The sequence below is a fragment of the Candidatus Pelagibacter sp. HIMB1493 genome (assembly GCF_052047995.1).
Classification (GTDB): Bacteria; Pseudomonadota; Alphaproteobacteria; order Pelagibacterales; family Pelagibacteraceae; genus Pelagibacter.
The window spans coordinates 919,532-1,150,217 of sequence record NZ_JBNAIP010000001.1 but is presented as its reverse complement, the minus strand read 5'-3'; the positions used below and the strand labels follow the sequence as shown (position 1 = coordinate 1,150,217).

Genomic DNA, 230,686 nt, shown 5'->3' with positions numbered 1-230,686 from the left:
ATTTAGATGCTGCTAAAAAAAGAGGTATTGCCGTAACTAATACCCCAGAAGTTTTGTCAGATGCTACAGCTGAGATAGGAATATTGCTTATATTAGGAGCTTGTCGAAGAGCGTCAGAAGGAATTGAATCTGCGCGTGAGGGTGGATGGAAATGGTCCGCAGATTATTTAATTGGAAAACAGTTAACAGGAACAAGACTAGGAATTTTAGGTATGGGTCGTATCGGTCAAAAAATTGCAAATATTGCTAAATCTTTAGGCATGGTTATTCATTATCATAATCGTTCAAAATTAAGTGAAGATAAAGAGCAGGGCGCAATTTATCATGACAGTATAAAAAGTCTTTTTTCAGTTTCAGATGTTTTATCTATCTGTTGCCCAGCTACAAAGGAAACAGAAAACCTAATAAATAAAGAGACAGTTGAGTATTTCCCCAAAGGTGCTGTGATAACAAATGTTGCTCGAGGTGATATAGTTGATGATGAAGCTTTGATTGATGCATTGAATAGAAGAAAAATTTATGCTGCAGGATTAGATGTTTATAAAAATGAACCAAACTTAAATCCTGGTTATTTAAAAATCCCGAGTGTTTTTGTTTTGCCTCATTTAGGAAGCGCTACAAAAGATACTAGAATTGCAATGGGAAATTTAGCAATCGATAATATAGATGAATTTTTTAGAACTGGTAATTGTGTAAATAAAGTAAATTAAATTTATTATATTAATTAAATGGAACCCATTTGCTATTATTTTTACTAGACTCTAAAATAGTTTCTATAAATTTCATACCTTCAACACCATCATAAACTGTCGGATAACAATCATTTGATTTATCATATTTTTTTTTATTTATTTCAGCAAATAATGTTTTAGAAACATCGCTATATATATTAGCAAACCCTTCTAAATAGCCCTCAGGATGTCCAGGCGGAATTCTTGTAACGTCCTCTGCCTCTTTGCTAGTATTGCTACTCCCTCGAGTAATCTTTTGAGTTGGATGACCAAATTTTGTGAAATATAAATAATTAGGATCTTCTTGTCTCCACTCCAATCCGCCATTTTCACCATAAACTCTTATTTTAAGATTATTTTCATTCCCAACTGCAACTTGACTGGACCATATTGCACCTTTTGCACCACCTTTAAATCTAAGCATGATTTGAGCGTTGTCGTCTAGTTTTCTGCCCTTAATGAAAGTATGAATGTCGGCTGATAACTCATCCAATTCTAATCCAGTAATAAATCTGACAAGATTGAATGCGTGGGTTCCAATGTCTCCTATACACCCTCCTCCTCCTGATCTTTTGGGATCAGTTCTCCACTCAGCTTGTTTTAAACCAGTGTCTTCGGCTTTTGTGGTCAACCAATCTTGAGGATATTCTGCTTGAACAACTCTTATGTTTCCCAGATCACCTCTTTTAATAAGAGATCTAGCATGTCTTACCATAGGATATCCAGTGTAATTATGTGTTAAAGCAAAAATTAATTTTTTTTTTTCAACAATATCTCTAAGAGAATTTGCTTCTTCAGTCGTTAGAGCTAGAGGCTTATCACAAATTATATGAATACCTTTTTCTGCAAAAATTTTTGCTATTGGTACATGAAGATGATTAGGAGTTACTATAGAAACAACATCAATTCCATCAGAAAGAGCAAACTCTTTTTCTGCCATTTCCTGGTAAGTTTCATAAATACGTTCATCTGATAATCCAAGTTTATTTCCAGTTTCTTTTGAATTTTTAAAATCAGACGAAAAACAACCTGCTACTAATTCATAATGACCATCAAGTCTTAAAGCTATTCTATGAACACCCCCAATAAATGCACCTTCTCCACCACCTACCATTCCAATACGTATTTTTCTTTGCATTAATTTATACCAAGCATTTTTTTATTAGCCTCAATGTCAGCACCACTTCCTGCAAAATCATCAAATGCTTTTTCTGTAGTGTTAATGATATGATTTTTGATAAATTCAGCTCCTTCTCTAGCCCCATCTTCTGGATGTTTTAGACAACATTCCCACTCAAGAACAGCCCAGCCATCATAACCATAAGTAGTAAACTTTGAAAAAATTGATTTAAAATCTACCTGTCCATCACCAAGAGATCTAAATCTACCAGCTCTATTAACCCAAGATTGAAAACCACCATAGACACCTTGTTTTCCAGTAGGGTTAAGTTCTGCATCCTTAACATGAAACATTTTAATTTTTTCATGATAAATATCTATATGAGCCAAGTAATCTAAATTTTGCAAAACATAATGGCTAGGATCATAGAGCATGTTGCATCTTTTATGATTACCAACTTTTTCCAAGAACATTTCAAAAGTAATACCATCATGAAGATCTTCACCAGGATGTATCTCATAACAAAGATCAACTCCATTTTGGTCAAATTGATCAAGAATTGGCTTCCATCTATTTGAAAGTTCATTAAATGCATTTTCAATTAATCCTTCTGGTCTTTGTGGCCAAGGATAAACGTAAGGCCAAGCTAATGCTCCAGAAAAAGTAACATGCCTATCAAGTCCAAGATTTTTCGAGGCTTTAGCTGCCATCATTAATTGATTGACTGCCCATTCTTGCCTTGCTTTTGGATTTCCTCTAACTTCAGGTGCGGCAAATCCATCAAATGCTGTGTCGTATGCAGGATGCACTGCAACCAATTGTCCTTGAAGATGCGTTGATAGTTCAGTGATCTCAAGATCATATTTTTTTGTTATTCCTTTAATTTCATCGCAATAATCTTTACTTTCAGATGCTTTCTTTAAATCGATCAGTCTATTATCCCAACTTGGAATTTGTACACCTTTGTAACCTAAAGATGATGCCCACTTACAAATATTGTCTAAAGAATTAAACGGTACATTTTCACCCACAAATTGTGCTAGAAAAATTGCAGGACCTTTTATATTATTCATAATTTCCCTTTCTTTAAATTTATCAACAATTTATTTTTTTATAAAAAAATACTAGCAGGCACAAAACATTTTGGATAGATTATAATTAGATTAATTAAACTAAGAGGAGATAAAATGAAAAAAATAATGATTTTATTGTTTGTTTCTTTATTTTCATTCTCTGTAAATTCAAATGCTAAATCTATCACTTTAGGATGGGCCGCTTGGGACCCTGCTAATGCTTTGCAAGAATTAACTAAAGAATTCACAGCAGAAACTGGAATAGAAGTAAACTTTGAGTTTGTACCTTGGCCAAATTTTGCCGACCGTATGTTAAATGAACTTAACAACAAAGGTAAAACATTTGACCTATTAATTGGTGACTCACAATGGATTGGTGCTGGTGCAGTTTACGGACACTACGTAAAATTGAATGACTTCTTCGATAAAGAGGGAATTTCAATGAATGATTTTTCACCAGCAACTGTTTATGCATACTCAACTTGGCCAAAAGGAAGTGAGAATTACTATGCATTACCTGCTATGGGAGATGCATTAGCTTGGGCTTACAGAAAAGATTGGTTTGATAGACCAGAGCTTAATGCTGCATTTAAAAAGAAACATGGATATGACCTAGGAGTTCCTGCAAATTGGAATCAATTACATGACATGTGTTCTTTTTTCCAAGGCAGAGAGATTGATGGTCAGAAAAGATATGGAGCTGCAATTAATACAGAACGTGGATCTGAAGGTATAACAATGGGTGTTACAGCTGCAATGTATGCTTGGGGTATGGAATATGAAAATCCAAATAAACCATATGATATGGAAGGATTTTTCAATTCACCACAAGCTGTAGAAGCAGTTGAATTTTACAGAAAGTTATATGAAGACTGTGCACCTCCAGGACACTCAGATGCATACATGGTTGCAAATCTAGACGCTTACAAATCTGGACAAGTTGCATTCCAAATGAATTGGTATGCTTTCTGGCCAGGTGTATCTAAAGAAGATAGCGATGGAAGAGTTAGTGGCTTCTTTGCAAACCCTAAACAAAATGTTGCGGCCGCAACATTGGGTGGACAAGGTATATCTGTTGTTAAATATTCAGACAAACAAGATCTTGCTCTTGAGTATATCAAGTGGTTTGCAAGACCAGATGTACAACAAAAATGGTGGGATCTTGGTGGATATTCATGTCATAATGATGTTTTAAATTCACCATCATTTCCAACGTCAACTGTCTATGCACAAGGTTTCTTAGACTCTATGGGTATTGTTAAAGATTTTTGGCAAGAACCAACATTTGTAGAATTGATGCTTCCGATGCAAGAAGCAATTCATGACTATGTAGTTAATGGAAAAGGAACTGCTAAAGAAGCTCTTGATAAAATTATCGTAGAGTGGGTTGATGTGTTTGAAGCAGACGGAAAACTGTAAACATAATACGTTAAAATAATTTAAAAAAAGGGGGGATGCATCTCCCCTTTTTTTATAACAAAATTTTTATGAGCGTAAAAAAGAAATTTAAAGGACTATCTGATAAAGCTGTAGGATGGCTCTTTATTGGACCAACTGTAATTCTTTTATTGGCGATAAACATTTATCCACTGATCTATGCAATCAGAATGTCATTTACAAATTTTTATGCAAATAAAATTGGACGAGAACCAGAATTTATTGGTTTAAAAAATTATATTAAAATTCTTAACAGGGAAGCTATATGGGAAAAAATGCAAGTTACAGCAAGCTTCATGTTTTGGACATTACTGCTTCAAGCAATAATTGGTTTAGGTTTAGCCTTACTACTTAATAGAAAATTTAAAGGAAACGAATTATTAACAACTTTAATTGTTCTTCCCATGATGTTGTCTCCAGCTGTAGTAGGCGTATTCTGGACTTACTTATATAATCCTCAAGTAGGTCTCTTTAATTACGCAGTAAATTTTTTTTACGATCTGGGTAGTTTTGACATGATAGGTTCTAGTGCTTTAGCACCTTGGGCTATAGTAATAGTAGACACTTGGATGTGGACACCTTTTACAATGTTAATTTGTTTGGCAGGTCTAAGATCAGTTCCAAATTATTTATATGAAGCAGCTGAAGTTGATAGAGCAAGCAAATGGCAGCAATTCTTATACATAACATTACCATCTGTTTTACCATTTTTATTATTGGCCTTGCTTTTTAGGGGAATAGAAAATTTTAAAATGTTCGACATGGTTGTTGAACTCACCTCAGGTGGACCAGGCTCTGCAACTGAGCTTGCATCAATAAATTTAAAACGAGAAGCTTTTGAAAAATGGAAAACTGGTTATAGCTCGGCTTTTGCAGTCATACTCTTTGTTACTATATTTGGTTTTGGAAATGTCTATGTCAAAGTAATGAATAAAATTAAGGAACGCTAATGGACACATCTAGATCATATTTGGAACCATCCTCATTCTCTAAAAAAATTGCTGCTGCGATTATAATTATTTACACAGTTATCACTTTGATACCAATATCATGGATGGTAATGACCAGTTTTAAAAATGTAGATAGCGCAATATCTTATCCTCCAGAGGTTTTTTTCGAACCTTCGCTTGAAGGGTATGTAAACTTATTTACTAACAGATCAAGACAATCTGAGGAATATTTAAACTCATTGCCTCCACCAGAAAATTGGTATGAAGAATTAGTTAGAAGTAGAGAGATGGTTATAACTGGACCATCAAAGTTTTTAGGTAGGTATTCAAATTCTATGATAATTGGTTTTGGCTCAACTTTTGCTTCAGTTTTTTTAGGAGCACTAGCTGCTTATGCATTTTCAAGATTTAGAGTTCCATTAAAAGATGATTTATTATTTTTTATTCTCTCAACAAGAATGTTTCCTCCAATAGCAGTAGCTGTTCCTATATTTATTATGTATAGAAAATTAGGTCTCGGTGATACGCACTTAGGTATGATTATTTTATACACCGTTGTAAATTTAAGTTTAGCAGTTTGGTTATTAAAAGGATTTATGGATGAAATACCAAAAGAATACGAGGAAGCAGCTATGATAGATGGATATTCCAGACTTCAAGCTTTCTTTAAAGTTGTTCTTCCACAGGCAATGACAGGTATAGCTGCCACAGCAATTTTTTGTATGATATTTTCTTGGAATGAATATGCTTTTGCAGTATTGCTAACTCAATTTAATGCTCAAACAGCACCTCCTTTTATTCCTACAATTATTGGTGAAGGAGGATTAGATTGGCCTGCTATTGGTGCTGGAACAACTTTGTTTTTATTACCGGTAATGATTTTTACAATAATATTAAGAAAACATCTTTTAAGAGGAATTACTTTTGGAGCAGTTAGAAAATAATGGAAGAAGAAAAATCATTAATCAGAAAAATATTTAGAAGAGTGTATTGGGAAAATCTATCAACTGTAATAATTCTTCTTGGTGTGTTTATGTTGCTGCAGCCTTTTGCAATGTGGATGTTTACTTATTCTTTCATAGTAATATTAGTAGGAACTATAGGTTTCGTAATAACAAGTCATTTCCCAGATTGATATGTCTCAAATTAAAATAGCAAATCTACAAAAGTCTTTTGGTGATTTTACAGCAGTAAAAAATTCTAATTTAACTATTAAAGACAAAGAATTTTTTGTTTTGCTTGGTCCTTCTGGATGTGGAAAAACCACAACTCTTAGAATGATTGCTGGATTAGAATTGCCAACATCAGGTGAGATTTATCTTGGAGAAGAAGAAGTTGGAATGTTGAGAGCATCTGAAAGAGATATTGCTTTTGTGTTTCAATTATTTGCTTTGTATCCACATATGAATGTCAGAAACAACCTCTCATTTCCATTGAAAATGCAGGGATACAGTAAACAAGACATAAAAAATAGAGTTGAAGAGGCAGCTAAACTTTTGAGAATCGATCATATTTTAAATTCCAATATATCTTCTCTTTCAGGTGGAGATAGACAAAGAGTTGCTCTAGGTAGGGCATTAGTGAGAAGACCAAAAGCCTTCCTTATGGATGAACCGTTAGGAACTTTAGATGCAGAATTTAGAGAACTAATGTGTTTAGAATTAAAGAAACTTCACATAGAAATTGGAGCTACTACAGTTTATGTTACTCATGACCAACTAGAAGCCATGTCTTTAGCAGATCGTATTGCTGTTATGGATGGTGGTGAAATATTGCAGGCAGATGAGCCAAGTATAATTTATAATAAACCCAAAACAAAATTTGTTGCGTCTTTTATTGGTTCTCCAGGGATGAATTTTATAAGTTTAGAAAAAGGTATATCCAAAGATCAATCTTCAATTGAGATTGATGAAACAAAATTTGAAATTCCTAAGCAATTTGAAGAATCAAAAGAAAACAACAATTATTTTGGAATACGTCCAGAAAATCTAACTTTAACTGATGAAAGTGGATTAAAAGGTTCTATTTATGGAATAGAATATCTAGGCTCTAGAAAAATTATTACAGTCAAAACAAGAGTTGGTGAGATTAAAGTTAGAACTGATGTTTCTAAAAAAGTAAAGATAAATGAAAATGTTCAAATAAAACCATCAAACAACAATATTATTATTTTTGATGGTTCAACTGATAAATCTTTAAAAAGTGAGTTTATGAATAATGGCTAAAGTAGAATTAAAAAATTTATTTAAAACTTACAATAAAAAAATAAAAGCATTAAAAGATATTAATCTTACAATTGAAGATGGACAATTTTTTGTGTTGCTTGGACCATCAGGTGCTGGAAAAACAACAACACTAAGATGTATAGCTGGTTTAGAAAAAATTGACTCAGGAAGTGTACTTTTTGACAATGAGAATGTTACAGAGGATCAGCCTGCATCTAGAGACGTTTCTTTTGTTTTTCAACAATACTCTTTATATCCTCACTACAGTGTTTATGAAAATCTTGCATTCCCACTGCGTTCTCCGATGAGGAAATTGCCTGAGGAAGAGATTAAAAACAAAATTGAAAACATCGCAAAGATGTTAAAAATTTCAAATAAATTAAATAATAAAGCAACTCAATTATCAGGTGGTGAAATGCAAAGAGTTGCGATTGGCAGAGCTCTTATACGTAAACCAAACATTTATTTAATGGATGAGCCATTATCCTCACTTGATGCAAAATTAAGAGAAAGTTTAAGAGTAGAATTAAAAAATATTCAAACAAATTTAAATGCAACCATCTTATACGTTACTCATGATCAAGCTGAAGCAACAACCTTGGCAGATAAAATAGGTGTTCTTAAAGAAGGAGTAGTAGTTCAGATAGGATCACCAGAAGAAATTTATGAAAATCCTAATTCTATTTATGTTTCGCAAAGACTTGGTTCTCCAAAAATTAATATATTACCAGGCTCATTATTTAAAAGTAAGGATGAGCCACCAAAAATAGGATTTAGGCCTGAGAGTGTTTCTTTAGGAAATGGTCAATATGAGGGTAAAATAATTTCAGTTGAGAATTTAGGTTCTGAAACTGTTGTCGCAATTGATTATCAAGGCAATGAGATACTTGCATCAGTACAAGGAAATTACAAATCTACAATTAATGAAATTATTAATTTTGACATTGATGCAAATAAAGTTTTAAAATTTGATAAAGAAGGAAACAGAATTTATGAGCGTTAATTTTTTAATATCACAAGCAAAAATCATTCAAAAAGTAATAGACGCCAATGCATCTGAAATTGAAAAGTTGGATCAAAATATAGGGGATGGTGATCATATTTTTAATGTACAAAGAGGACTAAAATTGGTCGTAGAGTTAGAAAGCACAATCAAAGATTTACCTCTTTCAAAAGCTTTGAATATGATTGCTATGAAGGTACTATCAGGTATTGGAGGTTCTTCCGGTGCTTTGTTTGGAACATTTTTTATGTCAATGGCTAAAACATCAAATTTAGAAGAAGTAAATTTTAGTAAAGCTTGTGAAATGATAATATCAGGTATTAATGCGATGAAGGATCGTGGTAAAGCTGATGTGGGAGAAAAGACAATGATGGATGTTTTAATTCCTGTTTCTCAAAAATTGAATGAAATTAAAAATGAAAATATTGATAAAAACCAAGGTTTAAAAGAGGTGATTAAAATTGCTGAAGAAAGAATGTTGTTAACTAAAGATATGCTAGCTACTAAAGGAAGAGCATCTTTTTTGGGCGAGAGAGCAAAGGGACACATAGATCCTGGTGCTCGTTCTTCACAGCTAATAATTGAAACAATATGTAAATCTGTAATTAATGAATAGGAGGAATAATGAAGAAATTTATTAACAACGTAGATAATTTTTTAAATGAAAGTTTAGAGGGCTTTGGTAAAGCTCACAAAGATATTATCGATGTAAAATTTGATCCAAATTTCATTTCAAGAAAGAATAAGACTAAAGAAGGAAAAGTATCTCTTATATCAGGTGGTGGAAGTGGGCATGAACCTATGCACGGTGGTTTTGTAGGTCATGGAATGTTGGATGCAGCGTGTCCAGGTTTCGTATTTTCAGCACCTACACCTGATCAAATGCAAGCTGCTGCAGAACATGTAGATAGTGGTGCAGGAGTTTTGTTTATAGTTAAAAATTACTCTGGAGATATTATGAATTTTCAAATGGGTGCCGAAATGTACTCTGGTAAAAATGATAGTATAATAACAAATGATGATGTTGCAGTAGAAGACTCCACATTCACAACTGGAAGACGGGGTGTTGCCGCAACTGTTTTAGTTGAAAAAATTGTTGGTTCTTCTGCAGAAAATGGTTTTTCTTTGGAAGAATGTAAGAACCTAGGAGAAAAAGTAAATAAAAATTCTGGCACAATGGGAGTTGCTTTTACAAGTTGTACAGTCCCAGCTGCTGGTAAACCGACATTTGATATTGGGAATGATGAAATGGAATTTGGTGTAGGTATTCATGGAGAACCAGGAAGAAAAAGAGAAAAAATTCAACCATCAAAAACAATAGTTTCAAATATGCTAGAAGCTATTCTTGAGGATCTAAAACCCCAAAAAAATGAGAAGGCCCTTCTTTTTGTAAATGGAATGGGCGGAACCCCTCTTACTGAATTATATCTAGCATATCACGATGCATGTGAAATTTTAAAATCTAAAAATATTGAAATCACAAGAAGTTTGGTTGGCAATTATTGTACATCACTAGAAATGCAAGGAGCATCTATAACTCTTTTAAAATGTGATGAAGAGATTTTAAAAAATTGGGACTCACCAGTTCATACTGCTGCAATGCGTTGGGGAATGTAGAAGTAGATAATTATTGTAGAAGTATATAATTTAATTAAAGATTTTTTAAGAACTGTTAATTGAGTAAACAAGGCTAACAAAATGCTTAATGAATAAACCTGTCTTAGCTAAATCAAAAGTTATTATAATTTTTTTAGTTTTTGCTTTAGGATATTTTATTTCTACTCTCTTAAGAGCAATAACAGCAACAATTTCACCTGAATTAGTAAACGAATTTAATCTTTCTGCAGGAGAGCTTGGATTATTGGGGGGTGGATATTTTCTTGGATTTGCAAGTGTTCAAATCCCTTTAGGTTATATGCTAGACTTGAGAGGTCCAAGAAAAATTGTTTCATACTTTTTGTCATTAACCATTGTTGGTTTATTAATATTTGCTCTCGCTCAGAATTTTTTAACTCTTTTAGTATCTAGAATAATTATAGGAGTTGGTGTTGGAGCTTGTTTAATGGGGCCTTTGACAGCTTATCGGATTTGGTATCAAGATGAAACCCAACAACGTGCAAACTCATGGATGTTAATGGTTGGTGCAATTGGTATGTTGTCATCAAGTTTACCAGTTCAATTTTTCTTACCTATAATTGGTTGGAGAAATATATTTTTGCTTTTAGCTTTCATAACTTTGGTTTGTATAATTTTGATAATTATTTTTATTCCTCAGTGGACTTCAAAAGGTAATCAGAAAAACGATGATGCAAAATTGAGTATTGTTTGGCAAAATCAATTCTTCAGAAGTGTAATTCCAATGGGTTTTTTTAGCACTGGAGGATTATTTGCTATCCAAACACTATGGGCCGGTCCTTGGATGATAAAAGTATCTGGATATACACCAGAGGAAAGTGCAAAAGGGTTATTTTTAATTTATTTTTTTATGCTGCTATCATTTTTAATATGGGGATATTTTGTTCCAAAATTTTCAAAGAACGTCAATGATGCAATCAGATTATTGAAATATGGTTCACCATTAAGTTTATTGGTATTGGGTGTAATTATTTATCTAGGTCCAAATACAGATTCAATTCATTGGGCATTATTTATAGTTTCAGCTGTATTTTTGTCCTTAATTCAGCCAGCAGTTGGGATGGCTTTCTCTGTATCTAATGCAGGTAAAGCTCTAACGTCTTATAATCTATTGATATTTATAGGTGCCTTCTTTCTGCAATGGATAATTGGGCTTATTATAGATTTAGGATTAAGTTTAAACTACTCTGAAATTGTTTCATTTCAATTAGCAATGTCTTTTGTACTAGTTACGTCTTTAACTTCTTATTTATATTTTTTATTAAAAAATAATTAATTTAGATGTTTATAAATTGTAGTTCTAGATACACCCAATTTTCTTGATGCTGCAGAAATATTATTAGTCTCACTAAAAGTTGATCTAATTAAGATACATTTCTCTCTTTTAATTTTTGTATTCTCACAATTTTTACAAGCGTAAGTTTTGTTTTGTTTGCCAGTTTCTATAAATTTACTTTCTTTAAAATTTTGACTTTTGACTACAAAAACAGATGAACCTAGATGATCTGTTATCTTTAGAGTTTTATTATTTAAGATATCTGATGCAATTGATGAAAATGAAGTTGTAAAAATTTTATTAAAATTTTCATTTTTCAAGTCAACTAGTCCGTTAAGCATAATTTTTGCATTGTTGTTTGCACCAACAATTAATCCATCACCATTTATTGCAAGCATCCCAACACTAGTTGTAGTTAGATATTCTTGTCTTGGGTGAAAAGAAATAATTAATTCGTTTTCAAACTTTTTAATAAACAATTTGGTTTCGATACTTCTAGTTGCAAGCCTAACTAAAGCTAGCGTATGTTGTTCTCTGGACATCGAATCTGTTGAAGCATCAATAATACCAATAATTTTACCGTCATAATTTATGATTGGACTTGCAAAGCATGAAATATTTTCATGAGCAGTAAAAAAGTGTTCTTTACCTGAAACGATAGTTGGTTTTTTTAGTTCAACAGATAATCCAAGACCGTTTGTTCCACAAATTTTTTCTGCCCAGATTGAACCTGGTATTACTGTTTTACCAACGTCAGTTTGTAAACAAGATTTGTCATAAATTGTATCCAAGACTAATCCTTTCTCATCTGAGTAAGCCACCATAAAATTTGTTCCTGCTATTTGGGAATATAAAAGTTCTAGCTCAGGAATAATTATTCTTCTGATAGTTTCATTTCGCTCTTTTATTTCTTTTAATTCAATTGATGAAATTACACTTTGTTTAGGATCATTAAACGGATCAAGGCCTTCATTGATACATCTCAACCAACTTTCATTAATATCTTTTCCCATTTCATAAGAGCCCATATTCCTTTTATGAAGGATATTTTTAAGTTCGCCGTTTGAGTGACTTAAGTTTGACATTTTAAAAGTTTATTTGTTTTTTTAGATACAACAACCAACCACAGGTTGTAATTGTTAACTTTTTGTACATATAAAGATGCCGTTGACTCCATTCTATATCAGAACTTTAATAGTGTTACTGAAATATTAAAGGAGAGATAATAATGAAAGCACAGGTTTTGCATAAATATGACCCTGAAATGAAAGAAAAGGTCTGGGTCACAGGTGAGGAGATGCCAGATCCTAAAATTGAAAAGGCGTCAGACGTTATAGTTAAAATTGGTGCTGCAGGAGTTTGCAGAACTGATTTACATATTATTGAAGGAGTATGGAAACACATCCAAGATCCAGATGGAAAATTATTACCATGCGTAATGGGACATGAAAATGCTGGTTGGGTAGAAGATGTAGGTTCAGACGTTACTGAATTTAAAAAGGGTGATCCTGTAATATTACACCCACTTATTTCTGGAACAGGAGGAACTTGTTTAGATTGTAGAAGAGGTAATGATATGCACGCTGAAGCAGGTGCATTTCCTGGATTAAGTATTAAAGAAGGAGGCTACGCTGAACTATTAAAAACTAGCGTTAGAAATCTAATTAAACTTCCAAAAGTATTAGCGCCTAAAGATGTTGCACCTTTTTCAGATGCAGGTCTTACAGCTTATAGAGTGGTAAAAAAAGCAACAAGACATTTGCTACCTGGTCAGAGCTGTACAATTATTGGTGCAGGAGGTTTAGGTCACATCGCTATTCAATGTTTAAAAGCTATGTGTGCAGCAGATATTATTATTGTTGAAAAATCTGAAGCAGCATTGAAACATGCAATGGAACTTGGTGGTGACCACGGAGTTTTAATTGATGGAAACGAAATTGAAAAAGTTCAAGAACTAACAAAAGGAAAAGGTTCTGAAGCTGTAATTGATTTCGTAGGTGAAAAAGGATCTACTGCCATGGGAATTCAAATGACTTCTAATGGTGGTTTTTACTACATAGTTGGATATGGAGAAGAAATTAAATCACTTGCAGTTGATTTAATTATTTCTGAGAAAACAATTGTAGGTAATTTAGTGGGAACGTGGTCTGAATTATATGAATTAATGGAGTTAGCTGACAGAGGTAAAGTCAAGCTCTCTATGCAGGAGTATAGTTTAGACGATGCTAATAAAGCACTTCATGATCTTAACGATGGTAAGGTTAAGGGACGAGCTGTTTTAGTTCCATAAAAAAAAAAAAAGAGAGGTAATAATGAAAATAATAAAAACCTGCTTAACGGCTGTAATATCAAGCATGATGATATTTAGCCCTATGGCATATGCTGATAAGTGGAGTGATCAATTCCCACATATCAAAGCAACAGGAGATATTCCAGGTGATTGTTCTTATGAGGAAATGTCTAAGAAAAATTATAAAGGAAAAACTCTTAAAATAAATACTCACGCAATTCCAGTAATGGGAGAGCCAACAGCTCTTCATGCTGAACAGTTTGAAAAATTAACTGGAGCTAAAGTTGATGTTACACATACACCAGCAGGTGATTTGTATTCAAAAGCAATGGTTCCTTTTCAAGCTGGACAAGCACCTTACGATATTGTGTTTGGATTTTCTAACTTTATCAATGACTGGAAAAGATATTTAGCGCCAGTTCCTAAGAAGTATATGAACTCAACAGAGATGAAAGACGTAACTAAATCTCATATGGGTGTATCATCTTGGGATGGAACTATGTACCAGTACCCAGTTGATGGTGACAGACACTATTTAAAATATAGAAAAGACGTCATTGATAATCCTGAAATGCAAAAAAAATATAAAGCAGAAACAGGGAACGATCTAAAAGTTCCAACAACTTGGAAAGAATATGCTGAGATGGCAAAATTCTTTAATGGTTGGGACTGGGATGGAGATGGTGAGTTAGAATATGGTTCAGCTGAAGTTATGAAAAAAGACGATTTAATGTTTGCAGCTTTTTTCAGCAGATCAGTTGCATATGCTAAAAATCCAAGAACTCCAGGTGGTTTCTTTTTTGATTTAGAGACTATGAAACCAAACATTAATAATCCAGGTTTCGTTGAAGCTTTAACTGATTGGGTTGAGGCTACTAAATATGTTCCTCCAGGAGGAATTAACTTTGGTTTAGGTGACGAAATTGGATCATTTGGTGGTGGACAAACTTTATTTAGTTTTTCATGGGACGATGCATTTATTGCAGCAATGCAAGATGACAGCCCTATTAAAAACAAAGTAGGTACAGCTCCTCTTCCAGGTGCTAACAAAGTTTGGAACAGAGTTTCAAATAGCTGGGAAAACCAATACAACCAAGCTCCTTACATTGTTTGGGGTTGGGCAGTTGGTGTTGCTAAGAAAAGTAAAGTAAAAGATATGGCGTTTGATTATCTTTGCTTCTTCTCAAACGGAGCAAATCACCAAGCTGATTTAGCAATTGGAAGATTTGGTGTTAACCCATTCAAAAACTCTGACTTCGACCCTAATATTTATATCAATAGTATGGGTTGGGATCCAGAGATTGCTAACAGTTACACTCAAACACTTTTAGATATGGAGAAAAGTCAAAACAGAGTTTTCCCTTTAAGAGTTCCAGGTGTATTTGAGTTTACAAGTGCTGTCGCTACAGGAACTTCTAAAGCTTTAGCAGGACAATTGTCTCCTCAAGAAGCATTAGACGAAGTTGCTAAAGAGTGGGAAGCAATTGTAAGCAGAGTAGGTAAAAAAGCAGTAAGAGATGCCTACGCTGTTGGTGTTAAAATGGAAGACAACCAATTATAAAAATACTTAATTTATGTGGCCATTAATTAAAATGGCCACATATAAAAAACATAATATAATCCAAGTTTATAAATGAACTTTAAGCATAAATATTTTTTTCTGTTTCCAGGTTTATTTGTGCTTATTGGAATTTTAATCTTTCCAATTATTTTTGTAGTTCGATTAAGTTTATCTGGGTGGAATAGTTACAATCCAGGTTTAGATTTTATAGGTATAGAAAATTATATTCGTCTTTTTACAGACGACCCAAGATTTTGGGAATCTTTTTTTAGATTAAGTTTTCTGTCTGTTACAACAGTAATTCTCCAGTATGTGATTGGATTTGCTCTTGCACATATGGTTTGGAAAGACATTAAATTTAAAAGATTTTTTAGAGTTTTATTTTTAGTACCAATGATGACAACTCCAGTTATCATGACTGTTATTTGGAGAACTTTTTTTCATGAATCTTTAGGACCTGTTAATGATATTTTATCTAATTTTGGTTTATCTCCTAAATGGTTAACAGACCCAGCTTTAGCTAAATTTACAGTAATTATAGTTGAGGTTTGGCAGTGGACACCATTTATGTTTCTGCTTTTATTAGCAGGTTTATTGTCATTACCCAAAGAACCATTTTTAGCTGCTGCAATTGATGGTGCCAGTCCTGTTAGAAAATTTATTTACGTAACTTTTCCATTAATGGCTCCAATATCAATTGGTGCAATAATTATAAGATTAATTGAGGCATCTAAAATTATGGATACCGTATATGTTTTAACTTCAGGTGGTCCTGGAACTGCAACCGAAACATCAAGTTTTTATATTTTTATTAAAGGATTAAGAGAGTTTCAAATGGGATATGCAGCCTCGATGTCTTTTACTTACTTAATTATTATGATCATAAGTTTAACAATTATTGCAAAGGTTTTAACTAAATTACTTTTAAAAGAATAAATTATGAGCAAATTTTATACATTTTTAAAATATTTTTTTATTGTCTTCTGGGCAGTGTTTGTTGTTGCTCCTTTTCTATGGGCTCTAACTACATCGTTCAAAGATTTTCAATCTGTAAATGGGGGAGTTACCTACATACCGTGGGTAGATTTTGAGCCTAATTTAGAGGGTTGGAAAGTTTTGATAAAATCTCCAGCCAAAGGTGGAGTTGATATAGTAGAACCTTATTTCAATAGTTTATTTGTAACGTGTACTGCAAGTTTAATTAGTATAATTCTTGGCACACTGTCAGCTTATGCTTTATCCAGATACACCTTTAAAGCGGGTTTTGTAAAAAATAATGACATTACATTTTTCTTTATCTCTCAAAGAATTATGCCGCCAATTGTTTTATCAATTCCATTTTTCTTATTTTTAAGTTCAATCAATCTACTGGATAGTCTTTTAGGATTAATTGTAGTTTATATTGTTTTACTGATGCCTATAGCAGTTTGGATTATGGTTGATTTCTTTAATAAAGTTCCAAGAGAAATTGATGAAACAGCTTTGATTGATGGATGTAATCCTTATCAAGCTTTCTTAAAAGTAGTGTTACCAAATTCTATACCGGGATTAATTGTTGCTGGTATGTTTTGTATTATTTTTGGATGGATTGACTTCTTCTTTGCATTCATTTTAACTTTTACAGAAGTACAGTTATTACCAGTTAAAATTGTTGCTCTGAACTCATCTGTTACACCATGGTGGAGTTTGTCAGCATCTGCTCTCGTTTCTGTTGCACCATTAATTATAGTAGCCTTCATTGTTGAGAGATATCTATCTAAAGGAAATCTATCAGGAGCAATTAAATAATGAATTTGATAGCTAACAATTTAACTTATAAACCAAGTGAGGAATATCACTTAAATGAAGTATCATTTAATTTTAAAGAGGGGAATTTATACACAATTCTTGGAAGAACATTATCAGGTAAAACAACTTTATTAAAAACTATAGCTGGGCTTTTAACCCCAGACAGTGGTGCCATCGAATTTGATGGTAAAGATTTTTTAAAGATTCCAGTTTGGCAAAGAAATGTAGCGATGGTGTATCAACAATTTATTAATTATCCTCATTTAAATGTATTTGAAAATATTGCTTTTCCTTTAAGACAAAGAAAAATCGATAATGAAGAAATCAAAAATAAAGTAATGGAATCTTTAAAATCGGTTGGGTTAGTTGGTTACGAAAATAGAAAAATCCAAGAGTTATCTGGTGGTCAGCAACAACGTGTCTCTCTAGCAAGATCATTAGTTAAAAATGCTAAAATATTATTGTTAGATGAGCCTTTGGTAAATTTAGATTACAAACTGAGAGAACAACTTAGAGAAGAATTTAAGAGCTTGTTTTCAAAGGGTTTAGCGGATGAAACTATCTTAATTTATTCTACTACAGATCCAAGAGAAACCATGGAATTAAATGGAGAGGTTATTGTTTTAGATGAAGGTAAGGTACTACAAGTAGGTCCAGCAAAAGAAATATTTGAGAACCCAAGCTCATTAAAAGTTGCTGAAATTTCTAACGATCCACCAATGAATATTATTGAAGCAGAAATATCTAACGATCAAATTAGATTTGAAGGTATTGAAATCAAAGCGCCAAATCATTTATCAAAGTTAACAGATAGCGGATTAAAGATTGGTTTGAGATCATCAGATATTGAACTTGATGAAAATGGTCATGAATTTGAAGTTGAGCTTGCTGAAATTAGTGGTTCCGAAACTTTACTCCATCTAAAAAGAGGAAGTATAAAAATTATTATTTCTATAGAAGAGGTTTTAAATTTTAAAATTCATGACAAGATTAAAATAGATTTTAAAATAGACAGAGCTTATGCCTTTGGTGCTAATGGTAAATTAGCATCCTCACCATTTGGAGGAAATAATGGCTAAAATTGATTTAAGTAATATCTCGCATTCTTATAATCCAAATGATCCAAATCCAATTTATGCATTAAATCCATTTTCGATGACTTGGGAGAATGGAAATAGATATGCAATCCTAGGTCCTTCTGGATGTGGAAAAACAACAATGTTAAATATTGTTTCTGGATTAGTTAGACCATCAGCTGGAAAAATATTGTTTGATGATAATGATGTTACAGATTTAAAAACAGAAGAAAGAAATATTGCTCAAGTTTTTCAGTTTCCAGTAATTTATAACACTATGACAGTTTTTGAAAATCTTGCTTTTCCACTAAAGTGTAGAGATTTCTCAAAAGCTAAAATAGATGAAAGAGTTAATTCTGTTGCAGAAACTTTAAATTTAAAATCTTTTTTAAATTTCCCTGCACGAAAATTAACAGCAGATCAAAAACAATTGATATCTTTAGGAAGAGGTTTGGTTAGAGAAGATGTTGCAGCGGTTTTAATGGATGAGCCTTTGACCGTTATTGATCCTGATTTAAAATTTAGATTGAGAAGAAATCTAAAAGAAATAAACGAGCAATACAAAACAACTTTAGTTTATGTAACACATGATCAAAACGAAGCTATGACATTTGCAGACAATATAATTGTGATGAGTGAAGGAGAAGTTGTGCAAACAGGTTCACCTAAAGAATTATTTGAAAGACCAAATACAACTTTTGTTGGTTACTTTATTGGTTCACCTGCTATGAATTTATTTGATAGTGAAGCAACTTCAGAAAATACTGTTAAAATAAATAATACAATAATTAAGACGAATACAAATTTGTCTAATCTAAAAAGTAAAAATATAAAATTAGGAATTAGATCTGAGTTTATTAAAATTGCAAAAAATCAAAGTGAAAATCTTGTTGATGTAAATGTTCAAAAAGTTGAAGATTTTGGAAATTACAAATTGATTACTGCAAGAATGGATAATTTTGAAATTAAGTCTAAGGTTAATAGAGAAACTGAAATTTCAGGCGAAAAAATTAAACTTCATATACCAGCTGAAAAGTGCTGTATTTACGAAAATAACAAATTGATTTAAGTTTTAAATACTACCTATAATTGTAAAAAAATTCTATCTAACCCATTCTAGGTCACTTTTTAGAAAGACTCTAATCTAAAAATATGTTTTAGTCCTCGCCAAGTTAATTAACTAGAGGAGAATAAATGATTAAGAATAAGAAATCTTTGAAGGGTTCTAAAACTCCTTCAAGAAGAAAGTTCTTCAAAGCAGCGGCAGCAACTGGTGCAGCAACAGCAGCAGCAGTAGCTATGCCAAACATTGCTTTAGGTGACGGTCACGTTACTCTAAAAATGCAAGCTGCTTGGCCATCAGGTGCTAACATATTTTTCGAAATGGCTTCAGACTATGCGAAAATGGTTAGTGACATGTCAGGTGGTAAATTAAAAATTGATGTGCAACCAGTTGGAGCAGTTGTAAAAACTTCTGAAATTGGTCAAGCAGTTAGTTCTGGAGTAGTAGATATGGGTCACTGGGTGACAGCATACTGGTACGGAAAAAACCCTGCTGCATCTCTTTTTGGAACAGGTCCTTCATACGGAATGTCGTCTCAAGAAGTTATGGGATGGATGGAGTATGGTGGAGGAAGAGCATTATATGAAGAAGCTGTAAAAAGTGTAGGATTTAATTACACAGGTTTCTTCCATATGCCAATGCCTGCACAGCCTTTTGGTTGGTTCAAAAAGAACGTAACTAAAGTATCTGATGTTAAAGGTATGAAGTATAGAACTGTTGGTCTAGCGACTAACGTTTTAACTGCTATGGGAATGGTTGTAAGACAGTTACCAGGTGGTGAAATCCAACCAGCAATGAAAACTGGTTTGATTGATGCTGCTGAGTTTAACAACCCAACATCAGACTCACAGTTTGGAATGCAAGACGTCTCTAAACACTATCACTTAGGAAGTTTCCACCAATCTCAGGAAATGTTTGAAATTCCTATGAACACTAAGAGACTAAACAGCCTTTCACCTGAACATCAAGCTATCTTGAGAAATGCTGCTTATGCTGCAAACTCAGATAACTACTTTAAAGCATTGGTTAGATATTCAACTGACCTTGCTAAGTTGATGAATGAGCATAAGGTTAATGTTTACCAAACGTCTGATGCTATCCTAGCAGAACAATTAAAAGGTTGGGATAAAGTTGTAGGAGAGTTTTCTGCTAAAGATGCTTTCTTCAAAAAAGTAGTAGACTCACAAAAAGCATACGCTAAGAGAACTATGAAGTATCTGTTGATGAATCAACCGAACTACAAATTAGCTTATGAAAATGAGTTTGGTCCAATCGAAAAAGTTAAAATCTAATTAACTTTAAAATAAATTTAAAAGGGGGTTGAAAAACCCCCTTTTTTTTACACATATTTTAATATATTTCTTTGATATGAAGTCATTTATACAATTTGCAGATACTCTTAGCACATCAATGGGTAAAGCTTTTTCGTGGTGCATAGTAGTTTTAATGGGAGGAACTGTTTATGAAGTAGTTATGGCTTATGTTTTTAATTCACCTACACTTTGGAACTTTGATTTTAGTATGCAGATGTATGGTGCAATTTTAATGATGTCAGGCGCATATTGTTTAGCTACAGAATCACATGTTAGAGGTGACGTTATTTACAGATTATTTAGTCAAAAAACTCAGGCTTGGATTGATTTGGTTTTATACTTTATTTTCTTTTTTCCAGGTGTGATCGCGTTAGCTTTTTATGGATATGAATATGCTGCGCTTGCTTGGAAAATAAAAGAGACTAGTTGGAGTAGTCCAGCTCAAATCCAAATTTATATGGTTAAATCGATGATACCAGCTGCAGGTGTTTTATTAATTATTCAAGGCATCAGTGAAGTATTTAGATCTATTATATGTATTCAAACAGGACAATGGCCAGCACGAATGGTCGTTGCTGAAGAAACAGAACAAGTTTTAATGAGAACAGCTCAAGAAGAGGACAAAAAAAATGTTATTTAGTTTAACAAATCCAGAAATTGCAATTTTAATGATGGGTATGTTTTTGTTTGCAGTTCTATTAGGTTTCCCGATTGCTTTCACTTTAATGGCTATGGGAATAGGCTTTGGATATTTTGCTTATTACGATGCAACAATGATGGAGCACATTTTTGATAATCGTATATTCCAATTGTTTGTTCAAAATACTTATACTGTTATGGACAACAACGTTCTTACGGCTGTGCCTTTATTTTTATTCATGGGATATCTAGTTGAAAGAGCAGGGATTGTAGCTAAACTATTTTTTGCAATTAGATTGGCAGCACATAGACTTCCAGCTTCAATGGCGGTAGCTGCACTAATTACTTGTACATTATTTTCGACAGCTACAGGAATTATTGGTGCTGTTGTAACTTTGATGGGATTGTTAGCATGGCCTGCAATGGTTAAAGCAGGTTATGATAAAAAATTTGCGTCAGGAATTATTTGCGCTGGTGGATGTTTAGGAATTTTAATTCCACCAAGCATTATGCTAATTGTTTATTCGGTAATAGCCCAACTATCGCCCTTAAGACTTTTTGCAGCAGCGATATTTCCAGGTTTACTTTTAGCAGGTCTTTATATTGCATATGCAGTATTTAGAGCATGGTTAAATCCATCAATTGCTCCTAGACCTCCTAAAGAAGATATTCCTCCAACTGGTGAAATTTTAAAAGAAGTTTTAGTTTCTTTCGTTCCGTTGTTTGGTTTAATTATGCTTGTTTTAGGAACTATTTTAGCAGGTATTGCAACTCCAGCAGAAGCTGCAGCAGCAGGAGCTTTTGGGGCAATACTTTTATCTTGGTTTTATAAAACACTTAAATGGCAAAACTTTAAAGAGTCTGTTTTTTTAACAGCTAAAACAACTGCAATGATCATGTGGCTGTTTATTGGTTCCTGGACTTTTTCATCGGTGTTTTCTTATTTAGGGGGACACGAGGTTTTTGAACACTTCTTTACTTCTATAAATATTACGACTTGGCAGTTTTTAATTATCACTCAAATAATTATTTTTCTTCTAGGATGGCCTTTAGAATGGACTGAAATTTTAATTATTTTTGTTCCAATATTTTTACCTTTGTTAGAAGTATTTGGTGTTAATCCATATTTCTTTGCAATGTTAATTGCTTTAAATTTACAAACATCGTTTTTAACCCCACCCATGGCTATGTCGGCTTATTATTTAAAAGGAGTTCAAAAATCTAATGTTGAACTTATGGATATATTCAGAGGAATAATGCCATTTTTAGCAATTGTAATATTTGCGATGTTTTTAATGTATATGTTCCCAGGAATAGCGCTTTGGTTACCGGAAACTTTATTTGCACAATAAAAGAAAATGACAGATGTTTTTTCATTAAAAGTTGAAGAACTTGCTGTAAAAATTAAAGAAGCACAAATTACATCAGTAGAGTTATGTAAAATTTATATAGACAGAGTAAATAAATTTGAAAAAGACGTAAAAGCATGGGCGCATTTAGATAAAAAACTTTTATTAGAAAAGGCATCAGAGGCTGATGAACATAGGAAATCAGGCAAACCACTCGGTCCACTTCATGGAATACCTGTTGCGGTAAAAGATATTGTTGGAACTGTTGATATGCCTACAGAATGTGGAACATCAATAAGAAAAGGGAAATCATATTCTCAAAATGCTGAAATAGTTGATCTATTAATATCTGCTGGAGCAATTATAATGGGCAAAACATCAACATCAGAATTGGCATTTTTAGGTCCTTCAAAAACTACAAATCCTCATGATTATTCTAGAACCCCAGGTGGATCATCTAGTGGATCTGCAGCAGCAGTAGCTTCTTTTATGGCTCCGCTTGCAATTGGTTCTCAAACAGGAGGTTCGGTTATAAGACCTGCATCTTATTGTGGAGTTGTTGGTTATAAGCCCAGTTATGGATTAATAAGTAGAAATGGAGTTCTTAAAACATCTGAAAAATTAGATCACATCGGTGTTTTTGGAAGATCGGTAGAAGATGTTGCTCTTCTTGCTAAAATTTTAATCAAAAAAGATAATTATGACACAGCAACAGTTCATTACTCTAGTGATGAAATGTTAGTAGAAACAAAAAAAGGACCTTTGTTTGATCCTAAATTTATTTTTTACAAAACTGATCATTGGAAGCTTCTTGGAAAAAAATCAAGAGAAGCATTTGAATACTTTATAAAATCATTCAAAAATAATATCGAAGTTTTTGATACACCTTCGTACTTTAAAGATATTCATAAATACCATCAAATAATTCATGAGACGGATTTAGCTAATAATTTTTCACTCTATTATAAAAAGTATAAGAAAAAATTATCTAAGTATATGCAAGATGCAATTTCCAAAGGTAACAAACATTCTGCAAAAGAATATGCAGAAGCTATAGATTTTATGAAAAGAAGTTATGAATCTTATAAGGAAGTTTTTGAGGATTATCATGGAGTTTTATCCCCATCTAGTCCTGGAGTAGCACTGAAAGGTTTAAAAAGTACAGGAACGGCAGAATTTAACAAAGTATGGTCTTATTTAGGTACACCTTGTATATCATTACCTATACTTCAAGGTGAAAACAATTTACCTTTAGGTGTACAATTAATTGGTGCAAAATATGATGATCAAAGATTTTTAGGTGTTGCTAATTGGTTAGAAAAGGAATGTAATAATTAAATGCAAAAATTTACAACATTTTTAGGTTCTCTTCTTGCAATTGCTTTTTTAGTAGGACTTGCAACAACGTTGACTAGATCATCGATGATTGGATTTTTTGATGTTCTTCCTGTTTATATTTTGATGGGTGGAGCAATCTTTATGATGGTTTACGAAGCGTTTTTCGATAAAAAATAATTTTTCTTAATATACAATTGTCTAGTCAAAATAAAAATTTATTAGCTTTATCTCTTTTATTTATTCAACCGATATTCATGGCATCTAATTTAATTGTTGCTAGAGGTGGTGTTGAGTTTGTACCCCCAATTTCATTAGCTTTTTGGAGGTGGACGTTTGTATTTTTACTTCTTTTACCTTTCACATATTCATCATTAAAAAAAAATTTCAAAGTTATTAAAAATGAATACTCAAAATTATTTTTTCTAGGCGCAATGGGATGTGGAGTTTGTGGGGCTTTTCCTTTTTTAGCAGGTAAAACGACAACTGTTACAAATATGGGAATTATTTATACCTCATCTCCTATTTTTATAATTATGATTTCTGCAATATTTTTTAAAGAAAAAATTAATTTATTAAAAATTATTGGTTTGATTTCGTGTTTAGTCGGAGTTTTAGCAATTATTATTAAAGGAGATTTAAATTTACTTTTAAATTTAAATTTCACCATTGGAGATTTATGGATGTTGGCAGCTGCGATTGGCTGGGCCTTATATTCGATTTATTTATTTTACTGGAAATCTCAATTATCGATTTTTACTAGATTTTCTATGATATCTTTTTTTGGTGCAGTTAGTTTATTTCCATTTTATTTGGCAGAAGAAATTTATTTTGAACAAACTATATTTAATTCTGATTTTTTATTGTGGACTATATTTGCAGCCGTTTCACCAGGAATTATAGCATTTACTTTATATACTAAAGCTCAAGAAAGCTTAGGAGCTTCACTTACTGGTTTTACTTTGTATGTATTTACTATCTATGCAGCAATTTATGGATTTATATTGTTTGATGAAAATTTAGAAACATTTCATTATATTGGTACCGCACTTGTTTTTGTTGGAGTTTACTTAGCAAAGAAAAATTATGATACCAAAAACTAGGAAGTTAATTTTGCAAATTATAATTTGGATCTTCGTTATATATCTTATTTTACTAGCTTATCTTTTTATATTTCAAAGAAATCTAATGTATCATCCCCAGGAAAATAATTATTCAGGAGATAAAATAGAAGTAGAAATAGAAAAAGTTCAAATTCAAACAGCAGATAACATTAGCCTTTTAGGATGGTTTCATAAAAAAGATTTGAAAAAATTTAAGACCGTTGTTTATTTTCATGGAAATGCAGGAAGCCTAGAAAATAGAATTCATAAATTAAATCATTTTAAAAATATGGATGTAAATTTTTTAATTATCGCTTGGCGTGGATTTAGTGGAAATTTAGGAAAACCATCTGAAAATGCTTTATATGAGGATGGAAAAAGTGCAATTAACTGGCTTAAAAATAAAGGTTTGAGTGACAGTGATTTAATCATTTATGGAGAGTCACTTGGCACAGGAATTGCAACTGAGGTTTCTCAAAATAAAAAATATGCTGGTTTAATTTTAGAAACACCTTTCACTTCAATGATTGCCGCAGCTAAGAATTTTTATCCATACATTCCTGTCTCTCTAATATTGAAAGATAAATATAAAAATGATGAAAAAATAAAAAATATTAATATTCCAGTTTTAGTTATGCATGGCGAAAAAGATCAAATTGTTCCTTTTTCAATGGGAAAGAAGATGTTTGATTTAGCAAATGATCCAAAGTCCTCTTATTTTACCAAACATGACGATCATATGATGGAATTTGATAATAATATGGTTTTCCAACTAAGTTCATTTATAAAAAGTTTAAATTAAGCCACAATCAAAACAATTTTATTCCAAAAATTCTAACTAATTTCTAATCATGAAGAAATTATTCATTTATATTTTTTTGACTTTTCTTGTTTCAGGAACTTCTTTTTCTAAAGAAAATTTGTCTTCAATTGAAAATTTATTTTTTATTGATCAAATGAACTCGCATGATGAAAATTTTGCTTTGTATTTTAAACCAAGAGAAAAGGCTATATTAGCAAAGGGGGAAGTAAGTAATTACATAAATGATTACCCTAAAGATCTCTATATATATGATTATAAAACAGAAGTATCATCACCATTGATTTCTTATGAATGGTTTCCAAGAAAAGCAAAAAATTTTTTAAAGGAATATAATTTTCCAGTTTTTCCAGATGATTTTGCTTATTATCTATTAAAGGATAACAAAACATTGGTAATGATTAGTGCTGTTAAAAGTTTAAAAGTAAATTTCAAATACGATATTCTTGAAAAGAAATTAGATTTATATCCAACTAATGGAAAGTTTGATTTCATTATTTCCTCTATTGCAAAGGACTGCGGACACTACAAATTTAAGGACAATTATAGATGTAGTTTCTATAAACCTTTAATATCTAGTAATTTAATTAAGTAATTTGTGTAAAGGCATCAGCAAATTTTTCAGCTTCAAAAATTTGCAGATCATCTTCCTTTTCCCCTAAACCAAGTGCAATAATTGGTATTTTATACTTTTTGGCTACAGCTAGAAGTATTCCTCCCTTAGCTGTTCCATCTAATTTTGTCATCACTAAGCCTGTAATTGGGATAATTTTATTAAATTCTTCAACTTGATTTAAAACGTTTTGGCCTGAAGTTGCATCTAAAACTAAAATCACATCATGAGGTGCACTTTCATCTATTTTTTTTGTAACGTTTGCTATTTTTTTATATTCTTCCATTAGGTTTTTTTTATTTTGCAGTCTTCCAGCAGTATCAATTAAAACTTGATTAAAATTGTTTGATATAGAAGTTTCTATTGCCTTATAGGCTACAGATGCAGGATCAGATCCTTGTGAAGATTTTGTAATTTCAACATTAATTTTTTTTGCCCAATTTTCTAATTGCTCTATAGCAGCAGCTCTAAATGTATCTGATGCTGCCAACATAACTTTATTACCATTTTCTTTTAATATTTTACTAATTTTCCCAATAGTTGTTGTTTTACCAACGCCGTTAACTCCAGAAACTAAAATGGCATTAAGTTTTTCTTTATTTTTAAAAAATTCATTATTTTCTAGAGGTTTCATAACTGAGATTATGTAGTCTTTAAGAATATTATTTATCTCAGCAGTTAAATCTTTGTTTGGATCTATTTTTGTTTTTGAGATTATTTCTCTAATTTCTGAGGCAGAAGCTACCCCAACATCTGATTGAATTAAATAATCCTCAATTCTGTCTAAAGTTTTGTCATCAATTTCTTTTTTGACAACTATATCTCTTAGGCCCGATGTAAAAGCTGAAGCACTTTTTTTAAACCCTGATTTAAATTTTTCGAAAATTCCCATTAAATTTCTATATCGATTTCTTTTATATCAGAAACAGGACCTTTCATGTGGATACTATCGTTTTCATCTATAGATATCGTCAATTTTCCAGTAGAAAATTCGATGTTAACTTTATCGCTAGCAAGTCCTGCCTGCTTAGCAGCAAAGGCAGTAGCACAAGCTGCAGTTCCACATGCTTTTGTCAAACCAGCTCCTCTTTCCCAAACTTTTACTTTTATTAACTCTTTGTTTACTATTGTGGCTATTGTGACATTACATTTTTCTGGAAACAGTTTGTGGTTTTCTATTTCTGGGCCAACTTTTTCTATTTTGAATTGTTCGTTGTCTTCCACAAAAAAAATTATATGAGGATTTCCCACATTGACGGCCGTTCCTCCAAAAAATTCATTATTATTTGAATCAACAATTTTAATATTTAAGTTTTTAGTTTCTAATTCTTCAGATAATGGAATTTCATTCCATTTAGTTCTGCCCAAACCAATTTCAGTAGATACTAATTTTTCTCCTAAAATATGAGATTTTAAATGGCCAGATAAAGTTGTTAATATAATCGTGTCTTTATTTTTTTCTTTTCCTAATAGCTCAGCCACACACCTTGTACCATTTCCACATGCACCAGAAATCCCACCGTCAGAGTTAAAAAATTCTATTGAAGCATCGTAATTTTGGTCTTTATTAATTAATATAAGTTGGTCGCATCCTATAAAGTTTCTGTCACAAATTTTAATTATTTGGTCTTTCGTAAGATTTGTAACTTTTTCTCTATTATCAATAATTACAAAATCATTGCCTAAACCGTCCATTTTAAATGCTTTAATATTCATAATTAGATATTTAACTTATTTATTGACTTTTTGAACCTCTATTATAGGTTGTTGCCGTTTCCGCAAAAACATTAACTTTGCGGTGTCTTTGGAAACAAAGAGATCGACACTAGTCAGCGAGAGTTCGCCCACTAGTGCGTTACTGCTATGCGTAACAAAAAAATATATGTTTGAAAATTTAACAAATAAATTTGAAGAAATTTTTTCTTCTTTAAAAAAAGCACCCTCTCTGAATGAAGCTCAGGTAGATGAGGGCTTGAGAAGTATTAGGCAAGCATTGCTTGAGGCAGATGTTTCTTTAGATGTTGCAAAAGAATTTGTTGAAAACGTAAAACCTAAAGCTTTAGGACAAGAAATCATAAGATCAACTTCTCCTGGAGATATGGTTGTAAAAATTGTCTACGATGAGTTAGTAAACTTACTAGGTTCTAGCAATGCAGATATAAATTTAAATGCTGTACCACCAGTTCCTATGATGATGGTTGGTTTGCAGGGTTCGGGTAAGACAACTTCTACTGCAAAATTAGCTAAATATTTAGAAGATAACAAAAAGAAAAAAGTGATGATGGTCAGTTTGGATATTTATAGGCCAGCAGCACAAGAACAGCTTAGATCTTTAGGTGAACAGAATAATATTTTGACACTTCCAATTATTGAAGGTCAACAACCAACTGATATTTGCCAAAGAGCCATGAGTGCAGCAAATCTAAATGGAGCAGATATAATTTTGTTTGATACAGCTGGGAGAACTCAAATTGATTTACAAATGATGAGCGAGATCAAACAAATTGAGAGCATTATTAATCCAGCAGAAACTTTTCTTGTAGCGGACTCTCTTACAGGTCAAGTTGCTGCTTCAGTTGCAAAAGAGTTCAAAAACACAGTTAACTTATCTGGAATAATCTTAACTAGAGCTGACGGTGATGCCAGAGGCGGAGCTGCCGTGAGTATGAAATATGTATCAAATGTTCCGATAAAATTTTTGGGTATAGGTGAAAAAATAGAAAATTTTGAGGTATTTCATCCAGATAGAATAGCAAATAGAATTTTAGGAATGGGAGACATTGTTTCTCTTGTAGAAAAAGCTGCACAAGATCTAGGTGAAGAGAACATTAAAAAAGCTGAAGAAAATTTAAAAAAGGGTCAATTCTCTATGGAAGATTACCTTTCTCAATTAAGACAAATGAAAAAAATGGGAGGCATTGAGGGGATCATGTCTTTTATGCCAGGAGTATCTAAAATTAAATCTCAAATGGATTCAGCAGGGATTGACGAAAGTATTATAACAAAAAACGAAGCTATCATTTTATCAATGACAAAAAAAGAGAGAGAGAATCCAAAAGTAATTGATGGTTCAAGAAAAAAAAGAATTGCTAATGGCTCTGGCACAGATCCAGCCACTATCAATAAATTGCTTAAGCAATTTAAAATGATGTCTGAAATGATGAAAAAGATGTCAAAAGGAAATCTGAAAGGTATGTCTGATCAAGGGATACCACCAGAGCTATTTAATAAACTAAAATAATAAAATAAGGAGAACAAATGTTAAAACTTAGATTATCAAGGGGAGGCTCTAAAAAGAGACCAGTTTACAAAGTTGTTGTAGCTGACAGTCGTTTCCCAAGAGATGGAAGATTTATAGAAAAAGTTGGTTTTTTTAACCCACTACTTCCTAAAGATAAAAAAGAAAGAGTAGGTCTTGAAGCTGAAAGAATTGAATATTGGCTAGGTCAAGGCGCTAAACCAACAACAAGAGTTGCAAGAATTTTAGGTGAAAATGATTTAATCCCTATGCCAGCAGCTGGAAATAATCCAAATAAAGCTGTTCCTAAAAAAGAAAGAAATAAAAAAGAGGAAGATGGTGCAGAAGCCCCTAAAGCTCCAGCAGCAGAAGCAGCTCCAGCAGCAGAAGCTCCAAAGGAAGAAGCTCCTAAAGCAGAAGCAGCTCCAGCAGCAGAAGCTCCAAAGGAAGAAGCTCCTAAAGCAGAAGCAGCTCCAGCAGCAGAAGTTCCAGCTGAGGAAAAAAAATAAACTGAGGACAGTATATGTGGCAAGCTCAAGTGTTTACACTTTATCCAGATATTTTTCCTGGTCCTTTGTCTAAAGGTCTATATGGAAAAGCAATGTCTAAAAATATTTGGAATTTAAAAGTAGTAAACATTAGAGATGCTGCTGATGATAAACACAAAACTGTAGATGATACTCCTTATGGAGGTGGTTCAGGTATGTTGATGAAAGCTGATGTATTAGCAAAATCATTAGATCAAAATAAAAATGAGGGAGAAAAAATATTATATTTATCTCCAAGAGGAAAAAAATTTGATCAAAATTATGCCAAAGAACTATCAAAGGAAAAATCGGTTTCGATAATTTGTGGACACTTCGAAGGAGTTGATGAAAGAGTGTTAAGCACGAGAAATATAGAAGAAGTTAGTATTGGAGACTTTATTTTATCAGGAGGAGAGTCAGCAGCATTTGTGGTGATTGATAGTATTTTGAGACTTTTACCCGGTGTTCTTGGAAATGAGAATTCTACGGTAAACGAAAGTTTTGAAAATGGATTATTAGAGTATCCTCAGTTCACAAAACCTCAAATTTGGGAGGAAAAAGCGGTTCCAGAAGTACTTTTGTCAGGAGATCACAGTAAAATTAAACACTGGCGTTTATCTCAATCTGAGGCTATAACACGCGTCCGAAGACCAGATTTATGGGAAAAATATAAGAAGAATTAATTTGATAAATATAACTATGAAAACAATTGAAGAGATAAATCAACATAACATTAAAAAAATACTTTCAGAAAAAAAGATACCTGAATTCTATCCTGGAGATGTAGTTAAAGTAGGTGTTAGAATTACAGAGGGAAAAAAAGAGAGAATTCAATATTTTGAAGGCGTTTGTATTGCAAAAAAAAGCAGAGATTTAAACTCGTCTTTCACAGTTAGAAAAATTTCTTTTGGTGAAGGTGTTGAAAGAACATTTCCACTTTATGGAACTCTAATTGACTCAATTAAAGTTATTAGATCAGGAAAAGTAAGAAGAGCAAAATTATACTATCTAAGAGATAGAACAGGTAAATCAGCAAGGATTGCAGAAAAAATCAGAAAAAAAATTGGTATTGATGTTGATGCAAAACCTGAAACAGTTACTGAAGAAAATGTAGCACCACCAACAGAAGCTCCAAAGGAAGAGGCTCCTAAAGTAGAAGCAGCACCAGCTGCAGAAGCTCCAAAAGAAGAAGCCCCTAAGACAGAAGAAGCTACTGCCGAACAATCAACAGAAAGTACTTCAGAAAAAAAATAATTTTTTTTTCAATGTCCACTACTCTTTACGATAAAATTTGGAATGATCATTTAGTAGATCAGCAAGAAGATGGAACAGCTTTATTGTTTGTCGATAGACACTTAATTCATGAAGTTACTAGTCCACAAGCTTTTGAAGGTTTAAGAAATTCAAATAGAAAAGTTCGTCATCCTAATTTAACTTTAGCTGTTGCTGATCATAATGTTCCAACGACAGATAGAACTAAAGGGATATCAGATAAGGAATCAAAAATACAAGTTGATACATTAGAATCAAATTGTAAGGAATTTGGTGTACAGCTTTTTGGTATGGATGATAAACGACAAGGAATTGTTCATATTATTGGACCAGAACAAGGTTTTACTCAACCAGGAACAGTTATTGTGTGTGGAGATAGTCATACTGCAACTCATGGTGCTTTTGGCTCGCTAGCTTTTGGTATTGGAACATCTGAAGTTGAACATGTTTTAGCGACGCAAACACTCGTTCAAAAGAAAGCAAAAAATTTTAGAATTAATGTTAATGGAACACTTCCATTAGGAGTAACATCCAAAGATGTAATTCTTCAAATCATTGGCAAGATTGGTACAGCAGGCGGAACAGGTTGTGTAGTTGAATATGCTGGAGATTTAATAACATCGTTAAGTGTTGAACAGAGAATGACCATTTGCAATATGACTATTGAGGGTGGTGCAAGAGCTGGATTAATTGCTCCAGATGAAAAAATATTTGAATATTTAAAAGGTAAACCCATGTCTCCAAAAGGAGAAAATTGGGAAAAGGCATTGGAATATTGGAACAGTTTGAAAACAGATGCTGATGCAAGTTTTGACAAAGAAATAAATCTTAATGCAAATGAGATTTTACCAATGATTACTTGGGGGACATCACCTCAAGACGTAATTACAATTGATGGAAAAGTACCTAATCCTCAAAATGAAAAAGATGAGGATAAAAAGAACTCAATTGAAAGAGCACTAAAATATATGGGATTAACACCTGATATGGCAGCAACTGATATCAAGATAGATAAAGTATTTATTGGAAGCTGTACAAATGGAAGAATTGAAGATTTAAGGGAAGCTGCCAAAATCTTAAAGGACAAAAAAATATCATCTCATGTAAATGCTATTGTAGTTCCCGGGTCAGGATTAGTTAAAGAACAAGCTGAGCAAGAAGGTTTAGATAAAATATTTGTAAATTCAGGATTTGAATGGAGAGAGCCAGGCTGTTCTATGTGTTTAGCAATGAATGCAGATAAATTAAAACCAGAGGAAAGATGTGCATCTACTTCAAACAGAAACTTTGAAGGAAGACAGGGAAGAGGCGGCAGAACGCATCTAGTAAGCCCTGGGATGGCAGCTGCAGCTGCAATCTCTGGTAATTTAGATGATGTAAGAAAGTATCAAAATTAAATGCAAAAATTTAATACATTAAAAAGTATTCCAGCTTATTTACCAATCGTAAATATCGATACAGATATGATTATTCCTAAGCAATTTTTAAAAACAATAAAAAGAACTGGACTTGGAAAAAATTTGTTTTTTGAAATGAGATATGACGATAATGGAAAAGAAATTAATGATTTTGTATTAAATCAGGAACCATTTAATAACTCAAAAATTTTAATTGCAGGAAACAATTTTGGATGTGGTTCATCAAGAGAGCATGCTCCATGGGCATTGTTAGATTTTGGAATTACTTGTGTGATTAGTTCAAGTTATGCTGATATTTTTTATAGTAATTGTTTTAAAAATGGAATTTTACCAATAATTCTCGAAGAAGAAAAAATAAAAGAACTTTCTGAATACGCAAATAGAAAAGAGGAAATTTCTGTAGACTTAAATGATCAAAAAATTATTTATGGAAACAATGAAATTAAATTTGAAATAGATCCATTTAAGAAAAAATGTTTGCTAGAAGGATTAGATGACATTGCTCTTTCTTTAAAAAAATCTGACAAAATTGAAAATTTTGAGAATCAATTAAAAGATAAAAAACCTTGGATTTTTAATGATTAAAGTTAAAAAAAGAAAAATTCTATTATTACCAGGAGATGGTATTGGACCTGAAGTAATTGGAGAGGTTAAAAAAATAATTAACTGGTTCAATGATAAAAAATCCTTAGACTTTGAAATAGATGAAGATCTTGCTGGTGGATGTTCTTACGATAAACACGGTACACCAATAACAGATGAAGTTTTTTATAAAGCTTTAGAGAGTGAAGTTGTTATGCTTGGTGCAGTGGGAGGACCCAAGTGGGATAATATTGAGTTTTCAAAAAAACCTGAGAGAGCTTTATTAAAATTAAGAAAAGAATTAAAATTATTTGCAAATTTGAGACCTGCAATATGTTTTGAACAATTAGTTGGCGCATCAACACTTAAACCAGAGGTGGTTTCTGGTTTAGATATAATGATTGTAAGAGAATTAACAGGTGGAATTTATTTTGGTGAACCAAGAGGTATTAAACCAATAGAAAATGGTGAAAGAAAAGGAATAAACACTCATACTTATACTACTAGTGAAATTACTAGAGTTGCAAGAGTTGCTTTTGATCTTGCTAGAAAAAGATCAAACAAAGTTACCTCTTGTGAGAAATCTAATGTAATGGAAGCCGGACAACTATGGAAAGAAGAAGTTCAGGAACTTCATGAAAAAGAATACAAAGATGTTGAGTTAAGCCATATGCTTGCAGATAACTGTGCAATGCAATTACTTAGAAATCCAAAACAATTTGACGTAATTGTTACTGATAATTTATTTGGTGATATGCTTTCAGATCAAGCTTCAATGTTAACAGGATCTTTAGGATTATTACCTTCTGCATCTTTAGGTGCAAAAAATAAAGATGGTGAAATGAGAGCAATGTATGAACCCATACATGGTTCAGCTCCTGATATTGCAGGAAAAGGGCTAGCAAATCCAATTGCAACAGTATTAAGTTTTGCAATGGCTTTAAGATATTCTTTAGATCTTGATAATGAAGCTGATGCTTTAGAAAATGCAGTACAAGCTGTGTTAAATGATGGTCTAAGAACGAAAGATATCCTTTCTGAGGGTATGAAAGAAGTATCTACTTCGCAAATGGGCGACGCGATAATTTCAAAATTGCAATAAACCTCTAAGTATTCTAAGCTTTTCAAATGCCAAGTTATTTTGCACCTGTTAAAGATATGATGTTTCTCTATGAAAAATTAAGAGATAATAAAAATTATAATGATCTTGAAAGATATAATGAAGTTAGCTCAGATTTGGTTAAAGATATTTTAGAAGAAGCAGCTAAAATCAATCAAAATTTAATTTTACCACTTGCTAAAGCAGGCGATGAAAATCCGGCAGTTTTAGAAAATGGTGTAGTTAGAACACCACCAGGATACAAAGAAGCTTATCAAAAATATATTGAGGATGGATGGACTTCATTGTCATGCGATCCAAAATATGGTGGTCAAGGAATGCCAAAAACAGTGAGTGCTTTTTTTGACGAAATGCTTTCTTCAGCGAGTTTATCTTTTAAACTTTATAGTGAATTAAGTATTGGAGCATACAATTGTATTAATCATCACGCCACTGATGAAATAAAAGATAAATATTTACCTAAAATTGTAGAAGGTAAATGGAGTGGCACGATGTGCTTAACAGAACCTGTCTGTGGTACCGATTTAGGTTTACTTAAAACAAAAGCAGTTAGTCAATCCGATGGAACTTATAAAATAACTGGTCAAAAAATTTTTATCACATCAGGTGATCATGACTTAACAGAAAACATTGTTCATTTAGTCTTAGCAAGATCTACCGACTCTCCTCCTGGAACAAAAGGAATAAGTTTATTTTTAGTACCCAAGTTTTTAGTAAATCAAGATGGATCGGTTGGACAAAGAAATGGTATTTCAACAGGATCTATTGAAACAAAAATGGGAATTAAAGGTTCTGCAACTTGTGTTTTAAACTTTGATGATGCAACAGGATACATGATTGGTCCTAAGGACAAAGGTTTAAATGCAATGTTTACCATGATGAATCTTGAGAGAATTGTAGTCGGTATTCAGGGATTGGGTATTTCAGAAATTGCTTACCAAAATTCACTTGCTTATGCAAAAGAGAGAAAACAAGGAAAAACTAATAATTCTAAATCTACAAATGGTGCAGATTTTATTATTGACCATGCAGATATAAGAAGAACTTTATTAAACATGAAATCAATAATTGAGGGAGAAAGAGCTTTATGCTTTTGGCTGTCTCAACAAACTGAAGTTAGTCTTCATCATCCAGATGAAAAAATTAAACAGGAAGCTTCTGATTATGTTTCTTTGATGACACCTGTAGTTAAATCTTTATTTACTGATTTAGCCATGGAGATTACGAGCGATGCTATGCAGATTCATGGAGGGTACGGTTACACTAAAGACCAAGGTATTGAACAGTTATATAGAGATAATAGAATAACACCGATATATGAAGGAACCAATTCAGTTCAAGCCGCTGATTTAGTATTTAGAAAATTAATAAACAGAAATGGTGATGTAATTTCTAAATATTTAGAAATGATAAAATCTGAATGTGAAAACAAACATGAAAAGGTAAAATCTTTTACAAAAGATCTTACACATTATCTTGATATTTTATCAAAATTCACTGGTTGGATTGTAGACAAAAGTAAAATAGAAAAAGATGATGTTTCTGCAGCTGCAAATGACTATTTAAAAACACTTGGTTATATTTCGATTGCTTTTTCATGGATAAAAATCTTAGAAATCAGCTTTAAAGATTATGAGGAAAATAAAGAGTTTTATTCAGATAAAATTAATACAGCTACATTCTACTTTGAAAAAGTGTTACCAAGAGCAGAATATCATTATAAATCTGCAGTTTCAGGTAGCTCAAATATAATGAAATTTAAATTTAATTAACAATGAATCATTACGATATTAATCTGGATAGAAATAATGCAAATTATGTTCCATTAACACCACTAACATTTTTACAAAGAGCCAAAGATGTTTATCCTGATTATGAGGCTATAGTTTATGAGGATAGAAGCTATACTTGGAATGAAGTTTATAAAAGAGCAGTAAAATTTGCCAGTGCACTTTCTAAAATTGGTATTCAAAAAGGAGATACAGTATCTTTTTTAGCTTTTAATACTCCTGAAATTTTTGAGGCACACTACTCAGTTCCAATGACAGGAGCTGTTTTAAACACAATTAATATAAGATTAGATGCTAATACAATTAATTATATTTTAAATCACAGTGATGCAAAGGTATTGGTTGTAGATAGACAATTACATGTAGAAGTAAAAAAAGCTTTAAAAAATTTAAATAAAAAAATCACTGTTATAGATATTAACGACAAACATGCTGATCAATCGAAATTAGAAAAAATTGGAGATTTAGAATACGAAAGTTTTTTAAATACTGGAGATGAAAATTTTGATTGGAAAATGCCTGATGATGAGTGGCAAGCAATATCTTTAAGTTATACTTCAGGTACAACTGGCAATCCTAAAGGTGTTGTTTACCATCATAGAGGCGCGTACTTAATGTCTACTGGAAGTACTGTTGCCTGGAACATGCCTAATCGTTTAAACTTTTTAACAATTGTTCCTATGTTTCATTGTAATGGCTGGTGCTATCCATGGACAGTTCCAATGTTAAATGGAAGAACAATTTGCTTAAGAAATATTGATGTTAAGAAAATTTTTGAACTTATTGATAAATATGACATTACTCATTTTGGAGGAGCGCCAATAGTTTTAAATATGATAACCGGAGCTCCTGAGAGTGATAGAAAAAAATTAAAGCATAAAGTTTATGTCTTAACTGCTGGAGCACCTCCCCCAAGTATTATTTTTAAAAAAATGAAATCTCTTGGATTTGAAGTTATGCATGTTTACGGTCTTACAGAAACATATGGCCATGTTACACAATGTGCGTGGAATGATGGATGGAATGATTTAGATGAAGATAAACAAAATGAGATTAAAGCAAGACAAGGAGTAAGATATCCTAACACAGAAGGAGTAACCGTTTTAGATCCAGAGACGATGAAAGAAGTTCCTAAAGACGGAAAAACTATCGGAGAGATCATGATTAGAGGAAATGTAGTAATGAAAGGTTACTTTAAAGATAAAGAAGCTACTGACAAAGCAATGAAAGATGGATGGTTTCATAGTGGTGACTTGGCAGTTATGTTTCCTGATGGATATGTAAAAATCCAAGATAGATCTAAGGATATTATTATCTCAGGAGGAGAAAATATTTCATCAATAGAAATTGAAAATACGTTATCCAAACATCCTTCAGTTTCAATAGCAGCGGTAGTTGCTAAACCAGATGAAAAATGGGGAGAAGTACCTTGTGCTTTCATCGAGATGGTTCAAGATAAGCCTGTTACTGAAAAAGAATTAATTGATTTTTGTAAAGAAACTTTGGCTGGATTTAAAGTTCCTAAGAAGGTTGTTTTTTGCGAACTACCTAAGACATCAACTGGAAAAATACAGAAGTTCGAACTGAGAAAAAAAGTTTAGGTATCTAATTGAATTTTGAAATCGAAAATAAAAGTATTTTTGCTTCAGATAATGGCAAAGGTATAGATAAAAACAAGGATACCATTGTTTTTCTTCATGGAAGTGGCTTATCTCATATTGTTTGGTCATTAAGTGAGCAATTTTTTTCAAATAATAATTTCAATGTATTATCTATTGATCTACCAGGACATGGAAATTCTGAGGGGCCATGTTTAAAAACTATTGAGGAAATTGCAGAATGGTTGGAACTTGTATTTGATGCCTTAGAACTTCAAAATTTAATTTTAGTTGGTCATTCACAAGGATGTTTAGAAATACTTGAATATTCCCATAGATACAAAGATAGACTAAAAAAAATAGTCTTTATAGGTGGATCTAATAAAATGCCTGTTCATCCTGATTTGATTGAGCTTGCAGAAAATGGAGATTCTGATGCAGTAAAGTTAATGATGAAGTGGGGATACGAAGGTTCAAAAAAATTTATAGGTGGAAATCCAGTTGAAAGAATTATTCAATCTCCAAAAGATATTAGTGAAATACTTGCTGTAGATCTCATAGCTTGTAACAATTACAAAAATGGTTCAAACGCAGCTGGATCCATTGAGGTTCCATCAATGTTTGTTTTTGGTTCTTTAGATAAAATGGTTAATTTAGAATCTGGAAAAAAATTCTCTCAATTAATCAAAAATTCAACTATTTATGTAATAGACGGATGTGGGCATATGATTATGATTGAAAAAGCATTTGAAATGCGGGACAAGGTTTTAGAATTTTTAAATAAATGAAAAATTATTCAATAGCAAAATCTAGAAGACTTAGAAGTACACCATATACTTCAAGGATAGAAAAACAAGGTGTAACAGCTTATACAATTTATAATCATATGTTGCTACCAGCAGCGTTTGGATCTGTAGAAGATTCTTATCATCACTTAAAAGAACATGTTCAAATTTGGGATGTTGCAGCAGAAAGGCAAGTTGAAATTTCAGGAAAAGACTCAGCTAAATTAGTTCAATTAATGACTTGTAGAGATTTATCTAAATCTAAAGATGGTAGATGTTATTATTGTCCTATTATAGATGACCAAGGTGGATTAATTAATGATCCTGTAGTGCTGAAATTAAGTCAGGAGAAATGGTGGATATCCATTGCAGACTCTGATGTAATTTTATTTGCAAAAGGATTAGCAATTGGAAATAAATTTGATGTGAAAATCTTTGAACCAAATGTAGACATCATGGCTGTTCAAGGTCCAAAATCATTTAAGTTAATGGAAAAAGTATTTGGCGAAAAAATAACTAAATTGAAATTTTTTGGATTTGATTATTTTAATTTTGAAGGAGTTGACCACTTAATTGCACAATCAGGTTGGTCTAAGCAAGGTGGCTATGAAATTTATGTTCAAAATACTGAGTCTGGTCAAAAGTTATATGATCATTTATTTGAAGCTGGTAAAGAATTTAATGTTAAGCCTGGATGCCCTAATTTAATAGAGAGAATTGAAAGTGCTCTATTGTCATTTGGAAACGATATGGATAACAATGATAACCCGTTTGAGTGTGGTTTTGATAAGTATGTTAACTTAGATAGTGATGTAAAGTTTTTGGGTAAGGAAAAATTAATCAAAATAAAAGAAGAAGGAATTACTAAAAAATTGATGGGTATAAAAATTGATATTAATGAAATCAGTGTAACAGGTTCTCTAGATTTGACAGATGAAAACAACAACCTAATTGGAGAATTAAGATCTGCTTGCTATTCACCTCACTTCAAAAAAGTAATTGGTATAGCTATGATGCAAAAAGGATACTGGAATCCTGAGCAAAATGTAAAAGTTGTTGTAAATGAACATAATTGCGCTGGAAAAGTTTGCGATTTACCTTTCATTTAGTATAACAACCCCATCATGAATATAGCTATAGTCGGAGCCACAGGCAATGTTGGAAGAAAAGTACTAGAAGTGCTTGAAAGGAAAAATTTACATATTTCAGAAATTTTTTTAGTCGCATCTGCAAGAAGTGCTGGTTCAAAAATTAATTTTAAAGGTAAAGACATAGAAGTTGAAAGTTTAGAGACTTTTGATTTTTCAAAAGCAAAAATTACTTTTTTTGCAGCGGGTGGAAAAATTTCAGAAGCTTATGCCTTAAAAGCAGCAAGTCACAGTATTGTAATAGATAATTCTAGTTTTTATAGAATGGACCCTGATGTTCCTTTAATTGTACCTCAAGTAAATGCGGATGACTTAAAAAATATAAAAAAAAATATTATTGCTAATCCTAATTGCTCAACTGCACAATTAGTCTTACCATTAAAACCAATCCATGATTTATTTAAAATAAAAAGAGTAGTTGTAGCTACATATCAATCAGTATCTGGTGGTGGTAAAGCACCAATGGATGAATTAGTAGAACAGACTAAGTTAGCACTAGAAAACAAAGCAATTGAATCAAAAAATTTTACAAAACAAATTTCATTTAATTTAATTCCACATATTGATGTATTTGCTGATGACGGATACACAAAAGAGGAATTAAAAATGACCAATGAGACTAAAAAAATTCTAGATCAAAATATTGAATTATCAGCAACTTGTGTAAGAGTACCAGTTTTAGTTTCTCATTCTGAAGCAGTAAATTTAGAATTAGAAAAAGAATTTACAATTGATCAAATTAAAGAATGTCTTGAGAAAATGGAAGGCTGTAAAGTTATTGATGAGAGACAAGATGGTGGATATTCAACACCACTTGAAGCGGCTGGAAAAGATGAGACATTCATTTCAAGAATTAGAGAAGATAAGACTAAAAAGAATTGTTTAAATATGTGGATTGTCTCAGACAATTTGCTTAGAGGTGCAGCTTTAAATGCAGTTGAAATTGCTGAAACATTAATAAAAAATAATTTTTATGGAAAGTAAAAGACCCCTTTCTCCCCATATACAAATTTATAGATGGCACATATCTTCACTAGTATCTATTTCTCATAGAATAACTGGAATAATAAATATCTTGGCAATAACTTTAGTTTGCGTCTGGGTTTCTTGGCTAATTTTAGGAGAACCAAAATATGATTTGATAAACTTTTTTTTTAATTCATTTCTTGGAAAATTTGTTGCAATAGGGTTAGCGTGGTCTTTTAGTTTTCAGATACTTAGTGAAATCCGACATATAATAATGGATATGGGTTATGGCTATGAACTGAGGACTACTCGTATAACAGGTTTGATGGTGATCTTTGGTTCATTGATTTTAACTATTTTATTTTACTTAATTGGAAAAAACTTTCTTTAATATGAATTTAGCTACAAAAAAATGGGTGTTTTTAAAATTATCATCAATAATTTTAGTCCCTTTAATGTTTTGGTTTATAATTAATTTCATATCAGTTTATGATGAAGATTATTCTGAAGTAGTTAGTTTTTTTTCAAACAAAACAAATAAGTTTTTATTTAGTATATTTTTAATTTTTGCTTATTTTTTTTCTGCCCTAAGTATTAGTGAGGTTTTTGAGGACTATATTTCTAATGAAAAAACCAAATATGTCGCAAACAGACTTCTCTATATTTCTGCTATAATCATCCCATTATTAACAATAATAATTTTACTTAATCTAAAATAATGAGCGCTTATAATATTATAGATCATGAATATGATGTAGTTGTCTTAGGAGCTGGTGGATCTGGCTTGAGAGCCGCTGTTGGATTAAGCGAAGCTGGATTGAAAACAGCTTGTATTTCAAAAGTATTTCCAACTAGAAGCCACACATCTGCTGCACAAGGAGGTATCTCAGCTGCACTTGGCAATATGGGAGAAGATGACTGGAGATGGCATATGTATGATACGGTTAAAGGTGCAGACTGGTTAGGAGATCAAGATAGTATTGAGTATTTATGTAAAGAAGCTCCAAAGGCAGTCTTAGAGCTAGAAAAATATGGAGTTCCATTTAGCAGAACTGAAGAGGGAAAAATATATCAAAGACCTTTTGGTGGAATGACAAAAAATTATGGAAATGGAATTGTACAAAGAACATGTGCTGCTGCGGATAGAACTGGTCATGCAATTCTTCATACGCTTTATGGACAAGCCTTAAAACATAACACTGAGTTTTTTATAGAATATTTTGCATTAGATCTTTTAATGAAAGATGGAGCGTGCAAGGGATTGATTGCATGGAATTTAAATGATGGAACAATCCATAGATTTAGAGCGCATACTGTAATTATAGCTACAGGTGGATATGGGAAAGTCTATTATTCAGCTACATCTGCGCATACTTGTACTGGAGATGGAAATGCAATGGTATTAAGAGCTGGATTGCCTCTTCAAGATATGGAGTTTGTTCAATTTCATCCAACAGGAATTTATGGTCATGGCACTTTAATAACAGAAGGTGCTAGAGGTGAGGGTGGTTATCTAACTAACTCCAAGGGCGAAAGATTTATGGAAAGATACGCTCCAAATGCAAAAGATTTAGCATCAAGAGATGTTGTTAGTAGATCAATGTCTATTGAAATAAATGAAGGAAGAGGAGTTGGAAAAGATCAAGATCATGTTCATTTAAACTTAAGTCATTTAGATAAAGATATTATTGAAAGTAGACTTCCAGGAATTACTGATGCTGCAAGGTTATTTGCAAATGTAGATGTAACTAAAGAGCCTATACCTGTTGTCCCAACAGTTCATTATAATATGGGGGGTATTCCAACAAATTACAAAGCAGAAGTTTTAACCGTTAATGGTTCAGAAAAAACTGTTCCAGGTCTGATGGCTATAGGAGAAGCAGCATGTGTATCTGTTCATGGTGCGAATAGACTTGGCTCTAATTCATTAATTGATTTAGTAGTGTTCGGAAGAGCAGCAGCAAAAAGGGCAGCAGAATTAGTTAAACCCGGAACTCCTCATGAAGAGTTACCCGAGTCTGAGACACAAAGATGTTTAGATAGATTTGATAAGTTAAGAAATGCAGATGGTAATAATAGTACTGCAGAACTTAGACTTTCAATGCAAAAAACAATGCAATCTAAATGTGCAGTATTTAGAACAGAAAAAAATTTAAAAGAAGGCGTTGATGATATTAGAAAAGCTTATGATGGAATGGACTCTATTTCTGTTAAAGATAGATCTTTAGTATTTAATACTGATTTAGTTGAAACTTTAGAATTTGATAATTTAATAAGACAAGCAGTAACAACAGTAGAATCTGCATATCACAGAAAAGAAAGCAGAGGAGCTCATGCAAGAGATGATTATCCAAAAAGAGATGATGATAAATTTATGCAACATACTCTTGCTTGGTGTGATGGAAAAAATACAAAAATTAGTTATAGGCCAGTCCACAAGTCAACTTTGACTAATGAAGTTCAATATTTCCCACCACAAGAGCGGGTATACTAATGGTACAATTGAATTTACCAAAAAATTCTGAAGTCAAAAAAGGTAAATATTTTAAAGATAAAACAGGCTCTAAAAATCTTAGAAGAGTAAATGTTTATAGATGGGACCCTTCTACTGAAGAAAATCCAAGAATTGATACTTATGAAGTTGATATGGATAATTGTCCTTCAAAAGTTTTAGATATTTTAAATAAAATTAAAAACGAAATTGACCCAACATTAGCTTATAGAAGATCTTGTGCTCATGGAGTTTGTGGTTCTTGTGCTATGAACATGGGTGGCAAAAATGGTTTAGCGTGCACAACTCCACATTCGGAAATTGATGGAGATATAGACATATATCCACTGCCGCACTTGAAAGTTAAAAGAGATTTAATTGGTGATTTAGATGGTTTGTATAAACAGTATCAATCTATTGAACCTTGGTTAAAAAATAATTCAAAAGTAGAAACAAAAGAAATTTATCAATCTCAAGAAGATAGAGCAAAACTTGATGGCGCTTATGAATGTATTATGTGTGCATGTTGTTCAACATCTTGCCCAAGTTATTGGTGGAATGGAGATAAATACTTAGGTCCAGCAGTCCTTCTACAAGCTTACAGATGGATCGTTGATAGTAGAGATGAAGAAAGAAAAGCAAGGTTAAAAAAAGTTGCTGATGAATTAAAACTTTACAGGTGTCATACTATTTTAAATTGTACAAATGCTTGTCCCAAAGGCCTAAATCCAGCAAAAGCAATTGCAGAAATTAAAAAAATGTTAGCTACGGCTAATGTTTAAATAGACTATTAAGTTTTTTTGATTTAAAAGACCGTATTCATGAAATTAATAGAGCACTTCGTTAATGGAAAAATAATTCCAGGTTCATCTGATAGAAAAGGAAAAGTATTTAATCCTGCAACAGGAGAACAAGAATCTGAGGTTAGACTTGCAAGTAAATCTGATTTAGATCAAGCTGTAGAAGCAGCCAAAAAAGCATTTGAAACTTGGTCTGCAAAACCTCCTTTACAAAGAGCAAGGATAATATTTAAATTTAAAGAATTAATAGAAAAAAACTCTGATGAGTTAACAAAGCTAATAGTATCAGAACATGGAAAAGTTTTTGAGGATGCTAGAGGATCTTTAACAAGAGGGCTTGAGGTAGTTGAGTTTGCTTGTGGAATTCCTCATTTGTTGAAAGGTGAATATTCAGAAAATGTTGGAACAAATGTTGACAGTTGGTCAATGAGACAACCTCTGGGGGTGGTAGCTGGAATTACTCCATTTAATTTTCCAGCAATGGTACCAATGTGGATGTTTCCAATAGCAATTGCTTGTGGAAATACATTTATATTAAAACCTTCAGAAAAAGATCCTTCATGTCCACTTAGATTAGCAGAGTTACTTAGTGAAGCTGGATTGCCCGAGGGAGTATTTAACGTAGTTAATGGTGATAAAGAAGCTGTTGATGCAATTTTAGAAAATAAAGATATTAAAGCTGTAAGCTTTGTCGGATCCACTCCAATTGCAAAATATATCTACGAAAATTCAGCTAAAAATGAAAAAAGAGTACAAGCACTTGGAGGTGCAAAAAATCACTTAGTAGTCATGCCAGATTGTGATTTGGATGGTGCAGTAAATGGATTGATGGGTGCAGCTTACGGATCTGCAGGTGAGAGATGTATGGCCCAATCTGTTGCTGTTGCTGTTGGAGATATTGGTGATGAACTAGTTTCAAGACTTTCAAAAAAAGCAGAGGCCTTAAAAGTAGGACCTGGTATGGATAAAACTTCAGAGATGGGACCTCTGGTTACAAAAGAACATTTAGAAAAAGTAAAAAGTTATGTTGATTTAGGAGTTGAAGAAGGTGCTAAATTAGTTGTAGATGGAAGAAACTTAAAACTCCAAGGTTATGAAAACGGATTTTATATAGGTGGTTGTTTATTTGATCACGTTAATAAAGACATGAGAATTTATAAAGAAGAAATTTTTGGTCCAGTTCTATCTGTAGTTAGAGTTAAAACTTTTGAAGAGGCTGCAAAACTAATCAATGATCATGAATACGGAAACGGAGTAAGTATTTATACTAGAGATGGTGATGCAGGCAGAACATTTGCTAGTAAAATTCAAGTAGGAATGGTTGGTATCAATGTTCCAATTCCAGTTCCTATGGCCTTTCATAGTTTTGGTGGTTGGAAAAGATCATTATTTGGAGATAGTGGCATGCATGGCATGGAAGGAATAAAATTTTATACTAAACTTAAAACTGTAACATCACGATGGCCTTCAGGTGTGCGTACAAACGCAGAATTTGTAATGCCAACAATGAAATAAGAGGAAATAAATGAAAAAAATATCTTTAATTGGCGCAGGCCAAATAGGTGGAACATTAGCACATTTAATCGGAATAAAGGAGCTTGTTGATGAAGTTGTTTTATTTGATGTTGCAAGTGGAATAGCTAAAGGAAAGGCTTTAGATATAGCTCAATCATCATCAGTTGATGGATTTAATGTAAAATTATCAGGTACAGACGATTATAAAGATATTAAAGATTCTGATGTTGTTATAATTACCGCAGGAGTTCCTAGAAAGCCAGGAATGAGTAGAGATGACCTTCTTGGTATAAATTTAAAAATTATTAAACAGGTAGCTCAAGGAGTAAAAGAAAACGCTCCGAACGCCTTCGTAATTTGTATCACCAACCCTTTAGACGTAATGGTTATGGCGTTTCAAAAGTTTTCAGGTTTGCCTGCAAATAAAGTTGTCGGCATGGCAGGAATTTTAGATAGCTCAAGATTTAAACTATTTTTATCATTAGAGTTTGGTGTGCCTGTGAGAGAGATTGAAGCAATGGTTATGGGTGGTCATGGAGATACTATGGTTCCAATGCCAAGATTTACAAAAGTATCTGGAAAACCTTTATTGGATCTTGTGAAAGAGGGAAAGATTTCTCAAGAGAGAGTTGAAGAAATTAATCAAAGAACTAGAGACGGTGGAGCAGAAATTGTTAAGTATTTAGAAAAAGGTTCTGCTTTTTATGCACCTGCAGCATCGGGAGTTCAAATGGCTGAATCATATTTAAAAGATGAAAAAAAATTATTACCTTGCGCAGTACAGTTAAATGGTGAGTACGGAGTAGAAAATGTTTATGCTGGAGTACCAGTTGTAATTGGTAAAGATGGAGTTGAGAAAATTGAAGTAGTGGATTTAGATGAAAAAGAAAATAAAAAGTTTATGCACTCTATTGATGCTGTAAAAGCTCTTTGGGAAGCTGCCTCTAAAATAGATCCAGATCTTTCAAAATAATAATGAATATTCACGAACACCAAGCGAAAGAAATTTTAAAGAAATATGGAGCAATAGTTCCAGCAGGATTTTTTTCAACAAATGTTGATGACTTGATTGAAAAAGCAAAAAATTTAAAAACTGAAAAGTATGTTTTAAAGGCTCAAATTCATGCTGGTGGTAGAGGTAAAGCTGGAGGAGTTAAAATTCTTAATACACTTGAGGAATTAAAAAATTCAGCAAATGAGTTGCTTGGAAAAACACTTGTAACTCATCAAACTGGACCAGAAGGAAGAGAAGTTAAGCGATTATATGTTGAAGAATCCTCTAATATAGAAAAAGAATTCTATTTATCATGTTTAGTTGATAGAGCGAGCTCAAAGATCGCATTTATTTCAAGTGACCAAGGTGGAATGGATATTGAAGAAGTAGCAAGCTCAAATCCAGAAAAAATTATTACAACTAAAGTTGATATAGCTGAAGAAATATCAGATGCAGATTGTGAGTCAGTAATTAAAATTTTTGATTTAAACAGTGATGCAAAAGATCAAGCAATTTTACTAATCAAATCGATTTATAAAATGTTTATTAGTACAGATGCTAATATGGTTGAGGTAAATCCTTTAATTTTAACAAAAGAGGGAAAGATTGTTTGTTTAGATGCGAAAGTTAATTTCGACTCTAATGCATTATTTAGACACCCTGAAATTTTAGAATTAAGAGATCTAAATGAAGAAGATCCTACTGAGATTGAAGCTAGCAAACATGATTTAGCTTATATCAAGTTAGATGGAAGTATTGGATGTATGGTTAATGGTGCAGGTCTAGCAATGGCAACTATGGATATAATCAAATTATATGGTAAAGAGCCAGCTAATTTCTTAGATGTAGGAGGTGGAGCCTCAAAAGAAAAAGTTTCTGCAGCATTTAAAATTATTCTTTCAGATAAAAATGTGAAGGGAATTTTGATAAATATTTTTGGGGGAATAATGAGATGTGATGTGCTTGCACAAGGAGTAGTGGACGCTGCAAAAGAAATTAATATTAGTGTACCTTTAGTAGTTCGACTTGCAGGGACAAATTTTAAAGAAGGAAAAGAAATTTTAGATAATTCAGGTTTAAAATTAATTTCAGCAGAGAACTTAGATGATGCTGCTAAGAAAATTGTTGAGGCTATTAAATAAATGTCAGTTTTAGTTAATAAAGAAACTAAAGTAATTTGTCAGGGTTTTACAGGTGCACATGGAACTTTCCATTCAGAGCAAGCAATAAAATATGGAACAAATTTAGTAGGAGGTGTTACTCCTAAAAAAGGAGGTCAAAAGCATTTAGACAGACCTGTATTTAATTCTGTAGCTGAAGCTAAAGATGCAGTTGGGGCAGATGCCACTATGATTTATGTGCCTGCAAAATTTGCTGCCGCAGCAATTATAGAAGCTATCGATGCATCTGTTGAATTAATTGTTTGCATTACTGAAGGTATCCCAATTCAAGATATGCTTAAGGTTAGAAAAAAATTAGATGGGTCTAAGAGCAGACTTATAGGTCCAAATTGTCCAGGAATTATAACTCCAGATGAATGTAAAATTGGAATTATGCCTGGTAATATTCATAAAAGAGGTTCAGTTGGAATTGTATCTAGATCTGGAACTTTAACCTACGAAGCGGTTGCTCAAACAACTGAAAATGGATTAGGGCAATCAACATGTATCGGAATTGGAGGAGATCCTATAAATGGTACAAATTTTATAGATTGTTTAGATCTGTTTTTAAATGATGAAGAGACACAATCAATTTTAATGATTGGAGAGATAGGAGGTTCTGCTGAAGAGGAAGCTGCAGAATTTTTGAAAAACCATAAGATTAAAAAACCAACAGTTGGATTTATAGCTGGAATTACCGCGCCACCAGGGAGAAGAATGGGGCATGCAGGTGCAATTATTTCTGGAGGTAAAGGTGGTGCAGAGGATAAAATAAAAAAAATGGAAGAATGTGGAATTACAGTCGCAAAATCACCATCAATAATTGGTAAAACTTTATTTGATAAACTGTCTAATTGAAAAATATTTTTTAGAGGGATATATTAAATAAATAAGATGTCATCATCAAAAAATCTCGATTTCGAAAAAAATTCATTTTTACATAAATCAAATAGTGCATTCATTGAGCAAATGTACTTAAAATTTATTAACAAAGATAAAGATCTCCCTGAAAGTTGGTTAAATTATTTTGAAGGAATCGGTGATGAAATAAAAGTAATTGCTAATGAAATAAATGGACCGTCATGGGGACCAGAAAAGACCAAAATAAATATTGATGAGCTTCAAAAGAAAATAGATGAAAATGAAATTACTAATTTAAATAATGAAAAAATAGATACTTCAGAAAAATTTAATTTTCAATTACTTGCAGATTCTAACAAAGATTCAATAAGTGCAGTTGCGTTAATCAGAGCTTACAGATTAAGGGGGCATTTGTTAGCTGATCTTGATCCTTTGGGAATGAGAGAGTCTGAATATTTAGATGAACTTCATCCAGAGTTTTATGGTTTTAAGAAAGAAAACTATGAAAGAAAAATTTTCTTAAACGGCGTGATAAATAAAAAGTATGCCAATATTAAAGAAATTTTAAAATTTATGAAAAAAACCTATTGTGGAAAAATAGGTTATGAGTTTATGCACATTTCTAATCCTGATGAAAGAAAATGGTTTAGAGATAGAATTGAGCAAGATGATAAAGCTCTTCAGTTTACTAAAAATGGTAAGGAAGCAATTCTAAATAAATTAGTTCAAGCAGAAGGTTTTGAAAAATTTTTAGCAACTAAGTATGTTGGTACAAAAAGATTTGGATTAGATGGAGGAGAAAGTTTAATTCCTGCACTTGAGCAAATAATTAAAATTGGTGGTCAACAACAAATTAAAGAGGTTAAAATTGGAATGTCTCATAGAGGCAGACTAAATGTTTTGGCTAACGTTTTACAAAAATCTTATAAAAGAATATTTAATGAATTTGCTGGTGAATATAGTGATGACTCTGAGGATAGTGCTGGAGATGTAAAATATCATCTTGGTGCATCTTCTGACAGACAATTTGATGGAAATTCTGTTCATGTTAGTTTGACAGATAATCCATCTCACCTTGAAGCAGTAAATCCTGTCGTTTTAGGACAAACTAGAGCAAAACAATTTTTTCATAAAGACAAAGAGAGAAACAAAGTTATCCCAATACTAATTCATGGTGATGCAGCATTTGCCGGTCAGGGTGTGGTAGCAGAATGTTTTGCTATGTCAGGTCTACCAGGACATAACACTGGTGGAACTATTCATATAATTGTAAATAATCAAATTGGTTTTACAACGAGCCCTCGATTTGCAAGATCGTCACCTTATCCTTCTGATGTTGCAAAAATGGTTGAGGCTCCAATTTTACATGTTAATGGAGACGATCCAGAGGCAGTTGTTTATGCTACCAGAATAGCTACAGAATTCAGATTAAAATTTAATAGAGACGTTGTAGTAGATTTAATTTGTTACAGAAGGTTTGGTCATAATGAGGGAGATGAGCCATCGTTTACTCAGCCATTGATGTATCAAAAAATTAAATCTCACTCAAGTGTATATAAAATTTATGGGAATAAACTGGTTAATGAAAAATCAATTACTCAAGAATTATTAAATCAAAATGTTAAATCATTTAAAGATTTATTAGATGATCAATATAAAAGTGCAAAAGACTACAAGCCTAAAATAGAATGGTTTGAGGGTACATGGTCAAGATATAAACCTGAGAAAGGAAAAGATAAAAGAGGAATATCAGGTTTTGATGAGGAGAAATTAAAAATAATTTCAAAAAAAATAAATACAGTACCATCAGAAAAAAATATTCATAAAACTATTAGTAAAATATTAAATGCGAGAAGAGACTCGATCGAAAAAGGAGTGGGAATTGATTGGTCTTCAGCAGAAGCTCTTGCGTTTGGATCTTTGTTAGTTGAAGGATATCCAGTTCGTTTAGTTGGACAAGACTCTGGTAGAGGAACTTTTAGTCAAAGACATTCTGTACTAAGAAATCAAATTGATAATTCAAGATATATTCCATTAAATAATATTGTCAAAGGTCAAAAACAATTTGAAGTAGTAGATAGTTTTTTATCTGAACTTGCAGTTTTAGGTTTCGAATATGGTTACAGTTTGGTTGAACCAAACACTCTAACAATTTGGGAAGCTCAATTTGGAGATTTTGCAAATGGAGCTCAAGTTGTGATTGATCAGTTTATAGCATCAGGTGAGAGAAAATGGAATAGAGCATCAGGCCTTGTAATGTTGTTACCTCATGGATACGAAGGTCAAGGTCCTGAACATTCATCTGCTAGATTAGAAAGATTTTTACAGTTATGTTCAAACGACAATATGCAAGTTATGAATTGTACAACTCCAGCCAATTATTATCATGCATTAAGACGTCAAATGCATAGAGATTTTAGAAAACCACTAATTATAATGACTCCAAAGTCATTACTCAGAAATAAATACTGTGTTTCTAACTTAGAGGATTTTAACAAACAAAATACTTTCCATAGAGTTTTGTGGGATCATGCGATTGATCCAAAATCAAATGGTTTTATTAAACTTAAAGAAAGCTCTGAGATTAAAAAAGTTATTTTGTGCTCAGGCAAAGTTTACTTTGACTTACTTGACGCTAGAGAAAAATTAAAAAGAGATGATGTAATTATGTTTAGAATAGAACAACTTTATCCTTTCCCAGCAAAAGCTTTAGTAAACGAACTTAAACCTTATGCCAAAAATGCTAAATTCTTTTGGTGTCAAGAAGAGCCAAAGAATATGGGAGCATGGTTTTCAGTGAGAGATTATATTCAATGGACATTAGATACTTTAAAGGCTAAATATAATGAAATTTCTTATATAGGAAGAAGCCCTGATGCAACTCCAGCAACTGGATATGCAAAGAGGCATAATTCTCAGCAACAAGAAATAATTAATAAGGTGTTTGATTAAATTATAATGAGTGAAAAAATAGTAGTTCCAGTACTTGGTGAGAGTATTACAGAAGCAACGGTTGCAAAATGGTTAAAAAAAACTGGAGATGCAGTTGAGGCCGATGAACCAATTGTAGAACTTGAAACTGACAAAGTTAATTTAGAAGTTCCATCACCAATAACTGGTGTTTTAACAGAAATTAATTCACAAGATGGCTCCACAGTGGAAGTTGGAGCTTTATTAGGTTCTGTTTCAGAAAATGGTTCAGCAAAAGTGATACCAACTGAAAAAAAAGAGGAACCCAAACAAGTTGAAGAAGCTCCTCCTGAAAACAATGTAATAAAATTAGATACAAATAAAAAAGAACCAGAAATTTTTGAAGATAAAAAAACAGAAATTCAAAAACCTAAGCCCTTAGTTTTGACTGAGGAAGTAGCACCAAAACCAGCGCCAGTAATAGATAATAAAAATGATACTTTGTCTCCTGCTGTCAGAAAAATTGTTACTGAAAATAATATTGATGTTAATTCAGTTCAAGGTTCAGGAAAAAATGGTCAGGTTTTAAAAGGAGATTTAATTGGTCTAATGGGAGCAAATCCAAAACCATCAGAGAGAAAAATTCAATATGGTCAAGAAGAACGAATTAAAATGACCAGACTAAGACAGACAATTGCTAAGAGATTAAAACAAGCTCAAGAAAATGCTGCATTACTTACAACTTTTAATGAAGTTGACATGACAAATATAATGGAAATGAGAAAAGAAAATCAACAAGACTTTCAAAGTAGATATGGAATTAAATTAGGCTTCATGTCATTCTTTGTTAAAGCATGTGTAGTGGCCTTGAAACATTTCCCTGCTGTTAATGCTGAAATTGATGGCGATGAAATTATATATAAAAACTATTATAATATTAGTTTTGCTGTAGGTACGGATAAAGGTTTAGTTGTTCCAGTTTTAAGAAATGCAGATGAGCTTTCATTTGCAGATATTGAAAAAAATATCAAAGATATTTCTGAAAAAGCTAGAGATGGAAAATTAACAATTGAAGATTTACAAGGAGGAACATTTACTATCAGTAATGGTGGTGTGTATGGATCAATGTTATCAACTCCAATTCTAAACTTACCTCAATCAGGTGTTCTAGGTATGCACAACATTGTAGAGCGCCCTGTGGTAGTAGAAGGTGAAATAAAAATAAGACCTATCATGTATTTAGCTCTTTCTTATGATCACAGAATTATTGATGGCAAAGAATCTGTTTCTTTCTTAAAAATGATTAAAGAAAATCTAGAAGATCCTAGAAGATTATTTTTGGATATTTAAATGTCAGAAAAATTTCAAGCTGTAGTTATTGGAGGAGGGCCTGGTGGTTATGTTTGTGCAATTAGGCTTGCACAATTAGGTTTGAAAACAGCATGCATAGAGTCTAGAGGTTCACTAGGTGGAACTTGCTTAAATGTTGGCTGTATACCATCAAAAAGTTTATTAAATCTCTCTGAAGAATTTCATAAAGTTAAAAATTTATCCAATAAGGGTATCGAGATAGGTGAGGTGAAACTTAATCTTGAAAAGATGATGAAAAGTAAAGATAAAGCTGTAACAATATTGACTAAAGGTGTTGAATTTCTTTTAAAAAAAAACAAAGTTACTTATTTTAAAGGTCACGGAAGCTTTAAATCAAAAAATCAAATTTTAATTAAAGATGATAAGAATAATGAGACAATTATTGAGTCAGAAAAAACAGTAATAGCAACCGGATCTGTACCAGTTTCATTACCTGGAATTGATATTGATGAAAAAGTAATTGTTTCCTCTACAGGGGCCTTAAAATTAGAAAAAGTACCAAATAAAATGGTTGTGGTTGGAGGTGGCTACATTGGTTTAGAGATGGGTTCAGTTTGGTCGAGATTAGGTTCAGAAGTTCAGGTTGTAGAATTCTTAGATCATATTACACCTGGAATGGATAAAGAAATTTCATCTGAGTTTATGAAAATCTTAAAAAAACAAGGCATTAAATTTAATATGCAAAACAAAGTTGAAACAATTCAGAAAAATAACAACGGAGCAGTTGTTTCAACAGTAGATAAAGATGGCAATAAAAACAATTTTGAATGTGATGTGGTATTAATTTCTGTTGGAAGAAAGCCAAATACTGATGGATTAAATTTAGATGCAGTAGGAATTGATTTAGATGAAAGAAAAAGAATAAAAACTGACAAAACTTTTAAAACAAATGTCGAAAATATTTTTGCTATTGGCGATGTAATAGTAGGACCAATGCTTGCTCATAAAGCCGAAGATGAAGGAATTGCAGTTGCTGAAAATATTGCAGGGCAATCTGGACATGTTAACTATGATACAATTCCTGGTGTCGTGTATACAACTCCAGAAGTTGCATCTATAGGAAAAACAGAAGAACAATTAAAAGAACTCAATCAAAAATATAAAGTTGGTAAGTTTTCATTTATGGCAAATTCTAGAGCTAAAGCAATTGATGATGCTGAAGGATTTGTAAAAATTTTAGCAGATGAGCAAACAGATAAAGTATTAGGAGCTCATATTATAGGCCCTCACGCAGGAGAATTAATTGCAGAAATTGGTGTAGCTATGGAATTTGGTGCAAGTTCAGAAGATATAGCAAGAACATGTCATGCGCACCCAACTTTTTCAGAAGCAGTTAAAGAAGCTGCATTATCAGTAGATAAAAGAGCAATACACTCTTAATTTTTTTTCATATTATAAAAATATGAAATTTCCGATTCTTTTACCTAATATTTTTGATCATCCATTTACTTATGAAAGTAGTATTGATCTCGAATTGGGAGACTATGTGGAAGTTCCTTTTGGTAAATCAAAAATTACAGGTGTAGTTTGGGATGAATTTGAAAAAAACAGCAACAAAACGTTTAAAATAAAAAAAGTTTTGAGGAAGTTAGATGTGACTCCTCTAAAAAAAAATACTATTAAATTTTTAAACTGGTTTTCAGATTACAATATTATTCCAAAAGGAATGGCTCTAAAGCTTATTTTATTAAGTAGTCATGCAATAGAAAATAAGGAGCTAAGTTCTTATAATAATTTTAAAAGTGAGATTAAAAATACATCTATAAAATTAACCAAAGATCAAATCAAAGCATATGAGGAAATGGTAAGCACTAACCAAAATTTTAGAGTACATGTGTTACAAGGAACAACAGGATCAGGTAAAACTCTTGTGTATTTTGAAGCTTTAAAAAACCTTATAAAACAAGGATATCAGGGGTTAATTTTGTTACCTGAAATAGGTTTAACAGGTCAATTTGAAAAAAAATTTAATGAATATTTTGGTTTTAATGCGGCTGTGTGGCACTCAGGAGTTTCAAAAAAAAAGAAAGAATTAATTTGGAGTGGAATATCAAATGGAGAAGTTAAAGTAATTATAGGAGCAAGATCATCATTATTTTTACCTTTTAAAAATCTAGGTATGATAATTGTAGATGAAGAGCATGATCAATCATTTAAACAAGATGAAGGTGTAACCTATAATGCACGAGATATGGCAATTTCTAGAGCTTCATTTGAAAATATACCAGTTAATTTAGTAACAGCTGTTCCATCAATTGAAACTTTTGAAAATATTCAAAAAGGAAAATATTCTTTATCAAGACTTACAGAGAGGTATAAAAATGCTTCATTACCAAATTATGAAATTGTAGATCTTAATAAAACTAAACTTGAAAAACAATCTTGGTTATCAGATAAAATAATTGAAAAAGTAAATTTTCACCTTGAGAGAAAAGATCAGGTTTTATTTTTTTTAAATAGAAGAGGTTTTTCACCTCATGCGTTGTGCAAAAATTGTTTAACTAGCTATTCTTGTCCAAATTGTACTATCAACCTTGTTTATCATAAAAATAAAAATAATTTATTATGTCACTATTGTGGCTTTAAAACTGATTTAAAAAGAGATTGTCCAAAAGAGGGTGAATGTAATTTTGTCTTTAGTGGACCTGGTGTAGAGAGGATATCTGAGGAAGTTAAAAAAAAATTTCCTAATAAAGAAGTTGAAATTTTTTCAAGTGATACAATGAATAAAAAAGACTCATCAAGCAAATTAGAAAGAATTATAAATAATCAAACCGAGATATTAGTTGGTACACAATTAATTTCTAAAGGATTTCACTTTCCAAGTTTAAATTGTATTGTTGTTGTTGATATTGATTTATCAGCTAACGGAAATGATTTAAGAGGAGCTGAAAAAAATTTGCAGTTATATCATCAGTTATCAGGAAGAGCTGGAAGAACAGGAAAACCTGCAACAGTATATTTTCAAACCTATAACAATAATAAAAATATGATTTTAGAAATTACAAATAAAAATCCTGATATATTTTTAAAAAGAGAACTAGAAATTAGAAAAAAAAATAAACTTCCACCTTATCAAAGATTTATTTCTCTGATTATGACTGGTGAAAATCAAAAAAAATTAGAAAAAGAGGCTTATGACTTTAAAAATTATTTAGAAAATAATATCGAGGGGAATATATTAGGTCCAGTTGAAGCTCCTATATTTAGACTAAAAAGAAATTTTAGAGTCAGATTTTTAATTAGAGGCTCAAAGTCTATGAAACTGCAAAATGCTATTGCAAAATCAGTTCCAAAATACAAATTTTCTAAAGGAATAAAACTTTCAGTTGATGTTGATCCAATTAACTTCAATTAGGCCCAAAAAAGAGGACTTTTTCGTCAATCAGTCACTTGAAGACATAAAGGTCATATGCTAATTAGAGCGTGATTTTTAAATAATCTTCAACATTTTAGAGGTATCAAGTTGAGCAAAGACACAGGATTTTCAATTACTTCAGCAGAAAGGTATTCACTTGCGCTTTATGAATTATCTACTGAAAGCAATGTTACATCCCAAATAGAAGAGCAGTCACTCTCAGTTCTAAAATTGCTAGAACAAAGCCAAGATTTTTCAAATTTAATAAAAGATCCAACTACAAGCCAAGATGATTTATTAAAAGTAGTTAATACAATCTCAGAAAATTATAAATTTGATCAATTGTTAAAAAATTTTTTAAGTTTTTTAATTCAAAAGAGAAGGTTCTTTTTTGTAGAAAGAATTCTTAAAAGTTTCATCGAGATCTGTTCAGAAAAAAGGGGAGAACTAAAAGCCGAATTAAGATCTGCTAAACAATTATCTAATGAAGAAATTAAACAAATTACGGAAGAATTAACTAAAAACTTTAGTTCAAAAATAAAATTAAACTACAAACATGATGAAAGTTTAATAGGAGGTTTAGTAGTACAGGTAGGGAGTACTATGGTTGACACCTCAATTAAAAGTAAATTACAACAAATCGAAAATAGAATGATAGAGGCATAAATGGAAATAAATCCTTCAGAAGTTACAAAAATATTAAAAGAACAAATAAAAAATTTTGGAGATAAAGCAGAGGTTACTGAGGTAGGTCAAGTTTTATCAGTTGGTGATGGTATCGCTAGAATTTACGGTCTTGACAATGTTCAGGCTGGAGAGATGGTTGAATTTTCTGATGGCTCTAAAGGTATGGCCCTAAACTTAGAGAGCGAAAACGTTGGTGTTGTAATTTTTGGTGATGACAGAAATGTTAAAGAAGGTGATGTTGTAAAAAGAACTGGAAAAATTGTTGATACGCCAGTTGGAAAAGAGTTACTAGGTAGAGTAGTCGATGGTTTGGGAAATCCAATTGATGGCAAGGGTGCATTAGATAAAAGTGTACAAAAGAGCAGAGTAGAGGTTAAGGCTCCTGGAATTATCCCTAGACAATCAGTTAATGAACCAATGCAAACAGGTTTAAAATCAATTGATAGTTTGGTTCCAATTGGAAGAGGACAAAGGGAATTAATTATTGGTGATAGACAAACAGGAAAAACTGCTGTTGCAGTTGATGCAATCATAAACCAAAAAAAGATCAATGAATCAGGCGACGAAAAACAAAAATTATATTGTATTTATGTTGCCGTAGGTCAGAAAAGATCAACTGTTAGACAAATTCAAAAAACTTTAGAGGAAGCTGGTGCAATGGAATACACAACAATTGTTGCTGCAACAGCATCAGACTCAGCACCGCTTCAGTTTTTAGCTCCATATACTGGTTGTGCTATGGGTGAATATTTCAGAGATAATGGAATGCACGCGTTGATTATTTACGATGATTTATCAAAACAAGCAGTTGCTTACAGACAAATGTCACTTTTACTTAGAAGACCTCCAGGACGTGAGGCTTATCCAGGTGATGTATTCTATTTACATAGTAGATTATTAGAAAGAGCTGCAAAATTGAGTGATGAACATGGAGGAGGATCTTTAACAGCTCTTCCAATTATTGAAACTCAAGGTGGAGACGTATCTGCATTTATTCCAACAAATGTAATTTCAATTACGGATGGTCAGATTTTCTTAGAAACTGAATTATTCAACCAAGGAATTAGACCTGCAATTAATGTTGGTTTATCAGTTTCAAGGGTAGGTTCATCTGCACAAACTAAAGCAATGAAAAAAGTTTCAGGATCTATGAAACTTGAGCTTGCTCAATATAGAGAAATGGCAGCATTTGCTCAATTTGGTTCAGATTTAGATGCTTCTACCCAACAGTTATTGAATAGAGGATCAAAATTAACTGAGCTTTTAAAACAAAAGCAATATTCTCCAATGACAGTTGCTGAACAAGTAATCTCGGTTTTCTGTGGTGTTAAAGGATATCTTGATGATATCGATTTAAAAGATGTTGCAGGTTTTGAAAGCAAAATCATTGAGAAATGTAAATCAGAAAAACCTGAGATTATTGAGTCGATACAAAGTTCAGGAAAACTTGAAGAGGATAAAGAAAAGTTATTAGTTGAACTGATTACTCAATTAAAGGAAACCCTTAAATCTTAATTTGATATGGCAAGTTTAGACGACCTAAAAAAAAGAATAGCTAGTGTAAAATCTACACAAAAGATTACTAAGGCTATGAAAATGGTTGCAGCTGCAAAATTAAGAAAAGCACAAGAGAGTGCTGAAAAAGGACGACCTTATTCAGAAAAAATGAACAATGTAATTTTAAACCTTTCTAGTGGAATTTCAGATAAAGAAAATGCACCAAAGTTATTAGCTGGCACAGGACAAGACAAAGTTCATCTTTGTGTTGTTATGACATCAGATAGAGGTCTATGTGGTGGGTTTAATTCCAACATAATTAAGAAAGCAAAAAGTTACTTTTCTAAAATTTTAGATGAGAATAAAGAGCTTAAAATTATTACTGTAGGTTCAAAAGGTAATGACCAGCTTAAGAGAATTTATGGTGATAAAATAATTGAAAATATTTCATTTAAAGAATCAAAAAATGCAAATTATTTTGATGCAGATAAAGTAGGAAAAATTATTATTGAAAAATTTGAAGCAGGTGAATTTGATGTTTGTACAATTTTTTTTAATAAATTTAAAAATGTAATTACACAAATCCCACAGGCTCAACAAATAATTCCTTTAAATGATGAGGGAAGTGAAAATAGTTCAGATGAAAGTTACGAATTTGAACCAGATGAAGATGAAATTTTAAGCAATTTGTTGCCAAAAAATATTTCAACACAAATATTTAAGGCAATGTTAGAGAATTCAGCTAGCGAACAAGGATCCAGAATGAGCGCAATGGATAATGCAACCCGAAACGCAGGTGAAATGGTTGACAAACTTACTATCGAATATAATAGAAGTCGTCAGGCAGCAATTACTAAAGAACTAATAGAAATCATATCAGGAGCAGAAAGTTTATAATTATGAGCAAAGGAATAATCACACAAGTTATTGGAGCGGTAGTAGACGTAAAATTTGAAGGAGAATTGCCGGAAATTTTAACAGCATTAGAATGTAAAAATGGTGACAATAGATTGGTTTTAGAGGTTGCTCAGCACTTAGGAGAAACTACTGTAAGAACTATTGCAATGGATGCTACTGAAGGATTAAAAAGAGGAGATGAAGTTGTAAATACGAATGCTCCTATACAGGTACCTGTTGGACCAGAAACACTAGGTAGAATTATTAATGTAATTGGTGAGCCAATTGACGAAAGAGGTGAGGTTAAAACTAAAGAAAGCTGGCCTATCCACAGAGCTGCGCCTGAATTTAATGATCAATCAACTGAAACTGAAATATTAGTTACTGGTATTAAAGTTATCGACTTATTAGCACCATATGCCAAAGGAGGAAAAATTGGACTATTTGGAGGTGCTGGTGTTGGTAAGACAGTTTTAATTATGGAATTGATTAACAACGTTGCGAAAGCACATGGTGGATTTTCAGTTTTTGCTGGAGTTGGAGAAAGAACTAGAGAAGGAAATGATCTTTACCATGAGATGATGGAATCTGGAGTAATCAAGCAAGATGGCCCTGGTTCTAAAGCTGCATTGGTTTATGGACAAATGAATGAACCCCCAGGAGCAAGAGCAAGAGTTGCTTTAACTGGATTAACAGTTGCAGAATATTTTAGAGATCAAGAAGGACAAGACGTTTTATTCTTCGTTGATAATATTTTTAGATTTACTCAAGCTGGTTCAGAGGTATCTGCTTTATTAGGTAGAATTCCTTCAGCTGTAGGATATCAGCCTACATTAGCTACTGATATGGGTAACCTTCAAGAAAGAATTACAACAACAAACAAAGGATCAATTACTTCTGTGCAAGCGATTTATGTTCCAGCTGATGACTTGACTGATCCAGCACCTGCAACATCATTTGCTCACTTGGATGCTACTACTGTACTTTCAAGACAAATAGCTGAAATTGGTATTTATCCTGCAGTAGACCCATTAGATTCTACTTCAAGAATTTTAGATCCAAGAATAGTTGGTGATGAGCACTATAGAGTTGCTAGAGATGTACAAAGAATTTTACAATCTTATAAATCACTTCAGGATATTATTGCTATCCTTGGTATGGATGAATTATCTGAGGAAGATAAATTAGTTGTAGCAAGAGCAAGAAAGATTCAAAGATTTTTATCTCAACCATTCTTTGTTGCGGAAGTATTTACAGGTTCACCAGGAAAATTAGTTGATCTTGAATCTACAATAAAAGGATTTGATGCAATCTGTAAGGGTGAATATGATCACTTGCCAGAAGCAGCTTTTTACATGGTTGGTACAATTGAAGAGGCTATTGAAAAAGCTCAAAAAATGGAAAAAGAAGCTGCAGCTTAATGAGCGAAGAATTTAAAATTGAGATAGTAAATCCTGAAAAATCTTTTTTGGTCAAAGAAGATGTGTCGGAAGTAGTAGTACCTGCTTTTGAGGGAGAAATGGGGATATTAAAAGATCACATTTCAATTATCTCATTTTTAAAACCAGGTATTATCAAAGTAAGTTCAAAATCTGGTGATGAAAATTTCTATGTTGAGGATGGTATAGTAGAGTTTAAAAATAATAATTTATCTATTCTAACAAGCTCAATTTATAATTTGTCTGATATGGATAAATCTGTTCAACAGGGTTTACTGAAAAAAGCTGAAGAAGAGGCAGGAAAGTCAGATATTAATGATCAAGCTAAATATTTAGTAGATCAAAAAATTGAAGTTTTAAAAACTCTTAATTAAGAATTTTTTTTACTTTATCTTTAACTTCCTTATACACGTGTAGTTTAAAATCAACCACTAAGTCTGTGATTTTGTCTAGCTCTACCCATTTCCACTCTAAAAACTCAGGGTGTTTAGTTTTGATATTTATTTCACTATCTGACCCAACAAATCTCATTAAAAACCATTTTTGTTTTTGACCTCTGTATTTTCCTTTCCAAATCAAACCAAGAAATCTATCTGGAAGTTCATAAGTTATGGTTCCATCTAATTCCTTAACTAATTCAACATTTTTAATACTGGTCTCTTCCTCAAGTTCTCTGTAAGCAGCCTTTAAAAAATCCTCACCTTCATCTACACCGCCTTGCGGCATTTGCCAAAAATTTTTGGGGTTATCTATTCTTTTGGCAACAAACACTTTGTTCTCTTTATTTAACACAACAATGCCTACACCACTTCTTAGTGGAAGATTATGTAAATCTTTTTTCATTTTATCCGTTGAGTAATTTAATTGCGTAATTTAGTTGATTATCAGTTTCAGTTCTTATTTTAAAATTATCACCTTCTTCATTCACTTCAATGTCTGGACGTACACCAACCTCAGATATAGATTTTCCAGATGGAAGATAATATTTTGCAACAGTTAAACGTATTGCACCTCTATTTTTAAGAGGAATAATAGATTGAACTGAACCTTTGCCATAACTGTTCTCACCTACAACAATTGCTCTTTTGTGGTCTTTTAAAGCTCCTGCAACAATTTCTGATGCTGAAGCTGATCCATAATTTATCAGTACTAATAATGTTTTACCGTCAGTTATGTCTCCTTTTTTTGCAAACCATTTTCTATTATCAGATTTTTTTCTACTTTTAGTGGAGACAATTTCACCATTTTCTAAAAAGAAATCAGATATTCTTATTGCTTGGTTTAGTAATCCACCTGGATTATTTCTTAAATCCAAAATAAATGAATTAAGATTTTTATTTTTTTTTAATTTCTTTATTTGTTTTTCTATTTGATCACTACTGTTTTCATTAAATGAAGTTAATCTAATATAGCCAATATTTTCTTCTAATAACTCTGACTTAACTGATTGAATTTCAATTATTTCTCTAGTGATATTAAATGTTAATGCTTTTTTTTCTCCCCTTCGTCTTACTGTTAATTCTATACTTGAACCTACTGGGCCTCGCATTAAATCAACAGCTTCACTTAGAGATTTCCCTTGAACTTGGGTATCATTAATTTTCACAATATAATCACCAGCTTTTAATCCAGCTTTTGACGCTGGCGTGTCGTCAATAGGTGAAATAACTTTAACAACTCCTGCTTCCATACTTACCTCAATTCCAAGGCCACCAAATTCACCACTAGTTTCAGTTTGCATCTCCTCCAGAATTTCAGGAGACATATAAGAGGAATAAGGGTCTAAAGATTGAAGTAAGCCATTGATAGCAGAGTCCATGCTCTCAGATTGATTGATCTCATCAATATATTCTCTATTTATTTTTTCTAAAACCTCACCAAATAAATCTATCTTTTTGTAAATATCTACTTCAGAAGAGTTTGCTGAAATTAAATAAAAAAATGATAAAAAAATAATTGAGTAATATTTAATTATTTTCATATCATTACTTTTTCTTTAGGAATAAATTCTGACCAGATTTTTTCTAATTCATAAAATTTTCTTTTCTCTGGATGAAAAATATGAACGATTAGATCTATACCGTCTACCAATTTCCATTCACCACTTTCTTTACCTTCAATTTTAGAGTCTTTAATTCCATTATCTTTAAGCTTTTCTAACACTTGCTCAGATAAAGACTGTATATGTCTAGATGATGTACCGCTTGCTATTATCATATAATCTGCCATCGAACTTTTATCTTTTAGATCAATAGTTACTATGTCTTCAGCTTTGTTAAGATCTAATGTGGTGATTACAATTTCTTTGAGATCTGAAATTTTATCCATTAATTAAATTTAGACTATCAAATTTTTCTTAATTGAGAAGATGAAATGTTGACTTTATTAAACTCTATAAATTTGAGGGTGGTATTACCGAGAGCCCTAAATGTCTTTGATTTTAATGAGTTTTTTTTGTAGCCATGTCTATCGAAAACTAAAATATTACACTTTTGTGAAATAGATTTTGATTTATACCATCTGTGAAAATTTATTAAGTTATCAGCTCCCATTAAAAAATAGATTTCAATATTTTTATTTTTTTTTAAATGATTAATTAAATCGATTGTTTTATTTGAATTAATTTTATTTTCGTAAAATCTCACTTTTATAAATGAATTGTTACCAATAATTTTTTTACAGAATTTTATTCTTTCAGTAACTGAGGTTTTGCTCTGGTTTTTAAAAGGATTTTTTTTTGTGATTGCCCAAATAATGTTTTTAAGCTCAAATCTTTTTTTTGCTTCTTTTGAAATAGCTAGATGACCTTTATGAGCAGGATCAAATGATCCTCCTAAAATTCCTATTTTTGTCTTATTTGATTTCAAATTAATTTCTTATTTTACCGTTACTTGTAATTTGATACTTGTATGAAACAAGTTGATTAAGTCCTACAGGCCCTCTCGGTGGTAGTACATTGGTAGAAATTCCAACTTCTCCTCCAAACCCAAATTCACCTCCATCTGCAAATTGAGTTGAAGTGTTATGCATAGCAATAGAGCTTTTGACTTCTTTTAGAAATTGATTAGCTGTTTTTTTGTTTTTTGTAATTATTGATTCTGTATGCATTGTTCCATACTTATTAATATGACTTATAGCTTCATTGAGGTTGTTTACTATTTTAACAGAAACTGCTGAGCTTAAATATTCTGTAGACCAATCTTTTTCAGTAGCTTTAAAAATTTTACCTTTATAAAATTTAGCCAAAGTCTTTTCTCCATAAATTTTACAACCATTTTTTTCTAAATTACCCAGGATTGTATTGCTAAATTTTTTAACAATATTTTTATGTAGAATAATGGTTTCGGTCGCCCCACATATGCTGGTGTTTCTTAATTTTGCGTTTGTAACAACTCTATTTGCCATCTTTAATTCAGCATCTTTATCGACATATGTATGACAAATACCCTCAAGATGACCAATTATAGGAACCTTAGAAAGTTCTTGAACTTTTCTTACAAGATTTTTTCCACCACGTGGGATTATAACATCAATATATTCTTTCATTTTGGAAAGCATTACATCAACCATCTTTCTGTTTTTAGAGTCTATAAATTGTATAAAGTTTTCATCTACTTTATTTTTTTTGAGCGCTTTTCTAAAAAGTTTTGATAAAATTCTATTTGAATTGATTGCCTCAGAACCTCCTCTTAAGATTACTGCATTACCTGATTTGAAACATAAACTAGCAACATCGGATGTAACATTTGGTCTACTTTCATAAATTACACCAATCACTCCTATTGGAATTGATACTCTACTAATATTTAATCCATTAGGTCTTTTCCACTTTTCTAGAACATGATTAATGGGATCTTTAAATTTAATAATACTAATAATAGAATTTCTGATGTCGTTTATTTTTTTTTCATTTAAATGAAGTCTATTAATTAAATTTTCTTTTAATCCTATTTTTTTTGCGTAATTAATATCTTTAGTATTTTCTTTAATTATTAAACCTTTGTTTTCGTTAAGCATTTTAGCATAGGAGGCTAAAACACTATTTTTAACTTTTGTGTCTATTTTATATTGACTTGCTTTTCTTGCTCTTTTACCAATTAAATTCATATAATTATTCATTTATACTTCTACCATATCATCTTTATGAATAACTTCAGATTTTGCAACATACCCAAGTAATTTTTGAATTTCATTCGAATGGTGTCCCATAATTTTTTTTACTTCATCAGAAGAAAAAGAACTTAAACCCCTAGCACATTCATTATTTTTTTTATCTAAAACTTTTATATGATCACCTTTGTTAAATCTTCCTGATACATTTTTAATACCTGCAGCTAGTAAACTTTTTCCAAGCTTTAACGCTTTTTTGGCTCCATCATCAATTACAATATTTCCTTTAGGTGCAATTGAGCTAATTATCCATTTTTTTCTAGCATGAAGTTTAGAGACCTTTGGGCTGAACCATGTACAATTATTTTTTTCAATAATTTTTGAAATAGGATTTGAATACAGTCCGTTTGCAATAATCATACTGCTGCCAGCTAATTGACAAATTTTAGCAGCTTCAATTTTTGTTTGCATTCCTCCACTTCCATATTCATTAATTCCTTTGATATTAATTTCTTTTAAGTCTTTGTTTATATCATTTACTATTTTTATTAGTTTAGCTTCTTTATTTACTTTTGGGTTTTTTGTAAAAAGGCCATCTACATCTGAAAGTAAAATTAACGTATCAGCGTTTGTAATTTGAGCTACTCTAGATGCCAATCTATCATTATCTCCATATTTTATTTCAGTTGTTGCAATTGTATCATTCTCATTAACAACTGGGATAAATCCAAGTTCGAATAAATTTTCGAATGTTCTTTTGGCATTTAAAGATCTTCTTCGTTCCTCCGTATCTTCTAGAGTTAACAAAATTTGTGAAATATTTAATTTGAATTTTGAGAAGGTCTGAGAGAATAAATTCATTAGTTCAATTTGGCCAATAGAAGCAATTGCTTGACTTTTATCTAACTTAATATTTTTTTTGTTAAAATTCATTTTTTTACATCCAAGAGCGATAGCACCTGAACTAACAATGACTATTTTTTGATTTTTATCTTTTAGTTTTTTGATGTCCCTCGCAAAGCTTGAAAGCCATTTTTTTCTAATTTTTTTATTTTCATCGACTAATAAAGATGAACCAATTTTAATAACAATAATTTTCGAGTTTTTAAGATACATAGGATAATAATTTTGCCTTAATTTTTGAAACCGACTCTTTATTTAAAGTTGTCATAGTCATTATCTCACAATTTTTATCTTTAGAGAAATCATCAATTACATCTTTAGCTGTGTCTTCATCAATTAAATCTATTTTGTTAAACACAATTAACTCTTTCTTTTCAAGCATTTTAGAACTGTAATTTTTAAGTTCATTTTTAACCTGATCATAAGATTCCTTAAGATCAAGATTAGTAATATCAATTAAATGTAATAAAGATTTGCATCTTTCTATATGTTTTAAAAACTGTATCCCAAGTCCAACACCTTCATGGGCACCTTCTACTAATCCTGGTATATCAGCTATTGTGATTTCTTTATCATCATAGCTAGCAACACCTAAGTTAGGATTGAGTGTTGTAAATTTATAATTAGCAATTTTAGGATTTGCGTTTGTAAGTGCTGCTAACAAACTTGATTTTCCTGCGTTAGGTAATCCTATAATTCCGATATCAGCTATTGTTTTAAGTTGTAACCAAATTGTAAACTCTTCTCCCAAAGTTCCTTTCGTAAATTTTCTTGGAGCTCTGTTTGTAGAGCTTTTAAATCTAGTATTTCCCAAACCACCTTTGCCACCATTAGCTGCAATGTACTCTTCTCCTTTTTTGTTAAAATCAAATAATAGAGTTTTGTTATCTTCTTCAAATACTTGGGTTCCAAGAGGAACTTTTAAAACCAAATCCTCACCACTTTTACCTGTTCGATTTTGACCAGAACCATTCTCTCCACGTTGAGCTTTGTGATGTTGTTGATATCTGTAATCAATTAAAGTGTTTAAGTTTTCTTCTGATTTTAAAATGATAGAGCCACCTCTGCCTCCATCGCCTCCATCAGGTCCTCCAAACTCAACATACTTTTCTCTTCTAAAACTTGGTGAACCGTCACCGCCGTTTCCAGCCTTAATATAAATTTTAACTTGATCGAGAAATTTCATAATACAACATTTTCTTGGTTGTACTATTAATTGGGTTTTACTGAAACGTAAGTTCTATCTAATTTAGATTTTTTGAATACAACTTTACCTTTGATAACAGAAAAAATTGAATGATCTTTTCCCATTCCAACATTTTCGCCAGGAAAAATTTTTGTTCCTCTTTGTCTAACAATTATATTTCCAGGTATTACAGTTTCTCCACCGTATTTTTTAACACCAAGTCTTCGACCAGCACTATCTCGTCCATTTCTCGATGATCCACCTGCTTTTTTTGTTGCCATAATTTACCTAATAACTATTTACTTGAAGCTTCCTTAACCTCTTCTTTTTTGGAAGCTGGTTTAATTTTTTCAGCTTCAGATAATACTTTACCATCTTTTGAAAAAATTTTGTTAATTCTTATCAAAGAAAATTGTTGTCTGTGTCCATTTTTTCTTCTTGAATTTTGTCTTCTTCTTTTTTTGAAAATTAGAATTGTTCTATTTTTACTATTTTTAATTAAATCTGCCTCTACCTTAGCACCTTCAATATTAGGAGTTCCAACCTCAATATTTTTATCATCTCCATATGCTAGGATTTCATTAAATTCTATTTTAGTTTCAGGCTTTGAATCTGGGAGTTTTTCGATTTTTAATATTTCACCAGATTTAACTTTGTACTGTTTACCACCTGTTTTTATTACTGCGTATGACATAGTATGAATATTAAATTTAAGTAACCGCAATATAGTTACCGGAAGCTTATAGTCAAGCTGAATTAGTTAAAAATTATCCTTTAAATCCCTTAATTTTGAAAAGGTTTTTAGGTCATTTGCTCTTAAAAAAATATTACAATCAATTTCATCCTGTAAGGTTGATGGAATAGTAGGCAAATTATTATTTCTTTGTTTTTTTATAAATTCTATTTTCTTTAACAAAGAAGAGTTTTCAGAATCATGTTCCAAGCAAAATTTTGAATTGTTTAAAGTATATTCATGGCCACAATAGATTTTTGTTTCTTTAGGTAAAGATTTTAATTTATTTAAAGAGTTATACATTTGTTCGTATGTACCCTCAAAAATTCTACCACATCCAAGTGAGAAGAGAGTATCTCCGGTGAATAGTAAGTTTTCTTCAAAAAAATAAAAACAAATATGTCCTGTTGTGTGTCCAGGGATGTGAATAATTTTAGCTTTGAAATTTCCACTATTCCAAATTTCATTGTCTTTTAACAAGATATCAATCTCTGGTATTCTTTTTGCATCTCCATTAAATCCTAAAACAACAGTTCCAAATTTTTTTTTTAATTCAGTATTACCACCAATATGATCATAATGATGATGAGTATTTAAGATGTATTTTAAATTAATATTTTTATCGCTTAAGTAATTGATTATTGGTTTAGCTTCACTTGGATCAACAACACAAGCTTCCAGTTTATCTTCATCTATAATTAAATAACTATAATTATCTTGAAGGCAGGGTATAATTTCAATTTTCATTTATTTTTCTATTAAAAATATTCCAAGGTCAGCAAATAAATTTTTAGTTCCTAAATTATTAGTTGTTATATTTGAAGTGTTGTTGCTATTTAAAGCTAAAGTTTTTATCATTTTAATTTCTTTAAATTTTATAAAATTTACAAAATCTTTGATTGTGCACATATGCAAATTAGGTGTACTGTGCCATTGTTCTGGTAAAGATTTTGTTATTGGCATTGTCCCCTTAAATAGTAGATGCAATCTAACTTGCCAATTACCAAAATTTGGTATCGTTACAATTGCTTTTTTTCCAACCCTTAAAAGTTCATCTAAAACAAGTTCAGGGCTCAAAAATGCTTGGAGTGTTTGACTCAATACTACATAGTCAAACGATTTATCAGGAAATTGTTTTAAGTCTTTCTCTGCATTACCTTCTATTACAGTTAATCCTTTTGCAATACATTCTTGTACTTTTTCCTTAGAAATTTCTAGTCCTCTTACATTTATATTTTTATTTTCTTTTAAAAATTGCATCAAAGTTCCATCTGCACAACCTACATCTAGAACTTTTTTATTATCTTCAATTAAATCTGATATTACTTTAAATTCATTTTTCATTGTTTAACTCTGTATAAGATTTGTCTAAGAAATTCTTTAGTGCGTTTAAAAAATCAGGAACATCTAATAAAAAAGAGTCGTGACCTTTATCAGATACAATTTCTACAAAACCAACATCTGCTCCAATAGAATTTAAAGCTATAACAATATCTTTATTTTCTTGGGTTGGATAAAGCCAATCAGAAGTAAAAGAAATAACAAAAAATTTAGCTTTTGTATTTTTAAATGCATCAGATAAATTTCCATTAAATTGTTTAACTAAATCAAAATAATCCATAGCCCTAGTTATGTAGAGGTAGCTGTTTGCATCAAATCTATCTACAAACACAGATCCTTGGTATCTCAAATAACTCTCAATTTGAAAATCCGCATCAAAACCGAATTTCAAATCTTCTCTTTCTTGCAATTTTCTTCCAAACTTTTCCTGCAAACCTTTTTTAGAGAGATAAGTTATATGAGCTGCCATTCTCGCAACAGCAAGCCCTTTACCTGGGTTTGTGTTATTAGCTTCATAATTTCCATCTTTCCAATTGCTATCAGCAGTGATTGCCTGTCTTCCTAGTTCATTGAAAGCAATATTCTGTGCCGAATGACTTGAAGTTGTAGCAATGGGTATAACCGTTTTAGCTTTATCAGGAAAGTTGGTGATAAATTGAAGAACTTGCATACCTCCCATAGAACCTCCGGTAATTGCAAATAGTTTATCAATTCCAAAGTGTTCAAGTAAATTATATTGTGCATTCACCATGTCATTAATTGTAATAACTGGAAAATCAGTTCCAAAAGTTTTCTGTGTTTCAGGATCTTTATGGCTTGGTCCATAAGATCCCATACATCCACCAATTACATTTGAACAAATCACAAAATATTTATTGGTATCTATTGCTTTGTCTGGACCTACGGCAAAACTCCACCAACCGTCTTTTTTAGTAACAGGATTTAAACCAGTTACAAATTGATCTCCAGTTAGTGCATGAAATACTAATATAGCATTGTCTTTATTATCATTTAAAGACCCATAAGTTTCGAATGCAATTGGAAAATTGTTTATAGTTTTACCACAATCCAATTTAAGAGGTTTTTTTATAATTAATGTCTTAATATTTTTTTCTGTATTCATTTTAAAGCCTTTAGATGAATTGTGAGAAAAAAAACTATTTTAGCGGTTTTTTTTAAGCGCTCGCAATTCAGTTAAATCAGCGCATAAATTTTGTACAAGAACTTGTAATTTATGTCAATTTTTTAAAATAAGATCATATTCTCTATAAATATTTGTTTTTTTATCTATAAAGAGCTCATAAAAATAAAAAAAATGAGCACGCCTAAATTTAAAAAATTTAACATAGAAGCTTATAAGCCTGGCAAATCTAAAATTAACAAAATTAAAAAGGTCATTAAATTGTCAGCTAATGAGTCTGCTTTAGGAATGAGCCCGTTAGCAAAAAAAGCAATATCTCAAAAAAATTTAGTATTAGATAAATATCCAGATGGAAAATCTACTAATCTTAAAATGGCAATATCTAAAGCATATAAATGCAATTTCGATAAAATAATATGTGGAGCAGGTTCTGACGAGGTAATTCAAATGTTATGTCAATTATATCTACATCCAAAGGATGAAGTGATTGTTCCTCAATATAGTTTTTTAATGTACAGGATTTATGCAAAAATTGTTGGTGCAAAAGTTGTATTTGCAAAAGAAAATAATTTTAAAGTTTCAATTGAAGAGATATTGAAAAAAGTATCTAAGAAAACCAAAATAGTTTTTATTGCAAATCCAAACAATCCAACAGGAACATATTTAACTAAAAAAGAGACATTAGAACTTAGAAGAAAGTTGAATAGAAATATTTTATTAGTAATTGATGACGCGTACTCAGAATATATGAAAAATGATGATTACAGCTCTGGTTTAGAATTATTTAAAAATAAAGACAACGTATTTATATTACGAACATTTTCTAAAATGTTTGGCTTGGCCTCATTAAGAATTGGCTGGGGATATGGATCGAAACAAATAATTAGAGCGTTAAATGTAATTAAACCACCTTTTAATGTAAATGGTTTGGCTCAAGTTGCGGCCGCAGAGTCATTGAAGGATAAGCAATTCATTCAAAAATCAATTAGACATAATTTAAATTATGCAAATAGACTAAAAAAATTTCTCGAAAAATATAATATTTTTTCAAATGCTGTATCGGCAAATTTTTTACTATTAAATTTTGATGACTGTAAATATTCAGCAAATTTTCTTTACCAAAAATTAAAAAATAAAGGAATTATATTAAGATCTACTGAAGATGGTTATCATATTAAAAACAAATTGAGATTAACTATTGGCTCATCTAGAGAAAATTTAATATTCATGAATGCAGTGAGAAAGATTTTTAATTAAATGAAAAATATTTTAATCATAGGTTGTGGTTTACTTGGATCTTCAGTTTTAAGATCTATACACAAAAATAAATTAGCAGATAAGGTATATATTTATGAAAAGTCAAAAAAGAATATATCAAGAATTAAAAATCTTAAATTACCTGGAACAGTAGTTAGTTCATTAAAAGAAGCTGTAACAAAATCTAATTTTATTATTTTTTGTACACCTATGAGTGAATACAAAAATATTATTATGAAAATAAATAATTATATTTCTCCTAACACATTAATTACTGATGTTGGTTCTTCAAAAATTGAATCATCAAAAATAATAAAAAAATTTTTAAAAAAAGGAATTGCATGGACTTCCAGTCACCCAATTGCTGGTTCTGAAGTAAGTGGACCACAGCACGGAAAGAGCAACATGTTCGAGGGTAGATGGTGTATTTTAATTAAAGAAAAAAATACAATTAAAAAAAATTTAAATTTTCTGAAAAAATTTTGGGAGAAGATTGGATCAAAAGTAACAATCATGTCACCAGAAAAACATGACAAAATTTTTTCAATAACTAGTCATTTGCCTCACTTAATTGCATATAATTTAGTTAAGTCAGCTCAAGATTTTGAGAAAAAACAAAGCTATGATTTAATCAAATATAGTGCAGGAGGACTAAGAGATTTTTCAAGAATAGCAGCTTCTAATGAGATTATGTGGCGAGATATTTTTTTCAACAACAATAAAAATATTTCAAATGCTATTGATCTATTTATTAAAAATTTAAAATCATTTAAATCTGATATTAATTCAAAAAATAATAAATCTATTATTAACAAACTTATTGAAACTAAAAAAGTCAGATCAAAAATAATCAAACTCAAACAAGATATTAATAAGCCAGATTTTGGAAGAAGCTAAATTTTAATTTTAGCTATTTTTTTAACTTTAAGTTTTGCTGTATTTTCAATTCTTCTAATTGTCTTAATTATAGGCATGATCAATACTTTCTTTTCAGGTCCATATGCATGTATTAATTGTTTGGAATTTAAACACATTGCGACATGCCCTTTCCAAAAAATGATATCTCCCTTTTGATAATTTCTTTTTATGTTTCCTTTTAAATATTTGATTTGATCTTTAGTATCCCGAGGAAAAAACTTATTATTATAATAGTAAAATATTTGTAATAAGGCTGAGCAATCTATTCCCCTGTGATTTTTTCCACCCCAGATATATTTTACATTTAAAAATTTTTTAAAAATTTTAATGAAGTTTTTTTCTTTATAATTTATTTTTTTTATATCTTTTTTTTTAATCCATTTATTTTTATCAATTCTGGCATAATTTTTATAAGTTTCTTTAACTGACAACTTTGATCCAAGAGATAGATAAATATTAGTTTTTAAATTTGGTTTTTTATAGACATTTGCTTTTAAGCTACTTATTTTATAATTAGCTTTAAATTCTTTTGAATAGTCTTTGTTTTGAATGTACCCAGTATAATTGTCAAAGTTAGATTTTATTTTTATCCAGTTTTTATTTTTATATAAAATTTTAAATTTCTCTCCATATAATATTTGCGAGGTTACTTCTGAAAATTTAGAAGGTTTTTTATAAATATTAGAAAAACTACCTGTAAAATGAAATTTATTGCGCACTAATTTTAATTTTATTTTTTATCATCCATAGACATATTAGTGAAGGAATTACCATAATAGTTGTTAAGACAAAAAATGTTCCCCAATCTCCGTTTAACCAATCTACCAAAGCTCCTGATGATGATGCTAAAGTTGTTCTCCCAGCAGTCCCTATAGATGCAAGTAATGCGTATTGTGTTGCTGTATATGTTCGATCAACCAGTAAAGATATAAATGCTACAAATGCAACAGTTGCAAAAGCTGCAGTAATATCGTCAGCAATAACTGCTAATGCAAATAATAGTTCAGATTTACCAGTCCATGCTAAGACAGCAAATAACAGATTTGTAACCGCCATTAAACCTCCCGCAAAGAACATAGTTTTTATAGTTCCAGCCCTCATGGCCATTAAGCCACCAATTAAAGTAAATACGACAGTTGTGATCCAACCTAATCCTTTTGAATAGATTGCTATTTGTCCTTTTGAAAAGCCTATTTCTTTATAAAATACAATCGACATTCTACCCATGAATGCTTCTCCAATTTTAAATAAAAAGACAAATCCTAAAATTCCTGCAGCTATAGCAAAACCATTTTTTTTAAAGAAGCTAATAATGGGCCCACCAATTGTTCCGGTTATATAAGCAACAAAAGTTGTAATAATATTGTTAGATCCTAGTTTATCTTTAATTAGATTATCAGTTTCCTTTTGCTTTGATTGTCTGTCAGTTTCTACTGGTTCATGAACAAACATCAGGGCAATATTCATTAAAATAATTAGAACACCTAATATTAAAAAAGTTGCTTGCCAGTAATCTTGGATGCCAATATTTTCAAAGAATTCCGCAGTAAATAAAGCAACTACACCACCTAATTTGTAACCTGTCCACCAACCAACTACAGCCATTGCAGCACCTGCTGCCATTGATTTTCCCTCATTTTCATTAATTTGTTCAATTCTTAATGCATCTACTGTTATGTCTTGAGTTGCTGATGCTATAGCGATGATTAATCCAACTGTAATTATCAACGCTAAATTTTCTGTAGGATTTATAATACTCCAAACTAGTAAACTTAATAGAATTACCAATTGCATTAAAACAATCCAACCTCTTCGGTGACCTAATTTTTTAGTTAGGAAAGGAATTTGAATTCTATCTATAATTGGTGCCCAAAGATAATTAAAAGCATACACTCCAAAAATAAGTCCTGCCCACCCAATGGTAGATCTACTTAATCCTTCTTCTTTTAACCAGAGACTTAAACTACTAGCAATCAAGACCCATGGAAATCCACTGATTGCACCAAGTAATAATATTCTTAGCATTCGGATATCTTTGTAAACTGTGATGGATTCTAACCAGGATATTTTTTTTATTTCTGACATAATTAATTTTTCCAAAATGACGGTAAAAATAATACTAATATTGCAAATAATTCAAGTCTACCCAAAATCATACCAACTGTTAAAATCCATTTAGAAAGATCTGGTAATGAAGAAAAATCTCCATTTGGTCCAATTATTGGACCAAGACCAGGCCCAACATTTGAAATAGATGTAGCGGCACCCGAGATAGCTGTAATAAAATCTAAACCAGTTAACGATAACAATGTAGTAAGAGTAAAAAATATTACGATATAAAAATAAATAAATGAAATAATTGAAGCTATAAACTTTTCATCAACTGCACTTTGATCATACTTAATTACAAATACTCCTTTAGGATAAATTATTTTTTTTAATTGGTTTAGAATAAATAGATAAAGAATTTGAATTCTAAATATTTTTACACCACAAGCTGTAGATCCTGCGCATCCACCTATAAACATCAGTGCAAGAAACAGGGTTATAGGAAAACTACCCCATTTATCAAATTCTGCATTTACATAACCAGTACCACTCAGGATTGATATAGTATTAAAAAATATTGATCTTAAACTAAAGTTTTCTTGGTTAGAAAATAATAAGTAAATAGATAAAATAATAACAGTGAATATTATAATTTTTAAAAAAGTCTTGATTTGAATATCATTTAAAAAAATTTTTTTGTTACCGCTTATAAATTTAATGTAAGCAATAAAAGGAATACTTCCCAATATAATAAAAAACATTGATGAAACTTCAATTGACAAACTATTAAAGTGTCCAATTGACTCGTTGTAATTAGAAAATCCTCCAGTAGCGATTGTAGTCATTGAGTGGGTTAAACTGTCAAATTTACTCATACCAAATATCCAATAAGTGATTGCACAAAGGCCTGTTAATCCTGAGTAAATATAAATTAATCTAAGTGCTATTTCTTTTGATTTAGGGAGTATTTTTTCTGAAGAGTCATTGCTTGAAATTTTAAATAATTGCATACCTCCAACATTCATTATAGGCATTAAAGTAATTGCCATTACAATTATTCCAATTCCACCTAGCCATTGTAAAATAGCTCTCCATAAAAGAAGACCCTTTGGTGCGTTCTCTAAATCTGAGATTATTGTAGATCCAGTTGTAGTAATTCCTGACATACTTTCAAAAAAAGAGTCTGTAATTGAAAGTTCAATACTAGAGAATATAAACGGTAAAGATCCAAATACTGCAATACTAATCCAAGATAGGGCAGTTAATAAGAAAGCTTGTTGTAGATTAAGTTTTTTATCGTGATCTAAATTTGATAAAAAAAATAAAGTTCCAAAGATTATGGTTACAATAGATGAGCCAAAGAAAGATGAGTCTATCTCTGAGTAAAAGAATTGTACTATAATTGGGATGAACATTGATACACCCAATATTATTTGCAGAATTCCAAGTGTAAAAAAAACAGTTTTGTAATTAGACATTTTGAAAGAACAATATTTTATGGTAAATAAATTTCAACTCTATAAGAATTAATATAATCACTAGTTTAAGGTTAAAAAGAGCAATTCATGATTAAAAAAGATGTCCTAGAAAAGACAAGTGCTTGGCCTTTTGTTGAAGCTAAAAAAATGCTTCGTGAAAGAAAAGCTTTTATTGAAAAAAAAGGTAAGATTACTCTCCAAACAGGATATGGTCCAAGTGGATTACCTCATATAGGAACTTTCGGAGAAGTTGCACGAACTTCAATGATGGTTAATGCACTTAATCAACTCACAGATTTACCAACAGAAATTATTACATTTTCAGATGACATGGATGGCTTAAGAAAAGTTCCAGATAATGTTCCTAACCAAGAATTGTTGCAACAAAACCTTCACAAACCTTTAACGCAAGTACCTGATCCTTTCCAAAAATTTAATAGTTTTGGAGAACATAATAATGAAATGCTAAAGGATTTTTTAAACAGTTTTAATTTTAAATATAATTTTAAAAGTTCCACATCTTTGTACAAGGCAGGTTTTTTTAATCCTACTTTGAAAATCATTTTAGAAAATTATGAAGGAATAATGAATATTATTTTACCAACACTTGGGAAAGAAAGACAAAAAACATACAGTCCTTTTTTACCAGTATGTCCTGACACAGGTCATGTTTTGGAGATACCTGTTATAGAAATTGATCAGTCTAATTCTAAAATAATATTCGATAATAAAGGTAAAAAATTAGAGAGCAGTATCTTAGACGGGAATTGTAAATTACAATGGAAAGTAGATTGGGCAATGAGATGGTTTGCTTTAGATGTTGATTTTGAAATGTATGGTAAGGATTTGATTGAAAGTGCAATTTTATCTACAAAAATCATTAATTTGTTAGGTAAAAAGAATCCATCAGGATTTGCATATGAACTTTTTTTAGATGAAAAAGGTGAGAAAATTTCAAAATCTAAAGGTAATGGAATAACTATTGATCAATGGTTGAAGTATGCTTCACCAGAAAGTTTATCTCTATATATGTATCAAAATCCAAAAAGAGCTAAAAAACTTTATAAAGAAATAGTTCCAAAAGCAGTAGATGAATATTTGGATAACATTGAAAAATCTAAAAAACAGACTGAGCAGCAATTAGTAATGAATCCAGTATGGCATGTCCACAATGGGAGCATTCCAAAAGAAGACATGATTATGAGTTTTTCAATGTTATTAAATTTAGTCGAAACAAGTTATGCAGATAGTAAAGATTTATTATGGAAATTTGTAAAAAAATACAAACCCAATATTCAAGAAACTAATTTTCCTATTTTTGATGGATTAGTAGGTTACGCAATTAAATATTTTAATGATGTAATTAAGTCTCAAAAAAAATACAAAACACCTTCTGAAGATGAAAAAAAAGCTCTTGAAGCTTTAATTTCAACTTTAGCAAAATGCAATGATCAGATGTCACCAGAGGAAATTCAAACTTTGATTTATTCTACTGGAAAAGAAAATGGTTATGCTGAAAATTTAAGAGATTGGTTTAAACTTATTTATGAGGTGGTTTTTGGTGATGAAAATGGACCAAGAATGGGATTTTTTATAAGTTTTTTTGGTGTTAATGAAACAAAAGACCTTATAATGAGTAAACTCAAATAATGTATTCAAATTTAAGATCTTTAATTTTCAAATTAGATCCAGAAAAAGCGCATACTCTAGCAATTCAATCTTTAAAATTTAATTTAGTATCAAATGTATTTGATGAAAATAAAAATGATCCTATTTTTAGAACACAAATATTTGGCAAAGATTTAAGCAATCCAATAGGAATAGCTGCTGGTTTTGACAAAAATGCAGAAGTTTACAATCCTTTGTTTAAATTAGGATTTGGTTTTGTTGAAGTTGGAACCATTACTCCTTTAAAACAATATGGTAACGAAAAGCCAAGAGTATTTAGATTAGTTGAAGATCAAGCGTTAATTAATAGATTGGGATTCAACAATCAAGGATCTGAAACTATTTTAAATAGAATAAAATCAAATAAAAAAAATGGAATACTAGGAGTAAATGTTGGACCAAATAAAGACTCTGATAATCGATTAAATGATTATTTAATTGGATTAGAAAAATTTTATGAAGTTGCTGATTATATTACAATTAATATTTCTTCTCCGAATACTGAAAATTTAAGAAATTTTCATGATGAAAATAAATTAAATGAATTATTAAAATCAATCAAAGATAAAAAAAATGAACTGAAAATAAATATTCCAATCGTAGTTAAAATTTCTCCAGATATTGATTTAAAGCAAATAGAATTAATATCAGAGATTCTTTTAGAAAATGATATATCTGCAATAATTATTTCAAATACATCAGAAAGTACTAGAGATGATTTAAAAAACATTCAAAGACACCAAAAAGGAGGCTTGTCAGGAAAGCCAATTGAACAAAAATCAAATTTACTTATTAATCAATTCTTTAAATTGTTAAATGGTAGAATTAAAATAATTGGGGTGGGAGGTATTGACTCTGGGAAGTCTGCACATGATAAATTTTTGTCAGGGGCAGATTATATTCAGCTATATACCGGTATGGTATTTCAGGGACCCAACATTGCTGCAAACATTAAAAAAGAGCTAAAAGAATTACTTCTTAGAGATGGAGTGAAAAATATTTCAGAAATCGTTGGAAATAAAACTCTTTCTTAATTTTAATAAACTTGACGCCCTTAATATCTCCCCTTATATAGGCACTGAAATTATGTCAAAAAAATGCGAACTAACTGGTAAAATTCCTATGAAGGGTCATAATGTTAGTCATGCTAACAATAAGACTAAAAGAAGATTTTTACCCAATTTAAAAAAAGTAAAATTTACAAGTGAGCTTGCTGGAAGAAGTTTAAAACTAACAGTTAGTAATTCAGGAGTAAGATCAGTTGATAAAAAAGGAAGTTTTGACGAATTTTTAAAAACAGTAAAAAATAAAAATATATCACCAAGATTAAAAAAACTTAAAAAAGTTATTTTATTAAAATCACCATATAAAAAAAAGCCAGTAGCTAAATCTGCTTAATGAATAAATTTTTTATCAGCCTATCTTTAATGATGGGTGTGGTTGTTTTATCCTCAAACTATCTTGTTCAATTTCCAATAAATTATTATGGATTAAATGAAATTCTTACTTATGGAGCTTTTAGTTATCCTGTAGCTTTTTTGATAACTGATTTAGCAAATAGATCTTATGGAAAAATAATTGCGAGAAAAATAGTTTATTTTGGTTTTTTTATAGGAATTATTTTTACTCTATTTTTCTCAACAAACATCGAAGATTTAATTTCTATAAGAATTGCAGTTGGATCTGGAATTGCTTTCCTTACAGCCCAATTGCTAGATATTCAAATATTTGATCGTTTAAGAAAAAAACAGTGGTTTGTTGCACCTCTAACTTCATCATTAATTGGTTCAACTATTGATACTTTTTTATTTTTCTCAATATCATTTTATGGAACAGGAGTTCCTTGGGTAACTTTGTCCTTAGGTGATTTAGGTGTTAAGTTATTGGTAGCACTGATAATGTTAATACCATTTAGAATGTTATTAAAAATATTTAAGCCAATTAAAGTCTAATACAAAAATTTATAAGACAAAATTTTATAAGCTAATTTAGCAACAAGAAAATTATAGGAGTTAAATCCTTTAATTGGAGAAAGTTCATTAATGTCAGCTCCAACTATATTTGAATTTTTTGCTGCAATTCTAATTATCTCTAATGTCTCGTCCCACAACAATCCACCTGGTTCAGGTGTTCCGGTAGCAGGCATAATACTTGAATCTAATCCATCTACATCAAACGTTAAGTAAACAGTCTTATTTTTTATTAATTTTTTAAATTTATTTAAATTCCATTTTTTTTTATCTTTTGCCCAGAAGATATCTATTCTATTTGAATTTTTTTTCAAAAATGGAATCTCACTTTCTGATATATTTCTAACTCCAAAAGAAATTAAAGACACATTTTTATAATCTAAACACCTTCTTATTGCCGATGCATGTGAAAATTTTTCACCATTATAACTTTCACGTAAATCTGCGTGCGCATCAAAATGTAAAAGACAAATATTTTTATATTTCTTTGTAAAAGGAACAATGCATCCTGGTGTAATTGAATGTTCACCACCAAAAGTCATTGGAAATAGTTTTTTATCTAAAATTTCCCCATTGATTTTAGAAATTTTATTTAAAGCTACTTTGATATTTTTATCAATTTTAAATGGTTTTAATGTCTTGATACCTATTTTTTTGTAAGGTTCACAATTTAGTTCCTCATCATAAAGTTCAACTTGGTGAGAAGCTTTGATAATTTCTTTTGGTCCATTTTTTGTTCCACCACCATAACTAACTGTTTTTTCAAGTCCAAATGGAACGACTACTACTTTTTCTTTGAAGTTGAATGTATTATCAATTCCTAAGAAACCATGTTTGTTTGATAAATATTTCAATTTTATATAAATAATTTTGAGAAGTTTTTTCGTTCTCTATTTTTCCACTCACCTTTGTGGTAAGCATCGCTAGCTATTAATGGCAATACACTTGTTGCTTCAGCAAATACCATTTGTTCTTTAGTGATATCCACTTTACCCCAAGAACTTGCTTCTTTTAAAGTAGAACTACTACATGCACCATCTCTACTATCAGCAACTGTAATTTGTACAGCATACTTATGCATATCTACATTTTTACCAAGAAGCTCAGCACAAATAACAGTATCTTGAATAAAATTTTTAGGAACTCCTCCACCAATCATAAATAAACCAGAACCTTTTGATTTGATTTTAATTTCAGTTAGTTCTCTAAATTCTCTAACTGAGTCTATAGTCATATGTTTTTTTGGATTTTTTTCTTGATGCATTACAAGACCAAAGCCTGCGCTTGAGTCTGTGAAAGCTGGACAAAAAATTGGAACATCATTATCGTATGCTGTTTCAATTAAAGAATCTTTCTTTTTTGAATTTTTTTTTAAATATTTTCCCATTTCTAAAATAAATTCTCTAGAAGTATAACTTCTTGGTTCTAAAGTATCTGCAATTTCACAAATAATTTTATCACACATTTGAAGCTCTTCTTCATCGATATAAGTGTCGTAAATTCTATCAATATAGTTGTCTCTTAATTCAGTATCATCTTGAAATTGAGATCCCTGATAATGTTTAAATCCAAGAGCTTCAAAAAAATCCATATCTACAATTGATGCCCCTGTTGCTACAATTGCATCAACCATATTGTATTTAACAAGATCTTTATAAATATTCATACATCCTGCTGCAGATGTTGATCCTGCTAAAGTAAGAAAAATTGTACATTCCTTATCTTTAAGCATTTCGTTGTAAATGTTCGCTGCATTTGCAGTTTCTCTAGATACAAATGACATTTTCTCCATTGAAGAAATAATTGTTCTAGAGTCAAATGAAGTAATATCTATATGTTCGACAGGATTTTTTAAAAAATCTCTTTTACTGTTATGTCCTGGATTTTTTTGGTCTGACATTAAGCAACCATATGAGCGCTATTAACGTCTTTTTCATACATTGACATTATTGGTTTATCTTCAACTTCATAAATTTCATCTGAATAGTAACCATTGAATTGTGTTCTAAAAGTTAATCCATATGCTCCAAGTTGACCAAGTTCTATGTAATCATTTTCCTTAATATTATTTGGTAATACAAAAGGTCCTTTCATATAATCCATGCTATCGCAAGTAGGACCAAAGAAATCAAAAGCAGTCATTTTTTTTGAGATTATTTTATTTGAATTTTCTTTAATCATTTTAGATGGATAAACTATGTTAGGTGTCCCTGCATCAAATAAGGTTCCATATGTTCCATCGTTTATATAAAGTTTTTGTTTTTTTCTTAAATTAACTTTAACAATTGTTGAACCACTTTCTGCAACCAATGCTCTTCCTGGTTCACAAATTATCTCTGGCAACTTTTCTAATTTTAAATTAGATAAACTTTTTTTAATTTCATTGAAGTATTCATCTAGTGATTGAGGAATTAAATCTGGATAAATTGTTGGAAATCCACCACCAACATTTATTGTATCAGGTATTATTTTTGTTTTTTTAATTATATTCCCAATCTCATTTATACCTTTGGCGTATGAAATTGGGTGCATACACTGTGATCCAACATGGAAACTTAATCCAATTTTTTTTGCATATTGTTTTACTAATCTTAGCAATCCCACAGCTTCAGATGTTAGTGCTCCAAATTTTTTAGATAAATCAATTTCAGCATGCTCATTTGAAACAGCAACTCTTACAAATAATTCTAAATCTTTTGCATTATTTGTGCTTTCAATAATTTTAATTAACTCTTCTTTTGTATCTAATGAGAAGGTTTTTACACCATAATTAAAATAGGCCTCTTTTATACTTTCTCTACTTTTTACTGTATGCATGTAAGAACATTTTGCATTTTGAGTTATTTTTCTTATGGCCTTAATTTCCTCTATCGAGGCAACATCAAATTGGTTTACACCATTATTTAAAATAGTTTGAATAACTTCAGGATGTGGGTTTGTTTTGACTGCATATAATATTTTTCCAGGGAATTTATCTAAGAAAAATTTAACCGAAGTCTCTATGGATTTCTTCCTAATACAATAAACAGGCTTTTCAGGTTTCAGCTGATTTATAAGTTCTTCAACTGACTTAAATTTTTGCATTTCATATGCCTCCAAAAAAAAATTTAATAAAAAAAAGTTTTTAATAAACTTTAATAATTTGAGGCATATAAAGTAAACGTAGGCAATGTAAAGTAAATAATTCAAGCCTGATATGCGTATTTTTCATGTATTGTAATATTTGATTTAGACCCCATATGTGAGTTATGAAAAACGAAGCCAAATTGCAAAATTTAAGTGATTTTGAAAATAAATCGCTTCTAATTGCAGATGACGATAATCCTTTTAGAGAAAGACTTGCAAGAGCAATGGAAAAAAAGGGCTTTGAAGTTTTTCAAGCTGAGAGTGTAAAAAAAGGTATTGAGTCTGTTAAAAATAAAAAACCAGGTTTTGCAGTCGTAGACTTAAGACTTGGAGACGGAAATGGTCTTGAGGTTGTTAAGGAAATTCAATCTTCAAATAATGATAGCCGAATTATAATGCTAACTGGTTATGGAAATATTCCCACAGCAGTTGCAGCAATTAAAGAAGGTGCAATTGACTACTTAGCAAAACCAGCAGATGCAGAAGATGTAGAAAAAGCATTGTTGGCAGATCCAGCTAAAAAAGCAGCACCACCAGAAAATCCAATGTCAGCTGATAGAGTTAAATGGGAACATATTCATAGAGTATTTGAATTATGTAATAGGAATGTTTCCGAAACAGCTCGAAGATTGAAGATGCATAGAAGAACTCTTCAAAGAATTCTATCTAAAAGATCTCCTAGATAATATTTCTAATTTTAATTATTTGTTTAGTAACTAAAGCTAAAATAATAATTTTAAATAATTCTGCTAATAAAAAAGGTTTTGCACCTAGTGAGAATATTGGTTTATCCCAACCAATCAAAGTACCTAGCCATATTAAACCCAAGATATAAATCGTAGAGGTTGCAATAACTAATTTAGTTAAAATATTTATTAAACTATCTTTTGTATTAATTTTTGATGCTAAATAACAAGCAGTTAAAAAACCAATTAAATATCCCATCGTTGGACCAGTAAAATAGACTATACCAACTCCTTTTTCTGGGGAGTTTGAAAATACTGGTAATCCTGCAATACCCTCTAACAAATACAAACCTACAGAAGCTAAACCAATTTTATAACCTAAGCTTACACCTAAAAATAACACAACAAATGTCTGCATTGTCATTGGAACTGGATAAAATGGAATCTTAATTTTTGCAGAAATAGTTAAAGCAATTGAACCTAGAATTACTGCTAATAAAGATTTTATGATTTTTGTTTGTGTTAAGTTTTTTGTAAGTTCCATATTAAAATAATACTCAAAATATAAAAAATAATCTAGCTATATTAACCTTAAGATTTAATTTTATTTTTTTATATACAGAAATTGTTAGCAATGTAATATTTGTTAATCCTCATGAATAAAATACAAAAAACAGATCATTTTTATTTAATTGATGGCTCTGGTTATATTTTTAGAGCTTATTATGCCTTACCACCATTAACTAGAAAAAGTGATGGGCTACCTACAGGTGCTGTTAGTGGATTTTGTAGCATGTTGTTTAAATTATTAGAGGATTCAAAATCTGATCAAAATTTACAAAAACCAACTCATTTTGCAGTAATTTTTGACTCAGCCAGAAAGACCTTTAGAAATGAAATTTATAGTGATTATAAAGCAAATCGATCAGAAGCCCCTGATGATTTGGCACCTCAATTTGAATATATTAGAAAATCAGTTTTAGCATTTAATTTACCTTCTGTGGATTTACCAAACTATGAAGCTGACGATTTAATAGCCACATATGTTGATCAAATTCTTAAAAAAGGAGCTAAAGTTACAATCGTTTCATCCGATAAAGATTTAATGCAGCTTTATAAAAAAGGCGTTCGAATTTTTGATCCCATGAAAAATAAATTTATCACAGAGGACGATGTGATTAAAAAGTTTGGTGTTGATGCTTCAAAAGTTATAGATGTTCAATCTTTAGCAGGCGATAGTAGTGACAACGTACCTGGTGTTCCAGGAATAGGAGTGAAAACAGCCGCAGAATTAATTAATAAGTATGGCACTCTAGAAAAATTATTAGACTCTGCCCATGAAATTAAACAGAACAAAAGAAGAGAAACTTTAATGGAGAATAAAGAAAAAGCTTTAATTAGTAAAAAACTTGTAACTCTAGATAATAAGTCTCCAGTAAATAAAAACTTAACAGAATTTAAACTCAAAGAGGTTGATAAAGATAAACTTTATAAATTTTTAAGAGAAATGGAATTTAATAGATTGTTAAGTTCTGCAATTTCAGCTTATGGGGAACCAAAGTTATCTGGATCTGAGAATAATTTAAAATCTACAGAAAAACAAAAACCAATAAGCAATAAAGATTATCATCTAATTACAGATATTAATGAAATTGATGAGTGGATTGAAGAAGCTGAGGAAGCAGGGGAAGTTGCAGTCGATACAGAGACAAGTTCGTTGGACCCCCATCAGGCTGATTTAGTTGGAATTTCACTTTGTTCAAAAATTGGAAAAGCTTGTTACATCCCAGTTGGTCATAAATCTAATGATTGTTTAAATAGAGATAGCATTATTAATAAATTAAAAAATTTATTAGAGGACCCAAGTGTTAAAAAAATTGGTCAAAATATTAAATTTGATTTTATAGTTCTCTACAAACTTGGCATTTCACTTTCATCAATGGAAGATACCATGCTTATGTCCTATGTTTTGGATGCTGGAAAGAACAGACATAACATGGACACCCTTTCGGATATCCATCTTGGACATAAAACAATTTCATTTAAAGAAATTGTTGGTACAGGCAAAAAAGAAATAAATTTTAGTGAAGTAGAATTAGAAACAGCAAAAAATTACGCAGCAGAAGATGCAGACGTTACCTTCAGGTTATATAAAAAATTTGTCAAAAGTTTAAAATCTGAAAGATTATTTAATATCTATGAGATTTTTGAAAAACCACTAATTAAAATACTCGCATTTATGGAAATCGAAGGTGTTGAAGTAGATAGTAAATTTTTAAATTCCCTTTCCTCTAAATTTGATAAGAAAATTAAAAAAATTGAAAAAGAAGTTTTCAAGATTTCAAAGAAAGAATTTAACATTGCTTCACCAAAACAATTAGGAGAAATTATTTATAATGATCTTAAGATTGCAGGGACAAAAAAAACAAAAAAGGGAAGTTTTGCAACAAGTGCAAGTGTTTTAGAAGATTTAGCCTTCAAAGGTCATGAATTTCCAAAATTAGTATTAGATTGGAGACAGGTTTCAAAATTAAAAAATACTTACTCCGACGCTTTGCCAGAGCATATTAATCCAAATACAAAGAGGGTTCACACATCTTTTTTATTGGCAGCAACAACAACAGGCAGATTAGCTTCAAGTGATCCAAATCTGCAAAATATTCCAATTAAATCTGAAGATGGAAAAGATATAAGAAAAGCGTTTAAGGCTAAAAAAGATCATTTATTGATATCTGCCGATTACAATCAAATTGAGATGAGAATTTTAGCAGATCTTGCAGATGTTAAAGAACTTAAAAAAGCTTTTAAAAATAACGAGGATATTCACTCATTAACAGCTAGCCAAATATTTAATATTGATATCAAAAAGGTAAATCAAGACCACAGAAGGAAGGCTAAAGCAATTAACTTTGGAATAATTTATGGAATTTCTCAGTATGGTTTAGCCAAACAAATAAATGTTTCTAATTATGAAGCAGAAGAATTTCTTAATGCTTATTTTGCTAAATTTCCCGAAATTAAAGTTTATATGGATAGCACAATTAAGTTTTGTAGAAAAAGTGGCTATGTAAATAACATATTCGGAAGAAGATCTCATTTTAATGGAATAAATGATAAAAATTTTAATGTGAGAAATTTTCAAGAGAGAGCAGCAATTAATGCTCCAATACAAGGGTCAGCATCTGAAGTTATGAGGTTAGCAATGATCAGATTACACAAAAAATTAAATGAAGAAAAAAATTTGAAATCAAAAATACTTCTTCAAATACACGACGAGCTTATTTTTGAAGTCCCAAAAAAAGAGGAGAAGGCAATGGTCAAGTTAATACAGAATGAGATGACCAGTGTTACTCAAAGTGATTATCATTCCTTTTCTACCCCTTTAACAGTTGATGTAAATGTTGGTGATAATTGGGGAATGCTTCACTAATTATATTTGATTGCCTAATTTAGAACAATTTAATATTTTTATATAAAACATAAAAATGCAAACACAAACTATAGCTTTAATTGATGATGACAGAAACATACTAACTAGTCTTAGTATTGCTTTAGAAAAAGAGGGTTTCAAAGTTCAAACATATATTGATGGAGAGAGTGCATTAATCGGTCTTACTAGAATGCCACCTGACTTAGCAGTCATTGATATTAAAATGCCAAAAATGGATGGAGAAGAATTATTAAAAAAATTACGAAAAAAAACTTCTCTGCCTGTAATATTTTTAACATCTAAGGATGATGAAATTGATGAGTTACTTGGATTAAAATTAGGTGCAGATGATTTTGTAAAAAAATCTGGAGGATTTTCAATTAAAGTTTTGATTGAAAGAATAAGAGTTCAATTAAGAAAAAAAGATTCAAACAATTCATTAGAAGAAAATAAAAGCTTAATTTCACATGGTAGATTAAAACTTGACCCATCTCAGCTTGAATGTGAGTGGAATGGCAAACAGTTACCAGATAAATTAACAACTACTGAGTTTTTGATTGTTAAAGAATTGGCAAAAAGGCCTGGGATCATCAAAGAAAGAGCCCAACTAATGGACATTGCTTACAGAGAAGATACGGATATTGAAGATAGAACTATTGATAGTCACGTGAAAAGAATAAGAAAAAAATTCAAAAAAGTAGATCCTGATTTTTCAGCTATTGAAACTAGATATGGTAGTGGATATAGATGGAATGTTAGCTGATGTTTAGTAAATACTTAAAGACACTTTCTATACTTAAAAAATTTCTTTTTATAAACTTTGTAATATTTACAATTATTGGTTTATTTACACTTACTTATCTTACGAATATTGAACCAAGTTTATTAAAAAAAAAATCTGAAGATCATATTAATATTATTAATAATACGACTGATAATATTAAAAGATTGAATATAAAATTTCAGGAAAATGATATTAGAAAATTTTTATTTTCTACAAGATTTATTTTTCAAAATTTAGACAGAGTTATTTTCTTTGACAAAGAATTAGAATTAATTGGTGATACTGATACTTTAGATCTTGATCCACGATCTTTTTCATCACGATTAGATAAAATTGAATTTGAAAGTTTGAGTGATGAAGTCAAGGAAGATGAAAACAAAGAAAATAATTCTTCCCAAAATAATGAAACAAAAGCTTCATTTAAAGATTTATTAGAAAGATATAACAATTCAGATAACTATGGAAATTATTATACTTTTACAGAAGATAATTTAAATCAATTTAAAGTTACAACAGTAAAAAATGTAAAAAGTGATGAAAATGATTTAGGTTTTATAGTTATCTCTGAGAACGCCAATGAAATTAAGACAGCTATAGACGAGAGAAGAGCATTTGTAATTAGAACAGCAATATCAGTTGGTTTTGTAATTTTAATTTTTTCTTTTGTACTTAGTAGATATTTTATTAAACCAATTCAAAATTTAGTTGGATACACAATCAGAGTAAAAGAAAAAAATCCTGGTAAAACAGGAATTGAAAATTTGAAGAATAGAAATGACGAATTAGGATTATTATCTAATTCTATGGAGGATATGACTAATGAATTACAAAAACGAATTTCTCATGCAGAAAATTTCTCAACAGACTTAGTGCATGAAATAAGAAATCCTCTAGCATCTTTAAAAAGTGCATCAGAAATTTTAAAAGATACAAAAGATATAAATCAACAGAATAAGCTTTTAGATATTCTTACCCACGATGTACAAAGAATTGAAAGATTAATCACAGATTATTCACAAATGTTGAAAGATGAAGTTGCTCTTAGTAAAGAGCAAATGAAAAAATTAGATATACAACCAATTATCCAATCTGTTGTTGATGATTATAATAACATTTATAAATTCAAAAAAAATATCAGTATAAACTATCAAAACGATGGAAAGTCAGAGTATCTAATTAATGGAATTGAAAATAGGATTGAACAAATCGTTGCAAATTTATTGGATAATTCTATTTCATTTAGTGACGATGGTAGCGAGGTAACTGTAAACGTTTCAAATGGATTAGAAAAAAAAGTTACAGTTAAAATTTTAGATGAAGGACAGGGATTTAAAGAGAAAGATACTTCAAAAATTTTTAACCGTTTTTACAGTAATAGACCAGAAAATTTTGGTGAGCATTCAGGATTAGGTCTGAATATTGTAAAAAATTTAGTCCAACTTCATGATGGAAAAATTGAGGCATCCAATAGGGTCGATAAGCAAGGAGCATTGATAGAAATACAATTTCCTAGTTTGTAATCTTTAGTTGATAAAATAGAACTTAAATGTATAAAGCTCGCTATGGATGATTTTAAAGTAAAAGATATTTCCCAAGCTGATTTTGGAAGAAAAGAAATTTCTATCGCAGAAAGTGAAATGCCTGGTTTAATGGCATTAAGAGAAGAATATTCAAAAGAAAAGCCCTTAAAAGGCGCTAGAATTATTGGATGTCTCCATATGACTATCCAAACAGCAGTACTAATTGAGACATTAGTAGATCTTGGAGCAGAAGTAAGATGGTCATCTTGCAATATATTTTCTACACAAGACCATGCTGCAGCAGCAATAGCGAAAGCTGGAATTCCTGTTTATGCATGGAAAGGTGAAACGGAAGAAGAGTATTTATGGTGTATTAAACAAACAATAGTTGGAAAACCTGATTGGAAACCCAACATGTTATTAGATGATGGGGGAGATTTAACTGCTATCATGCACAATGAATACAAAGATTTAATGAAGGATATAAAAGGTGTTTCTGAGGAGACAACAACTGGAATTAAAGCATTAAATAAAATGGAGAAAGATAATTCTCTGTTAGTTCCTGCAATAAACGTTAATGACTCTGTAACGAAATCTAAATTTGATAATTTATATGGATGTAGAGAAAGTTTAGTTGACGGTATCAGAAGAGCTACTGATGTTATGATGTCGGGTAAAATTGCAATAGTTGCTGGTTTTGGTGACGTTGGAAAAGGAAGTGCCGCATCTTTAAGACAAAGTGGTGCTAGAGTTCTTGTTACCGAAGCAGATCCTATTTGTGCTCTTCAGGCAGCAATGGAAGGTTATGAAGTAGTTTTAATGGAAGAAGCTATTAGTAGAGCAGACATAGTTGTTACAGCAACTGGAAATAAAGATATAGTTACAGCTGATCACATGAGAGATATGAAAGATAGAGCAATCTTATGCAATATTGGACATTTCGACAATGAAATTCAAGTTGAGGCATTAAAAAATTATAAATGGACAGAAGTTAAGCCCCAAGTACATGAAATTGAATTGCCAAGTGGAAAAAGAATTATCCTTTTAGCCGAGGGAAGATTAGTTAATTTAGGTTGTGCAACAGGACACCCAAGTTTTGTAATGAGCGCATCTTTTACAAATCAAGTAATTGCCCAAATAGAACTTTGGCATAATCATAAAAATTATGAAAATAAAGTTTATGTTTTACCCAAGCACTTAGATGAAAAAGTAGCAACATTACATTTGAAAAAAGTTGGGGCTAAATTAACAAAATTATCAAAAGAACAAGCAGATTACATAAGTGTTGGAACAGAAGGCCCATTCAAACCAGATGCCTATCGCTATTAAAAATAGCAAGATCGATATAAGTTCAGAAGAAACAACAAAAGTTTTAGCAGAAAGTTTTAAAAATTTTTTGCAAGGTGGAGAGATTATATTTTTATACGGTGAAATGGGTGTGGGCAAAACTACATTTATAAAATATTTGATTAATGAATTTCAAAAAAGTTTAGATTTTCCAATTACAGAAGTTTCAAGTCCAACATTTAATTTATTAAATGAATATCAAGTAGGTCACAAGAAAATAAAACATTACGATTTATTCAGGATTAAAAATAAAAGAGATACTAATGATCTAAACATATTTGAAAAAGATAATAATTTAATTACTTTTGTTGAGTGGCCGGAGTTAGTTAGAGATATTCAGGAAAAAGTTATTGTATTAAGATTTAACTATGAAAATGAGCTAAATAATAGAAGTGTTGAAATCACAGGCATTGATTAAGAATATACTAGAATGAAAAATTCAAAAGATTTGCAAAAAATTAAAGGAGATGCATCATTTAGAGCATTTTATAGAAGTAAAAAAAATAACTCTATAGTTGTTTATGCAAAAAAAGAAAAAAAGAAGAATTTGTTAATTTATGATGCGGTCAACAAAATTTTAATAAAAAATAGAATTTCTGCACCAAATCTGATCAGCCATGATTATAAAAAAAACTTCATTGAAATTCAGGATTTTGGACATGTCTCATTATTTAAAATTTTAAAGAGTAAAAAAAATAAGTATTTATTTTTTAAAAATATTATTCACACACTTAATAAATTACAAAGTATAAAAACTAAAAAGATAAAAAATTTTTTAAATCAAAATTACAAACTTGAATTATATAAAAATAAAATTTTATTTAATGAAGCAAAATTATTTAGTGACTGGTATGTTGAAAAAAAATTAAATAAAAATAAATCTTTATTCAAAAAAAAATTTAAAAACGAGATAAATAAATTATTATCTAAACTTAATCATAAAAACGTTACTTTTGTACATAGGGATTTTCATGTTTCGAATTTAATGTATTTTAAAAATCAAATTAGCTTAATTGACAATCAGGACGCTCTCATTGGGAATAAAGCTTATGATTTAGCATCATTGATAGATGATGTTAGATTTAAAACAAACAATAGATTAAAAAAAAAAATTTTTAATTATTACATAAAAACCAATAAAAAAATTAACTCAATTAAATTTAAACAAGACTTTGAAATACTATCAGTTCTAAGAAATTTAAAAATCATTGGAATTTTCACAAGACTTGCTTACAGAGATCATAAAAAAAAATATATTCAATTAATCCCTTATGCTTGGGAAATGATAGATTACAGATTGAAACAGAATAAGATTTTTAAAGATTTAAAATTATTGTTAAAAAGTAATTTCCCAGAATTTGTCAATTAAATTATGAAAATAAATACAGCATTGATATTATGTGCAGGATACGGAAGAAGATTAAACCCAATAACATTAGATACACCCAAACCATTGTTAGAGTTACATAATGTAACAATGTTAGAAAAATGTATTCAATTAATTAAAAATTTGGGAATTAAAAAAATTTTAATAAATACGTTTTATTTAAAAGATCATTTTCCAAAATTTTTAAAAGATAAAAAATTTGATATTGATATTCAAATCATTGAGGATGGGAAAGAAATTTTAGATACTGGTGGTGGTATTTTAAATTTAATTAAGCAATCTAATGAAGATGATTTTATAGTTTTTAATCCTGATACTGTGTGGACAAAAGAATATGTTAGGGAAATTAATAAAATGGAAGAATTTTATTTTAATGAAAACTTAAAAAATAGTCTTTTGTTAGTTAACAAAAATTTAAGCTTCGATAAAAATTTTGAGGGTGACTTCAATTTAGTAAATAATCGAATTACTAAGGAATTAGAGAAAAATTATATATACACCGGTTGCCAAATATTAAGCAAAAAACTCTTTTTGAGTGAAACTATTGAAAAATTTTCAATTTCTAAAATTTGGAATGAATTAATTGATACAAGAGGTTTGTATGGATATGAAAGTAAACAAAATTTTTATCACTTAACTAATTTAGAAATTTTCAAAAAACTAAAAGATCTTTAGCTCTATCAGAATCTAAATATTTAGCACTCAAAACTTTTTTATCATTATTTAGTTTTATTAACAAAGGATTACCAGTTGGTATTTCTAATTTTGAGATTTCATCATTATCTAAATTAAACAGATATTTACAAAGAGCCCTGATTGAATTTCCATGTGCAGACATTAAAATATTTTTTTCATTTATAACTTCAATTTTCTTTTTATAAAAATCTATTACTCTCTCATAAGTGTCTTTAAGAGACTCTGTGCTAGGTATTTTATCTTGAGGAATATTTTTATAAATTTCTATATTTGATGGATGGTATGGATTTTCTTTATTAAGAGGATCAGGTCTTAAATCCCAAGACCTTCTAAACTGATGAACTTTATCTTCCCCTAGTTTCATTTTCATTTCATCTTTGTTAAGACCAGTAAGTGCACCATAATGCCTTTCATTTAATTCCCATGCCTTACTTGGAACAGTGTTGTCATCTAATTCACTTTGAATAATTTTTAACGTATTTTTGGCTCTTAATTGAACCGATGAGAAATAAATATCTATTGTTATGTTATTTTTATTAATTAATTGACCTGCTTTTTTTGCTTCAGATTTACCATTTTCTGTCAAATCAACATCTACCCAACCAGTGAATTTTTTTTCTAAATTCCAAACACTTTGACCGTGTCTGACTAAAATTAAATAACTCATGTGTTTATCTTTTAGAACAATTTGATAAATAAAACTATTACAATAATGATTAATATTTTTTCAAGATATAAGTTAATATTTTATTTTTTCAACTTTGTATTAATTTTTCTATATTTATTTCCTGGAAGTTTTTTAGGATGTTATCTATACGATGATTGCTTAAAACAACCACAAATAACCTCTGATTTTATAGTATCTTCAAATCATCTTTATGCATTTTTTATTCTTTCAGTAGTAGGATTTTTGACTTTCAAAAAAAGATCAGTATTTAAAATTTTAAGTATTTATTTAATTTCACTTTCAATAATTTTAGAACTTTTTCATTTTATAATTCCAGAGAGAAGTTTTGAATTATCTGATTTATTTGGGAATTTAATTGGTGTAATTATAGTAATCTTCTTAGGTTTTTTTTTAATAAAAAATGAGAATTATAAAAATTAGCTATATATTTTTTTTTCTCTTAGTTGGTTGTTCTTCAATACCAAAGAATGTATCTGATGGTTGTTCAATATTTAATGAAAGATATTTGTGGTACAAACACGCTAAAAAAACAGAAGCAAAGTGGGGCACACCTGTGTATTTGCAATTAGCTATTATAAAGATGGAGTCCAGCTTTGATTGGTTGGCAAAACCACCAAGACAAAAAATATTTAAAATTATTCCTTACAAAAGACCTTCCAGTTCTTTTGGATATTCTCAAGCGGTTAAAGGAACTTGGAAACAATATAAAGAAGAAACAGGTAATAAATTTGCAACAAGAACAAGATTTAAGGACAGCGTTGATTTTATTGGTTGGTACACAAATAAAACTGAAAAAATTTTAAAAGTTTCAAAGAAAGATGCTTTTAGACAATATGTTGCTTACCATGAGGGATGGGGGAATTACAAGAATTATAAAAAAAATAACAAGGTTATTAAGTTGGCTAAAAGAGTTGAGAAACAGTCAAATATTTATAAAAAACAATTATCAGATTGTAAAAATAAATTAAGTACAAGTAAGTATATTATTTTTTAATTTAATTGTTTTTTCAGCTCTATATCTACGGCATCAATCCGCTTAGTATTTTTTGCTAATGCTAAATACATTGTAGGAGTTACATATAGAGTAAAGAATGTTGATATAATCATTCCACCTAAAATAGTTGCTCCAACTGCTAATCTTGATCCTTCTCCAGCACCAGGACCTATATTTCCGATAACCAAAGGTATCATTGCAATCATAGTACTTAATGATGTCATTATTATAGGTCTTATTCTCAGCTTACATGCTTTCAATACTGCTTCTTGAATTTTAACACCTGTTGTTCTTATTTGGTTTGCGTAATCAACAATTAAAATACTATTCTTCGTTGAAATACCAATAAGAATAATCAGGGCAATTTGTGAAAATATATTTACTGAACTATTTAAAAATAAAATAAATACTAGACCTCCAAATACAGCTAAAGGAACTGTCAAAATAATTATGAAAGGGTGTACAAAAGAGTTAAACGTTGCTGCCATTACTAAATAAGCAGTCAACAAAGCTAAAGCAAAAATCAAATATATTTCATTTGTAGTTTCTTTCAATTCTTCTGATTTTCCTTTCCAAGTAATTTGGTTTTGAGGAGCAACTTTTAACATTATATCTTCTAAATATTTAACAGCTTCAGTTAGTGTATAATTTTCTGATAGTGCCGCTGAAATTGTAACAGCTCTTTGTCGATTGTATCTTGGTAGTGCCTCTGCAGTTCCTTTTTCCTCAAATTCCACAAGACTAGCTATTGAAACTAATTTTCCAGTTGTTTCGGATCTTACAAATATTTTTGACAATCCGTCTTGATCACGTCTATCAGCTAAATATTGTTGTAAGATTATTGGGTATTCCCTTCCTTCTTTACTGAAAGAAGTAACTCTCTTGCCTCCATATAGAGTCTCAAGAGTTCTACCTATATTTTCTGTAGATACACCTAGGTCATTAGCTCGATTTTTGTTTGTGATTAATTTAACTTCAGGTTTGTTTTTTGTGTAATCACTTTCAATTCTGAACATATTTCTATTTTTTCTTAATTCTCTTAGAACACTATTTTGAATATCTTCTAATTCTTCATAGCTTGTCCCATAAATAACCATCTGTACTGGTTTGTTGTAGTTTGAAACTCTTATTCCTTGTGGAGATATTGGAAATGCAAAAGTTTCTGGAACCGAAACCACTTGTCCAATAGCTTCTCTTAATACAGTTTGACTATTTTTTTCTCTATTTTTCCATTCATCAAGTAAAGCAATTATTATAAAAGTGTTATAAGACGTTGCGGATCTTCCAAATCCAGGAACCCTCATGATTAGTCTTTCATATGGGCTATCTTCTGTTTGCAATAATCTTAATATTCTTCCTTCAATTATCTGAGCCTTTTCTTGGGTATATTCAAATGAACTACCTTCATCTGTTGAACCTATTATTAAATAAGAACCTCTATCCTCCTTAGGTAATAATTCTTTTTTTGAAAAATTAAAAAGATAAGCAGATGCTACAATGATAAAAATTATAAATATCGAAATTGTTTTTTGTCTATTTATCCAGTACTTAAGTGTATCAATATAAAATTCAGTAAAAGATTTAAATTTATTATTAAATTTTTTAACTAAGAAATTAACTTTTTCTTTTTTATTTAAAAACTTACTTCCAAGCATTGGCGATAGAGTTAATGCAACAAAGGATGATACCACAATTGAAAATGATAGCGCTATGGCAGTCTCTTTAAATAAAGTTCCAGATATTCCTTTAATAAATATAAGGGGCAAGAAAACTGCAATTAAAATTAAAGTAGTTGCAATAATAGCAAAAGTAATTTGTTTAGAACCTTTATAAGCAGCAACCAGTGGTGTTTCACCATTTTCTATTCTAGTATAAATAGCATCTGTCATAATCACAGAATCATCAGTAATTATTCCTATTGCTAAAATAAAACTTAATAATACAAAAATATTTATTGAGAGATCAAAAATATATAATCCAAGAAATGAACCAATTAAACTAACAGGAAGAGCTACAGCTGGTACAATTACCGCTTTAAGATTTCCAAGAAAAAGATAAATAATTAAAACCACTAAAACAAAAGCAATAATTAAACTTTTGTAAACTTCTTCGATTGCAGCACCAATATATGTTGCTCTATTAAATGCTATTTCTAAACTTAGTCCATCTGGTAGTGACTTATTAAGTTCTTTTATTTTGGCTTTGATTTGATTAGACAACTCTACTGTTGAAGCGCCACTTTTAGCATAAATACCAATTCCAACAGTTTTTAGGTTTAGCGCATTTTTGCTTTGTGCTTTGAATAAAGTTTTTTCTGAAACTGGTCCAAATTCAATATTTGCTACATCAGAAAGTATTACTACTTTGTCTTTACTTTTTCTAAGAGGCAGTTGTTTTATAGTATCTATTTTTGAATAAGACTTATCTATATTTAAAGTTAAATCTTTATTATTCGCTTCTAACGTACCAGCAGGAATATTAAGATTTTCATTTCTTAAAGCTCTTTCAACCTCTTGAATTGTAAGGTTATTGGCTGCTAATTTAATAGGGTCTATCCAAACTCTTACACTAAGCTCTCTTAGTCCACCAACTAAAATTCTTCCAACATTTGGAACACTTGAAAAAGCATCTATCAAATATCTTTCGGCATAATCTCCAAGATCAAGATCATCCCATGTAGGAGATGTCAGTGCTACCCACATTGTAGTTGTGAAACCTGCTGCTTGTTTTAGAATTTGGGGTGGATTAGACTCGCTAGGTAAATTGTCAACAACACGAGCAACTCTTTCTCTAATATCATTCGCTGCATCGTCTAAATCAATATCTGTATTAAATTGTATATTAATTCTGCTTCGTCCATTCAAAGAACTAGAGTCGATATTTTTAATACCTTCTGCACCACCTATAACATCTTCTAGTTTTTGAGTTATTTCCTCATCAACAATTTCTGCTGATGCTGACTTATAATCTGTTTGAACTTGAACTACTGGAGGCTGTATTCCATCTGGAAGTTCTCGAACTGGTAGCTCCACAAAAACAAATATTCCAAAAATAATTAGAATTAAAGACATTACCCAAGCAACAACAGGTCGTTTAATACTAACTTCGGTTATATACATTTAATTATTTTTTTTCTTTTTCAGATTTTTTAAAAATATTTTTTAACCAATCAAATTTACCTTTTTTTTCCTCAGCTTTTTTGTCTCCCTTTTTTTTACCCCAACCAGAATTTCCTTGTTTTTTCTTTGCACCTTTTTCTATAGGTCTGATCGTTAAATTTGGTCTAACTTTTTTTGTACCCTCAGCAACAATTTTATCTCCTTTATTTAATCCATCTAAAATTTCTACAAATCCTAAATATCTATCACCTACAGTTACGTTTGTTTTCATTACTTTATTTTTCTCATCCACTTTATATATAAAAATGTTTTCACCTTCGACTATTGTGCTTGTATCAGGTGCACTTAAACCATCTCTAACATTGTATTTAATTGAAATTTCTAAAAATGAACCTGGTAAAATTTCTCCAGATTTATTATCCATTTTTATTCTTGTAGCTAATGATCTGGTGTCCTGACTTATTCTGCTTGCAAAGGAATCAACTTCACCTTTATAAATTTTATTTTTATATCCAGAAAACTTTATATCAACTGGTAAACCAACTTTTATAAATGGAACAAAAATTTCTGGTATATCAACATCGCAATACAGTGAGCTAGTATCTTCTAAATTAATTAATAAAGAAGATTTTGATACTTCTAAATCTTCAGAAAATTCTCTTTTTCCAATAACCCCAGCAAATTGAGCAATAATTTTCCTATTCTTAAGATTAGCAACAACATCACCTTTTTTAACTTTTTTATTAAAATCTATTGGCTTTAATATCTCATACTTTTCAACCTTAAATGACTGAGTTTTAACTGGTGCTGCTGTTCCGTATGTACTTATAACATTTTCAAAAGTTCTCTCTTGAGTTGTGGTTACTATTATTCCAGGAGGAGGTCTTTTACTAAATTTTTTCTTAAAATGATTTCCAATCATTGTTCTGCCAATAATCACTATGGCAATAATTAAAAAGAAGATGACGATTATACTCGTGATTTTAGTTGATGTTTTCATAATTTAAATTCTTCCATATTCTGACCAAGATCCATCATAAATGGTTGGAAGATATTTAGTATTAACTAAAGAATATGCAAGCGCTAAAACACATGCAGTAACACCAGATCCACAAGAAAAAACTAAATTTTCCTCAAAATTTTTTGATATTTCTTGAAATATTTTATTTAAATCCTCTTTATTTTTAAAAGTCTTATTTTCATTTATTACCTCTACAAAAGGTAAGCATACCGAATTTGGAATAGAACCACTTCTTACATTTTTCCTTGGATCTGGAGCTTTACCTTCAAATCTTTCTCTACTTCGCGCATCTACTACTTTGAATTCTTTTTTAGAAATATTTTGATCAATTAAGACTTTATTTTTTACGAGTTTAGATAATTCATTACTCTCATAGTTAGATTTATTTAAATTTGCTGAAATATTTGAGGTCTTTTTATTTTCACTTTTCCATTTTTTAAAACCACCATCAAGAACATTAACCAATTTTGGATCATGACCAAAATAAATAAAATTATACCAACCTCTGCATGAACTTATGACATTTGAATTATCATAAATTATAATTTGATCATCATTTGAAATTCCTAAGTCTGAAATTATTTCATTCCAAGCCATTAAGCTTGGAAGCATATGAGGAAGGTCTGTGTCTTGTTTTGAATTTTTATCTAAATCAAAAAAAATAGCATTTGGGATATGCTCTTTATCAAATTCATCTTGAGCATTTCTATTTTCAGCAGGCATATGCCAAGAACAATCAATTATCTTCACTTTGTCGAGATTTTTCTCTAGCCAATCTGTATCAACCAATGACATACTATCTTTTTTCTAGATACTTTTGGTGATACTCTTCTGCTGTACAATAGTTTTTAGTTAATGAAATTTTTGTTACTACCTGGCCAGATAATTTAATATTTTCTTTTTCTATCATCTTTTGTGCAATAGTTTTTTGATCATCGTTTGTATAAAAAATTTCACTTCTATACTGAGTTCCAAAGTCAGGACCTTGAGAATTTAATGTAGTAGGGTCATGAAATTTAAAAAAATGTTCAAGAATATTTTCGTAAGAAATTATATTTGGATCAAATTCTAACTTAACTACTTCAGCATGATTGGTTGTACCAGAACAAACTTCTTTATAATTTGTTTTGTAAGAGTTACCCCCACAATATCCTACTTCTGTCTTTGCAACACCATCAAGTTTGCTGAACTTTATTTCTGGTCCCCAAAAACATCCTAAACCTAAAATTGCTATTTCCATTGATAAATACCTTAATTAATCTAAGTTAATCACATGTTGTCAAAAAATCAATTGGGCTTTTTTTATATGTTTATATCTGTATGCGCTTTCTCGCTAATGGATTTAATTGTTAAATGGTCTGATGATTATCCAGTTGGGCAAGTTTTGTTTTTTAGAGGCTTTTGTGGAATAATCCCAATTTTATTTCTCATTCCTAAAGATCGGTATCTTGATTTCTATAAAACAACGAGACCTATACTTCATTTTAAAAGATGCTTAGCGGGACTTATAGCATTAGTTTCTATATTTGTTGCACTTAGAAATTTACCTTTGGCAACTGTTGTAAGTATTTCCTTTGCTGCACCAATTTTTATTACAATTTTTTCAATTTTTTTATTAAATGAAAAAGTTGGTTTATATAGATGGATGGCAGTGTTAGTTGGATTTTTAGGAATAATATTTATTACTGAGCCAGGATTTAGTTCTTTAAATGTGTATTATATTTATCCAATTATTTTTTGTTTAGGTCTTTCCTATGTAGCAATTGCTATAAGAAAATTATCATCAACCGAACCTGCCTGGTTGATCAGTTTTTTCTTTTCATTCTCGATAATGCTTTTAAGTTTTTTATCGTTTTATCAGGGATGGATCTTGCCAAGTTTACTTGATTTATTTTTGTTATCAATGGTTGGTATATTAGGTGGTCTTGCAAATTTATGGCTATCACAATCTTATAAATATTCAGAAGTTAGTTTGGTTTCTCCCTTAAAATATCTTGGATTAGTTTTTGCAATAATATTTGGATATTTTATTTGGAATGAAATACCAACTTCTAAAACTTTATTAGGTGCTTTATTAGTTATTGTTTCATCTATAATTATATTTAGAAGAGAAATGTATTTGAAAAAAAAACTATCTGTTTCACGTCATGAGTAAAACCCCATCATATTGGAATAAAGCAAAAAAGTATTTATCAAAAAAAGATAAAACTATGTCTTCTTTGATTAAAAAATATAAGTCACCATCAGAAACTGTTCTTACATCAAGGCGAGATGTTTTCTTTTCTCTTTGTAAAAGTATAATTGGTCAACAAATTAGTGTAGCTGCCGCTAACTCAGTTTTTTTAAAGTTTAAAAAAAAGTGTAAAAACAAAATTAATGCAAAAACAGTGAATAAATTATCAAGCTCTCAATTAAAGAGCTGTGGATTAAGCAGACAAAAAGTTAAGGGTATAAAAAGTTTAGCAGAACAAGTATTAAACAAAACATTTAATCCTAAAGTTATTGCAAGTATGTCTGATGAAGAAGCAATTATTTATTTATCTAAACTAAGACAAATAGGTAGATGGTCTGCTGAAATGATTTTATTATTTACTTATAATCGTCCTAATATATGGCCTGTGCAAGATATAGGACTTCTAAGAGCTATTTCAAAAAATTATAATAAAAAATATCTTCCACCAGAAAGCTATGTAAAATTATTGCAAAAAAGATTTTCCCCATATTGTTCTGTGGCCACATGGTATCTTTGGAGAAGTATAGATCCTGAGCCTATTCAATACTAAAAGCTTCGACTATCTGCAAGTTTCTTTCGGTAGTATCTTTTGCAAGCGACCAACCTTCTTGATATTCTTTAGAGTCATGACACTCCATGGCTTTTTCATAACTAGGAAATTCCCAAATTACTGTTCTTGGGTAAGTTTCTCCTTCTAAAGTATTAAACTTTCCACCTCTTACTAACGGTATACCTCCATAACTTTTGATTACACCTGTAACTTTCTCTCCGTATTTTTTAATATTTTCTTGGCTATCTATCTTTTTATACAAAGCAATCCAGTAAACTTTCATCATTTCTCCTTTTTAAATTTTTTTACATATGATACTAAACTTCATGGCCGATAAACTCATAATCACTTTTGATGAATATATAAAAATTGTTGAGAAACTAGCAATACAAATTCACAAGGAATACAAACCGACAGTTTTAATTGGAATAATGAGAGGTGCCGCACCAATTCTTGATATCTTATCCAGGATTTTAAAATTACCAATAGCCTACATTGTTATTCAAAGTTATTCAGGCGAAGGAATGGAAGATAAGCAAGGTGAACTTATGTTTGCTAGAGAAATAAGCTCATTAGCGAATAACGAGGATTTTAGTAAGGTTTTATTGATAGATGATCTTTCTGATACTGGTTTAACTTTAAATAAGAGTATTGAGTGGTTAAAAAATTATCCTCAAACAAAAGATTTTATAAAAGAAGTTAAAACTGCTTGTCTTTGGAAAAAGAAATCATCAACTTTCGAACCAGATTTTTGTCCAGTAAGACTAGATTCTGACCCATGGATTGTTCAGCCAACTGAACATTACGAGGAATTATCTATCGAAGAATTAATTAAAAGAAATTAGTTAACAGGGCTAGTAAACTAGCCCTGTTAAGATCTTATTTAACTTACAGCAAAACTTACAACACTAAGTATTGCAACTACCCATATTGCTGGAGAAGTGCTTGAAAACTTTCCAGTAAATATTTTAATTAATGCGTAAGAAACAAATGCTAGGGCAATTCCATTACTAATACTGTATGTTAACGGCATTGCTATCATTGCAAGTATTGCAGGAGCAGACTCAGAAATGTCGTTCCACTCAATATCTGTAATATTTCTTACAAAAAGAACAGACACAAAAAGTAGAGCTGCACCATCAATTTGTTTAGGTAAACTAGTTGCTAAAGGAGCAAAAAAGATACATGCTAAAAATAAAATACCTATTACAAGAGATGTCATTCCTGTTTTACCGCCTGCTTTTACACCGGCACCAGACTCAACATAACTTGTTACAGTAGTAGTCCCCATCATTGCACCTGCAACTGTTCCAACACTGTCAGATAACATTGCTTTATTGATATCTTGAACTTTTCCATCTTTACCAACTTTACCCGCAACGTTTGCAACAGAAGTTAAAGTTCCAGCCGTATCAAAGAAGTCGATAAACAATAAAGTAAAGATTACTGTAGACATACTAGCAGTCATTGCGGCAGACAGATCAAAATCAAAAAGATATGTCATTGGAGGAGGTGAGCTAGCTAAACCATTAAATTTAGCAAGTCCAGCAGCCCAAGCAATGATACTAAATACCAATATCCCTATGATGATGTTACCTTTTACATTCATTTTTTCTAAAACAATGATTGCTATAAAAGTTGCACATCCTAAAAGAACTAATGGATCTCCAAGATTACCTAACTTAACTAAAGTAACAGGATCATCTACAACTACTTCCATAATTTGTAATCCGATAATCGCTAAAAATAACCCTATACCTGCACCAATTCCTAATTTTAAACTTTTTGGAATAGAATTAATTAGCCATGCTCTTATGGGTGTTAAAGATATTATTAAGAATAACACACCTGCTACCAATACAGCACCAAGTGCTTCTTGAGGTGTGTACCCCATTCCCGCACATACACCGAATGCAACGAATGCGTTAATACCCATTCCGGGTGCAAGTCCTATTGGCCAAGTTTTTCCATAAAAAGCCATAATAAAACATGCTAAAGCTGTTGCTAAAATAGTAGCTGTATATACTGCGCCAAAATCAAAGAAACCTTTTTCGGGTCCGGCGAATTCTCCCGATAAGATAAATGGATTTAAAAACATTATATAAGCCATTGTTAAGAACGTTGTTGTTCCCGCTATGACTTCTGTTTTAAAATCTGTTTTGTGTTTTTTATAATTAAAATAATTATCAAGCATTTGTCCTCCTAATGTCTGATAATTATTTGATTCTATTGAATAATACTTTGAATAAGTCCATTTTATTCACAAAATTCAACCCACAAGTTTATATTTATGCCATATTTGTAATGGTAGTGTTGTTATATGAAAAATTTGCGAATTTTATTTATTACGTTTTTTATCTTTTTATTTGTTTCAGGGTGTCAAACAGTAAAGCAAAAAACTGATGCTGTTATAGAAAAAGAAAATAAAAAGTTGAGTGAATTTATTGGTCAATCAGCAAGTAAATTACAAATGGAACTTGGAAAACCTGATGAAGATTTTGAAAATGAAAAAGGTAATTTCATTTTTATTTATAATACCAAGAGGTATGGCTTTCCATGTGAGAGAAGATTTGAGATTAATCCAGATAAGATAGTAATTGGATTTGCTTCTAATGGATGTTTTTAGGTTTTACCTGCGAGGATAAATCCTCGCAAGTAAGGGTAAACTTATTTAATTTCTATAAGTTTTTTCTTTTTGTGTTCTGGGATAATTCTTTCACAAGATATTGTTAAAAGACCATCTTTAAGTTCAGCAGCATTAACTTTAACATCATCAGCAATAGTGAATGATCTTGCAAATTGTCTTTGAGAAATACCTTTATGAATTATTTCTCCATTAACTTCATTGTTTTCAGATTTATTAACTTGTTTTGTTCTTACCGTTAATAAATTATCTTCAAACTCAACCTCAACATCATTTTTATTAAAACCAGCTAATGCAACTTCAATTGCATAATTATCCTTACCAGTTTTTCTGATATTGTATGGGGGGTAGTTTGATTGCATTGTCAAACCTCCATTGCCCAACATACTTTCAAATTGCTCAAACATATCGTCAAAGCCAATTGAAAAAGGTCTTAGTGAGTTAAATATAGATAGATCCTTACTTGTCATAATATCCTCCTTTTTTAAGCAAGTTTATTTTATGCAAGCCCCATTAGGCGACTTACAAAGTGTATTTAGGTATGATTAAAAAAATTTCAATATATGAGAAATTAAATTTTTTCTGAAATTTTTAATGCAAATGCGTAGTCGAGTACAATTTCTTCTATTGCTCCATCTCTACCAGATTTACCTCCATGACCTGCATTCATCTCTGTTTTGAGAAGTAATAAATTATTATCAGTTTTATAGTCTCTAAGTTTAGCTGTAAATTTTGCAGGTTCATCAAACAAAACCCTGTTATCACTTAAACTAGTTGTTATTAGTATATGAGGATAATCCATTTTTTTTATATTATTATATGGAGCATATGAAAATATATAATCAAAGTGCTCTTTGTTTTCTTTAGCATTACCAAATTCATCAAATTCACCAACTGTAAGTGGTAAAGAATGATCAAGATTTGTAGTTAATGAATCAACAAAAGGAACAGCCATAATTATACCTAAAAATAATTCAGGAGCTTGATTAACAACAGCTCCCATTAATAAACCACCAGCAGATCCACCCATTCCGATTATTTTTCCTTTTGAGGTGTAGTTGTTTTCTATCAAATATTTTGCAGCGTAAATATAATCTTCAAACGTATTTTTTTTATTTGTTAATTTTCCTTCTTTCCACCATTTCATTCCTTTTTCCATTCCACCTCTAATGTGTGCAGTAGCCCAAATAATATTTCTATTTATTAAGCTCAGTCTTGTTGAGGAAAAACTTGGACTCATCGAACTACCATACGATCCGTATCCGTATAGTAACAAATTTGCTGTCCCATTTATTTTTGTATTTTTGTGTCTTGTAATCGTAAGTGGAACCATCCTTCCATCATGGGATTTAAACTCTATTCTCTCAACTATATAATCATCTATATTATGGCCTGATGGTATTTCTTGTTCTTTTACAAGTGTTTTAGATTTGGTTTTTAAATTGTATTTGTAAACTCTCGAAGGTGTTTTGGGTGAAGAATATGAAACATAAACCTCATCTGTGTCTCTATTTCTTTGAGTTAATGAAACACCAGGAACACACACTTTTTCGTCAGAAAAAATTAGTTCTTCTTCATTATTTGTTGAAGTATCAATAACAAACAATTTGTCCAAAGCATCTGACGTTTCGGATCTAATTATCCAGTTATTTAAAAATGAAAGTCCACCAATTAACACTTCTTTTTTTGCAGGAATAAATGTCTCCCAATTCTGATTTTCTAAAGTTTCTGAAATATCTATTTTAAAGTCCTCTGCATTTTTATTTGTATGATTATAAAATTTTCCATTCCATGAATTTACAGAGTAAAGAATTCCTTTTTCGCGTTTAATTATTAATTTTGGATTTGGTTTTATTTCATTAACATGAAAGTAATATTGCTCCGAAGTATTGTGATCTGAAGTGTTTATAAAATAATATTTTTCATCAGAACTTAATCCAATACTAACAGTGAAAGCTTCACTTTTTTCTTCAAAGATTAGTTCATCTTCACTTTCAAAATCTCCAATTTTATGTCTATAAATTTTTCTAGCTCTATGATTTTCATCTAACTTTGAATAAAAAAGATACTTATCATCTAAGCTAAAAATTATACTTCCTGATGTTTCTTTGATTTTTTTTGAAATTATTTTATTATTTTTAATATTTCTTACATAAATTGTATAATACTCAGAACCTTTGGTATCTAGTGAGTATCCAAGATATTGATCATTGTTACTAACCTCTAAATCTCCAACACCAAAATATTCAACATTTAATTTTTCTTTTTCTTTATCTCCATTCCAAATTTCTTCAATTTCTGACGAACCAATTTTTTTTCTTAATTTTATAGAGTAATTTCCTTTGGCAGTAGTCTTTGTCCAATACTCATATGAATGATCTTTAAAAGGTAAGCTTTCATCATCTAATTTTATTCTAGCTTTAATTTCATCAAATAATATTTTTTGAACATTTTTCGTATTTTTTAGATGATAATCAGTATATTCATTTTCATCTTCTAAATATTTTTTTACTTCTGGAAGAAGCTTAGTCTTGTCTTGCAAGACTTCTAAAATATTTTCTTGATGTATCCAGCTATAGTTATCTTCCCACTCCACATTGTGACAAGATTTTAGCTCTGGTTTTTTTTTTAGATATGGTACTTTCATTTTTAACTGGAAATATATGAATTTTATAATTTATACATTAATAATTTTAGTTGGTTTATATTTTTTATTAAGACTTTTTATTCAAGTTGCGTCAAAAAAAATATCCAAAGGTTTAAGATTATTCTTATTCATAGTTTTAATCATCTTTGCAGTTTTGTTTGCAATAGGAGGTAAATTTTTACTTACTTTGCCATTTACCCTTGCAAGTCTTGCTTTTTTAAAACTGAAAGGTATGTCAATTTTTCAATTAATTTCGTTGTATAGATTAATACAAACCTTAAGAAATTCTGGCAGATTTTCATTTAATAACACTGCATCAAATTTAAAAACAATGTCTACTGAAGAAGCGTATCGTATACTTAATTTAAATCCCTCAAAAAATTTAACTAAAGAGGATGTAAATAAAGCTTATATTAAAATACAAAAAAAAATTCATCCAGATATTTCACCTGAGACTTCAAGGTTGTCTACATTGGTAAATGAAGCAAAAGAAATAGTCCTAAATGATATCTGCTAAGATATGATTGAAATTAATTTATTAAGTATTTTTTGAGGATTAATTTTATCTTTACCTAGAGTACCATGAGTTACTTCATTAACATCATCAGGTAATATAGGATGCATTTTAGAACTGTAATTTCCATACATCAGAGGAGTATCTGCCATTAAAGTTATCGTTTCTATTCCAAGCGCTGAAGAAAGATGACTAAAGCTTGAGTCATTGCATATTGATACATTACAATTTTTAATAATTGGCAAACATTCATTTATCGATAAATTATCTAAGGATAGATAATTTTTTTTGAGATATGAACTTTTAATTTCATTTAAAATTTTTTGTTCCTCATCATTTTTGCCAGTTGCTAAAAAAAATTTACAATTTTTTTGCTCAGAAATTTCTTTCATTACTTTTATAAAAGTTTTAGCTGGAACTCTTTTTGTTGGGCCAGAACCACCGATGCCTAGAAGTATATTAAGATCATTTTTAGAAATGTTATATTTTTTAGCTGCTTCCACAACATTTGAATTACTAATTTGAATATTTGGATTATTTTTTACTTGAACACCGATTTTGTCAAAAATTAATTTATTTGATGCTTCTATCATATCTTGTCCTTTTTTCTGAAACAAAGGAAATTGATTTATTTCATTTATACCAGACAATTTTGCTATTATTGCAAATCTTAAGGAAGAGTTAAAAATAAAAACTTTATTAAAATTATACTTTTTTAATTCATTTGCTAATTTCAAGCCTCCAAAAAATCCACTATGTTCTAAATTATTAATATTATTATTTCTCTTTAAAATAATAATTTCATCTATGTAATCTGTTTGACCCAAATACTCTTTACATTTTGAATTTTCTTGAACAAGCAAACTTATTGGCGTATTAAATTTTTTAGATATTGCCTCTATAAAAGGTAAAAATATGATACTATCGCCAATTCCCATTCTATTTTGAACTGCTAAAATTTTCATATTTTTATTTATAAACTTTACTAATTATAATTTTTATATAAATTTTTACTATGAGTAAAATAAATGGAGTTTATGCCGCAAGCTTGTCATTGTTGAATGAAGATCTTACTCTTAATGTTGATAAAACTATTGCACATGTAGAATTGACTATTGATAATGGCTGTCACGGAGCTGCAATATTTGGTAGCACTGGACAAGCTCAATTAATTTCTGTTGCAGAAAAAATCAACTTTCTAAATAAATTATCAACAAATAAATATAAAGATAAATGTATTATTGGCACCGGATTGAACTCTTTGGGAGAAATAATAAATTTAATGAGAATTGCTATATCATTAAATTTTGAAAAATTTCTAATTATGCCGCCAGCATTTTATAAATATAGCGATGAGGATGTGTTTATATTTTATTCTAAAATAGTAGAATCCGTGCCGAAAGCTAAAATTATTTTATATAATTTTGAAAAACTTTCTGGATATAAATTCAGTGTTCAATGTGTAGAAAAGCTTGTTAAAAATTTTCCTGAGCAAATAGTTGGGGTAAAGGATAGTTCATATAATCTTTTTGAAAATTTAAAGTTAGATAACTTTTCAGTTATGCCAGGTTCTGAGTCAAAATTATTAAAGGGACTTGAGTTAGGATGCTCAGGTATAATTACTGCTACATGCAACGCAACATCCCTAATGGCGAGAAAGGTATATGATGATTTTTTAAATGGTAAAGATCAAGAGGTAAATACTAAACTTTGTGATGTGAGAGGTACGTTTGAAAAATATAATTTAATTTCTGGTTTACATACTTTTTTTAAGCATAAAGAAAGTATTTACGAAAATTTACTTCCTCCTTTAAGAATTCTGAATAAAGAGGAAGAATTTGATCTTTTAAATAATTTGGAGAAATTAGATTTTTCGTTTGAATCATCTATGGCAGCTTAATATGCAACTAGCAAGTTTCTTAAATAGTGTTTTTAAGAAAGATGGTTTTATCCTAGTTGATGCAAATTCTAAAAGTTATATAATTGGAAATCCTAAGAACGAAAATCCTATAAAAGTTAAAATATTAAATAAAAAACTTCATTATAAACTTTTATTTCATCCCGATCTATATTTTGGAGAAGCTTATACTGATGGAGAAATAATCATTGAGAATGGTAGTCTTACAGATTTTTTAGATTTGTCTTTAATGAATTTTGGTAGAGGAAATTTAAACTTTTTTAGTTACTTAATTAATAGATTGAGAGGATCGTACAGATATTTAACAAATTTTAATTTTATCAAAAAATCTAAAATGAATGTTTCACATCATTATGATATCAAAGATGATCTTTATGATTTATTCTTAGATCCTAAAAGACAATATTCATGTGCTTATTTCAAAAATGAAAATGATACTTTAGAGACTGCTCAAAATAATAAAATTCAGCATATAATTAAAAAATTAAATATTAAGTCAAATCAAAAAGTCCTTGATATTGGATGTGGGTGGGGATCTTTAGCAGTCGATATTGCAAAGTCAGCTAATTGTGAAGTAACTGGCATCACATTATCTGAGAATCAATTTAAATATTGTAAACAAAAAGCTAAAGAACTGAATTTAGAAAATCAATTAACATTTAAATTGATGGATTATAGGGAGCTGGATGAAAAATTTGATAGAATTGTAAGTGTTGGAATGTTTGAACATGTTGGAAGAAAATTTTACAAAAAGTTTTTCTCACAAGTTGAAAAACTTCTTAAAGATGATGGAGTTTCATTAATTCATACTATTGGATCAGTAAATCCCCCAAGAGACCCCCATCCGTGGATAACAAAATATATATTTCCAGGTGGTTATACACCCAGTTTAAGTGAAGTAACTACTCCAATTGAAAAAGCTGGCTTAATCGTTGCTGATATTGAGGTATTAAGAATGCATTATTCTCACACATTAAGAAATTGGAAAGAAAATTGCCTAAAGAACAAAGATAAAATTATTAATATGTTTGATGAGCGTTTTTTTAGAATGTGGGAATTTTATTTAGCAGGTTGTGAAATGGCTTTTAAATGGGGAGATCAAGTTGTATATCAGTTTCAACTTACTAAAAACTATACTTCAACACCTGTTACAAGAGACTATATTTATCAATAATTTATTGATAAATAATAAATTCCTTTAAATGAAAAAAATAAAAAAAAGAAAAAAAAAATCTATTAAAAAAAGTAAAAAAAAACCCAATCTAAAATCAAAAAAATCTAAAAAAATTTCTAGAGCGAATAATACAAAACCCAAGATTAATAAAAGCAATAAAATAAAAACTAAAAAAAAAAATAATTTAAAAGTTAGAACAAAAAAAAAAATTATCAAAAAGCCCAAAGAAAAAAGTTTCCTTTTAAAAATAATTAATTTTCAAAATTCACTTAAACCTGGATTTAAATTCAGAATAAATATTAATATAGAAAAATATATTCAGGCATTTTTTGATAAAATATCTGAAACAATTAATAATTATAAAGTTCTTAAAAAAGACGAGCAAAGAAGAATTAAACTTGAAAAACAGGAACAAGAAAGACAGGAAAAATTAGCCTTACAGCAAGAGAAGCAAAAAGAACAAGAATTAAAGCTAAAACTAAATGAACAAGTATTAAAAGAAGAAATTAGGTTAGAGAAACAAAGAACGAAAGAAATTAAATTATTCCTACGAAAAGAACAGGCTTTATTAAGAATTGAGCAAGCTGAAAAGCAAAAGAAATTTTTACAACAATTAAAATTAGAAAAACAAATTGAAAAATTTAGAGTAAGGGAAGTTAAAGAATTAGAAAAATTAGAAAAAATATCATTAAAAGAAAAAAGAGAAGATTACGTAGGACTTCAACAGAGAATTGAGAAGTTAAAAGAAAAATATCGAATAATCAGGGATCAAAAAATAAGAGAGAGGGTAGAGGCTTTAGGAGTTAAAATTCAAGGTGATGAAGATAGGGAAACATTACTAAAGAAAGAAAAAGAATACACTTTAGCAAGGCAAAAAATTGAGTTTGCTCTTGAAAGTTTTTACAGAAGTGCGAGTAGTTTAGTTTTCCAATTGAATAAAAGACACATCACAAGACACATGTCTATTTTTCGATGTATAGATAGAAGATTTGAAACAGGTGAAATATTTGTTAAGTGGGATGAGTCTCCTGATGAGGAATGGTTATTATTAATCTATATTAAAAATAATTCTCCTGATGAAGGTATAGTTATTGAAGATAAAACTAATCCTGAAAAAAATATCTCTCACGAATTTAAAAATAATGAAATATTCAAAGCTTCGGACACGATGGTGGACTCTTTAACCCAATTAATTGCAAGAAAAAGAGATAAAAATAACAATTAATAATTACATTTAATTTAAGTATTATTAGTTATGTTTTTTGGAATAATTGCAATGGTGATTTTGTATGTTCTGTTAAGCTATATACTTGCTTGGATCAGATATTTTAATAGTCAAGACGAAAGGTTAGGACAATCAACTTGGAGATGGAGTTATGATTATGAAGTTGATGGAGAAAGAGACATATCAGATTTGGATGACAAAAATTTTGTAAGATTAAGAAGAAAAAGAAATAAAATTATTACTCTTATGTATTCAGTAGTTTTAATTATGTTTATCCTCTCAATGTCTTTATTGAGTCAAATTTTGATATTTTTTCTTAATTAATTTTTTAATTGTTTTTTATTTTTCAAATACAAAAAATACGCAACTATTTCATATCCATATTTAAAAATTGTAAAGATGATAGGAAGTTTGAAAAAACTATATAAAAATTTATATTTTGGTATTCTCTTCCAAACATAAAGGAAAGCTTCTGCACCTTCAATTACTTGATCGTTTTCTTTAATGTGCAATCTTCTTAAAAGTTCTTTGTCATTTTTGGAAGTTTCTTTTTCTGCGTCTTTGTTATTCGTAATATCTATCCAATCAATATTTTCAATATTTTCTTTTTTATACATGTTGATTTCTGATCTGCAAATTTTGCAAGAGTTATTAAAATAAACTTTCATGGAAAATTATATTAACTTTAAAATTAAGCATGTAAATGCGCCAAATGATTAGTTGAAAATTAATAATAAAGCACTATCTAAACTGAGTGAGTAATTTTTTTGACAAATCTGATTTAACAAGAAAAGATGCCGATGCAATAGTATCTGATACATTACAAAATTGTGATGATGGTGAGCTATATTTGGAGGATACTAAATCCGAATCTATTTTATTAGATGATAATAAAATTAAAAGCTCAAACTATAGTTCAGATTTAGGTTTTGGATTTAGAGCAATTACGGGAGAGGTTGTTGCATATTCTCACTCTAATGAAATATCAAAAGATTCATTAAAAAAATCTTCTGAAAATTTAAAATCTACACTTAAGTCTATGAAAGGTACTTATAATCAAGATATTTCAAGATCTAATAAAAAATTTTATCAGGATATTAATCCCATAGAGCAAAAAACATTAAATTCGAAATTAGAAGTATTAAATAAAGTAAATGAGTATCTAAGAAAAAAAGATCAATCTGTAAAACAAGTTACCACGAGTTTTGCAGGTGAACAAAAATCTATCGAGATTATAAGATCAGGTGGTGAAGTATTAACTGATGTACGACCATTAATTAGATTTAATGTATCTGTGATGTTAGAAAAAAATGGAAGAAAAGAAACTGGCGTTTATGGAATAGGTGGAAGACAGTCTTATGATGAATATCTAAAAAATGACAATTGGAAAACTGTATGTGAGGAAGCATTTAGAATTGCGTCAGTAAATTTAGAAAGTAAACCTGCTCCAGCAGGAGAAATGAAAGTTGTTTTAGGACCTGGATGGCCAGCAATTTTAATACATGAAGCTATTGGACATGGTTTAGAGGGAGACTTTAATAGAAAAAAAACTTCTGCATTTCATGATCTTATGGGCCAAAAAGTTGCCAGTGAGGGAGTTACGATTGTTGATGATGGAACAATTGACAATAGAAGAGGTAGCTTAACTATTGATGATGAAGGTACACCAACAGAAAAAACAGTATTGATTGAAAATGGGATATTAAAGAATTTTATGCAAGATAGATTAAATGCTAGATTGATGAATACCAAATCGACTGGCTCAGGAAGAAGAGAAAATTATAGACACGTTGTTTTGCCAAGAATGAGAAATACAATGATGTTGAGTGGAAATCAAACTCAAGAAGAAATGATCAAATCAGTAAACAAAGGAATTTTTGCAGTAAGTTTTGGAGGAGGACAAGTTGATATTACATCTGGAAAATTTGTATTTAATTGTACTGAGGCATATGAAATTAATAACGGAAAGATTGGTTCACCGATAAAGGGAGCCACATTAATAGGAGATGGTCCTTCAATTTTAAAAGAGGTTTCTATGGTTGGAAACGATATGATGTTAGATCCTGGTATAGGAACTTGTGGTAAAGCTGGACAAGGTGTTCCTGTTGGAGTTGCCCAACCTTCAATCTTAATTGACAAAATGACAGTTGGTGGGACAAAACTTTAAGTTATGGTTAAGGATCAAGAATATTTAAGATCAAAAGCATCATATTGCTTAGATTTAGCTAAAAAGTTAGGTGCAACTGGATCAAGCGTAACAGTAGGTCATTCAATTTCTGAAACTGTAAATTTTAGAAATAATACTTTAGACGAGTCTAATAGATCTGATGGATTAGCAATAAGCATTGAGACTTATTTGGGAAAAAAAAGGTCATCAATTTCTTCGTCAAACTTATTAGATGATAATATTAAAACATTAATAAAAAAATGTTTTGAAACAACCAAAAATACTCCTGAAGATGAATTTAATTCTTTACCAGATAAAGATCTTTTAGCTAAGGAAATTAAAAATTTAAATTTATATGATGAAACACACTTTGATAATGAAAAAAAAATTGAATATTTGAAAGAGCTTGAGAGCGTTGCATCTTCAGAAGAAAAAATCATAAATACAGAATCTAGTTTTACTGAAAATAAATCTAACTTTATTTTAGCAAATAGTGATGGATTTTGTGAAGGATACAAATCATCTTCATTTAGTGCATCTTGTGTTACTGTTGCTAAAGATGAAAATAGTATGGAAAGAGACTATGAATTTACAAGCAAACGTCATTTATCAGACATTAAGGGTGCAAAAGAACTTGGTCAAAAAGCTTCTGAACAAACCATAAAAAAATTAAGCCCAAATAAAATTGGAAGTGAAAAAATAAGCATCATATTTGACAAAAGGATAGCTAAAGGAATGCTAGGAGCTTTTGCTGGAGCCATATCATCATCTGCGATTTCTAGAGGAACATCTTTTCTTAAAGATAAAATTAATGAGCAAATATTTACAGAAACAATAAACGTTATTGATAAACCAGATATAAATAAAGGTGTTGGATCTCAAATTTTTGATTCAGAGGGAGTAAAATCAGATACTTTAAATCTTGTACAAAACGGCATCTTAAAAAATTACCTAGTTGATACGTACAATGGAAAAAAACTTAACTTAAAATCAAATGGAAGATCTGGTGGTACAACAAATTTATATTTTGATAATGGGAACATTAGTTTCGAAGATTTATTAAAAAGTAATTCAAAACACATTTATGTAACAGAAACAATTGGCCATGGAAGTAATTTGGTTACTGGAGATTATTCAGTAGGTGCAACGGGCTTTCTGATTGAAAATGGCGAATTTAAATTTCCAGTAAATGAGATAACAATTGCAGGAAATTTTAAAGATATGTTCAAAAATATAACTTTAGCTAGTGATTTAGATTTTGAATATTCTATCAACTCACCAACTATGATGATAGAGGGAATGACAGTTGCAGGTAAATGAGCACTTACTGTGTAATTGGATCAGGAATATCTGGTGCTAGAATTTCAAATTTATTAAATAAAAAACATTCTGTAGATCTCTATGATAAAGCAAGAGGTCCTGGTGGGAGATCATCATTTAAAAGGTTAGATAAAAAAGTGGGCTTTGATCATGGTGTTCAATATATTTCCCCTAAGAGTACTAAGTTTAAAAAATTTACAACAAAACTCATAGCAAAAAAAATATTAAAAAATTGGAAGGGTCAGCATATTTTTCAAAATAAAAAAATAAAAGAAAATAAAAATCATCAAAAAATAATTGGTAGACAAGGTAATAACGATATTAGTAAGTATTTATTAAAAAAAATTAATTGTAATTTTCAAAAAGAATTAAAAAAAATTGATTATAATAAAAACAAATGGAAACTTACCTTTGCTGATGGTGACAATAAATTTTATGATAATCTTATTTTAACGTGCCCACATCCTCAATTATTTAAATTAGCAAAAAAATTTATTAATCATTCATTTATTAAAAAAAAATTAAAAATGGATGCAAATATTACAGTCATGATAAAAATGAAAAAAACAAAAAAAAATATAAGTAGTTTTTTGTTTGATGATCAAATTTTAGGTTGGGCTGCTAGAGAAAATAGTAAGTTAAGATTTAAAAGTATTTATGAATTTTGGACACTCCAAAGTACGGCAATGTGGGCAAATAAAAAAATTTTGAAAAATAAAGAAAATAAAGATTTGAATTCAAAAATATTAATTAATAAATTTTTTGATCTTACTGGTATTAAAAAAAGTAAAATCCTTTTTTCTTTAAATCATGGATGGATGTATTCATCAAATTCAAAACCTTTAAAAATTAAAAGTTATTGGAACTCAAAAATTAATTTAGGAGTTTGTGCCGATTGGTTTGTTGGACCTAGATTAGAAGCAGGATGGATAAGTGCTAATGATCTTTTTAAGAAAATAAGCAGATAAAATTACTCAATATTTTTAATCCTATACTCCCAACTTCCCATTCTCTCATAGGTAACTTTAACTATTACCAAAGTTTTTTTATCAAGCCATATATCAAAATTTAATCTTTTGTCTTCTGGGAGAGTCATATCTTTAGAAGTGAGTTTAAAATGATCAGTATCAAATTCCTTCCCATTGATTGTGATTTTTTCTTTAGCGATAAACGTAACCAGTTGTTCTTTTATGCTTCCTGAAATAGGGCTAATTTGGCTCTCTGCCTGTAACAATTTATGGCTCCACCAATTTCCAATTGTATTTTTCAAAGAAGCTTTACCAGAAAAAGAAGATCCTTGAATATCAAATTTATTAGTTTGATTATTTAATATTAAATTTACGAATTTTTCTTTTTTATTCTGACGTGTTTTAGATTTAAAGGAAATTAAATTATCTCCTAAATATTTTTCTTCTCCAAAACCTTCTACTTCAAAAATAGTTGCTCCAAGTAGTTTTACTGTAAATTTATATTTATTATTTACAGTTGTTTCATTGTCTTTCCTGGAAAAAGAATAATTATTGTATCCTATAACTTCATTATTTCTTAAGATTTCAAGTTCAATTTTTTTGAAGTTATTATAATGACCAACATGTGCGTTTGAGTTAAAAGTAAATAAAAAAAATATAATAATAGTGTAAAATTTTTTCATGATAATAATATAAATAAAAATTAATCTAAAAGTATCAATAATTAATGTTCCTATCTATAAAAAATATTCCAAAAGTAAATTGGAGCTCAAACGAAAGTTTGAACTTCAAGCCAAAATTTTCAACATCATTTTTTTTAATTTTTGGTTTAACAATTTTTGGTTTGGGAGAAGGTTTGTTAATTTTATCAACAACTGGAAACTCACCCTGGTCAGTATTAGCTGAAGGAATTTCACTCAATTCTAGTTTATCCATTGGTGCAGCAACTTTTTTTGTAAGTGTAGGAGTACTTTTTTTATGGATTTTTTTGAAACAAAAACCAGGTCTTGGAACAATATTTAATATTATCGTGATTGCTGCCATGATTGATTTCACTCTAAATTATTTTCAGCCACCTTCATCTCTTTTTACAAAATACTTATTAGCAGTTCTTTCAGTAATTTTAGTAGGACTTGGTAGTGGTATTTATTTAGTAGCTAATCTTGGTCCAGGTCCACGAGATGGTTTAATGACAGGATTAACAAAAATAACAAATTTACCTATAGCATTGGTAAGAGCCTTTTTGGAAATTACAGTTGTAATTGTTGGTTGGTATTTAGGTGGGACCGTTGGAATAGGAACGCTTATATTTGCTTTTGGAATTGGACCTTGTGTAGCTTTAGGATTATTTTTAGTTGGAAAAATATTTAACTAAGCTGCTGCGCTAGTTTTCTCACTTCTTTTTCTTTCATGAGGATCAAGAATTGCTTTTCTCAATCTACAAGAATCAGGTGTAATTTCTAATGCTTCATCACTGTTAAGCATACTTAGTTGTTCAGCTATTGACATTTTTCTAACAGGAGTAAGAACGACGTTTTCATCTGTTCCTTGTGTTCTCATATTTGTTAATTTTTTTCCTTTCATGACATTTATAATCATGTCACCTGGTTTTGGTGATAATCCAACAATCATACCTGGATAAACAGGATCATTATGGGTAACAAACATTTCTCCTCTTGCTTGAAGATTAAAGATTGCAAAAGCTACTGCTTTTCCTTGTTCCATTGCAATTAATGCACCATTTCTTCTACCTTCCATTTCACCTTCAAAAGGACCGTAGTCATGGAAAATTCTATTAATTACACCTTCCCCTTTAGTAAGAGTTAGAAATCTACTTGTGTATCCCATCAAACCTCTCGTAGGTGCATGAAATATCAATCTTTTCTTATTTGTACCGGTATCTTTTAGTTCAATTAATTTACCTTTTCTTCTATTCATTGAGTCGATTACTTTTGAAGAGTGTTCTTCATCTAAATCCATAGTAATTTCTTCAATTGGTTCAAGTTTGTTTCCTTGATTATCAGTTTTATATAAAACTTTTGGTGGACTTACCGTCATTTCAAAACCTTCTCTTCTCATTTGAGTAAGAAGTATTTCCAGCATTAATTCACCTCGTCCACTTACAACGAATGAATCTTTTCCATCATTTTCTGAAAAAGTAATTCCTACATTGTTCTGTGCTTCTTGAACTAATCTTTCTCTAATTTGAGTACTTGTAAGTTTTTTACCTTCTGTACCTGCTAATGGAGAAGTATTAACAGTTATTGTAATCGACATTGTTGGAGGATCAATCGGAGTCGCTGGTATAGGATCATTAACTTCCAAATTACAAATTGTATCAGCTACATTTGCTTTTTCTAATCCTGCTACAACGACAATATCTCCTGCTTCTCCAACATCAATTGGAACTTTTTTAGTTCCTTCATATCTAAAAATCTTTGTTAATTTTCCTTCATCAACTTTTTCACCATTTAAATTAATAGCTTTGATTGATTGGTTTGCTTTTGCTGTCCCTTGTGTGATTCTACCTACTAGACTTCTACCTAAAAAACTGTCTGAATAAAGCAATGTTGATAACATTGCAAAAGGTTTGGTTTTATCTAATTTGGCCGGTTTAACGTGCTCCACAATTAAGTCTAATAAAGGATTTAAATTTTCTCTTGGCCCATCTACTTCATGATCAGCCCATCCAGATCTTCCACTTGCATATAAAACAGGAAAATCTAATTGTTCTTCATTTGCATCTAAACTTACAAATAAATCAAAAGTTTCATCTAAGACCTCATTAGCTCTTTGATCTGCTTTATCCAATTTATTAATAACTACAATTGGTTTTAAACCTTGTTTTAATGCTTTCGATAAAACAAATTTTGTTTGAGGCATCACTCCTTCTGCAGAGTCAATTAATAAAAGAGCTCCATCAGCCATGCTCAAAACTCTTTCAACTTCTGCTGCAAAATCTCTGTGGCCAGGCGTATCAATAATATTTATTCTTGAATCATTCCAGTTAATAGATGCAGGTTTTGCAAGAATTGTAATTCCTCTTTCTTTTTCTAGTTCCCCAGAGTCCATTAATCTTTCATCAACAACTTCATTTTCTCTAAATGATCCACTTTGTTTCATTAAATTATCAATCAAAGTAGTTTTACCATGGTCGACATGGGCTATAATTGTGATGTTTCTTATATTGTTGCTCATAAATTGTGGCTCTTATACATATTTAATTTGATATTAAAACTTAAAAAAACTCATGACTGGCTTGATTAATTTAAATAACTTGTGATTAATTAGGCTTTTTTTTGTTTATCTTTTTTAAGTTTCCTTTTTTCTTTAAAACTTAATTTGGGTTTCTTTTTTACACTCGAATCCTTAAATGACTTTCCACTGTATCTTTTTGACATAATTTAAATCTGCATAAAAAAAAGGCCATCATGTGATGGCCTTTTAAATTCTAGTTTTAGAGAAGTGGGATTACATTCCCATTCCACCCATTCCTCCCATGCCGCCCATACCACCAGGCATACCACCAGGCATTCCGCCACCAGCAGCATCTTTTTCCTCAGGTTTGTCAGCAATCATAGCTTCTGTAGTTACTAATAATCCAGATATTGAAGCAGCATCTTGTAGAGCAGTTCTTACAACTTTAACAGGATCTATAATTCCTTTAGCGAACATATCGCAATATTCTTCGCTTTGTGCATCATATCCATGTGTTTTTTTATTTTGCTCTAACAATTTACCAACAACTACTGAACCATCTACACCAGCATTTTTAGTAATTTGTCTGATTGGAGCTTCAAGTGCTTTTCTAACAAGCTCTACTCCAGCTTTTTGATCATCACCTTTTGCTTTAACCTTATTAAGGTCTTGAGCAGCGTAAAGTAATGCACAACCACCACCAGTCACAATACCTTCTTCAACTGCGGCTCTTGTTGCGTTCAAAGCATCTTCAACTCTATCTTTTCTTTCTTTAACTTCAACTTCAGTTGCACCACCAACTTTGATTACAGCAACTCCACCAGCTAGTTTTGCAAGTCTTTCCTGAAGTTTCTCTCTGTCATAGTCAGAAGTTGTTTCATCAATTTGTTGTTTAATTGAAGCACATCTTCCTTCGATATCAGATTTTTTACCACTTCCATTAACAATGGTACTGTTATCTTTATCTACTTTAACTTTCTTACATGAACCTAGGTCATCAAGTTTAACATTCTCAAGTTTAATTCCTAAATCTTCAGAAATAACCTGACCTCCAGTTAAGATAGCAATATCTTCAAGCATTGCTTTTCTTCTGTCACCAAAACCAGGTGCTTTTACAGCAACTACTTTTAGACCACCTCTTAACTTGTTTACAACTAAAGTTGCTAAAGCTTCTCCTTCAACATCTTCAGAAATAATCATTAATGGTCTACCTGCTTGAACAACAGCTTCTAATAGAGGAACCATTGGTTGTAGGTTTGTTAATTTTTTTTCATGTAAAAGAATGAAGGGATTATCTAACTCAGTAGTCATTTTATCACTATTAGTAATAAAGTATGGTGATAAATAACCTCTATCGAATTGCATACCTTCAACTACGTCTAGTTCGGTTTCAATTCCTTTATTTTCTTCAACCGTGATAACACCTTCGTTTCCAACTTTTTGCATTGCTTTTGCAATCATTGTTCCAATTTCTTTATCACCATTTGCAGAAATAGTTCCAACTTGTGCAATTTCATCACTGTCTTTTACTTTTTTAGCTGATGCTACTAAGTTTTCTTTTACAACTTCAACCGCTGCATCAATTCCTCTCTTAACATCCATAGGATTCATGCCAGCAGTTACGTATTTTACACCTTCTCTAACAATTGCTTGTGCAAGAATAGTTGCAGTTGTTGTACCATCACCAGCTTCATCATTTGTTTTGCTAGCAACTTCTTTAACCATCTGCGCGCCCATGTTTTCAAACTTATCTTCAAGATCAATTTCTTTAGCAACAGAAACACCATCTTTAGTAATTCTAGGTGCACCATAAGATTTATCCATTACAACGTTTCTTCCTTTAGGACCCAAAGTTACTTTAACAGTATCAGCTAAGATATTTACTCCTCTAATCATAGCTGCTCTTGCTTCAGCATCAAATTTAACAACTTTTGCCATTTTGTTTTCTCCTTTAAATTAAATTACTTACTTGAAATACCCATAATGTCAGACTCTTTCATTATGCTATATTCTTTGCCATCTATTTTGACTTCAGTTCCTGACCATTTGCCAAATAAAACTTTGTCTCCAACTTTAACATCCATTGGAATTGTTTTTCCATCTTCCGTTTTAGCTCCACCACCAACAGCAACAACTTTTCCTTCTTGAGGTTTTTCTTGAGCTGTATCTGGTATAATTATTCCACCAGCAGTTTTTTCACTACTGTCTAAAACTTCGATTAATACTCTATCATGTAACGGTTTAAACTTCATAAATCTCCTTTATAATTCTATATAAATATGAGCCTCATATAGATATTTCATAGCCTATTTCAAGATTAGAGAATCTTTTCAGAGTAATTATGCTAGGAAAATCTAAATATTATGGTTTATAGGTAAAATAATGACCAAAAATTTAGACTTAGATGGCCTTCAGTCAATTGCTGATAATTATGACCTTTTTTACATAGATTTGTGGGGGGTCATTCATAATGGTGTAAAATTACATAACTCAGCAATAGCAACCTTAAATGAACTAAAGAAAAAAAATAAAAGTTTTGTTCTTTTAACCAATGCTCCAAGACCAAATACTACGGTAAATAAATTTTTAGAAAAAATGGGCATGAGTGAAGATTTGAGAGAGCATGTTTTTACCTCAGGTGAGGCAGCATTAAATTTTTTAAAAACATCTTTTAAATCAAAGAATTTTTTTCATATAGGCCCCCCAAGAGATTTCGATTTGTTCAATGAATTTAAAAATAATAAATCAACTGAACTAAATGAAAGTGAATATTTACTTTGCACAGGTTTATTCGATGAACATGAAGATGATTTAAGTTATTATAAAAACTTGCTTGAAAAATACACAACAAAAAAAATGATTTGTACAAATCCTGATTTAATTGTTGATAGAGGAAATATAAGAGAGATGTGTGCAGGCTCAGTTGCAATGGTTTTTGAAAAAATGGGTGGAGAAGTAATTTATTTTGGAAAACCCCATGCGGAGGTTTACAATCAGTCTATAGACAATATTGGTAAGAAAGTTTTGGCAATTGGTGATAATTTAAATACAGATATAAAAGGTGCCAACTTATTAAATTACCATTCCTTGTTAGTTTGCAATGGAATTCACAAAGAAGAGATACAAAATAAAGGAGTTATTGAAGTTTCAAAAGAGTATGAAGCTATCGTTAATTTTACTCAAACAGAATTAAAATGGTAAAGTTATATAAAAATTTCAATATTAATAATCACCATAAAAATTCAATTATATTAATTGGAAATTTTGATGGTCTTCATTTAGGACATCAAAAATTATTTAAATTAGCTCTATCATATAAAAAAAAATATAATTCAAAAATTGGTGTGATTAATTTTGATCCAATGCCCAAGATGTATTTTAACAATTCATTGAAGAATTTTAAAATTTCGTCTGTAAATCAAAAATTAGAATTACTTAAAGAATTAAAAGTAGATTTTATAATTACAAAAAAATTTGATAAAAATTTTTCCAGAATAAAATCAATTAAATTTATAAAAGAAATTTTATATAAAAAACTCAATTGTAAGTTTATATTTGTAAGTAACAATTTTAGATTTGGAAATAAAAGAGAAGGTGATGTTAAATTACTTATACAAAATGAAAAAAATTATAATTATAAAGTTATTAAACCAAAGCCACTTTTAAAAAGTAAAAAAATAGTATCTTCAACGATAATAAGAAGCTTACTGGAAAAAGGTGATTTAAATAAAGCTAATAAATTTTTAGGAAGAGAGTGGACCATTGATGGAATAGTTCAAAAGGGAAGACAAGTTGGAAAAAAAATTGGTTTTCCAACATGTAACATAGATATTAAGGATTATGTCTTAGCACAGCCAGGAGTTTATGCGGTAAGAGTATTAAAAAAAAAAAATCAAAAAAAATTGAGTGGAATAGCAAATCTTGGCTATAGACCCACATTTAATCAAAAAAAAATCTTACTTGAGGTTCATTTGTTTAATTTTTCTGGAAATCTTTATAATAAGCTTTTATCAGTGCAGTTTTTAAAGTTTATTAGAAAAGAAAAAAAATTTAAGAATGTTGATCAACTCAGAAAACAAATTAAATCTGATTTAAATATTGCAAAAAAAACTAAATGAGCAAATCTGATATAAATCTACCTAAAACAGCTTTCTCAATGAAGGCGAACCTGCCTATTAGAGAACCAGAAATTCTAAATTATTGGCAAAAAATAAACCTTTATGATGAATTAAGAAAATCAAGCAAAGGTAAAGAAAAATTTGTCTTACATGACGGCCCTCCATATGCAAACGGTAACATTCATATGGGGACAGCATTAAATAAAATTTTAAAAGACATAATTGTAAAATTTCATCAAATGGACGGTAAAGACTCAATTTATGTACCTGGATGGGATTGTCATGGTTTACCAATCGAATGGAAAATAGAAGAGGAATATAAAAAAAATAAAAAAAATAAAAATGACGTCCCTATAGTTGAGTTTAGAAAAGAGTGTAGATCTTTTGCTGAAAAATGGATTGAAATTCACAAAGGTCAATTCAAAAGATTGGGTGTAGTTGGTGATTGGGAAAATTATTATTCTACAATGAGTTTTGATGCAGAGGCTCAGATAGTAAGAGAGCTAGGAAAATTTCTTAAAGAAGGAAGTTTATATCGAGGTTACAAACCAGTTTTATGGTCAACTGTTGAAAAAACTGCACTTGCTGATGCAGAAGTAGAATACCAAGATCATAAGTCAGATACTATATATACATCATTTCCAGTAAGGTCATCTAAGATCAAAGAATTAGAAAAAAGTGAAATTGTAATTTGGACCACAACACCATGGACGATTCCTGCAAACAAAGCTTTAGCTTATAATGAAGCATTAGAATATGTTTTATTGCAAGTTAATGATGGGGGAGATTTTCAAAACAGAAAAATAGTTATCGCACAAGCTTTACTTGGGTCGGTCATAAAAGAATGTGGAATTAAAAATTATAAAGAGATTAAAAAGTTTAAAGGAAAAGAGTTAAAGGATACTATTTGTAATCATCCCTTTTTAAACTTAGGTTATGAAACTGAGATCCCAATGTTAGAAGCAAGATTTGTGACGACAGAGCAGGGTACAGGAATAGTTCATTGTGCGCCAAGTCATGGACCAGATGATTTTAATTTATGTTTGAATAATGGAATAAAAGCAATAGAGACAGTTGATGGTGATGGGAAATATACAAATAATGTAAAATTATTTGAAGGTATTCATATTTTTAAAGCTAACCCAATAGTAATTGAAAAACTTAAAGAGCAAAAAAACTTATTGTCAAATGGTGAACTAGTTCATTCTTATCCTCATTCTTGGAGATCAAAAGCACCATTGGTTCATAGAGCAACACCTCAGTGGTTTATTTCTATGGAAAGTCATAAATTAAGAGACAAAGCTTTAAAAGCCATTGATGATACAACATTTTATCCAAGCAAGGGAAAAGAAAGATTAAAATCTATGATCGAAACCAGACCTGATTGGTGTGTTTCTAGACAAAGAGTATGGGGTGTCCCTTTACCTATTTTTGTTAATAAAAAAACCAAAGAAATTTTAGTTGATGATGAAGTTAATGAAAATATTGCATTAATTTATGAAAAAGAGGGATCTGATTGTTGGTTTTCAGACGATCCACAAAGATTTTTAGGCGACAAATATAAAGCCCAAGATTATGATAAATTAAGTGATATTGTTGAAGTTTGGTTTGATAGTGGCTCAACTCACTCATTTGTATTAGAGAAAAGAAATGACCTTAAATGGCCAGCATCAATGTATTTAGAAGGATCAGACCAGCATAGAGGTTGGTTTCATTCTTCTTTGTTAGAGTCTTGTGGCACAAGAGGGAGAGCCCCATTCGAGTCAATTTTATCTCATGGTTTTGTGGTAGATGGAAAAGGTTTAAAAATGTCCAAATCTCTAGGAAATGTTATTGCACCAGAAGATATATTGAAAAAATATGGAGCAGATATACTTAGAATTTGGGTAGCATCTTCAAACTACTCAGAAGATTTAAGAATTGATTATTCGATTTTGGACCAGCATGCAGACTCTTATAGAAAAATTCGAAATACATTTAGATATTTATTAGGAAATCTTAATGATGATTTTAAAGAAATTAATTTTGATGAGATTGATGTAAAAAATCTTCCAGAATTAGAACAGTATGTCTTGCACAAATTATTTAATTTAAATAATAGCTTTAAAAAATATTTTCAAAATTATGATTTTCATAATTTATATAAAGAATTATTAAATTTTTGCACAGTAGATTTATCTGCCTTTTATTTTGATATAAGAAAAGATACCCTTTATTGTGATGCCAAAAGCTCTGAAAAGAGAAAATCAACAATTTTGGTACTAAATATTATTTTAGACAAACTATTAAGATGGTTTGCTCCAATTTTGTCTTTCACAACAGAAGAAATTTATAGAATGTTATTTAAAAATAAAAAAAGCATTCACTTAGAGAAATTTGTGGAATTGCCAAGTAGTTTTGAAAATAATTCACTTAATGAAAAGTGGAATGAATTAATTAAAATCAGAAATATTTGCAATGTTAGTATTGAGGAAAAAAGAGCTAGTAAAGAAATTGGCTCAAGCCTTGAAGCTGAAATAAATATTCAATTAAGCAATAAGCTAGAAAGTGTGTGTAAAAATATAGATTTTTCTGAGCTCTGCATAACTTCTAAAGCATCCGTAACATATAAAAAAGATACAGATACAGTTGTTGAAACATTGAAAGCTAAAGGAACTAAGTGTGAGATGTGTTGGAAAATAAAAGAAGAAAAGTGTAGTAGAGATAATTGTCCTAAAAACAATTAATGATTTTAAGAAATTTTTTTAAAAGATATTTTTACGAATTAATCACAATTATTTTCATTTTTACAATTGATAGAGCATCTAAATTATATGTAATTAGTTTTTACGAAAAGACAGGAATTTCAGAGATTTATTTTTCAAAATATTTAAACATCCATTTTATATGGAACGAAGGAATAGCATTTGGACTGTTTTCTTTTGGAAGTAGTTTTTTTTATAATGTACTGTCATCAATTATTTTATTAATTATAATTTTTTTATTTTTCTACGCATTTAAGAATAATGGGATAAAAAAATATTCATTACTTATGATTTTTGCAGGCGCTTTAGGTAACCTATTTGATAGATTATATTACAAATCTGTTCCAGATTTTATTGATTTTCATTTTCAAAATTATCATTGGTTCATATTTAATGTAGCAGATATATTTATAACTTTAGGAGTGATTTTTATGATATTTTTAGAATTTACTGGTAATAATAAAAAAGAAAATGAATAAAATTATTAGAACTTTTTTATTGTTAGTTTTTTTTGTTACAATTTCTTCGTGTGGAACTGCTAAGAAGGCTTTTACCAATCAAAAAAAAAACAGTAGTGATGAATTTTTAGTAGAAAAGAAAGCACCACTAACCATGCCGCCAGATTACAATGAACTACCACAACCAAAAGAAAACATTGAGGAAGATAAGACTACTAATAGCATAAAAGAACTTATTGCAGAAAACGAAGTCAGTGAGAATGACATCTCAAGCGAAGATTTAAATCTTGAAGAGACATTGCTTAAAAAAATCAAAAATAATTAATGTTAACAAAAAGTATTAAGTTTAAAAATTTTCAATTTAACAGCAATATTTCAAATACAAAAAAAAAACTTTATCAATTATTGAAAAAAAAAAATTATGTTTTTCTTTCAATGGGACGTTATTACAATGATAGTTATACAAAAACACTAATTCAGAAATATAAAAAATATAAAAGTTTTAGAATTATAGGAATGGGTGGATCTTCCCTTGGAACTAAAGCAATATATGATTTTTTAAAATCAAAAATAAGTAAAAATTTTGAATTTTTAGATAATCTTCAGATTGTTAAAAATAAAAAAGAAAAATATTTAAATTTAATAGTTTCAAAATCAGGAAATACTATTGAGACAATCGTAAATGCAAATATTTTTATAAAAAAAAATGAAAAAAGTATTTTTATAACCGAAAACAAAAATAATTATCTTAAAAATTTAGCACAAAAATTGAAATCTGACATAATTCATCATAGTAATTATATTGGTGGAAGATATTCTGTGTTATCTGAAGTAGGAATGTTGCCAGCTGAATTAATGGATTTAAATCCTAATAAATTCAGACAATTCAATACATTAATTAAGAACAAAAATTTTTTAAACAATTTAATAAAAAATGTCAGTATAATACTTAATCTGGTAAAAAATAAAAAGTTTAACTCTGTAATCATTAATTACGATGAGAGTTCTGACAATTTATTCAAATGGTATCAACAATTAGTTGCTGAAAGTCTTGGGAAGAAAAAAAAAGGAATTCTCCCAATAGTGTCTTCTATGCCTAAGGATAATCATAGTGTTATGCAACTCTATTTAGACGGATTTAAAAATAATTTTTTTACTTTTTTTTATGTGCATGAAAAAAATTCACCAAAGATAAATAATAAATTAATATTGCCCTCTAAGAATTTTTTGAAGGGCAAAACATTATCAAAAGTTATTTATGCTCAAAAAATAGCAACTGAAAATGTTTTTAAGAAAAAAAATATACCATTCAGAAGCTTCGAAATAACCAAGAGAGATGAAAAAACTCTTGGAGAATTATTTTGTTTTTTTATTATGGAAACAATATTGTTAGGAAAGTGTATGAACCTAAATCCTTACGATCAACCGTCTGTAGAATTAATTAAAACCGAAACGCACAAATTACTAAGATAGTAAATTTATAAATATTACTTTTGAAATTCCATATTTTTTATTTTCAATAACTTCAAAATTTTTAGGAAAGATATCTTTTTGATTTTTATGTCTATGAATTATGATAATTCCGTCTGTATTTAATAAATGTACATTATTTATTTTTTCTAAAATTATATTTAAATCATCTTTGTAAGGTGGATCCAAAAAAATAATGTCAAATTTATCAATGAAACTCTCAAAAAAATTATCTTCATAAATATCTTTTTCTATTATTTTATAATTATTGACTTTATTTAAATTTAATAAGTTTTTTTTTAAAACAGGCAAAACTCCACTATATTTTTCGACAAAAGTTACTTCTTCAACCCCCCTAGATAAGCATTCAATTCCAAATGATCCAACACCTGAAAATAAGTCTAATACTTTCGATTCTTGTAATGAAATTTTTATCTTATTAGAGTGTGCAATTACGTTAAAAATAGATTCTTTCGTTAAATCTTTTAAAGGTCTTGTTTTAATATCATTGGGCTCTAAAATTTTTTTACCTTTGTAAAAACCAGATATTATTCTCATTCTTTAATTACTTTGTAGCCTATATCTTTTCTAAAAAATCCACTATCCCAATTTAAGAGTTCAATATTTTTGAATATTTTTATTTGAGCGTCTTTAAATTCTTCTGATAAAGTTACAAAGTTTAAGACTCTACCACCAATTGCATAAATTTTATTATTCTTTTGTATAGTTCCTGCATGAAACATATACTCATCATCATTCTGTATAATTTTATTAATATTTTTTATCTCTATATTTTTTTGATATTCGTCTGGATAACCTTTTGAGCATATTACAAAACATAGACTATTTTTATTATGCCAATCAATTTTTGTTTCATTTAGTTTTCTATCACAACAAGATATAAAAATATCAATGATATCAGTTTTAAGTTTTGGCAAGATTGTTTGACACTCAGGATCACCCATTCTTACGTTATATTCTATTAGGTATGGTTCATCATCTACAATCATTAAACCTGCATACAAAAAACCTTTGTATTCAGTTCCAAGCTCAGCCAGACCTTTAAGTGTAGGTTTAATAATTTTGTTAATTATTTTTTTTTCTAATTCATCGTTTATTAGTCTTGACGGAGAATATGATCCCATTCCTCCGGTATTTTTTCCCTTATCTCCTTCCAAAACTCTTTTGTGATCTTGTGCTGTTCCAAAATTTTTAAATATTTTTCCATCATGTATTGTGAAGTAACTCATTTCTTCACCGTCTAAAAATTCTTCAATCAGTACTTTTTCAGCTTTACCAAATTTACCATTAAAAATTTCATCAATTGCATCTTCTGCTTCACTGTAGCTTTTAGCTATATAAACTCCTTTACCTGCTGCTAAATTATCAGCTTTAATTACAATTGGATATTTGCTTTTATTTAAATAGCTCTTAGCTTCATCTCTATTAGGAAAAATACCAAATTTTGCTGTTGGAATATTAAATTTTTCACAAATTTGTTTTGTAAAAATTTTTGAACCTTCGAGCTGTGAAGCAATTTTATTTGGACCAAAGACTTTTATATTAAATTTTTCTAGATAATCTACAATACCTTCTACAAGTGGTTGCTCAGGCCCAACTACAATCAAATCAATATTTTTTTCAATAATGAAATTTTTTAAATTTTCAAAGTTTTTTAGATCTAAATTTATATTTTCAGCTATATTTTCAGTACCAGCATTTCCTGGAAAACAAAATATTTTATCAATTTTATCAGATTTTTTAATTGAATGGCATAACGCATGCTCTCTACCACCACTTCCTATTATTCCAACTTTCATATAAAACTGTATAAACTAAAAATGATGAAAAAATTAGCAAAAATAAAATATTTACCTAATAATTTTCAAATATTAGAAAATGGTGATTATGTCATCTGTGCTGTTTCTGGAAAAAAAATAGCTTTAGAAAATTTAACTTATTGGAACGTAGAATTGCAAGAAGCTTATTTTTCTTACATAGAGGCAAACCAAAAAAGAGAGCAACAAAATTAAATTAAAATTTATTTCCAACGATTATGAGACCAAATCCACTGTTCAGGATTTTTAATAATCATTTTTTCAAGTATTTCGTTTAGTTTTTCAGTAATTTCAATTATTGAATGTTCTTTAGAAAACACAACTGGTTTTTTAATAATCACTTTATATTTTATATTACCAATCCTTTCTATGAAAACAGGCACTATAGGTATGTCGTATTTTTTTACTAACTGAGCAGGGATTGTTGTTGTTAAAGCTTGTTTATTAAACAAGTTACTCAATACTCCCTCCGATACTCTTTGATCTATCATTAATGCTGTTGAATAATTTTTTTTTTTATATTTAATTAAATTTTTTAAGCCTCCAATGCCTTTTTTAATTTGATTTTTACAAATATACTTTTTTCTAATTGTTTCCATTACCAGATTTAAGAACATGTTATTTAGTGGACGATAAATTGTTGCAAGTTTGATTTCATTTTTTTCTAAACTCATTGCCATTAATTCAAAATTACTAAAATGCCCTGATATAAAAACTACTTGTGAATTTTTTCTTTTTATTTCATCTAAAATATCTTTACCTTCAATTTTTATATTTTCTTTTAATTTTCCATTTCTAAAATCTTTAATAAAAATATATTCAGCAAATACTCTACCGTAGTTATTCCACATTGATGTTTTGATTTTATTTAGATTTTCTTCACTTATATTAGGAATTGCTCTTTTAATATTTTCATCGATAGTTTTTTTAGACCTAAAAAATGGTCCAATATTTTCAAATATTTTTCCACTTAGTTTTGAAGATAATTTAGCCCCCAAAATTTTAAAAAATATAAAACAAAAAACAGCAAGTAAAAATTGAAAAAAATATTTTATAATCTTCATTTTTAAATAATTGATTTAATAAATTTTTCTTCTTCCAATATTTTCAATTTAGATTTTATAAACTTTAAATTTTCGAAATTCATATTTTTCAACCTTAAAAAATCTTTTTCAGTTGTCACTATTTTACAACTTAATTCTTTTGCTAAATTAGTTATTTTTTTTATATCATTATCTTTGTACTGATAGTGATCTGGAAATTCAAAATCTTTTAAAATTTTAAAACTATATTCTTTCATCATTGAAACAAATGTTTTGTGATTACCAATACCTGAAAATACTAAATAATTATCTTCAATATTAAACTCATTCAAATTTTCTGGAATATATTTTCCTATATTTATGTTTATTCCTGGGTTTATATTTAAAATTTTTTTCTTCAAATATTCTAAATTTTCTAAGTTACCGTTTATAAATACTTGCTTATAATTTTTTAAATTGCTTATCTCTTCTCTTAATGGACCCGCTGGTATAGTAAGACCATTTCCAATCCAATTTAAATTATTAAAGCAAACTATTTTTGTATCATATTCAATACTTTGATCCTGGAGACCATCATCCAAAATAGCAATCTCAAAACCTTTATCTTCTGCATCTCTGATGGCACTAGATCTTTTATTTGATAAAAAAAGTTGACCATGATTTTTTAACAGAATTTGTTCATCTTGCTGATTATTATAAAATTTTTTAACAAAACAAGTTTTGATATTTTTTTTTTCTAAAATATTTTTAAGTTCTACACTTAATGATGTTTTACCAGTTCCCCCTAAATAAATATTTCCAATACAGATAGTTTTTATTTTAAATTTATTTTTTTTTTGCTTACTTTTTAAAAAATTTAATAATTGAATTAATTTCGCAAGAGGAAGCAATATGTATGCCAATAAATTAGGTTTTTCATTTTCCCAAAATCTAGGTTTTTTTAAATTCATTTAGGATATATTTATCAAGTTCTTTTATAGTTTTTTTTAAAATTTTATCTCCAATATTTTTTATTTTGATCCCAGTATTATTATTTTTTTTGAACCTAATTGACGACGCCAATTGTTTTGGTGAATAAATAGTTCTTGAGACATTTAAAGATTTAAGAAGTTTATAGATATCAGTAAAATTGCTTGTATCCGGACCATGTAAAATATTTGCGCCAAATCTTGCTGCCTCTAATGGATTTTGTCCACCTCTATTTATAATAGATCCACCCAAAAAAACTGTTGAACTGATTTTGTGAAATTTTTTTGTTTCACCAAAGCTATCAACTAAATAGATATCTGTATTTTTAAGATTTTGATTTTTAGAACTATGTAAAGTAACTTTTAGTCCAAGATTATTTAATTCAGAACTAATTTTATTTGTTCTATGTATGTGTCTTGGAATAATTATTGTCAAAAGATTTTTGTATTTTTTTTTAAGATGAATATGTGTCTTACCACAAAATATTTCTTCTGGATTATGTGTACTTGAAGCAACCCAAATTTTTTTTTTTTTAAATTCAGACTCTAAATTGGATTTAAATTTATCAAAATGATAATTTCCAATCTCTGCAAATTTTAAATTTCCTAGATGATCAATTTTACTACTTGTAAGTTTTTTTAAATAAGTATTCGTTTCTCTGTTTTGTGGATAGGCAATTGTTAAATTATCAAATACTGATTTCCCAAAGTTCTTAATTTTAATCCAATTATTATAAGTCTTTTTTGTTAATCTTGCGTTTATCAAAATGAGAGGAATTTTTCTCTTTTTAATATTTTGAAACATGCAAGGCCAAATTTCTGAGTCTATAAATATTGAAATATCTGGTTTCCAAAAATTCAAAAATCTATTTGTAAATAGATAGAAATCGATAGGGTAAAATTGATGTATAGTTTTTTTAAACTTAAATTTTTTTATAACTTTTGAGGAACTTAATGTACTGGATGTAATCAATATTTGTTTAATAGATTTATTTTTTTCATAATGTTTAATTAAAGGAACAACACTCATAATTTCACCTACACTAGCTCCATGAAACCAAATGAGCTTACCATTAATTTTTTTTTTTGATGGAAAACTAAATTTTTCTATGAATCTTTGGTTATGTTCTTTTTTTTTTACTATCCTAAAAATAATTATTAAAGGAGATAATATTAAAATAATTAAAATAATTATTTGATAAAGAAATAGCATTTTTACTTTTGTATTTGTTTTTCATAAAAACTTTTATAAAGATTAGAATTTTTAACCAAATCTTCGTGTTTTCCATTATCAATAATTTTTCCTTTATCAATCAAGTAAATATTATTAGAATTTAAAATGGTTGAAAGTCTATGAGCTATAACAACTGTTGTTTTATTTTTAGTTAAAATTTTTAAAGCTTCTTGAATTTTTGTTTCCGTTTCCGAGTCCAAGGATGAAGTTGCTTCGTCAAGAAGAATGATTGAACTATCTTTCATCATAGCTCTAGCAATTGAAAGCCTCTGTTTTTCTCCTCCAGATAATCTAACTCCATTTTCACCAATCATAGTTTCATATTTGTTTGGTAAATTATTTATAAATTCTTCACAAAAAGATAATTTTGAAACTTTATAAATCTCTTCATCAGTAGCGTGCTGTTTTGCATACTTAATATTATTCATGATAGTATCATCAAAAAGTGTAGTTTCTTGACTTACAAGAGAAATCTCACTTCTCAGACTCTTAATGCTTACATCATATATAGATTGACCGTCTATTGTAATATCTCCAGAAATTCTGTCATAAAATCTAGGAATTAAATTCATAATTGTAGATTTACCCGAACCACTATGCCCAACTAACGATGTCATTTTACCTCCTTCAAATTCTAAGCTTATTGAATTTAAAGTTTGTTCTCCTTGTTCTTCATAAGCAAAATTAACATTTGAAAATTTAATCTTTGAATTTTTTATCTTAAGAGCTTCTGAATTAATTTTATCTTTTATTTTATTTTGTTGATCAATTATTGGTAAAATTCTTGAGGCTGCAGATAAACCTTGATTTGCTACTAGGTTAAGTGTGGATAAAGCTCTTACAGGTTGATAAGCTAGCATCATCGCAGCTAAAAAAGAAAAAAAATTATTAATTTCCAGTTCACCCTTAGACATCAATAAACCTGAATAAAATATTAAAATTGCAATCATAATCCCTGTTAGTGTCTCCATTATTGGAGACATTCTCACAAAAACAGTTTGAATTTTTTGATTTTTTTCTTTTAGTTCAGTTAAAAATTTATCTGCTCTATTTTTTTCATATTCTTCTTTTTGGAAAATTTTTATCAGTTTATGGTTTTTAAATAATTCAACTAAATAAGTTGTGAGAAATCCTGATTTTTGTTGTGCTTCAGTAGTAACTTTACTGACTCTTTTACCTAAAATTTTAGCAGATACACTGGCCAAAGGTATCATAATTATTGAAATTAAAGCCAATTTCCAATTTTGCATAAACATCACAATCAACAAACCAATAAGGGTTAAAGAGTCTTTAAACAAAGTTAATATTGCATTACTTAGCAAGTTAGTAATATGAGTTACATCATAAGTAAGATTTGAAATAAATTTACCAGAGTGTTTCTTATCAATTATTTGTGTATCAGTTCCAACTAAATTGTTTACCATGTCGTATTGAAGTTTTTTTTTAATTGACTCTCCTACACCTATCATTGTTGCTTTTGCAAAATACAAAGACAAACCTTTAGTCGTAAAAGCAAATACAATCATCAATGGTATCAAAATTAACAATGATTGCTCTTTATCAATGAAAAGTTTTTTTATAGCAGGATCTAGAAGCCATGCGATGGATGATGTACTTCCTGCAACCAATATAGATAAAAATGCTGACAAAAAGATTTTATTTAAATAACTCTTTGAGTAATCCTCATACAATCTTTTATAAATTTCAGATTTCTTCATTAAAAGTTTTGAACAATTAAAATATTGATTAAAATTATTAGACCAAACAAATTGTTACTCTTAAAAGCCTTCAAACAACTCATAGGATCTTTAAGATTAAAAATTTTCATCTGGTAAAAAAATAAATGGATAATAGGTATTAAAAGTAAAAAATAATAAACATAATGAAATTCCATAAAAATACCTCCTATAAAAAATAGAACTATTAAAATGGAATAACATAAAAAAAGAAATTTTTTTGCACTTCCTTTAAACTTTATAGATGTTGATTTTAGCCCTATAATTTCGTCATCCTTAATATCCTGGAATCCATATATCGTGTCATAGCCTAATGTCCAAAATATGGCTCCAAAATAGAACAAGATAGGGATTATATTAATTTCAGCATTTATTGCTGTCCATCCAAGTATCAAACCATAATTGAAAGTAATACCTAAAAATAATTGAGGCCAATAAGTAAACCTCTTCATTAGAGGATATGTAAATGCAAGTGGCATTGAACCTAAAGCAAGAATTATAGTAAATACGTTAAAATTAATTAAAACTAAAAAAGCTAATAAGCAAAGAATAATTGAGTAAACAATTGCCAGCTTTACAGAAATTTTTCCTGAGGCTATCGGTCGATCCTTAGTCCTAAAAACTTTAGCATCAAATTTTCTATCTAAAATATCATTCACTATACAGCCAGCTGAACGCATGAGAACTGAACCAAGAAAAAATAATATTAAGTAAAAATAATAGTCATTCCAACTTGATGAAAAATCATAAGCTAAAGTTAGACCCCACGCACATGGCCAAAATAAAAGCATGTAGCCAATAGGTTTTTTTAATCTTGTTAATTCAATGAAAAGTTTAATTTGGTTCATAATATTTTACTTGTAAATAACAAAGGGTAGTTTCATAATCAAATTGATTCGTATGAACATAGATTACACAGTTACTGCACTAATGTTTCCAGCTATTCCATTACTCATGAGTGTTTATAGCAACAGATTTCACTCTCTAAGTATCTTAATTCGACAACTTCATGATGAGCATGTTTATGAAAAGCATATTCCACCTGAATGGAAGAAGCAGTTTATAAATTTAAGTGGCAGGATAACACTTCTTAGATGGACAATTTTATTTGCCTCATTTGGATTCCTATTTAATATGCTTACAGTATTTGCACTCTATTTAGATGAAGTATTTGCAGCTAGAGTAATATTTGGCTCATGTTGTTTATCCATGATTATATCAATTATTTTTTTTATAAGAGAAATTCAAATTTCAACGAATGCACTTAAACTCCATATGTCTGATATGGATGTAGATGTAAATTAGGGAAGTATTACTGCTGGACCAGTAAGAACTCTTGATTCTAAATCTTTGTGTGCTTGTGCAATATCTTTTAGAGAATATTTTTTTGAAATTTTTACTTTTACTTTTCCACTTGAAGCCATTTCAAAAACTTTATTAGCAGCTTCATCAAGCTCTTCTCTTGTTGTAGTGTACTGCATAATACTTGGTCTTGTTAAATAAAGTCCTTTTGGTTGAATTGATTTTGCAACATTAACTGGATCTAGAGGACCTGATGCGTTACCAAAAGAAACTAACATTCCTCTTAATTTTAAACATTCAATTGAACCATCAAAAGTATTTTTTCCAACTCCATCATAAACAACAGATAGTCCTTTTCCTTCGGTAATCTCTTTTACTTTTTCAGCAAAATTATCTTTGTTATAATTAATCACATGGTCGTAGCCATTTTGTTTTGCATTTTCTATTTTTTCATCTGAACCGACAGTACCAATAACATTGCATCCTAGACTTTTGGCCCATTGTCCAAATATTTGACCAACACCACCAGCTGCTGCATGGAATAAAATATCTTCACCTGATTTTACAGGATAAGTTTTATGTAAAAGATAAAAGGTAGTTATTCCTTTTGTCATTAATGTTGCTGCAGTTTCTAAGTCAACACTTTCAGGAACTGTAACTAAGTTTTTAGTTGGATAGTTCCTATGAGTTGAGTAAGCACCAAGAGGAGCTGCACAGTATGCAACTTTATCTCCAACTTTAAAATCTTTTACATCTGAACCAACTTTAGTTATTTCTCCAGCTCCCTCTAGACCTATTGGAGAGGGTAGAGTTAATGGATAAAGTCCTGATCGGTGATAGGTATCAATATAATTTAAACCAATTGCATGGTTTTTAATTGTTACTTCATCAGCTTTTGGTTCTTCTAGTTTAAGTTCTTTGTATTCTAAAACTTCTGGTCCACCTGCTTTTGATATTATTACTGAATTCATAATTTATTTTACAAATGTACCATTATGATAATCTTGTACAGCTTGCAAGATTTCTGCTTTAGTATTCATCACAAAAGGTCCTCCTCTTGCAATCTCCTCATTTATCGGTTTTCCAGAAATAACAAGAAATTTAGCATTTGTTTTTGCTTTTACTTTAAGCTCTTCACCTTTTGTTAATAATATTAAAGTACTATCCTTAACATTATCATGTTTTTCACTGCCAATTTCTATTTCGCCATTTATTAGATAAATAAATGTATTGTGAGTTGATAAAATATTAAAATTGAACTCTTTATCTTTCTTTAATTCTACATCAAAGTAAACTGGCTCTACATTATGACCTTTTACAGGTCCTTCAGCATTTTCAAATTTACCTGCAATAACTTTTACTTGTTTTTCATCATCTTTATGAACACTCATTTTATCAGCATCAATATAAATATACTCTGGCTTACTCATTTTTAATTTAGCAGGCATGTTAATCCATAATTGAAAGCCATGAAGCCTTCCTTCTTTCATAGCCGGCATTTCTGAATGAATAATTCCACTTCCTGTTTTCATCCACTGAACATCACCAGCAGTCATTCTACCTTCCCCACCGGTGCTATCTTTGTGTTCAAAATCTCCAGCCAACATATAAGTAACAGTTTCAATTCCACGATGTGGGTGGGGTGGAAAACCTGCAATATAATCTTCACTATTTTCAGATCCGAATTCATCTAGCATTAAGAAAGGATCAAAGTAATTTGGTTCAACACCAATACTTCTTTTTAATTTTACTCCCGCACCATCCGAAGCTGGAATAGGATCTATAATTTTTGATACTTCAATTGATTTCATGTGAGCTGATATAATTATCTACTTAGTTATATCAAGTAGATCATTTAAGTTTTTAATTTCATTTTGTGGTGAATAATCAAGTTTATCAAAGATATTATTGTTTCTATTTACCCATATAGAATTGTATCCATAGTTTCCTCCTCCAGATACATCCCAAGTATTTGCACTTAAAAAAGCAACTTCATTTTTTTCAATTTTATATTTTTTTATTGGCATATCATAAACTTTAGAGTCAGGCTTAAATACACCAACTTCTTCAATTGAAAAAATATCATCAAATAAATTGTCTAATTTATTAATACGTACTAATTCATTTAACAAAGAAGGTGTCCCATTGGAAAGTATTGCTAGTTTAAAATTTTTTTCTTTTAAAGATTTTAATACTTCTGGAACTTCTTCAAAAGGTGAGAGAATTTTGTATAGATTTAATAATTCTTCTCTCATTGAATTGTCTATTTTAAATACACTCATTGATTTATCCAAACTGTCTTCAGTGATCTGCCAAAAATCTTTATGTCTTTTCATTAAACTTCTAAGCCATGTGTATTCTAATTGTGTGGTTCTCCAATAATTTGCAAAAGCTTCCCACTTATCACCAATTTTGTCTTTACATTTTTCTGCTGCTGAATTTACATCGAATAAAGTACCGTAAGCATCAAAAATTATTGCTTTAATATTTTTCATAAACTAATTTAATAATATGAGTAACATTAGATTATATTTTTCTAAAAGTTTATCTAATAATTTAACTGATACACTTGATAAATCTCAATCACATTACGTAAACAAAGTAATGAGAGTTAAAGAAAATGAAATTTTTTCTTTATTTAACAGTAGTGGTGAATGGGAAGCAAAAATTTCAAATATCTCAAAAGGTATTGTTGAATTTAATGTTACAAAACAATTAAGACAAAAAGAAAATTCTAAAGAATTGTGGCTTGCTTTTTCTCCAATTAAATCAAATTACTTTAACTTTATGATTCAAAAAGCAACTGAGTTAGGTGTCACAAAGTTTATTCCAATAATATTTGATAGAACCATTGTTCGTAAGATAAATAAAGAGCGATTAGAGAAAGTAATTATTGAGGCATCAGAACAATCAAATAGAATTAATGTTCCAGATATTGAAGACCCAAAATCATTAGATGATTTTTTAAATAACAATAAAGTTGATTTAATTTTTACTGATCTAAATTCTGAAAATACCAAAATAGATTTAAAGAAGGTTACTGATAAACCTACATGTGTAATTATAGGTCCAGAAGGAGATTTTTCTGAAGAGGAAAGGGCTAAGATTCTAAAATTTAGCGGAGTGCAACCTTTGAAAATTAATGAGAATATATTGAGATCTGAAACAGCCGTAATTTCAGCTATATCGATCATAAAATATGCCATAAATTGATATTTTGTCGCGAAAACTAAAGTGTAATTTTTTTGAAGACGTTCTATATAGGGTTAAAAAAATGAAAAAAATTTTATTAACAATTCTTTCAATTTTAACTCCTGCAGTTGCATTTGCTAACCAGCCAAAAGATTGGCAATTAGGTTTTCAAAAAGCAGCTTCGGAATCTATGAGAGATATAGTTAATTTTCATGACAAATTGTTATTACCAATCATAATTGCGATAAGCGTTTTCGTTTTATTTTTGATGGTCTATGCATGTATCAGATTTAGAGCATCAGCAAATCCAGTTCCTTCAAAAAGAACTCACAATGTTGCTGTAGAAGTTTTATGGACATTAATTCCATGTTTAATTTTAATCGTGATGGCAGTTCCATCGTTTAAAATTTTATATAAACAAGATTCAATACCAAAAGCAGATGTAACAGTTAAGGCAATCGGTTATCAGTGGTACTGGGGATATGAGTATCCAGATGAAAATATTATTTTCGACTCTTACATGATTGAAGATAAAGATTTAAAAGAAAATCAGCCAAGATTATTAGCTGTAGATAATGAACTAGTTGTTCCAGTAAATAAAGTAATAAAAGTTTTAATTACTGCAAATGATGTTTTACACGCTTGGGCTTTACCATCTTTTGGAGTTAAAAGAGATGCAGTTCCTGGAAGAATAAATGAAACATGGTTTAAAGCAGAAGAAGTTGGAACTTATTATGGACAGTGTTCTGAGCTTTGTGGAATTAAACATGCTTTTATGCCGATTACAGTAAGAGTAGTTTCTGAAGAAGAATATCAAGAATGGCTTACTGGTGCTAAAATAAAATTTGCAAAAGAAATTAATGAAGAAGATCAATTTAAAAAACTAGCGAGTAAATAATATGTATATACAAACTGCATCACACGACGATCATCATACACCAACAGGTTGGAAACGTTGGGCGTATTCAACTAATCACAAAGATATCGGTACAATGTACCTTATATTTGCAATTGTTGCAGGTGTGATTGGAACTGCATTCTCAGTTTTAATGAGAATGGAATTGATGCATCCCGGTGATGGAATTTTGGGTGGAAACTATCATTTATACAATGTCTTAGTAACAGGTCATGGTTTAATCATGATCTTCTTTATGGTTATGCCAGCAATGATTGGTGGTTTTGGAAATTGGTTTGTACCAATCATGATTGGTGCGCCTGACATGGCATTTCCAAGAATGAATAACATTTCATTTTGGTTACTACCAACTTCATTCATTTTATTAATCATGTCTATATTTATGGATGGCCCTCCAGGTCAAACTGGAGTTGGTGGTGGATGGACAATCTATCCTCCATTATCATCTACGGCAGGACAACCTGGTCCAGCAATGGACTTTGCAATTTTAAGTTTACACTTAGCAGGAGCGTCTTCAATTTTAGGAGCAGTAAACTTTATCACTACAATTTTAAATATGAGAACTCCAGGCATGACACTGCATAAAATGCCTTTATTTGCTTGGTCAATTTTAGTTACAGCGTTTTTATTGCTTTTATCACTTCCAGTGTTAGCAGGTGCAATCACAATGCTATTAACGGATAGAAATTTTGGAACTGCGTTCTTTGATGCTCAAACAGGTGGAGATCCAGTATTATTCCAACACCTATTCTGGTTCTTTGGTCATCCTGAAGTTTACATTTTAATTTTACCAGGTTTTGGAATGATCAGTCATATTGTTTCAACATTCTCAAGAAAACCAGTATTTGGATATTTAGGAATGGCATATGCAATGGTAGCAATTGGAATAGTTGGTTTCGTTGTATGGGCTCACCATATGTATACAGTTGGTTTAAGCACAGATACCAAAGCTTATTTCTTGGCAGCTACGATGATCATTGCAGTCCCGACGGGGATTAAAATATTTTCTTGGATAGCAACTATGTGGGGTGGTTCAATATCATTTAAGACACCTATGGTTTGGGCTTTAGGATTTATATTTTTATTTACAGTCGGTGGAGTTACAGGTGTTGTTCTTGCAAATGCAGGTGTAGATACAGCAATGCATGATACTTACTATGTAGTAGCTCACTTCCACTATGTATTATCTTTAGGAGCGGTGTTCGCAATCTTTGCAGGCTTTTATTACTGGTTTGGAAAAATGAGTGGTTACGAGTATTCAGAATGGTTAGGTCAATTACACTTCTGGTTAACATTTATTGGTGTAAACTTAATTTTCTTCCCTCAACACTTCTTAGGTTTAGCGGGGATGCCTAGAAGATATGCAGATTATCCAGATGCATTTGCTGGTTGGAATTATATATCTTCAATTGGATCATATATTTCTGTAATTGGTTTAGGAGTATTTTTTGCAAATCTAATTTATGCATTTTATAAGAAAAAAGCTGCTGCTCAAAACCCTTGGGGTGAAGGAGCAACAACTTTAGAGTGGACAGTACCGTCTCCTCCAAATTTTCATACTTTTGATGAATTACCGAAGTTTGAAGACGAAGAGAGTGCAGAAAAATCTACTACTTAAAAAGTATTTAGATTTTTTGTCTAAAATTAAATGATTAAATCTAAGTTAAAAAATAGAAATTTAAGTCAAGAAGACGTTTTCAATTTCTCTGAGTTATTCAAACTCATGAAACCAAGAGTTATGTCTCTTGTAATTTTTACCTGTGCAGTTGGATTGTTGATGGCACCTAATATTATTCCAACTAAAGATGCCATCATTGGAATAATTTTAGTTTCTATTGGAGCAGGTGCTGCCGGAGCTTTGAATATGTGGTACGAGTCTGACTTAGATGCATTAATGACAAGAACTTGTCTAAGACCTATACCAACTGGAAAGGTTAATAAAAATCAAGCTTTGATTTTTGGTATCGCTTTATCAATATTTTCTGTTGTTGCTTTAGATTATTTTGCAAATACAGTTTCAGCAGCTTTATTGTTATTTACAATTTTGTTTTATGTGTTGGTTTATACCGTTTGGCTTAAAAGAAAAACGCCACAAAATATAGTTATTGGAGGCGCTGCAGGAGCATTACCTCCTGTAATTGGTTGGACTATAGCTACTAACTCACTTTCAATTGAGCCATTAACTTTCTTTCTAATTATCTTTTTTTGGACACCATCACATTTCTGGGCATTAAGTTTATATAAATCTGATGATTATAAAAAAGCAAATATACCAATGCTTCCATTGACTAATGGTGTTGAAAGCACAAAATTAAATATATTTGTTTATTCGTTAATAATGTTGCCAGTTATTGTTTTCCCATATGCAATTAATTTTGTTGGTCTAGTATTTTTAATTCCATCGTTAATTTTGACAATTTATTATAATTACTTATGTTTTGAACTTTACAAATTTAAGAAGAACAAGTTTGATGCAAAAAAAGCAAAAACAATTTTTGGATACTCCATATTATATTTGTTTTTAGTTTTTGTATTTTTCTTAATAGATAAAATTTTATGATAACACCCGATAAAAAAACAAAGAAAAAAAATATTATTACTGCTTTAGCAATTTTAGCTTTTATGGTTTTTTTGTTTGTTTTTACATTATATAACGTTGGCGTATTTGATAGGCAGATATGATTAAGAGCAAAACATTAACTCCATTACTTCTAGCAGGTATTTTTTGTTTAATGTTAGGTTTATCTTTCGCTGCAGTGCCCTTATATGATCTTTTTTGTCGTGTAACTGGCTTTGGAGGAACAACCCAAGTATCTAAAGAAGCTCCGAAAATAGTTTTAGATAAAGTTGTGAGTGTAAGATTTGATACGAATGTAAACAATCTTACTTGGGATTTTAAGGCTAAATCAAATGTAATTGATGTTAAGGTTGGTCAGGTAAATAGAATTGAGTTTGAGGTTGAGAACTATGGAGATGAAACAACCTATGGAGTTGCTAGTTTCAATGTTTCGCCTGCAAGTTTTGGTAAATATTATAGTAAATTAGGCTGTTTTTGCTTCGAAAAACAGGAACTTAAGGCAGGTGAGAAGGCAACTTATATTATGACTTTTTATTTGGACCCAGAACTGGTAAATGATCCAACAGTTAAAAACTTACAGGATGTAACTATGTCGTATACTTTTTTCTCGACAGATTATTATAAACAATCATAATTAAAAAAATATGTCAGCTGAAAAAAAACATGATTATCACTTAGTAGACCCAAGTCCTTGGCCTATATTCACATCTTTTGCATGCTTGGTACTAGCTATTGGAGCAATTTTTTACATGCACAATGACGTATCTTGGGGAATGTATTTAGGATTAGCTCTTGTAATTTATGCAGCTTATATGTGGTTCAGAGATGTTGTGATTGAAGCTGAACATCAAGGTCACCACACTCCAGTTGTTCAAATCCATCATAGATATGGAATGACGTTATTTATTGCTTCTGAAGTTATGTTTTTCGTTGCATGGTTTTGGGCATATTTTGATATAAGTTTGTTCCCAAATGAGTTTGTTGGAAATGTTTGGCCTCCACAAGACATTGAAACTTTTGATCCATGGGACATTCCATTAATCAATACACTAGTTTTATTATTATCAGGTACTACAGTAACTTGGGCTCACCACTCTTTATTAGAAGACGATAGAAAGGGATTTATTCAAGGATTAACAGCAACTGTTGCACTAGGCTTCTTTTTTACTTTATTACAGGCTTACGAATATCATCATGCTACATTTGATTATTCAGGACATATTTATGGTGCAGTATTTTATATGGCAACAGGTTTTCACGGTTTCCACGTAATTGTTGGAACAATCTTTCTTGCTGTTTGTTTATGGAGAGGAAGATTGGGTCACTTTACGAAAGAACACCACTTTGGTTTTGAGGCAGCTGCTTGGTACTGGCACTTTGTTGATGTTGTTTGGTTATTCTTGTTTGCAGCTATCTACGTTTGGGGAAGTTAATATTTAATCCTTGAAGAATAAGCTTCTATTTTCAGTTTTTGTTTATTTTATAATTTTAGTTTTGTTGTCATTGGGTTTTTGGCAATTGTATAGATTGAGTTGGAAATTAGACCTAATCAATCAAATTGAAAATTCTTTAAAGATTGAACCTGTTGAACTTCAAAATGTAGAAAAAAAAAATTATTTAAGAATAAAAACATCAGGACAAATTGATTTTGAAAAACAAATTTATCTCTATAATCTTAACGAAACTGGTAAACCTGGATTTGAAGTTATTAACCCAATTAAAATAGGAAATGAAGATTATTTAATTAATAGAGGTTGGATATCTTTTAACCAAAAAAATAAACCAGAGATTAACGTTGTTGATCAAAAAAATATTATTGGTACTTTAATGCTTCAATCAAAATCAAGCTCATTCAAACCTAAGAATGAAGTAGATAAAAATTATTGGTTCACACTAGATCGGGAAGATATTTTGAAATTTACAGGAAAAAACTTTTCAAATTATATTATTTATTTAAACGGTAACTATGAAAACCCAAGGCCGAGAGTTATTACTGCTAAAATTTCAAACAATCACAAAAAGTACGCAATTACTTGGTTTTCGATGGCGATTTCAATCCTTTTAATATATCTATATTTTAGAAAAAAAAATTATTAAATGAGATACGTCAGCACTAGAGATACTTCTAAAACTTACGAATTTAAGGATGTTTTTATCAAAGGTCTTGCTGATGATGGGGGACTGTTCATTCCCAGCTCACTTCCAAACTATAGTAAAAAAGAAATTCAAGAATTGAGATCACTTAATTATTCAGATTTAGCAAAAAAAATTATTTTTCCTTTTATAGGTAATTTTATGGATAAAGATGAATTGTCTAAAATAATTGATAAATCTTATTCTGTCTTTAGGAGAGAAAATGTAATTGATTTCATAAAAATAGGAGATCGATCAGTCTTAGAGTTATTTCATGGCCCAACACTAGCCTTTAAGGATGTTGCTATGCAACTTCTTGGAAATTTTTATGAATTTTATTTAAGGAAGCAAAAAGAAAAAATTAATATTGTAGTTGCCACATCTGGTGATACAGGGGCAGCAGCTATAGATGCAATAAAAGGAAAAGAAAATTTAAATATTTTTGTACTACATCCTGATAATCGAGTTTCTTCTGTTCAGCGAAAAATCATGACTACTGGAAAACATGAAAATGTATTTAATATCGCTATTAAAGGAAATTTTGATGACTGCCAAAACTTAGTTAAATCAATGTTTTCTGACACAAAATTTTCTCAAGATATTAATATGTCAGGTGTAAATTCAATAAACTGGGCAAGAATTATTGCTCAATGTGTTTATTATTTTTACAGCTATTATTTGATTGAAGATCATACTAAACCTACTAATTTTTCTGTTCCCACTGGGAATTTTGGAGATGTATACGCAGGTTATTTAGCCAAAAAAATGGGTTTGCCCATTAATAAATTGATTGTTGCAACAAATCAAAATGACATTCTCCATAGAGCTATTTCAAACGGTAATTACGAGGCTGAGACTGTTTCCGAGACTATTTCTCCTAGCATGGATATACAGATTGCAAGTAACTTTGAGAGACTTATTTTTGATTTGAATGATAAGAATTCAGAACAAACATCAAAAGACATGATGAAAATTAAATATGAAGGAAAATATTCAATTGATAAAGAAAAGTTAAATTTAATTAATCAAGATTTCTTATCAGCAAGAATGAGTGAGACTGAAACACTTGATATTATTAAGTCTGTTTATCAAGAATTTAATATTGTTTTAGACCCTCATACTGCAATTGGTTATGGAGCTTTTGATAAACATAATCTCAATGGTAATAATATTGTGCTTGCAACAGCACATCCTTGTAAGTTTCCTGATGCAATTAAAAGTGCTATAAATATTAAAGCTGAGTTACCAAATGAACTTCAATTTATATTAAATGAGAAAGAAAATTATTATATTCTTGAAAATGATATTGAAAAAGTAAAAGAACATATTAAAGATAGATCCAAATGAAAATAAAAGAAAACGATAACCTACCAAATTCAGAAATTTTTGTTCTTCAAGATGGAGAGCCTGTAAAAAAAAATATAGAAGATTTTTTTAAAGACAAAAAAGTTGTAATATTTGGACTACCTGGGGCATATACTTCTGTATGTTCTGCTAAACATTTGCCAGGGTATATTAAGATGCATGATCAATATAAAGAAAAAGGTATTGATCATATAATTTGTATTTCAGTAAATGATCCCTTTGTGATGAATGCTTGGGGTAAACAAAATGATGTAGGTGAAAAAATTGTTATGATGGGTGATCCATTTCTTAATTTCACAAAAGAAATTGGTGCAGATGTTGATAAAAGTGGCAGAGGGTTAGGAATTAGATCTAATAGATACACGATGTTTGTTGATAACATGAAGGTTATTAAACTTCAGGAAGAAGCAGATACAGGATCTTGTGAAATCTCAGCAGCAGAAAATTTCTTTAAATTAATCTAGACTTGCAGCTTTTTTAGCTAATAAATCAACTTCTTCATTTAGTGGATTTCCAGCATGAGCTTTAACCCAGTTCCACTTAATCTTAGAATTATTATTCAAATCATGTAATTGAACCCATAAATCTTTATTTTTAACATCTTCTTTACTAGATGTTTTCCAATTATTTTTAATCCAATTGTGGATCCAATCAGTAATTCCATTTTTAACATATTTAGAATCTGTGTAGATTTCTATCAAATCTTCAGAATTTACCTCTTTTAATGCATTGATTGTCGCCATTAATTCCATTCTATTATTTGTTGTATCTTTTTCACTTCCACTTATTTTTTTCACTTCATTATCAGTACATATTATTGCTGCCCATCCACCATTTCCTGGATTTTTTAAACATGAGCCATCTGTATAAATTTTAATCATTAAATCAAATAATCTTTAAAACTATTCAAATTGTTATGGGTAATAAGTTTTTGATAATATTCGTTCGGATCCTTAATTTTGATTAATGCTGTTTTTGGAGTATTTGTATAATCATATAGTCTAGTTAACAGATATCTAAGGGCAGCACCTCTACACAAAATATTTAAATTGTTTTTTTCATTTAATTTAATTTTCTTAACACTGTTGTATCCCTTGATTAATTTATCAACTTTCTTCTTATTAATTACAAATTTTTTATTTTTTTCATCAAAACATAGTGCATTAATACAGATTGCTATTTCATACATGTAGTAATCGTTAGCAGCAAAGTAAAAGTCTATAATTCCCGACAGCTTATTTTTATTAAAAAAAATATTATCTACGAATAAATCACCATGAATAATCCCAGAAGGAAGTTTTTTTGGCCAAATTTTTTTAATATCATTAAAATTATTAAATAAAAATTTTTTCAAATTTGATCCTTTATTTGATTTAAATTTAATACTCTGGAGTAAAGGTTTTAAATATTTTACACCCATTGAATTTTTTCTAGTAAATTGTATCTTCTTAGTAACCAGATGCATTTTAGCTATTGCTTTTCCAATAGCATAGCAGTCACTTTCGTTAACTTTCTTTTTATCTTTTCCATTCAAGAAAGTGACAATACAAGCTGTTTTATTTTTTAGTTTAATTAAATAATTTTTGTCTTTAGTTTTAAGTGGTCTTGGGCAAATAATTTTTGAATCATTTAAATGATCCATTAATTTCATAAAAAAAGGTATCTCTTTTGGAAGAACTCTCTTCTCAAAAATTGTGAGAATAAACTTTTTATTTTTGGATTTTAAAACGTAATTTGTATTTTCAATTCCTTTAGTAATTCCCTGGAAACTTAAAATTTTTTCAATATTAAACTTGTTGTTTATTATATCGATATCACTCTGATTTATTTTTGTATATACAGCCATTTAATTTAATTTGTTAGGAACTTTAAAGACCACATTTTCTTTTATAATTTCTACTTCCTCAACATTTATAGAAAATTTTTTTTTTAATTCATTAATAAAATCTTCTACAAGAATTTCAGGTGCTGATGCTCCTGATGATATACCAATAGTATTTGAATTCTCTATTTGATCAAAAGGAATTTCACTTTCAGAATGAAAAAGTTGTGAATTTTGACAACCTGATTTTTTTGCTACTTCAACAAGTCTAACTGAATTTGAAGAGTTTCTACTACCTATTACAAAAAACATATCACACTCTTTTGCAATATTTTTTACTGCCATTTGTCTATTAGTTGTTGCATAACAAATATCCTCTTTTGCTGGCTCTTTAATGTTTGTAAATCTATCTTTCAAAATCTTTATTATTTCTTTAGTGTCATCAACGGATAGTGTTGTTTGAGTTATAAAAGCCAATTTTTCTTTATGATTGGTTTTATACTCCATTGCTTCAGCTTCATTTTGAACCAAATCAATAGATCCTTTAGGTAATTGGCCCATAGTGCCTATTACTTCTGGATGGTTCTCATGTCCAATCAAAATAATATGATAACCAGCTTTATTTAAGTTTTCCGCTTCTCTATGAACTTTAGAAACTAGTGGACAAGTAGCATCTACATAAGTCATTTTATAATTTTCAGCATCTTCTGGTATTTTTTTTGGAACACCGTGCGCAGAAAAAATAACAGGTCTAGATTTGTCATTAATTTCCTCTAATTCTTCAACAAAGATAGCACCTTTATTTTTTAAATTATCAACAACATGCTTGTTATGAACGATTTCGTGTCTAACATAAACTGGCGATCCATATTTTTGAATAGATTTTTCTACAATCTCTATAGCTCTCTCAACACCAGCACAAAAACCTCTTGGAGCAGAAAGTAAAATTTTAATTTGTTTGTTTTTCATTTTTCTCTAAAAAATATTCCAGCAATATATGTGGAAAGGTTAAAGACGCCAAACCAATAAAAATTAGTTTTAAGATTGCATCATCTATATAATTAACCTCATTTAATAATAATAATACAATTATTGAAACCAAGATTGTTAAAAGTGTAAGTGGTAAAGCCTTTAAAATAAATAATTTTAGTCCATTTTGGAGATTGTTTTCATCAAGGTCTATCGCAAGTGAAATAGAGTGCCTCACAGAATGTAAAAAACAAAAATAAATTGTAAAAGCTACTAAAGGAGTAAAGTAGTAATTTAAAATTATAATTGAGAAATAATCAAAAAAAATAGTGAATTTTTTTAATTCAAACTTATCAATAAATAAAAATATACTTGATAATGAACTCAAAATAATTGATATCTCGATTATCTTTTTTTCTTCTAAAAATTCCAAGAATAAATAAAAATTTTCATTAACAACAAGTAATGATTTGAATATTTTTACAGTATCATCAAAATGAAAAAAAAGCGGGGCAAGAATTATGAGTGATCCTTTTAAAAAGTATAATATTTGAATTAAGTAAGATTTTTTGTTTATTAAAAATTGTGTATCTTCTTTACCAAAATGAAATGATGCCACTATAAGAAAAACTAACAGTGTGGTTGCAGGTAAGAGTGACCAAATAATAATGACACAAACTGCTATAAAAATATAGAAAATATAGAAAATATATATTCTTTCAAAATTAAATAATTTAAGAAGTTTTTTACCTTTAATATTATCTAATGCACCGTGAGAAACTCCAATAGTTAAAATTAAAAATAAGCAAATTGATGATGAAATATCTAAATAATTTAATCTAAACATCACAACAGAAAATAGATTAATTAACAAAAAAAATATAAATGAATGATTAAGGTTAATTTTTTTAATTAATTGATTAGTCATTTAAAATAATTCTTTTAAAAATTTCCATTTAGGCATTTTTAAAATTATTTCTAAATCTTCAAAAAAATTACTTTTATTAGATAAGAAATTAATAGCAGTCTTAGGTGAACTATTGAACATTTTAAAGAAAATTTCCCCCATATCTGAAGAGTTATTTCTTAAAACTTTCAAAAAAATATTGTCCAAAAAATCATATTTTTTTTTAATTTTAAACAATTTAGCTTTAGAAATATTATCAATGTTTTCTGCTATATATTTGCTGTGTTCCTGAATATTTAAAAAAGTATAACCCGTGCTTAATCTTGTCATATCACCGGCTGATCCAATATATATTTCATTTAATTTTTTTAGATTTTTATTTCTAAATAAAGGTATAGAGCCCTCTTCTTTAAAATTGATTTTATAATTTTTGATATTTAAATGGTTTTTTAAGTATTGATCTATTTGACTATCATAATCTTTTATATTTTCATTACTTAAATTTGATATCCAGGTAGTCTCCACAAGTGCACTTTTTTTTGAAAAAGGTAAAGTATAAAAAAAATGAACCTCATTTTTTTGATCACATGCAAAATCCATTAAGTTAAATATTTGGTCATCAAAAAAATCTTTTTCAGTTTCAATTTCTACACCACAAAAATGTTGCCACAAACTATTTGGCTTCTTTTCAAAATTTGGAACGCTGTTAAAAATTATTGAATTTGATATTTCAATATCATTAATATTCTTAAAAAATTTTATATTTTCATTTAATTTAAGTTTTGAAAGAATTTTGTCATAAAATTTTCCAGTATCTATAGATTGGTAAGGTGTTAGTTTACAATCAATAAACTTTGTATCATTAGGAATGTTTATAGAAAAATTATCCCAACTTTTTTTTACACAATCATCAAAATTATGTGGAAATACTTTCCAAAATGACCAAGTTTTATCTCTTTTATATTCATCCCTAGGCTCAATTATAGCCAAAGATTTATTTTTTAATTTATCAGAAATTTCAAGTTCATAAGCCAAAGACAAACCTGCACAACCGCCACCGATAATTATGTAATCAAAATCTTTCATTTAAATTTATCTCTTCATTAATTAATGAATGATCATGTTCAATGTTATTATCATTTTTATTTGTAAATGTTAAAATTATTAAGTCAAAAATTGATAAAAAAGTTTCAATAATTTTTTCAATTTTTGTTACATAAATTTTTCCAGAATTTTTATAATTTTCTAAATTATTTTTATTAATTATTTTGTGTCCAATTTTTCTGTAGACTCGTCTTGCAACTAAAATAGAGAATCTGAAACTTAAAGGTATTTCTTTAATTGAGTAAAAAGAATTTTCATAAAATTTTTCAGATAAAGAAATGGTAGATTTGATATCTTTGAAATTTTCATTGATATAAATTCTTTTATTATTTTTATCTTCAATTACGTCTCTTGAAATATTGGTAAGCTGCATTGCTATTCCAAGATCGATTGCTGATTTCAAGGAATTTGTCTTATTAACTTTTAAAACTTTTGCCATCATTAAACCAACTGTACCTGCTACTCTATAAGAGTAAATTAATAACTCCTTTTTTGATTTTAATTCTACTCTTTCTTTAATATCTGAATTAATCCCATCAAATAAATCATTAATTACTTTTGTTGAAATACTAAATTCATCTATAAGTGCCCAAATATTTTTAATAACAATGTTTTGAAAGTTTTTATTTAAAAAATCTTTCTTAAATTTTTCAAATTTAATTATTTTGTCTTCTAATTTTCCTGGATCATCTGCAATATTATCCGCTTCTCTACAAAAATCATAAAGCGCAGAACATTTATCATAAGTTTTTTTTGGTAAAAAAAAACCAGCCCAATTAAATGATTTTGCATATGTTGCTAAATAATTTTTAGTTAACATTTTAGATCAATTTATCTAATACTTTTGCTGATGAAAGTACTCCTGGTACTCCCGCACCTGGGTGAGTTCCAGCACCAACAAAATATAAACCATCATAAATCTCTGATTTATTATGAAATCTAAAATAAGCTGATTGAGTGAATTTAGGCTGAATTGAAAAACCTGATCCATATTTTGTATTTAGTTCTTTCTCAAAATAATCAGGTGTAAGATAAAAGTCTGATACGATATTATCTCTAAGATTTGGCATTAAATCATTTTCCATTTTATCAACCACAAGATTTTTCATTTTTTCACCTTCTATTTGCCAATCTATATTTGATTGATTATTTGGAACTGGCACCAATACATAAAAACAATCACTACCCTCAGGAGCCATGCTCTTATCTGTTGCAGAAGGTCTATGTAGATAATAGCTAATATCGTTATTTAATTTTTTATAATCAAAAATATCATCCAAATGTTCTTTATATTTGTTCCCAAATTTAATTGTATGATGCTCAACGTTTTCATAGACTTTTTTGGTTCCAAAATAATAAACAAATAAACCCATTGAGTAATCCATCCTCTTTTGTTTCCAATCAAACAGCATTGAATTTTTTAGGTTTTTACTAGTCATCTTTTCATAAAAAGCAGGAGGGTCTGCATTACAAATAACATTATCAGCTTCAATAATCTCTTCACTGTCAACTACAACACCAGTAATTTTATTATTCTTAGTAATAATTTCTTTTACCTCAGTATTTTTTATTATTTCGATTTCTATTTCCTCCATTAACTTTTCAAATCCTTTAATTATATTTCCCGTACCACCCATTGAATAATGAATGCCCCATTTTTTTTCTAAATAAAGAATTAGCCCATAAATTGATGTAGTTGTGAACGGATTACCACCAACCAAAAGTGGATGCATACTAAGCATCCTTCTTAATTTTTCATTTTTTACATAAGACGATACTAATGAATAAACTGATTTATAACTCTTAAGTTTTAATAATACTGGCAGCTGTTTCATCATAAAAAAAGGTTTATCAAATGGAACATCTGCAAGCTCTAAAAATCCCTTCTCAAAAATTTTTTTGGTAAAATTTACTAAATCTTCATACCCCTTAACATCTTCTTGATTTAAATTTTCAATTTGTTTTTTCATTTCTATTTCATCACCTGAGTAATTAAATTTAGTTTCGTCCTCAAAAACAAATTGATACCAAATTTTAAGTGGGGTTAGTTTTATGTAGTCCTCAGGATTTTTATTAAACAAACTGAATAGTTCGTTAATTAAATATGGAGCTGTTATTACTGTTGGCCCAGCATCATAGGTAAAACCATCTTTTTTGAAAACTCTAGCTCTTCCACCTAGGTCTGAATGTTTTTCTATTAGTTTTACTTTGTGTCCTTTGGCTCTTAGTCTTATTGCTGCAGCAATACCACCAAATCCAGATCCAATAACTATAGAATTCATTGCTGTAATTTATAGCTTTTTCAGGAAATTGTAACCGTATTATGAGTTTATTTTTTTTAGCTGTTCTTTAGTTTCTTCTAAATTTTTTTGAAATACAGCATCCAGTTTAGATTTATCAACTGAAGTAGTTATGATTTTTTTTACTGAGTCTACCGCTATTTTGATTGAAGCATCTTTTATTTCTTTCAATGCAGCCTCTTTCATTTGGCTAATTTTATTTTCAGCCAAACTTTTTTTAATTTCTGATGATTTATGAAATTTATCATTTAAATCTATTATTAACTTATCCGACTCTTTTTTTGCATTTTCCAAAATTTCATTACTTACAGAACTAGCTGTATCTAATTTTTTTTGAGCATTATCGAGTAAAGTTTTTGCTTCTGTTCTCAATTTTTCACTTTCATCTATCTCATTTTTGATGTCAGAAATCATACCATCAAGCATTTGAGAAACTTTTTGTGGAATTTTAAAGTAAACTAAAACCCCGATGAAGATTACAAATGAAATTGCTACCCAGAAAGTTGCATCAATTGCCATAGTATTTATCTCCGTTTCTTCTAGATAGATCGTCAACAATTGCTGATATACTGCTATTGTTTACTTCAGCACCAATCAGTTTCTGAAGTAACTCAGATGACGTTTCTATAGCAATTTTATTTATTTTATCAGGAGCATTATCTCTTAAAGCTTGGATTTCTTTTTCCGCTTTAGCTATTTCGTCATCTATTTGTTTATTAAGAACGTCTCTTTTAGCGTTTATATCTTTAACTGCCTTTTCTCTTGCTTGATTAAACATAGCATTAGCTTCAGTTTTGCTTTTTAAAATTATTTGATCATATTCTTTAAGTTTGGTCTCACTATCTTCTCTTTGTTTTTCAGCTGCCTCAATATTTTCTAGAATTTGAGATTTTCTAGACTCTAAGTTGTTACTAATTTTTGGAAGAATTAATTTAGATAAAACCAAATACATTATCCCAAAAGTAAGTACTAACCAGAAAATCTGAGAAACCCAAAACTCTGGATTTAATTGAGGCATACCTCCACTTTCAGCGGCAAAAGCTTCTTTAATAAAAAAGAAGCTTAAAAATATTAGATGAAGATATATTTTTTTGACCATTAACTTAAAACGCAAATAAAATAATCAATGCAACAACTAATCCAAATAATCCTGTTGCTTCAGCAAGTGCAAAACCTAAAAGTAGGTTAGGAAATTGTTTCTGAGCTGCTGATGGGTTTCTCATAGCACCTGATAAATAATTTCCAAAAATTATTCCAATACCAACACCGGCACCAGCTAAAGCTATTGCTGCTAAACCTGCTCCGATCATTTTTGCTGCTTCTAATTCCATTATATCCTCCTCTGTTATTAATGGTGTAAATTTAATGCATCATTTAAATAGATGCAGGTTAAAATTGCAAAAACATATGCTTGAAGAAAAGCAACTAATATCTCCAAACCAGTTAATGCAACCGAAAAACTTAGTGGAAGCCATCCACCAACTATTCCAAGACTAATTACAAAGCCTCCGAAAACTTTCATCATTGTATGACCAGCCATCATATTTGCAAATAATCTAACTGATAGACTTATTGGTCTACTTAAATAAGAAATAATTTCAATAACTACTATTAAAGGAAGTAATACCGCTGGTACCCCACTTGGTACAAACAATTTTAAATATCCAAAACCATGTTTAATAAATCCAATTACTGTTACGCCAATAAAGATAAATGCAGCAAGAACAAATGTAACGATAATATGACTAGTTACAGTGAATGTGTACGGTATCATTCCAAACATGTTGCAAAATAAAACAAACATGAACAATGAAAAAATAAATGCAAAATATGGTTTCGCTTTAGAACCAGCTGTATCACTAATCATTTTAGCAACAAAGGTGTAGCTAAGTTCCGCTAATAATTGAATTTTATTTGGTAAGATTGAATTTTTCTTAGATCCTAAATTAAAAATTAATAAAATAGAAACTGTACTTATAATCATAAACAAACTTGCGTTTGTAAAAGATATATCAAATGCTCCAACTTTTATTTCAGGTCCAATTCTATAAACATCGAATTGTGACATCGGGTTTGCTGCCATAGTATTAACTTATTTTTGCATTTTTTTTGCTGATCTAATCACGTTTGTTATTCCAGCGATCACCCCAACAAAAAAAAATATTAATATAAACCAGGGTTTAGTATCAAAGGTCTTGTCAAAAATAAACCCAATAATTGTCCCGACAGCCACTGCAGAAACAAGTTCTGTGCTCAATTTGAATGCAGTTCCAATAGGCGAGGGATTATCCTTCTTGTTATAAAGATTTTTCTTAGAAATCTTGCTTTTTGCAATCTCTAAGCGAGTTTTAAAAGGGTCTTTTGCCATTTATTTTGGTTAAGCAACCATACTTTCTGCTTTTTGTAGGTCTACAGCTACCAGTTGGCTTATCCCTTTTTGTGGCATAGTTACTCCATATAGCCTGTTCATTTTAGACATTGTTAAGGCGTGGTGAGTAACAATTATAAATTTAGTGTTAGTAATTTTAATTAACTCCTCTAGCAAGCTACAAAATCTTGTAACGTTAGCATCATCAAGAGGAGCATCCACCTCATCTAAAACACAAATTGGAGAAGGGTTAGTTAAAAATACTGCAAATATTAAAGATAGGGCAGTTAGTGCTTGTTCACCACCAGATAATAAAGTTATAGATTGAAGCCTTTTTCCTGGTGGACTGACCAACATTTCTAAACCAGCTTCTAATGGATCATCAGAGTCTACTAATTCAAGCTTGGCATTTCCTCCATTAAAAAGTTTTGTATAAACCTCATTAAATTTTCTGTTAACTTTTTCAAATGCCTCAACAAGTCTTTCCCTTCCTTTTTGATTTAGCTCATCAATACTATCTTTAAGTTTAACAATTGCGGTAACTAGGTCACTACGATCTTGTTCCATTTTTTTTATTTCTTCTTCATACTTACTAGTTTCCTCATCTGCTTTTAAATTTACAGAACCTAATTGATCTCTTTGTTGTTTTTTTTTATCTAATGCATCTTCTTGATCAACATGATTTGGAAGTTCTTCAACTCCAAATAAATTTGAATTTTCTAAAATATTTTCTTCTGTTAAATTTAATTCTGTATTAACTCTATCAAGCAAATCATTTTTTCTTTTTTGTAAACCTTCTATGGTTGCACCTGAGCTAGCTTTTCGCTCTCTAATTTGAATTGATTGCTCTTGTATTTCGTTTAGTTGAGCTCTTAAAGTTTCAATTTTTTTATCAGTTTCTTCTATAATTTTTTCGTTCTCTATTTTTTCTTCATCAGAAATTCTTAAATTTTCTGTAATTTGACCTTTTCTTTCTGCTTGTACTCTTGGCTGATTTTCTAAATCATTTAATTGTTTAGATAATTTATTTTTTCTTTCAGTTAATTCATTTACCATCTTTTCTGAATTAGATAAAAGATTTTTCCAGCTTTCTATTTCAGTCTCTATTGTTTTTATTCTTTCATTTCTTTTTACTGATTCATTCTTTATTGACTGATTTTTACTATATGCATCAGCATATTTTTCTTGAAGTATTTTTATATTTTGAGATTTCTCATTTACACTTAATAGCTCTGTTCTTGATTTTTCATTTTTTAAATCATTAATAAAATTGTCTAATTCCATATTACATCTATCTAGTAATGTAACTGCTTGATTTATCTCATTACTATCAATTAATTCTTTTGCTCTAGTAATTGAATTTTTTACATTCTTTATAGGACCAATGCTTATTTTAATTGTATCGTCAGCTAAATTATTAACAACTTCGTCAACTTCTTTTTGCTCTCTTTCAAGTTCATTTTTTGCATTTTCTAGATCTTCGTTTGATAACTTTTCTGTTTCAAAATATTTTAAATCTACTTCAATTAAGTCTGACTTTTCTTCCTTTAATCTTTTTTCATTAGAGTTAGCATCAATAATAATTCCATTTTCTCTTGATATGTCTTCGTCTAAAGTCTTTATTGATTTCTTAATTGTTTCAATTTCATCTTGAATTCTAGTATTTTCCTCATCTAGGTTCTGTAGTTCCAAATTAAGTCTCTGTATTCTTGATAAATTCTCAATATTTTTTTCTCTAAGTGGAGCAACTTTATCGGTTGAAGTTTTTATTAAGTTTTCAAGTTCAGATATCTGATTGTTGAAACTTTCAACTTCACCTCCTGCCTCTGTATTAATTTCATTTTCTATTCTTATCTCCTTATCGATATCCAATAATCTTAGATAATATAGACCAGCCTCTATTTTTTTTATTTCTTCTGAAATTAATTTGTATTTTGTAGCTTCCTCAGCTTGTTTTTGAAGATTTGCTAGTTGTTTTTCTTGTTGCCTTCGTAATTCATCAGCTCTTTTTAAATTATTTTCAGCCGCACCGAGTCTAAGTTCAGCTTCATGTCTTCTTACATGTAAACCAGAAATTCCAGCTGCCTCCTCAAGTATTGCTCTTCTGTCAGTAGGTTTTGCTGTCACTAAAGCTCCAATTCTTCCTTGGCTAATCATAGAAGGGGAATGTGCGCCCGTTGAAAGATCTGCAAAAAACATTTGAGCATCTCTTGCTCTTACTTCTTTGTCATTAATATAAAATTTAGAACCCTTATCTTTTTCAATTTTTCGTCTAACTTGAATATTTTCTAATTCACGATACTGAATGGGACCTTCTTTTTCTTTGTTCTCTACTTCTATGGAAACTTCAGCAATATTTTTTGATGCTTTATTTGATGTACCTGAAAAAATTACATCTTCCATTCCTGAACCTCTCATACTTTTTGCAGAGGTCTCTCCCATCACCCATCTCAAAGATTCAACTATGTTAGACTTTCCACAGCCATTAGGACCAACTATTCCAGTAAGGCCTTCTTCTATTAAGAAATTTGTTTTTTCAGCAAATGATTTAAATCCATTTAATTGGATTTTTTTAAACTCCATGCACTAACTTATAGCATTTTTTCTAGTGCTTTTTTCAAATTTTTATAATTAAGTTTTTTTTCGAATTTTTCGTTGTTTATTATTATCGTAGGAGTTGCGTTTACTTTGAAATTTTTTGCACCCTCTATTCGGTCATTTAACACAAAATCCTCAATATTTTTGTTATTCACACAAGATTCAAAATCGATAGAGATACCTTCATTTTTTAAAAATATTTGAAGATTTTTATTTGCTTCTTCAATAGAGCTTCCCTTTACCCATTTTTGTTGGTTAGCATATAAACTTTCCAAAATATCAGCATTACCATCATTTTTACATTGAGCAACTTTTGAAGCGTTGAAGGCGGCAATATCTAAAGGAAAATGTCTAAATTCTATTTTAGCAAGACCTGTGTCCAGATATTCTTTTTTAAGTTCTGGATAAACGTTTTTATGAAAATTAGCACAATGGCTGCAAGTTAGTGACTCAAACGCAATTATAGTTATTTTTGCGTCTTTATTTCCAACAATAATTCTTTTTATTTCTTCAGCATTTAAATTTGAAAAGCTTCCCAAAACAATTATGGCAAGTAATATAATTTTTTTCATTTTTCTTTATAAACTTTTGTTAATTCTGTTAATGATTTTTTAATCTTTTCGTTTTTAACATCTTTGATTTTATCTCGATATTTACTAATTGCCACATTATTAGATTTAATTTCATTCAAACTGCTAGTTTTTTGTTCGTCATCAAAGCTAATAAATTTGAGCTTTTCAACAACATCGTAGCCAAAAAAATTATTCATTTTATCTAAAATGTTTTTTTTTGAATATTCTACATCTACTTCATGGCCCCTTTTAACCATTACAACTAAAGTACTCACACCAAATCGATTTGAGTTTTTGAATGTTTTTGGGAAACAGACTTTAAACAATTCATTGCCGACTAAATATTTCCAATTACTGAGTGTTTCTGAATATATATGACCTTTTTTACTAATAATTTTTTTTAGATTTTTTGGCAAAGTGTCTTTGAAAGATCTTAACCCTTGAATGCTAGTATTTCTCTGCTTAGTATTATTTTTAAATTGCATATGAAAGATCTAATAATAACAAATAAAATTCTTAATTGGTACGATATAAATAAAAGGTCTTTACCTTGGAGAAATAAGGTTTCACAAGAAAAGAAACAATACTTTACATTGGTTAGCGAGTTCATGTTGCAACAAACTCAGGTTGCTACTGTGATACCTTATTTTAATAGATTTATTAAAAATATTCCCAATATTGAAAAGTTATCAAAATATAATGATAGAAAATTAATCAAACTTTGGGAAGGTCTTGGATATTATTCAAGAGTTAAAAATTTAAAAAAAACTGCTCAAATCATTGTTAAAAAATTTAACAAAAAAATACCTAGAGATTTTTATGAATTAAAATCATTACCAGGTATTGGTGATTATACAGCAAGTGCAATTTCAGCAATTGCATTTAACAAACCAATAGTTCCTTTGGATGGAAATATTGAAAGAGTATTAAAAAGATATCTGTATTTAAAGAAACAAAGTCAAATTAAAAAAGAATTCTTACAAGATCAAAAAAAAATTTTTGGAACATCGACAAAAAGATCAAGCGATTATGCGCAAGCTTTGATGGAACTGGGTGCATTAATTTGCAAACCTACAAACCCTACTTGCAATAAATGTCCACTATCTAATAATTGCAAAGCATTTAAAAATAAAAATTTTGATTTAGTGAAATTAAAGAAAATTAACAAGGAAACATATTATAAATTGAATGTTTATAAAAAAAATAATCAATATTTATTAATCAAAAATAATAAATTTAATTTTTTAAAAAATTTAAATATTTTTCCAATGGATCAATTAAATAATCCTAAAAATTTTGATAAAGATTTAAATTTTAAAATATCTAATATGAATATGAATATTAAAATTGAATATAAAAAGAAGCATAACTTTGACAAAAATATTAATTGGATAAATCCTGCAAAGCTTGAAAATTATGTACTTCCAACATTTACCAAAAAGATAATAAAATTCTTAGAAAGTCAAAAATGAAAAAAATAGCAATTATTGGCGCAGGTATTTCGGGTCTGTTTATAGCTAACTTATTTAAAGGAAATAAAGATTATCAGGTCACAATTTATGAAAAAAAAACTTCATTAGAAATAGAGGAAGGTTATGGTATTCAATTATCTGTTAATAGCGTAAAGTTATTAAACAAATTAGGCTTCTCTTCCTTGTCGGACAAAGAGAAATTTAATCCAAAAAAAATTGATTTTTATCAAATTAAAAATTCAAAGAAAATTTGTGATTTAGATATTTCAGAATTTAATTCTGATGATTGTAAGTACACAACATTGAAAAGATCAAAATTACTTCAGTTTCTAATAAATGGACTGGATAAGAATACAATTCATTTTAACTGCACTTTAGACAATATAGAATACAATAATGATTCTATCAATTTAACTTTTGATAAAGAAAAAATAACCTGTGATCATTTAATTATTTCAGATGGTGTATTTTCAAAAGGAAAGTCATTAATTTCAAACAATAATTCAGAACCAATTTACAATAACACTATCGCTGTTAGAGCCAGTATATCCAAAGAAAGTCTTGATAATATAAACGAGGAGAATATTTCTTTATTTTTAGGATCAGATTTTCATTATGTATTATATCAACTTAATAATGATAAAAATTTTAATTTTATTGGGATATTGAAGGATAAGTTAAATTCCGATCAGCAAAAAAACCACAATCTTTTTAATGAAAGTACATTTATTGAGATCATTAAACAAAAATTATCCAAAAAAATTTCATTAAAAGTATTTCAGAGTCTTGAAGAAATTAAATTGTTTCCAGTATTTGTAAGTAAAAATCCATTTATTCCTCCCAAAAATATTTATTTAGTTGGAGATGCTTTTTTTGCATTCTCTCCTTCTTTTGCTCAGGGAGCCTCACAATCAATAGAAGGAGCCAATCAATTACATGAAATTATAATTAATCAAAAAAATGATTTTTATAATTCTAGATTAGAGAGAGTAAAAATGATTAATAGAAGATCTGATTTTAATCAATTTGCTTTTCATTTATCAAATCCAATTATGATCTTTTTTAGAAATATTTTTTTAAAGCTTTTGACTAAAAATAAAAAATTTCTGCAAAGTTATTTAGGTAAAATTTATAAAAATTAATTTTTAGAAATTAATCTTTGTCTTAAGTAATCAATTGGGTAGGTTCGGCCATTAATATCACAATGCCAAAATGTCCAACCATTGCAGCTTTCAGCTCCTAAAATAGTAGCTGCAACTTTATGTATAGAACCTTCCGCTTGGTTATGCTTGATACTTCCATCAGCCATTATTCTCGCTGTTATTTTTTTCTTATTATCAAAAATATTTGTTCCAGGCTTAATTATTCCGAGCTCTACCAAAGATCCAAATGGAATTCTTGGTTTTGATCTATTATTTTTAAGTGTATCTAATAAATCATCTTCAATTGGTTTGGTAGCCTTTAAACGTTCCTCAGCAGCTTTAAAATAATTCTTTTCTTTTTCTATACCAAAATAATTTCTCCCTAGTTTTTTTGCAACTGCAGCAGAAGTTCCAGAACCTAAAAAAGGATCAAGAACAAGATCATTTTTATTTGATGTAGCTAGTAAAATTCTATGTAAAAGTGATTCTGGTTTTTGAGTAGAGTGAATTTTTTTTCCATTTTTTTTTAGTCGTTCAGAACCACTGCAAATAGGAAGACTCCAATTAGATCTCATCTGAAGATCATCATTTAAACATTTCAAAGACTGATAATTGAATGTGTATTTTGATTTTTCACTCTTCGAAGCCCAAATTAAAGTCTCATGAGCATTTGTAAATCTTGTGCCTCTAAAGTTAGGCATTGGATTATTTTTATTCCAGATGACATCATTTAGTATCCAGAAACCTAAATTTTGTATTGCGGTTCCTACTCTAAAAATATTATGGTAACTACCTATAATCCAAATAGCTCCATCTTTTTTTAAAATCCTTTTGCATTCATTAAGCCATTCATACGTGAAGTCATCGTATTTTTTAAAATTTTCAAATTGATCCCACTTGTCATTTACAGCGCTGACTTTAGATCTATCTGGTCTAGTTAATTCACCTTTTAATTGTAAATTATATGGAGGGTCAGCAAAAATTAAATCAAAAGTTTCACGTGGAATTTTTTTTAATTCTTCGAGACTGTCTCCGTTAATTATTTTATTTTTAAAATCAGATTTCATTTGTAAAAATTAATTAGACTCCAAATGGATTCTTCGGTCAACCTGTGATTGAAAAAATTGGATTCGATTTGTGTATCGAATTTTAATGATAACTAGATGTAGTATTAAGTTAATCTAGATATAGGAGAGAAAGTTTTTCTATGATGTTTGGTTATGCCTAGTTTCTTTAATGCTTGTAAATGTTTTTTGGTTCCATATCCAAAATTTTTATCCCAATGATAACCTTTGTTTTTTTTTGATAGAGTAGCAACTAATCTATCTCTTGATACCTTTGCTATTATAGAGGCTGCTGAAATTGAGGGAATTTTTTTATCACCCTTTATGATCGATTTTAATTTATAATTTTTTAATTTTGGAATTTTGTTTCCATCTATCAATACAAGAGTTGGTTTTTTTGTTAATTTTAATATAGCTCTTTTCATAGCTAGTAAACTTGCATTTAGTATATTGAGTTTTTCAATCTCACTAACAGAAGCTTTGCCTAATGACCAAATTGAATTTTTTTTAATATAATTGAAAAGGTATTCTCTCTTTTTTTTACTCAACATTTTTGAGTCTTTTAAAATTTTTGGATCCACAGATTTTTTTAGAATGACAGCAGCAGCATAAACAGGACCTATTAAACTACCTCTGCCTACCTCATCAACACCAGCTATTAATTTCATTTAAATTGTTAAGTTTAACTCTTTAACTTTTTCTCTTATTTTTTTTAAATCTTCCCATGAATATTTTTTGTTATCCGGATATCTAATTAAATAAGAAGGGTTAAAAGTTATCATTAAAGGATAAGTATTGTTATTTAAAATTATTTCCTTCCATTTACCTCTTTCTGAAGATATTTTTTCATTAATCCCAGTAACAGCTTCCATAGCTGTACTACCCATTAAAATTATAATTTTGGGATCAATAATAGATATATGTTCTTTTAAAAAGTTTGAGTAACGTTTAATTTCTTGTGAAGTTGGTTTTCTATCCTCTGGTGGTCTAAAATTTATTGCATAACTTGTATAAATATTTTCTCTTTTAATATTTATTGCTATTAACATTTTGTCTAAAAGCTCACCACTTTCTCCTCTAAAAGGGTTTCCAACTTTGTCTTCAATTTGACCTGGAGCTTCTCCGATTAACATTATAGGACTATCAATATTTCCTTCTCCGAGAACAATATTTTTGGAATTATTTCTTAGTTTGCAATTTTCAATTGAATTTAATTTTTTCTTTAGATTTTCCAATAAATCTTGTTTATTTCTTTGATTGATATCACTTTCTTTTTTGACCTCAGAAAACCTATTAATAGGTTTTTTATCGAATACAAAATTGGCTTCTATTGTATTTATTAATTCTTCGTTTAATTTGTCGTTTTGATTTATCAATTTTTTCACCTTACAAGGATTAAATGATATCTAAAATATTTAAAATCATTTTATTATTCTTATTCTATCAGACGCCTGTTTATTCTAAAAGTACAAGTTTTAATGATTTCAACTCAAGAGATTTATCTAATTATTTTTCAGGTATTATAGCTTATGAAAATAGAGATAATTCAGAAGCTTTAAAATATTTCAATTTAAGTAAAGTTTTACTAAATAGCCATGACAATTATTTAAAAAGATACGTTAATTCTCTTGTATTGGAAAACAAAGTAGCTCAAGCAATTAATGTTATAAAAAATAACTCAAAAAAAAGTAACTCTGATTTTTTTGATGCATATGTTTTATTAATAATTGATAGTTTGAAAAAAAATGATTTTGATAAAGCTGATATTTACTTAGATCAAAGTTTGAGATTTCAGGAAGAAAATAGAATTAATCTAGTAATTTTTGAGACTTTAAAGCAGTACATTTACACTTTTAAAAATAAAAAACTTTTACCTAATAAGAAAAATTTTGGAAACTTATCATTAATAGCTGAGGCGTTTCAAAGATGTCATTATAATGATCAAAGAACCAGCTCTTTCTTTTTAAATTTAATTAATAATCAACAAGGTGATTATTCAAGATATATATTTTTTTATATAAATTATCTAATTCAGAATAAGGAGTTTGATCAGGCAAAGTCAGTAATTGATCAAATTGATTATATTGGCTCAACACTTTTGTTAACTCAAACCAAAAACTGGATAGATAATAATAAGTTTAAAAGTTTTGAAAAAATTTTCTCATGTGGAAACCATAATGATATAATTAGTGAATTTTTATTCTTGATATCAAATCTTTATTCATCACAAGATAATTTTGAAAAATCAAATTTTTATTTAAATTTATCAATATACTTAAATCCTAAATTTGAATTTAATTTATCACTCCTTGCAGAAAATTTCTTTGCAGATGGTGAATACAACAAGGTAAAAAAAATAGTAAGAAAATTTAAAGAGACTGATGAGTTTTATTATTGGTTTAGAGTTAAAAAAGAAGCGCAAATAATAGTGAAAGAACAAAATTATGAAAAAGGCACAAGCCATATCGAGTCTAAATTTAAAAATATTGAAAAACCTAATCCAAAGATGATTTTTGATTTAGCGAATTTTTATAAAAACTCTAAAAATTATGAACTTGCAATCGATTATTATTCAAGATTAATCTCCTCACTAGAGGATACTTCTGTAATTAAATCGGATGTTTTATATAGAAGAGGTGGGAGTTACGAAAGATTAGGTAATTATGAGAAGTCAGATGAAGATTTACTTCATGCATTAAGAATAAGACCTAATGATGCATACGTCCTAAATTATCTTGCTTATTCTTGGTTAGAACGTGATTACAAAATAGATGAAGCGATGGAAATGTTAAAAATAGCATATGATTTAAAAAGTAATGATCCCTATATCATTGACTCAATTGGTTGGGCATATTTCTTGATAGATGAATATGAAGCGGCAGAAAAATATTTAAAAAGAGCTGTAGAGTTAATGCCTGATGACCCAATAGTAAATGATCATTATGGAGATATATTGTGGAAGCTAGATCAAAAAATTCAGGCAAGATATTTTTGGAATAGTGTGTTGAGCTTTGATGATACTGAAGATGATATGAGAGAAAATATAAACAAAAAATTGATTACTGGCTTAAAATCTATTCAATGAAATTAAATTTAAAGTCTCATGCTAAAATCAATTTAGCTCTCAATGTAACAGGAAAAAATAAATCATTACACAAAATTGAAAGCATCATTAGTTTCATTGATTTGTATGATGTTATTTCAATAAAAAAAATAAGAGATGAAAAACATAATATTTCTTTTCAAGGGAAATTTGCGAAAGGTATTGGAAAAAAAAATACTGTTCAAAAACTCTTTAAAATATTAGGTCGAGAAAAGTTATTACTAAATCAAAAATTTAGAGTTTCTATAACAAAGAATATTCCTCAAAAAGCAGGACTTGGTGGCGGTTCTATAAATGCTGCAAGTATTTTAAATTTTTTAAATAAAAAAAAGGTAATTAAAATTAGTGAAAAGAAAATTTTGGAGGTTTGCTCTGAAATAGGGTCTGATGTTATTTTAGGTATAAACCCGTATAGCTCAGTTTTACTTTCAAACAATAAAATTAAAAAATTTTTTAATTGTCCGACTCTAAATATGCTTTTAATAAAGCCTAATTTTGGTTGTGCGACAAAAAAAATTTATTCTAACGTTAAAAATTTTACAAAACCAAAATTTAATAATCCAAAAAAAATTATGTTTGGTTATAAATTTTTAAAAAATCAAAGTAATACTTTAGAAGATGTTGCAATTTCAAAATACCCACAAATAAAAAAGATTAAGTTATTTTTAGAAAAGACTAATAATCCTGAGTTTGTAAGAATGACTGGGTCTGGATCTACAGTTATTGCATACTATAAATCAGTCAAAGACTGTAATTCAGCAAAAGTTCAATTTAAGAGGAAATTTAAAAATTGTTGGTTGTATGTATCAAAAACTATATAAATTTATTTTTTTTGTGTTATAGGATCTATAATATTGGGGCGTAGCCAAGCGGTAAGGCACGGGTTTTTGGTACCTGCATCCTAGGTTCGAATCCTAGCGCCCCAGCCATATATATGGATAAATTTTTAGATAAAATTTTTTTTAGGTCCAAAAATCTTAATTATATAAGTAAAAATATAAAAAACATATCCCAGAACACTCCTGCAAAAAAAATTTTTGAAGCAATTAACAATTATTCTGAAAATAGTGAATTAAGATTTGTTGGGGGATGTATTAGAAAAATTATAAATCGAGAAGAAGTAGATGACATTGATTTAGCAACTAACATTAAACCAGATGAAGTTTGTGATGCACTAAATAAACATCAAATTAAATTTTTTGAGTCAGGTAAAGAACACGGCACGATAACTGCAGTAATAAATGAAAAAAACTATGAAATTACTTCACTTAGAAAAGACGTTGCTACAGACGGAAGACATGCAAAAGTTGAATTTACTTCTGATTGGAAAGAAGATTCAAAAAGAAGAGATTTTACAATTAATGCTATTTACTCTGATAGTTCAGGAAATTTATTTGATCCACAAAATGGTAAGCTAGATTTAAATAAAGGTGTTTTAAAATTTATTGGAGATCCAGAAAAAAGAATTCAAGAGGATTATTTAAGAATATTAAGATATTTCCGTTTTCATATTAATTACTCAACTGAAAATCATAAAACAGAGGTAATTAAAATATTTAAAAAAAATATCAAAGGTATTTCGAACTTATCTGCTGAAAGATTATTAGATGAATTTAAAAAGACAGTTAAATCAAAAAATTTTCTCAAATTATTTGAAGATCAACAAAGTTTAGAAATATTAGAAATAGTATTTCCACAATTTAAAAATATTAATCATTTTAAGAAACTGAATTCATTTAGTTCCAAAGTTATTAGCAACTTTGACTTTATTTTTGTAATTGCTTTGCTGATTATCGATGAAACAGACAATACTGACTATTTTATTTATAAATTTAAAATCTCAAAAAAAGATCAAAAGAGGCTTAAATTAATTCATTATTTTTTCAAAGAAAAGGTGAGTATTAAAAGTTTTACAGAAAAAAACTTTAATAAAATATTTTACTATAATGGTAGACAAACTGTAATTGATATAATTAATTTTAAATTGTTCTATTCAAGTAAGGTGGAGAATAAATTATTAAAACTACTTAAAATTTACGAAAATAAAACATTGCCTGAATTAAAAATTGGAGCAAATATTTTAATGTCTAAGTATAAAATTCCTGAGGGTAAAATTTTAGGTAATAAGTTAAAACTTATAGAAGAAACCTGGGTTCAAAATGGATTTCAAATTTCAGATAAACAGGTTGAAAAAATTGCAAAAAGTTAAATATATTTAACGTCTTTAATTTCAAAATTCTTTATCCCAGAAGGGGTACTTATTTCTACAAGATCACTTTTATTTTTACCTATTAATCCTTTTCCAATTGGGGACTGAAAGAAAATTAATTTTTGTTTTAAGTCAGCTTCATCTTTTCCAACAATTTTATAATTTATTTTTTCTCCACTATCTAAGTCTTCTAGATATACAGTTGATCCAAAAATTACTTTACCCTCATTATTTAATTTAGTTACATCAATTACGTTAGCTCTGGCTATTATGTCGTTTATTTCAGTAATCCTACCTTCATTATGAGATTGTTCTTCCTTTGCAGCATGATATTCGGCATTTTCTTTTAGATCTCCATGCGATCTTGCTTCAGCAATTGCGGCAACGATCCCAGGTCTTTTCTTTTCTTTTAAAAAAATTAGTTCTTCCTCTAATTTTTTTAAACCATTTAAGGTAATAGGTTCTTTTTCCATTTTTTTATTTCCACTTAGCTAAAGGAGGTAACGACATTAAAATTCCTTCTACATTACCACCAGTTTGTAATCCAAATTTAGTTCCTCTGTCATACAGTAAATTAAATTCTGTGTAACGACCTCTTTTAATATACTGCTTCTCTTTTTCTTTTAAAGACCATTTTTTCTTAATTTTTTTTCTAATAATTTCATTAAAGATCATTTGAAAAGTAATACCAACATCTCTTACAAATTTAAAATCTTTTTCGAAATTATCATCTTTATAATCAAAAAAAATTCCCCCAATTCCTCTAGCTTCTTTTCTGTGGGGTAAATAAAAATATTCATCACACCATTTTTTATATTTTTTATAATAATTTTTATTATGTTGATCACACATTAACTTTAAAGTTTTATGAAATTTATTTTTTTCATTATCATCTTTTATAGCTGGAGTTACATCCATTCCCCCACCAAACCAATTTTTTTGAGTGCTGATATATCTTGTATTAAAATGCATGGCTGGAATGTGTGGATTTTGCATATGCATAACTATTGAAATTCCTGAAGCCCAAAATCTAGGATCTTTCTCAGCTCCTGGTATATTTTTTTGAAATTTTTTAGGAAATTTTCCATATACCTTTGAGAAATTTACTCCTACTTTTTCAAAAATTTTTCCATTTTTTAAAATTCTATATTCACCACCTCCTTCATCTTTTTTAGAGTTTCTTTTCCAAGAAGTTGATACAAATTTTATTTTGTTATTTTCTAATTCAAGTATGTCATTACAAATTGCATTTTGTAATAATTTGAACCAATTGCTAGCTAGGTCTTTTTTAATTGAATTGTCCATATTACATTAAATTATTTTGCCTTAAGCTTTCAGCCAAAACTATTGCAACTGAGGATGCTATATTTAGAGATCTCGCATTTTCATTCATTGGAATTTTTAGACGATCACCAATCAGCTTATGAACCTTCTCTGGAACACCAGCGCTCTCTCTTCCAAATAATATTGTATCATCAACTTTAAAATTAAATTTAGTATAATTTATAGAACCCTTTGTTGTCATTAAAACAATTCTTTGATTCTTTTTTTCTTCAAAAAAATGTTCTGCACTTTGGTAGAATTTAATTTTACTATAGTCCATGTAGTCCATGACAACTCTTTTAAACCTTTTGTCAGATAATAAAAATCCACAAGGCTCAATAATTTCTAATTCCGCCCCTAAACAGGCACACGTTCGTATAATTGCAGCTGTATTCTGTGGAATATCTGGCTCGTATAGTGAAATTTTAGGTCTAGGTTTCATCCGTAATGTGTCATTCTTTCAGTAGAAAAATTACTGTTATCTTATAAGAAATCGTATATTAAATTAATTTTTTAACAAAAAACTATTTAAAATGTCAGATAAAAAGCCAAAAAAAAGAAGAGATTTTTTATTTACTGCGACCACAGCTGTAGGTGCAGTTGGAGCTGCAGCAGTAGTGTGGCCCATGGTAGATCAAATGAACCCAGATGCTTCAGTTAAAGCATTAGCAAGTACTGAGGTAGATGTAAGTTCAGTCAAACCTGGAAACACAATTACAGTTCTATGGAGAGGAAAACCAGTTTTCATCAGAAGAAGAACACAAGAAGAGATCGACGAAGCAAGATCTGTTAAAATGGAAGAATTAATTCATCCAGAAAAAGATGAGGATAGAGCAAAAAATCCTGAATGGTTAGTCATGCTTGGAGTTTGTACTCATTTAGGATGTGTGCCTTTGAATGACAAAGGTGATTATAATGGATGGTTTTGTCCTTGTCACGGTTCTCACTATGATACGTCTGGAAGAATTAGAAAAGGACCAGCTCCTTGGAATATGGAAGTTCCAAAATATGAATTCGTAAACGCAAACACAATTAAAATAGGATAGTACAGTTGTTATGAGTGATCACGATTATCAACCTAAATCAAAAGTTGGTCAATGGTTTAATGATAGATTACCGTTACTAACTCTTGCAAATCATTTAACAGATTATCCTACTCCAAAAAATTTAAATTACTGGTGGACATTTGGAGGAATTTTAACTTTTTGCTTAATCACACAAATTATAACAGGATTAACTTTGGCAATGCATTACATTGCTCATGCTGACATGGCATTCGAAAGTGTTGAGCATATAATGAGAGATGTTAACTACGGATGGTTAATTAGATACATACATGCAAATGGTGCATCGATGTTTTTTCTTGCTGTGTATATTCATATCTTTAGATCATTATTTTATGGTTCTTACAAAGCACCAAGAGAAATAATTTGGATTATTGGTATAGTAATTTACTTGTTAATGATGGCAGCTGCATTCATGGGCTACGTCTTACCTTGGGGACAAATGAGTTTCTGGGGAGCAACTGTTATTACAAATTTATTTAGTGCAATCCCGTTAGTAGGCGAGGGAATTGTAACATGGTTATGGGGTGGATACTCAGTTGATAATCCAACTTTAACAAGATTTTTTACTCTACATTATTTAATCCCATTCTTAATAGCAGGACTTGTAATTTTACATATATGGGCTCTGCATGTACCTGGAAATAATAATCCGGTTGGTATTGATATCAAAAAACCATCTAAGGATACTGTCCCATTCCATCCATACATTGTTATTAAAGATGGTTTTGCATTATTAATGTTTATGATTGTTTTTGCATTTTTTGTTTTTTATACGCCTAATATTTTGGGTCACGCAGATAATTACATAGAGGCAAATCCCATGGTAACTCCAGCTCATATAGTTCCAGAATGGTATTTGTTACCTTTTTACGCAATACTAAGATCGGTACCGGATAAACTACTTGGAGTAATTGCAATGCTATCTGCTATTTTAATACTTGCAGCTTTACCTTGGTTAGATACTTCAAAAATTAGATCAGCAGTATTTAGACCTTTGTATAAACAGTTTTACTGGATTTTAGTAGCAGACGTTTTAATTCTTGGTTACATGGGAGCAATGCCTGCAGAAGGTCTTTATTTATTAATTGCAAGAGTAGCCACTGCCTATTATTTTTTACATTTCTTGGTTATTCTCCCTGTGCTTGGATTTAAAGAGAGAACATTACCTGTTCCACTAAGTATAACAGAGCCTATTTTAGGTGGATCACCAAACTTAGAAGCTGCAAAACACAGAGAAAGTAAAATAAAATAAAGTGAAAAAGTTATTTAAACTAATTTTAATACTTTCATTTTTTTCTCTAAATAGTGCCCAAACATTTGCTGTAGAAAAAGTAGATTATCTTAAAACAGATTGGAGTTTTAAAGGTCTTTTTGGAAAATTTGATAGAGCAGCTCTTCAAAGAGGATATCAAGTTTATACGGAAGTTTGTGCTTCTTGCCATTCAATGAAATATTTAAGCTATAGAAATTTATCAGAAGAGGGTGGACCAGAGTTTTCAGAGGCAGCTGCAAAAGCAATCGCTGCTTCTTTTGAAGTTACAGATGGACCAAATGCTGATGGCGAAATGTTTACTAGACCTGGAAAACTTTCGGATAAATTTGTAATGCCATACGACAATGTAAAAGCCGCACAAGCAGCTAACGGAGGAGCTTATCCACCAGATATGTCTGTTTTAGTTAAAGCTAGAGGTGGTGGAGTTGATTATATTTATTCTTTACTTCAAGGTTATCAAGATCCACCAAGTGGAGTAACTTTGGATGATGGAGTTTATTACAACAAATATATGTATGGCAATAAGATCAGAATGGCAGCGCCATTATCAGATGGAATTGTAGAGTACGGGGATGGTACTAACGCATCAGTTGAACAGATGTCAAAAGATGTAACAACATTTTTAATGTGGGCTGCGGAGCCTCACTTAGAAGCAAGACACCAAATGGGATTTAAAGCTATAGTATATTTGATTATTTTAACTATTTTAGTTTACTTTAGTATGAAGAAAATTTGGTCACGTGTTGAATCTGAAGTTTAATACATCTCCATCTTTAACAATATAATCTTTTCCTTCTAATCTCATTTTCCCATTTGCTTTAGAATTTACCCATCCATCATTTGCTATAAAATCTTCATAAGAAATAGTTTCAGCTCGAATAAACCCTTTTTCAAAATCAGTATGTATTTCACCTGCTGCCTTAGGAGCTGTACAATTTTTTTTAATTGTCCATGCTCTTGTTTCCTCAGGACCAGATGTAAAATAAGTGTCCAGCTCTAGTATATTGTAACCTTTTTGAATTAACATATTTAATCCAGTTTCTTTTAAACCTATCATTTCCATATAATTTTTTTTCTCTTCAGCAGGTAGCTCATTAATTTGATTTTCAATATCAGCGGATACAATTAGTGTATTTTCATTACCAAATTTTTCTATGAAATCTTTTGTATATTTATTACCATTCTGAACACTTTGTTCATCAACATTACAAACATATATTTTTGGTTTAATTGATAATAAACCGCTTTGATTTAATTGCTTGGTATCAAATTGTGTTTTTAGAACCGAAATATCTTTGTCATTATTTATGCAATCAAGAGCAATTTCTAAAATTTTAAGTTGTTCCTCATCTACATTTTTCTTGTTATTTTTTTCCAATCTTTTTTGAATACTTTCAAGATCTGCAAGCATCATTTCAGTTTCAATAATTTCCAAATCTCTCACTGGGTTTACGTCAGGATTAACATTTTGGATATCATCTGAATCAAAACATCTAATCATATGAATTACAGCATCAACTTCTCTGATATGAGAAAGAAATTTGTTTCCTAATCCTTCTCCTTTTGAAGCTCCTTTTACAAGACCAGCAATATCAACGAATGAAATTGTAGTATTAATTACCTTTTTAGAGTTAGAGACTTTTGATAATTTGGACAATCTTTCATCTGGTACGGGAACTACACCAACATTTGGATCAATTGTACAAAATGGAAAATTAGCTGCTTGTGCTTTACTAGAATTTGTTAGTGCATTAAAAAGCGTAGACTTACCAACATTTGGCAAACCAACAATTCCACATTTAAAACTCATTATTTATTATTAACTGTACTTGAAAATAGATCTAATTTTTTTTCAATTAATATTGAAATTGACTCAGTAATATTATTTGTAATTTTTTCTAATCCAACCATTTCATCTTCATCAAAATTTTGAAGTACAAAATCACTTACTTCCATGTTATCTTTTGGTTTTCCAATACCAATTCTTACTCTAGAATAATCTTTACCAATAAATTTATCTATTGAAGCTATACCATTATGACCTGCACTAGATCCACCAAACTTAGCTTTAATTTTCCCAAACTCTACATCTAAATCATCATGAAAAACTATGACATCCTCGGCATCAATTTTAAAATATTCTATTAATTCTCTTATACAAATTCCTGAATTATTCATGAAAGTTAAAGGTTTAATTGCATATATTTTTTTGTCTCCAACATTTCCTGTTGTAAGCAAACCTTTAAATTTTGGTTTTTGTTTTGATAGACCAAATTTTTTATTTATCGAGTCTATAATTTTAAAACCTACATTATGTCTATTATTTTCACTATCGGGCGTTGGGTTACCTAGTCCTACAAATAAAAGCATAAAAATTTTTTAATGGAAAACAAACTTCAGTCTAAATAATTTATTTTTTTTCTTCAGCAGGCTTCTCTTCGCCTTCAGCAGCTGGTTTATCGCCTTCTGCTGGTGCAGCAGCCTCGGCACCCGCTTCACCCTCTGCAGCTTCAGCTTCAGCTGGTTTTTCTGGCTCTTTCATTACAGTTGGAGCCGCAAGTGTTGCAATAACGAAATCCCTACCTTGAATAGTTGGTACAACTTCAGGATCTAGATTAATTGACGAAATTTTAAAACTTACTCCAATATCAATACCATCTAAATCAATTAAAAGATTGTCAGGTATTTTTTCACTTGGACATTTTAATTCAACTTTTCTTCTTACAATATTTAATACTCCACCTTTTTTTAATCCAGGTGATTTTTCATGATTAATAAATTTAACTGGAACCTCAATTCTAATTTTTAGACCAGGCACAACTCTTAAAAAATCAACATGTATAGGTTCGTCTGACAAGATGTGATATTTTACTTCTCTTGGAAGTACATTTTGTGGTTGACCGTTAACATTTAATGTAAGAATTGTAGATAAAAAATTTGAGTCTTCTAACATCGACTTTAGCAGTTTCTTAGATATAGAAACTTTTTCGTTTTGAGCTTCACCGCCGTAAATTATAGCCGGAACTTCTCCATTATCTCTTAGTGAGTTAAGCTCGCCTTTTGTTTTAGTATCTCTGATGTTAGCTTCTAAAGTATTCATAAAAACAAGGGTTTTTAGCTCAAGATCCTTAATAACACAAGGTAATTATTTAAATAAATCAGATACAGAAGTAGAATTTGATATTCTTTTAATTGCTTCACCCATTAGCCCTGAAATAGATAAAACTTCAATGTTTTTTGCACCTTTTATTTTGTCACTATTATCAATTGTGTCTGTAATTACTAAATTTTTGATAACAGAATTTTTAATTTTTTTGACCGCTTCGCCACTAAGTACACCGTGAGTAATATAAACGTAAACTTCTTTTGCACCTCTATCTTTTAGAGCTTTAGCTGCATTTACAATTGTTCCACCAGAGTCAATGATATCGTCTACAATTATACATGTCTTACCTTTTACATCCCCAATCACATTCATAACCTGAGATTGTCCTGGCTTAGGTCTTCTTTTATCTACTATAGCTAGACCAACATTTAAAAGTTTTCCAAGAGATCTTGCTCGCTCAGTACCACCCACATCTGGAGCAACACAAATCATATTTTTACTTTTAATTTTTTTCTTAACGTGTCTTGCAAAAATAGGAGTAGCAAACAAGTTATCTACTGGAATATCAAAAAATCCTTGAATTTGTCCTGCGTGCAAATCTACTGTTACAACACGATCTGCTCCTGCTTTTGTAATCAGGTTAGATACTAGTTTTGCTGAAATTGAAGTTCTTGGGACAACTTTTCTATCTTGTCTTGCATAACCAAAATATGGAATTACAGCAGTTATATTTTTGGCAGATGATCTTTTTAAAGCATCTATGCATAATAAAAGTTCCATTAAATTATCATTAGCTGGTGAAGAAACAGATTGAATAATAAAAATACTATTTCCTCTTATGTTTTCATTAATCTCAACATAAATTTCACCATCAGAAAAATTTCTAATACTTGAATTGACTAATTTAGATTTTAAATATTTAGCGATATTCTTACTAAGAGGTTTATTACTATTTCCTGATAATAATTTCATGAAAAAAACCTAATTAAGCATAATTATTGAAATATTTCTACCATAATCAGCATGATTTAAACTTTTTGATCTTCTAGCACTAAAAAATTTATTTTTAGCATCGAATGTATCAACGTCAATTTTTTCTATTTTTTTCACACCAGACTGAAGAATTAATGATTTAACATAACTAGATAAGTTAAAATATAACTTTTCTTTACCCATTTTAAAAAATTTATGATTAGTTTTGTCTTTTCTTATAAATTTTTTATAAAAATCTTTTTGAACTTCATAATTTTTAACTGATATTGATGGACCTATAACTGCTGTAATATTTTTTGTTTTAGACCCTCTCTTAACCATAAATTTAATCACTTTTGATATAATTCCCTTAAAGGCACCTTTCCATCCTGAATGAATTGCAGCTATCATTTTTTTCTGATTGTCAAAAATAAGTATTGGTACACAATCTGCAGTCAAAACCGCAATAGGTAAATTTACTTGGTCAGTAATAATTGCATCAGCCTTAGGTTTTATTTTTGATTTATACTTTTGATCAATAAACACGAATTTATTACTATGAATTTGATTAAGTAAAAAAATATTTTTTGAGTTCTTAGAAATTTTTTTCCTGACAATATTTAAATTTTTTTTTACACTTGCACTATTGTCATTTGAACCTGGACCACAATTTAAACTTTTATAAATATTTTTTGATACACCACCGATGCTATTAAAAAAACCATGTTTGATAGCTTTATTTTTTGAAAGCTTTTTAGATTTAATCAATTTCAAAACCTGTTTTAAATTTATTGTTTTTAATTTTAATCAACATTACCTTAAATAACTCTCCCATTTGTTTCTCATCAATTAAACGTCTAATTCTATAAAATAGATCTGTTTTTTGTGAGAAGGCTAAATTATTACTTACAATCTCTGCTCTCTGCAAAATTCCCATTCTTGTTAAGAATTTTTTTTGATTAGTAATTAGATGATCTAGTTTTTCAAATTGATTAATATAATTAGCATATAAATTAAAATTTAAATTGTATGTGATATCAGAATCACCAATATCTTCTAATATGTTTGAGAATTTATGATCTTTTATTGCTTGAATAGTATTTTTTATTTTCAGATCTAAATATCCATAATCAATTATTAAAAGTCCACCATTTCTGTTCTCAATAATTTTACAAATTCTCTCTAGATATTTAAACGCTTCGGGAGAGTATTCAATAATATCTTGGTCCTTAGATATTTCAAATTTAAGTTCTTGCTCTATTGTTTTAATATCAACTTCTTTATCATTGAACTCAGCCTTTTTGTAAGTTTTTAAATTAACATACCTTTCAAACCAATTATTCTCCTTTTTAAAAAATTGCTTTATTGGAAGTGCATCAAAAAATTCGTTTGCAAGATAAATGCAAGGAAATGTGTTGTCGATTTCAACTTCATTTACCCAGATTATTTTTTCAGAATTTAAATTTTTTTCTTGTTCATCAATTAAAAATGAACTTTTTTCATGAATCATTAAATTACAGGAGTTAAAACAATCTGGAAAATTCTTTAATGTTTCAGACACAACTTTCATCATTTCTCCATTACCAGCGCCAAGTTCAATTAAGTTAAATTTTTTAGGTGAACCGATGCTTTTCCAAAAAGTTATTACCCAAATCGCAATTATTTCTGAAAATAGTCTTGTGATGTTGGGAGACGTAATAAAATCACCTTCCTTTCCAAAAGGATTTTTTTTCATATAATAACCATTTTCTTTATCGTAAAGAGCGTGATTGATAAATTGATCTAGAGGTAAATTAGTCGACTTGTTCATTTTTTTTCAAAAAGAAAATAATTAATCCAATTATCAAAAACATAAAACTTATTAACTGACCCATAGTTAAATTGAATATTAGGTATCCCAATTGATCATCTGGAACTCTAAAAAATTCAACAATAAATCTAAAGATTGAATAGAAAATTAAAAATAATCCAGAAATCAATCCAGCTTTTTCAAAATTTCCTCTAATTCTAAAATAAACTAAAATTAAAAATAAAATTAAACCTTCTAATAATGCCTCATAAATTTGTGAAGGATGTCGTGGTTGATTATCTATTTGTATGAAAGTAACTGCCCAAGGTAAATTAGTTATAGTTCCATAAAGTTCAGAATTTATAAAATTTGCAATTCTTCCAAAAAATATTCCAATAGGCGCAACTAGAGCGACGACATCTAAATATAGAAACGCATTTTGATTATTTTTTTTTGCAAACAATATAGTTGCTACAATAATACCAATTACTCCTCCGTGAAAAGACATGCCGCCTTCCCATACTTTTAAAATATCTAATAGATTATTGATATAGAATTCAAAATTATAAAATAATACATAACCAATTCTTCCACCTAAAATAATTCCGATGATTAAGTACGTTATATAATCATCAAAGTTTTTATTTATTTCAGAATTCTTTAAGAACAGTTTTTTTGCTATTAACCATCCAAATAAAATACCAGCTATATAAGCTAGAGAATACCATCTAATTTCTAAAGAAAATATTTCTATTGCTACTGGGTCAAAATTATTGATGAACATTTTAAATTATATCTATATTGTATATCTCAAATATGAAAAATTCTAAATTTATAATTGATAAATTTGCAAAACTACTAGAGCAGGGATTAATAACTTCAAAAGATTTATCATCTGAAATCTTAAATATATTTAAGTCAAAGAGAGATGAATTTGTTTTTAAAATGAAACTTACAAGCAAGGATGAATTTGAGATTCTTTCAAAGAGAGTAGAAAATTTAGAAAATAAAATTTCAAAATTAGAAACAAAAAAAAAGAAGAAAACTAGACCGGCAAAAAGATCTTAACTCTTAGCCCATTAAATTTTGATTTTTCCAGCATAATGTTACCACCATGGGATTTGATAATATCAGAAGCAATTGAAAGTCCTAGACCAACACTAGATTTTGAATCATTTCTCCCTTTGTCCATCTTATAAAAAGGTTTAAATACGTTTTCATGTTCTTTTTTAGGTATCCCTGGACCGTCATCATCGATAATTATAAATAGGTTTGTATTTTTTTTGGTTAGGCTTATTTCAACTTTGTTTGCATATTTTAATCCGTTATCAATCAAGTTATTTAAAGATCTATTGATAAGGTTCTTTCTGCCATTAATGTAAATTCTAGGAATTAAATTATGAGAAATGTTTTTATTATTATATTTTTTTATAATTTCCTCTATTAGTTCTGAAAGATTAAACATTTCGTCTTTTTCAACATATGACGAGCTTGTAAATTGCAGATATTCATTAAGCATTTTTTCCATTTCGTTAATATCATCTGTTAACTTATCAACTGCATCTTTATCTTTAAGAAAAGCTAATTGTAGCTTCATTCTTGTTAAAGGAGTTCTTAAATCATGACTAATACCCGACAACATTTCAGTTCTCTGATTAAGATGTCTTTCAATTCTCTTTCTCATTTTGTCAAACTCATGACCTGCTTGACGTATCTCAAGTGCACCTGAGGGTTTAAATTCCTCTATGTCTTCTCCTTTTCCGAAACTTTCAGCTGCACGAGCTAAATTTGTAATCGGTCTAGTTTGGTTTTTTAAAAATATTAGTGAAATAATAACCATTATAATTGCAGGAACTGTAATCCAAAGTGCAAATATTCTTGCAGAGGTGCTAGTAACTCGATCTTTTGGAACTAAAAATTTAAAATATCCATTTTCATATTTTATTCTTAAATCAACTAGTTCTTTATAGTTTGTAGTATTAAACCAGAAGATATCAGGAGAAAATTTAGATTTTAATTCTCTTCTTAGAGTTCGATCAATTGGACTAAACCATCTTTCTTTATTTTGATCACTTAATTTTTCATCAACTACTAATTCAATATTTAAATCTAGAAATAATGAAAATAGGTTTGTCACTTCTTGTTTATCGTTCTCCTCATTTTGATAAGCTTCTACAAAAGCACTAATCTCATTAACCAGAGTTCTGGTCATACCTTTATTAGTTTTAATCCACAAACTATCAAAGAAAACAATGGTGATTATTAATTGGATAGTAATTACAGGGACCGCAACAATTAAGAGTGCTCTATAAAATAATCTTTTTGGTAAAACTTTTTTAAAGAAATTACTCAATCCAGAGAACATATCCTGCACCTCTAATTGTTTGCAAAAACTTAGGACTTTTTTGGTCTATTTCAATTTTTTTTCTCAATCTAGTAATAATAACATCAATGGACCTTTCTTTATCCAAATTAATCAATTTTCCTATATCTTCTCTTGAAAATGTTTTTCCAGGACTATTAATCATTTTTTCTAAAATTGTCTTTTCAGTATTATTAATTTTAAATTCTTTTTGATCTCTAATAATTAAAAGTTTATTTAAGTCTATTTTGATATTTTCAAATTCAATTATTCTTTTTTGTTCAGTTTTTTTTGTCTTATCTAAAATGTTTTTTATTCTTAGAATTAATTCTTTAGGTTCAAATGGTTTGGGCAAATAATCATCTGCACCAATTGCAAGACCTTCTATTCTTTCTTTGGCTTCTCCTTTTGCTGTAAGAAGTATAATTGGAGTATCTAAATTTTTTTTATTTTCTTCTACAAATTCCAATCCATTCTTTCCAGGCATCATTATATCGAGCACAATTAGATCAAACTTTATTATTTTTATTTTATTAGAGGCATCTTCAGCACTTTCAGCTGTAGTTACTAAATAATTATTTTCGTTTAAAAATTTTTTGACCAATGATCTAATACCATCGTCGTCATCAACTACTAAAATATGTGCTAAAAAATTATCCATTAATTATTTTATTTAATACATTGTCAAAATTAACAACCTCTTCTGAAGTTGAATTTAAAAGAGCTGAATAAATTCTTTTTTTTTGTAAATTAAAAATTTCTTCAAATATTTTCTTTCCTTTTTCGTTTAAAAACACATGTTTAACCCTTGTATCCTGATCATTTTTCTTAAATATGACGATGTCTAACTTTATTAAATCTTTTAAAACTCTGTTAAGGCTCTGCTTAGTTACTTTTAATTTTTTAAGAAGATCTGAGATAGAGATACCTTCGTAAGATGAGATTAGGTGAATAACCTTATGGTGTGCCACACCAATTGAATATTTATCTAAAATTTTTTTAGAGTCAGAAAATGTCTCTCTGTAACTAACAAATAATTTTTCAATTAAACCCTTAAGTTGATCGTCTTTAAGATATAAAAGTTCTTTCATAATGGGTAAGTTATATTGACATATCAAAGATACAAAGATATTTTTCACTGATATTTTAAAATATTTTCACTAATGATACCGTACGATAAAAGATCTGGAAAAATTTGGTACAACAATGAACTTGTTGATTGGGGAGATGTAAAACTCCATGTGTTAAGTCATGGTTTACATTACGCGAGTTGTGTTTTTGAAGGTGAAAGAGTTTATGATGGCTCTATTTTTAAATTAGAGGAACATACATCTAGATTTTTTCATTCTGCTAGAAGAATGGGTTTTGAAATTCCTTATACTGAAGACCAAATTAATACTGCTTCAAATAAAATAATTGCAACTCAGAATGTAGAAAATGGATATGTAAGACCAGTAGCTTGGAGAGGCACTGAAATGATGGCTATTTCAGCACAACAAACGAAAATTCATGTTGCGATTGCAACTTGGGAATGGGGATCTTACTTTGATCCGAAACTAAAAGTCGAAGGCATTAAATTAAATATTTCAAACTGGAGAAGACCAGCTCCTAACACTATACCTTGGGACACTAAAGCATCAGGTTTATATATGATTTGTACATTATCAAAACATGAAGCTGAAAAACAAGGTTACACAGATTCTTTAATGTTGGATCATGAAGGAAATATTGCTGAAGCAACAGGGGCCAATGTATTTTTTAAAGATAAAAATGGAGAAATTCACACACCAATCCCAGACTCATTCTTAGATGGAATTACAAGAAGAACTGTAATTGGAATTGCAAAATCAAAAAATATAAAAGTACATGAAAGAAAAATTAGTCCAACAGAACTTCCTAATTTTGTAGGATGCTTTTTAACAGGGACTGCCGCTGAAGTGACACCTGTTTCTTGTATTGCAGAAAATCAATTCAAAGTTTGTGATACAATCATTGATCTTAACGAAAGTTATCAAGCATTGGTAAGAAAGAAAAAAGCAGCCTAGTCTTTATTATCTTCAGATATTGCGTGATCAATACCTTTTCGTAAATAATCATATCCTGTAAATAAAGTAAGTGCAGCTGACAACCATAAAAGAATAATTCCAATAGTTTGAGCATTATAATCTTCAAAGTTGATTATTTTGTTTCCAGTATCTCCTGAAAGCAGAAGACCAATAGCAACCATTTGTAATACTGTTTTAAGTTTAGCAAGATTTGAAACTGGAAGTTTAATCTGTCCTTTTGCTAAAAATTCTCGTAATCCTGAAATTAAAATTTCTCTAGTTAATATTATTATAGCTGCAATAACTTCATAGTTTCTAATTGTTCCATCCATCACCAACAAAATTAGAGCTGTAGCGACTATAATTTTATCTGCAATTGGATCTAATAGTTCTCCCAATTTAGACTCTTGTCCTAACATTCTAGCTAACATGCCATCTAAAAAATCTGTAAATGAAGCAATTATAAATAAAATTAAAGCAGTTAAATCACCATAAAAGCCAGGGAGATAAAATGCTAAAACGAAGAAGGGTACAATTATTATTCTCCCTATTGTCAGAATATTTGGAATTTTTTTTAACATAATTATTCGTGAAAGAAGTTATATATCTTTTTTGCTACTTTTTCTTCAACACCTTCAACAGATTTAATTTCATCTAAACTAGCAGACTCAACAGATCTCGCTGACCCAAAATGGTTTAGTAGCGCTCTTTTTCTAATTGCTCCAATACCTTCAATTTGGTCCAGTAAAGATTTACTAATTCCTTTTTTTCTCTTTGCTCTATGGGCACTGATTGCAAATCTATGCGATTCATCTCTTATCCTTTGAAGGAAGAATAGAGTGGGGTCATTTTTTGAGAATTTATATTCTTTGCCATTGTGAAAAAATGTTTCATTTCCACTATTACGAAATTTACCCTTTGCTATTGCAATAATTGGAATGTCGTGAAGTCCTAATTCATTTAAACTTTCTCTAGCTACTGAATATTGTCCTTTGCCTCCATCAACTAATACTAAATCAGGAAAAGTGAGATAATTATCTTTTTCCTGAACAGCACGTTTAAACCTTCTGTTTAATACTTCTCTCATCATGCCGTAATCATCTTGCTCATTTTTTTTGTGCTTGATGTTGAACTTTCGATATCTTTTTTTAATAAATCCCTCATCACCATATGCAATTAAAGCTCCAACACTATTTGTTCCTTGGATATGGCTGTTATCATAAACCTCAATTAAATTTATATTTGTTTCAAGATTGAATTTTTTTGCAACTTCATCAAAAAGTTCTCGATTATTCTGACTCTCATAAAGTTTTCTATTCAAACTGTCTTTTGCATTTTTTATTGCTTGATTAATTACTTTTAGTTTTGAACCTTTTTTAGCAACACTAATGTTAATTTGTTTTCCCTCTTTTTGAGTTAAAGTTTTTTCAATTAAAACTTTTTCTTTTATTTCCTCAGATAATATTATTGCAGAAGGCACACTTTTATTTTCATAAAATTGTGAAACGAATGAATTTAAAATATCTCCTAATTTTTCATCAGGGTCATGTTTTGGAAAAAAAGCTTGGTTACCCCAATTTTGCTTTGAACGATAAAAAAATACTTGAATACAAGTTTTGCCAGACTCTTTGTATCCAGCAATAACATCTGCTTCTACTAAGTTTGCCTCATTAATTCTTTGAGAGGATTGAATAATATTTAAAGCTTTAATTCTATCTCTTAAAATTACTGCTTTTTCAAAATCTAATTCCTCACTTGCCTTTTCCATTTGGCTGGAGAGATTTTTTTGAATTTTTCTTGATTTACCTGACACAAATTCAATAGCATCATCAACTGTTTGTTGATAATCACTTTTTTCAACATAACCAACACATGGTCCAGAACATCTTTTTATTTGATAAAGAATACAAGGTCTTTCTCTATTTTTAAAAACAGTATCATCACAAACTCTTAGATGAAAAATTTTTTGGATCATCTTTATAGTCCAGTTAGCTGAACCTGCTGATGCAAAAGGTCCAAAATAAAACCCTTCTTTTGTTTTTTTTCCTCTATGTCTTTTGATTTGTGGCCATTTATCTTTGTTACCAATGAAGATGAATGGAAATGATTTATCATCTCTTAATAAAATATTGAATTTTGGTTTAAATTTTTTAATTAGGTTTGCTTCTAGAAGTAGAGCTTCACTTTCATTCGAAGTAGTTGTTATCTCTAATTTTCTAGTTTGAGACAACATTCTCTCAGTTCTGATTATATGGTTTTTTTCAGATACATAACTTTTAAGTCTATTAGGAAGATTTTTTGCTTTTCCTACATAAAGGATTTCATTTTTTTCATTTAGCATCCTGTAGACACCAGGAAGTTTAGGGACTAGCGAGAGCTCTTTTTTAATTACCTCTTTTCCTATTTCAGAGCTTATCATGACTTCTTTTTTTGGTAATTTGAATACCAACAGATGAACATTGCTTAAGAATTTCTAATTTCTCAATTTTCAACATTATTTTAGCAATTCTTTGATCTTTGAATAATTCATCAAATACAGCCTCAGCTAATGTTTCAAGAAAGTTGTAATGTTTTTTTTTAACAAGTTTTGTGATCAATTTTACAATTGTTCCATAATTAACAATTGATTTTATATCTTTATCACTTGATGGCTTTTTATCCTCGTAATCAATTTCTAGGCTAAATTTAACTTTTTGAGGTTTTTTCTTTTCAAAGTCATAATAGCCAAGTTTTAAATTTAAAATTAGTTCATTAATTAGAATTTTCTTTTCGTAATTAAAAAGACTTTTGTTTTTATTTATTCTTACAATCTTAAAATTACCTCTTTTCATTCTTTGCCCATAATATCTGGTGTTTGCCAGTTTAAGTTCTGCCCACTATCTATGGCTAAAACTTGTCCTGTAATAGATATATTTTTTATAAAAAAGTCAACAGCATTACATATTTGTTCAACATCTACTTGTCTTTTTAGTGGGGTTGCTAAATACTGTTTTCTAAAATGTTTTTCAGATTGTCTTTGATTTTTAATAGTTGGGCCAGGCGCAATACCGTTTACTCTAATCTTTGGAGCTAAACTCATAGCACTAGTTTTGGTTAAAGTATAAAGTCCAGTTTTACTAATTGTGTACGAGAAAAAATATGGAGTTAGTTTGAAAACTCTTTGATCAATTATATTAATTATATTGTTGTTTGTTCCTTTAACATTTTTTGCAAACTCTTTTGATAATAATGCAGGTGTTCTTAAATTTGTTCTTAAATGCTGCCCCCAACTATCTGTTGTAAAGTTTTCTAATTTATCATTTTCAAACAAAGAGGCATTATTAATTAGACAATCAAAATACTTAAGTTTTGATTTTGCATATTTTACTATTTTATTTACATCATTTTCTTTACTTAAATCACCTTTAACCAAGTAAACTTTAGTACCATTATTTGATAGTTCTTTTTTTAACTTCTCAGCTTTTGATTTTGATTTATTAAAATGAATCAAAATTTCTTTATTAGGACCAGATAATTTTTTTGCTATTGCAGCACCAATTCTTGTTGCTCCACCTGTAATAATTATTTTCCGTGCTTCCATTTTTTATCTCTTTTTTTTGTAACTTTTGTTCCAGGCATCCCCATTGTTGATCGACCTTTAGGATAAAGTTTATTTTTTACATCATACTGCCTTATTTTTGGATTTAATGTAATTTCTAATTCGCTACTTTCCAACTTTCTTATTTCGTCTCTAATTTTAGCGGCTTCTTCAAATTCAAGATTAGATGCAGCCTCTTTCATCTTTTTATCTAGTGCTTTAAGATGTTTCTTTAAGTTTCCACCAACATTAGAACCCTCGCTTATTTTTACATAATCTTTTTCATAAACACTCTCTAAAATATCGCTAATTTCTTTTTTAACTGATGTAGCACTAATTTTATGTTTTTTATTATAAGCTATTTGAATATTTCTTCTTCTATCAGTTTCAGCAACTGCCTTTTTTATACTTTTAGTCTCTTTATCAGCATACAAAATAACCTTTCCATCTACATTTCTTGCTGCTCTTCCTATTGTTTGAATGAGTGATGTTTCCGATCTTAAAAAACCTTCTTTGTCTGCATCTAATATTCCAACTAGTGCACATTCAGGAATATCTAGACCTTCTCTTAATAAGTTTATCCCAACTAAAACATCAAATACACCCATTCTTAAATCTCTCATTATTTCAATTCTCTCCAAAGTATCGATATCTGAGTGAAGGTACCTAACTTTAATTCCATTTTCATGAAGATATTCTGTTAAGTCTTCTGCCATTTTTTTAGTAAGAGTTGTGACTAAAACTCGATGATTGTTTTCAATCACTCTTTTGCATTCGTGCATCAAATCATCTACCTGATTTTTTGCAGGTCTAATTTCAACTACAGGATCAATTAGTCCAGTTGGTCTGATAACTTGATCAATAAATTTTCCTTTTGTTTGCTCTAGTTCCCATGGTCCTGGTGTTGCGGATACAAATACAGTTTGAGTTCTCATTAAATCCCACTCTTCAAACTTTAAGGGTCTATTATCCATACACGATGGTAGTCTGAACCCATATTCTGCAAGAGTACTTTTTCTTGATCTATCTCCTTTGTACATTCCATTAAGTTGTGGAACAGTTACATGACATTCATCAACAAATATTAATGTATTATCTGGAAAATATTCAAATAGAGTAGGAGGAGGTTCTCCTGGTTTTCTTCCAGATAAAAATCTTGAATAGTTTTCAATTCCTGCACAAGAACCAGTTGCTTCAATCATTTCTAAATCAAACTTAGTTCTTTCTTCTAACCTTTGAGCCTCTAATAATTTATTTTCTGCTCTATGTTTTTTTAAAGTTATTTCTAATTCTTTTTTTATATTAATGACTGCTTGTTCAATTGTGGGCTTAGGAGTTATGTAATGACTATTCGCATAGACTTTTACTAAACTTAGCTCTCTAACTTTATCTCCTGTTAGAGGATCAAATTCTTCTATTTGTTCTAATTTATCTCCAAATAGACAAAGCCTCCAAGCTCTGTCTTCTAGATGGGAGGGAAATATTTCTAAATATTCTCCTCTAGCTCTAAATGTTCCTCTATAAAAATTTTGATCATTTCTTTTATATTGTAGAGCTACTAAAGATTTAATTATTTCTTCTCTGTTGTAATCATAATTTTTTTGAAGAGTTAGCGTCATTTTACTGTACGCCTCAACAGAACCTAATCCATAAATACATGAAACACTTGCTACAATTAAAACATCATCTCTTTCTAAAAGAGATCTAGTTGCTGAGTGTCTCATTCGATCAATCTGCTCATTAATTGATGCCTCTTTTTCTATGTAAGTGTCAGATCTTGGTACATACGCTTCTGGAGTGTAATAGTCATAATAAGAAACAAAGTATTCAACTGCATTATCTGGGAAAAATGTTTTCATTTCTCCATAGAGTTGTGCTGCTAGCGTTTTGTTTGGAGCAAGTATCAATGCAGGTCTATTAGTAGCCTCGATAACTTTTGCCATTGTAAAAGTTTTTCCAGATCCTGTAACTCCAAGTAATACCTGGTTAAATTGATCTTTATTTGCACCGTTTACTAATTTTTTAATAGCTTCTGGTTGATCACCCGCAGGTTTAAAATCAGATTTAATTTTGAATTTTTTTCCACCTTCGAGTTTTCCACCAATTTTAGGATTTTTACTCTGAATATCTGTAATTAAATCTTGATAAGTATTTTCCATATATTAAACAGCGTATTAGAATTTATTTATATTTCAATGAGCATAATATCAGACAGTTTAAAACGAATTAAACCATCACCAACTATTGCAGTTACTCAAAAAGCAAGAGAACTTAGAGCTGCAGGAAAAGATGTAATTGGACTTGGAGCTGGAGAACCAGATTTCGATACACCAGATAATATTAAAAATGCTGCAATTAAAGCTATCAAAAGTGGAGACACCAAATACACAGCTGTAGATGGAACACCTGCTTTAAAAAAAGCAATCGTAGATAAGTTTAAAAGAGAAAACAAAATTAATTACACTACAGATCAAATCACTGTTGGAACTGGTGGAAAACAAGTTCTTTATAATGCTTTCATGGCAACTTTAAATAAAGGGGATGAAGTAATTATTCCTGCACCTTTTTGGGTTTCTTATCCCGATATGGTTTTATTAGCTGGTGGAAAACCAAAGATAGTTAAGTGCACAGAAGAAGAAGGATTTAAACTTACTGCAAGTAAATTAAAAAAAGCCATTACTAAAAAAACAAAATGGGTGATTTTAAATTCACCTTCCAATCCAACTGGAGCAGGCTACTCAAAAAAAGAAATTGAAGATTTAGCTAAAGTTTTAATGAAAAATAAAAAAGTTCATATTTTGAGTGATGACATCTATGAACATATAGCATATGATAATTTTAATTTTTATACGATTGCTCAAAATTCAAAGTTAAAAGATAGAACTTTGACAATGAATGGGGTTAGTAAATCGTATGCAATGACAGGTTGGAGAATAGGGTATGCCGCTGGACCAAAGGATATCATAAAAGCAATTGGTAAAATTCAATCTCAATCCACATCAAACCCATCATCAATAAGTCAAGCTGCTGCAGTTGAAGCTTTAAATGGCAACCAAGGTTTTATAAAAAAAAGATCTAAAGCATTCAAAGAAAGAAGAGATTTTGTTGTTAAAAGTTTAAACAGCATTAAAGGTATAAACTGTTTAACCCCTAACGGAGCTTTTTATGTATTTCCAAGTTGTAAGGGATTGTTGAATAAAAAAACTAAATTGAAAACAGATACAGAATTTGTTCAAAAACTACTTGAACAATCGAATGTTGCAGTCGTACAAGGGTCTGCATTTGGTTTAGATGGATACTTTAGAATTTCTTATGCTACTTCAATGCAAAATTTGAAGAAAGCAATGGATAGAATAAAATCCTTTTGTGAAAGCCTTTCTTAATAAGTGAAAACAGCATTACTATTTGGTGCAACTGGATTAGTTGGCGGACATGTTTTAAATCAACTTATTCAGAATAATAATTACTCTAAAATTAAAATATTTGTCCGTTCCTCAACTCAAATAAACAACTCAAAAATTGAAGTAATTCAAACTGATTTTAATAATTTAGAAAAACACAAAGAAGAAATTGAGGGAGATGAATGTTTTTTCTGTATTGGGACAACAAAAAAAAATTCTCCTGATAAAAATGAATATCAAAGAATTGAATTAGATATCCCAAAACAAGTAGCCCAAATTACAAAATCTAACAATGTTAAATCTTATTTTTTTGTATCTTCAGGATATGCAAATTCCAAAAGTTCAGGAGATTATTTAAAATATAAGGGCCTTGTAGAGGAAGAGATCTTAGGTTTAGGTTTTTCTAAAATAGGAATTATGAGACCCTCATTTATATTAGGTAACAGAAAAGAATTTAGACTAGGTGAGAAAATAGGAATAATAATTTTTAAGCTTCTTAACCCTTTATTTGTTGGACCATTAAAGAAAATGAGATCAATTCATTCAGAAACAATCGCAAAAGCAATGATTAAACTTGCAAATAGTAATATTGATCAAAAAATCTTCGAGTCAGATCAAATTTCAGATTTAGTAAAATAAATTTATTTTAAGGTACAATGACTATTTTCTACGATACACCCAACTTTTTCCATTTCTTCATCAAATATCTTTGGATGTCTTAAAGCATAAATATTTTTTAAATAATTAATTCCATAACGTTTAAATTTTCCATCTTCTGTAAGTGCACCAGACTCGTGCCCATATGAAACCACTGTTTCTAATAAATTTCCTTTTTTATCATAGAGAACTGTTTCTCCATAACAATTACAAAAATAACTTCTGTTCTGTTTAGGCTCAATATCAATGAAAATAGAGGTTCCTCTTATTCCAATTGTGCCGTGAGGAATTTCAACATTTAATTCATCTTGTCTTTTTCCAAAGACTGCATGAACAGAACCTTTGATAACTTTTAATAAGTTCTTTGAGACAAATTGAAGTTTTGTTTCAGGTCTTATCAAATAAAAATCATCTTTTACTTTAATAATTGATTTTTCATCTTTAGTTTCAATTGTAGAATTATTTAAATCTTGAAAATTTAATTCTGCTTCCTTACCATCTATAAAAAATTTTCCTGATAATATTTTATTAGTTTCTGAAGCAAATGCGAGCTTTGGATTTAATCCCCAAGCAATCATAATTTGACTTACAGTTTTTATAAATTTTCTTCTGTTCATTTCGACTAATTTTATACCTGAAATTTAAAGATGACGTTATACAAAATTTTTATACTAAGCCTAATCTTACTACTGATTTTCCAGCATCAATTAGAGCCCCACTTGCTGGTTTAAATTTAAAACCAATTAAATCTTCAGCATATTTCGTCTCTGGTTTCATCTCTAATTCAAGATCAGGGATCATTGTTTTTGCACTTGAGTCCAACATGCTAATAAATTTCACCATAAAATTTGGTAAAGTTTTCTTAGGAAGTTTTTTTGCATAGTCTGGCAATGCTTCAGCTAAAATTTTTGATGTCTCAAGTAGTGTTTTAACTTCTTTTCCAATAATTAATCTTCTGCCACCAACTTTTGAATTTCCTAAGCAAGCAACATGAGATTTTGCGACATCTTGAACATCAGATATTAAGATCCCCCATTTAGGTGTTGCTGGAAATTTACCTTTTAAAAATTGTCTTACATATTCAATCGAAGTTCCACCTTTAGTATCTAAAGCATCTCCAAATACTCCACCAGGATTTATACAAGTAAGTTTATTTTTAATCCCTTTACTTTCCATTAATTCCCAGGCTGCTTTTTCAGCAATTGTTTTGGATAGAAAATAATCATTAACTCCTTCAACCCAATTTTCATCAGTCCAATCATTTTCACTAAATGAATAAGGATTTGATCTATTTGGCTTTCTAAACATTGCTGCTATTGAAGATGTAACTACAAATTGCTCTGCATTTGCTTTGATACCAGCATTTAAAACTCTTAAAGTTCCATCTTTTGCAACTGGTATTAAATTTTCTCTATTTTTTGAGACCTTCATCGGAAAAGGGGAAGCCATATGAATTATATATTTACATCCCTTTGCAGCTTCTTCCCAACCTTCGTCACTTAAAAGATCGAGTTTTATAAAAGATAACTTATCTATCGAAGCATATTTACTAATTGTCTCTTTTGTTTGAGAAATTACGTCATCACTTCTAACTGTTCCTAAAACATCATAACCTGAATTTAATAATTCTATTGCAGTATGTTTGGCTATCCATCCACTTATTCCAGTTAATAGCACTCTATCAGTCATAACATTTCTCATTTTAATTATTTATTAATTGTATCTCAAACTAATGAGATAAGAATTTTTCTGCTTCTAACGCAGCCATACATCCCATACCAGCTGCTGTCACTGCTTGTCGAAAAGTTTTATCTTTAACATCACCTGCAGCGTAAACTCCAGGAATATTAGTTTCTGTAGAATCTGGTTTTGTAATTAAATAACCTTCTTTATCCATTTCTAATTGATCTTTGAAAAGTTGAGTTGCAGGATCGTGACCAATTGCAATAAATAATCCATCTAATTTAACTTCTTCTGTTTTTTCAGTTTTCAAATTTTTAATTTTTATACCCTTTACATTTTTTGGTTCACTATCCCCTAAAACATCCTCAACAACAGAGTCCCAAACAATTTCAATTTTTTTATTTTCCATCAATTTCTTTTGAAGCATCTTTTCAGCTCTCAAACTATCTCTTCTATGAATTAATTTTACTTTTGATGCAAATTTTGTAAGAAACATTGCTTCTTCTACTGCAGCGTTACCACCTCCAACTACAGCAACTTCTTTGTCTTTAAAGAAGAAACCATCACATGTGGCACATGCCGAAACTCCAAATCCTCTAAATTCTTGTTCAGATTTAATGTTTAACCATCTTGCTTGTGCGCCAGTTGAAATAATTATGCTATCTGCAGTATATTTTTGTCCGCTGTCACCAACAGCCTCAAATGGAGTAGATTTTAAATTCACTGATCCGATATGGTCTTCTATCATTTCTGTTCCAACAGCTTTTGCTTGATCTCTCATTTGATCCATTAGCCATGGTCCTTGAATTACTTCAGCAAAGCCTGGAAAATTTTCCACATCAGTTGTAGTTGTTAATTGTCCGCCTGGTTGAGCTCCGTGAACAAGGATAGGATTCAACATTGCTCGTGCAGCATAAACAGCAGCTGTGTATCCGGCAGGACCAGATCCAATTATTAACACTTTTGTGTGTTTAGTTGGATTTTGACTCATATGAAAGCTATATAGTGATTAATGTCTAAATTAAAAGGTTTATTATTAACTCAAGGGATGCACGGAATGATTAGTCAAGTCGAGGGACTTGCTAAAGCACTTGATATTGATTTTACTCACCACAAGGTTGAACTAAAAAGTATTTGGAAACTTGTTCCACCTAAATTTACTCCAATTTCTCAAAATGTTTATAAAAAGATTGAAGATAATGATTTTGATTTAATAATCTCATGTGGAAGAAAGAGTGTAATTCCATCTATTCACTTAAAAAGTATTTCTAAAAAAAAAATATTTAATATTCATATCCAAGATCCAAAAATAGATTTTAATCATTTCGATTTTATTGTTGCTCCAGAACATGATGGAATTAAAGGCAAAAATGTTATTAGCACAAAGGGAGCTATTCATTATCTTTCAGAGAAAGAAATTGAAGAAAATAAAGATTATTTAAATTCTTTTATCAAACAAGATGAGAGAAAAATTTGGTGCTTAATTATGGGAGGACCAACAAAATATTATGATTATTCAACTAAAAATATGAAACACATTTTCTCAATGTTTTATAAATTAATGAAGAAACATAATTTCCAATTAGTAGTAATTCCATCAATGAGAACCCCAATAAATACTATTCATTATGCAAAAGAGTTTTTTGGAGAAAATCACACAGTGATTATGGATGTAGATAAAAAGGCATATCTATCTGCTTTAGCTTTATCTGAAAATATAGTTGTTACATGTGACTCTAGCTCCATGATCTCTGAAGCTGCTTTGACAGGCAAACCAATTTATGTTGCTAATATTTTACCAAAAAAGAATGACAAAAGATTCCAAAGATTTAGAAATTTATTTAGAGAACTAAATATCACTAGAAACTTAGGTGAGGAAATTGAAAATTGGAACTATGAAAAACTTGATGAAACTAATAGAGTAGCAAAAGTTATAAAAGAAAAAATTCAATCTTAATGTCATTTTTAAATTCTATAAAAAATAATTCAAAAAAATATGAAACACCATTTGATCATTGGGAATATAGCAATGCTCTATCTGACGGAGCAATTGAAGAGATTATTAAAGCAGATATTCCAAATTTAAGTGAGCATAATTTGAATTATGACGGAACAAGAGCAATTGATGGAGGGGCAGCAGAATTCAGAGAAGGTATTTCCTCTGGTGGTAAAGCAATAAAATTTAGATGTTTTGTAACAAAAGAAAATAGTTCTCAATTTCCAAATCTTGTAAAATTTATAAATGAACTACAATCAAAAGAAACATTTGAGACAATATCCAAAATGATCAATAAAGATTTATCGAACTCATACGTAAGGGTAGAGGTGATTTGTGATAGAGAAGGTTTTTGGCTCAAACCGCACTGTGATATTAAAGAAAAATTAATGTCAGGATTAATTTTTGTAAATAAAACTAACGAGTCTGAAGATTTAGGGACTGATTTTTATAATGAGAAATTAAAGAAAGTTAAAACATTGCCTTACAGAAATAACTATGGCTATCTTTTTACCAGCGGACCAAATACTTGGCATGGCATGGAAAAAAAGAGCATTCTTAAAGAAAGACGATGTTTACAAGTAAACTATGTGACTTTCGAAACTGACTGGAAAGTAAATAATTAAAATTTATTTAATGAAATTAATCCAGATTTTGGATCAATAATTTTTTCATTTAAGGTAGCAACTTTACCAACTGCAAAACCAGCATTCTCAATTACTTTTTTAAAGTCCTCTTCAGAAAAATTTGGAGTATTTTCAAAGTTTATAAAAGCAACGCCTTCTGGCCATGAAACCTCAACATTACCTTCGCCTGTTGCAGCTTTAAGTTCTTTTTCAACTTTTGCTTGGCATGCCATACATACCATTCCATCTACAACTCCAATCATAGCAACTTCTGCTTTGACTATGTTTTGAAAAAATAATAATGATGTAAATAAAACTAATAAGATTTTTTTCATAATTCTCTTATAAACTATTTTTTTTAATTTAATATACCCATATTGGGTAATACTATTGAAATTTATTTATGAACATAAAAATGCATTCAAATCCTTCAGAGTTAAAAGATACAAGATTTAAAATAGAGGAATATTGCAAATTAAATCTACCAAATATTGAAATAGCAAGTGTAACTCTAGCAATTGATGAAGCTTTGCAAAATGTAATTCGTTATTCATATAAAATGAAAAAAGATCAAAAAATTGATTTAAATTTAGAAATTTTAAATGATAGTGAGCTTAAAGTAATAATTACTGACTACGGTGAACAAGTACCATTAGATACAATTAAACCAAGAGATTTAGATAAAGTCAGACCTGGAGGTTTGGGAGTATACTTTATAAAAAAAACCTCGAAATTTTGTGAGTACAAACATAATCAAGTTGGTCCAGGTACAACTTTAACTTTAATTTTTTAACTACTCTTCTTTAATAAGTTTAGGCTTTGAGCACTTGTAAAACTGGTTGGAACCTCTTAAAGATTTTTGCAGCATTGCTAATTCATTTGAATTTTGATTATAAGTTACATTAGTCTGCAATCCTCCAATTGAACCGTTTGATGTAAAAGATGATGGGGTTTGTCTATCCATCTTGAAATTTACTTTTGTCTTTGAACTATTAATTTTTGTTAGAATGATTTGTTTTCTTTTATTTGAATAAACCCAAACAGTTGTATTTTTTTTATTTTTACAACTTAATTGATAAATATTTGCATTAGAATTTTTAGGAATAAAAGCTATAACAATTAAAACAATGGTAAATTTTAAAAAAAATTTAAATAACATTAAAATATTCTTTTTAGCTTTTTTTGCATTTTTGGCAGCTAACTATCTTTATAATAATATCATAACAAAATCCACAGCTAACAATATCAAGTTTTTAGAGGTTGAAGTTGAGTTAAAAGGTAATGTAGATTTCAATTTAAAATGTGAAGGAGCAAACAATCCAAACCCCTCAAGTGTAAATAGAGGTCTTGGTGAACAAACTGAAAGTAATTGTACTGGCACTGGAATTTTTTCTGCAGTAGTTCCGCAACAAAGATTTACTGAAAGTTCAAATTAATTTATTCAACTAATTTTTTTAGCTTTAAACCTTCAAGACATTTTTCCATTGTAAACATTCCGTCTTTAGCAGATGTTTGAAGAGTAGATTGAATTTGCTCTGTTTTACCTTCTCTAATCAAATTTCTTATTGCTGGTGTCCCTGTCATTACTTCATGACAGCCAATTCTTCCTCCACCTTTCTTTTTTAATAATTGTTGAGACATTACTAATCTGATTGATCCTGCTAACATTGTTTGCGCTTGTTCTTTTTGAGCTGGGGGAAATACATCTAAAATTCTTGTAATTGTTGATGACGCGCTACTTGCATGTAAAGTTCCAAAAACTAAGTGACCGGTTTCTGCAGCAGTTAATGCTAATGAAATAGTTTCTAGATCTCTCATCTCACCAACTAAAATTACATCAGGATCTTGTCTTAATGCGGACTTCAATGCTTTTGCAAAACTACCAGTATCTTTTCCAACTTCCCTTTGAGAAATAATACTTTTTTTAGCAGGATGAACAAATTCAATAGGATCTTCAATTGTAATTATATTTTCTGCTCTATGAGAATTAATCTGATCTATCATTGCAGCAAGTGATGTAGATTTACCAGAACCAGTTTGTCCTGTAACAAGTACCAAACCTGTTTTATGAGTGATTGCTTCATGTGCTGCCGGTGGCAAACCTAGTTTTTCAATATTAGGAATCTCGCTTATAATTTTTCTAAGAACCATACTTGGTCCATATGAAGAATAATAACCGTTTGCTCTAAATCTCTGTCCATCAACAACAACAGCAAAATCTAAATCACCATTGCTAATTAAATAATCATATTGCGCTTTATCTAAAGATTGTTTCCAAAAAGTTTCTATATCTTGTCTTGAAACAATATCTTCACTAAAAACTTTGATCTCACCATTTTCTCTGATTGCAAATGGTTGATTCGATCTGATGTGGATATCCGACAAATCATATTCTTTTGGATATGATTTTAATTTATCATGAAGACTCATAAATGTTTTGATGCTCTAAAAGTTATAGCTTTTCAAGTTTTTTTTAATATTGATACATATATAAAGTAACACAACTAATGCTTGTGTACCGATTCGGTATTTATTATTGTGATTTTATTCGGTTTTTATAAAAAATTATGATTGATAAAATTGGACCTCCTATTGCAAAAGCTTTTGCTCCTATCATTAAATTAATAGGAAAAAATCACTCAAAAAAAGAAAAAGTAATAGGTGTGGTTTTTAGAGATAAATTTATTCAAGCCGCAGAAATTTCATACAAAAAAGGTGTTTGTAAAATTGATAATTTCTCTAATCAACAAATAGCAGGAATTGGAGAAGACCAAGATTTTTTATCCGCAACAACATATTTAAGTGATCAAGTAAAAAATGCATTAGACTCTATTAAGACTAAAACAAAAGACATTGCCGTTTCTTTAGATACATCCAAAGCACAAATTTATAATTTACAAATTCCAATTATGGATGAAGAAAGTTTAAGGGAGGCAACCGCTTTAGGTGGATTTTGGGATCAGTTTGATGAAACACCTGAAAATTTAGATGAATTTGAAACAAGTTATTCTGTAATGAGTACAAACGAAGAGCTTGGTGTAATGGATGTGGTTTTAGTTGCCATGGAGATAAAGTTTGTGGAAACTTATTCTAATATTTTTAGACTTGCAGGTTACAATCCTGTGGTCATTGATCTTGCACCTTTCGCTCATGTTAACTCTCAAGGAATTCTTCTTGGTAAAGAAGGATTTGAAACTCCAAATGTCATTTTAAACTATACTAAAGAAGAGAAGAGTATAACTATTTGTTCTAATAAAGGTTTTCAATATTCAGAATTAAATATTATTGAAGCAGATCAGGTATTACTTGATACAGTTGAAGAGGTAGAAAGTATAGAAACAGAATTTTGGGATGAAATTTTTGAAAGACTAGGTTCTCAAATTAAACAGTATTTAGTTGAGTATGAAACAAAGTATGAATTTGATCCTATAAATATCATTACAGTAATTTCAGATAAATCTAAAATTAAAAATGTTTCAAAAGGAATTGAGCGACAATTGGGAGATGTTGTTGTTAAGCTTTATAATCCTGAGGACTCTGCTGAGATTTCTGATAGTGCAAAAAAATATATAGATTCACTTAGCAATAAATCTCTTGCATCAGAAGCAATTGGTATAGCATCAAGAAAATTAAATTCTTTTAATCTTGAAACTAACGAAATAATTTCTGTAAATCTTTTATCTAATTTTGATCAGGTAAAAACTAACAGAAGATCAAAATCTTTAGGTAATTTTTGTTTAATGATTTCTATGATTTTTGTTTTAGGTATTATTGGACACGTTCTTCCATTTAAAATTTTAAAATTAATGAATAATTCATCTAAATTAGCTGCCACTAAAATTTTAGAGGAAGATCTTGAAAGTAAAAATAATCTCTTGCAAGGATATAATGCAAAAATCGATAGTATAAATGAAGATAAAAGAATTGCAGCAGCATTTGGTTCAAATTTAAAAACAACTGCAAATCTTTATGCAAGTTTAAATCAAATAGTTCCAAAAAATATAAGATTGACTAGTTTTGGAATACAAGAAAAACATAATATTTTATTTTCTGGTGTAGCCATGAACGATCAAGCTGTGGTAAATATGATGAATAGTTTTTCAGACAATGAAGTTGTTAATGATAGTAAAATTGAGGCATTAGTTGAATTTTCTAAACAAGATCGAATAGCACTTTACACAGTTGCTGGACAACCTGACCTAAAAGAGGAAGATTTACCCAAAGAAAAAATAACAAAAAAATTTAATTCAAGATTATCATTAAAAGCTTTATCAAATGAAGTATTTGATGATGAAACTATAGTTTCAGATCTATTAGAGGCAGGTAAAGAATAATGTTACTAAGATTTATATTTACAATTATCTTTCTATTCTATTTTGGTAATTCTTTTAGCAGCGATCCATTTACTAATGAAATTGGTATTGTAAGAGAGCCAGAAGTAGTTGAGATTAAAATTGAAGATACAGTTGAGTCTGAGACAGATTTATTAATTCAAGAAGAAGCTAATGAAGAGGAATTGGCAGAAGAATTATCTAATAACACTGAAGAGGTGATTGAAGTTGTTGAGGCTGAACCTGAGAGCACCGAAATTGTTACAGTTTTAAATATTGATCCAATAATTGCATACTCTTTAAGAGATTATCTATTAAAAGGTGTTGCACTAAGCAAAGAATCTGATCATCAATTTCAAAGAGCTAAAATAAAAAAAATCGATAGAGCAAAAACACCTACTACTCACACTATTTCGAAAGACGATACAATTGAGAAGATTGCTTTTAGATACGGTTTTTCTTTAAGAGAAATAGAAGTTGCAAATGCAATTTATCCTGGATCAAGAAAATTAGTAATTGGTGACAAGATAGTTATACCAAATAGATTTCATATCGTAAAAGAGGGTCAAAACTTAAATACGATTGCTGAAAGATATAATTTAAATGCAACGCAACTTGCTTCTTACAATGATCTGGATGATGAAAATATTATTTTGATTGGTGATAAACTATTACTCCCATTCTTTATTCATGTAACAAATGAGAACGAAACAATAGCTGATATTGCTGGAAGATATGAAAGAGAAATAAGTGAATTAATAGAATTTAATGCTTTTGAAAAAAACACAATTATTTTAAACGAAAATCAATTAGTAAAAATTCCAATTTATACGAATGAGAATATTTCTTATGAAAACTTAGACAAGAAGAGTATTAACGATTTTAAAATAAATAGAAAAAATCTTGCAATAATTGAAATAAGCAACAGTCAATTTATGGTTAGAGAAGGAGACAGAATAGGAAACAGAGATGGCGTGATAGTGTCAATTGAAAAAAATAAAATGATTGTTTTAGAGGATAATATTGAATATGAGTTTTTAATTAATACTCCAATAGTAGGAATGGCAATTGCATCATTACCACAATCAAATAATGAAGATTTAATCAACGATGATGTAAACAATGATGATATAAATATTGAAAATCAAACAGAGAATAATGAAAATAATAATAACGATAATGAAAGTGAAACAGTAACCAATGTTGAGGATTTATTCAATTAATGACAAAATTTATTAAATCATTCCTGGTTTTAACACTTTCTATGTTACTAGTAAGTTGCAGTAGTTCAAATAGGCCCAAAATGGCTTATGATCAAAAAGATAAAGGAGCTGTTCAAGAAATTGAGTCTTTCAATGTAAAGGCAAGTGCTGAAAATTTTAGACAAACTGCAGAACAATTCAATCAAGACTCAAACGATATTTTAAATAAAAATAAAAAAGAGGAAAAGTTAGTAAGAAGAATCTCTTTAACAGAGGGTAAAACGCTTGAAAAAAAATCACTTAAACTAATTGATAGAAATTTAAAGATTAAAAAGTTGGAAGATACCGAAGTAAGTTTAAAGCTTAATAATATGAATATAAGATCAGCTTTAAAATTATTTGCTGGATTAGTTCAGAGAAATATTATCATAGGTAATGAAGTAGATGGTGAAATAACTATTGATTTTGAAAATATAAAATGGGGTTCTGCTGTTTATGCTATTTTAGATATTAACAGTTTAATTATGACTGTTGATGAAGATTCTGGTTTGCTAAGAGTTCATACAAAAGAATTTTTTGCTGAATTAGAAAAAGCTAAAATAGACAATACTATAGAGGAAAATAATAATTTAGCTTCCTTAGATATTGGCGGTTCAGTATCAAACGAGGGAGATGGTTCTGAACCTTTGGTTACAGAAATATTTAAAGTCTTTTATCAAAGTTCAACAGATTTAGTAGAATCTCTTGGGGAAGTTATGGGTGAAACCGAAGGCTTTACTATGGTAGATGATGAAAAAAATAATCAAATTATAATTACAGGAACATATGCACAATTAAATCAGGCAGAGAATATTTTAAACAAAATTGACTTGGAAAAAAAACAAGTAATGATCGAGGCTTATATTGTTAATGCAACTGATGGCTTTAATAAAAACTTTAGTGCGAACATAGATGCATTAAATGCTGCGGCAACTGCAAATGGAAGTGATAGAATAACTTTTTCAGGGATTGATACCAACCCAGGAAATACAACTTCAATAACTCCTGTGGCTGATACGAGTCCTGAAGCTATATCTAATGCAGATTTATCAGATGCAGTCAGTTTGGCAGGAGGAGCATTTTTGCTTGGAAATATAGGAATGACAAAGATCAAAGCTGTAATCACTGCATCAGTGAAAGACTCTAATACAGAAACAGTTTCAAATCCAAAACTATTTGCAATGGACGGTGAAGAAGCAACTCTTACTCAAGGTACAACTTTAGTAAAAGTAATTCCAGCTTCAGGTGATGCTGCAGGATCTACAGTAGAAATTCCACAAAATTTAAGCATCACGGTGAAACCGGAAATTGTTGGAGAAAGTAGAGTAAAAATTGAATTATCACTTGCAAATGATGCACCAGGTGAAAGCTCAGGTGATGACGTTGTAACGAACGAGGAATCACTTACATCTATAGTACAAATTAATGCAGGTGATGTAGCTGTGCTTGGAGGTGTTTATAAAAATACTAGAGAAAACAGCGAAACTTATGTGCCGTTCTTCTCAAAAATTCCATTACTAGGAGCATTTTTTAGACAAACAACTGATAAAGACGATAAAACTCAACTGTTAATATTCCTAAGTGCAAATGTTGTATAACTTATAATTTTTATTATAACTTTAAACATGCCTTCAATAAATCCTGAAATAAGTATTAAGATTTCAAACCTTTTAAAAACTAGTGGAAAATTATCTGAAGCTAACTTTAATGAGGCTAAAAAAAAATACGATAGTAATGGCAAGGTTCCTCTTGGAGTTTTAGAGTATTTAATTGATGATAAATTAGTAAGTGAAGATGATATTGTTTCTGCAGTTTCAAGAAATTATGCTTTACGTAAAACTATTCTAACTGAGCAAAATATTAAAAAAGAAGCTGTAAAAAAACTTCCAAAAGATTTTATAATGGAAAACGAAATGCTTCCATTTGAACTAAATGGAAGAATTTTAAAAATTGCTTTATTTGATCCAACTAAATCTACATTAGCAGGTAAGATTAAAAGTATGACTGGATGTAATGTAGAATTGTATGTTGCAAAACCATCAAATTTAGATCAAGCATTAAAATTTAAATCTGTAATTGAAGCGACACAAGACTCTCAAAATAATCAAGCACAAAAATCATCAGTCTCAAAACCAAATTTAAACGTGAAGGTTCCAAATGTAAAAATTACTCAAGGTGAGAATGCTGTTGTGGAATTTGTCGATAAACTTTTAAACGAATCATTTTTTAGTGGCACGAGTGATATTCACATTGAAATTTTTAGAAGAGGTGAGGCAAGAATAAGATTTAGAAAAGATGGCGTGCTCCAAGAACAATTACAGTTCAAACAATTTTTGATGGAGAATTACAATGCAATAGTAACAAGGCTAAAAATTATGTCAGGTTGTGATATTTCAGAAAAAAGGTTGCCTCAAGATGGAAAACTTCAATTTAAAAATCCACAACCAAAAAATGAAGATGATGTTGATATTGATGTTAGATTTTCAGTTATTCCAGCTAAAGAAGGTGAAAGAGTTGTTATGCGTTTACTTGCTGCTGGACCAGATCTTGGTTTAGAGCAAATCGGTCTAGATAAAGAGGATTATGATAATTTAGTTACAGCTATAACTGCTCCTCAAGGAATGGTTTTGGTTACGGGTCCAACAGGTAGTGGTAAAAGTACAACTCTTTATGGCTGTATTAAAAAAATTAATAATCCCGGAACAAATATAATGACAGCCGAAGATCCGGTTGAATTTTATTTAAAAGGTGTTGGACAAATTCAAGCTAACAATGAAATTGGTTTAACATTTGAAGCGATATTAAAATCTTTTTTAAGACAAGACCCAGAGGTAATTCTAGTTGGAGAAATAAGAGATAAATCTACAGTAGATATTGCGATTAAAGCAGCTTTAACTGGACACTTATTATTAAGTACGCTTCATACAAATGATGCGGTTTCTACGGTTGTCAGATTAGTAAATATGGGTGTTCCAAGTTTCATGGTTGCATCAGCATTGAGTTTAATTGTTGCTCAAAGGTTGGCGAGAAAGAATTGTTCTTCTTGTACAGTTGATGATGAAAAAGCAACTAAAGAAACTTTATTGCAATATGGTTTTAAAGAAGAAGAGTTAAATACTTTTACCCCCAAAATGGGTGCAGGTTGTGCAGAATGTAACAACACTGGATACAAAGGAAGACAAGGAATTTATGAAGTGTTAAAAAAAACTCCTAACTTAGAAGCTGCGATATTGAGAGATGCTAGAGGAGATGAAATGCTTGAAGTTGCAATTAAGGATGGTTTCAAAACTATGCAAGTTATTGGCAGAAATTTTATTAAAAAAGGTATATTATCTGTTGAAGAATATTCTAGAATTTTAGTAGTTTAGTTTATGGCAACATTTCAATATGCTGGTGTTCAAGCTGGAAAAAAAATTAATGGTGTAATTTCTGCATCTGATCCAAAAAGTGCTGCAGTAGAACTTAGGAAAAAAAAAATTATTGTTACCTCAATCAAAAAAGGTAACGGTAAATCCGAAAAGAAAGGTCCACCATCTTTGGATGATGTTCCTATAAGTAACGCCCCTATTATTATTGCAAAAGGAAATATTTATTTAAATTTTGGACCTTGGGCCAAAGTTCCACCGAAGGAATTATTGCAGTTTACAAAAAAAGTATCAACTATGATCAAGGCGGGTTTGCCTATTTTAGAGTCTATCATGATGATCAGAGATCAAACTGTACATATGAAGATGAAAATGACTGCTCATGCCATAATAAAAGATTTAAATGGCGGAATGAATTTAACGGATGCTTTTGCCAAGCACCCAAAAATTTTTGACAATATTTATTTGAATATGATCTCTGCAGGTGAAGCTAGTGGTAAATTAGATGAATTTTTAATTAAACTTGTAGAGTTATTAGAGAAAAATGCAAAAATTAAACAAGGTATAAAAAGTGCATTATTTTATCCAATAATGCTTTTGACGGTTGCAACAGTAATTACAATTTTCATGTTATGGAAAGTCGTTCCTGTTTTCGAGAAGATGTATGGCTCAATGGGTGTTCAACTCCCAGCAGCAACTTTAGTTATTGTTAATGCGAGTAGATTTATTGCTAATCCAACCAATATAATGAAAATCGTTGGAATTATAGTAATTATTAGAGTTTCTTATAACTTCATGTACAAAAATATAGAGGGATTTAGACATGTAATGCATAAGAGATTTTTAAAATTTCCATTGTTTGGAGATTTAATTGTTAAGGCAACAGTGTCTAGGATGTGTATGATTATGGCCAATCTAACTAGAGCTGGAGTAAGTATCATAGACACAATAAAGATTTCCAAATCTGTTACTACAAATCTAGTTTTTATTTATGCGTTAGAGAGAATTGGGAGGCAGATAGTGACTGGTCAAACATTGTCTGCGTTACTACAAAAAGAAGAACATATATTCCCTCCAGCTCTTGCACAGTTAACAGCTGTTGGTGAGAGAACAGGAAATATGGAAGAAATGTTTCAGTCAATTGCAACTTACTATGAAGAAGAATTTGATGGTGTTGTTGCGGCCTTATCCTCAATTATAGAACCATTAATGATTGTGATAATTGGTGCGATTATCGGGGTTCTTATGATAGCTTTGTACATGCCAATCTTCAGTATTGGTCAAGCTGTAGGATAGACCTTAATGAAAATCAAAGAAAAAGGTTTCAGTATTTTGGAGTTGATGACTACTATAGCCATCATATCCATTATTGGTGCAGTTGGTTTTCCAGCAATTGATAATTTTGGTGATCAAGATAATTTCGAGAGCGATCTTGCAACAATTCGAGGTCAAATAAATTACGTTAGACAACTGTCCCTTGAAGATGGAAATGCTTATACGATCAGAATTGTAAATGACACTTCTAACAATACTGCAGATTTAGAAGTTTGGCAGGCACAAGGATTGAATAGATACAATGTAGAATATCATAAATCTACAGCCACCAAATGTTCTGATTTTGATGGTACAAATGATAAAGGAACCAAGCTAACAGATTTAACAAAAGAACTTGAGCATATGACAATCAGTAGATGTACATCTACGACAGGTAACTGCTCAAAAGTTTCTGCCTCGAATAACTTTTTTTGTTTTTTACCTGATGGATCTTCACCTGAAAATGCCAGAGGAGAAATACAAGCTTCCGAAAATGCTGGAGGAAAAAAAGGTTATTTGCACACATATGAGACAGGTTTTTTTAACAATGGGAAAAGAATGTAATGAGTTTAAAACACAAATTTCAGAGGGGTGTATCTTTGGTTGAGGGTATGACTGCAGCTGGTGTTTTGGGAATAGCGGTAACTGTATTTATGACATTACAATCTTATCAAGAAAGAGATTTTGCAAATTTAAGGAAGTTTGACAAAGCTGCTTATGCAGTAGAATTAATGTTTGAAGAACTTGCAGCAGTTTACAATCCTGTAGCTGCGCAATATGGAAATCCAAGAGTATTTGAAGATACAACAGCAGGCGCTTCTTTAAAAGTAAAGGGTCTTGCTCAATTACCAGGTGATGGAGATCAAATAATAATCGAGGGAGTGGGTGGTAAATACGAAATTACAGACTCAACTGCTTTCGATGATGATAACAACACTACTTTATCTTTGGAAAGATCAGATGTTCCTGATGATACACCAAATAAAAATATGGCATCTGATGCTACAGAAAATGCTCCAATTACATTTATATCTAATTCTGAAGGTAGTTTAGATCCTTATGATGATCTAGACATGACAAAGTTTGAAGACACCACATATAAAGCGACAATAACAAATCAAAAAGTTTTGGCTGACCTAGATAATTGGGGAACTTTATTGAAGAAGCATCTCGGTCCTGCAAGAACTGGAGATAAGAGATTATTAGAAATTGAAGACATCGAAAAAGATGTCCCTGTTGATAAAGATAATGATGGAGTTACAGATCAAGAAGATGGAGTTGATATTTATGAAACCGTCAAAAAGAAACAAGTTACAATAATTATTAAACAAGACAAAATTGAAGAAAAATTTAGAAGATTATTTTTAGCTGGAACTTAAAATGAATTTAAAAAATTTTATTACTCAAAAAGGATTATCTCTTACCGAAGCTTTAGTTGCTGTGGTTGTTTCAACAATCGTAATGGGAGCAACTTACACAATTTATAATAATTTTCAGGGTACATTTGTCAGACAAATCAATCACAATAATATGAAACAGGAGGCTAGATTTGCACTACATGTATTACAACACGATAGCAAGATGGCTGGTTATAAACATCCTGATAGTACCGATGGTGAAGTTCAAGTGCCGGTAAAGGTTTTAAATACAGATGGTACAGAAGTTGCAGATGATACTGAGTTTGGAGAAATTGTATCATTTTGTTTTGATACCGAGGATAATAGTGGAAATATTCAAAGAAAATTAATTAAGTACGAGTTAAAAGCTCCATACTCTCCTATTACTGATAAAACTGTATTAAAGAAAAAAGTTTGGAACACAACAAATTGTGACGAAGATGATACTGTCAATACAACAGTCGATGCAGACTGGATGCCTGTTGCCCAGTTTTTTGATGAAATTGGAATTAGAATTAGAAGTAAGCATATTGATTTTGAAATCACTCTTGTCTCTAAAGATGAAAAAGTAACAGAAAAATATACAGCTTCTGCTTACATGAGAAATTTAAACTTTGGTGGAAAAACTTATTATGTTTATGATGAAGAAGATCTTCATGAAAATAGGACAGCTGTTATACCTTTTACCGGTAGTTTAAAAGTTCAGTGTGCAAATAATCTTACTAGAGATATTCAGCTTGCAAACTTTACAACCTCTGATGATATTATCATACTTCATCAAGGTGAAACAGTTGGAGGGACAAGTCTTACTAGGACACACGATGCTATAGTTTTTAATTCAGAAAAACCACCCGCAATAACTGGAATACCAAGTGTTAGCCATGACGAAATGAGATTAAAGTTGGTTACAACCACAGTTGCCGCCAATTTACCTCCAGGTCTTACCGTAACATCTGGATATGATGATTTAAATAATAATAATTCTGCTGATGATGGTGAATGGGATGGATCATTAACTCTTGAGGGCACTTTAGATAATTTAGATACAAATTACACTTTTAACTCTGACGGTTATCAAGATTTTACGATTAGGTTAAAAGCAGATTTGGATACAAGTTGTGATAGTCAACCTTGGGAAGATCAAAATGAGGCGTACAAAGATTATAAGGTGAGAGTAATGAAGTATGATGCACCTCAATTTTCTGATGTAAATTTGCATACTTGGGAAGCAAAAGGTTTTACTTATGGAGATGCAAATTATGAGAGAAAAGGAACATCAAGTTATAATGGAGGTCCTAATTATGATTTAACAGATGATGGAAGATCATTTTATATACAGCAAAATTTAGCTTCTCCTTCTTTTTTAGCATCTACCGAGGAATATGACTCTTTTGTTTTAAAAGGAATGATTTGCTCTGGCGGTTATCCAGATTGTAATCATGATATGAGTGCGTGGATGGATGACGACATGTTAGGATTTGCAGCAGGATATCAAAGACCTAGCGTAGTTCAAAAAACTTGGCCAGATGGTAGAATTAGAGCTTGCGCTGGAATTGATTATGAAAGTTTAAATGGCACATCTGGATTTAGTGCATCTAAATTAAGAAACTCATTACGAAGTAGTGATAAAACAGAATGGGATAGTTTATCTGCTTCTGAAAAAAATGAATGGTGGGGTGAGCCAGCAGATCTTGTTTATGACATGTATTTATGGTCTTGGTGGGGGGCACAAGGTAATAGATCTGCTATCCATCTACATCATTTCAAAGGTTATGAGTTCGATCACACTAGAAATTGTGGTTATAACGAAGGATCCTATCTATCACATGCTGATATGAACAGGTTAACGGGATGGTCTACTCCCAATTCATCAAAAATGTCTGATTTTAATGAGAATGGATACAATAGACTTTTCATGAGAACTGATAGTACCAGACCAGCAAATACTGGTTCTAGGAACTGTAATAATAGAGGGAGTTCATTTTCAAGAATCAGTTACAATCCTGGTGCAACTCATAAATGGGGATGTGGACACGGAAAAAATACTGGAGTTAAAAATACCATTACTCTGACATACCATCCAAATAAATTTAGAGCTAACATAGATAACAAACCACATGTAGCTAACAGCAACAGTCAAAGGTTCACAGCATTTGATTATAGATTTGATAGTGACGGAGATTTATTTGATCATACTTTGTCTGCTTGGCCTTATAATGAAGATACAACACCAACTTCTATTAGTTTGCCAAGCGGAGATGATGATACCGAAGAATTAAAAACAGAAGGGTTTAAAAGATTTCAAAAGGGTTCTGTTGCAATAGTTTCTTTTTCACAACCTGACAATAGGTATTCTAATATTCAAATTGCAAGACTACCAAGGTTTATCCCTGACAAAACTGATGGAAATAAACCAATGCCTAAAGCGCAAAATTTATATTATTACATGGACGAAGACTATTTTACAGTAAACAGAATATATGGTTTGCTAAGTAAATCTTATGATCCCTTTGGAGAACACATAGAAGTTTTAGTGCAGTCAAATTCATCAGCTAACTGTGCACAAATCGGTGGTAGAGGAACAAATGAAACAGGTTCAATTAAAACTCAAAGTGTAGATGGTTCTGATAGATCTATGAATTGCAGATTGAGTGGAGAGTGGAGGGCAACCACAGCAGTTTGGGCTAATAATACAGAACTTCCAAATATAGGAGAAATGTATGATACCCAAGATAAGGACTCTTACAGTGGTGCTAGGGCAACAGTAACAACTACCGCAGGAAATACTATTTATGTTTTTGCCGATGGTTCTTTCAGATATCAAGCTTATGCAGTTGGTTTTAATGATGGTACACCAAAAGAAGATTCTTTTTATTACGCAGTTCAATCAGAAGATACCTCTAATAATAGAATTTCAGACATAAAAAAAGTTTATATTGGTTTTAATATTGGAAACACTACACCTACAGGGGTATCGTTTAAGGAAGCAGATGGAACAGCCATCACAGATAATAATAACTTTGATATTGCTGAGGATGATAACAAAGATCTAATAGTAGGTGAGATTTATACTACTAGTACTCAAGAACCTGATACACATGATTTTGTAAGATTTAATCTTGGAGAGGTTCCAAATGATGATGCTGATAAAGATGTAGATCATGGAACTAGATTTAGAATTGACCAAAAAGATGATAAATTTTATTTAGTTTTAAATGATGATAGTGACATTAGATGGTCTAATTTACCTTCAAATAAAAAATATTTCTCTATAAGAATTGTTGCTACAGATTTAAGAGGAAACCAATTAACTACTACAGAAAAAGTATATGTAGATAGAGTTGATTGCTCAGAAACAGCAATGGAAAATATCACTGTTTATAAAACAAAAGCAGCAATGACCATTGAGGGTTATATTCAAGGAAAAGAAGGTGAGAAGGTATTTAGGAGACAGACAGTCCCACTAACTACTAGCTTGGATGAGGCTGTAATTACATTTGAATATCCCGAAAGGTCAGTACAACCATCTGTAAAAATAGCTGAAAAAACAGTAACAGTTGATGGAGAAGATGTTGTTATTGGAATGTTGTCAAATAGATGTAAGGAAACTCATAGTTACATTGATAGACAGCAACTTTGGAGCGACTCATAATGAAAAAACAAAAAAACGAAAAAGGTTTTGTCCTTGTATTTGTAATTGCTGTCGTCTCAGCATTGTCAATTATGACGGGAGCTATGTTTTTTTATTATGACAATGATTTAAAAAGTGTTTCAAGAAATTCAGTTATGCAACAAGTAAATCTTGCTGCGGAAACGGGATTACAAGAAGGTCAGAAATGGATCACTGATCAGCTAAATTCAAATAGTTTTACTCTAGTTGATATTCAGAATACCCTTAATGTCGCTGACTCAGATAATAAATGTCTTAATAGGCATGGTTTTACCAATTCTAGTGAAGATGTTTATTATGCAAAAAGAATAAATGCAAATCTTGGAACAGATGATCCAAAATTTGAGGACATGTCTTATGAGGTTTTTGTTCAAAGGCATGCAGATGTAGTTCGATCTATTTATTTCTCAGCAGAAGGCTCAAAAAATAATACTGAAAAAGATACTACTTACACAGACAGATCTTTTGCGCTTGTTGAAAACTTTAAAGATTTTCCAAACGATCAATTTACAATTGAAATGTGGATACAAAATAAACAGCCAGGATCTACTTATGACATGCATGCTTTTGAATGGGGTAGAACTTGGGATTTAGTATTTAAAGTTAAAAATGATGAGTGGTCTCCAAGACTTGGAGAAGTTGTTTTGGATGACCAAGGAGATATTGGATCTCCTGTTAAGGATGAGTGGGTTCACATTGCATGGGTATGGGATGGAGGTACACCGGGGAGTACTGATACCGGTAATGTAAGAATTTACCAAAATGGAACTTTAAGTGGAACATATAATGCAGATATAGGAGCTAGACCTAAATCTGGTTATACTAATCCTCCTGAGACATTACCTGAAGGAGATTTTTGGCCGTTAGCAATCGGAGAAGGTTTGGCTGGCTTTAATCCTAGTAGTTATTTGACTGGAGATCCAATAATTCAAAGTGTTCCTTGGCTTGGTAATATCGCTGAAATGAGAATATGGAATGTATCAAGATCAGGCACTGACATTGCAAACAATAATAGAAGAAGATTAACAGGTTCTGAACCAGGATTAGTTTCATATTATAAGTTTAATGAAGGATCAGGTAATACTGCTAAAGATTTTAATACCTCAAGAGCAGCTGATAGAAAAAATGATGCAACGATTTATGGTATTGGAAATAAAGGAACTTTATGGAAAACAGAAATTGTTAAATATCCAGTTACTTCAACAACAGACGATGCACCGTCGATCAATGTTCCACCTGGAGAAGATGTTGTTTACTACAAAATTTTATCATGTGGAAAAGGACCTCAAGAACAAATCGTTCCTCTTGAATTAATTGTTTCAGCCCCAGTTCAAAAAGGAGATGTAGGAGATGGTAAAATTGCACTCACAGAAGAAGACCTAAATGATTTAACTGGTCAAGAAGGTACTCCATTAATAACACCTTTAAATAACTATATTGCTCAAGAAGGAGTGACTGGAGATATTAAAATTCAAACCAAGGATAATACCAATACAAACTTTTATGTTTTTAAAAGGTCTATGGAGCAATGTAGTAACTCTAATTCATTTACAGATTTCAGTGCCGCCTCATCATACTCCGAAGGAGACTGTGCAGAATTTGAAGATAAATTGTATTTCCTAGAAAAAGATGATGGAAAATCAGCTGGTGACGATTTTATTGAAGATGATTGGTCTGAGGTTTTGGGTAGCGATTGTGACGGTGTACAATTTACATCAAATTCAGGTGATAATAGTTATGGCCATTATTATAAATATTTTTCAACTGCACCAAATGTAACTTCTGATCTGGGTTATAATGGTGACTCGATTGACTGGTGGGAAGCAAAAAGAAGAGCTGAGCAATCTACTTGTGGAGGTATGCGAGGATATTTAGTTTCTATAGAAAGTGCTGAAGAAAATGAATTTATTAAAGATGCTGTAATGTGCAATAGCAGCACACAGTCTGGCTGTACTGGGGTTACCCCTTTTCATGTTGCTGCTGGAGAAACCAGAGAAAATTACTATGGAACAAGATTAGATCAATCTAGTGATCAACACTATATTTGGCTATCAAACTCAGATTGGAGAAATCCAACCTCGAATGCAGCCAATATGCAATCAGAGTCAGGACCTTTAATGGGAATGAGTGTTTCCTATACAAACTGGCAAAGTGGTGAACCCAATAATTCAGCAGAGCCATATGCTGATATGGAAATAAATAGAAGCGATAGAACCAACGGGGGTTGGAATGATTTAAGAAGAATTCCAAATTGTAGTTCTGGAGGACTAGATTGTATTACTGGTTATGTTGTTGAATATGGAGGTTTTGATCATTTTAGCTTAGAGCATGATATTAACCAAGATGGTGACACTGATGATGCAGATGAAATAGATATTAGTGGCCATAATTTTTGTGTCGCAAGAGCCACTATAGAGGCAGACACATATGTAGCTCCAGTTGATGGAAACACTGACGGAGACTTACTAGATCTTGATGCAGATACCAACCCAGACGTAATTGAAGATTATTTAAAACTTGATACTGATGCTGAAGATTATCCATCAGCAATAACAGGTGACACTTCTTCATCTTCTGTAGACCATGATACGACTGATGATTATCCAGGTTGGAATGCCTATACAGGAGTTCTTACTATGGTTCATTCTGGTAAACCAAATGATTGGAGCTCAACATCAACTTATTCAGCCAATGATTTTGTTTGGTTTAACAATAGAGTTTGGAAAAATACTTCAGGTGGTACAATAACTGGTGGTTCTTCTTTAGATTTAACTCAAACTCCTACTATTTATAATCCTCATAATTGGACTATGTATGAAGGTGATGAGTCTGACGCACCTTGTGCAGATGTAGATGTTTGGACACAAGCATTTGAGTCTATAAAATATTACAATTCAAAAGAAGTAGATGCAGAAGAAGGAGCAAACCCTTATGCTTATGAAGGAACAGATGGTTCAGACGGCACAGAAGGTGAAGATGCTGAAACTACTACAGCCTCACTTGGAGAAAGAACAATTTTATTTTCTTTAGGTCCTCTTCATGTTGAAGAGCATAGAGATGGATATAATCACTTCTACGAATTTTATGAGTTTCCTGCTAGACCAGATGGAACCGCTAATTCAAGTCAAAACCTATACAATAATAAAAATAGAAGAATGAATGAAGCTTTCTCTTTATCAAGACAATTAGATTATTTTGGAAAAAGTGGATACCTCGCAACTATAACAAGTGAGTCTGAAAATGATATCATTACAACTAAAGCAGTTGGTAATGGATGGATGGGTGGATTAGCTATGTCGGATAACGCAAATACTGTAGCTAATTTAAATAAATGTGGTGGTTTCCTACAAAGATCTAATAGAGCCCAAGCAACAGCTGATTTTCAAGCTTTACGAGATTTTGAAAATATACCGTTTTATAGAAATGGCCAAACTTATGGTGCTAGTACAAGATATGTTAGAAACATAGTTGAAAAATATCAAACAACAACAGCAAGAACAATTACATCAATATCAAAAGCTAATCCGGCATTAATTACAACAAGTTCGACACATGGTCTTACCAGTGATGATATCATTAAGATTGCAGATATTAGCACCACTAATCAGATGAATGTTGATGGTATGACACAACTAGTTACTGGATTTTATAGAGTTAGAGTTGTTTCCAACACAACATTCAGACTTGTCGATTTAGATACGAGAAATAATATAAATTCTACTTCTTGGTCTAATTATACAGCAAGTTCAGCTCAAATGTGGTTACTGGAAGGGTATCAGAATGAATTTTATAGAAAAGGATCTTCATCACTAACTGCATCAAATGCAAACCCCCAATCTCAGTCTGGTTTAACATTGTTTTATAAAGATCCTAAAATAGCTTTGTCTTCAAATGCAGCAATTACAGGCAATAATACAAAAAGATATTTTACAGATTCGTTTACAAACGTTGATGATACGGTAACGAGCACAGAATGCCCTGTATGGAGATGGATGACTGGCCCTGAAGGTATGTTATGGAATGGAAGAGGTTTGGCTTTTGCTCCAACACGAACAGCTTCTGGAACACCTTCTGCTAACAATGGAACCTGGGAAAGAGGTGTTACAGCTGGTTCTAATGATCCTCAAGGTCAACAAATTGGTGAAGTGTTTGTTGATGGTATGCCATTTAGAAATTGGAATGGAACTGGAGAACCTAATAATGTTGCACAAACAGAACATGGTATTCATTTATTAGGAACTCATTTCGATGACGATGATGAGCTCACATGGAATGATTTACACAATTGGAGTGCAAGTTACTCAAATAACTTTAATTATTCAATAAGAGGATTAGTTTTAGAATATGGGGGTATGGAAAATGATGAAGATCCTAATATTAGAATAGCTACAAAAAGAGTAATTAAACTTTTTGATAGGAGAGTAACAAAAGCCATTGTGAAAATAAAATCAGGAGCTGAAACTGGTGACAAGCTTGTAGTAGGCTCAGAGGAACTTAATGCAGTTAATTTAACTGCTACAGGAAATGAAACTAGCGAGGTTACTTTATCTGGAGATGCAACTTGTAAAAATTATGTTGATTTAATTAAATCTATGTATTTTGAACACAATGCATCTGCTGATGGAACAAGAGAAATAGAAGTATTGTTAGGAGATATTCAAAAGCCAAGTAACGCTGAACATTATTATCAGTTAAAAGATACTGAGTTAAGTTACAATCAAGCAAATTTTCAAGCGAGTTACCAAAACCTTTGTGGTATTCAAGGTTATTTAGCTAATGTTACAACATCCGCGGATCTAGATGCAATTGAAGAGCTTGGTGTAACTGATGATAAACAAGTTTGGGTCAATGGAACAGATGAATGTCAGGGTGGAATTTTTAGATCTGGATTTTGGAGATATTCATCTGGACCTTGGAAGGACAAAGAGTTTTGGAGATTAAGATTAGATATTGATTTGGATGACGCAGACGACATTAGAGATAATTTAGAAAATGAAGCAAGTTGCGGTGTAACTTCTACGAGGTCTAGTCAGGCTAGTGTTAGAGTAGGACCTTTTACTGCTGCAAACTGGATTAGCTCTCATCCAGCTGCTAATACAAATGATTATCTTGTTTTCCAACAAACTAGTTCTGCATCTACAACTGGAATTATGACTAGAGGTGGTATGGCTAGCTCCGATGTTGAAGGGTTCATCATTAGATATGGAGGAAGTGTAGGAGATTTTACTGGTGCAGATATTGAAGAAGATGATAATGACATTAATGTACTATTAGGTCCTGAAAGAGCTGAAATTTCTTTTTACAATGATGGAAGTGATAATAGTATTTTTATAAGCGATGAGGACTCTGTTAAAGTTGATACCACTGGTGATTTAGCATTATCTACAGGGTGGTCTAAAACAGCTGATTTTGTAGCTTCTAGTAATTCACCATTAAAAATTACGTCACCTTCTGGTGAAGTTGCAACCATTCAACAATGGCGAGACGAGCTTCAAAAAGTTTACTATCAAAGTACTGATACTAGCGACTTTACTCCAGGAAATAGAAAAATTAAAATTAAGCTAGTGTATGGAGATACTACATTGAATCAAGAAATTGGAGTTGTAAAAGCTATTGGAAGCAGAAACGCTGTTACAGTTACACCTATATCTTGGAACAATAGATAGTTTTAATCTCTTGATGGCATAATACCAGTTCTTTGGCCATCTATAGTATTTTCTGTATCAGTTGCTGCATCATTATAATCAGAAACATTTAAAGCAATTGTTGCAACTGAACCAGTTGATGGATTTGGAGATCCATTCATTTGAACATTAAAGAAATCTGTTGCAGCATCAGCGTAGTAAAATCCACTATTCACACCCTCAAAAGTTCCCGCAGCAGTGAAAATTTGTGGATCAAAACCTGCTTCACCTGATTTAGTGGTTGTAGCAGTAGTACCGTTTGAATTATTTATACTAAAAATTCCATTATTTGTTCCCCACATTGATGTAGATGCTGATCCACTAGAATAATCAGTTGTAAAAGAATAACTAAAATCTACATCTGCATTACCATCTAAGGACAATGTTCCTGAATAAGTATTATTAATTGTTTGAGATGCAAAGTTAACTGTAGTTACACCACTAAAAGTCCCAGAACCAGTTCCTTTAGTTGCTGCCATGTTAATGTTGTTACCTGTATAAGTGTAAGTCCCTGAAGTTATACCTTGGAAATCTCCATAATTTGTTTCTCCTAAATTGGTACCACCATAACGTAAAATATATGCAAGACCGTCTCCACCTTCAGCATTTGCCATTGCAATTTGGTTTTCTGCAGACTCGTTTTCAAATTCAGCTTGACCTTCTTCACCAATAATATCTACGACATCAACACCTAGCACTTCAGCTATTTGATCGAAAGTTAATCCTCCATCACTTAAATTCAAAGCAGTGGTTACTATTTCACCTATTATTTCATTTCCACTTATTTGCTGATCATCAAACAAACCTTCTTTAATTGCACTTTCTACTTCTTGAACATCAAGATTTGCTTTAACATCTAAAAAATTTTGGAATTGTTGCAATTGCTCCTGTGTAATTTCAACTGGAGGAGTTGGAATTTGGTTTAAAGATAATTGAGTGAATGAAAAAGGTGTATCTAATAATACACTTCCAAGTTCATTTGCAACTTCTACAGCACCTGGCCTTAATCCTAAAGTGTTGTCTTCCCCAGGACCAATTAGTAATACTTGGGCGTTATCTTCCTCATCTATAATTGTTTGAAACTCTGTACCTCTTGAACCTATTGTTCCCGCTGCAGTTTTAACTTCTAATTTTTCAGGGTTCTTTTGATTAATTAATCCACTTAAAACTTTTACACTTCCTTCATTAAGTGTAGCTAAAAAACTGCCGTCCAATGTACTTGGGTCAAAAACAAATTCATCTATTGTTATTGATGTTTTTTCTCCGATTGTAAGAACGGTCTCGTCTAAAAAGATTATTTGAGATTTAGATTTTCCATCAGAAATAATTTCATCTCCAAAGAAAATTTTATCTCCAGCTTTTAAAATTTCTCCTTTTTGATTGGTAATTTTTCCAATCGATAATGTAATTGCACCTACAATTTTCTCATCAGCAACTGAATGACTGATAAAAAATAGGGTTAAAATTAGAGCCAATATTTTCTTCAAAACATCATCCTTTTTGTTAATCCAAATTTAATTATTTCCTTATCATAGTCGTAGTTAAGGATATTTGAGCTCGACTCTATATCAGAATAAGAAAGATTGTAAAAAACATTCTTTATATACTTATTCTTTATTAGATCTTCTAAATTTCCAGAAAGTGTAACACTATTTGTTACAATCTCATCATCTCTGACCGTATCGCTTTTTACGAAAGTGTCAGATTTATCATATTTATTTGAGTTATTTGAATGAGAAATTGTATAATTTAAAAATCCAATTTTTCCTGAATTTGAAATAGTATAAAAGTTATTTTCATATCCATAAGAGTCTAGCTTAGCGTTATACTGATTTATACCTAATTTAAATTTTATATTATTGGTATTGCTCAAAAAATATTCATAACCCGTTGCAAGTCCATAATAAGTATTATTTTTATTATCCGCAGAACTAAAGGTAGTATCTGTTCTATAATCTGTAATACCCATATTTGAAGATACTAACAGATTTTGATTTGGTTTAGTTAGATATCTGTTTTCAACAGTAACATTATAAATTACATTTTCAGCATCATTAACAAAATTATTGTTATTCATTGAAAAGAAAGCGGACATATAATTTTTATTGAATTGTTTATTGTAATTAACAAACAAAGAATCTAGATCATTTTCTTTATTCTTATCTCTATTCTGTCTTGTTACATTTTTACCTAAACTTAAACTTAAATTTGAAGTATCAGATAGTTTTTTAAAAGCTCCTGTTCTTATAAAGATGTCACTATAAGAATCTTCGTAAATAGTATCAGCAGCGTAATTACTTAAACTATCACTGATATACAATGTTTTAGAATTTGAAACAGTATTAACATTGTTTTCTTCTGCAAGATTAACACCAAAGTCTACATATCTAATCCAGTCATTTTCATCTCTAGGTTTCTTCTGATTTTCTAAAGTTTGGGTTAGTGAGTTAAGTTGCTCTCTGATATCAGCTGTTAATTTTTCACTCTGTTTTATTTCATCAATAATTGCTTTTGTTCTTTCTTTAGAATCTATTTTTAACGATATTGACAACAAATATAATTTTAAATCTAAATTTTCTGAGTATAGATCTGATAGTCTTTCTAAAGTTGCAATAACAGTTTTATAATTTCCTAAACTTTCTTGCTCCTTTGCAAATCTCAAATTTAATTCAAGATCAGTTGGATTGTTAAGAATTTCAGAATATTTTATTCCTTTAGAATTATCATTTGATATTTGTAAATTTTCTTTCTCAGATTTATTTTCTGAAACAATTAATTCATTTATTTTACTTACAATATAACTTGGAATGTTTTCAAATTCCTTTAACTCATTTAATATTTTTTTTAACTCTGTCTCGTTTTGAGTTTTTTCATAAAGATAAAATAGTTTTATTTTGATCTCTGAATTTTCTGGGTAAACTTTCTTTAAAACTTCGAGCGCATAAATTGCTTCATTAACTTTGTGATCTTTTTCTTGCTCTACAAATAAAAATGCTTGTTCAAGATCTTCCGGTTTATTTAAAACTTCACTTAAAACTAAATTTGCATGAGCCTTAGTGATTGAAATAAATATAAAAAAAAGAAAGATCAGTATTCTCATAACAATTCTTAAAATCCGGAGATGATCAGACAGGTAATGTCGTCTCTTAAAGGCTCTTTTCTTTTAGTTAAAATATCGCTTAAATGCTCAATAATTGCTACAGGCGACTTAAATTTATTATCACTAATTTCCTTTTCTACACCTTTTGCCTCTAATTCTTGATTATTCTCTAAGTATCCCTCTGTAACACCATCTGTATAGATAACTAAATTTTTATTTACTAAGCTTATTTCGTTTGTCCGAAAAAAATCGTCATTATCCATAGCCATAATTCCAAGCGGAGGTAGTGTAGATTTATAATATTCAAAATTAAAATTTTCGTCATAAACCATAATTGGTTCATGCCCAAGATTGATGTATTCTATTTTTTTTTCTTTAATATTATATTTTCCTACAACTGCAGTTATAAACATTCCTTGATAAGATGAGTCCGCAACTTGATTATTAATGTATCTTGCAATTGTAGATACTTCTTTATTAAGTTTTGCCATCGATCTAAAAACAGCTGCAGCATTTGCCATTAGTATTCCAGCCTTAACTCCCTTGCCAGAAACATCTGCTAATGTGAAATAAAATTCATCCTCAGATATTTTTATGTAATCGTAGTAATCACCAGAAACATCTCGCGCAGGAACATTCTTTGCGTAAAGAATATTTTTTTGTTCAAATTCTTTTGGAAATAATTTTTTTTGTACTTCACCAGCAATTTCTCTTTCTTTTTTTAAAACTATTTGTTTTTTTTCATTTTCAATAGCTATTTCATTTTCCTGGAGATATCTAAAATACAGTGTAACTAAAAATAGAAATGCAGAGCCTAAAGTAGTGTAAAATATATCTATAAAATAATTAAATTGGTAAAAGACTAAGCTAGAAGTTATTAGAAATACACATAAGCCTACAAAAAAAACTATACTTAGTTTTGGATTAACTTTTTTTGGAATTATTAATACTAAGATTAAAGAAATTAATAATATAATTATTTCAATAATATCTGTTTTTAAGTTTTTAATTATAAAGTCGTTATTTATAATATTTTCAATTGCATGAGCATGTGTTTCAACTCCAGGGATAACTTTTCCACTAGGTATTTTAACAAAATCAAATAAACCTTGTGCTGAGCTTCCAATTAAAATTATTTTATCTTTAATTATATTTTTACTAATTTTGTCATTTAAAATATCGACAGCTGAAATGTATTTATCTTTACCAAATTTTTTATAGTTGATATGAACTATTGCATTTGGATCTGTATTCAAACTATAGTTCTTGGTTCTAATTGTTTTTATTCCACTTTCTGATGATTGAATTAAAATACTTTTATTTTTATGTAACAATCTTAATGTTTCTAAACTTAGTGATGGCCAGATATCTCCATCGATTTTAAGTAAAATTGGTAATGACCGCAAGACACCATCCTGATTATCAAGATATGAAATGTTACCTATACCTTTTGCTGCATTATTTATAACTTCAAGTGAAGTGATTTTATTTTTAAAATTATATAAGTAGTTTTCTGCATCACCTCCTCTTGATATAAAGTTTGTTTTTGGTTTAGAATTATTCATTTTATCAAAAACAGAAATGTCTCCTAAAACTGGCAGTATTACATTTGAATTTTGAATTGCAGTAATTAGGGATTGGTCAGAGTCTAATACTCCTTCATTAGAAATATTAAGTTCTCCTAATATTTTGCTAGGATTTTGTTTGTCTTCTTCACTAAAAAAAATATCGAAAGAAATTACTGATGCTTCCAAATTCTCTAATTTGTCAACAAGGTTGGCAAATACGTCTCTTCTCCAGGGAAATTGGCCTACTTCACCTATACTTTTCTCGTCAATATCAACGATTAAAACATCATTAAAATCGCTATTTTCCTCAAAAATAGACTGGTAAATATCATATGAGATATTCTCTATTCGTTTAACAAAATTACTGTCCTGGATTTTAATTAGCACTAACAGCGCTAGAAAAATAAGCCCAAGGTATTTTTTTAAATTTTTCACAAATTTTTAATTTTTTTGTTTTTCAAATTCAGTAAGTGCATCTTCAAAACCTTGTAATGAAGATTTAATTAAAAATGGCTTTTCTCTAAATCCATCAACTAAAATTTCAAAGTAGATTGATTTTTTCATTGCTTCTTTAATTTGTTTAAAAAGACTCTCTATCGCAGGATCGGTAGTATCATTTGAAATTGATATTATACATCCAACAACTTCACATTTTATGAAAGGTAAATTAACTGCAGTCCCTTTATGAAAATTTATTGATGCAGGTCTTTGAACATTAACACCTAGTGGTGTGATTATATTAATTAATTCCTTTAACTCATTTTTATTATTTAAAAATTCAGAATACACTACTGTAAATTGTAGATTTAAATTTTTAACTTGTAAAAATTGTACAATTTCACATTTTTGTTTCTTGTTTTCAGTAACACATCGCAAAGTCCAATCTCTAAACTGTTTTGTAGTAACAGTTGGTACTTTTTCTTCACTTTGTTCTGCATGAGTAAAATTTAAATTAAATACGAATATAAATATAAAAGTTAGTAATAATCTCATATTTTAATCTCCAGTCGTTATAACCATAAAGCATTCTTTAAAGCTTCATTGGTTGTATTAATATTTTTTTTATTATTTTTATTTTGAATAAATAAAATATCTCTATTCATTTGAGGTTTATTTATTCTAGTGAATAAAAGTTTATGATCAATTGCTACACTTTCAGGAATTATTGCGACCCCTAAACCACTTTTAATACAAGAGGCTGCTGTTGTGTCACTATCAGTAAAAACAATATCTCTATCATTATTTTCTTGCTTTCTTTTTTTAATATTTTTTTGGATTTCTTTAAAGTCTGGGAAGGAACCTTTATTCTTTAAATAATCATAGTAAAAAAATTCGCAAGTATTTCTAAAGATATAATTTTTTTCTTTTCGAACCATATCTATACTTACTTCTTTAATATCTTGAAATTGGTGCCCCTTATAAAAGGCAACACAAAACGGATCTTCGTATAAATTGACTTTATCAATATTATCATTTGAAAATTTGATACAACTTATCGCAAAATCAATTTTATTTTTTTCAACTAGATTAATCATTTCAAAACTATCACTCTCAATAACTTTTATTCTTACTTTAGGATTATTTTTTTTAATCAACCAAAGTATATTTTGTTTATGGGAATAGGTAAGGGTACTTGGAATACCAAAAGTAATTTGATCTTTATTTATACTTTTATCATCAAATTCTATAGATTTTATATTTTCTATAACTTTATCATTGAACGCTAAAATTGATTTTGCATTCATGTAAAAAATTTCACCTTCTTTAGTTAGAGTGACTCCTTTTTTAGTTCTGATAAATAATTTTTTTCCCAAACTATTTTCAATAATTTGTACAGATCTTGTAATTGAAGGTTGAGCAACATTTAAACTCGAACTTGCAGATAAAATACTCCCCGTATCTGCTACTGTTATAAAATACTTTAAAAACTTAGGGTTTAAGAACTCTTGATTACTCATAATCGCATTTATAGAATTTTTTTATATTTAATCAAATTGTATATATAACTAATATTATATACCATAAGTTGCATCAAAATAACTTTATTGGATTAGTGCAAGTCAAAAATTAAATGTTGTTAGAATTAAATGAAAAATTTCTTTTTTTGAAAAAGTTTATTTGCTGTTTATTTTTGATATTTATTTTTTCATTTAACGGCAAAAGTTTAGCTAACACTATAAATGAAAATACCGACACTGTAGAAAATAATAATCTTGATTTAGATGGCGATATAAAAGCAAGCACAACTTACAATATTACAAATAATGCTGTTTATACTCTTAACGGAGAAATACTTAGTAACGGCTATGATTTGACAAAACAAGGGAATGGAACTTTAATTTTAAACGCAAATAGTTCAAATTTTGGTAATGTTATTTCTAATACTTTCACCATAGAAGGTGGTTTGGTTGGAATTGGAAACAATGGATCGTTTGGAAGCGCAAACAACACAATTAGTTTAGAGGGTGGAGGAATATCATCCTCAAACACATCATCTCGTTCGATTAGTAATGATATAAACATAACATCATCAACAACTATTGGTAATGCAACAAATAATGGTGCCTTAACTTTGTCAGGCGATGTTTCAATTTCTGGAGGCAAACATACTGTTACATCAAATAGTAATAATACTTTATCTGGAGCTGTAAATCTTGGAGGTCAGAATATAACATTTGATACTTCAAGTGGAGTTACTTCAACTATATCTGGAGTAGTTAGTAATGGTAATGTAGTTAAATCTGGAAGTGGTACTTTAAAGTTAACTGGAACAAACACTCAATCCCAAACAGTTTTAAATGGAGGAATATTAGAGGTTGCAACTGATAGAGGTTTAGGAAGTGAACCTGGTAGTTTAGTTTCTGATAATATTAGAATTGTTGATGCAACTTTAAAATTTTCTAACACAGGTACAATTACTCTACATGCTAATAGAGGTATTACTTTAGCAAATAATAATGCAACGATTGAAGTAACTAATTCAGGTGCTAGGGTAAATTATTATGGTGATATAACGGGTAATTATAATTTAACAAAAACTGGTTCAGGTATTTTAGCTTTAGGTGCTGCTAATACTCATGATTTATCAGGAGATGTAACAGTAAGTGCTGGTCAAATGATGTTTGTCAGTGGAACTTCAGATGCATATTCCTTTGATGTTATAGTTGCAAATGGAGCTAATGCGTCTGTAAATAATGATACTTTTGCTTCAGGAAATTCAATTACTGTTCAAAGTGGAGGCTCTTTAAATTTTTATCCAGGGACAGGTTCGGGAAGAACCTATAGCATGGACATAAGTTTAGCAGGTTCTGGGAATAATAATTTTAACAGTGGTACAGCAGCAACATTAACATCTAGTTATGATAGAAATACTACTTTAACTGGAACAGTAACTTTAACTGCAGACTCAAATGTATTGCATAAACCTAATTTAAATTCAGATGCGAGTAATAAGTTTATATTTGGTAATTCAAATGGTTCTGCTACTACTGCAATTAATTTAGGTAGCAACACCTTCACATTGCTTGCCGAAGGAACTAACGCAAGAGAATATCAGTTTTTAGATCTAGTTACAGGAACTGGAACTTTAGATATTGACAGATATACAACAGCAGATTTTACTAGTGGAGAAGGAGGATTTGCAGATACAGTAAATTTAGATGTTCAGGGAACTCTAAATATGAGCTCAAGTGACACTATAGCTTCACTTACAGGTACTTCTACAGGTTCAATAGATCTACAAAATACAACTCTAACAATAGACCAAGATACTAATACTACTTATGCTGGTGTAATTACAGATAGCACAGGAACAAGTTCTGTTGTTAAGTCAGGAACAGGAACATTAACTTTAAGCGGAACAAACTCTTATAGCGGTAATACTACCATTAACGCTGGAAACTTAAGCGTTTCAGCAGATAATAATCTTGGGTCTGCACCTGGTTCTGCTGATGCTGATAATATAATTTTTAATGGTGGAGGTCTAATAATAACCTCAGGAGTTACCTTTGACTCTAATAGAGGGGTTACCATGACAGGTGCTGGAACAATAAATACAGCATCATCAACTACATCAAATATTCAGGGTGTAATCACTGGCTCAGGTGCTTTAACTAAATCAGGTGATGGAACTTTAACCTTAAGTGCAACAAATACTAATACTGGAGATATTACAATTTCAGCTGGAACATTAGACGTTCAAGGTCAGTTAGAAAGTGGAAATTATGATGGTGTAATTGCAAATTCAGGAACTTTTACAATAAACTCATCATCTAACCAAACTTTAGCAGGTGTGATTTCAGGAACAGGTGCTTTAAATAAATCAGGTAGTGGAACTTTAACTCTTTCAGGTACAAATACTTATTCTGGTTCAACAACTATTACAAATGGAACTATTAGTGTTTCAAGTTCAGCTAATTTAGGAGCAACTCCTGGCAGCGCAGATGGAGATAACATAATTTTTAATGGTGGAACTTTAAGTGCTACAAATGATTTTACTTTAGGTGCTAATAAAGGAATTACGTTAACTGGTAATGGTACAATTGAAGTAACATCATCCAATACAATGACCTTTGATGGTATCATTACAGATTCTGGTAATTTAACTAAATCTGGAAGTGGTACTTTAGTCTTGGGTGGAGCTAATCAAAATGATGGAACAATTACAGTAAATGCAGGTATTCTAGAAATATCTGATCAGTATTCTTTAGGGTCATCAAGTGGAGGAACAGTTGTTGCAGATGGTGCAAGTTTAAAAATAACTGATGCAATTACGATTACTAATGAGAGCTTAACATTAAATGGAAATGGTGTAAGTAATGGTGGTGCTTTACAAGCTGCAAATACTTCTGGAACAATAACATTATCAGGGAGTGCTACTACTCTTGGTTCTGATACTACAATAAATATTGATGACGGAAATTTAACATTTGGTGGTCGTTTAACAGCAGGAGCCAACAATTATGATTTAACTATTACAGGTGGTGATGGAACAATAAGACCATCAGGTGGTTTAGTGTTGAATTCTGGAACTTTGACAATGTCAGCGACTGGTACATTTTTTGCAGAGAACAGCAGTACTTATTCCGGAGGTACTACAGTGACTGCTGGTGCCATTCAGTATGGAAATAATGATGCTTTTGGTACAGGCGCTATAACAATGACTGGAGGTAAATTTTATACATCAGATGCAAGTGATTTTACAATTGATGAGAATTTAAATTTACAGGGTTCAATAACTTTAGGAAATAGTGGAGATAGCAATACAATTACTTTTTCAGGAACCAATACTCTAACTGGAAATACTACCGCCAGTATTGATAGCGCTGTATCAATGGCAGCAATTGATGATGGATCTAACACTTATAATTTAATTAAATCTGGAAGTGGAACTTTAACTTTAACTGGATCAAATGGTTACGACGGTACTACTACCATCAGTGCTGGAACTTTAACTGTAACAGGAACTCTTGATAACAACACAGCAGTAGCAGTTTCAAGTGGTGCAATTTATGATGTTGATTCAAGTGATACCATTGCATCTGTGAGTGGTGCTGGAAATATCGAAATAGCAAGTTCTCAAACATTAACTGCTGGAGATAGTAATGATAAAACTTTGTCAGGTGTAATATCAGGTTCTGGAGGTTTAACTAAAGCGGGATCAGGAACTCAAACTTTAAGTGGTACAAATACCTACTCTGGAGCTACGACTATTAATGCAGGAACCTTATCTGTAACTGGGTCATTGTCTGACAGCACTGGAGTAACAATTGCCTCTGGTGCAATTTATGATGTGGATGCAAGTGATACAGTTGCTTCAATTGGTGGAGCCGGAAATATTGAAATTGCTGGTTCACAAACTTTAACTTTTGGTGATGGAAATAATAAAACTTTATCTGGTGTAATATCAGGCTCTGGTGGATTAACAAAAGCTGGCTCTGGAACCCAAACTCTAAGTGGTAACAACACATTTTCAGGTTTAACAACTATTGATGCAGGAACATTGACTGTTTCAGGAACTTTATCAGATAGTACAGCAGTAACAGTTGCATCAGGTGCCACTTATGATGTTGATGCAAGTGATACCATCGCATCCGTAAGTGGAGCAGGAAATATTGAAATAGCAAGTAGTCAAATTCTTACAGCTGGGGATAGTAATGATAAAACTTTATCTGGAGTAATTTCGGGATCTGGTGGATTAACTAAAGCTGGCTCTAGTACTTATACTTTAAGCGGAACAAATACTTATACAGGTAACACAAATATTAATTCAGGAACTTTAACTGTTTCAGGTACTTTATCTGATAGCACTTCAGTAAGTGTTGCTTCTGGTGCAGTATATGACGTAGATGCAAGTGATACGGTTGCTTCAATAGAAGGAGCTGGAAATATTGAAATAGCAAGTTCACAAGTTCTAACTGCTGGTGACACAAACAATAAAACTGTTTCTGGTGTAATATCAGGATCTGGTGGATTAACAAAAGCTGGTTCTGGAACTCTTACTTTAAGTGGAACAAATACTTATTCAGGAAATACAACTATTTCAGCGGGTACAATTGATATAAGCGGACAATTAAACAGTGGATCGTACGCTGGTAACATATCAAATTCTGGTACACTAACTTTTAGTTCTTCAAATAATCAAACTTTATCCGGAACATTATCTGGTTCAGGAGATTTAAATAAATCTGGTTCAGGTGATTTAACTTTAACAGGAACAAATACTTTCACCGGAGATACAACATTAACTGCAGGCACACTATATGTAGGAACAGCAAGTGATGGATCAAATACCATTATTCCAAGAGATATTAGTGTAGAAGGAGGTACATTAAGTGGAGGTGGTGTTATAGGGCGTAATGTTACATTCTCATCTACTGCAGGTACTTTAGCACCTGGAAATAGCATAGGCACTCTTACTATAACTGGTAACTTAACGTTATCTGCAGACGATACTACAAACATAGAATTTAATTCAACAACAGCAGACAAGATTGTAATTAATGGAAATACAGTGCTTGCAGGAACTATTTCTTTATATCCTGAAGATACCACTTACTCAGACGTAACACATACAATTGTAGATGCTTCTGGCGGTGGAACATTTAATGGAACTTTTTCAACAGAGATAATGAATAATGAGAGTAATCTTAATGATGCTACTTGGGATATTGTTTATGATACTTCGGCAAAAACTGTTTCTTTACAAATTGCTGAAGCAGCTAGCACATGTAACATAAACTGCACAACAACAGTTTCATCATCAAAAGATATTGCAAAAGTATTTGACAATGCAACTACTGGAACATTAAAAGAGGTTAAAGATGTTTTAGATAGCGCAACAGTTTCTTCTGTTAATACTGAATTAGATAAATTAAAAGGAACTGTTATTGCAACATCATCTATTCAATCAAATACTAATCATAATTATTTTAATAGAGCTGTTGCAAATACTACGTCTCTTTCAAACACAACCTTTGTAACTAATTTTACCTCAACAGCTAACGAGCTTACTTTAGCATCATTACAAGACCAAGGTTTGTATGGAGATAAAAAAAGATATAGTGAATACTACGATTATAGCGATGTATCAGTTTTAGGTTTTATAAAAAATAATAAAAATAAATCATTTTTTGAAAGATTTGAGTCAGATGATAGTGCTTCATTTTTAAGAACTTTTGGAACAAATACTAAAAGAGATAATATTGGTGAAGGTTATACGGGATATAATTCTGATACGACAGGAATATTATTTGGAGAACAATTTAAAAAAGACGATATAAATTTTGATGGTTATTCTATTGGAATTTCAAAAACTGATACAACCTATAATGATAGTTATGGAGATGCTGAAATTTATTCAATGCATGCATCAATGTTTAAGCAAATAGATGATGAAAATTATGCATTTAATTTATTAGGTAGCGCGTTCGTCTCCAAGACTAACAGTAACAGAAATGTATCTGTATTTGGAACTTCAGTAGATGATAAGTATAAATCTGACTTTTATGATGTTGGTTTAAATTTAGAAGCTCAGCATATAGCAAAGTATGATTTTAATGGTTATAAAATATCTCCATCTGCTAAAATAAATTATAGCTATATATTTAAGGGAGACACAAAAGAAACAGGTGGTGATTTGGCATTGTCAGTTGATAATGAAGATCTTTTTATCATCAAACCTGAGGTTGGAATTTCAGTATCAAAAAACTTTTCAGAGAAAGATAATAAATTAAGCCAATTGGAATTAGCAGCATTTGTATCTAGAGACTATTTTGTTGAAGGGACAGAAAATAAAGCAAGATTTGCATCTGGCTCTACTTTTAACCACGATTTACCAAGAGACAAAGAAGACTACTACTCTTTAGGGGTAGGGTATAATTTTCTTAATAAAGAGAATAACACAAGCCTAATGGCCAATGCATTTTTGTTAGAAAATGCAAAAGAAGACATTAGCTCTAATATTTTTTCAATAACATTTAGAAAATTCTTTGGTGAATTTGCAAAAGGTAGAATACCAAGCGTGATTGCAAAAAAAGATGTCCCAGTAAAATCTGATAAAGATCAAAATGATAATGAAGAACAAACTAAAGTGGTTTTAAAGACAGACCCTCCTATGAAATCAGATAAAGATATAGAACAGAGTAATGAAGTTATATCTAGCGATAATGAAATAAGAAAAGACGAAACAATTATAGCAACTTTTCCAGATCAAAATTTAAACAATGATATTAAAAAAGATATTGAAGAAAAAATTAAAAATTTTGAGAAAAAAATTGAAATAGTTTTAAAAGAAAATCCAACAAAAGAGGAAGTTGAGGAAATTTATATCAGTTTAAACAATGAAATGAGAAAATCATCCAAAAGAGATTTAACTTTAGATGACGTTTATAATAATTTGTTTGCAAATTGTTATGCAGTCGAGAAAAATTTAAAGGATCTAATAAATTACTATGATAAATTACAATTATATCAAATATTAGATAAATGTTCTCAATTAAAAGATCCTAAAATACATTTAATTGCAAATAGGTTGCACGATATTCAAATGGACGAAAGATCTGCTATCGAGATTTTATATTCAAGATATCTTAAAATTTTAAGTTACATTCCAATAGTAACTTTCATAGCATTAATTATTCTGTTTTATGAAGTTATTAGAAGATTTATTACTTATAGATATAATTCAAGAATTATAAGTTAAGAAAAATTATTGATAGTATTTTCAATATCTTCTTTTTTAATCATCATTAGATCTAATTTTGTTTTATTTTCTTTCTTATTCAATCTTACTGATTGAATTTGAATACAATTTTCAAAAAATCTTCTTAAATCTCTTGCATTAGAATAACGGTCACCAGTTATTTCTATAATTTTATTGCATGAATTTTTAATTGAAGCACTTGCATCATTTGCAATCATATATTTGTTGTCTCGACAAAGTTTGAAGAAGATCTGGTATAATTCTAGGTCATTATAATTTTCGAAAATTATATTTCTTTTAAACCTAGAAGCTAGACCGGCATTTGAAGAAATAAATTCTTTCATATTAGTTTCATAACCTGCCACAATAACTATCAATCTATCCCTGTAATCCTCCATAAACTTCAGTAATTCGTCAATTGCTTCTTGACCGTTGTCATTTGGATCTTTCTTATTTGATAAAGTATATGCTTCATCAATAAATAATACATTGTCTATTGCTTGATTAAACTTTTCTGCTGCTCTTTCTGCTGTTTTACCTTTCTCTGCTACAACTAAATCACTTCTGGTTACTTCTATCAGTTTCCCTCCAGCAATAATGCCTAAATCTCTATAAATATTTGCCAAAATTCTAGCCACTGTAGTTTTTCCTGTTCCTGGATTACCAGAAAAAATTAAATGGTAAGTAAGTGGCATTGCATCACCTAAACCTTGTTCTTTTCTATCCTTAGAATTTTGAAGAAAAGCCAATAAGTTTTCAACTTCTTCCTTTACTTTTTTTAGTCCAGGTAATCTTTTTATTTCATTCAGGTTTTTTTCGAGATCTTCACTCATTGATTTCTATTGAATTATAGTTAAAAATTAATTTAAGATGTTTTTATTTAAATGAAACTAATAATTCAAACAATTTTAATTTTATTTTTTTCATCTTCTTTGTTGTATTCTGGCGAGCCTGGAGATTTACCTGGAGAAGAACAAAAAAAGCCAGAAGAAATGTTTGATGAAAAACCCATTGAAAAAGAGGGTTTGGATGTTTCAAATATTACTGAATTATTGAAACCAAAAAATACAGAAGTTGTACTTCCTAAAAATAGGCTAGAGAAAATATTCAATCAGTTTTTTTTAGCTGAACTTAATAGGGATCAATTAAATATAATTGGTGAATGCGAAAACAATCTCGCAGAGGGAAAATGTTTTAAAGTAGAACCAAATAAATTATCAAATCATTTTAACAATTATTACTTTTACACAAATTCTCAAAATCAAGTTTATTCAATAATTGCATTTAATAATAAAAGACAAGGTGACTTAAATAATTGCAAAGAGAAAATTTCTCTATGGAAAGATTATTTTAATAGTTATGATTTAATCGAAAAGGAACCTAAAGATAATTCTTTAAATTTCGTATTAACTGATGCTCCTCAAAAAAATAGTATTGAAATCTTTGCTTCTTGTTATGATGAACAATTTAGAGATATATCATCTAGTTTTAGTATTAAATTTTTCAAAAATGTTTAATGAGAATTTTTGCTATTCTCATACTAAGTGTCTTTATTCATAATCAATTATACGCTGGTAATATTACTCCTGAGGTAAGACAAGCTTACAAGGAAAGAACAGAATTTGTAAAAAAATATATATCCACGATAAAAGAGAATAGAAAAACAAATAAAAAATTTAAGGGAAGCATAGTTGAAGCTGTTTCCGGGAGATTGTACACTAGCTGGGGGACTTTATCTCAATATGAATTAGATCAAAAAGCTTTAAAAAATTGTAAAAGTGATGGTGAAATTGAATGTCTTGTGCGATTTAGAACACTTAAGAAAAATCTTAAATATAATAGATATGCAAAATATATTAATTCAAAATCAAGTTTAAAAGTTTTGGGTGAACATATTAGATCAAAAAAAAAATTTTCTTCAAAGGGGATAGATATCTTAATTAGTACTGAAAACTTTAAAAACAAAAATGATTTTTTTTGTGGTCAAACAAAGTCGAATTATAAAGATGTTATTAATAATCTTGTAAAAGAAATAAATGTCTATCCAGTATCTTTCTTACAAAATTCAGGACTAAAATATGTCATGATTTGTGAAAAAATTACTGACAAATCATTAGGGTTTGAGCCAGGTGGATTGGCACCAGGACATGTTGATCAATCACCTGGAGTTTTTTATTTGAACTTGTCAGCGGTTAATAAAATTAAAAATTCAAAAGCAAAAAAAGATTATATTAGAATTTTGTTCCATCACGAATTTTATCACATAATCGATTCTAAA

Annotated in this window: 224 protein-coding genes and 1 tRNA gene (2 of these 225 cut by a window edge); 128 read left to right on the top strand and 97 right to left on the bottom strand. The window is 30.0% G+C overall.

Translation table 11 applies throughout. The features are described from left to right. Window positions 1-710: the 3' portion of a 2-hydroxyacid dehydrogenase gene (locus tag ACTTBK_RS06070; RefSeq protein WP_440619100.1), read on the top strand. 244 nt of this gene lie to the left of the window's left edge; the window shows 710 of its 954 coding nt (coding positions 245-954); the start codon falls outside the window, past its left edge; the stop codon is at window positions 708-710. 10 nt (window positions 711-720) lie between these two features. Here ACTTBK_RS06070 and ACTTBK_RS06065 read toward each other — a convergent pair whose 3' ends face one another. Together ACTTBK_RS06065 and ACTTBK_RS06060 are read right to left on the bottom strand one after the other, a co-directional pair. Further along, entirely contained in the window at window positions 721-1,869 is a 1,149-nt protein-coding gene (locus ACTTBK_RS06065) for a Gfo/Idh/MocA family protein (protein ID WP_440619099.1), read from the bottom strand. After that, a complete protein-coding gene (locus ACTTBK_RS06060) occupies window positions 1,869-2,924 on the bottom strand; it encodes a sugar phosphate isomerase/epimerase family protein (RefSeq protein WP_440619098.1) in 1,056 nt (351 codons plus the stop codon). Before ACTTBK_RS06060 ends, ACTTBK_RS06065 begins: the two co-directional genes overlap by 1 nt. Window positions 2,925-3,038: 114 nt before the next feature. Here ACTTBK_RS06060 and ACTTBK_RS06055 point away from each other — a divergent pair, with 114 nt between their 5' ends. The 9 genes from ACTTBK_RS06055 (at window position 3,039) to ACTTBK_RS06015 (ending at window position 11,450) form a co-directional block, all read left to right on the top strand. Then, the gene (locus ACTTBK_RS06055; protein WP_440619097.1) at window positions 3,039-4,343 is read left to right on the top strand and encodes an ABC transporter substrate-binding protein; all 1,305 of its coding nucleotides are present in this window, start codon (window positions 3,039-3,041) and stop codon (window positions 4,341-4,343) included. A gap of 68 nt (window positions 4,344-4,411) precedes the next feature. Then, entirely contained in the window at window positions 4,412-5,311 is a 900-nt protein-coding gene (locus tag ACTTBK_RS06050) for a carbohydrate ABC transporter permease (protein ID WP_440619096.1), read from the top strand. Next, window positions 5,311-6,255 (top strand): carbohydrate ABC transporter permease, encoded by a 945-nt coding sequence (locus ACTTBK_RS06045; protein ID WP_440619095.1) that lies wholly within the window; start codon window positions 5,311-5,313, stop codon window positions 6,253-6,255. The genes ACTTBK_RS06050 and ACTTBK_RS06045 overlap by 1 nt, the downstream gene beginning before the upstream one ends. Then, window positions 6,255-6,446 (top strand): hypothetical protein, encoded by a 192-nt coding sequence (locus ACTTBK_RS06040; RefSeq protein ID WP_440619094.1) that lies wholly within the window; start codon window positions 6,255-6,257, stop codon window positions 6,444-6,446. The genes ACTTBK_RS06045 and ACTTBK_RS06040 overlap by 1 nt, the downstream gene beginning before the upstream one ends. A gap of 1 nt (window position 6,447) precedes the next feature. Beyond that, window positions 6,448-7,536, top strand: coding sequence for an ABC transporter ATP-binding protein (locus tag ACTTBK_RS06035; protein WP_440619093.1), 1,089 nt, complete (start codon window positions 6,448-6,450; stop codon window positions 7,534-7,536). Continuing rightward, complete coding sequence (locus ACTTBK_RS06030; protein ID WP_440619092.1) at window positions 7,529-8,539, top strand: ABC transporter ATP-binding protein; 1,011 nt, start codon at window positions 7,529-7,531, stop codon at window positions 8,537-8,539. Before ACTTBK_RS06035 ends, ACTTBK_RS06030 begins: the two co-directional genes overlap by 8 nt. Then, entirely contained in the window at window positions 8,529-9,155 is a 627-nt protein-coding gene (gene dhaL, locus ACTTBK_RS06025) for a dihydroxyacetone kinase subunit DhaL (RefSeq protein ID WP_440619091.1), read from the top strand. Before ACTTBK_RS06030 ends, dhaL begins: the two co-directional genes overlap by 11 nt. Window positions 9,156-9,163: 8 nt before the next feature. After that, entirely contained in the window at window positions 9,164-10,156 is a 993-nt protein-coding gene (gene dhaK, locus ACTTBK_RS06020) for a dihydroxyacetone kinase subunit DhaK (protein WP_440619090.1), read from the top strand. 88 nt (window positions 10,157-10,244) lie between these two features. Then, window positions 10,245-11,450: an MFS transporter gene (locus tag ACTTBK_RS06015; RefSeq protein ID WP_440619089.1), complete on the top strand. Its 1,206-nt coding sequence runs from the start codon at window positions 10,245-10,247 to the stop codon at window positions 11,448-11,450. Here ACTTBK_RS06015 and ACTTBK_RS06010 read toward each other — a convergent pair. Next, complete coding sequence (locus ACTTBK_RS06010) at window positions 11,447-12,535, bottom strand: sigma-54-dependent Fis family transcriptional regulator (RefSeq protein WP_262589927.1); 1,089 nt, start codon at window positions 12,533-12,535, stop codon at window positions 11,447-11,449. The genes ACTTBK_RS06015 and ACTTBK_RS06010 overlap by 4 nt on opposite strands. 143 nt (window positions 12,536-12,678) lie before the next feature. On the opposite strand from ACTTBK_RS06010, the gene ACTTBK_RS06005 reads away from it, so the two are divergent. The 14 genes from ACTTBK_RS06005 (at window position 12,679) to ACTTBK_RS05940 (ending at window position 26,382) form a co-directional block, all read left to right on the top strand. Next, on the top strand, window positions 12,679-13,740 hold the full coding sequence (locus ACTTBK_RS06005) for an NAD(P)-dependent alcohol dehydrogenase (RefSeq protein WP_262589926.1): 1,062 nt from the start codon (window positions 12,679-12,681) through the stop codon (window positions 13,738-13,740). 22 nt (window positions 13,741-13,762) lie between these two features. Then, window positions 13,763-15,301, top strand: a complete 1,539-nt coding sequence (locus tag ACTTBK_RS06000; RefSeq protein ID WP_262589925.1) for an extracellular solute-binding protein — start codon at window positions 13,763-13,765, stop codon at window positions 15,299-15,301. A gap of 72 nt (window positions 15,302-15,373) precedes the next feature. Next, a complete protein-coding gene (locus ACTTBK_RS05995) occupies window positions 15,374-16,237 on the top strand; it encodes a carbohydrate ABC transporter permease (RefSeq protein WP_085114993.1) in 864 nt (287 codons plus the stop codon). Between the two features lie 3 nt (window positions 16,238-16,240). Next, window positions 16,241-17,089: a carbohydrate ABC transporter permease gene (locus ACTTBK_RS05990; protein WP_262589924.1), complete on the top strand. Its 849-nt coding sequence runs from the start codon at window positions 16,241-16,243 to the stop codon at window positions 17,087-17,089. Beyond that, a complete protein-coding gene (locus ACTTBK_RS05985) occupies window positions 17,089-18,168 on the top strand; it encodes an ABC transporter ATP-binding protein (RefSeq protein ID WP_440619088.1) in 1,080 nt (359 codons plus the stop codon). Before ACTTBK_RS05990 ends, ACTTBK_RS05985 begins: the two co-directional genes overlap by 1 nt. Then, on the top strand, window positions 18,161-19,234 hold the full coding sequence (locus ACTTBK_RS05980; RefSeq protein WP_440619087.1) for an ABC transporter ATP-binding protein: 1,074 nt from the start codon (window positions 18,161-18,163) through the stop codon (window positions 19,232-19,234). Before ACTTBK_RS05985 ends, ACTTBK_RS05980 begins: the two co-directional genes overlap by 8 nt. Window positions 19,235-19,359: 125 nt before the next feature. After that, complete coding sequence (locus ACTTBK_RS05975; protein ID WP_440619086.1) at window positions 19,360-20,520, top strand: TRAP transporter substrate-binding protein; 1,161 nt, start codon at window positions 19,360-19,362, stop codon at window positions 20,518-20,520. 76 nt (window positions 20,521-20,596) lie between these two features. Next, window positions 20,597-21,181, top strand: coding sequence for a TRAP transporter small permease subunit (locus tag ACTTBK_RS05970; protein WP_262589920.1), 585 nt, complete (start codon window positions 20,597-20,599; stop codon window positions 21,179-21,181). Next, entirely contained in the window at window positions 21,171-22,532 is a 1,362-nt protein-coding gene (locus tag ACTTBK_RS05965) for a TRAP transporter large permease (protein WP_262589918.1), read from the top strand. Before ACTTBK_RS05970 ends, ACTTBK_RS05965 begins: the two co-directional genes overlap by 11 nt. Before the next feature lie 6 nt (window positions 22,533-22,538). Then, a complete protein-coding gene (locus ACTTBK_RS05960; protein ID WP_440619085.1) occupies window positions 22,539-23,867 on the top strand; it encodes an amidase in 1,329 nt (442 codons plus the stop codon). After that, window positions 23,868-24,044, top strand: a complete 177-nt coding sequence (locus ACTTBK_RS05955) for a hypothetical protein (RefSeq protein WP_179850415.1) — start codon at window positions 23,868-23,870, stop codon at window positions 24,042-24,044. A gap of 17 nt (window positions 24,045-24,061) precedes the next feature. Beyond that, window positions 24,062-24,967 carry a DMT family transporter gene (locus ACTTBK_RS05950; protein ID WP_440619083.1) on the top strand — a complete coding sequence of 302 codons (906 nt, stop codon included), beginning with the start codon at window positions 24,062-24,064 and terminating at the stop codon, window positions 24,965-24,967. Window positions 24,968-25,052: 85 nt separating this feature from the next. Beyond that, window positions 25,053-25,769: an alpha/beta hydrolase gene (locus tag ACTTBK_RS05945; RefSeq protein WP_440619081.1), complete on the top strand. Its 717-nt coding sequence runs from the start codon at window positions 25,053-25,055 to the stop codon at window positions 25,767-25,769. 49 nt (window positions 25,770-25,818) lie between these two features. After that, window positions 25,819-26,382: a hypothetical protein gene (locus ACTTBK_RS05940; protein ID WP_440619080.1), complete on the top strand. Its 564-nt coding sequence runs from the start codon at window positions 25,819-25,821 to the stop codon at window positions 26,380-26,382. Here ACTTBK_RS05940 and ftsY read toward each other — a convergent pair. Beyond that, window positions 26,375-27,292: a signal recognition particle-docking protein FtsY gene (gene ftsY / locus ACTTBK_RS05935; protein WP_428078914.1), complete on the bottom strand. Its 918-nt coding sequence runs from the start codon at window positions 27,290-27,292 to the stop codon at window positions 26,375-26,377. The genes ACTTBK_RS05940 and ftsY overlap by 8 nt on opposite strands. Next, window positions 27,292-28,116, bottom strand: a complete 825-nt coding sequence (gene dapF / locus ACTTBK_RS05930) for a diaminopimelate epimerase (RefSeq protein ID WP_440619079.1) — start codon at window positions 28,114-28,116, stop codon at window positions 27,292-27,294. Before dapF ends, ftsY begins: the two co-directional genes overlap by 1 nt. 166 nt (window positions 28,117-28,282) lie before the next feature. Between dapF and ffh the strand changes: the two genes are divergently transcribed. From ffh to atpC, 29 genes are all read left to right on the top strand, one after another. Continuing rightward, complete coding sequence (gene ffh / locus ACTTBK_RS05925; RefSeq protein ID WP_262589911.1) at window positions 28,283-29,641, top strand: signal recognition particle protein; 1,359 nt, start codon at window positions 28,283-28,285, stop codon at window positions 29,639-29,641. Between the two features lie 17 nt (window positions 29,642-29,658). Continuing rightward, the gene (gene rpsP, locus ACTTBK_RS05920; RefSeq protein ID WP_440619078.1) at window positions 29,659-30,147 is read left to right on the top strand and encodes a 30S ribosomal protein S16; all 489 of its coding nucleotides are present in this window, start codon (window positions 29,659-29,661) and stop codon (window positions 30,145-30,147) included. 14 nt (window positions 30,148-30,161) lie between these two features. Further along, window positions 30,162-30,848, top strand: a complete 687-nt coding sequence (gene trmD / locus ACTTBK_RS05915; protein WP_440619077.1) for a tRNA (guanosine(37)-N1)-methyltransferase TrmD — start codon at window positions 30,162-30,164, stop codon at window positions 30,846-30,848. A 16-nt stretch (window positions 30,849-30,864) separates the two neighbouring features. Next, window positions 30,865-31,419 (top strand): 50S ribosomal protein L19, encoded by a 555-nt coding sequence (rplS, locus tag ACTTBK_RS05910; protein ID WP_440619076.1) that lies wholly within the window; start codon window positions 30,865-30,867, stop codon window positions 31,417-31,419. Window positions 31,420-31,430: 11 nt separating this feature from the next. Next, window positions 31,431-32,834 (top strand): 3-isopropylmalate dehydratase large subunit, encoded by a 1,404-nt coding sequence (leuC, locus tag ACTTBK_RS05905; RefSeq protein ID WP_440619074.1) that lies wholly within the window; start codon window positions 31,431-31,433, stop codon window positions 32,832-32,834. Beyond that, a complete protein-coding gene (leuD, locus tag ACTTBK_RS05900; RefSeq protein WP_440613682.1) occupies window positions 32,835-33,440 on the top strand; it encodes a 3-isopropylmalate dehydratase small subunit in 606 nt (201 codons plus the stop codon). Beyond that, window positions 33,433-34,539 (top strand): 3-isopropylmalate dehydrogenase, encoded by a 1,107-nt coding sequence (leuB, locus tag ACTTBK_RS05895; protein ID WP_440613683.1) that lies wholly within the window; start codon window positions 33,433-33,435, stop codon window positions 34,537-34,539. The genes leuD and leuB overlap by 8 nt, the downstream gene beginning before the upstream one ends. Before the next feature lie 26 nt (window positions 34,540-34,565). Beyond that, window positions 34,566-36,329 carry an acyl-CoA dehydrogenase family protein gene (locus tag ACTTBK_RS05890; protein ID WP_440619072.1) on the top strand — a complete coding sequence of 588 codons (1,764 nt, stop codon included), beginning with the start codon at window positions 34,566-34,568 and terminating at the stop codon, window positions 36,327-36,329. Between the two features lie 2 nt (window positions 36,330-36,331). Next, on the top strand, window positions 36,332-37,948 hold the full coding sequence (locus tag ACTTBK_RS05885; protein WP_440613685.1) for an acyl-CoA synthetase: 1,617 nt from the start codon (window positions 36,332-36,334) through the stop codon (window positions 37,946-37,948). 8 nt (window positions 37,949-37,956) lie between these two features. Further along, window positions 37,957-38,733: an alpha/beta fold hydrolase gene (locus ACTTBK_RS05880; RefSeq protein WP_440619071.1), complete on the top strand. Its 777-nt coding sequence runs from the start codon at window positions 37,957-37,959 to the stop codon at window positions 38,731-38,733. Continuing rightward, complete coding sequence (locus tag ACTTBK_RS05875; protein ID WP_440619069.1) at window positions 38,730-39,839, top strand: dimethylsulfoniopropionate demethylase; 1,110 nt, start codon at window positions 38,730-38,732, stop codon at window positions 39,837-39,839. The genes ACTTBK_RS05880 and ACTTBK_RS05875 overlap by 4 nt, the downstream gene beginning before the upstream one ends. Before the next feature lie 15 nt (window positions 39,840-39,854). Then, a complete protein-coding gene (locus ACTTBK_RS05870) occupies window positions 39,855-40,862 on the top strand; it encodes an aspartate-semialdehyde dehydrogenase (RefSeq protein WP_440619067.1) in 1,008 nt (335 codons plus the stop codon). Beyond that, the gene (sdhC, locus tag ACTTBK_RS05865; protein ID WP_440619065.1) at window positions 40,852-41,235 is read left to right on the top strand and encodes a succinate dehydrogenase, cytochrome b556 subunit; all 384 of its coding nucleotides are present in this window, start codon (window positions 40,852-40,854) and stop codon (window positions 41,233-41,235) included. Before ACTTBK_RS05870 ends, sdhC begins: the two co-directional genes overlap by 11 nt. 1 nt (window position 41,236) lies before the next feature. Next, entirely contained in the window at window positions 41,237-41,563 is a 327-nt protein-coding gene (gene sdhD / locus ACTTBK_RS05860) for a succinate dehydrogenase, hydrophobic membrane anchor protein (RefSeq protein ID WP_440619064.1), read from the top strand. Continuing rightward, the gene (sdhA, locus tag ACTTBK_RS05855; protein WP_262589897.1) at window positions 41,563-43,338 is read left to right on the top strand and encodes a succinate dehydrogenase flavoprotein subunit; all 1,776 of its coding nucleotides are present in this window, start codon (window positions 41,563-41,565) and stop codon (window positions 43,336-43,338) included. The genes sdhD and sdhA overlap by 1 nt, the downstream gene beginning before the upstream one ends. Continuing rightward, the gene (locus ACTTBK_RS05850; RefSeq protein WP_440619063.1) at window positions 43,338-44,117 is read left to right on the top strand and encodes a succinate dehydrogenase iron-sulfur subunit; all 780 of its coding nucleotides are present in this window, start codon (window positions 43,338-43,340) and stop codon (window positions 44,115-44,117) included. Before sdhA ends, ACTTBK_RS05850 begins: the two co-directional genes overlap by 1 nt. A gap of 39 nt (window positions 44,118-44,156) precedes the next feature. Continuing rightward, window positions 44,157-45,650 carry a CoA-acylating methylmalonate-semialdehyde dehydrogenase gene (locus tag ACTTBK_RS05845; protein WP_075506082.1) on the top strand — a complete coding sequence of 498 codons (1,494 nt, stop codon included), beginning with the start codon at window positions 44,157-44,159 and terminating at the stop codon, window positions 45,648-45,650. 10 nt (window positions 45,651-45,660) lie between these two features. Then, entirely contained in the window at window positions 45,661-46,623 is a 963-nt protein-coding gene (gene mdh, locus ACTTBK_RS05840; RefSeq protein WP_440619061.1) for a malate dehydrogenase, read from the top strand. A gap of 2 nt (window positions 46,624-46,625) precedes the next feature. Beyond that, window positions 46,626-47,786: an ADP-forming succinate--CoA ligase subunit beta gene (sucC, locus tag ACTTBK_RS05835; RefSeq protein ID WP_440613694.1), complete on the top strand. Its 1,161-nt coding sequence runs from the start codon at window positions 46,626-46,628 to the stop codon at window positions 47,784-47,786. Next, on the top strand, window positions 47,787-48,662 hold the full coding sequence (gene sucD / locus ACTTBK_RS05830; protein ID WP_440619060.1) for a succinate--CoA ligase subunit alpha: 876 nt from the start codon (window positions 47,787-47,789) through the stop codon (window positions 48,660-48,662). It abuts the gene before it with no gap. A gap of 36 nt (window positions 48,663-48,698) precedes the next feature. Beyond that, window positions 48,699-51,617, top strand: coding sequence for a 2-oxoglutarate dehydrogenase E1 component (locus ACTTBK_RS05825; RefSeq protein ID WP_440619059.1), 2,919 nt, complete (start codon window positions 48,699-48,701; stop codon window positions 51,615-51,617). Between the two features lie 6 nt (window positions 51,618-51,623). Beyond that, a complete protein-coding gene (gene odhB / locus ACTTBK_RS05820; RefSeq protein WP_262589891.1) occupies window positions 51,624-52,925 on the top strand; it encodes a 2-oxoglutarate dehydrogenase complex dihydrolipoyllysine-residue succinyltransferase in 1,302 nt (433 codons plus the stop codon). Beyond that, the gene (lpdA, locus tag ACTTBK_RS05815; protein WP_262589889.1) at window positions 52,926-54,326 is read left to right on the top strand and encodes a dihydrolipoyl dehydrogenase; all 1,401 of its coding nucleotides are present in this window, start codon (window positions 52,926-52,928) and stop codon (window positions 54,324-54,326) included. A gap of 22 nt (window positions 54,327-54,348) precedes the next feature. Then, window positions 54,349-56,304 carry a replication restart helicase PriA gene (gene priA, locus ACTTBK_RS05810; RefSeq protein WP_440619057.1) on the top strand — a complete coding sequence of 652 codons (1,956 nt, stop codon included), beginning with the start codon at window positions 54,349-54,351 and terminating at the stop codon, window positions 56,302-56,304. 108 nt (window positions 56,305-56,412) lie between these two features. Next, on the top strand, window positions 56,413-56,970 hold the full coding sequence (gene atpH / locus ACTTBK_RS05805; RefSeq protein WP_075506074.1) for an ATP synthase F1 subunit delta: 558 nt from the start codon (window positions 56,413-56,415) through the stop codon (window positions 56,968-56,970). After that, on the top strand, window positions 56,971-58,506 hold the full coding sequence (gene atpA, locus ACTTBK_RS05800) for a F0F1 ATP synthase subunit alpha (RefSeq protein WP_262589886.1): 1,536 nt from the start codon (window positions 56,971-56,973) through the stop codon (window positions 58,504-58,506). 6 nt (window positions 58,507-58,512) lie between these two features. Then, complete coding sequence (locus tag ACTTBK_RS05795) at window positions 58,513-59,385, top strand: F0F1 ATP synthase subunit gamma (protein ID WP_440619055.1); 873 nt, start codon at window positions 58,513-58,515, stop codon at window positions 59,383-59,385. A gap of 2 nt (window positions 59,386-59,387) precedes the next feature. Beyond that, window positions 59,388-60,806 (top strand): F0F1 ATP synthase subunit beta, encoded by a 1,419-nt coding sequence (atpD, locus tag ACTTBK_RS05790; protein WP_262589885.1) that lies wholly within the window; start codon window positions 59,388-59,390, stop codon window positions 60,804-60,806. Next, the gene (gene atpC / locus ACTTBK_RS05785; protein WP_440619054.1) at window positions 60,806-61,198 is read left to right on the top strand and encodes an ATP synthase F1 subunit epsilon; all 393 of its coding nucleotides are present in this window, start codon (window positions 60,806-60,808) and stop codon (window positions 61,196-61,198) included. The genes atpD and atpC overlap by 1 nt, the downstream gene beginning before the upstream one ends. Here atpC and ACTTBK_RS05780 read toward each other — a convergent pair. The 12 genes from ACTTBK_RS05780 to metX form a co-directional block, all read right to left on the bottom strand. Then, a complete protein-coding gene (locus ACTTBK_RS05780; RefSeq protein WP_440619052.1) occupies window positions 61,191-61,667 on the bottom strand; it encodes an RNA pyrophosphohydrolase in 477 nt (158 codons plus the stop codon). The two genes, atpC and ACTTBK_RS05780, sit on opposite strands and share 8 nt — an antisense overlap. 1 nt (window position 61,668) lies before the next feature. Further along, the gene (locus tag ACTTBK_RS05775; RefSeq protein ID WP_440619051.1) at window positions 61,669-62,805 is read right to left on the bottom strand and encodes a S41 family peptidase; all 1,137 of its coding nucleotides are present in this window, start codon (window positions 62,803-62,805) and stop codon (window positions 61,669-61,671) included. After that, window positions 62,802-63,152 (bottom strand): ribosome silencing factor, encoded by a 351-nt coding sequence (gene rsfS / locus ACTTBK_RS05770; RefSeq protein WP_075506496.1) that lies wholly within the window; start codon window positions 63,150-63,152, stop codon window positions 62,802-62,804. Before rsfS ends, ACTTBK_RS05775 begins: the two co-directional genes overlap by 4 nt. A gap of 17 nt (window positions 63,153-63,169) precedes the next feature. Then, a complete protein-coding gene (gene nadD / locus ACTTBK_RS05765; RefSeq protein ID WP_425321979.1) occupies window positions 63,170-63,697 on the bottom strand; it encodes a nicotinate (nicotinamide) nucleotide adenylyltransferase in 528 nt (175 codons plus the stop codon). Next, window positions 63,693-64,943, bottom strand: a complete 1,251-nt coding sequence (locus ACTTBK_RS05760) for a glutamate-5-semialdehyde dehydrogenase (RefSeq protein ID WP_440619049.1) — start codon at window positions 64,941-64,943, stop codon at window positions 63,693-63,695. Before ACTTBK_RS05760 ends, nadD begins: the two co-directional genes overlap by 5 nt. Beyond that, on the bottom strand, window positions 64,944-66,050 hold the full coding sequence (gene proB, locus ACTTBK_RS05755; RefSeq protein WP_440619047.1) for a glutamate 5-kinase: 1,107 nt from the start codon (window positions 66,048-66,050) through the stop codon (window positions 64,944-64,946). It abuts the gene before it with no gap. Further along, window positions 66,040-67,023, bottom strand: coding sequence for an Obg family GTPase CgtA (cgtA, locus tag ACTTBK_RS05750; RefSeq protein WP_440619046.1), 984 nt, complete (start codon window positions 67,021-67,023; stop codon window positions 66,040-66,042). The genes proB and cgtA overlap by 11 nt, the downstream gene beginning before the upstream one ends. A gap of 26 nt (window positions 67,024-67,049) precedes the next feature. Beyond that, on the bottom strand, window positions 67,050-67,304 hold the full coding sequence (rpmA, locus tag ACTTBK_RS05745; protein WP_075506491.1) for a 50S ribosomal protein L27: 255 nt from the start codon (window positions 67,302-67,304) through the stop codon (window positions 67,050-67,052). Between the two features lie 14 nt (window positions 67,305-67,318). After that, a complete protein-coding gene (gene rplU / locus ACTTBK_RS05740; RefSeq protein ID WP_440619045.1) occupies window positions 67,319-67,717 on the bottom strand; it encodes a 50S ribosomal protein L21 in 399 nt (132 codons plus the stop codon). Between the two features lie 66 nt (window positions 67,718-67,783). Further along, window positions 67,784-68,503 carry a hydroxyacylglutathione hydrolase gene (gene gloB / locus ACTTBK_RS05735; protein WP_440619044.1) on the bottom strand — a complete coding sequence of 240 codons (720 nt, stop codon included), beginning with the start codon at window positions 68,501-68,503 and terminating at the stop codon, window positions 67,784-67,786. Continuing rightward, window positions 68,504-69,100, bottom strand: coding sequence for a methionine biosynthesis protein MetW (metW, locus tag ACTTBK_RS05730; protein ID WP_440619042.1), 597 nt, complete (start codon window positions 69,098-69,100; stop codon window positions 68,504-68,506). Then, a complete protein-coding gene (gene metX / locus ACTTBK_RS05725; protein WP_440619041.1) occupies window positions 69,090-70,220 on the bottom strand; it encodes a homoserine O-acetyltransferase MetX in 1,131 nt (376 codons plus the stop codon). The genes metW and metX overlap by 11 nt, the downstream gene beginning before the upstream one ends. Before the next feature lie 192 nt (window positions 70,221-70,412). Here metX and hisC point away from each other — a divergent pair, with 192 nt between their 5' ends. Both hisC and ACTTBK_RS05715 read left to right on the top strand, forming a co-directional pair. Then, a complete protein-coding gene (gene hisC, locus ACTTBK_RS05720) occupies window positions 70,413-71,495 on the top strand; it encodes a histidinol-phosphate transaminase (RefSeq protein WP_440619040.1) in 1,083 nt (360 codons plus the stop codon). Next, a complete protein-coding gene (locus tag ACTTBK_RS05715; protein ID WP_440619039.1) occupies window positions 71,496-72,392 on the top strand; it encodes a prephenate dehydrogenase in 897 nt (298 codons plus the stop codon). On the opposite strand, the gene ACTTBK_RS05710 is transcribed toward ACTTBK_RS05715, so the two are convergent. Genes ACTTBK_RS05710 through ACTTBK_RS05700 form a run of 3 tightly spaced genes read right to left on the bottom strand, consistent with a single transcriptional unit; the run spans window position 72,389 to window position 75,940 of the window. Beyond that, window positions 72,389-73,132, bottom strand: a complete 744-nt coding sequence (locus tag ACTTBK_RS05710; RefSeq protein WP_440619038.1) for a C40 family peptidase — start codon at window positions 73,130-73,132, stop codon at window positions 72,389-72,391. The two genes, ACTTBK_RS05715 and ACTTBK_RS05710, sit on opposite strands and share 4 nt — an antisense overlap. Continuing rightward, complete coding sequence (locus ACTTBK_RS05705; RefSeq protein WP_440619037.1) at window positions 73,122-74,498, bottom strand: AmpG family muropeptide MFS transporter; 1,377 nt, start codon at window positions 74,496-74,498, stop codon at window positions 73,122-73,124. Before ACTTBK_RS05705 ends, ACTTBK_RS05710 begins: the two co-directional genes overlap by 11 nt. Window positions 74,499-74,500: 2 nt before the next feature. Then, window positions 74,501-75,940 carry a TrkH family potassium uptake protein gene (locus tag ACTTBK_RS05700; RefSeq protein WP_440619035.1) on the bottom strand — a complete coding sequence of 480 codons (1,440 nt, stop codon included), beginning with the start codon at window positions 75,938-75,940 and terminating at the stop codon, window positions 74,501-74,503. 87 nt (window positions 75,941-76,027) lie between these two features. Between ACTTBK_RS05700 and ACTTBK_RS05695 the strand changes: the two genes are divergently transcribed. Genes ACTTBK_RS05695 through ACTTBK_RS05680 form a run of 4 tightly spaced genes read left to right on the top strand, consistent with a single transcriptional unit; the run spans window position 76,028 to window position 79,560 of the window. Then, window positions 76,028-77,590 carry a lysine--tRNA ligase gene (locus ACTTBK_RS05695; RefSeq protein WP_440619034.1) on the top strand — a complete coding sequence of 521 codons (1,563 nt, stop codon included), beginning with the start codon at window positions 76,028-76,030 and terminating at the stop codon, window positions 77,588-77,590. After that, complete coding sequence (locus ACTTBK_RS05690; protein WP_440619032.1) at window positions 77,590-78,642, top strand: quinone-dependent dihydroorotate dehydrogenase; 1,053 nt, start codon at window positions 77,590-77,592, stop codon at window positions 78,640-78,642. Before ACTTBK_RS05695 ends, ACTTBK_RS05690 begins: the two co-directional genes overlap by 1 nt. 52 nt (window positions 78,643-78,694) lie before the next feature. Further along, window positions 78,695-79,006, top strand: a complete 312-nt coding sequence (gene rpmB / locus ACTTBK_RS05685) for a 50S ribosomal protein L28 (RefSeq protein WP_075506505.1) — start codon at window positions 78,695-78,697, stop codon at window positions 79,004-79,006. Continuing rightward, window positions 79,006-79,560: a queuosine precursor transporter gene (locus ACTTBK_RS05680; RefSeq protein WP_440619031.1), complete on the top strand. Its 555-nt coding sequence runs from the start codon at window positions 79,006-79,008 to the stop codon at window positions 79,558-79,560. The genes rpmB and ACTTBK_RS05680 overlap by 1 nt, the downstream gene beginning before the upstream one ends. On the opposite strand, the gene speB is transcribed toward ACTTBK_RS05680, so the two are convergent. Genes speB through ACTTBK_RS05665 form a run of 3 tightly spaced genes read right to left on the bottom strand, consistent with a single transcriptional unit; the run spans window position 79,557 to window position 82,662 of the window. Further along, window positions 79,557-80,432 (bottom strand): agmatinase, encoded by an 876-nt coding sequence (speB, locus tag ACTTBK_RS05675; RefSeq protein WP_440619030.1) that lies wholly within the window; start codon window positions 80,430-80,432, stop codon window positions 79,557-79,559. The two genes, ACTTBK_RS05680 and speB, sit on opposite strands and share 4 nt — an antisense overlap. 2 nt (window positions 80,433-80,434) lie before the next feature. Next, window positions 80,435-81,478 carry a 1,9-bis(guanidino)-5-aza-nonane synthase gene (locus ACTTBK_RS05670; RefSeq protein WP_440619029.1) on the bottom strand — a complete coding sequence of 348 codons (1,044 nt, stop codon included), beginning with the start codon at window positions 81,476-81,478 and terminating at the stop codon, window positions 80,435-80,437. Next, window positions 81,478-82,662, bottom strand: a complete 1,185-nt coding sequence (locus ACTTBK_RS05665) for a type III PLP-dependent enzyme (protein WP_440619028.1) — start codon at window positions 82,660-82,662, stop codon at window positions 81,478-81,480. Before ACTTBK_RS05665 ends, ACTTBK_RS05670 begins: the two co-directional genes overlap by 1 nt. 164 nt (window positions 82,663-82,826) lie before the next feature. Here ACTTBK_RS05665 and ACTTBK_RS05660 point away from each other — a divergent pair, with 164 nt between their 5' ends. Next, complete coding sequence (locus ACTTBK_RS05660) at window positions 82,827-83,390, top strand: ActR/PrrA/RegA family redox response regulator transcription factor (RefSeq protein ID WP_440619027.1); 564 nt, start codon at window positions 82,827-82,829, stop codon at window positions 83,388-83,390. On the opposite strand, the gene ACTTBK_RS05655 is transcribed toward ACTTBK_RS05660, so the two are convergent. Further along, a complete protein-coding gene (locus tag ACTTBK_RS05655) occupies window positions 83,383-83,934 on the bottom strand; it encodes a biotin transporter BioY (protein WP_440619026.1) in 552 nt (183 codons plus the stop codon). The two genes, ACTTBK_RS05660 and ACTTBK_RS05655, sit on opposite strands and share 8 nt — an antisense overlap. A 111-nt stretch (window positions 83,935-84,045) precedes the next feature. Between ACTTBK_RS05655 and polA the strand changes: the two genes are divergently transcribed. From polA to ACTTBK_RS05620, 7 genes are read left to right on the top strand one after another with little or no spacing between them, the layout of a single operon-like run. Continuing rightward, window positions 84,046-86,820, top strand: a complete 2,775-nt coding sequence (gene polA, locus ACTTBK_RS05650) for a DNA polymerase I (protein WP_440619025.1) — start codon at window positions 84,046-84,048, stop codon at window positions 86,818-86,820. A 55-nt stretch (window positions 86,821-86,875) separates the two neighbouring features. Next, a complete protein-coding gene (locus ACTTBK_RS05645) occupies window positions 86,876-87,583 on the top strand; it encodes a response regulator transcription factor (RefSeq protein WP_262589856.1) in 708 nt (235 codons plus the stop codon). Next, window positions 87,583-89,124: a sensor histidine kinase gene (locus ACTTBK_RS05640; RefSeq protein WP_440619023.1), complete on the top strand. Its 1,542-nt coding sequence runs from the start codon at window positions 87,583-87,585 to the stop codon at window positions 89,122-89,124. Before ACTTBK_RS05645 ends, ACTTBK_RS05640 begins: the two co-directional genes overlap by 1 nt. Window positions 89,125-89,166: 42 nt before the next feature. Then, a complete protein-coding gene (gene ahcY, locus ACTTBK_RS05635) occupies window positions 89,167-90,453 on the top strand; it encodes an adenosylhomocysteinase (protein ID WP_440619022.1) in 1,287 nt (428 codons plus the stop codon). After that, entirely contained in the window at window positions 90,437-90,889 is a 453-nt protein-coding gene (gene tsaE, locus ACTTBK_RS05630; RefSeq protein WP_440619021.1) for a tRNA (adenosine(37)-N6)-threonylcarbamoyltransferase complex ATPase subunit type 1 TsaE, read from the top strand. Before ahcY ends, tsaE begins: the two co-directional genes overlap by 17 nt. A gap of 12 nt (window positions 90,890-90,901) precedes the next feature. Next, the gene (locus ACTTBK_RS05625) at window positions 90,902-91,840 is read left to right on the top strand and encodes a phosphotransferase (protein WP_440619019.1); all 939 of its coding nucleotides are present in this window, start codon (window positions 90,902-90,904) and stop codon (window positions 91,838-91,840) included. Window positions 91,841-91,843: 3 nt separating this feature from the next. Further along, window positions 91,844-92,533, top strand: a complete 690-nt coding sequence (locus tag ACTTBK_RS05620; RefSeq protein WP_440619018.1) for a sugar phosphate nucleotidyltransferase — start codon at window positions 91,844-91,846, stop codon at window positions 92,531-92,533. On the opposite strand, the gene ACTTBK_RS05615 is transcribed toward ACTTBK_RS05620, so the two are convergent. Next, window positions 92,511-93,221, bottom strand: a complete 711-nt coding sequence (locus tag ACTTBK_RS05615; protein ID WP_440619016.1) for a 2,3-bisphosphoglycerate-dependent phosphoglycerate mutase — start codon at window positions 93,219-93,221, stop codon at window positions 92,511-92,513. The genes ACTTBK_RS05620 and ACTTBK_RS05615 overlap by 23 nt on opposite strands. Before the next feature lie 45 nt (window positions 93,222-93,266). Between ACTTBK_RS05615 and ACTTBK_RS05610 the strand changes: the two genes are divergently transcribed. Both ACTTBK_RS05610 and ACTTBK_RS05605 read left to right on the top strand, forming a co-directional pair. Continuing rightward, complete coding sequence (locus tag ACTTBK_RS05610; protein ID WP_440619015.1) at window positions 93,267-93,662, top strand: hypothetical protein; 396 nt, start codon at window positions 93,267-93,269, stop codon at window positions 93,660-93,662. After that, entirely contained in the window at window positions 93,643-94,236 is a 594-nt protein-coding gene (locus ACTTBK_RS05605; protein WP_440619014.1) for a transglycosylase SLT domain-containing protein, read from the top strand. Before ACTTBK_RS05610 ends, ACTTBK_RS05605 begins: the two co-directional genes overlap by 20 nt. Here ACTTBK_RS05605 and ACTTBK_RS05600 read toward each other — a convergent pair. The 4 genes from ACTTBK_RS05600 to msrA are packed head-to-tail and all read right to left on the bottom strand — an operon-like array spanning window position 94,233 to window position 99,616. Next, entirely contained in the window at window positions 94,233-97,355 is a 3,123-nt protein-coding gene (locus ACTTBK_RS05600) for an efflux RND transporter permease subunit (RefSeq protein WP_440619013.1), read from the bottom strand. The two genes, ACTTBK_RS05605 and ACTTBK_RS05600, sit on opposite strands and share 4 nt — an antisense overlap. Window positions 97,356-97,359: 4 nt before the next feature. After that, a complete protein-coding gene (locus ACTTBK_RS05595; protein ID WP_440619012.1) occupies window positions 97,360-98,355 on the bottom strand; it encodes an efflux RND transporter periplasmic adaptor subunit in 996 nt (331 codons plus the stop codon). A gap of 3 nt (window positions 98,356-98,358) precedes the next feature. Continuing rightward, complete coding sequence (locus ACTTBK_RS05590; RefSeq protein ID WP_440619010.1) at window positions 98,359-99,171, bottom strand: rhodanese-like domain-containing protein; 813 nt, start codon at window positions 99,169-99,171, stop codon at window positions 98,359-98,361. Window position 99,172: 1 nt separating this feature from the next. After that, window positions 99,173-99,616, bottom strand: a complete 444-nt coding sequence (gene msrA, locus ACTTBK_RS05585; protein WP_440619009.1) for a peptide-methionine (S)-S-oxide reductase MsrA — start codon at window positions 99,614-99,616, stop codon at window positions 99,173-99,175. Between the two features lie 33 nt (window positions 99,617-99,649). Here msrA and ACTTBK_RS05580 point away from each other — a divergent pair, with 33 nt between their 5' ends. Both ACTTBK_RS05580 and ACTTBK_RS05575 read left to right on the top strand, forming a co-directional pair. Further along, window positions 99,650-100,531 carry a DMT family transporter gene (locus ACTTBK_RS05580; RefSeq protein ID WP_440619007.1) on the top strand — a complete coding sequence of 294 codons (882 nt, stop codon included), beginning with the start codon at window positions 99,650-99,652 and terminating at the stop codon, window positions 100,529-100,531. Continuing rightward, on the top strand, window positions 100,524-101,159 hold the full coding sequence (locus ACTTBK_RS05575) for a DNA-3-methyladenine glycosylase family protein (RefSeq protein ID WP_440619006.1): 636 nt from the start codon (window positions 100,524-100,526) through the stop codon (window positions 101,157-101,159). Before ACTTBK_RS05580 ends, ACTTBK_RS05575 begins: the two co-directional genes overlap by 8 nt. On the opposite strand, the gene ACTTBK_RS05570 is transcribed toward ACTTBK_RS05575, so the two are convergent. Then, window positions 101,146-101,442, bottom strand: coding sequence for a DUF1330 domain-containing protein (locus tag ACTTBK_RS05570; RefSeq protein WP_440619481.1), 297 nt, complete (start codon window positions 101,440-101,442; stop codon window positions 101,146-101,148). The two genes, ACTTBK_RS05575 and ACTTBK_RS05570, sit on opposite strands and share 14 nt — an antisense overlap. 43 nt (window positions 101,443-101,485) lie before the next feature. Here ACTTBK_RS05570 and ACTTBK_RS05565 point away from each other — a divergent pair, with 43 nt between their 5' ends. Next, complete coding sequence (locus ACTTBK_RS05565) at window positions 101,486-102,004, top strand: phosphoribosyltransferase (RefSeq protein WP_440619005.1); 519 nt, start codon at window positions 101,486-101,488, stop codon at window positions 102,002-102,004. 38 nt (window positions 102,005-102,042) lie between these two features. On the opposite strand, the gene ACTTBK_RS05560 is transcribed toward ACTTBK_RS05565, so the two are convergent. Beyond that, window positions 102,043-103,353 (bottom strand): NCS2 family permease, encoded by a 1,311-nt coding sequence (locus ACTTBK_RS05560; RefSeq protein ID WP_075506462.1) that lies wholly within the window; start codon window positions 103,351-103,353, stop codon window positions 102,043-102,045. Between the two features lie 126 nt (window positions 103,354-103,479). Between ACTTBK_RS05560 and ACTTBK_RS05555 the strand changes: the two genes are divergently transcribed. Further along, on the top strand, window positions 103,480-103,785 hold the full coding sequence (locus tag ACTTBK_RS05555; protein WP_440619004.1) for a hypothetical protein: 306 nt from the start codon (window positions 103,480-103,482) through the stop codon (window positions 103,783-103,785). A 41-nt stretch (window positions 103,786-103,826) separates the two neighbouring features. Here ACTTBK_RS05555 and ACTTBK_RS05550 read toward each other — a convergent pair whose 3' ends face one another. Continuing rightward, the gene (locus ACTTBK_RS05550; RefSeq protein ID WP_440619003.1) at window positions 103,827-104,273 is read right to left on the bottom strand and encodes an Hsp20 family protein; all 447 of its coding nucleotides are present in this window, start codon (window positions 104,271-104,273) and stop codon (window positions 103,827-103,829) included. Between the two features lie 101 nt (window positions 104,274-104,374). Next, window positions 104,375-106,450 carry a S9 family peptidase gene (locus ACTTBK_RS05545; protein ID WP_440619002.1) on the bottom strand — a complete coding sequence of 692 codons (2,076 nt, stop codon included), beginning with the start codon at window positions 106,448-106,450 and terminating at the stop codon, window positions 104,375-104,377. Window positions 106,451-106,466: 16 nt separating this feature from the next. On the opposite strand from ACTTBK_RS05545, the gene ACTTBK_RS05540 reads away from it, so the two are divergent. Beyond that, a complete protein-coding gene (locus ACTTBK_RS05540; protein ID WP_440619001.1) occupies window positions 106,467-106,967 on the top strand; it encodes a J domain-containing protein in 501 nt (166 codons plus the stop codon). On the opposite strand, the gene ACTTBK_RS05535 is transcribed toward ACTTBK_RS05540, so the two are convergent. After that, window positions 106,964-107,929, bottom strand: coding sequence for a glycosyltransferase family 9 protein (locus tag ACTTBK_RS05535; protein WP_440619000.1), 966 nt, complete (start codon window positions 107,927-107,929; stop codon window positions 106,964-106,966). The genes ACTTBK_RS05540 and ACTTBK_RS05535 overlap by 4 nt on opposite strands. 50 nt (window positions 107,930-107,979) lie before the next feature. Here ACTTBK_RS05535 and ACTTBK_RS05530 point away from each other — a divergent pair, with 50 nt between their 5' ends. Genes ACTTBK_RS05530 through ACTTBK_RS05515 form a run of 4 tightly spaced genes read left to right on the top strand, consistent with a single transcriptional unit; the run spans window position 107,980 to window position 111,605 of the window. Beyond that, window positions 107,980-108,864 (top strand): dihydrodipicolinate synthase family protein, encoded by an 885-nt coding sequence (locus tag ACTTBK_RS05530; RefSeq protein ID WP_440618999.1) that lies wholly within the window; start codon window positions 107,980-107,982, stop codon window positions 108,862-108,864. A gap of 1 nt (window position 108,865) precedes the next feature. Further along, window positions 108,866-110,056 carry a class I SAM-dependent methyltransferase gene (locus ACTTBK_RS05525; protein ID WP_440618997.1) on the top strand — a complete coding sequence of 397 codons (1,191 nt, stop codon included), beginning with the start codon at window positions 108,866-108,868 and terminating at the stop codon, window positions 110,054-110,056. Window positions 110,057-110,084: 28 nt separating this feature from the next. Further along, window positions 110,085-111,281: a hypothetical protein gene (locus ACTTBK_RS05520; RefSeq protein WP_440618996.1), complete on the top strand. Its 1,197-nt coding sequence runs from the start codon at window positions 110,085-110,087 to the stop codon at window positions 111,279-111,281. Between the two features lie 30 nt (window positions 111,282-111,311). Then, window positions 111,312-111,605, top strand: coding sequence for a hypothetical protein (locus ACTTBK_RS05515; protein ID WP_440618995.1), 294 nt, complete (start codon window positions 111,312-111,314; stop codon window positions 111,603-111,605). Here the strand turns inward: ACTTBK_RS05515 and ACTTBK_RS05510 are convergent. Then, the gene (locus ACTTBK_RS05510) at window positions 111,602-111,949 is read right to left on the bottom strand and encodes a DCC1-like thiol-disulfide oxidoreductase family protein (protein ID WP_440618994.1); all 348 of its coding nucleotides are present in this window, start codon (window positions 111,947-111,949) and stop codon (window positions 111,602-111,604) included. The two genes, ACTTBK_RS05515 and ACTTBK_RS05510, sit on opposite strands and share 4 nt — an antisense overlap. Before the next feature lie 86 nt (window positions 111,950-112,035). Between ACTTBK_RS05510 and ACTTBK_RS05505 the strand changes: the two genes are divergently transcribed. From ACTTBK_RS05505 to ACTTBK_RS05495, 3 genes are read left to right on the top strand one after another with little or no spacing between them, the layout of a single operon-like run. After that, complete coding sequence (locus ACTTBK_RS05505) at window positions 112,036-113,448, top strand: TldD/PmbA family protein (protein ID WP_440618993.1); 1,413 nt, start codon at window positions 112,036-112,038, stop codon at window positions 113,446-113,448. 3 nt (window positions 113,449-113,451) lie between these two features. Next, window positions 113,452-114,768: a TldD/PmbA family protein gene (locus tag ACTTBK_RS05500; RefSeq protein WP_440618992.1), complete on the top strand. Its 1,317-nt coding sequence runs from the start codon at window positions 113,452-113,454 to the stop codon at window positions 114,766-114,768. Continuing rightward, entirely contained in the window at window positions 114,765-115,736 is a 972-nt protein-coding gene (locus tag ACTTBK_RS05495) for an NAD(P)-binding protein (RefSeq protein ID WP_440618990.1), read from the top strand. Before ACTTBK_RS05500 ends, ACTTBK_RS05495 begins: the two co-directional genes overlap by 4 nt. Before the next feature lie 2 nt (window positions 115,737-115,738). Here the strand turns inward: ACTTBK_RS05495 and ACTTBK_RS05490 are convergent, their stop codons facing one another. Then, a complete protein-coding gene (locus ACTTBK_RS05490) occupies window positions 115,739-116,419 on the bottom strand; it encodes a DUF6134 family protein (protein WP_440618988.1) in 681 nt (226 codons plus the stop codon). Window positions 116,420-116,463: 44 nt separating this feature from the next. On the opposite strand from ACTTBK_RS05490, the gene yczE reads away from it, so the two are divergent. Then, window positions 116,464-117,111, top strand: coding sequence for a membrane protein YczE (gene yczE, locus ACTTBK_RS05485; RefSeq protein WP_440618987.1), 648 nt, complete (start codon window positions 116,464-116,466; stop codon window positions 117,109-117,111). Here yczE and typA read toward each other — a convergent pair. The 3 genes from typA to groES form a co-directional block, all read right to left on the bottom strand. After that, window positions 117,108-118,934, bottom strand: a complete 1,827-nt coding sequence (gene typA, locus ACTTBK_RS05480; protein WP_440618986.1) for a translational GTPase TypA — start codon at window positions 118,932-118,934, stop codon at window positions 117,108-117,110. The genes yczE and typA overlap by 4 nt on opposite strands. A gap of 273 nt (window positions 118,935-119,207) precedes the next feature. Further along, window positions 119,208-120,872, bottom strand: coding sequence for a chaperonin GroEL (gene groL, locus ACTTBK_RS05475; protein WP_075506444.1), 1,665 nt, complete (start codon window positions 120,870-120,872; stop codon window positions 119,208-119,210). 23 nt (window positions 120,873-120,895) lie between these two features. Further along, complete coding sequence (gene groES / locus ACTTBK_RS05470) at window positions 120,896-121,186, bottom strand: co-chaperone GroES (protein ID WP_075506443.1); 291 nt, start codon at window positions 121,184-121,186, stop codon at window positions 120,896-120,898. Window positions 121,187-121,316: 130 nt separating this feature from the next. On the opposite strand from groES, the gene ACTTBK_RS05465 reads away from it, so the two are divergent. Genes ACTTBK_RS05465 through ACTTBK_RS05440 form a run of 6 tightly spaced genes read left to right on the top strand, consistent with a single transcriptional unit; the run spans window position 121,317 to window position 127,727 of the window. Continuing rightward, window positions 121,317-122,135 carry a TIGR01459 family HAD-type hydrolase gene (locus ACTTBK_RS05465; RefSeq protein ID WP_440618985.1) on the top strand — a complete coding sequence of 273 codons (819 nt, stop codon included), beginning with the start codon at window positions 121,317-121,319 and terminating at the stop codon, window positions 122,133-122,135. After that, window positions 122,129-123,052: a bifunctional riboflavin kinase/FAD synthetase gene (locus ACTTBK_RS05460; RefSeq protein WP_440618984.1), complete on the top strand. Its 924-nt coding sequence runs from the start codon at window positions 122,129-122,131 to the stop codon at window positions 123,050-123,052. The genes ACTTBK_RS05465 and ACTTBK_RS05460 overlap by 7 nt, the downstream gene beginning before the upstream one ends. Continuing rightward, a complete protein-coding gene (gene ileS, locus ACTTBK_RS05455) occupies window positions 123,049-125,778 on the top strand; it encodes an isoleucine--tRNA ligase (protein WP_440618983.1) in 2,730 nt (909 codons plus the stop codon). The genes ACTTBK_RS05460 and ileS overlap by 4 nt, the downstream gene beginning before the upstream one ends. Then, window positions 125,778-126,275, top strand: coding sequence for a signal peptidase II (lspA, locus tag ACTTBK_RS05450; protein ID WP_440618982.1), 498 nt, complete (start codon window positions 125,778-125,780; stop codon window positions 126,273-126,275). Before ileS ends, lspA begins: the two co-directional genes overlap by 1 nt. Next, window positions 126,268-126,579, top strand: coding sequence for a DUF3035 domain-containing protein (locus ACTTBK_RS05445; protein ID WP_440618981.1), 312 nt, complete (start codon window positions 126,268-126,270; stop codon window positions 126,577-126,579). Before lspA ends, ACTTBK_RS05445 begins: the two co-directional genes overlap by 8 nt. Continuing rightward, window positions 126,579-127,727, top strand: coding sequence for a glucose-6-phosphate isomerase (locus ACTTBK_RS05440; protein ID WP_440618980.1), 1,149 nt, complete (start codon window positions 126,579-126,581; stop codon window positions 127,725-127,727). Before ACTTBK_RS05445 ends, ACTTBK_RS05440 begins: the two co-directional genes overlap by 1 nt. On the opposite strand, the gene rsmD is transcribed toward ACTTBK_RS05440, so the two are convergent. Both rsmD and purD read right to left on the bottom strand, forming a co-directional pair. Further along, entirely contained in the window at window positions 127,719-128,282 is a 564-nt protein-coding gene (gene rsmD / locus ACTTBK_RS05435; RefSeq protein WP_440618979.1) for a 16S rRNA (guanine(966)-N(2))-methyltransferase RsmD, read from the bottom strand. The genes ACTTBK_RS05440 and rsmD overlap by 9 nt on opposite strands. Further along, window positions 128,279-129,544 (bottom strand): phosphoribosylamine--glycine ligase, encoded by a 1,266-nt coding sequence (gene purD, locus ACTTBK_RS05430; protein ID WP_440618978.1) that lies wholly within the window; start codon window positions 129,542-129,544, stop codon window positions 128,279-128,281. Before purD ends, rsmD begins: the two co-directional genes overlap by 4 nt. Window positions 129,545-129,565: 21 nt before the next feature. Here purD and ACTTBK_RS05425 point away from each other — a divergent pair, with 21 nt between their 5' ends. Beyond that, window positions 129,566-129,757, top strand: a complete 192-nt coding sequence (locus ACTTBK_RS05425; protein WP_440618977.1) for a DUF2093 domain-containing protein — start codon at window positions 129,566-129,568, stop codon at window positions 129,755-129,757. A gap of 8 nt (window positions 129,758-129,765) precedes the next feature. Here ACTTBK_RS05425 and ACTTBK_RS05420 read toward each other — a convergent pair whose 3' ends face one another. The 5 genes from ACTTBK_RS05420 to ubiA are packed head-to-tail and all read right to left on the bottom strand — an operon-like array spanning window position 129,766 to window position 135,391. Beyond that, a complete protein-coding gene (locus ACTTBK_RS05420) occupies window positions 129,766-130,626 on the bottom strand; it encodes a lysophospholipid acyltransferase family protein (protein WP_440618976.1) in 861 nt (286 codons plus the stop codon). A 2-nt stretch (window positions 130,627-130,628) separates the two neighbouring features. Next, complete coding sequence (gene lpxK, locus ACTTBK_RS05415; protein WP_440618975.1) at window positions 130,629-131,555, bottom strand: tetraacyldisaccharide 4'-kinase; 927 nt, start codon at window positions 131,553-131,555, stop codon at window positions 130,629-130,631. Beyond that, complete coding sequence (locus ACTTBK_RS05410; protein ID WP_440618974.1) at window positions 131,536-132,786, bottom strand: 3-deoxy-D-manno-octulosonic acid transferase; 1,251 nt, start codon at window positions 132,784-132,786, stop codon at window positions 131,536-131,538. The genes lpxK and ACTTBK_RS05410 overlap by 20 nt, the downstream gene beginning before the upstream one ends. Window positions 132,787-132,788: 2 nt before the next feature. Beyond that, window positions 132,789-134,525: an ABC transporter ATP-binding protein gene (locus tag ACTTBK_RS05405; RefSeq protein WP_440618973.1), complete on the bottom strand. Its 1,737-nt coding sequence runs from the start codon at window positions 134,523-134,525 to the stop codon at window positions 132,789-132,791. Continuing rightward, a complete protein-coding gene (gene ubiA, locus ACTTBK_RS05400; RefSeq protein WP_440618972.1) occupies window positions 134,525-135,391 on the bottom strand; it encodes a 4-hydroxybenzoate octaprenyltransferase in 867 nt (288 codons plus the stop codon). Before ubiA ends, ACTTBK_RS05405 begins: the two co-directional genes overlap by 1 nt. Before the next feature lie 52 nt (window positions 135,392-135,443). Between ubiA and ACTTBK_RS05395 the strand changes: the two genes are divergently transcribed. Next, on the top strand, window positions 135,444-135,848 hold the full coding sequence (locus ACTTBK_RS05395; protein WP_075506429.1) for a DUF2721 domain-containing protein: 405 nt from the start codon (window positions 135,444-135,446) through the stop codon (window positions 135,846-135,848). On the opposite strand, the gene ACTTBK_RS05390 is transcribed toward ACTTBK_RS05395, so the two are convergent. The 3 genes from ACTTBK_RS05390 to ACTTBK_RS05380 are packed head-to-tail and all read right to left on the bottom strand — an operon-like array spanning window position 135,845 to window position 138,340. Further along, on the bottom strand, window positions 135,845-136,816 hold the full coding sequence (locus ACTTBK_RS05390; RefSeq protein WP_440618971.1) for a quinone oxidoreductase family protein: 972 nt from the start codon (window positions 136,814-136,816) through the stop codon (window positions 135,845-135,847). The two genes, ACTTBK_RS05395 and ACTTBK_RS05390, sit on opposite strands and share 4 nt — an antisense overlap. A 3-nt stretch (window positions 136,817-136,819) precedes the next feature. Continuing rightward, entirely contained in the window at window positions 136,820-137,656 is an 837-nt protein-coding gene (locus ACTTBK_RS05385; RefSeq protein WP_440618969.1) for a pirin family protein, read from the bottom strand. Window positions 137,657-137,674: 18 nt separating this feature from the next. Beyond that, window positions 137,675-138,340, bottom strand: a complete 666-nt coding sequence (locus tag ACTTBK_RS05380; RefSeq protein ID WP_440618968.1) for a haloacid dehalogenase type II — start codon at window positions 138,338-138,340, stop codon at window positions 137,675-137,677. 16 nt (window positions 138,341-138,356) lie between these two features. Between ACTTBK_RS05380 and ACTTBK_RS05375 the strand changes: the two genes are divergently transcribed. From ACTTBK_RS05375 to ACTTBK_RS05335, 9 genes are all read left to right on the top strand, one after another. Next, window positions 138,357-139,058 carry an RsmE family RNA methyltransferase gene (locus tag ACTTBK_RS05375; protein ID WP_440618967.1) on the top strand — a complete coding sequence of 234 codons (702 nt, stop codon included), beginning with the start codon at window positions 138,357-138,359 and terminating at the stop codon, window positions 139,056-139,058. Window positions 139,059-139,119: 61 nt separating this feature from the next. After that, complete coding sequence (gene coxB / locus ACTTBK_RS05370; RefSeq protein ID WP_440618966.1) at window positions 139,120-139,935, top strand: cytochrome c oxidase subunit II; 816 nt, start codon at window positions 139,120-139,122, stop codon at window positions 139,933-139,935. A 1-nt stretch (window position 139,936) separates the two neighbouring features. Next, window positions 139,937-141,571 (top strand): cytochrome c oxidase subunit I, encoded by a 1,635-nt coding sequence (gene ctaD / locus ACTTBK_RS05365; RefSeq protein ID WP_440618964.1) that lies wholly within the window; start codon window positions 139,937-139,939, stop codon window positions 141,569-141,571. A 30-nt stretch (window positions 141,572-141,601) separates the two neighbouring features. Beyond that, entirely contained in the window at window positions 141,602-142,513 is a 912-nt protein-coding gene (gene cyoE, locus ACTTBK_RS05360) for a heme o synthase (RefSeq protein WP_440618962.1), read from the top strand. Window positions 142,514-142,631: 118 nt separating this feature from the next. Then, window positions 142,632-143,165, top strand: coding sequence for a cytochrome c oxidase assembly protein (locus ACTTBK_RS05355; RefSeq protein ID WP_256998103.1), 534 nt, complete (start codon window positions 142,632-142,634; stop codon window positions 143,163-143,165). Window positions 143,166-143,175: 10 nt separating this feature from the next. Next, a complete protein-coding gene (locus tag ACTTBK_RS05350) occupies window positions 143,176-143,964 on the top strand; it encodes a cytochrome c oxidase subunit 3 (RefSeq protein WP_075506420.1) in 789 nt (262 codons plus the stop codon). Window positions 143,965-143,974: 10 nt separating this feature from the next. Next, window positions 143,975-144,628 (top strand): SURF1 family protein, encoded by a 654-nt coding sequence (locus ACTTBK_RS05345; RefSeq protein WP_440618961.1) that lies wholly within the window; start codon window positions 143,975-143,977, stop codon window positions 144,626-144,628. Then, complete coding sequence (gene thrC, locus ACTTBK_RS05340; RefSeq protein ID WP_440618960.1) at window positions 144,629-146,011, top strand: threonine synthase; 1,383 nt, start codon at window positions 144,629-144,631, stop codon at window positions 146,009-146,011. After that, window positions 146,008-146,493 carry a peroxiredoxin gene (locus ACTTBK_RS05335; RefSeq protein WP_440618959.1) on the top strand — a complete coding sequence of 162 codons (486 nt, stop codon included), beginning with the start codon at window positions 146,008-146,010 and terminating at the stop codon, window positions 146,491-146,493. The genes thrC and ACTTBK_RS05335 overlap by 4 nt, the downstream gene beginning before the upstream one ends. Here the strand turns inward: ACTTBK_RS05335 and rnhA are convergent. The 15 genes from rnhA to ACTTBK_RS05260 are packed head-to-tail and all read right to left on the bottom strand — an operon-like array spanning window position 146,485 to window position 159,154. Then, window positions 146,485-146,910 carry a ribonuclease HI gene (gene rnhA, locus ACTTBK_RS05330; RefSeq protein ID WP_440618958.1) on the bottom strand — a complete coding sequence of 142 codons (426 nt, stop codon included), beginning with the start codon at window positions 146,908-146,910 and terminating at the stop codon, window positions 146,485-146,487. The two genes, ACTTBK_RS05335 and rnhA, sit on opposite strands and share 9 nt — an antisense overlap. Next, a complete protein-coding gene (locus tag ACTTBK_RS05325; protein ID WP_440618957.1) occupies window positions 146,910-147,875 on the bottom strand; it encodes a homoserine kinase in 966 nt (321 codons plus the stop codon). The genes rnhA and ACTTBK_RS05325 overlap by 1 nt, the downstream gene beginning before the upstream one ends. Beyond that, window positions 147,876-148,820 (bottom strand): 4-hydroxy-3-methylbut-2-enyl diphosphate reductase, encoded by a 945-nt coding sequence (gene ispH / locus ACTTBK_RS05320; RefSeq protein WP_440618956.1) that lies wholly within the window; start codon window positions 148,818-148,820, stop codon window positions 147,876-147,878. It lies immediately after the preceding gene. Then, window positions 148,801-149,748, bottom strand: a complete 948-nt coding sequence (locus tag ACTTBK_RS05315) for a Brp/Blh family beta-carotene 15,15'-dioxygenase (protein ID WP_440618955.1) — start codon at window positions 149,746-149,748, stop codon at window positions 148,801-148,803. Before ACTTBK_RS05315 ends, ispH begins: the two co-directional genes overlap by 20 nt. Next, window positions 149,749-150,813 carry a lycopene cyclase family protein gene (locus ACTTBK_RS05310; protein WP_440618954.1) on the bottom strand — a complete coding sequence of 355 codons (1,065 nt, stop codon included), beginning with the start codon at window positions 150,811-150,813 and terminating at the stop codon, window positions 149,749-149,751. It abuts the gene before it with no gap. Continuing rightward, window positions 150,800-151,651 carry a phytoene/squalene synthase family protein gene (locus ACTTBK_RS05305; protein ID WP_440618953.1) on the bottom strand — a complete coding sequence of 284 codons (852 nt, stop codon included), beginning with the start codon at window positions 151,649-151,651 and terminating at the stop codon, window positions 150,800-150,802. Before ACTTBK_RS05305 ends, ACTTBK_RS05310 begins: the two co-directional genes overlap by 14 nt. Window position 151,652: 1 nt before the next feature. Beyond that, window positions 151,653-153,113, bottom strand: a complete 1,461-nt coding sequence (gene crtI / locus ACTTBK_RS05300; RefSeq protein WP_440618952.1) for a phytoene desaturase family protein — start codon at window positions 153,111-153,113, stop codon at window positions 151,653-151,655. Window positions 153,114-153,152: 39 nt separating this feature from the next. Further along, window positions 153,153-153,650, bottom strand: coding sequence for a F0F1 ATP synthase subunit B family protein (locus ACTTBK_RS05295; protein ID WP_179850435.1), 498 nt, complete (start codon window positions 153,648-153,650; stop codon window positions 153,153-153,155). Continuing rightward, on the bottom strand, window positions 153,640-154,230 hold the full coding sequence (locus ACTTBK_RS05290; protein WP_440618951.1) for a F0F1 ATP synthase subunit B family protein: 591 nt from the start codon (window positions 154,228-154,230) through the stop codon (window positions 153,640-153,642). The genes ACTTBK_RS05295 and ACTTBK_RS05290 overlap by 11 nt, the downstream gene beginning before the upstream one ends. 4 nt (window positions 154,231-154,234) lie before the next feature. After that, window positions 154,235-154,462, bottom strand: coding sequence for a F0F1 ATP synthase subunit C (locus tag ACTTBK_RS05285; RefSeq protein WP_006997791.1), 228 nt, complete (start codon window positions 154,460-154,462; stop codon window positions 154,235-154,237). Between the two features lie 17 nt (window positions 154,463-154,479). After that, entirely contained in the window at window positions 154,480-155,214 is a 735-nt protein-coding gene (locus ACTTBK_RS05280) for a F0F1 ATP synthase subunit A (RefSeq protein WP_075506408.1), read from the bottom strand. Between the two features lie 9 nt (window positions 155,215-155,223). Beyond that, entirely contained in the window at window positions 155,224-155,499 is a 276-nt protein-coding gene (locus ACTTBK_RS05275) for an AtpZ/AtpI family protein (protein WP_440618950.1), read from the bottom strand. Between the two features lie 9 nt (window positions 155,500-155,508). Continuing rightward, window positions 155,509-158,082: a chromosome segregation SMC family protein gene (locus ACTTBK_RS05270; protein WP_440618949.1), complete on the bottom strand. Its 2,574-nt coding sequence runs from the start codon at window positions 158,080-158,082 to the stop codon at window positions 155,509-155,511. An 8-nt stretch (window positions 158,083-158,090) separates the two neighbouring features. Further along, window positions 158,091-158,669 (bottom strand): thioredoxin domain-containing protein, encoded by a 579-nt coding sequence (locus ACTTBK_RS05265; RefSeq protein WP_440618948.1) that lies wholly within the window; start codon window positions 158,667-158,669, stop codon window positions 158,091-158,093. Next, entirely contained in the window at window positions 158,666-159,154 is a 489-nt protein-coding gene (locus tag ACTTBK_RS05260) for a DUF721 domain-containing protein (RefSeq protein ID WP_440618946.1), read from the bottom strand. Before ACTTBK_RS05260 ends, ACTTBK_RS05265 begins: the two co-directional genes overlap by 4 nt. On the opposite strand from ACTTBK_RS05260, the gene ACTTBK_RS05255 reads away from it, so the two are divergent. Both ACTTBK_RS05255 and ACTTBK_RS05250 read left to right on the top strand, forming a co-directional pair. Then, window positions 159,155-160,141, top strand: a complete 987-nt coding sequence (locus ACTTBK_RS05255; protein WP_440618945.1) for an A/G-specific adenine glycosylase — start codon at window positions 159,155-159,157, stop codon at window positions 160,139-160,141. Further along, complete coding sequence (locus ACTTBK_RS05250) at window positions 160,138-161,283, top strand: salicylate 1-monooxygenase (protein ID WP_440618943.1); 1,146 nt, start codon at window positions 160,138-160,140, stop codon at window positions 161,281-161,283. Before ACTTBK_RS05255 ends, ACTTBK_RS05250 begins: the two co-directional genes overlap by 4 nt. Here the strand turns inward: ACTTBK_RS05250 and ACTTBK_RS05245 are convergent. From ACTTBK_RS05245 to ACTTBK_RS05235, 3 genes are all read right to left on the bottom strand, one after another. Next, window positions 161,280-162,350, bottom strand: a complete 1,071-nt coding sequence (locus tag ACTTBK_RS05245; RefSeq protein ID WP_440618941.1) for a site-specific DNA-methyltransferase — start codon at window positions 162,348-162,350, stop codon at window positions 161,280-161,282. The two genes, ACTTBK_RS05250 and ACTTBK_RS05245, sit on opposite strands and share 4 nt — an antisense overlap. 104 nt (window positions 162,351-162,454) lie before the next feature. Further along, on the bottom strand, window positions 162,455-163,015 hold the full coding sequence (locus ACTTBK_RS05240) for a ribonuclease HII (protein ID WP_440618940.1): 561 nt from the start codon (window positions 163,013-163,015) through the stop codon (window positions 162,455-162,457). Next, complete coding sequence (locus ACTTBK_RS05235; RefSeq protein ID WP_440618939.1) at window positions 163,016-163,732, bottom strand: uracil-DNA glycosylase; 717 nt, start codon at window positions 163,730-163,732, stop codon at window positions 163,016-163,018. 14 nt (window positions 163,733-163,746) lie between these two features. Between ACTTBK_RS05235 and ACTTBK_RS05230 the strand changes: the two genes are divergently transcribed. The 4 genes from ACTTBK_RS05230 (at window position 163,747) to ACTTBK_RS05215 (ending at window position 167,659) form a co-directional block, all read left to right on the top strand. Continuing rightward, the gene (locus ACTTBK_RS05230; RefSeq protein ID WP_440618937.1) at window positions 163,747-165,432 is read left to right on the top strand and encodes a tetratricopeptide repeat protein; all 1,686 of its coding nucleotides are present in this window, start codon (window positions 163,747-163,749) and stop codon (window positions 165,430-165,432) included. Next, window positions 165,429-166,271: a 4-(cytidine 5'-diphospho)-2-C-methyl-D-erythritol kinase gene (locus ACTTBK_RS05225; protein WP_440618936.1), complete on the top strand. Its 843-nt coding sequence runs from the start codon at window positions 165,429-165,431 to the stop codon at window positions 166,269-166,271. Before ACTTBK_RS05230 ends, ACTTBK_RS05225 begins: the two co-directional genes overlap by 4 nt. Window positions 166,272-166,305: 34 nt before the next feature. Next, window positions 166,306-166,379, top strand: a tRNA-Gln gene (locus tag ACTTBK_RS05220). A gap of 5 nt (window positions 166,380-166,384) precedes the next feature. Further along, a complete protein-coding gene (locus ACTTBK_RS05215; protein ID WP_440618934.1) occupies window positions 166,385-167,659 on the top strand; it encodes a CCA tRNA nucleotidyltransferase in 1,275 nt (424 codons plus the stop codon). Here the strand turns inward: ACTTBK_RS05215 and greA are convergent. Genes greA through ACTTBK_RS05200 form a run of 3 tightly spaced genes read right to left on the bottom strand, consistent with a single transcriptional unit; the run spans window position 167,656 to window position 169,424 of the window. Further along, a complete protein-coding gene (gene greA, locus ACTTBK_RS05210; RefSeq protein WP_440618933.1) occupies window positions 167,656-168,132 on the bottom strand; it encodes a transcription elongation factor GreA in 477 nt (158 codons plus the stop codon). The genes ACTTBK_RS05215 and greA overlap by 4 nt on opposite strands. Before the next feature lie 4 nt (window positions 168,133-168,136). Further along, window positions 168,137-168,964, bottom strand: coding sequence for an oxygen-dependent coproporphyrinogen oxidase (gene hemF / locus ACTTBK_RS05205; protein WP_262589766.1), 828 nt, complete (start codon window positions 168,962-168,964; stop codon window positions 168,137-168,139). 1 nt (window position 168,965) lies between these two features. After that, on the bottom strand, window positions 168,966-169,424 hold the full coding sequence (locus ACTTBK_RS05200; protein WP_440618932.1) for a tRNA (cytidine(34)-2'-O)-methyltransferase: 459 nt from the start codon (window positions 169,422-169,424) through the stop codon (window positions 168,966-168,968). Window positions 169,425-169,515: 91 nt separating this feature from the next. On the opposite strand from ACTTBK_RS05200, the gene petA reads away from it, so the two are divergent. Genes petA through ACTTBK_RS05185 form a run of 3 tightly spaced genes read left to right on the top strand, consistent with a single transcriptional unit; the run spans window position 169,516 to window position 172,082 of the window. Continuing rightward, window positions 169,516-170,028 (top strand): ubiquinol-cytochrome c reductase iron-sulfur subunit, encoded by a 513-nt coding sequence (gene petA / locus ACTTBK_RS05195; RefSeq protein WP_075506393.1) that lies wholly within the window; start codon window positions 169,516-169,518, stop codon window positions 170,026-170,028. A gap of 10 nt (window positions 170,029-170,038) precedes the next feature. Further along, window positions 170,039-171,301 carry a cytochrome b gene (locus ACTTBK_RS05190; protein WP_440618930.1) on the top strand — a complete coding sequence of 421 codons (1,263 nt, stop codon included), beginning with the start codon at window positions 170,039-170,041 and terminating at the stop codon, window positions 171,299-171,301. 28 nt (window positions 171,302-171,329) lie between these two features. After that, window positions 171,330-172,082: a cytochrome c1 gene (locus ACTTBK_RS05185; protein ID WP_440619480.1), complete on the top strand. Its 753-nt coding sequence runs from the start codon at window positions 171,330-171,332 to the stop codon at window positions 172,080-172,082. Here ACTTBK_RS05185 and ychF read toward each other — a convergent pair. The 7 genes from ychF to lgt are packed head-to-tail and all read right to left on the bottom strand — an operon-like array spanning window position 172,059 to window position 177,973. After that, window positions 172,059-173,132 carry a redox-regulated ATPase YchF gene (ychF, locus tag ACTTBK_RS05180; protein ID WP_440618929.1) on the bottom strand — a complete coding sequence of 358 codons (1,074 nt, stop codon included), beginning with the start codon at window positions 173,130-173,132 and terminating at the stop codon, window positions 172,059-172,061. The genes ACTTBK_RS05185 and ychF overlap by 24 nt on opposite strands. Then, on the bottom strand, window positions 173,132-173,692 hold the full coding sequence (gene pth / locus ACTTBK_RS05175) for an aminoacyl-tRNA hydrolase (protein WP_440618927.1): 561 nt from the start codon (window positions 173,690-173,692) through the stop codon (window positions 173,132-173,134). The genes ychF and pth overlap by 1 nt, the downstream gene beginning before the upstream one ends. Window positions 173,693-173,732: 40 nt before the next feature. Beyond that, entirely contained in the window at window positions 173,733-174,422 is a 690-nt protein-coding gene (locus tag ACTTBK_RS05170; protein WP_440618925.1) for a 50S ribosomal protein L25/general stress protein Ctc, read from the bottom strand. 45 nt (window positions 174,423-174,467) lie between these two features. Further along, a complete protein-coding gene (locus ACTTBK_RS05165) occupies window positions 174,468-175,400 on the bottom strand; it encodes a ribose-phosphate pyrophosphokinase (protein WP_440618924.1) in 933 nt (310 codons plus the stop codon). 9 nt (window positions 175,401-175,409) lie between these two features. Next, window positions 175,410-176,174: a peptidoglycan editing factor PgeF gene (gene pgeF / locus ACTTBK_RS05160; protein WP_440618922.1), complete on the bottom strand. Its 765-nt coding sequence runs from the start codon at window positions 176,172-176,174 to the stop codon at window positions 175,410-175,412. Beyond that, entirely contained in the window at window positions 176,161-177,210 is a 1,050-nt protein-coding gene (locus tag ACTTBK_RS05155; RefSeq protein ID WP_440618920.1) for an SAM-dependent methyltransferase, read from the bottom strand. The genes pgeF and ACTTBK_RS05155 overlap by 14 nt, the downstream gene beginning before the upstream one ends. Continuing rightward, complete coding sequence (gene lgt / locus ACTTBK_RS05150; protein ID WP_440618919.1) at window positions 177,194-177,973, bottom strand: prolipoprotein diacylglyceryl transferase; 780 nt, start codon at window positions 177,971-177,973, stop codon at window positions 177,194-177,196. The genes ACTTBK_RS05155 and lgt overlap by 17 nt, the downstream gene beginning before the upstream one ends. A 32-nt stretch (window positions 177,974-178,005) precedes the next feature. On the opposite strand from lgt, the gene ACTTBK_RS05145 reads away from it, so the two are divergent. Next, window positions 178,006-178,257 carry a hypothetical protein gene (locus ACTTBK_RS05145; protein WP_075506383.1) on the top strand — a complete coding sequence of 84 codons (252 nt, stop codon included), beginning with the start codon at window positions 178,006-178,008 and terminating at the stop codon, window positions 178,255-178,257. Here ACTTBK_RS05145 and ACTTBK_RS05140 read toward each other — a convergent pair. From ACTTBK_RS05140 to ACTTBK_RS05130, 3 genes are read right to left on the bottom strand one after another with little or no spacing between them, the layout of a single operon-like run. Beyond that, on the bottom strand, window positions 178,235-179,554 hold the full coding sequence (locus tag ACTTBK_RS05140) for an ATP-binding protein (protein ID WP_440618918.1): 1,320 nt from the start codon (window positions 179,552-179,554) through the stop codon (window positions 178,235-178,237). The genes ACTTBK_RS05145 and ACTTBK_RS05140 overlap by 23 nt on opposite strands. After that, window positions 179,535-180,212 carry a response regulator gene (locus ACTTBK_RS05135; protein ID WP_440618916.1) on the bottom strand — a complete coding sequence of 226 codons (678 nt, stop codon included), beginning with the start codon at window positions 180,210-180,212 and terminating at the stop codon, window positions 179,535-179,537. The genes ACTTBK_RS05140 and ACTTBK_RS05135 overlap by 20 nt, the downstream gene beginning before the upstream one ends. After that, window positions 180,205-180,642 carry a MarR family winged helix-turn-helix transcriptional regulator gene (locus ACTTBK_RS05130; RefSeq protein ID WP_428080895.1) on the bottom strand — a complete coding sequence of 146 codons (438 nt, stop codon included), beginning with the start codon at window positions 180,640-180,642 and terminating at the stop codon, window positions 180,205-180,207. The genes ACTTBK_RS05135 and ACTTBK_RS05130 overlap by 8 nt, the downstream gene beginning before the upstream one ends. A 72-nt stretch (window positions 180,643-180,714) precedes the next feature. Here ACTTBK_RS05130 and ACTTBK_RS05125 point away from each other — a divergent pair, with 72 nt between their 5' ends. Next, window positions 180,715-181,596: a branched-chain amino acid aminotransferase gene (locus ACTTBK_RS05125; RefSeq protein ID WP_440618915.1), complete on the top strand. Its 882-nt coding sequence runs from the start codon at window positions 180,715-180,717 to the stop codon at window positions 181,594-181,596. Here the strand turns inward: ACTTBK_RS05125 and pgsA are convergent. From pgsA to uvrB, 5 genes are read right to left on the bottom strand one after another with little or no spacing between them, the layout of a single operon-like run. Then, entirely contained in the window at window positions 181,593-182,177 is a 585-nt protein-coding gene (pgsA, locus tag ACTTBK_RS05120) for a CDP-diacylglycerol--glycerol-3-phosphate 3-phosphatidyltransferase (protein WP_075506378.1), read from the bottom strand. The two genes, ACTTBK_RS05125 and pgsA, sit on opposite strands and share 4 nt — an antisense overlap. Window positions 182,178-182,179: 2 nt before the next feature. After that, entirely contained in the window at window positions 182,180-184,015 is a 1,836-nt protein-coding gene (uvrC, locus tag ACTTBK_RS05115) for an excinuclease ABC subunit UvrC (protein ID WP_440618914.1), read from the bottom strand. Next, on the bottom strand, window positions 184,002-184,427 hold the full coding sequence (locus tag ACTTBK_RS05110) for a dihydroneopterin aldolase (RefSeq protein WP_440618912.1): 426 nt from the start codon (window positions 184,425-184,427) through the stop codon (window positions 184,002-184,004). The genes uvrC and ACTTBK_RS05110 overlap by 14 nt, the downstream gene beginning before the upstream one ends. After that, window positions 184,424-185,176 (bottom strand): SDR family oxidoreductase, encoded by a 753-nt coding sequence (locus ACTTBK_RS05105; protein ID WP_440618910.1) that lies wholly within the window; start codon window positions 185,174-185,176, stop codon window positions 184,424-184,426. Before ACTTBK_RS05105 ends, ACTTBK_RS05110 begins: the two co-directional genes overlap by 4 nt. Next, a complete protein-coding gene (gene uvrB / locus ACTTBK_RS05100) occupies window positions 185,158-187,332 on the bottom strand; it encodes an excinuclease ABC subunit UvrB (RefSeq protein ID WP_440613811.1) in 2,175 nt (724 codons plus the stop codon). The genes ACTTBK_RS05105 and uvrB overlap by 19 nt, the downstream gene beginning before the upstream one ends. 36 nt (window positions 187,333-187,368) lie before the next feature. Here uvrB and ACTTBK_RS05095 point away from each other — a divergent pair, with 36 nt between their 5' ends. Both ACTTBK_RS05095 and ACTTBK_RS05090 read left to right on the top strand, forming a co-directional pair. Then, window positions 187,369-188,556 (top strand): pyridoxal phosphate-dependent aminotransferase, encoded by a 1,188-nt coding sequence (locus tag ACTTBK_RS05095; protein ID WP_440618908.1) that lies wholly within the window; start codon window positions 187,369-187,371, stop codon window positions 188,554-188,556. Between the two features lie 3 nt (window positions 188,557-188,559). Then, window positions 188,560-189,213, top strand: a complete 654-nt coding sequence (locus ACTTBK_RS05090; protein WP_440618906.1) for an NAD(P)H-binding protein — start codon at window positions 188,560-188,562, stop codon at window positions 189,211-189,213. Window positions 189,214-189,215: 2 nt separating this feature from the next. On the opposite strand, the gene ACTTBK_RS05085 is transcribed toward ACTTBK_RS05090, so the two are convergent. Genes ACTTBK_RS05085 through trxB form a run of 3 tightly spaced genes read right to left on the bottom strand, consistent with a single transcriptional unit; the run spans window position 189,216 to window position 191,905 of the window. Then, window positions 189,216-189,848: a hypothetical protein gene (locus tag ACTTBK_RS05085; protein WP_440618905.1), complete on the bottom strand. Its 633-nt coding sequence runs from the start codon at window positions 189,846-189,848 to the stop codon at window positions 189,216-189,218. Between the two features lie 49 nt (window positions 189,849-189,897). Beyond that, window positions 189,898-190,932, bottom strand: coding sequence for an NAD-dependent epimerase/dehydratase family protein (locus tag ACTTBK_RS05080; protein ID WP_440618903.1), 1,035 nt, complete (start codon window positions 190,930-190,932; stop codon window positions 189,898-189,900). Between the two features lie 28 nt (window positions 190,933-190,960). Beyond that, complete coding sequence (gene trxB / locus ACTTBK_RS05075) at window positions 190,961-191,905, bottom strand: thioredoxin-disulfide reductase (protein WP_075506369.1); 945 nt, start codon at window positions 191,903-191,905, stop codon at window positions 190,961-190,963. 21 nt (window positions 191,906-191,926) lie between these two features. Between trxB and ACTTBK_RS05070 the strand changes: the two genes are divergently transcribed. Together ACTTBK_RS05070 and ACTTBK_RS05065 are read left to right on the top strand one after the other, a co-directional pair. Further along, on the top strand, window positions 191,927-192,871 hold the full coding sequence (locus ACTTBK_RS05070) for a mitochondrial fission ELM1 family protein (protein ID WP_440618902.1): 945 nt from the start codon (window positions 191,927-191,929) through the stop codon (window positions 192,869-192,871). After that, entirely contained in the window at window positions 192,871-193,536 is a 666-nt protein-coding gene (locus tag ACTTBK_RS05065) for a hypothetical protein (protein ID WP_440618900.1), read from the top strand. The genes ACTTBK_RS05070 and ACTTBK_RS05065 overlap by 1 nt, the downstream gene beginning before the upstream one ends. Here the strand turns inward: ACTTBK_RS05065 and ACTTBK_RS05060 are convergent. Continuing rightward, window positions 193,533-193,871 (bottom strand): heavy-metal-associated domain-containing protein, encoded by a 339-nt coding sequence (locus ACTTBK_RS05060; RefSeq protein ID WP_440618898.1) that lies wholly within the window; start codon window positions 193,869-193,871, stop codon window positions 193,533-193,535. The two genes, ACTTBK_RS05065 and ACTTBK_RS05060, sit on opposite strands and share 4 nt — an antisense overlap. Window positions 193,872-193,939: 68 nt before the next feature. Here ACTTBK_RS05060 and ACTTBK_RS05055 point away from each other — a divergent pair, with 68 nt between their 5' ends. Then, entirely contained in the window at window positions 193,940-194,329 is a 390-nt protein-coding gene (locus tag ACTTBK_RS05055) for an ATP-binding protein (RefSeq protein ID WP_440618896.1), read from the top strand. Here the strand turns inward: ACTTBK_RS05055 and ACTTBK_RS05050 are convergent, their stop codons facing one another. Then, window positions 194,330-194,695, bottom strand: a complete 366-nt coding sequence (locus ACTTBK_RS05050) for a hypothetical protein (RefSeq protein ID WP_440618895.1) — start codon at window positions 194,693-194,695, stop codon at window positions 194,330-194,332. It lies immediately after the preceding gene. On the opposite strand from ACTTBK_RS05050, the gene ACTTBK_RS05045 reads away from it, so the two are divergent. Beyond that, window positions 194,664-194,972 carry a hypothetical protein gene (locus tag ACTTBK_RS05045; protein WP_440618894.1) on the top strand — a complete coding sequence of 103 codons (309 nt, stop codon included), beginning with the start codon at window positions 194,664-194,666 and terminating at the stop codon, window positions 194,970-194,972. The genes ACTTBK_RS05050 and ACTTBK_RS05045 overlap by 32 nt on opposite strands. Window position 194,973: 1 nt before the next feature. Here the strand turns inward: ACTTBK_RS05045 and ACTTBK_RS05040 are convergent, their stop codons facing one another. Continuing rightward, window positions 194,974-195,966, bottom strand: a complete 993-nt coding sequence (locus ACTTBK_RS05040; RefSeq protein WP_075506362.1) for a type IV pilus twitching motility protein PilT — start codon at window positions 195,964-195,966, stop codon at window positions 194,974-194,976. Between the two features lie 137 nt (window positions 195,967-196,103). Here ACTTBK_RS05040 and ACTTBK_RS05035 point away from each other — a divergent pair, with 137 nt between their 5' ends. The 9 genes from ACTTBK_RS05035 to ACTTBK_RS04995 are packed head-to-tail and all read left to right on the top strand — an operon-like array spanning window position 196,104 to window position 214,520. Beyond that, a complete protein-coding gene (locus tag ACTTBK_RS05035) occupies window positions 196,104-197,870 on the top strand; it encodes a fimbrial assembly protein (RefSeq protein WP_440618892.1) in 1,767 nt (588 codons plus the stop codon). Continuing rightward, complete coding sequence (locus tag ACTTBK_RS05030) at window positions 197,870-199,090, top strand: LysM peptidoglycan-binding domain-containing protein (protein ID WP_440618891.1); 1,221 nt, start codon at window positions 197,870-197,872, stop codon at window positions 199,088-199,090. The genes ACTTBK_RS05035 and ACTTBK_RS05030 overlap by 1 nt, the downstream gene beginning before the upstream one ends. Beyond that, a complete protein-coding gene (locus ACTTBK_RS05025) occupies window positions 199,090-200,706 on the top strand; it encodes a secretin N-terminal domain-containing protein (protein WP_440618889.1) in 1,617 nt (538 codons plus the stop codon). The genes ACTTBK_RS05030 and ACTTBK_RS05025 overlap by 1 nt, the downstream gene beginning before the upstream one ends. Window positions 200,707-200,733: 27 nt before the next feature. Further along, a complete protein-coding gene (locus ACTTBK_RS05020) occupies window positions 200,734-202,476 on the top strand; it encodes a GspE/PulE family protein (protein WP_440618888.1) in 1,743 nt (580 codons plus the stop codon). 3 nt (window positions 202,477-202,479) lie between these two features. After that, complete coding sequence (locus ACTTBK_RS05015) at window positions 202,480-203,769, top strand: type II secretion system F family protein (protein WP_440613825.1); 1,290 nt, start codon at window positions 202,480-202,482, stop codon at window positions 203,767-203,769. Window positions 203,770-203,775: 6 nt separating this feature from the next. Then, complete coding sequence (locus ACTTBK_RS05010; RefSeq protein ID WP_440618887.1) at window positions 203,776-204,351, top strand: pilus assembly FimT family protein; 576 nt, start codon at window positions 203,776-203,778, stop codon at window positions 204,349-204,351. Continuing rightward, window positions 204,351-205,166 (top strand): type IV pilus modification PilV family protein, encoded by an 816-nt coding sequence (locus ACTTBK_RS05005; RefSeq protein ID WP_440618886.1) that lies wholly within the window; start codon window positions 204,351-204,353, stop codon window positions 205,164-205,166. Before ACTTBK_RS05010 ends, ACTTBK_RS05005 begins: the two co-directional genes overlap by 1 nt. Before the next feature lies 1 nt (window position 205,167). Further along, entirely contained in the window at window positions 205,168-208,836 is a 3,669-nt protein-coding gene (locus ACTTBK_RS05000; RefSeq protein ID WP_440618885.1) for a PilW family protein, read from the top strand. Beyond that, entirely contained in the window at window positions 208,836-214,520 is a 5,685-nt protein-coding gene (locus tag ACTTBK_RS04995; RefSeq protein ID WP_440618883.1) for a LamG-like jellyroll fold domain-containing protein, read from the top strand. The genes ACTTBK_RS05000 and ACTTBK_RS04995 overlap by 1 nt, the downstream gene beginning before the upstream one ends. 2 nt (window positions 214,521-214,522) lie before the next feature. On the opposite strand, the gene ACTTBK_RS04990 is transcribed toward ACTTBK_RS04995, so the two are convergent. From ACTTBK_RS04990 to ACTTBK_RS04970, 5 genes are read right to left on the bottom strand one after another with little or no spacing between them, the layout of a single operon-like run. Then, a complete protein-coding gene (locus tag ACTTBK_RS04990) occupies window positions 214,523-216,025 on the bottom strand; it encodes a FecR domain-containing protein (protein ID WP_440618882.1) in 1,503 nt (500 codons plus the stop codon). Next, a complete protein-coding gene (locus ACTTBK_RS04985) occupies window positions 216,022-217,638 on the bottom strand; it encodes a hypothetical protein (protein WP_440618881.1) in 1,617 nt (538 codons plus the stop codon). The genes ACTTBK_RS04990 and ACTTBK_RS04985 overlap by 4 nt, the downstream gene beginning before the upstream one ends. Window positions 217,639-217,646: 8 nt before the next feature. Further along, the gene (locus tag ACTTBK_RS04980; RefSeq protein WP_440618878.1) at window positions 217,647-219,593 is read right to left on the bottom strand and encodes a CHASE2 domain-containing protein; all 1,947 of its coding nucleotides are present in this window, start codon (window positions 219,591-219,593) and stop codon (window positions 217,647-217,649) included. A 54-nt stretch (window positions 219,594-219,647) separates the two neighbouring features. Beyond that, window positions 219,648-220,199: an invasion associated locus B family protein gene (locus ACTTBK_RS04975; RefSeq protein ID WP_262589719.1), complete on the bottom strand. Its 552-nt coding sequence runs from the start codon at window positions 220,197-220,199 to the stop codon at window positions 219,648-219,650. 17 nt (window positions 220,200-220,216) lie between these two features. Continuing rightward, entirely contained in the window at window positions 220,217-221,164 is a 948-nt protein-coding gene (locus tag ACTTBK_RS04970; protein WP_440618876.1) for a LysR family transcriptional regulator, read from the bottom strand. A 113-nt stretch (window positions 221,165-221,277) separates the two neighbouring features. Between ACTTBK_RS04970 and ACTTBK_RS04965 the strand changes: the two genes are divergently transcribed. Continuing rightward, the gene (locus ACTTBK_RS04965; RefSeq protein ID WP_440618875.1) at window positions 221,278-228,408 is read left to right on the top strand and encodes an autotransporter-associated beta strand repeat-containing protein; all 7,131 of its coding nucleotides are present in this window, start codon (window positions 221,278-221,280) and stop codon (window positions 228,406-228,408) included. Here the strand turns inward: ACTTBK_RS04965 and ACTTBK_RS04960 are convergent. Then, the gene (locus tag ACTTBK_RS04960; protein WP_440618874.1) at window positions 228,405-229,241 is read right to left on the bottom strand and encodes an AAA family ATPase; all 837 of its coding nucleotides are present in this window, start codon (window positions 229,239-229,241) and stop codon (window positions 228,405-228,407) included. The genes ACTTBK_RS04965 and ACTTBK_RS04960 overlap by 4 nt on opposite strands. A 51-nt stretch (window positions 229,242-229,292) precedes the next feature. Here ACTTBK_RS04960 and ACTTBK_RS04955 point away from each other — a divergent pair, with 51 nt between their 5' ends. Next, the gene (locus ACTTBK_RS04955; RefSeq protein ID WP_440618873.1) at window positions 229,293-229,925 is read left to right on the top strand and encodes a hypothetical protein; all 633 of its coding nucleotides are present in this window, start codon (window positions 229,293-229,295) and stop codon (window positions 229,923-229,925) included. Continuing rightward, window positions 229,925-230,686, top strand: partial view of a putative zinc-binding metallopeptidase gene (locus tag ACTTBK_RS04950; protein ID WP_440618872.1) — the 5' portion only. 303 nt of this gene lie beyond the right edge of the window; 762 of the gene's 1,065 nt are visible here — the first part of the coding sequence; the start codon lies at window positions 229,925-229,927; its stop codon lies off the right edge, out of view. Before ACTTBK_RS04955 ends, ACTTBK_RS04950 begins: the two co-directional genes overlap by 1 nt.

What these genes read in the sequence shown, in the direction of transcription:
- ACTTBK_RS06065 (WP_440619099.1), bottom strand. Translation starts at nt 1,869, where the DNA reads ATGCAAAGAAAAATACGTATTGGAATGGTAGGTGGTGGAGAAGGTGCA.
- ACTTBK_RS06060 (WP_440619098.1), bottom strand. Translation starts at nt 2,924, where the DNA reads ATGAATAATATAAAAGGTCCTGCAATTTTTCTAGCACAATTTGTGGGT.
- ACTTBK_RS06055 (WP_440619097.1), top strand. Translation starts at nt 3,039, where the DNA reads ATGAAAAAAATAATGATTTTATTGTTTGTTTCTTTATTTTCATTCTCT.
- ACTTBK_RS06050 (WP_440619096.1), top strand. Translation starts at nt 4,412, where the DNA reads ATGAGCGTAAAAAAGAAATTTAAAGGACTATCTGATAAAGCTGTAGGA.
- ACTTBK_RS06045 (WP_440619095.1), top strand. Translation starts at nt 5,311, where the DNA reads ATGGACACATCTAGATCATATTTGGAACCATCCTCATTCTCTAAAAAA.
- ACTTBK_RS06040 (WP_440619094.1), top strand. Translation starts at nt 6,255, where the DNA reads ATGGAAGAAGAAAAATCATTAATCAGAAAAATATTTAGAAGAGTGTAT.
- ACTTBK_RS06035 (WP_440619093.1), top strand. Translation starts at nt 6,448, where the DNA reads ATGTCTCAAATTAAAATAGCAAATCTACAAAAGTCTTTTGGTGATTTT.
- ACTTBK_RS06030 (WP_440619092.1), top strand. Translation starts at nt 7,529, where the DNA reads ATGGCTAAAGTAGAATTAAAAAATTTATTTAAAACTTACAATAAAAAA.
- dhaL (WP_440619091.1), top strand. Translation starts at nt 8,529, where the DNA reads ATGAGCGTTAATTTTTTAATATCACAAGCAAAAATCATTCAAAAAGTA.
- dhaK (WP_440619090.1), top strand. Translation starts at nt 9,164, where the DNA reads ATGAAGAAATTTATTAACAACGTAGATAATTTTTTAAATGAAAGTTTA.
- ACTTBK_RS06015 (WP_440619089.1), top strand. Translation starts at nt 10,245, where the DNA reads ATGAATAAACCTGTCTTAGCTAAATCAAAAGTTATTATAATTTTTTTA.
- ACTTBK_RS06010 (WP_262589927.1), bottom strand. Translation starts at nt 12,535, where the DNA reads ATGTCAAACTTAAGTCACTCAAACGGCGAACTTAAAAATATCCTTCAT.
- ACTTBK_RS06005 (WP_262589926.1), top strand. Translation starts at nt 12,679, where the DNA reads ATGAAAGCACAGGTTTTGCATAAATATGACCCTGAAATGAAAGAAAAG.
- ACTTBK_RS06000 (WP_262589925.1), top strand. Translation starts at nt 13,763, where the DNA reads ATGAAAATAATAAAAACCTGCTTAACGGCTGTAATATCAAGCATGATG.
- ACTTBK_RS05995 (WP_085114993.1), top strand. Translation starts at nt 15,374, where the DNA reads ATGAACTTTAAGCATAAATATTTTTTTCTGTTTCCAGGTTTATTTGTG.
- ACTTBK_RS05990 (WP_262589924.1), top strand. Translation starts at nt 16,241, where the DNA reads ATGAGCAAATTTTATACATTTTTAAAATATTTTTTTATTGTCTTCTGG.
- ACTTBK_RS05985 (WP_440619088.1), top strand. Translation starts at nt 17,089, where the DNA reads ATGAATTTGATAGCTAACAATTTAACTTATAAACCAAGTGAGGAATAT.
- ACTTBK_RS05980 (WP_440619087.1), top strand. Translation starts at nt 18,161, where the DNA reads ATGGCTAAAATTGATTTAAGTAATATCTCGCATTCTTATAATCCAAAT.
- ACTTBK_RS05975 (WP_440619086.1), top strand. Translation starts at nt 19,360, where the DNA reads ATGATTAAGAATAAGAAATCTTTGAAGGGTTCTAAAACTCCTTCAAGA.
- ACTTBK_RS05970 (WP_262589920.1), top strand. Translation starts at nt 20,597, where the DNA reads ATGAAGTCATTTATACAATTTGCAGATACTCTTAGCACATCAATGGGT.
- ACTTBK_RS05965 (WP_262589918.1), top strand. Translation starts at nt 21,171, where the DNA reads ATGTTATTTAGTTTAACAAATCCAGAAATTGCAATTTTAATGATGGGT.
- ACTTBK_RS05960 (WP_440619085.1), top strand. Translation starts at nt 22,539, where the DNA reads ATGACAGATGTTTTTTCATTAAAAGTTGAAGAACTTGCTGTAAAAATT.
- ACTTBK_RS05955 (WP_179850415.1), top strand. Translation starts at nt 23,868, where the DNA reads ATGCAAAAATTTACAACATTTTTAGGTTCTCTTCTTGCAATTGCTTTT.
- ACTTBK_RS05945 (WP_440619081.1), top strand. Translation starts at nt 25,053, where the DNA reads ATGTATCATCCCCAGGAAAATAATTATTCAGGAGATAAAATAGAAGTA.
- ACTTBK_RS05940 (WP_440619080.1), top strand. Translation starts at nt 25,819, where the DNA reads ATGAAGAAATTATTCATTTATATTTTTTTGACTTTTCTTGTTTCAGGA.
- ftsY (WP_428078914.1), bottom strand. Translation starts at nt 27,292, where the DNA reads ATGGGAATTTTCGAAAAATTTAAATCAGGGTTTAAAAAAAGTGCTTCA.
- dapF (WP_440619079.1), bottom strand. Translation starts at nt 28,116, where the DNA reads ATGAATATTAAAGCATTTAAAATGGACGGTTTAGGCAATGATTTTGTA.
- ffh (WP_262589911.1), top strand. Translation starts at nt 28,283, where the DNA reads ATGTTTGAAAATTTAACAAATAAATTTGAAGAAATTTTTTCTTCTTTA.
- rpsP (WP_440619078.1), top strand. Translation starts at nt 29,659, where the DNA reads ATGTTAAAACTTAGATTATCAAGGGGAGGCTCTAAAAAGAGACCAGTT.
- trmD (WP_440619077.1), top strand. Translation starts at nt 30,162, where the DNA reads ATGTGGCAAGCTCAAGTGTTTACACTTTATCCAGATATTTTTCCTGGT.
- rplS (WP_440619076.1), top strand. Translation starts at nt 30,865, where the DNA reads ATGAAAACAATTGAAGAGATAAATCAACATAACATTAAAAAAATACTT.
- leuC (WP_440619074.1), top strand. Translation starts at nt 31,431, where the DNA reads ATGTCCACTACTCTTTACGATAAAATTTGGAATGATCATTTAGTAGAT.
- leuD (WP_440613682.1), top strand. Translation starts at nt 32,835, where the DNA reads ATGCAAAAATTTAATACATTAAAAAGTATTCCAGCTTATTTACCAATC.
- leuB (WP_440613683.1), top strand. Translation starts at nt 33,433, where the DNA reads ATGATTAAAGTTAAAAAAAGAAAAATTCTATTATTACCAGGAGATGGT.
- ACTTBK_RS05890 (WP_440619072.1), top strand. Translation starts at nt 34,566, where the DNA reads ATGCCAAGTTATTTTGCACCTGTTAAAGATATGATGTTTCTCTATGAA.
- ACTTBK_RS05885 (WP_440613685.1), top strand. Translation starts at nt 36,332, where the DNA reads ATGAATCATTACGATATTAATCTGGATAGAAATAATGCAAATTATGTT.
- ACTTBK_RS05875 (WP_440619069.1), top strand. Translation starts at nt 38,730, where the DNA reads ATGAAAAATTATTCAATAGCAAAATCTAGAAGACTTAGAAGTACACCA.
- ACTTBK_RS05870 (WP_440619067.1), top strand. Translation starts at nt 39,855, where the DNA reads ATGAATATAGCTATAGTCGGAGCCACAGGCAATGTTGGAAGAAAAGTA.
- sdhC (WP_440619065.1), top strand. Translation starts at nt 40,852, where the DNA reads ATGGAAAGTAAAAGACCCCTTTCTCCCCATATACAAATTTATAGATGG.
- sdhD (WP_440619064.1), top strand. Translation starts at nt 41,237, where the DNA reads ATGAATTTAGCTACAAAAAAATGGGTGTTTTTAAAATTATCATCAATA.
- sdhA (WP_262589897.1), top strand. Translation starts at nt 41,563, where the DNA reads ATGAGCGCTTATAATATTATAGATCATGAATATGATGTAGTTGTCTTA.
- ACTTBK_RS05850 (WP_440619063.1), top strand. Translation starts at nt 43,338, where the DNA reads ATGGTACAATTGAATTTACCAAAAAATTCTGAAGTCAAAAAAGGTAAA.
- ACTTBK_RS05845 (WP_075506082.1), top strand. Translation starts at nt 44,157, where the DNA reads ATGAAATTAATAGAGCACTTCGTTAATGGAAAAATAATTCCAGGTTCA.
- mdh (WP_440619061.1), top strand. Translation starts at nt 45,661, where the DNA reads ATGAAAAAAATATCTTTAATTGGCGCAGGCCAAATAGGTGGAACATTA.
- sucC (WP_440613694.1), top strand. Translation starts at nt 46,626, where the DNA reads ATGAATATTCACGAACACCAAGCGAAAGAAATTTTAAAGAAATATGGA.
- sucD (WP_440619060.1), top strand. Translation starts at nt 47,787, where the DNA reads ATGTCAGTTTTAGTTAATAAAGAAACTAAAGTAATTTGTCAGGGTTTT.
- ACTTBK_RS05825 (WP_440619059.1), top strand. Translation starts at nt 48,699, where the DNA reads ATGTCATCATCAAAAAATCTCGATTTCGAAAAAAATTCATTTTTACAT.
- odhB (WP_262589891.1), top strand. Translation starts at nt 51,624, where the DNA reads ATGAGTGAAAAAATAGTAGTTCCAGTACTTGGTGAGAGTATTACAGAA.
- lpdA (WP_262589889.1), top strand. Translation starts at nt 52,926, where the DNA reads ATGTCAGAAAAATTTCAAGCTGTAGTTATTGGAGGAGGGCCTGGTGGT.
- priA (WP_440619057.1), top strand. Translation starts at nt 54,349, where the DNA reads ATGAAATTTCCGATTCTTTTACCTAATATTTTTGATCATCCATTTACT.
- atpA (WP_262589886.1), top strand. Translation starts at nt 56,971, where the DNA reads ATGGAAATAAATCCTTCAGAAGTTACAAAAATATTAAAAGAACAAATA.
- ACTTBK_RS05795 (WP_440619055.1), top strand. Translation starts at nt 58,513, where the DNA reads ATGGCAAGTTTAGACGACCTAAAAAAAAGAATAGCTAGTGTAAAATCT.
- atpD (WP_262589885.1), top strand. Translation starts at nt 59,388, where the DNA reads ATGAGCAAAGGAATAATCACACAAGTTATTGGAGCGGTAGTAGACGTA.
- atpC (WP_440619054.1), top strand. Translation starts at nt 60,806, where the DNA reads ATGAGCGAAGAATTTAAAATTGAGATAGTAAATCCTGAAAAATCTTTT.
- ACTTBK_RS05780 (WP_440619052.1), bottom strand. Translation starts at nt 61,667, where the DNA reads ATGAAAAAAGATTTACATAATCTTCCACTAAGAAGTGGTGTAGGCATT.
- ACTTBK_RS05775 (WP_440619051.1), bottom strand. Translation starts at nt 62,805, where the DNA reads ATGAAAATAATTAAATATTACTCAATTATTTTTTTATCATTTTTTTAT.
- rsfS (WP_075506496.1), bottom strand. Translation starts at nt 63,152, where the DNA reads ATGGATAAAATTTCAGATCTCAAAGAAATTGTAATCACCACATTAGAT.
- ACTTBK_RS05760 (WP_440619049.1), bottom strand. Translation starts at nt 64,943, where the DNA reads ATGAATAATTATATGAATTTAATTGGTAAAAGAGCAAGAAAAGCAAGT.
- proB (WP_440619047.1), bottom strand. Translation starts at nt 66,050, where the DNA reads ATGTATCTTAAAAACTCGAAAATTATTGTTATTAAAATTGGTTCATCT.
- cgtA (WP_440619046.1), bottom strand. Translation starts at nt 67,023, where the DNA reads ATGAAATTTCTCGATCAAGTTAAAATTTATATTAAGGCTGGAAACGGC.
- rpmA (WP_075506491.1), bottom strand. Translation starts at nt 67,304, where the DNA reads ATGGCAACAAAAAAAGCAGGTGGATCATCGAGAAATGGACGAGATAGT.
- rplU (WP_440619045.1), bottom strand. Translation starts at nt 67,717, where the DNA reads ATGTCATACGCAGTAATAAAAACAGGTGGTAAACAGTACAAAGTTAAA.
- gloB (WP_440619044.1), bottom strand. Translation starts at nt 68,503, where the DNA reads ATGAAAATTGAAATTATACCCTGCCTTCAAGATAATTATAGTTATTTA.
- metW (WP_440619042.1), bottom strand. Translation starts at nt 69,100, where the DNA reads ATGAAAAATGAATTTAAAGTAATATCAGATTTAATTGAAGATAATAAA.
- metX (WP_440619041.1), bottom strand. Translation starts at nt 70,220, where the DNA reads ATGAATACAGAAAAAAATATTAAGACATTAATTATAAAAAAACCTCTT.
- hisC (WP_440619040.1), top strand. Translation starts at nt 70,413, where the DNA reads ATGAGCACGCCTAAATTTAAAAAATTTAACATAGAAGCTTATAAGCCT.
- ACTTBK_RS05715 (WP_440619039.1), top strand. Translation starts at nt 71,496, where the DNA reads ATGAAAAATATTTTAATCATAGGTTGTGGTTTACTTGGATCTTCAGTT.
- ACTTBK_RS05705 (WP_440619037.1), bottom strand. Translation starts at nt 74,498, where the DNA reads ATGTCAGAAATAAAAAAAATATCCTGGTTAGAATCCATCACAGTTTAC.
- ACTTBK_RS05700 (WP_440619035.1), bottom strand. Translation starts at nt 75,940, where the DNA reads ATGTCTAATTACAAAACTGTTTTTTTTACACTTGGAATTCTGCAAATA.
- ACTTBK_RS05695 (WP_440619034.1), top strand. Translation starts at nt 76,028, where the DNA reads ATGATTAAAAAAGATGTCCTAGAAAAGACAAGTGCTTGGCCTTTTGTT.
- ACTTBK_RS05690 (WP_440619032.1), top strand. Translation starts at nt 77,590, where the DNA reads ATGTATTCAAATTTAAGATCTTTAATTTTCAAATTAGATCCAGAAAAA.
- rpmB (WP_075506505.1), top strand. Translation starts at nt 78,695, where the DNA reads ATGTCAAAAAAATGCGAACTAACTGGTAAAATTCCTATGAAGGGTCAT.
- ACTTBK_RS05680 (WP_440619031.1), top strand. Translation starts at nt 79,006, where the DNA reads ATGAATAAATTTTTTATCAGCCTATCTTTAATGATGGGTGTGGTTGTT.
- ACTTBK_RS05670 (WP_440619029.1), bottom strand. Translation starts at nt 81,478, where the DNA reads ATGTCAGACCAAAAAAATCCAGGACATAACAGTAAAAGAGATTTTTTA.
- ACTTBK_RS05665 (WP_440619028.1), bottom strand. Translation starts at nt 82,662, where the DNA reads ATGCAAAAATTTAAGTCAGTTGAAGAACTTATAAATCAGCTGAAACCT.
- ACTTBK_RS05660 (WP_440619027.1), top strand. Translation starts at nt 82,827, where the DNA reads ATGAAAAACGAAGCCAAATTGCAAAATTTAAGTGATTTTGAAAATAAA.
- ACTTBK_RS05655 (WP_440619026.1), bottom strand. Translation starts at nt 83,934, where the DNA reads ATGGAACTTACAAAAAACTTAACACAAACAAAAATCATAAAATCTTTA.
- polA (WP_440619025.1), top strand. Translation starts at nt 84,046, where the DNA reads ATGAATAAAATACAAAAAACAGATCATTTTTATTTAATTGATGGCTCT.
- ACTTBK_RS05645 (WP_262589856.1), top strand. Translation starts at nt 86,876, where the DNA reads ATGCAAACACAAACTATAGCTTTAATTGATGATGACAGAAACATACTA.
- ACTTBK_RS05640 (WP_440619023.1), top strand. Translation starts at nt 87,583, where the DNA reads ATGTTTAGTAAATACTTAAAGACACTTTCTATACTTAAAAAATTTCTT.
- ahcY (WP_440619022.1), top strand. Translation starts at nt 89,167, where the DNA reads ATGGATGATTTTAAAGTAAAAGATATTTCCCAAGCTGATTTTGGAAGA.
- tsaE (WP_440619021.1), top strand. Translation starts at nt 90,437, where the DNA reads ATGCCTATCGCTATTAAAAATAGCAAGATCGATATAAGTTCAGAAGAA.
- ACTTBK_RS05625 (WP_440619019.1), top strand. Translation starts at nt 90,902, where the DNA reads ATGAAAAATTCAAAAGATTTGCAAAAAATTAAAGGAGATGCATCATTT.
- ACTTBK_RS05620 (WP_440619018.1), top strand. Translation starts at nt 91,844, where the DNA reads ATGAAAATAAATACAGCATTGATATTATGTGCAGGATACGGAAGAAGA.
- ACTTBK_RS05615 (WP_440619016.1), bottom strand. Translation starts at nt 93,221, where the DNA reads ATGAGTTATTTAATTTTAGTCAGACACGGTCAAAGTGTTTGGAATTTA.
- ACTTBK_RS05610 (WP_440619015.1), top strand. Translation starts at nt 93,267, where the DNA reads ATGATTAATATTTTTTCAAGATATAAGTTAATATTTTATTTTTTCAAC.
- ACTTBK_RS05605 (WP_440619014.1), top strand. Translation starts at nt 93,643, where the DNA reads ATGAGAATTATAAAAATTAGCTATATATTTTTTTTTCTCTTAGTTGGT.
- ACTTBK_RS05600 (WP_440619013.1), bottom strand. Translation starts at nt 97,355, where the DNA reads ATGTATATAACCGAAGTTAGTATTAAACGACCTGTTGTTGCTTGGGTA.
- ACTTBK_RS05595 (WP_440619012.1), bottom strand. Translation starts at nt 98,355, where the DNA reads ATGAAAACATCAACTAAAATCACGAGTATAATCGTCATCTTCTTTTTA.
- ACTTBK_RS05590 (WP_440619010.1), bottom strand. Translation starts at nt 99,171, where the DNA reads ATGTCATTGGTTGATACAGATTGGCTAGAGAAAAATCTCGACAAAGTG.
- msrA (WP_440619009.1), bottom strand. Translation starts at nt 99,616, where the DNA reads ATGGAAATAGCAATTTTAGGTTTAGGATGTTTTTGGGGACCAGAAATA.
- ACTTBK_RS05580 (WP_440619007.1), top strand. Translation starts at nt 99,650, where the DNA reads ATGTTGTCAAAAAATCAATTGGGCTTTTTTTATATGTTTATATCTGTA.
- ACTTBK_RS05575 (WP_440619006.1), top strand. Translation starts at nt 100,524, where the DNA reads ATGAGTAAAACCCCATCATATTGGAATAAAGCAAAAAAGTATTTATCA.
- ACTTBK_RS05570 (WP_440619481.1), bottom strand. Translation starts at nt 101,442, where the DNA reads ATGAAAGTTTACTGGATTGCTTTGTATAAAAAGATAGATAGCCAAGAA.
- ACTTBK_RS05565 (WP_440619005.1), top strand. Translation starts at nt 101,486, where the DNA reads ATGGCCGATAAACTCATAATCACTTTTGATGAATATATAAAAATTGTT.
- ACTTBK_RS05560 (WP_075506462.1), bottom strand. Translation starts at nt 103,353, where the DNA reads ATGCTTGATAATTATTTTAATTATAAAAAACACAAAACAGATTTTAAA.
- ACTTBK_RS05555 (WP_440619004.1), top strand. Translation starts at nt 103,480, where the DNA reads ATGAAAAATTTGCGAATTTTATTTATTACGTTTTTTATCTTTTTATTT.
- ACTTBK_RS05550 (WP_440619003.1), bottom strand. Translation starts at nt 104,273, where the DNA reads ATGACAAGTAAGGATCTATCTATATTTAACTCACTAAGACCTTTTTCA.
- ACTTBK_RS05545 (WP_440619002.1), bottom strand. Translation starts at nt 106,450, where the DNA reads ATGAAAGTACCATATCTAAAAAAAAAACCAGAGCTAAAATCTTGTCAC.
- ACTTBK_RS05540 (WP_440619001.1), top strand. Translation starts at nt 106,467, where the DNA reads ATGAATTTTATAATTTATACATTAATAATTTTAGTTGGTTTATATTTT.
- ACTTBK_RS05535 (WP_440619000.1), bottom strand. Translation starts at nt 107,929, where the DNA reads ATGAAAATTTTAGCAGTTCAAAATAGAATGGGAATTGGCGATAGTATC.
- ACTTBK_RS05530 (WP_440618999.1), top strand. Translation starts at nt 107,980, where the DNA reads ATGAGTAAAATAAATGGAGTTTATGCCGCAAGCTTGTCATTGTTGAAT.
- ACTTBK_RS05525 (WP_440618997.1), top strand. Translation starts at nt 108,866, where the DNA reads ATGCAACTAGCAAGTTTCTTAAATAGTGTTTTTAAGAAAGATGGTTTT.
- ACTTBK_RS05520 (WP_440618996.1), top strand. Translation starts at nt 110,085, where the DNA reads ATGAAAAAAATAAAAAAAAGAAAAAAAAAATCTATTAAAAAAAGTAAA.
- ACTTBK_RS05515 (WP_440618995.1), top strand. Translation starts at nt 111,312, where the DNA reads ATGTTTTTTGGAATAATTGCAATGGTGATTTTGTATGTTCTGTTAAGC.
- ACTTBK_RS05510 (WP_440618994.1), bottom strand. Translation starts at nt 111,949, where the DNA reads ATGAAAGTTTATTTTAATAACTCTTGCAAAATTTGCAGATCAGAAATC.
- ACTTBK_RS05500 (WP_440618992.1), top strand. Translation starts at nt 113,452, where the DNA reads ATGGTTAAGGATCAAGAATATTTAAGATCAAAAGCATCATATTGCTTA.
- ACTTBK_RS05495 (WP_440618990.1), top strand. Translation starts at nt 114,765, where the DNA reads ATGAGCACTTACTGTGTAATTGGATCAGGAATATCTGGTGCTAGAATT.
- ACTTBK_RS05490 (WP_440618988.1), bottom strand. Translation starts at nt 116,419, where the DNA reads ATGAAAAAATTTTACACTATTATTATATTTTTTTTATTTACTTTTAAC.
- yczE (WP_440618987.1), top strand. Translation starts at nt 116,464, where the DNA reads ATGTTCCTATCTATAAAAAATATTCCAAAAGTAAATTGGAGCTCAAAC.
- typA (WP_440618986.1), bottom strand. Translation starts at nt 118,934, where the DNA reads ATGAGCAACAATATAAGAAACATCACAATTATAGCCCATGTCGACCAT.
- groL (WP_075506444.1), bottom strand. Translation starts at nt 120,872, where the DNA reads ATGGCAAAAGTTGTTAAATTTGATGCTGAAGCAAGAGCAGCTATGATT.
- groES (WP_075506443.1), bottom strand. Translation starts at nt 121,186, where the DNA reads ATGAAGTTTAAACCGTTACATGATAGAGTATTAATCGAAGTTTTAGAC.
- ACTTBK_RS05465 (WP_440618985.1), top strand. Translation starts at nt 121,317, where the DNA reads ATGACCAAAAATTTAGACTTAGATGGCCTTCAGTCAATTGCTGATAAT.
- ACTTBK_RS05460 (WP_440618984.1), top strand. Translation starts at nt 122,129, where the DNA reads ATGGTAAAGTTATATAAAAATTTCAATATTAATAATCACCATAAAAAT.
- ileS (WP_440618983.1), top strand. Translation starts at nt 123,049, where the DNA reads ATGAGCAAATCTGATATAAATCTACCTAAAACAGCTTTCTCAATGAAG.
- lspA (WP_440618982.1), top strand. Translation starts at nt 125,778, where the DNA reads ATGATTTTAAGAAATTTTTTTAAAAGATATTTTTACGAATTAATCACA.
- ACTTBK_RS05445 (WP_440618981.1), top strand. Translation starts at nt 126,268, where the DNA reads ATGAATAAAATTATTAGAACTTTTTTATTGTTAGTTTTTTTTGTTACA.
- ACTTBK_RS05440 (WP_440618980.1), top strand. Translation starts at nt 126,579, where the DNA reads ATGTTAACAAAAAGTATTAAGTTTAAAAATTTTCAATTTAACAGCAAT.
- rsmD (WP_440618979.1), bottom strand. Translation starts at nt 128,282, where the DNA reads ATGAGAATAATATCTGGTTTTTACAAAGGTAAAAAAATTTTAGAGCCC.
- purD (WP_440618978.1), bottom strand. Translation starts at nt 129,544, where the DNA reads ATGAAAGTTGGAATAATAGGAAGTGGTGGTAGAGAGCATGCGTTATGC.
- ACTTBK_RS05425 (WP_440618977.1), top strand. Translation starts at nt 129,566, where the DNA reads ATGATGAAAAAATTAGCAAAAATAAAATATTTACCTAATAATTTTCAA.
- ACTTBK_RS05420 (WP_440618976.1), bottom strand. Translation starts at nt 130,626, where the DNA reads ATGAAGATTATAAAATATTTTTTTCAATTTTTACTTGCTGTTTTTTGT.
- lpxK (WP_440618975.1), bottom strand. Translation starts at nt 131,555, where the DNA reads ATGAATTTAAAAAAACCTAGATTTTGGGAAAATGAAAAACCTAATTTA.
- ACTTBK_RS05410 (WP_440618974.1), bottom strand. Translation starts at nt 132,786, where the DNA reads ATGCTATTTCTTTATCAAATAATTATTTTAATTATTTTAATATTATCT.
- ACTTBK_RS05405 (WP_440618973.1), bottom strand. Translation starts at nt 134,525, where the DNA reads ATGAAGAAATCTGAAATTTATAAAAGATTGTATGAGGATTACTCAAAG.
- ubiA (WP_440618972.1), bottom strand. Translation starts at nt 135,391, where the DNA reads ATGAACCAAATTAAACTTTTCATTGAATTAACAAGATTAAAAAAACCT.
- ACTTBK_RS05395 (WP_075506429.1), top strand. Translation starts at nt 135,444, where the DNA reads ATGAACATAGATTACACAGTTACTGCACTAATGTTTCCAGCTATTCCA.
- ACTTBK_RS05390 (WP_440618971.1), bottom strand. Translation starts at nt 136,816, where the DNA reads ATGAATTCAGTAATAATATCAAAAGCAGGTGGACCAGAAGTTTTAGAA.
- ACTTBK_RS05385 (WP_440618969.1), bottom strand. Translation starts at nt 137,656, where the DNA reads ATGAAATCAATTGAAGTATCAAAAATTATAGATCCTATTCCAGCTTCG.
- ACTTBK_RS05380 (WP_440618968.1), bottom strand. Translation starts at nt 138,340, where the DNA reads ATGAAAAATATTAAAGCAATAATTTTTGATGCTTACGGTACTTTATTC.
- ACTTBK_RS05375 (WP_440618967.1), top strand. Translation starts at nt 138,357, where the DNA reads ATGAGTAACATTAGATTATATTTTTCTAAAAGTTTATCTAATAATTTA.
- coxB (WP_440618966.1), top strand. Translation starts at nt 139,120, where the DNA reads ATGAAAAAAATTTTATTAACAATTCTTTCAATTTTAACTCCTGCAGTT.
- ctaD (WP_440618964.1), top strand. Translation starts at nt 139,937, where the DNA reads ATGTATATACAAACTGCATCACACGACGATCATCATACACCAACAGGT.
- cyoE (WP_440618962.1), top strand. Translation starts at nt 141,602, where the DNA reads ATGATTAAATCTAAGTTAAAAAATAGAAATTTAAGTCAAGAAGACGTT.
- ACTTBK_RS05355 (WP_256998103.1), top strand. Translation starts at nt 142,632, where the DNA reads ATGATTAAGAGCAAAACATTAACTCCATTACTTCTAGCAGGTATTTTT.
- ACTTBK_RS05350 (WP_075506420.1), top strand. Translation starts at nt 143,176, where the DNA reads ATGTCAGCTGAAAAAAAACATGATTATCACTTAGTAGACCCAAGTCCT.
- thrC (WP_440618960.1), top strand. Translation starts at nt 144,629, where the DNA reads ATGAGATACGTCAGCACTAGAGATACTTCTAAAACTTACGAATTTAAG.
- ACTTBK_RS05335 (WP_440618959.1), top strand. Translation starts at nt 146,008, where the DNA reads ATGAAAATAAAAGAAAACGATAACCTACCAAATTCAGAAATTTTTGTT.
- rnhA (WP_440618958.1), bottom strand. Translation starts at nt 146,910, where the DNA reads ATGATTAAAATTTATACAGATGGCTCATGTTTAAAAAATCCAGGAAAT.
- ACTTBK_RS05325 (WP_440618957.1), bottom strand. Translation starts at nt 147,875, where the DNA reads ATGGCTGTATATACAAAAATAAATCAGAGTGATATCGATATAATAAAC.
- ispH (WP_440618956.1), bottom strand. Translation starts at nt 148,820, where the DNA reads ATGAAAAACAAACAAATTAAAATTTTACTTTCTGCTCCAAGAGGTTTT.
- ACTTBK_RS05315 (WP_440618955.1), bottom strand. Translation starts at nt 149,748, where the DNA reads ATGACTAATCAATTAATTAAAAAAATTAACCTTAATCATTCATTTATA.
- ACTTBK_RS05310 (WP_440618954.1), bottom strand. Translation starts at nt 150,813, where the DNA reads ATGAAAGATTTTGATTACATAATTATCGGTGGCGGTTGTGCAGGTTTG.
- ACTTBK_RS05305 (WP_440618953.1), bottom strand. Translation starts at nt 151,651, where the DNA reads ATGTTAACTAAAAATTATTTAGCAACATATGCAAAATCATTTAATTGG.
- crtI (WP_440618952.1), bottom strand. Translation starts at nt 153,113, where the DNA reads ATGAATTCTATAGTTATTGGATCTGGATTTGGTGGTATTGCTGCAGCA.
- ACTTBK_RS05295 (WP_179850435.1), bottom strand. Translation starts at nt 153,650, where the DNA reads ATGGCAATTGATGCAACTTTCTGGGTAGCAATTTCATTTGTAATCTTC.
- ACTTBK_RS05290 (WP_440618951.1), bottom strand. Translation starts at nt 154,230, where the DNA reads ATGGTCAAAAAAATATATCTTCATCTAATATTTTTAAGCTTCTTTTTT.
- ACTTBK_RS05285 (WP_006997791.1), bottom strand. Translation starts at nt 154,462, where the DNA reads ATGGAATTAGAAGCAGCAAAAATGATCGGAGCAGGTTTAGCAGCAATA.
- ACTTBK_RS05280 (WP_075506408.1), bottom strand. Translation starts at nt 155,214, where the DNA reads ATGGCAGCAAACCCGATGTCACAATTCGATGTTTATAGAATTGGACCT.
- ACTTBK_RS05275 (WP_440618950.1), bottom strand. Translation starts at nt 155,499, where the DNA reads ATGGCAAAAGACCCTTTTAAAACTCGCTTAGAGATTGCAAAAAGCAAG.
- ACTTBK_RS05270 (WP_440618949.1), bottom strand. Translation starts at nt 158,082, where the DNA reads ATGGAGTTTAAAAAAATCCAATTAAATGGATTTAAATCATTTGCTGAA.
- ACTTBK_RS05265 (WP_440618948.1), bottom strand. Translation starts at nt 158,669, where the DNA reads ATGAAAAAAATTATATTACTTGCCATAATTGTTTTGGGAAGCTTTTCA.
- ACTTBK_RS05260 (WP_440618946.1), bottom strand. Translation starts at nt 159,154, where the DNA reads ATGCAATTTAAAAATAATACTAAGCAGAGAAATACTAGCATTCAAGGG.
- ACTTBK_RS05255 (WP_440618945.1), top strand. Translation starts at nt 159,155, where the DNA reads ATGAAAGATCTAATAATAACAAATAAAATTCTTAATTGGTACGATATA.
- ACTTBK_RS05250 (WP_440618943.1), top strand. Translation starts at nt 160,138, where the DNA reads ATGAAAAAAATAGCAATTATTGGCGCAGGTATTTCGGGTCTGTTTATA.
- ACTTBK_RS05245 (WP_440618941.1), bottom strand. Translation starts at nt 162,350, where the DNA reads ATGAAATCTGATTTTAAAAATAAAATAATTAACGGAGACAGTCTCGAA.
- ACTTBK_RS05240 (WP_440618940.1), bottom strand. Translation starts at nt 163,015, where the DNA reads ATGAAATTAATAGCTGGTGTTGATGAGGTAGGCAGAGGTAGTTTAATA.
- ACTTBK_RS05230 (WP_440618937.1), top strand. Translation starts at nt 163,747, where the DNA reads ATGATATCTAAAATATTTAAAATCATTTTATTATTCTTATTCTATCAG.
- ACTTBK_RS05225 (WP_440618936.1), top strand. Translation starts at nt 165,429, where the DNA reads ATGAAATTAAATTTAAAGTCTCATGCTAAAATCAATTTAGCTCTCAAT.
- ACTTBK_RS05215 (WP_440618934.1), top strand. Translation starts at nt 166,385, where the DNA reads ATGGATAAATTTTTAGATAAAATTTTTTTTAGGTCCAAAAATCTTAAT.
- greA (WP_440618933.1), bottom strand. Translation starts at nt 168,132, where the DNA reads ATGGAAAAAGAACCTATTACCTTAAATGGTTTAAAAAAATTAGAGGAA.
- hemF (WP_262589766.1), bottom strand. Translation starts at nt 168,964, where the DNA reads ATGGACAATTCAATTAAAAAAGACCTAGCTAGCAATTGGTTCAAATTA.
- ACTTBK_RS05200 (WP_440618932.1), bottom strand. Translation starts at nt 169,424, where the DNA reads ATGAAACCTAGACCTAAAATTTCACTATACGAGCCAGATATTCCACAG.
- petA (WP_075506393.1), top strand. Translation starts at nt 169,516, where the DNA reads ATGTCAGATAAAAAGCCAAAAAAAAGAAGAGATTTTTTATTTACTGCG.
- ACTTBK_RS05190 (WP_440618930.1), top strand. Translation starts at nt 170,039, where the DNA reads ATGAGTGATCACGATTATCAACCTAAATCAAAAGTTGGTCAATGGTTT.
- ychF (WP_440618929.1), bottom strand. Translation starts at nt 173,132, where the DNA reads ATGAGTTTTAAATGTGGAATTGTTGGTTTGCCAAATGTTGGTAAGTCT.
- pth (WP_440618927.1), bottom strand. Translation starts at nt 173,692, where the DNA reads ATGCTTTTATTTGTAGGACTAGGTAACCCAACGCCCGATAGTGAAAAT.
- ACTTBK_RS05170 (WP_440618925.1), bottom strand. Translation starts at nt 174,422, where the DNA reads ATGAATACTTTAGAAGCTAACATCAGAGATACTAAAACAAAAGGCGAG.
- ACTTBK_RS05165 (WP_440618924.1), bottom strand. Translation starts at nt 175,400, where the DNA reads ATGAAATTATTATCAGGAAATAGTAATAAACCTCTTAGTAAGAATATC.
- ACTTBK_RS05155 (WP_440618920.1), bottom strand. Translation starts at nt 177,210, where the DNA reads ATGAACAAGTCGACTAATTTACCTCTAGATCAATTTATCAATCACGCT.
- lgt (WP_440618919.1), bottom strand. Translation starts at nt 177,973, where the DNA reads ATGTTCATCAATAATTTTGACCCAGTAGCAATAGAAATATTTTCTTTA.
- ACTTBK_RS05145 (WP_075506383.1), top strand. Translation starts at nt 178,006, where the DNA reads ATGAAAAATTCTAAATTTATAATTGATAAATTTGCAAAACTACTAGAG.
- ACTTBK_RS05140 (WP_440618918.1), bottom strand. Translation starts at nt 179,554, where the DNA reads ATGTTCTCTGGATTGAGTAATTTCTTTAAAAAAGTTTTACCAAAAAGA.
- ACTTBK_RS05135 (WP_440618916.1), bottom strand. Translation starts at nt 180,212, where the DNA reads ATGGATAATTTTTTAGCACATATTTTAGTAGTTGATGACGACGATGGT.
- ACTTBK_RS05130 (WP_428080895.1), bottom strand. Translation starts at nt 180,642, where the DNA reads ATGAAAGAACTTTTATATCTTAAAGACGATCAACTTAAGGGTTTAATT.
- ACTTBK_RS05125 (WP_440618915.1), top strand. Translation starts at nt 180,715, where the DNA reads ATGATACCGTACGATAAAAGATCTGGAAAAATTTGGTACAACAATGAA.
- pgsA (WP_075506378.1), bottom strand. Translation starts at nt 182,177, where the DNA reads ATGTTAAAAAAAATTCCAAATATTCTGACAATAGGGAGAATAATAATT.
- uvrC (WP_440618914.1), bottom strand. Translation starts at nt 184,015, where the DNA reads ATGATAAGCTCTGAAATAGGAAAAGAGGTAATTAAAAAAGAGCTCTCG.
- ACTTBK_RS05110 (WP_440618912.1), bottom strand. Translation starts at nt 184,427, where the DNA reads ATGAAAAGAGGTAATTTTAAGATTGTAAGAATAAATAAAAACAAAAGT.
- ACTTBK_RS05105 (WP_440618910.1), bottom strand. Translation starts at nt 185,176, where the DNA reads ATGGAAGCACGGAAAATAATTATTACAGGTGGAGCAACAAGAATTGGT.
- uvrB (WP_440613811.1), bottom strand. Translation starts at nt 187,332, where the DNA reads ATGGAAAATACTTATCAAGATTTAATTACAGATATTCAGAGTAAAAAT.
- ACTTBK_RS05095 (WP_440618908.1), top strand. Translation starts at nt 187,369, where the DNA reads ATGAGCATAATATCAGACAGTTTAAAACGAATTAAACCATCACCAACT.
- ACTTBK_RS05085 (WP_440618905.1), bottom strand. Translation starts at nt 189,848, where the DNA reads ATGAACAGAAGAAAATTTATAAAAACTGTAAGTCAAATTATGATTGCT.
- ACTTBK_RS05080 (WP_440618903.1), bottom strand. Translation starts at nt 190,932, where the DNA reads ATGAGAAATGTTATGACTGATAGAGTGCTATTAACTGGAATAAGTGGA.
- trxB (WP_075506369.1), bottom strand. Translation starts at nt 191,905, where the DNA reads ATGAGTCAAAATCCAACTAAACACACAAAAGTGTTAATAATTGGATCT.
- ACTTBK_RS05070 (WP_440618902.1), top strand. Translation starts at nt 191,927, where the DNA reads ATGTCTAAATTAAAAGGTTTATTATTAACTCAAGGGATGCACGGAATG.
- ACTTBK_RS05065 (WP_440618900.1), top strand. Translation starts at nt 192,871, where the DNA reads ATGTCATTTTTAAATTCTATAAAAAATAATTCAAAAAAATATGAAACA.
- ACTTBK_RS05060 (WP_440618898.1), bottom strand. Translation starts at nt 193,871, where the DNA reads ATGAAAAAAATCTTATTAGTTTTATTTACATCATTATTATTTTTTCAA.
- ACTTBK_RS05055 (WP_440618896.1), top strand. Translation starts at nt 193,940, where the DNA reads ATGAACATAAAAATGCATTCAAATCCTTCAGAGTTAAAAGATACAAGA.
- ACTTBK_RS05045 (WP_440618894.1), top strand. Translation starts at nt 194,664, where the DNA reads ATGGTAAATTTTAAAAAAAATTTAAATAACATTAAAATATTCTTTTTA.
- ACTTBK_RS05050 (WP_440618895.1), bottom strand. Translation starts at nt 194,695, where the DNA reads ATGTTATTTAAATTTTTTTTAAAATTTACCATTGTTTTAATTGTTATA.
- ACTTBK_RS05040 (WP_075506362.1), bottom strand. Translation starts at nt 195,966, where the DNA reads ATGAGTCTTCATGATAAATTAAAATCATATCCAAAAGAATATGATTTG.
- ACTTBK_RS05035 (WP_440618892.1), top strand. Translation starts at nt 196,104, where the DNA reads ATGATTGATAAAATTGGACCTCCTATTGCAAAAGCTTTTGCTCCTATC.
- ACTTBK_RS05030 (WP_440618891.1), top strand. Translation starts at nt 197,870, where the DNA reads ATGTTACTAAGATTTATATTTACAATTATCTTTCTATTCTATTTTGGT.
- ACTTBK_RS05025 (WP_440618889.1), top strand. Translation starts at nt 199,090, where the DNA reads ATGACAAAATTTATTAAATCATTCCTGGTTTTAACACTTTCTATGTTA.
- ACTTBK_RS05020 (WP_440618888.1), top strand. Translation starts at nt 200,734, where the DNA reads ATGCCTTCAATAAATCCTGAAATAAGTATTAAGATTTCAAACCTTTTA.
- ACTTBK_RS05015 (WP_440613825.1), top strand. Translation starts at nt 202,480, where the DNA reads ATGGCAACATTTCAATATGCTGGTGTTCAAGCTGGAAAAAAAATTAAT.
- ACTTBK_RS05010 (WP_440618887.1), top strand. Translation starts at nt 203,776, where the DNA reads ATGAAAATCAAAGAAAAAGGTTTCAGTATTTTGGAGTTGATGACTACT.
- ACTTBK_RS05005 (WP_440618886.1), top strand. Translation starts at nt 204,351, where the DNA reads ATGAGTTTAAAACACAAATTTCAGAGGGGTGTATCTTTGGTTGAGGGT.
- ACTTBK_RS05000 (WP_440618885.1), top strand. Translation starts at nt 205,168, where the DNA reads ATGAATTTAAAAAATTTTATTACTCAAAAAGGATTATCTCTTACCGAA.
- ACTTBK_RS04995 (WP_440618883.1), top strand. Translation starts at nt 208,836, where the DNA reads ATGAAAAAACAAAAAAACGAAAAAGGTTTTGTCCTTGTATTTGTAATT.
- ACTTBK_RS04985 (WP_440618881.1), bottom strand. Translation starts at nt 217,638, where the DNA reads ATGAGAATACTGATCTTTCTTTTTTTTATATTTATTTCAATCACTAAG.
- ACTTBK_RS04975 (WP_262589719.1), bottom strand. Translation starts at nt 220,199, where the DNA reads ATGAGATTATTACTAACTTTTATATTTATATTCGTATTTAATTTAAAT.
- ACTTBK_RS04970 (WP_440618876.1), bottom strand. Translation starts at nt 221,164, where the DNA reads ATGAGTAATCAAGAGTTCTTAAACCCTAAGTTTTTAAAGTATTTTATA.
- ACTTBK_RS04965 (WP_440618875.1), top strand. Translation starts at nt 221,278, where the DNA reads ATGTTGTTAGAATTAAATGAAAAATTTCTTTTTTTGAAAAAGTTTATT.
- ACTTBK_RS04960 (WP_440618874.1), bottom strand. Translation starts at nt 229,241, where the DNA reads ATGAGTGAAGATCTCGAAAAAAACCTGAATGAAATAAAAAGATTACCT.
- ACTTBK_RS04955 (WP_440618873.1), top strand. Translation starts at nt 229,293, where the DNA reads ATGAAACTAATAATTCAAACAATTTTAATTTTATTTTTTTCATCTTCT.